195 protein-coding genes, 7 tRNA genes and 1 pseudogene (2 of these 203 cut by a window edge) are annotated in these 226,920 nt (G+C 70.4%); 77 read left to right on the top strand and 126 right to left on the bottom strand.

What is annotated here, in order from left to right; all coding sequences use genetic code 11:
* Positions 1-504, bottom strand: partial view of a type I methionyl aminopeptidase gene (map, locus tag FOF48_RS12010; protein ID WP_143901018.1) — the 5' portion only. The gene continues 288 nt to the left of window position 1, outside the view; only the first 504 of its 792 coding nucleotides appear in the window; the start codon lies at positions 502-504; its stop codon lies off the left edge, out of view.
* Positions 505-604: 100 nt separating this feature from the next.
* Between map and FOF48_RS12015 the strand changes: the two genes are divergently transcribed.
* On the top strand, positions 605-889 hold the full coding sequence (locus tag FOF48_RS12015) for a LysR family transcriptional regulator (protein WP_143901020.1): 285 nt from the start codon (positions 605-607) through the stop codon (positions 887-889).
* A gap of 4 nt (positions 890-893) precedes the next feature.
* Here FOF48_RS12015 and FOF48_RS12020 read toward each other — a convergent pair whose 3' ends face one another.
* On the bottom strand, positions 894-3,452 hold the full coding sequence (locus tag FOF48_RS12020; protein ID WP_143901022.1) for an RNA helicase: 2,559 nt from the start codon (positions 3,450-3,452) through the stop codon (positions 894-896).
* A 164-nt stretch (positions 3,453-3,616) separates the two neighbouring features.
* Between FOF48_RS12020 and FOF48_RS12025 the strand changes: the two genes are divergently transcribed.
* From FOF48_RS12025 to FOF48_RS12035, 3 genes are all read left to right on the top strand, one after another.
* Positions 3,617-5,293: a serine/threonine-protein kinase gene (locus FOF48_RS12025; RefSeq protein ID WP_143901024.1), complete on the top strand. Its 1,677-nt coding sequence runs from the start codon at positions 3,617-3,619 to the stop codon at positions 5,291-5,293.
* A gap of 61 nt (positions 5,294-5,354) precedes the next feature.
* Positions 5,355-6,182: a hypothetical protein gene (locus FOF48_RS12030; protein ID WP_143901026.1), complete on the top strand. Its 828-nt coding sequence runs from the start codon at positions 5,355-5,357 to the stop codon at positions 6,180-6,182.
* A 17-nt stretch (positions 6,183-6,199) separates the two neighbouring features.
* A complete protein-coding gene (locus FOF48_RS12035; RefSeq protein ID WP_235685518.1) occupies positions 6,200-7,015 on the top strand; it encodes a hypothetical protein in 816 nt (271 codons plus the stop codon).
* 30 nt (positions 7,016-7,045) lie between these two features.
* Here the strand turns inward: FOF48_RS12035 and FOF48_RS12040 are convergent, their stop codons facing one another.
* Complete coding sequence (locus FOF48_RS12040; RefSeq protein ID WP_143901028.1) at positions 7,046-9,811, bottom strand: bifunctional acetate--CoA ligase family protein/GNAT family N-acetyltransferase; 2,766 nt, start codon at positions 9,809-9,811, stop codon at positions 7,046-7,048.
* Positions 9,812-9,967: 156 nt separating this feature from the next.
* Positions 9,968-10,861, bottom strand: a complete 894-nt coding sequence (locus FOF48_RS12045) for an NmrA family NAD(P)-binding protein (protein WP_143901030.1) — start codon at positions 10,859-10,861, stop codon at positions 9,968-9,970.
* An 81-nt stretch (positions 10,862-10,942) separates the two neighbouring features.
* Between FOF48_RS12045 and FOF48_RS12050 the strand changes: the two genes are divergently transcribed.
* Complete coding sequence (locus FOF48_RS12050) at positions 10,943-11,944, top strand: LysR family transcriptional regulator (RefSeq protein WP_235685519.1); 1,002 nt, start codon at positions 10,943-10,945, stop codon at positions 11,942-11,944.
* Positions 11,945-12,023: 79 nt separating this feature from the next.
* The gene (locus tag FOF48_RS12055; protein ID WP_143901034.1) at positions 12,024-12,641 is read left to right on the top strand and encodes a DUF2378 family protein; all 618 of its coding nucleotides are present in this window, start codon (positions 12,024-12,026) and stop codon (positions 12,639-12,641) included.
* Here the strand turns inward: FOF48_RS12055 and FOF48_RS12060 are convergent.
* The gene (locus FOF48_RS12060; RefSeq protein WP_143901036.1) at positions 12,592-13,437 is read right to left on the bottom strand and encodes a tRNA (5-methylaminomethyl-2-thiouridine)(34)-methyltransferase MnmD; all 846 of its coding nucleotides are present in this window, start codon (positions 13,435-13,437) and stop codon (positions 12,592-12,594) included. The two genes, FOF48_RS12055 and FOF48_RS12060, sit on opposite strands and share 50 nt — an antisense overlap.
* Before the next feature lie 55 nt (positions 13,438-13,492).
* On the opposite strand from FOF48_RS12060, the gene FOF48_RS12065 reads away from it, so the two are divergent.
* The 4 genes from FOF48_RS12065 to FOF48_RS12080 all read left to right on the top strand — a co-directional run bounded on the left by FOF48_RS12065 (position 13,493) and on the right by FOF48_RS12080 (position 20,184).
* Positions 13,493-14,482, top strand: coding sequence for a hypothetical protein (locus FOF48_RS12065; RefSeq protein WP_143901038.1), 990 nt, complete (start codon positions 13,493-13,495; stop codon positions 14,480-14,482).
* Positions 14,479-15,066, top strand: a complete 588-nt coding sequence (locus tag FOF48_RS12070) for a hypothetical protein (RefSeq protein WP_143901040.1) — start codon at positions 14,479-14,481, stop codon at positions 15,064-15,066. Before FOF48_RS12065 ends, FOF48_RS12070 begins: the two co-directional genes overlap by 4 nt.
* Before the next feature lie 150 nt (positions 15,067-15,216).
* Positions 15,217-18,510: a kelch repeat-containing protein gene (locus FOF48_RS12075; RefSeq protein ID WP_255442094.1), complete on the top strand. Its 3,294-nt coding sequence runs from the start codon at positions 15,217-15,219 to the stop codon at positions 18,508-18,510.
* Between the two features lie 3 nt (positions 18,511-18,513).
* A complete protein-coding gene (locus FOF48_RS12080) occupies positions 18,514-20,184 on the top strand; it encodes an OmpA family protein (RefSeq protein ID WP_143901042.1) in 1,671 nt (556 codons plus the stop codon).
* 168 nt (positions 20,185-20,352) lie between these two features.
* Here the strand turns inward: FOF48_RS12080 and FOF48_RS12085 are convergent, their stop codons facing one another.
* Complete coding sequence (locus tag FOF48_RS12085) at positions 20,353-21,126, bottom strand: HAD family phosphatase (RefSeq protein WP_143901043.1); 774 nt, start codon at positions 21,124-21,126, stop codon at positions 20,353-20,355.
* 105 nt (positions 21,127-21,231) lie between these two features.
* Between FOF48_RS12085 and FOF48_RS12090 the strand changes: the two genes are divergently transcribed.
* Complete coding sequence (locus FOF48_RS12090) at positions 21,232-21,792, top strand: sugar O-acetyltransferase (protein WP_143901045.1); 561 nt, start codon at positions 21,232-21,234, stop codon at positions 21,790-21,792.
* Here FOF48_RS12090 and FOF48_RS12095 read toward each other — a convergent pair.
* Together FOF48_RS12095 and tgt are read right to left on the bottom strand one after the other, a co-directional pair.
* Entirely contained in the window at positions 21,773-22,957 is a 1,185-nt protein-coding gene (locus tag FOF48_RS12095) for a nuclease (protein WP_143901046.1), read from the bottom strand. The two genes, FOF48_RS12090 and FOF48_RS12095, sit on opposite strands and share 20 nt — an antisense overlap.
* 125 nt (positions 22,958-23,082) lie before the next feature.
* Positions 23,083-24,252, bottom strand: a complete 1,170-nt coding sequence (tgt, locus tag FOF48_RS12100; RefSeq protein WP_143901048.1) for a tRNA guanosine(34) transglycosylase Tgt — start codon at positions 24,250-24,252, stop codon at positions 23,083-23,085.
* A 268-nt stretch (positions 24,253-24,520) separates the two neighbouring features.
* Here tgt and FOF48_RS12105 point away from each other — a divergent pair, with 268 nt between their 5' ends.
* Both FOF48_RS12105 and FOF48_RS12110 read left to right on the top strand, forming a co-directional pair.
* The gene (locus tag FOF48_RS12105) at positions 24,521-26,119 is read left to right on the top strand and encodes an ABC-F family ATP-binding cassette domain-containing protein (protein WP_143901050.1); all 1,599 of its coding nucleotides are present in this window, start codon (positions 24,521-24,523) and stop codon (positions 26,117-26,119) included.
* A 432-nt stretch (positions 26,120-26,551) separates the two neighbouring features.
* Positions 26,552-29,029: a DUF4157 domain-containing protein gene (locus FOF48_RS12110; protein ID WP_221938229.1), complete on the top strand. Its 2,478-nt coding sequence runs from the start codon at positions 26,552-26,554 to the stop codon at positions 29,027-29,029.
* Positions 29,030-29,041: 12 nt separating this feature from the next.
* Here FOF48_RS12110 and FOF48_RS12115 read toward each other — a convergent pair whose 3' ends face one another.
* Positions 29,042-29,743 (bottom strand): calcium-binding protein, encoded by a 702-nt coding sequence (locus FOF48_RS12115; RefSeq protein WP_143901052.1) that lies wholly within the window; start codon positions 29,741-29,743, stop codon positions 29,042-29,044.
* Positions 29,744-29,866: 123 nt separating this feature from the next.
* Between FOF48_RS12115 and FOF48_RS12120 the strand changes: the two genes are divergently transcribed.
* Together FOF48_RS12120 and FOF48_RS12125 are read left to right on the top strand one after the other, a co-directional pair.
* Entirely contained in the window at positions 29,867-31,642 is a 1,776-nt protein-coding gene (locus FOF48_RS12120) for a serine hydrolase (protein ID WP_143901054.1), read from the top strand.
* 30 nt (positions 31,643-31,672) lie between these two features.
* Positions 31,673-32,293: a hypothetical protein gene (locus FOF48_RS12125; RefSeq protein WP_143901056.1), complete on the top strand. Its 621-nt coding sequence runs from the start codon at positions 31,673-31,675 to the stop codon at positions 32,291-32,293.
* Here FOF48_RS12125 and FOF48_RS12130 read toward each other — a convergent pair whose 3' ends face one another.
* From FOF48_RS12130 to rfbB, 5 genes are all read right to left on the bottom strand, one after another.
* Positions 32,294-33,355: a YihY/virulence factor BrkB family protein gene (locus tag FOF48_RS12130; protein ID WP_143901058.1), complete on the bottom strand. Its 1,062-nt coding sequence runs from the start codon at positions 33,353-33,355 to the stop codon at positions 32,294-32,296.
* A gap of 146 nt (positions 33,356-33,501) precedes the next feature.
* The gene (rfbC, locus tag FOF48_RS12135) at positions 33,502-34,047 is read right to left on the bottom strand and encodes a dTDP-4-dehydrorhamnose 3,5-epimerase (RefSeq protein WP_143901060.1); all 546 of its coding nucleotides are present in this window, start codon (positions 34,045-34,047) and stop codon (positions 33,502-33,504) included.
* Entirely contained in the window at positions 34,044-34,925 is an 882-nt protein-coding gene (rfbA, locus tag FOF48_RS12140; protein WP_143901062.1) for a glucose-1-phosphate thymidylyltransferase RfbA, read from the bottom strand. The genes rfbC and rfbA overlap by 4 nt, the downstream gene beginning before the upstream one ends.
* Positions 34,922-35,836: an SDR family oxidoreductase gene (locus tag FOF48_RS12145; protein WP_143901064.1), complete on the bottom strand. Its 915-nt coding sequence runs from the start codon at positions 35,834-35,836 to the stop codon at positions 34,922-34,924. The genes rfbA and FOF48_RS12145 overlap by 4 nt, the downstream gene beginning before the upstream one ends.
* The gene (rfbB, locus tag FOF48_RS12150; RefSeq protein WP_143901066.1) at positions 35,833-36,855 is read right to left on the bottom strand and encodes a dTDP-glucose 4,6-dehydratase; all 1,023 of its coding nucleotides are present in this window, start codon (positions 36,853-36,855) and stop codon (positions 35,833-35,835) included. Before rfbB ends, FOF48_RS12145 begins: the two co-directional genes overlap by 4 nt.
* 151 nt (positions 36,856-37,006) lie before the next feature.
* Here rfbB and FOF48_RS12155 point away from each other — a divergent pair, with 151 nt between their 5' ends.
* The 5 genes from FOF48_RS12155 (at position 37,007) to FOF48_RS12175 (ending at position 43,906) form a co-directional block, all read left to right on the top strand.
* Positions 37,007-38,614, top strand: a complete 1,608-nt coding sequence (locus FOF48_RS12155; protein WP_235685521.1) for a glycosyltransferase — start codon at positions 37,007-37,009, stop codon at positions 38,612-38,614.
* Entirely contained in the window at positions 38,601-39,056 is a 456-nt protein-coding gene (locus tag FOF48_RS12160; protein ID WP_186001879.1) for a hypothetical protein, read from the top strand. Before FOF48_RS12155 ends, FOF48_RS12160 begins: the two co-directional genes overlap by 14 nt.
* 190 nt (positions 39,057-39,246) lie before the next feature.
* The gene (locus FOF48_RS12165) at positions 39,247-40,527 is read left to right on the top strand and encodes a glycosyltransferase family 4 protein (protein WP_143901068.1); all 1,281 of its coding nucleotides are present in this window, start codon (positions 39,247-39,249) and stop codon (positions 40,525-40,527) included.
* Entirely contained in the window at positions 40,524-41,558 is a 1,035-nt protein-coding gene (locus FOF48_RS12170) for a hypothetical protein (RefSeq protein WP_143901069.1), read from the top strand. Before FOF48_RS12165 ends, FOF48_RS12170 begins: the two co-directional genes overlap by 4 nt.
* A gap of 26 nt (positions 41,559-41,584) precedes the next feature.
* Positions 41,585-43,906 (top strand): HAD family hydrolase, encoded by a 2,322-nt coding sequence (locus FOF48_RS12175; protein WP_143901071.1) that lies wholly within the window; start codon positions 41,585-41,587, stop codon positions 43,904-43,906.
* A gap of 12 nt (positions 43,907-43,918) precedes the next feature.
* Here the strand turns inward: FOF48_RS12175 and FOF48_RS12180 are convergent, their stop codons facing one another.
* The 7 genes from FOF48_RS12180 to FOF48_RS12210 form a co-directional block, all read right to left on the bottom strand.
* On the bottom strand, positions 43,919-46,456 hold the full coding sequence (locus FOF48_RS12180) for a glycosyltransferase family 2 protein (RefSeq protein ID WP_304503209.1): 2,538 nt from the start codon (positions 46,454-46,456) through the stop codon (positions 43,919-43,921).
* 61 nt (positions 46,457-46,517) lie between these two features.
* A complete protein-coding gene (locus FOF48_RS12185; protein WP_143901073.1) occupies positions 46,518-47,864 on the bottom strand; it encodes an ABC transporter ATP-binding protein in 1,347 nt (448 codons plus the stop codon).
* Positions 47,865-48,644 carry an ABC transporter permease gene (locus FOF48_RS12190; protein WP_143901075.1) on the bottom strand — a complete coding sequence of 260 codons (780 nt, stop codon included), beginning with the start codon at positions 48,642-48,644 and terminating at the stop codon, positions 47,865-47,867. It abuts the gene before it with no gap.
* 154 nt (positions 48,645-48,798) lie between these two features.
* Positions 48,799-48,873: transfer RNA gene (locus tag FOF48_RS12195), tRNA-Gly, on the bottom strand.
* A gap of 87 nt (positions 48,874-48,960) precedes the next feature.
* Positions 48,961-49,650 carry a CDP-diacylglycerol--glycerol-3-phosphate 3-phosphatidyltransferase gene (pgsA, locus tag FOF48_RS12200; RefSeq protein WP_143901077.1) on the bottom strand — a complete coding sequence of 230 codons (690 nt, stop codon included), beginning with the start codon at positions 49,648-49,650 and terminating at the stop codon, positions 48,961-48,963.
* An 11-nt stretch (positions 49,651-49,661) separates the two neighbouring features.
* Positions 49,662-51,332 carry a tetratricopeptide repeat protein gene (locus FOF48_RS12205; RefSeq protein WP_143901079.1) on the bottom strand — a complete coding sequence of 557 codons (1,671 nt, stop codon included), beginning with the start codon at positions 51,330-51,332 and terminating at the stop codon, positions 49,662-49,664.
* Positions 51,289-51,978 (bottom strand): lytic transglycosylase domain-containing protein, encoded by a 690-nt coding sequence (locus tag FOF48_RS12210; protein ID WP_143901081.1) that lies wholly within the window; start codon positions 51,976-51,978, stop codon positions 51,289-51,291. Before FOF48_RS12210 ends, FOF48_RS12205 begins: the two co-directional genes overlap by 44 nt.
* 88 nt (positions 51,979-52,066) lie before the next feature.
* On the opposite strand from FOF48_RS12210, the gene nadB reads away from it, so the two are divergent.
* From nadB to FOF48_RS12225, 3 genes are read left to right on the top strand one after another with little or no spacing between them, the layout of a single operon-like run.
* A complete protein-coding gene (nadB, locus tag FOF48_RS12215; RefSeq protein ID WP_143901083.1) occupies positions 52,067-53,656 on the top strand; it encodes an L-aspartate oxidase in 1,590 nt (529 codons plus the stop codon).
* A 6-nt stretch (positions 53,657-53,662) separates the two neighbouring features.
* Complete coding sequence (locus tag FOF48_RS12220; protein ID WP_143901085.1) at positions 53,663-54,430, top strand: rhomboid family intramembrane serine protease; 768 nt, start codon at positions 53,663-53,665, stop codon at positions 54,428-54,430.
* A gap of 2 nt (positions 54,431-54,432) precedes the next feature.
* Positions 54,433-55,035 carry a TIGR00730 family Rossman fold protein gene (locus FOF48_RS12225; protein ID WP_143901087.1) on the top strand — a complete coding sequence of 201 codons (603 nt, stop codon included), beginning with the start codon at positions 54,433-54,435 and terminating at the stop codon, positions 55,033-55,035.
* Between the two features lie 28 nt (positions 55,036-55,063).
* On the opposite strand, the gene FOF48_RS12230 is transcribed toward FOF48_RS12225, so the two are convergent.
* From FOF48_RS12230 to FOF48_RS12270, 9 genes are all read right to left on the bottom strand, one after another.
* Positions 55,064-55,693 carry a hypothetical protein gene (locus tag FOF48_RS12230; protein WP_143901089.1) on the bottom strand — a complete coding sequence of 210 codons (630 nt, stop codon included), beginning with the start codon at positions 55,691-55,693 and terminating at the stop codon, positions 55,064-55,066.
* Complete coding sequence (gene pyrE / locus FOF48_RS12235; RefSeq protein ID WP_143901091.1) at positions 55,690-56,259, bottom strand: orotate phosphoribosyltransferase; 570 nt, start codon at positions 56,257-56,259, stop codon at positions 55,690-55,692. The genes FOF48_RS12230 and pyrE overlap by 4 nt, the downstream gene beginning before the upstream one ends.
* 2 nt (positions 56,260-56,261) lie before the next feature.
* Positions 56,262-57,608 (bottom strand): ParB N-terminal domain-containing protein, encoded by a 1,347-nt coding sequence (locus FOF48_RS12240; RefSeq protein WP_255442101.1) that lies wholly within the window; start codon positions 57,606-57,608, stop codon positions 56,262-56,264.
* 139 nt (positions 57,609-57,747) lie between these two features.
* Positions 57,748-58,467, bottom strand: coding sequence for a bactofilin BacP (gene bacP, locus FOF48_RS12245; protein ID WP_143901095.1), 720 nt, complete (start codon positions 58,465-58,467; stop codon positions 57,748-57,750).
* A 3-nt stretch (positions 58,468-58,470) separates the two neighbouring features.
* Positions 58,471-58,794, bottom strand: a complete 324-nt coding sequence (locus FOF48_RS12250) for a polymer-forming cytoskeletal protein (RefSeq protein WP_002636698.1) — start codon at positions 58,792-58,794, stop codon at positions 58,471-58,473.
* Positions 58,795-58,856: 62 nt separating this feature from the next.
* On the bottom strand, positions 58,857-59,198 hold the full coding sequence (bacN, locus tag FOF48_RS12255; RefSeq protein ID WP_014397642.1) for a bactofilin BacN: 342 nt from the start codon (positions 59,196-59,198) through the stop codon (positions 58,857-58,859).
* A gap of 53 nt (positions 59,199-59,251) precedes the next feature.
* The gene (locus tag FOF48_RS12260; protein WP_143901096.1) at positions 59,252-60,088 is read right to left on the bottom strand and encodes an alpha/beta hydrolase; all 837 of its coding nucleotides are present in this window, start codon (positions 60,086-60,088) and stop codon (positions 59,252-59,254) included.
* 13 nt (positions 60,089-60,101) lie between these two features.
* Complete coding sequence (locus FOF48_RS12265; RefSeq protein ID WP_143901098.1) at positions 60,102-61,982, bottom strand: tetratricopeptide repeat protein; 1,881 nt, start codon at positions 61,980-61,982, stop codon at positions 60,102-60,104.
* Between the two features lie 5 nt (positions 61,983-61,987).
* A complete protein-coding gene (locus FOF48_RS12270; RefSeq protein ID WP_143902137.1) occupies positions 61,988-64,486 on the bottom strand; it encodes an ATP-binding protein in 2,499 nt (832 codons plus the stop codon).
* 519 nt (positions 64,487-65,005) lie between these two features.
* On the opposite strand from FOF48_RS12270, the gene FOF48_RS12275 reads away from it, so the two are divergent.
* The gene (locus FOF48_RS12275) at positions 65,006-66,565 is read left to right on the top strand and encodes a hypothetical protein (RefSeq protein WP_143901100.1); all 1,560 of its coding nucleotides are present in this window, start codon (positions 65,006-65,008) and stop codon (positions 66,563-66,565) included.
* A gap of 18 nt (positions 66,566-66,583) precedes the next feature.
* Here FOF48_RS12275 and FOF48_RS12280 read toward each other — a convergent pair whose 3' ends face one another.
* From FOF48_RS12280 to FOF48_RS12315, 8 genes are read right to left on the bottom strand one after another with little or no spacing between them, the layout of a single operon-like run.
* Positions 66,584-67,324 carry a TlyA family RNA methyltransferase gene (locus FOF48_RS12280; protein WP_143901102.1) on the bottom strand — a complete coding sequence of 247 codons (741 nt, stop codon included), beginning with the start codon at positions 67,322-67,324 and terminating at the stop codon, positions 66,584-66,586.
* Entirely contained in the window at positions 67,321-69,072 is a 1,752-nt protein-coding gene (locus FOF48_RS12285; protein ID WP_143901104.1) for a 1-deoxy-D-xylulose-5-phosphate synthase, read from the bottom strand. The genes FOF48_RS12280 and FOF48_RS12285 overlap by 4 nt, the downstream gene beginning before the upstream one ends.
* Positions 69,072-69,965, bottom strand: a complete 894-nt coding sequence (locus FOF48_RS12290) for a polyprenyl synthetase family protein (protein WP_143901106.1) — start codon at positions 69,963-69,965, stop codon at positions 69,072-69,074. The genes FOF48_RS12285 and FOF48_RS12290 overlap by 1 nt, the downstream gene beginning before the upstream one ends.
* Positions 69,966-69,970: 5 nt before the next feature.
* Positions 69,971-70,360: a PleD family two-component system response regulator gene (locus FOF48_RS12295; RefSeq protein WP_143901108.1), complete on the bottom strand. Its 390-nt coding sequence runs from the start codon at positions 70,358-70,360 to the stop codon at positions 69,971-69,973.
* A 27-nt stretch (positions 70,361-70,387) separates the two neighbouring features.
* Positions 70,388-70,726 carry an exodeoxyribonuclease VII small subunit gene (gene xseB / locus FOF48_RS12300; protein ID WP_120528859.1) on the bottom strand — a complete coding sequence of 113 codons (339 nt, stop codon included), beginning with the start codon at positions 70,724-70,726 and terminating at the stop codon, positions 70,388-70,390.
* 41 nt (positions 70,727-70,767) lie between these two features.
* Positions 70,768-72,486 carry an exodeoxyribonuclease VII large subunit gene (xseA, locus tag FOF48_RS12305; protein WP_143901110.1) on the bottom strand — a complete coding sequence of 573 codons (1,719 nt, stop codon included), beginning with the start codon at positions 72,484-72,486 and terminating at the stop codon, positions 70,768-70,770.
* Positions 72,483-74,228, bottom strand: coding sequence for an FHA domain-containing protein (locus tag FOF48_RS12310; RefSeq protein WP_186001880.1), 1,746 nt, complete (start codon positions 74,226-74,228; stop codon positions 72,483-72,485). Before FOF48_RS12310 ends, xseA begins: the two co-directional genes overlap by 4 nt.
* Positions 74,229-74,264: 36 nt before the next feature.
* Positions 74,265-76,244, bottom strand: a complete 1,980-nt coding sequence (locus FOF48_RS12315; protein ID WP_143901114.1) for a hypothetical protein — start codon at positions 76,242-76,244, stop codon at positions 74,265-74,267.
* Positions 76,245-77,553: 1,309 nt separating this feature from the next.
* On the opposite strand from FOF48_RS12315, the gene FOF48_RS36440 reads away from it, so the two are divergent.
* Both FOF48_RS36440 and FOF48_RS37030 read left to right on the top strand, forming a co-directional pair.
* Positions 77,554-77,697: a hypothetical protein gene (locus tag FOF48_RS36440; protein ID WP_161664666.1), complete on the top strand. Its 144-nt coding sequence runs from the start codon at positions 77,554-77,556 to the stop codon at positions 77,695-77,697.
* Positions 77,698-77,700: 3 nt separating this feature from the next.
* A complete protein-coding gene (locus tag FOF48_RS37030) occupies positions 77,701-77,952 on the top strand; it encodes a hypothetical protein (RefSeq protein WP_255442104.1) in 252 nt (83 codons plus the stop codon).
* Here the strand turns inward: FOF48_RS37030 and FOF48_RS37035 are convergent.
* The 13 genes and pseudogenes from FOF48_RS37035 to FOF48_RS12380 form a co-directional block, all read right to left on the bottom strand.
* A pseudogene (locus tag FOF48_RS37035) lies at positions 77,889-78,113 on the bottom strand (FHA domain-containing protein); the annotation flags it as partial. The gene FOF48_RS37030 and the pseudogene FOF48_RS37035 overlap by 64 nt on opposite strands.
* 4 nt (positions 78,114-78,117) lie before the next feature.
* Positions 78,118-79,008, bottom strand: coding sequence for a type II secretion system F family protein (locus tag FOF48_RS12325; RefSeq protein ID WP_143901116.1), 891 nt, complete (start codon positions 79,006-79,008; stop codon positions 78,118-78,120).
* 13 nt (positions 79,009-79,021) lie between these two features.
* Complete coding sequence (locus FOF48_RS12330; protein WP_143901118.1) at positions 79,022-79,867, bottom strand: type II secretion system F family protein; 846 nt, start codon at positions 79,865-79,867, stop codon at positions 79,022-79,024.
* Positions 79,868-79,945: 78 nt separating this feature from the next.
* Positions 79,946-80,761, bottom strand: coding sequence for a Flp pilus assembly protein CpaB (cpaB, locus tag FOF48_RS12335; RefSeq protein ID WP_143901120.1), 816 nt, complete (start codon positions 80,759-80,761; stop codon positions 79,946-79,948).
* 229 nt (positions 80,762-80,990) lie between these two features.
* Entirely contained in the window at positions 80,991-81,224 is a 234-nt protein-coding gene (locus FOF48_RS12340) for a hypothetical protein (protein WP_143901122.1), read from the bottom strand.
* Between the two features lie 107 nt (positions 81,225-81,331).
* The gene (locus FOF48_RS12345) at positions 81,332-82,771 is read right to left on the bottom strand and encodes an anti-sigma factor (RefSeq protein ID WP_143901123.1); all 1,440 of its coding nucleotides are present in this window, start codon (positions 82,769-82,771) and stop codon (positions 81,332-81,334) included.
* Positions 82,768-83,415 (bottom strand): RNA polymerase sigma factor, encoded by a 648-nt coding sequence (locus FOF48_RS12350; RefSeq protein WP_143901125.1) that lies wholly within the window; start codon positions 83,413-83,415, stop codon positions 82,768-82,770. Before FOF48_RS12350 ends, FOF48_RS12345 begins: the two co-directional genes overlap by 4 nt.
* A gap of 64 nt (positions 83,416-83,479) precedes the next feature.
* Complete coding sequence (locus FOF48_RS12355) at positions 83,480-83,887, bottom strand: DUF2085 domain-containing protein (protein ID WP_143901127.1); 408 nt, start codon at positions 83,885-83,887, stop codon at positions 83,480-83,482.
* The gene (locus tag FOF48_RS12360) at positions 83,856-84,911 is read right to left on the bottom strand and encodes an ABC transporter ATP-binding protein (RefSeq protein WP_186001881.1); all 1,056 of its coding nucleotides are present in this window, start codon (positions 84,909-84,911) and stop codon (positions 83,856-83,858) included. Before FOF48_RS12360 ends, FOF48_RS12355 begins: the two co-directional genes overlap by 32 nt.
* Positions 84,908-85,930, bottom strand: coding sequence for an ABC transporter ATP-binding protein (locus FOF48_RS12365; RefSeq protein ID WP_143901131.1), 1,023 nt, complete (start codon positions 85,928-85,930; stop codon positions 84,908-84,910). Before FOF48_RS12365 ends, FOF48_RS12360 begins: the two co-directional genes overlap by 4 nt.
* Complete coding sequence (locus FOF48_RS12370; protein WP_143901133.1) at positions 85,927-86,922, bottom strand: general secretion pathway protein GspE; 996 nt, start codon at positions 86,920-86,922, stop codon at positions 85,927-85,929. The genes FOF48_RS12365 and FOF48_RS12370 overlap by 4 nt, the downstream gene beginning before the upstream one ends.
* 9 nt (positions 86,923-86,931) lie before the next feature.
* Positions 86,932-87,687: a general secretion pathway protein GspE gene (locus tag FOF48_RS12375; RefSeq protein ID WP_143901135.1), complete on the bottom strand. Its 756-nt coding sequence runs from the start codon at positions 87,685-87,687 to the stop codon at positions 86,932-86,934.
* Positions 87,688-87,746: 59 nt separating this feature from the next.
* A complete protein-coding gene (locus FOF48_RS12380) occupies positions 87,747-88,577 on the bottom strand; it encodes a DUF4292 domain-containing protein (protein ID WP_143901137.1) in 831 nt (276 codons plus the stop codon).
* 42 nt (positions 88,578-88,619) lie between these two features.
* Between FOF48_RS12380 and FOF48_RS12385 the strand changes: the two genes are divergently transcribed.
* Together FOF48_RS12385 and FOF48_RS12390 are read left to right on the top strand one after the other, a co-directional pair.
* A complete protein-coding gene (locus tag FOF48_RS12385; protein WP_143901139.1) occupies positions 88,620-89,351 on the top strand; it encodes a MotA/TolQ/ExbB proton channel family protein in 732 nt (243 codons plus the stop codon).
* Positions 89,352-89,366: 15 nt separating this feature from the next.
* Positions 89,367-89,822: a biopolymer transporter ExbD gene (locus FOF48_RS12390; RefSeq protein ID WP_143901141.1), complete on the top strand. Its 456-nt coding sequence runs from the start codon at positions 89,367-89,369 to the stop codon at positions 89,820-89,822.
* A gap of 89 nt (positions 89,823-89,911) precedes the next feature.
* Here FOF48_RS12390 and FOF48_RS12395 read toward each other — a convergent pair whose 3' ends face one another.
* From FOF48_RS12395 to FOF48_RS12410, 4 genes are all read right to left on the bottom strand, one after another.
* Complete coding sequence (locus tag FOF48_RS12395) at positions 89,912-91,756, bottom strand: acyl-CoA dehydrogenase (RefSeq protein ID WP_143901143.1); 1,845 nt, start codon at positions 91,754-91,756, stop codon at positions 89,912-89,914.
* A 187-nt stretch (positions 91,757-91,943) separates the two neighbouring features.
* A complete protein-coding gene (locus tag FOF48_RS12400) occupies positions 91,944-92,636 on the bottom strand; it encodes a MaoC family dehydratase (RefSeq protein ID WP_143901145.1) in 693 nt (230 codons plus the stop codon).
* Positions 92,636-93,085 carry a MaoC family dehydratase N-terminal domain-containing protein gene (locus FOF48_RS12405; protein ID WP_121715724.1) on the bottom strand — a complete coding sequence of 150 codons (450 nt, stop codon included), beginning with the start codon at positions 93,083-93,085 and terminating at the stop codon, positions 92,636-92,638. The genes FOF48_RS12400 and FOF48_RS12405 overlap by 1 nt, the downstream gene beginning before the upstream one ends.
* A 20-nt stretch (positions 93,086-93,105) precedes the next feature.
* On the bottom strand, positions 93,106-94,107 hold the full coding sequence (locus FOF48_RS12410; RefSeq protein ID WP_143901147.1) for a dihydrodipicolinate reductase: 1,002 nt from the start codon (positions 94,105-94,107) through the stop codon (positions 93,106-93,108).
* A gap of 245 nt (positions 94,108-94,352) precedes the next feature.
* Here FOF48_RS12410 and FOF48_RS12415 point away from each other — a divergent pair, with 245 nt between their 5' ends.
* Complete coding sequence (locus FOF48_RS12415; protein ID WP_143901149.1) at positions 94,353-95,474, top strand: HD domain-containing phosphohydrolase; 1,122 nt, start codon at positions 94,353-94,355, stop codon at positions 95,472-95,474.
* Between the two features lie 18 nt (positions 95,475-95,492).
* Here the strand turns inward: FOF48_RS12415 and FOF48_RS12420 are convergent, their stop codons facing one another.
* The gene (locus tag FOF48_RS12420; protein ID WP_143901151.1) at positions 95,493-97,622 is read right to left on the bottom strand and encodes a peptidylprolyl isomerase; all 2,130 of its coding nucleotides are present in this window, start codon (positions 97,620-97,622) and stop codon (positions 95,493-95,495) included.
* A gap of 396 nt (positions 97,623-98,018) precedes the next feature.
* Between FOF48_RS12420 and FOF48_RS12425 the strand changes: the two genes are divergently transcribed.
* The 4 genes from FOF48_RS12425 (at position 98,019) to FOF48_RS12440 (ending at position 103,969) form a co-directional block, all read left to right on the top strand.
* Positions 98,019-98,681, top strand: a complete 663-nt coding sequence (locus tag FOF48_RS12425; RefSeq protein ID WP_143901152.1) for a hypothetical protein — start codon at positions 98,019-98,021, stop codon at positions 98,679-98,681.
* Positions 98,682-98,745: 64 nt separating this feature from the next.
* Positions 98,746-99,681: a MoxR family ATPase gene (locus FOF48_RS12430; RefSeq protein WP_143901154.1), complete on the top strand. Its 936-nt coding sequence runs from the start codon at positions 98,746-98,748 to the stop codon at positions 99,679-99,681.
* The gene (locus FOF48_RS12435) at positions 99,678-101,006 is read left to right on the top strand and encodes a DUF58 domain-containing protein (protein ID WP_143901156.1); all 1,329 of its coding nucleotides are present in this window, start codon (positions 99,678-99,680) and stop codon (positions 101,004-101,006) included. Before FOF48_RS12430 ends, FOF48_RS12435 begins: the two co-directional genes overlap by 4 nt.
* Positions 101,007-101,221: 215 nt before the next feature.
* A complete protein-coding gene (locus FOF48_RS12440) occupies positions 101,222-103,969 on the top strand; it encodes an SNF2-related protein (protein ID WP_143901158.1) in 2,748 nt (915 codons plus the stop codon).
* Between the two features lie 21 nt (positions 103,970-103,990).
* Here FOF48_RS12440 and FOF48_RS12445 read toward each other — a convergent pair whose 3' ends face one another.
* Genes FOF48_RS12445 through FOF48_RS12455 form a run of 3 tightly spaced genes read right to left on the bottom strand, consistent with a single transcriptional unit; the run spans position 103,991 to position 105,664 of the window.
* Positions 103,991-104,323 carry a Smr/MutS family protein gene (locus FOF48_RS12445; protein WP_143901160.1) on the bottom strand — a complete coding sequence of 111 codons (333 nt, stop codon included), beginning with the start codon at positions 104,321-104,323 and terminating at the stop codon, positions 103,991-103,993.
* A complete protein-coding gene (locus FOF48_RS12450) occupies positions 104,262-104,567 on the bottom strand; it encodes a hypothetical protein (RefSeq protein WP_143901161.1) in 306 nt (101 codons plus the stop codon). The genes FOF48_RS12445 and FOF48_RS12450 overlap by 62 nt, the downstream gene beginning before the upstream one ends.
* 38 nt (positions 104,568-104,605) lie before the next feature.
* Positions 104,606-105,664 carry a DUF72 domain-containing protein gene (locus FOF48_RS12455; RefSeq protein WP_143901163.1) on the bottom strand — a complete coding sequence of 353 codons (1,059 nt, stop codon included), beginning with the start codon at positions 105,662-105,664 and terminating at the stop codon, positions 104,606-104,608.
* Positions 105,665-105,942: 278 nt separating this feature from the next.
* Here FOF48_RS12455 and FOF48_RS12460 point away from each other — a divergent pair, with 278 nt between their 5' ends.
* The 8 genes from FOF48_RS12460 to FOF48_RS12495 all read left to right on the top strand — a co-directional run bounded on the left by FOF48_RS12460 (position 105,943) and on the right by FOF48_RS12495 (position 115,674).
* A complete protein-coding gene (locus FOF48_RS12460) occupies positions 105,943-106,863 on the top strand; it encodes a PAS and helix-turn-helix domain-containing protein (protein WP_143901165.1) in 921 nt (306 codons plus the stop codon).
* A 174-nt stretch (positions 106,864-107,037) separates the two neighbouring features.
* Complete coding sequence (locus FOF48_RS12465; RefSeq protein WP_221938230.1) at positions 107,038-109,209, top strand: chemotaxis protein CheA; 2,172 nt, start codon at positions 107,038-107,040, stop codon at positions 109,207-109,209.
* On the top strand, positions 109,206-109,694 hold the full coding sequence (locus tag FOF48_RS12470; protein WP_143901169.1) for a chemotaxis protein CheW: 489 nt from the start codon (positions 109,206-109,208) through the stop codon (positions 109,692-109,694). The genes FOF48_RS12465 and FOF48_RS12470 overlap by 4 nt, the downstream gene beginning before the upstream one ends.
* Complete coding sequence (locus tag FOF48_RS12475; RefSeq protein WP_143901171.1) at positions 109,694-111,796, top strand: methyl-accepting chemotaxis protein; 2,103 nt, start codon at positions 109,694-109,696, stop codon at positions 111,794-111,796. Before FOF48_RS12470 ends, FOF48_RS12475 begins: the two co-directional genes overlap by 1 nt.
* 30 nt (positions 111,797-111,826) lie before the next feature.
* Entirely contained in the window at positions 111,827-113,350 is a 1,524-nt protein-coding gene (locus FOF48_RS12480; RefSeq protein ID WP_143901173.1) for an AarF/ABC1/UbiB kinase family protein, read from the top strand.
* Positions 113,351-113,372: 22 nt separating this feature from the next.
* Positions 113,373-113,711: an antibiotic biosynthesis monooxygenase gene (locus tag FOF48_RS12485; protein ID WP_143901175.1), complete on the top strand. Its 339-nt coding sequence runs from the start codon at positions 113,373-113,375 to the stop codon at positions 113,709-113,711.
* Positions 113,712-113,722: 11 nt separating this feature from the next.
* The gene (gene cheB / locus FOF48_RS12490; RefSeq protein ID WP_143901177.1) at positions 113,723-114,787 is read left to right on the top strand and encodes a chemotaxis-specific protein-glutamate methyltransferase CheB; all 1,065 of its coding nucleotides are present in this window, start codon (positions 113,723-113,725) and stop codon (positions 114,785-114,787) included.
* A 2-nt stretch (positions 114,788-114,789) separates the two neighbouring features.
* The gene (locus FOF48_RS12495) at positions 114,790-115,674 is read left to right on the top strand and encodes a protein-glutamate O-methyltransferase CheR (RefSeq protein ID WP_143901179.1); all 885 of its coding nucleotides are present in this window, start codon (positions 114,790-114,792) and stop codon (positions 115,672-115,674) included.
* On the opposite strand, the gene FOF48_RS12500 is transcribed toward FOF48_RS12495, so the two are convergent.
* Positions 115,664-116,584, bottom strand: a complete 921-nt coding sequence (locus FOF48_RS12500) for a diacylglycerol kinase family protein (RefSeq protein WP_143901181.1) — start codon at positions 116,582-116,584, stop codon at positions 115,664-115,666. The two genes, FOF48_RS12495 and FOF48_RS12500, sit on opposite strands and share 11 nt — an antisense overlap.
* 156 nt (positions 116,585-116,740) lie before the next feature.
* On the opposite strand from FOF48_RS12500, the gene FOF48_RS12505 reads away from it, so the two are divergent.
* The 3 genes from FOF48_RS12505 to FOF48_RS12515 are packed head-to-tail and all read left to right on the top strand — an operon-like array spanning position 116,741 to position 118,778.
* On the top strand, positions 116,741-117,418 hold the full coding sequence (locus FOF48_RS12505) for a Fic family protein (RefSeq protein WP_143901183.1): 678 nt from the start codon (positions 116,741-116,743) through the stop codon (positions 117,416-117,418).
* Positions 117,415-118,080, top strand: a complete 666-nt coding sequence (locus FOF48_RS12510; protein WP_143901185.1) for a hypothetical protein — start codon at positions 117,415-117,417, stop codon at positions 118,078-118,080. The genes FOF48_RS12505 and FOF48_RS12510 overlap by 4 nt, the downstream gene beginning before the upstream one ends.
* Positions 118,077-118,778: a hypothetical protein gene (locus FOF48_RS12515; RefSeq protein ID WP_143901187.1), complete on the top strand. Its 702-nt coding sequence runs from the start codon at positions 118,077-118,079 to the stop codon at positions 118,776-118,778. Before FOF48_RS12510 ends, FOF48_RS12515 begins: the two co-directional genes overlap by 4 nt.
* Before the next feature lie 12 nt (positions 118,779-118,790).
* Here FOF48_RS12515 and FOF48_RS12520 read toward each other — a convergent pair whose 3' ends face one another.
* Positions 118,791-119,465, bottom strand: a complete 675-nt coding sequence (locus tag FOF48_RS12520) for an Hsp20/alpha crystallin family protein (RefSeq protein WP_143901189.1) — start codon at positions 119,463-119,465, stop codon at positions 118,791-118,793.
* 169 nt (positions 119,466-119,634) lie between these two features.
* A complete protein-coding gene (locus tag FOF48_RS12525) occupies positions 119,635-120,522 on the bottom strand; it encodes a PhzF family phenazine biosynthesis protein (RefSeq protein WP_143901191.1) in 888 nt (295 codons plus the stop codon).
* A 144-nt stretch (positions 120,523-120,666) separates the two neighbouring features.
* Here FOF48_RS12525 and FOF48_RS12530 point away from each other — a divergent pair, with 144 nt between their 5' ends.
* Complete coding sequence (locus FOF48_RS12530) at positions 120,667-121,446, top strand: YdiY family protein (protein WP_143901193.1); 780 nt, start codon at positions 120,667-120,669, stop codon at positions 121,444-121,446.
* A 25-nt stretch (positions 121,447-121,471) separates the two neighbouring features.
* Here FOF48_RS12530 and FOF48_RS12535 read toward each other — a convergent pair whose 3' ends face one another.
* The gene (locus tag FOF48_RS12535; RefSeq protein ID WP_143901194.1) at positions 121,472-122,155 is read right to left on the bottom strand and encodes a helix-turn-helix transcriptional regulator; all 684 of its coding nucleotides are present in this window, start codon (positions 122,153-122,155) and stop codon (positions 121,472-121,474) included.
* A 62-nt stretch (positions 122,156-122,217) separates the two neighbouring features.
* Here FOF48_RS12535 and FOF48_RS12540 point away from each other — a divergent pair, with 62 nt between their 5' ends.
* The 3 genes from FOF48_RS12540 (at position 122,218) to FOF48_RS12550 (ending at position 124,214) form a co-directional block, all read left to right on the top strand.
* On the top strand, positions 122,218-123,351 hold the full coding sequence (locus tag FOF48_RS12540) for a cytochrome P450 (RefSeq protein WP_143901196.1): 1,134 nt from the start codon (positions 122,218-122,220) through the stop codon (positions 123,349-123,351).
* Positions 123,348-123,695 (top strand): antibiotic biosynthesis monooxygenase, encoded by a 348-nt coding sequence (locus FOF48_RS12545; protein WP_255442108.1) that lies wholly within the window; start codon positions 123,348-123,350, stop codon positions 123,693-123,695. The genes FOF48_RS12540 and FOF48_RS12545 overlap by 4 nt, the downstream gene beginning before the upstream one ends.
* A gap of 165 nt (positions 123,696-123,860) precedes the next feature.
* Positions 123,861-124,214, top strand: a complete 354-nt coding sequence (locus FOF48_RS12550) for a hypothetical protein (RefSeq protein WP_255442109.1) — start codon at positions 123,861-123,863, stop codon at positions 124,212-124,214.
* A gap of 20 nt (positions 124,215-124,234) precedes the next feature.
* On the opposite strand, the gene FOF48_RS12555 is transcribed toward FOF48_RS12550, so the two are convergent.
* Positions 124,235-126,919 carry a M1 family metallopeptidase gene (locus tag FOF48_RS12555; RefSeq protein ID WP_143901200.1) on the bottom strand — a complete coding sequence of 895 codons (2,685 nt, stop codon included), beginning with the start codon at positions 126,917-126,919 and terminating at the stop codon, positions 124,235-124,237.
* Between the two features lie 103 nt (positions 126,920-127,022).
* On the opposite strand from FOF48_RS12555, the gene FOF48_RS12560 reads away from it, so the two are divergent.
* From FOF48_RS12560 to FOF48_RS12575, 4 genes are all read left to right on the top strand, one after another.
* Entirely contained in the window at positions 127,023-127,913 is an 891-nt protein-coding gene (locus tag FOF48_RS12560) for a hypothetical protein (RefSeq protein WP_143901202.1), read from the top strand.
* Positions 127,914-128,012: 99 nt separating this feature from the next.
* Positions 128,013-128,834 (top strand): NAD(P)-dependent oxidoreductase, encoded by an 822-nt coding sequence (locus FOF48_RS12565; protein WP_143901204.1) that lies wholly within the window; start codon positions 128,013-128,015, stop codon positions 128,832-128,834.
* 23 nt (positions 128,835-128,857) lie between these two features.
* Positions 128,858-129,778: a LysR family transcriptional regulator gene (locus tag FOF48_RS12570; protein WP_143901206.1), complete on the top strand. Its 921-nt coding sequence runs from the start codon at positions 128,858-128,860 to the stop codon at positions 129,776-129,778.
* A gap of 93 nt (positions 129,779-129,871) precedes the next feature.
* Positions 129,872-131,467, top strand: coding sequence for an aromatic amino acid hydroxylase (locus FOF48_RS12575; RefSeq protein ID WP_143901208.1), 1,596 nt, complete (start codon positions 129,872-129,874; stop codon positions 131,465-131,467).
* 54 nt (positions 131,468-131,521) lie between these two features.
* Here the strand turns inward: FOF48_RS12575 and FOF48_RS12580 are convergent, their stop codons facing one another.
* A complete protein-coding gene (locus FOF48_RS12580; RefSeq protein ID WP_143901210.1) occupies positions 131,522-133,138 on the bottom strand; it encodes a LysM peptidoglycan-binding domain-containing protein in 1,617 nt (538 codons plus the stop codon).
* Positions 133,139-133,368: 230 nt separating this feature from the next.
* Between FOF48_RS12580 and FOF48_RS12585 the strand changes: the two genes are divergently transcribed.
* Entirely contained in the window at positions 133,369-134,367 is a 999-nt protein-coding gene (locus FOF48_RS12585; protein WP_255442110.1) for a hypothetical protein, read from the top strand.
* Here the strand turns inward: FOF48_RS12585 and FOF48_RS12590 are convergent.
* From FOF48_RS12590 to rdgC, 5 genes are all read right to left on the bottom strand, one after another.
* Positions 134,364-135,923 carry an MXAN_6640 family putative metalloprotease gene (locus FOF48_RS12590; protein WP_143901214.1) on the bottom strand — a complete coding sequence of 520 codons (1,560 nt, stop codon included), beginning with the start codon at positions 135,921-135,923 and terminating at the stop codon, positions 134,364-134,366. The genes FOF48_RS12585 and FOF48_RS12590 overlap by 4 nt on opposite strands.
* Positions 135,923-136,963, bottom strand: coding sequence for an HmuY family protein (locus tag FOF48_RS12595; protein ID WP_143901216.1), 1,041 nt, complete (start codon positions 136,961-136,963; stop codon positions 135,923-135,925). Before FOF48_RS12595 ends, FOF48_RS12590 begins: the two co-directional genes overlap by 1 nt.
* A 93-nt stretch (positions 136,964-137,056) precedes the next feature.
* Positions 137,057-139,333 carry a hypothetical protein gene (locus FOF48_RS12600; RefSeq protein WP_143901218.1) on the bottom strand — a complete coding sequence of 759 codons (2,277 nt, stop codon included), beginning with the start codon at positions 139,331-139,333 and terminating at the stop codon, positions 137,057-137,059.
* A gap of 183 nt (positions 139,334-139,516) precedes the next feature.
* Positions 139,517-140,206, bottom strand: a complete 690-nt coding sequence (locus FOF48_RS12605) for a hypothetical protein (RefSeq protein WP_143901220.1) — start codon at positions 140,204-140,206, stop codon at positions 139,517-139,519.
* Positions 140,193-140,843, bottom strand: a complete 651-nt coding sequence (gene rdgC / locus FOF48_RS12610; RefSeq protein ID WP_143901222.1) for a recombination-associated protein RdgC — start codon at positions 140,841-140,843, stop codon at positions 140,193-140,195. The genes FOF48_RS12605 and rdgC overlap by 14 nt, the downstream gene beginning before the upstream one ends.
* A gap of 213 nt (positions 140,844-141,056) precedes the next feature.
* On the opposite strand from rdgC, the gene dacB reads away from it, so the two are divergent.
* From dacB to FOF48_RS12630, 4 genes are all read left to right on the top strand, one after another.
* Complete coding sequence (gene dacB, locus FOF48_RS12615; protein WP_143901224.1) at positions 141,057-142,541, top strand: D-alanyl-D-alanine carboxypeptidase/D-alanyl-D-alanine-endopeptidase; 1,485 nt, start codon at positions 141,057-141,059, stop codon at positions 142,539-142,541.
* 36 nt (positions 142,542-142,577) lie between these two features.
* The gene (locus FOF48_RS12620) at positions 142,578-144,758 is read left to right on the top strand and encodes a prolyl oligopeptidase family protein (RefSeq protein WP_143901226.1); all 2,181 of its coding nucleotides are present in this window, start codon (positions 142,578-142,580) and stop codon (positions 144,756-144,758) included.
* Between the two features lie 84 nt (positions 144,759-144,842).
* Positions 144,843-145,277 carry a hypothetical protein gene (locus FOF48_RS12625; protein ID WP_143901228.1) on the top strand — a complete coding sequence of 145 codons (435 nt, stop codon included), beginning with the start codon at positions 144,843-144,845 and terminating at the stop codon, positions 145,275-145,277.
* 139 nt (positions 145,278-145,416) lie between these two features.
* Positions 145,417-146,502 (top strand): alanine racemase, encoded by a 1,086-nt coding sequence (locus tag FOF48_RS12630; protein ID WP_143901230.1) that lies wholly within the window; start codon positions 145,417-145,419, stop codon positions 146,500-146,502.
* A gap of 8 nt (positions 146,503-146,510) precedes the next feature.
* Here the strand turns inward: FOF48_RS12630 and FOF48_RS12635 are convergent, their stop codons facing one another.
* Entirely contained in the window at positions 146,511-147,506 is a 996-nt protein-coding gene (locus tag FOF48_RS12635) for a hypothetical protein (protein WP_143901232.1), read from the bottom strand.
* Positions 147,507-147,728: 222 nt separating this feature from the next.
* Here FOF48_RS12635 and FOF48_RS12640 point away from each other — a divergent pair, with 222 nt between their 5' ends.
* Positions 147,729-148,619 (top strand): cyclic nucleotide-binding domain-containing protein, encoded by an 891-nt coding sequence (locus tag FOF48_RS12640; protein WP_143901234.1) that lies wholly within the window; start codon positions 147,729-147,731, stop codon positions 148,617-148,619.
* A 13-nt stretch (positions 148,620-148,632) separates the two neighbouring features.
* Here FOF48_RS12640 and FOF48_RS12645 read toward each other — a convergent pair whose 3' ends face one another.
* Positions 148,633-149,214 (bottom strand): YdeI family protein, encoded by a 582-nt coding sequence (locus FOF48_RS12645; RefSeq protein WP_143901236.1) that lies wholly within the window; start codon positions 149,212-149,214, stop codon positions 148,633-148,635.
* A 123-nt stretch (positions 149,215-149,337) separates the two neighbouring features.
* On the opposite strand from FOF48_RS12645, the gene FOF48_RS12650 reads away from it, so the two are divergent.
* Complete coding sequence (locus FOF48_RS12650; RefSeq protein ID WP_143901238.1) at positions 149,338-150,081, top strand: hypothetical protein; 744 nt, start codon at positions 149,338-149,340, stop codon at positions 150,079-150,081.
* 9 nt (positions 150,082-150,090) lie between these two features.
* Here the strand turns inward: FOF48_RS12650 and FOF48_RS12655 are convergent, their stop codons facing one another.
* Positions 150,091-151,098: a DUF4105 domain-containing protein gene (locus tag FOF48_RS12655; protein WP_143901240.1), complete on the bottom strand. Its 1,008-nt coding sequence runs from the start codon at positions 151,096-151,098 to the stop codon at positions 150,091-150,093.
* A 186-nt stretch (positions 151,099-151,284) separates the two neighbouring features.
* Between FOF48_RS12655 and FOF48_RS12660 the strand changes: the two genes are divergently transcribed.
* The gene (locus tag FOF48_RS12660) at positions 151,285-151,512 is read left to right on the top strand and encodes an MbtH family protein (RefSeq protein ID WP_143901243.1); all 228 of its coding nucleotides are present in this window, start codon (positions 151,285-151,287) and stop codon (positions 151,510-151,512) included.
* Positions 151,513-151,573: 61 nt separating this feature from the next.
* On the opposite strand, the gene fruA is transcribed toward FOF48_RS12660, so the two are convergent.
* Entirely contained in the window at positions 151,574-152,260 is a 687-nt protein-coding gene (gene fruA / locus FOF48_RS12665) for a response regulator transcription factor FruA (protein WP_120537371.1), read from the bottom strand.
* Between the two features lie 483 nt (positions 152,261-152,743).
* On the opposite strand from fruA, the gene FOF48_RS12670 reads away from it, so the two are divergent.
* Both FOF48_RS12670 and FOF48_RS12675 read left to right on the top strand, forming a co-directional pair.
* Positions 152,744-153,523 (top strand): RDD family protein, encoded by a 780-nt coding sequence (locus FOF48_RS12670; protein WP_255442112.1) that lies wholly within the window; start codon positions 152,744-152,746, stop codon positions 153,521-153,523.
* A 1-nt stretch (position 153,524) separates the two neighbouring features.
* Positions 153,525-154,535, top strand: coding sequence for a stage II sporulation protein M (locus FOF48_RS12675; protein ID WP_143901247.1), 1,011 nt, complete (start codon positions 153,525-153,527; stop codon positions 154,533-154,535).
* Here FOF48_RS12675 and FOF48_RS12680 read toward each other — a convergent pair.
* Complete coding sequence (locus tag FOF48_RS12680; RefSeq protein WP_143901249.1) at positions 154,451-154,966, bottom strand: J domain-containing protein; 516 nt, start codon at positions 154,964-154,966, stop codon at positions 154,451-154,453. The two genes, FOF48_RS12675 and FOF48_RS12680, sit on opposite strands and share 85 nt — an antisense overlap.
* Positions 154,967-155,112: 146 nt before the next feature.
* Between FOF48_RS12680 and FOF48_RS12685 the strand changes: the two genes are divergently transcribed.
* The 5 genes from FOF48_RS12685 to FOF48_RS12705 all read left to right on the top strand — a co-directional run bounded on the left by FOF48_RS12685 (position 155,113) and on the right by FOF48_RS12705 (position 158,634).
* Positions 155,113-155,673 (top strand): HEAT repeat domain-containing protein, encoded by a 561-nt coding sequence (locus tag FOF48_RS12685; protein WP_143901251.1) that lies wholly within the window; start codon positions 155,113-155,115, stop codon positions 155,671-155,673.
* A gap of 114 nt (positions 155,674-155,787) precedes the next feature.
* Complete coding sequence (locus tag FOF48_RS12690) at positions 155,788-156,315, top strand: DivIVA domain-containing protein (protein ID WP_143901253.1); 528 nt, start codon at positions 155,788-155,790, stop codon at positions 156,313-156,315.
* Between the two features lie 7 nt (positions 156,316-156,322).
* A complete protein-coding gene (locus FOF48_RS12695) occupies positions 156,323-156,622 on the top strand; it encodes a DUF167 domain-containing protein (RefSeq protein ID WP_143901255.1) in 300 nt (99 codons plus the stop codon).
* A gap of 8 nt (positions 156,623-156,630) precedes the next feature.
* Positions 156,631-157,908 (top strand): hypothetical protein, encoded by a 1,278-nt coding sequence (locus tag FOF48_RS12700; RefSeq protein WP_143901257.1) that lies wholly within the window; start codon positions 156,631-156,633, stop codon positions 157,906-157,908.
* Positions 157,909-158,076: 168 nt separating this feature from the next.
* Positions 158,077-158,634, top strand: coding sequence for a hypothetical protein (locus FOF48_RS12705; protein ID WP_143901259.1), 558 nt, complete (start codon positions 158,077-158,079; stop codon positions 158,632-158,634).
* Positions 158,635-158,987: 353 nt separating this feature from the next.
* On the opposite strand, the gene polA is transcribed toward FOF48_RS12705, so the two are convergent.
* The 42 genes from polA to FOF48_RS12915 form a co-directional block, all read right to left on the bottom strand.
* Positions 158,988-161,690 (bottom strand): DNA polymerase I, encoded by a 2,703-nt coding sequence (gene polA / locus FOF48_RS12710; RefSeq protein ID WP_143901260.1) that lies wholly within the window; start codon positions 161,688-161,690, stop codon positions 158,988-158,990.
* Positions 161,691-161,749: 59 nt separating this feature from the next.
* Complete coding sequence (locus FOF48_RS12715; RefSeq protein WP_143901262.1) at positions 161,750-163,966, bottom strand: FHA domain-containing protein; 2,217 nt, start codon at positions 163,964-163,966, stop codon at positions 161,750-161,752.
* Positions 163,967-163,973: 7 nt separating this feature from the next.
* A complete protein-coding gene (locus FOF48_RS12720) occupies positions 163,974-165,740 on the bottom strand; it encodes an ATPase, T2SS/T4P/T4SS family (RefSeq protein WP_143901264.1) in 1,767 nt (588 codons plus the stop codon).
* A 163-nt stretch (positions 165,741-165,903) separates the two neighbouring features.
* The gene (locus FOF48_RS12725; protein WP_143901266.1) at positions 165,904-167,352 is read right to left on the bottom strand and encodes a type II and III secretion system protein family protein; all 1,449 of its coding nucleotides are present in this window, start codon (positions 167,350-167,352) and stop codon (positions 165,904-165,906) included.
* A 45-nt stretch (positions 167,353-167,397) separates the two neighbouring features.
* On the bottom strand, positions 167,398-167,934 hold the full coding sequence (locus FOF48_RS12730; protein ID WP_143901268.1) for a prepilin peptidase: 537 nt from the start codon (positions 167,932-167,934) through the stop codon (positions 167,398-167,400).
* Between the two features lie 104 nt (positions 167,935-168,038).
* On the bottom strand, positions 168,039-168,896 hold the full coding sequence (locus tag FOF48_RS12735) for an FHA domain-containing protein (protein WP_143901270.1): 858 nt from the start codon (positions 168,894-168,896) through the stop codon (positions 168,039-168,041).
* A 63-nt stretch (positions 168,897-168,959) separates the two neighbouring features.
* Positions 168,960-171,146 carry a hypothetical protein gene (locus tag FOF48_RS12740; protein ID WP_143901272.1) on the bottom strand — a complete coding sequence of 729 codons (2,187 nt, stop codon included), beginning with the start codon at positions 171,144-171,146 and terminating at the stop codon, positions 168,960-168,962.
* 2 nt (positions 171,147-171,148) lie between these two features.
* Complete coding sequence (locus FOF48_RS12745) at positions 171,149-172,678, bottom strand: YncE family protein (protein ID WP_143901274.1); 1,530 nt, start codon at positions 172,676-172,678, stop codon at positions 171,149-171,151.
* A gap of 167 nt (positions 172,679-172,845) precedes the next feature.
* Positions 172,846-174,954, bottom strand: coding sequence for a glycine--tRNA ligase subunit beta (gene glyS / locus FOF48_RS12750; RefSeq protein ID WP_143901276.1), 2,109 nt, complete (start codon positions 174,952-174,954; stop codon positions 172,846-172,848).
* Positions 174,944-175,936, bottom strand: a complete 993-nt coding sequence (gene glyQ, locus FOF48_RS12755; RefSeq protein WP_143901278.1) for a glycine--tRNA ligase subunit alpha — start codon at positions 175,934-175,936, stop codon at positions 174,944-174,946. The genes glyS and glyQ overlap by 11 nt, the downstream gene beginning before the upstream one ends.
* Before the next feature lie 89 nt (positions 175,937-176,025).
* Entirely contained in the window at positions 176,026-178,308 is a 2,283-nt protein-coding gene (locus FOF48_RS12760; protein ID WP_143901280.1) for a serine/threonine-protein kinase, read from the bottom strand.
* A 104-nt stretch (positions 178,309-178,412) separates the two neighbouring features.
* A complete protein-coding gene (locus FOF48_RS12765) occupies positions 178,413-179,201 on the bottom strand; it encodes a DNA polymerase beta superfamily protein (protein WP_186001882.1) in 789 nt (262 codons plus the stop codon).
* Positions 179,198-180,490, bottom strand: a complete 1,293-nt coding sequence (locus FOF48_RS12770; RefSeq protein ID WP_143901282.1) for a DNA polymerase beta superfamily protein — start codon at positions 180,488-180,490, stop codon at positions 179,198-179,200. Before FOF48_RS12770 ends, FOF48_RS12765 begins: the two co-directional genes overlap by 4 nt.
* 77 nt (positions 180,491-180,567) lie before the next feature.
* Positions 180,568-181,593 (bottom strand): carbohydrate kinase, encoded by a 1,026-nt coding sequence (locus tag FOF48_RS12775; protein ID WP_143901284.1) that lies wholly within the window; start codon positions 181,591-181,593, stop codon positions 180,568-180,570.
* A 29-nt stretch (positions 181,594-181,622) separates the two neighbouring features.
* Positions 181,623-182,357 carry a DNA repair protein RecO gene (recO, locus tag FOF48_RS12780; protein WP_143901286.1) on the bottom strand — a complete coding sequence of 245 codons (735 nt, stop codon included), beginning with the start codon at positions 182,355-182,357 and terminating at the stop codon, positions 181,623-181,625.
* A gap of 9 nt (positions 182,358-182,366) precedes the next feature.
* Positions 182,367-182,753, bottom strand: coding sequence for a RodZ family helix-turn-helix domain-containing protein (locus FOF48_RS12785; protein WP_143901288.1), 387 nt, complete (start codon positions 182,751-182,753; stop codon positions 182,367-182,369).
* 21 nt (positions 182,754-182,774) lie between these two features.
* Positions 182,775-183,533: a social motility TPR repeat lipoprotein Tgl gene (tgl, locus tag FOF48_RS12790; protein WP_143901290.1), complete on the bottom strand. Its 759-nt coding sequence runs from the start codon at positions 183,531-183,533 to the stop codon at positions 182,775-182,777.
* 23 nt (positions 183,534-183,556) lie between these two features.
* Positions 183,557-184,021 (bottom strand): social motility and stimulation tgl protein, encoded by a 465-nt coding sequence (locus tag FOF48_RS12795; RefSeq protein ID WP_143901292.1) that lies wholly within the window; start codon positions 184,019-184,021, stop codon positions 183,557-183,559.
* Positions 184,022-184,054: 33 nt separating this feature from the next.
* Positions 184,055-184,741: a hypothetical protein gene (locus FOF48_RS12800; protein WP_143901294.1), complete on the bottom strand. Its 687-nt coding sequence runs from the start codon at positions 184,739-184,741 to the stop codon at positions 184,055-184,057.
* A 171-nt stretch (positions 184,742-184,912) separates the two neighbouring features.
* Entirely contained in the window at positions 184,913-185,674 is a 762-nt protein-coding gene (locus FOF48_RS12805; RefSeq protein ID WP_143901296.1) for a lytic transglycosylase domain-containing protein, read from the bottom strand.
* Complete coding sequence (locus FOF48_RS12810) at positions 185,671-186,021, bottom strand: phasin family protein (RefSeq protein WP_143901298.1); 351 nt, start codon at positions 186,019-186,021, stop codon at positions 185,671-185,673. The genes FOF48_RS12805 and FOF48_RS12810 overlap by 4 nt, the downstream gene beginning before the upstream one ends.
* Before the next feature lie 101 nt (positions 186,022-186,122).
* A complete protein-coding gene (locus FOF48_RS12815) occupies positions 186,123-186,584 on the bottom strand; it encodes a hypothetical protein (protein WP_186001883.1) in 462 nt (153 codons plus the stop codon).
* A gap of 176 nt (positions 186,585-186,760) precedes the next feature.
* The gene (gene rpoC, locus FOF48_RS12820) at positions 186,761-190,969 is read right to left on the bottom strand and encodes a DNA-directed RNA polymerase subunit beta' (protein WP_143901310.1); all 4,209 of its coding nucleotides are present in this window, start codon (positions 190,967-190,969) and stop codon (positions 186,761-186,763) included.
* A gap of 132 nt (positions 190,970-191,101) precedes the next feature.
* Positions 191,102-195,328 (bottom strand): DNA-directed RNA polymerase subunit beta, encoded by a 4,227-nt coding sequence (gene rpoB / locus FOF48_RS12825; protein ID WP_143901312.1) that lies wholly within the window; start codon positions 195,326-195,328, stop codon positions 191,102-191,104.
* A gap of 180 nt (positions 195,329-195,508) precedes the next feature.
* Positions 195,509-195,883, bottom strand: coding sequence for a 50S ribosomal protein L7/L12 (gene rplL, locus FOF48_RS12830; RefSeq protein WP_143901314.1), 375 nt, complete (start codon positions 195,881-195,883; stop codon positions 195,509-195,511).
* An 89-nt stretch (positions 195,884-195,972) separates the two neighbouring features.
* On the bottom strand, positions 195,973-196,494 hold the full coding sequence (gene rplJ, locus FOF48_RS12835; RefSeq protein WP_143901316.1) for a 50S ribosomal protein L10: 522 nt from the start codon (positions 196,492-196,494) through the stop codon (positions 195,973-195,975).
* 398 nt (positions 196,495-196,892) lie between these two features.
* On the bottom strand, positions 196,893-197,606 hold the full coding sequence (gene rplA / locus FOF48_RS12840) for a 50S ribosomal protein L1 (protein ID WP_143901318.1): 714 nt from the start codon (positions 197,604-197,606) through the stop codon (positions 196,893-196,895).
* Between the two features lie 28 nt (positions 197,607-197,634).
* Complete coding sequence (rplK, locus tag FOF48_RS12845; RefSeq protein ID WP_120596209.1) at positions 197,635-198,081, bottom strand: 50S ribosomal protein L11; 447 nt, start codon at positions 198,079-198,081, stop codon at positions 197,635-197,637.
* Between the two features lie 109 nt (positions 198,082-198,190).
* The gene (gene nusG / locus FOF48_RS12850) at positions 198,191-198,739 is read right to left on the bottom strand and encodes a transcription termination/antitermination protein NusG (protein WP_143901320.1); all 549 of its coding nucleotides are present in this window, start codon (positions 198,737-198,739) and stop codon (positions 198,191-198,193) included.
* Complete coding sequence (gene secE / locus FOF48_RS12855) at positions 198,739-199,182, bottom strand: preprotein translocase subunit SecE (protein WP_143901322.1); 444 nt, start codon at positions 199,180-199,182, stop codon at positions 198,739-198,741. The genes nusG and secE overlap by 1 nt, the downstream gene beginning before the upstream one ends.
* A gap of 88 nt (positions 199,183-199,270) precedes the next feature.
* Positions 199,271-199,346: transfer RNA gene (locus FOF48_RS12860), tRNA-Trp, on the bottom strand.
* A 22-nt stretch (positions 199,347-199,368) separates the two neighbouring features.
* Positions 199,369-199,533 (bottom strand): 50S ribosomal protein L33, encoded by a 165-nt coding sequence (gene rpmG, locus FOF48_RS12865; RefSeq protein ID WP_002617522.1) that lies wholly within the window; start codon positions 199,531-199,533, stop codon positions 199,369-199,371.
* Between the two features lie 94 nt (positions 199,534-199,627).
* Entirely contained in the window at positions 199,628-200,818 is a 1,191-nt protein-coding gene (tuf, locus tag FOF48_RS12870; RefSeq protein ID WP_143901324.1) for an elongation factor Tu, read from the bottom strand.
* A gap of 16 nt (positions 200,819-200,834) precedes the next feature.
* Positions 200,835-200,910 (bottom strand) — tRNA-Thr (locus FOF48_RS12875).
* Between the two features lie 21 nt (positions 200,911-200,931).
* A tRNA-Gly gene (locus FOF48_RS12880) sits at positions 200,932-201,007 on the bottom strand.
* Positions 201,008-201,016: 9 nt separating this feature from the next.
* A tRNA-Tyr gene (locus FOF48_RS12885) sits at positions 201,017-201,100 on the bottom strand.
* Between the two features lie 78 nt (positions 201,101-201,178).
* Positions 201,179-201,251 (bottom strand) — tRNA-Thr (locus FOF48_RS12890).
* A 127-nt stretch (positions 201,252-201,378) separates the two neighbouring features.
* Positions 201,379-202,176, bottom strand: coding sequence for a 23S rRNA (guanosine(2251)-2'-O)-methyltransferase RlmB (gene rlmB / locus FOF48_RS12895; RefSeq protein ID WP_143901326.1), 798 nt, complete (start codon positions 202,174-202,176; stop codon positions 201,379-201,381).
* A gap of 5 nt (positions 202,177-202,181) precedes the next feature.
* Positions 202,182-202,628: a hypothetical protein gene (locus tag FOF48_RS12900; protein WP_143901328.1), complete on the bottom strand. Its 447-nt coding sequence runs from the start codon at positions 202,626-202,628 to the stop codon at positions 202,182-202,184.
* Between the two features lie 65 nt (positions 202,629-202,693).
* Positions 202,694-203,668 carry a RimK family alpha-L-glutamate ligase gene (locus FOF48_RS12905; protein WP_143901330.1) on the bottom strand — a complete coding sequence of 325 codons (975 nt, stop codon included), beginning with the start codon at positions 203,666-203,668 and terminating at the stop codon, positions 202,694-202,696.
* Between the two features lie 78 nt (positions 203,669-203,746).
* On the bottom strand, positions 203,747-205,048 hold the full coding sequence (gene cglB, locus FOF48_RS12910) for an adventurous gliding motility lipoprotein CglB (protein WP_143901332.1): 1,302 nt from the start codon (positions 205,046-205,048) through the stop codon (positions 203,747-203,749).
* Between the two features lie 213 nt (positions 205,049-205,261).
* Positions 205,262-205,654: a DsrE family protein gene (locus tag FOF48_RS12915; RefSeq protein ID WP_120566049.1), complete on the bottom strand. Its 393-nt coding sequence runs from the start codon at positions 205,652-205,654 to the stop codon at positions 205,262-205,264.
* A 234-nt stretch (positions 205,655-205,888) separates the two neighbouring features.
* Here FOF48_RS12915 and FOF48_RS12920 point away from each other — a divergent pair, with 234 nt between their 5' ends.
* The 4 genes from FOF48_RS12920 to hrpB all read left to right on the top strand — a co-directional run bounded on the left by FOF48_RS12920 (position 205,889) and on the right by hrpB (position 211,027).
* Positions 205,889-206,401, top strand: coding sequence for a HEAT repeat domain-containing protein (locus FOF48_RS12920; RefSeq protein ID WP_143901334.1), 513 nt, complete (start codon positions 205,889-205,891; stop codon positions 206,399-206,401).
* 63 nt (positions 206,402-206,464) lie between these two features.
* Entirely contained in the window at positions 206,465-207,160 is a 696-nt protein-coding gene (locus FOF48_RS12925; protein ID WP_143901336.1) for an HAD family hydrolase, read from the top strand.
* A 42-nt stretch (positions 207,161-207,202) separates the two neighbouring features.
* A complete protein-coding gene (locus FOF48_RS12930; protein WP_143901338.1) occupies positions 207,203-208,417 on the top strand; it encodes a hypothetical protein in 1,215 nt (404 codons plus the stop codon).
* A 45-nt stretch (positions 208,418-208,462) separates the two neighbouring features.
* Entirely contained in the window at positions 208,463-211,027 is a 2,565-nt protein-coding gene (gene hrpB / locus FOF48_RS12935; RefSeq protein ID WP_143901340.1) for an ATP-dependent helicase HrpB, read from the top strand.
* A gap of 10 nt (positions 211,028-211,037) precedes the next feature.
* Here hrpB and FOF48_RS12940 read toward each other — a convergent pair whose 3' ends face one another.
* Positions 211,038-211,517, bottom strand: a complete 480-nt coding sequence (locus tag FOF48_RS12940) for a GNAT family N-acetyltransferase (protein WP_143901342.1) — start codon at positions 211,515-211,517, stop codon at positions 211,038-211,040.
* 296 nt (positions 211,518-211,813) lie between these two features.
* On the opposite strand from FOF48_RS12940, the gene FOF48_RS12945 reads away from it, so the two are divergent.
* Both FOF48_RS12945 and FOF48_RS37040 read left to right on the top strand, forming a co-directional pair.
* A complete protein-coding gene (locus FOF48_RS12945; RefSeq protein WP_143901344.1) occupies positions 211,814-212,866 on the top strand; it encodes a hypothetical protein in 1,053 nt (350 codons plus the stop codon).
* 462 nt (positions 212,867-213,328) lie between these two features.
* Complete coding sequence (locus FOF48_RS37040) at positions 213,329-213,841, top strand: hypothetical protein (RefSeq protein ID WP_235685688.1); 513 nt, start codon at positions 213,329-213,331, stop codon at positions 213,839-213,841.
* Positions 213,842-213,951: 110 nt separating this feature from the next.
* Here the strand turns inward: FOF48_RS37040 and fdxA are convergent, their stop codons facing one another.
* From fdxA to FOF48_RS12970, 4 genes are all read right to left on the bottom strand, one after another.
* On the bottom strand, positions 213,952-214,293 hold the full coding sequence (gene fdxA / locus FOF48_RS12955; RefSeq protein WP_143901347.1) for a ferredoxin FdxA: 342 nt from the start codon (positions 214,291-214,293) through the stop codon (positions 213,952-213,954).
* 111 nt (positions 214,294-214,404) lie between these two features.
* Positions 214,405-215,493: an aspartate-semialdehyde dehydrogenase gene (asd, locus tag FOF48_RS12960; RefSeq protein ID WP_143901349.1), complete on the bottom strand. Its 1,089-nt coding sequence runs from the start codon at positions 215,491-215,493 to the stop codon at positions 214,405-214,407.
* A gap of 69 nt (positions 215,494-215,562) precedes the next feature.
* A complete protein-coding gene (locus FOF48_RS12965) occupies positions 215,563-215,913 on the bottom strand; it encodes a rhodanese-like domain-containing protein (RefSeq protein ID WP_186001884.1) in 351 nt (116 codons plus the stop codon).
* A gap of 102 nt (positions 215,914-216,015) precedes the next feature.
* Positions 216,016-217,167, bottom strand: a complete 1,152-nt coding sequence (locus FOF48_RS12970) for an acyl-CoA dehydrogenase family protein (protein ID WP_143901353.1) — start codon at positions 217,165-217,167, stop codon at positions 216,016-216,018.
* A gap of 133 nt (positions 217,168-217,300) precedes the next feature.
* Here FOF48_RS12970 and FOF48_RS12975 point away from each other — a divergent pair.
* Positions 217,301-217,372: transfer RNA gene (locus FOF48_RS12975), tRNA-Cys, on the top strand.
* A gap of 70 nt (positions 217,373-217,442) precedes the next feature.
* Here FOF48_RS12975 and FOF48_RS12980 read toward each other — a convergent pair.
* Positions 217,443-219,071: a nitrous oxide reductase family maturation protein NosD gene (locus FOF48_RS12980; protein ID WP_370456571.1), complete on the bottom strand. Its 1,629-nt coding sequence runs from the start codon at positions 219,069-219,071 to the stop codon at positions 217,443-217,445.
* Here FOF48_RS12980 and FOF48_RS12985 point away from each other — a divergent pair.
* From FOF48_RS12985 to FOF48_RS12995, 3 genes are all read left to right on the top strand, one after another.
* Positions 219,070-220,947, top strand: coding sequence for a SpoIID/LytB domain-containing protein (locus FOF48_RS12985; RefSeq protein ID WP_201756166.1), 1,878 nt, complete (start codon positions 219,070-219,072; stop codon positions 220,945-220,947). The genes FOF48_RS12980 and FOF48_RS12985 overlap by 2 nt on opposite strands.
* 117 nt (positions 220,948-221,064) lie before the next feature.
* Positions 221,065-222,306 (top strand): energy transducer TonB, encoded by a 1,242-nt coding sequence (locus tag FOF48_RS12990; protein ID WP_143901355.1) that lies wholly within the window; start codon positions 221,065-221,067, stop codon positions 222,304-222,306.
* Between the two features lie 94 nt (positions 222,307-222,400).
* On the top strand, positions 222,401-223,300 hold the full coding sequence (locus tag FOF48_RS12995) for a cation diffusion facilitator family transporter (RefSeq protein WP_143901357.1): 900 nt from the start codon (positions 222,401-222,403) through the stop codon (positions 223,298-223,300).
* 84 nt (positions 223,301-223,384) lie between these two features.
* Here FOF48_RS12995 and gcvP read toward each other — a convergent pair whose 3' ends face one another.
* From gcvP to gcvT, 3 genes are all read right to left on the bottom strand, one after another.
* Positions 223,385-226,288: an aminomethyl-transferring glycine dehydrogenase gene (gene gcvP, locus FOF48_RS13000; RefSeq protein WP_143901359.1), complete on the bottom strand. Its 2,904-nt coding sequence runs from the start codon at positions 226,286-226,288 to the stop codon at positions 223,385-223,387.
* Positions 226,289-226,398: 110 nt separating this feature from the next.
* Positions 226,399-226,782, bottom strand: coding sequence for a glycine cleavage system protein GcvH (gene gcvH / locus FOF48_RS13005; RefSeq protein ID WP_143901361.1), 384 nt, complete (start codon positions 226,780-226,782; stop codon positions 226,399-226,401).
* A gap of 38 nt (positions 226,783-226,820) precedes the next feature.
* Positions 226,821-226,920: the final stretch of a glycine cleavage system aminomethyltransferase GcvT gene (gene gcvT / locus FOF48_RS13010; protein WP_143901363.1), read on the bottom strand. It continues 986 nt past the right edge of the window; 100 of the gene's 1,086 nt are visible here — the last part of the coding sequence; the start codon falls outside the window, past its right edge; it ends in the stop codon at positions 226,821-226,823.

Here is a 226,920-nt window from a genome sequence, read left to right on the forward strand (position 1 = left end):
GCCGAACTCCTCCACCACGCTGCACCCCTCCGCCTTCGCCAGCGCCATCACCGCCGCGCCAATGTCCCCCAGCCGCGCGCCGTGCCGCACCACCGCCACGCCCGCGTCCCGGCACCGCCGCGCCACGTCCACCACGTGCTTCGCGTCGGCGGACACCTCGCCGATGAGGAACGTGGCGGATGTATCGCCGTGGAAGCCGTCCAGGCACGTCGTCACGTCCACGTTCACGATGTCCCCGGGCTTCAGGTGCTCATCCGGACGCGGGATGCCGTGGCACACGACGTGGTTGCGGCTGGTGCACACCGTGGCGGGAAAGCCCTTGTAGCCCAGCTGGCTGGGCGTGCCGCCCCGCCGTGCCGTGTCCTCGCGAACCCACGCGTCGATGTCCGCCGTCGTCACGCCCGGCTGGAGCCTGCCAGCCACGTGCTCCAGCGTGCCCGCCGCCGCGCGCCCCGCGAGCCGCAGCCGCTCCACTTCACTGCCCTTGAAGAGAGGAATGCCCATGCCGGGCAAGGTGGCATCCGCTCCTTCGAAACGTCCAATGCTGTTCTGGCATCGCCCTGCCCCGTGCACGGCCCGCGGGTCCCGCGCTAACCTCGCGCGCGTGAGCATCACGCACCTCCAATCCTTCATCGCGGTGGCGGAAGAAGGCCACGTGGGCCGGGCCGCGCGCCGGCTGCACCTCACGCAGCCCCCGCTCAGCCGTCACATCCTCGCCCTGGAGGACGAGCTGGGCACGCCCCTCTTCGAGCGCGTCCCCCGGGGCATGCGCCTGCTGCCCACCGGAGAGGCCCTGCTCCAGCACGCGCGCCGCATCCTCGCGGAGGTGGACGCCGCGACGCGCACCGTGCGCGAGGCGGCCCGGGACCCGAAGCCGCCTCCCGCCTGACGGCCTACGACCAGGCGCTCATGCCGCCAATGCGGCGCAGCATCAGGATGGGGCCGTCGTCCATGCGCCGGCCGCGCAGATCGATCTCACAGTCGATGACCCAGTCCCCATGGCCCTCCGGGTCCATGATGCGCTGCTGCGCCTCCCACTGACGGGTGCCGGTCTCCTTGAGCTGGGTGTTCGCCGGCTTGCGCGCTTGCGGGGTGAGCACCACCAGCTTGTGCTCCTCGAAGTACGGCGCCATCGCCTGCTCCAGCTTCGGAGCCGTCCACTCGCCCAGCGCGTTGTCCAGCATGCCCAGCGCGTCCAGGAAGCGGCGCTGCCCCAGCGCGCGCAGCAGCCGGTGCAGCTCCTCGCGCACGCGGGCGGCGAAGGCGCGCGGGTCCTCGGTGAGCTCCTTGGGCTTGAGGTCCACCACCGGCTTGGCCTCGACGGGCGCCTCCGGGTTGCGCATCCGCTCCCACTCGTCCAGGAGGCTGGAGTCCACCTGACGCAGCGTCGCGCGCAGGTGGTCGATGATGTCGTCCAGGTCCTCGTTGCGGAACTTCTCCGGCACCGTCTGCACCAGCGACTTGTAGACGTCCCCCACGTAGCGCAGCAGCACGCCCTCGCTGCGCTGCAGGCCGTACTCCCGCACGTAGTCGTGGAAGGACATGAAGCGCTCGAACATGTCCCGGACGATGGACTTGGGCCGGATGTTCTCCTCGCCCACCCACGGGTGCTTGCGCGCGAACGCGTTGAACGTGCCGTAGACGAACTCGCGGTTGGGCTTGGGCCACTCCAGCTTCTCCAGCTCCTCCATCCGGTCGTCGTACTCGACGCCCCGCGCCTTCATCTCCTGGATCTTCTCCCCCTTGAGCTGGTGCAGCTGCGCGTACAGCACCACGTCCGGGTTCTCCAGGATGGACTCCACCAGCGTGACGACGTCCAACGCGTACGTCTCCAGCGTGGGATCCAGCAGCTCCAGCGTCTCGTGCAGGTACAGGGACAGCGTGTGGTTGAGGCTGAAGTCGCGCTGCAGCTCCTCCGCGACCTCCACCGTCGCGGAGCGCTTCTCCCACTGCACCACCTTCACGATGCCGGCGTCGCGCAGCGTGCGGAAGTACATCGCCGCGTCCTTCAGGAGCCGCCGCTTCGTGTAGTCGGAGTTGTGCGAGCGCATCACCAGCTGCACCAGCCGCCGGTAGCCCCCGCTGCCCTCCGTCTTGTCGCTCTGGAGCAGGTTGAGCAGCAGGCCGTGGCTCACCTCGAAGCGCGACTCCAGCGGCTCCGGCAGGCCGTTCTGGAGGCGGTCGAAGGTGCTCTTGTCGTACTGCACGAAGCCCTTCTGCGGCGGCTTCGCCTTGGGCGACTTCTTCTTGCCCGCGGCCTCCTTCGCGGCCTGGCGGATGTTCTCGATCATGTACTCCGGGGCCTGCGCCACCACGCTGCCCTCGGTGTCGAAGCCCTTGCGGCCCGCGCGGCCGGCGATCTGCTTGAAGTCGCGCACGCTCAGCGTCGAGAGCTTCTCCCCGTTGAACTTGAACAGCTGCGTGAAGAGCACCGTGCGGATGGGGATGTTCACGCCCACGCCCAGCGTGTCCGTGCCGCTGATGACCTTGAGCAGGCCCTGCTGCGCCAGCTTCTCCACCAGCAGCCGGTACTTGGGCAGCAGGCCCGCGTGGTGCATGCCGATGCCGTGGCGCAGGAAGCGCTGGAAGTCCTTGCCGTAGGGCGTGTCGAAGGGGGCGTCCATCAGCGCCTGGCGGATCTCCTCCTTCTCCTCCTTGGTGTTGAAGTCCACCGACATCAGGTTCTGCGCCTGCTCGGCCGCGGCCCGCTGCGTGAAGTTCACCAGGTAGACGGGGTACTTCCCGCGCGCGATGAGGTCCTGGATGGTCTCGTGCAGCGGCACCTCGCGGTAGTCGAAGTCCAGCGGCACGGGGCGCTCGGAGCTGCGCACCGTGGCGACCTCGCGGCCGGTGAGCTTCTCCAGGCTCTGCTCGATGACGTGCGTGTCCCCCAGGGTGGCGGACATCAACAGGAACTGCGTGTGGGGCAGGGCCAGCAGCGGAATCTGCCAGGCCACGCCGCGCTCCTTGTCGGAGTAGTAATGGAACTCGTCCATCACCACCGCGTCCACGCGCGCGGACGCGTCCCGGAGCGCCAGGTTCGCGAGGATCTCCGCCGTGCAGCAGAGGATGGGCGCCTCGCGGTTGATGCTCGCGTCGCCCGTCAGCATGCCCACGTTCTCCGGGCCGAACGCCTTGGAGAGCGCGAAGAACTTCTCGTTCACCAGCGCCTTGATGGGGCACGTGTAGAACGACACCTTGCCCTCGGCCATGGCCTTGAAGTGGAGCGCCATGGCCACCAGCGACTTGCCGGAGCCCGTGGGCGTCTTGAGGAACAGGTGCTTGTCGCTCAAGAGCTCCAGGATGGCTTCCTCCTGGGCGGAATACAGGCTCAGCCCGTTCGTGGCCACGTAGCCCACGAAGCGGTTGAGGATTTCATCGGCGTCGAGACGGGGCTCGCCGGGCTTCGGCAACAGGGCGGCGAGAGGAGCGCTTGATTCGGAGGAGGCCATCGCCGGGGAACTCTAGGACGTGGCATGCGCGCCCAACTGGAAAATTGCGACTCGCCCTCTCAGAACCTGCGATTCGCGACGTTTTCGCACGACCCGTGGGGGAAGGAGGGGCCCGGGTGCTTTCCAATCGTGTCGGCCCGGTTTAGTAGGAATTTGGACCGCCGATGCAAAAGCCTACCGAACCCACCTCCGCGCAGTCCGAACCGCTGACGACGGGCCGGGTCCTCCGTGGGACGTATGAGATTGGCACCGTGCTGGGCAAGGGAGGCATGGGCGCCGTGTTCCTGGCCCGGCACCTGCGCCTCCCGGGCAAGCAGGTGGCCGTCAAGGTGCTGCACGGCGTGGAGGCGCTGTCGGAGGAGGTCGCGGTGCGCTTCCGGCGCGAGGCGGAGATCGCCTCCCGGCTGGGGCACCCGAACATCGTGGAGGTGCTGGACTTCGACACGCTGGAGGACGGCACGCCCTTCATGGTGATGGAGTACCTGCGCGGTGAGGGGCTGTCGCGGCGGCTGCGCAAGCAGAAGCAGCTGCCCCTGGAGGAGGTCTTCTCCATCTCCCGGCAGATGGGCGCGGCGCTCCAGGCGGCGCACCGCGCGGGCGTGGTGCACCGCGACCTGAAGCCAGGCAACGTGTTCCTCGTGCCCACCGAAGCCGGCGGCGTGGTGGGCGAGCGCGTGAAGCTGCTCGACTTCGGCATCTCCAAGCTCGTCGACTCGCGCACGGTGCAGACGCTGGACTCGGTGCTGATGGGGACGCCGCAGTACATGGCGCCCGAGCAGGCCATGGGCCACAACAGCGACGTGGACGCGCGCACGGACCTCTTCGCGTTCGGCTGCATGGTCTACGAGATGCTCGCCGGCCGGCCCCCCTACTCCGGCGACAACATCGCGGAGCTCATCTATCAAATCGTCCACCTGGAGCCCGCGCCCCTGCTGACGCTGGCCCCGCAGACACCGCCGCACGTGGTGACGGCCATCTCGCGCGCGATGGCGAAGAAGCCCGCGGACCGCTACCCGGACGTGGGCGCGTTCATCCTGGAGTTGACGGGCAGCCCGCTGCAGTCGCTCGGGGAGCCGAAGCAGGAGCGCCCCCGGACCGCCTCCGCCGGCCCCACGCCAATGCATCCCCGCCCGCTCCCCCAGGAGCACATCCCCACCGTGGGCATGCGGCCCCACGCGGGCAGCGATGATGCGGCGCCGCAGGCCCCCGCCAGTCCCCGGACGGAGTCACTTCCCGCGCAGCCCCTGTCCCGCGCCCGGCCGAAGTGGCCGGTCGCCGTCGCCGTGGGCGTGGCGGTCATCGTCGCCTTCTCCGCCGCCTTCTTCTGGAAGCGCCCGGTCGCGGGTCCGGCCGTGGCCGGACAGGCCCCGGTGGTTCCGGTGAAGCCCGCCGACCCGCCGCCTGCCGTGGCCGTGACCCCGCCCCCGGAGGACCCGACGAAGCCGGTGGATCCGCCGCCGGCCATGGAGCCCGAGGGCCAGCCGCCGACCGTCGATGCCCAGCCGTCACAGCAGCCCACCGAGCCAGCGGAGGCTCCCACCGTCGCCGTCAAGGGCAAGCCCCAGGGAGCCCGGGGCGCCCCCGAGTCGATGCCCGACAGCGTCCGCGAGGACCTGGCCGCGGCGCAGCGGGCGCTGGACGCGTCGAACACGGCGGAAGCACTGCGTCACATCCGGCGGAGCCAGCGGACGAAAATCACCGGCGCGTCGTACGCGCTGCTCACCCGCGTGTATTGCCAGCAGCACGACCTGGCGAACGCGCGGGCACAATGGACCCGGGTTCCGGCAACGGAGCGTCCAAGGGTCCGACAATACTGTGCGAAGTACGAAATCGACCTCTGAAGGGTCGTCCCGGGCGCGCGGAACGCTGCTTCCAGCGTCCCTGCCCATTCAAGGAGTGGCCGTGAGAGTTCTATTGGCAGTGAGCATCGTGGCGTTGTCCCTGGGGTGTTCCCGGGGCCTTCGGCCCGACAGCCCCGTGGCGGGCACGAAGCCCACCGTGGGCAAGGTGTATTCCAACGAGGCCGGCGAGCAGGTCACCGTCATCGCGCTGGAGCCCGCCGACGCACACAAGGCGCTGGTGGCCTTCGAAGGCACCCAGGGTGAGTTGGACGGCAAGGTCCTGGTCGCCCACGTCAGCCGCGACCGGGGCATGGAGTACTGGACCCAGTGGCGCGGCCGCCGGCAGCGCTTCGTCACCGTGAACGACCGGGGCGGCTATGAGGACCTGGTCCTCAGCGCCGTGAACCACACGGGCTACACGCACCTGAAGCCGGACACGGGGAAGACCGCGGCGCTGAAGGTGGAGAAGGTCTTCGCGCGCTACGCGGACCAGGAGGGCGACAAGAAGTACCAGGCCCTGCTCGCGTTCGACCGCAAGTTCTGGACCCAGCAGGCGGAGGCCCAGCTGACGGAGGCGCTGACCGAGACGAACAAGGCCTGCGGCACGAAGCTGTCCTCCACCGTGGCCTGGGACTCCATCACCGACGAGCTCATCAACGAGATGTCCTTCGGCAGCTACTGCGCGGGCCCCCTGGAGTCGCTCCAGAAGCTGTGCGAGCGCTCCGATGAGGCGAAGCGCACCATCCAGCAGAAGGTCCAGACGGTGGAGTGCCGGGTGGACCCCAAGGCCGCGCTGAAGCTGGAGGCCCAGAAGATCATCTGGTCCGTGACGAACGGCGAGACGATCCAGCCCGACGCCACCACCGCCTACTTCACCGACACCCTCTAGAACGAAAGCCCACTGACATGACACTTCGACGCATGGTCATCGCCCTGGGGCTCGTCCTGGCCCCGCAAGCCGCGCTCGCGCTGGATCCGCCCTGGGGGAAGGAAGAGAAGCTGCGTGAGCGCATGGTGCTGGAGTCCACCAAGGTGTGCACGGACGGCAAGGGCCACTACACCGTCCTCGTGCCGCAGACGCCGGAGCACGACGGAGAGCTGTACTACGGCGACGGCAAGACGTTCATGCAGGTGGCCCCCGTGGGCTACCCCAACGCCACGCAGGGCGACTTCTTCGAGCCCCGCTTCTTCAACGCCAAGGCCAACGAGAGCTTCCGCGGCGTGGACTACCGGGTGGTCTCCGCCCTGCGGCTGAGCGAGGACGCCAAGACATGCACGCTGAGCTGCGGGGACCGCACCCTGCCGCAGCAGCCGGTGGCCGCGGAGCAGGCGAAGGAGCTCCTGCGCAAGTCCACCTTCACCCCCAGCCCGATGAAGTTCCAGCCGTACGCGCTGCTGCGGGACGACAAGGGCACGTACTACCTGGTGGAGCGCGGCCTGGGCACGGACAACAAGAGCTTCCGCATCTTCACGGGCCAGCGCGGCCAGGTGAAGCCGCAGAAGATGCTCAACGTCGTCACCGACTCGCAGGGAGAGATCTTCTCCACGCAGGGCGGCGACCTGCGCCTCGTGGTGGACCGCGAGGAGCCGTCCTTCTGGGTGGTGAAGAGCAAGCGCCAGAAGCTGCGCGCCGTGCCGGTGGGTGAGAACCTGCCCTTCATCTACAACGAGCTGGGCGTCTACACGGGCGCGCGGCTGGGCACGCCCTGCGACGACGTGTAGCGCCTCGGGGACGCACCGCCCCGGGCACGGTCAGCCGAGCACCTTCACGGCCTTGACCATGTCCGGGGCGAGCTCCGTGTCCTCCACGAGGGTGAACCCCAGCTTCTTGCTGACGGCCTGCATGGCGCGGTTGCGCGTGAGGATGTCCGCGACGATGCGGCGCAGGCCCCAGTCCCGGCCAATGTCCACGAGCCGCCGGAGCAGCTCCGTTCCCAGGCCCAGCCGCTGCGCCGGGTCGCTGACGGTGATGGCGAACTCCGCGTCCTTCGTGCCGCGCAGGCGCGTGAGCCGGCCCACCGCCAGAATCTCCCCCGAGCCCTTCAAGTCCGGCGAGCGCCGCTCCGCGACGAGCGCCATCTCCCGCGCGTAGTCGTTGAAGCAGATGCGCGCCAGCCGCTCGTGGGCCACGCGCTGGCTGAGCTTCATCAGGCCCGCGTAGCGCATGAACACCGTCTGCTCCGACAGGGCCTGATGGAAGCGCCCCATGGCGGGCTCGTCCTCCGGACGGATGGGCCGCACCATCAGCTGCTCGCCGTTCTTCAGCGTGAGCCACTGCGCGTACTGGTACGGGTACGGCTCGATGGCGAGCCCCGGCAGCTCCGCGGCGGTGACGCCCGGCGGGTGCAGCACCACGCGGGCATCCAGCGCGACGATGCGCTCCCCGGAGACGAGCAGCGGGTTGATGTCCAGCTCGCGAATGAAGCGCTGCTCCACCACCAGCTGGCTGAAGCGCACCATCAGCCGCTCCAGCGCGCCCAGGTCCACCGGGGCCTGGCCGCGCACGCCCTTGAGCGCCTGATGGATGCGCGTGCGCTCCATCATCCGCCGCGCCAGGGTGGTGTTGAGGGGCGGCAGCCCGAGCGCCCGGTCCTGGAACACCTCCACCAGCGTGCCGCCCGCGCCGAAGAGCAGCACCGGCCCGAACTGCGCGTCCAGGCTGCTGCCCAGGATGAGCTCGTAGCCGTCCCGCTTCGCCATGGGCTGCACGGTGACGCCGTGGAACGCGTCCGACAGGCCCCGCTCCGCGAGCGCGTCGCGGATGGCGCGGTACGCCTGGCGCACCTGGGCCTCGTCGCGCAGGTCCAGGCGCACGCCGCCCACGTCCGTCTTGTGCGTCACCGTGAGCGAGTGCAGCTTGAGCACCACGGGGAAGCCCAGCCCGCGGGCCTTCTCCAGGGCCTCGTCCTCGGAGGTGGCGAGCCACGTCTCCACGGTGGGGATGCCGTAGGTGGCCAGCAGGCGCTTGGACTCGTATTCGGACAGGAGGGTGCGGCCGGCGGCGCGGGCCTCGTCCACCAGGGCGCGCGCCACGTCGCGGCCCCCGCCGGTGGGCTCCTCCGCCAGGGTGGGCGTTTCATAGAGCCCGGCGAGGTTGTCCGAATAGCGCCACATGAAGTTGAAGACGCGCGCGGCGGTGTCCGGGTAGCTGAAGGTCGGGATGCCCGCGTCGTTGAGGATGCGCTCGCCCGCGGCGACCTCGGAGCCACCCATCCAGCTCGCGAGCACGGGCTTGCCCGGCAGCTTCGCGTAGCCCTTGAGGCGATCCGCCGTCTGGGTGGGCTCGGTCATGTCCTGCGGGGTGAGGATGACGAGCAGGCCGTCGCTGTTGGGGTCCGCGCCGGTGGTCTCCAGGGCCTTCGCGTAGCGCTCCGCGTCCGCGTCCCCCAGGATGTCCACCGGGTTGGCGTGACTCCACGGGGGCGGCAGGAAGCCGTCCAGCCGCGCGCGGGTGGTGTCGGACAGCACGGCCAGCTCCCCGCCTCCGGAGACGAGCGCGTCGGTGGCGAGCACGGCGGGGCCGCCCGCGTTGGTGAGCAGCGTGAGCCTGCGGCCGGAGGGCCGGGGCTGGCGGGCCAGCACCTCCGCCATGTGGAACAGGTCCTCGATGGAGTCCACGCGCAGGACGCCCGCGCGGCGGAAGGCGGCGCTCAGCACCTCGTCGCTGCCGGCGAGCGTGCCGGTGTGGGACGCGGCGGCCTGCGCGGCCTGCGCGGTGCGGCCGGCCTTGATGACGATGATGGGCTTGGTGAGGGCCACCTCGCGCGCGGCGGAGAGGAACGCGCGCGCGTCGCCGATGGACTCCATGTAGATGAGGATGGAGCGCGTCATCGGATCATCCGCGAGGTAGTCGATGAGGTCGCCCCACCCCACGTCCAGCATGGAGCCCACGGACACGAAGGCGCTGAAGCCCACGGCTTCGCGCAGGCTCCAGTCGAGGATGGAGGTGAGCAGCGCGCCGGACTGGCTGATGAAGGCCACGTTTCCGGGCCGGGCCATGCCCTTCGCGAACGTGGCGTTGAAGCCGCCCGTGGGGCGCATCACGCCCAGGCAGTTGGGCCCGATGATGCGCAGGTTCGCGCCCTGCGCGAGGCGGAGCACCTCCTGCTCCAGCTTGACGCCCTCCGGCCCGGTCTCCTTGAAGCCCGCGGAGAGGATGATGGCGCCCTTGACGCCGACCTCCGCGCACTCGCGGATGATGTCCGGCACCGACGCCGCGGGCGTGACGATGACGGCCAGGTCCACGGCCTCCGGCAGCGCGCGCACGGACGGCCACGCCTTGATGCCGAGCACGTTGGGGCGCCGCGGGTTGACGGGGTAGACGGTGCCGCCGAACGGGCTGCTGATGAGGTTCCAGAGCACGGTGCGGCCCACGCTGCCGGCGCGCTCGCTCGCCCCCACCACCGCGACGCTCCTGGGCGCGAAGAGGACCTCCAGCGGATGGCGCGTGCGCTGGTGGAGCAGGTCGATGGAGGGGTCCGTCCGGGCCGGGGGGCTGGCGGGGCGCTGCTCGTCCATGGTGCGCTCTTCTCCGGTGGGGGCCATTCCGGATCAATTTCCGGACGGTCCCCATCGTGCACCAGTTGGAAGGAAGAGGACGGGAGGGGGGAGGGTCCCCTGTCCGGTTCCGAATCCGGGCGGACGGCCGGACGCGCCGCCGTCCCCGCGCGCTGACTACGACGCGCGGGCCTGCTCCACCACCGGCTTGAGCACGGCGCCGGCGAACTCCGCCAGCGTGGTGGGCGTGGTCGTGTCCAGGGAGCGCGGCTCGGACGCATCCATGCGGCCTTCCTTGATGGCGCCGTACATCTCCGTGAGCGTGTCCGCCATCCAGCCCGGCAGGCCCGCGCCCGTCATTCCGTGGCGCAGGTCCTCCAGCCCCACCTGCACGTACTTCACGGGCTGCCCCAGCACCTGCGTGAGGATGCGGGCCACCTCGGGATAGGTGAGGTCCTTGGGCCCGTGCACGCCCACGTAGCGGTGGCCCTTCCACGACGCGTCCGTCAGGACCTCCGCGGCCTTGCTCGCGATGTCCGCCGCGGCCACCATCGGGAAGGCCCGCTCCGGCGACATGACGCTGTAGAGCGCGCCCGCCTTCGCCAGGCCGTGCACGTCGCGCAGCAGGTTCTCCATGAAGAAGCCCGCCCGCAGGCTGGTGACATGGGGCGCCGCCGCCTGGAAGGCCTCCTCGATGGGCTTGAGCGTGGACACCGGGCCCGTGCCCGCGCCGTTCTGCGCGCCCACGCTGGAGAGCACCACCACGCGCTGCACGCCGTGCGCCTTCACCGCGGCCGCCGCCTGCCGGGCCGCGTCCGTCGCCCAGGTGAAGAAGTCCGGCCGGGCCGGCGGGGGCGACAGCCAGAACAGCGCCTCCGCGCCCTTGAGCGCCGCGTCCAGCGTGGCCTTCTCGTCGATGGAGCCCTTCACCACCGCCGCGCCCAGCTTCGCCAGGTCCGCCACCTTCCCTGGATCGCGGGCGATGATCGTGACCTTCCGGCCCGCCTTCAGCAGCTTCTGCACGAGGGGACGGCCGATGTTGCCATTCGGGGTGTTGATGACGATGGACATGGGGTGCCTCCAGCGACAGCGAGATGGCACCACAGTGCCCCCCGGCCCATCATGAGGCCACTGCATGCTATGCATGTCTCCATGCGCCGCGTTCATGAAACCCCGACGCCTCCCCCCGCCGAGGTGGACCTCACCGGCATCAACCTCAACCTGATGGTGGCGCTGGACGCGCTGCTCAGGGAGGCCCACGTCACCCGCGCCGCGGCCCGCGTGGGCCTCACCCAGTCCGCGATGAGCCACGCGCTCGCGCAGCTTCGGGCGCTGCTGGGTGACGCGCTCCTCATCCGGGGCCGGGGCGGCATGGTGCTGACGCCGCGCGCGGAGCAGCTCGCCGCGCCGCTGCGGCGGGGGCTGGCGGAGCTGCAGCGCGCCCTGCGCAACGAGCCCCCCTTCGAGCCCGCCACCGCGTCGCGCCGCTTCACCGTGGCCACGCGCGACTACTTCGGCTCGGTGCTCCTGCCCGGAGCGCTGGAGCTGCTGGGCCGCGAGGCGCCCGGCGTGGACCTGTCGGTGCGGCACGTGGAGAGCAGCACCTTCCCCGCGCTCCTGGAGACCGGCGAGGTGGACCTGGTCGTCGTCACGCCGCCCGTGGAGTCCGGGCCCGGCCTGCGCCAGCAGAAGCTGTTCACCGAGGACTTCGTCTGCGTGGTGCGCAAGGACCACCCGGCCGTGCGCCGGACATTGGACCTGGACACCTACCTGAAGCTCTCCCACGTCCTCATCAGCCCGCGCGGCGACGGCGTGGGCGCGGTGGACGTGGCCCTGGCGCAACGCGGCCTGCCCCCGCGCCGCATCGCGCTGCGCGTGCCCTACTTCCTCATCGCGCCCCTGGTCGTGACGCGCTCCGACCACGTCCTCACCGCGCCCCGCCGCCTTATCGCCGCGTTCAGCGAGACCTATCCACTCCAGGTCCTGGCCCCGCCCCTGCCCATCCCCCCCTTCGACATCATCCAGGTCTGGCACGAGCGCTTCGACGGGGACCCCGCGCACCAGTGGCTGCGGGGACTCGTGGCGCGAGCCGTCGGACTGAGGTCGGAAAACACCCGGAGTTCACGACGGGTGCGGCGCGCGAGCGCTTCCTGACACTCGAGAATCGCGACACTGAACGTCAGTACACAGGTGGGGGAGCATCGCATGGGGGGCATCGTGTAGGGTGCGCCCCATGAATCCTGAGAAGCTTGTCTTCGCGCAGACCGTCGAAGCGCTCTTCGTCCGAGCGCTGGAGAACCGACTGACGCCCGCGTGCCGCGAGCACCTGAAGAGGGCCGGACTGGACCTCGACCGCAAGCTGGAGCGCGCCTATTCGCTGGAGCAGTGGCGGGAGTTCCTGCGGATCGCCGCCGGCCACGTCTATGGCGGCGTGCCCGCGGAGGCCGCGTACTACTCCCTGGGCGAGCGCTTCATGGATGCCTACTTCGGCACCTTCTTTGGCCGCGCGCTGCTGGGCGTGGGCCGGCTGGCCGGTCCCCGGAGGCTGCTGCTGCGCGCGGACCTGGGCTTTCGCGCCGGCAACAACTTCAGTGAAATCAAAATCGTGGAGCGCGGCGCGACAGCGTTGGAGCTCTGGATGAACGACGTGCTGGCGGACCAGCCGACGTTCGCGGCGGGCCTGCTGGCGCGGGCGGTGGAGCTGTGCGGGGGCTGGCGGGTGGTGGCGCTGCCGGAGGAGTTCGACGGCACCGCGGCGACGTTCCACCTGCGCTGGAGCGAGGCCCCCGCCGAGTCGGCGCTCAACGCCACTGAGGATGGGTCCTCAGGCGACGCTCGACCTCAGGCGTGAGGGTGGCCCCATGGGGCGCCCGGGAGGAGGAGCGCTCCCAGCGCTCGAGCCACCGGGACCCCAGCGGGGTGGTCAGGGATTCCCAGCGGGTCGAGGCCACGGTGGTCTCCCCCTTGGTGCCGGTGGAGACGCCAGCCCCCACGAAGAACCCCGCGAGCAGCAGCGTGACGCGGGTGGGCGTGGCGGCGCTGTAGGTCATCAGCAGGGCGCCCTCCCCGTCCTCTCGGCAGTGGCGGCGCACCCGGGCGAGCACGGCTTCGGTCCACATGTCCGGGTTGGACGCCGGCGAGAACGGATCGAAGAAGACGAGGTCGGCCGTGGGCAGGGCCCCCTCCAGGTACGGCACCGCGTCCCCCAGGTGGAGGGTCCACTGGAGGCCGGGCTCCTCCCAGGTGCCGTGGCGCATGAGGGCTTCGGCGGCCGGGCGGAAGGGCTGGAGGAAGGGGAAGCCCTCCGCGTCCGCGAGGGCCAGGCGCAGCGGGGCCAGGTCCACCTCGAAGCTGACGACATGCAGGTCGCGGGCGCGCTCCGGGCCCAGCTCCCGGGCGCGGGTGAGCGCGGCGACGGCGTTGGTGGCGGCGCCCAGGCCCACGTCGTGGATGACGAGCGGCGGCCCCGGCTGGCGCAGGCGGTCCGCGAGGCCGGGTTGATCCACGTAGAGGCGCAGGGCCTCCTGCCAGGGCCCCACTGCGGGGTGCATGACCTCCCCGTGGCCCAGGTGCCGCACGGCGCGGTGGCCGTTGCGGAGGGTGACGAGCTCGAAGTCGCCGTCGCGCGGGTGGGAAGGCTCGGACATGGGACGTGAGGCTCCTGGCCTGGAAGGGACGCGTGGGAAAGGATGGGTCCCTAGCATGACGATTCCAGGGCAGGAACATCGCGGCGGGCTCCACGGGGAGGACGTCCGTCACGGGGAGGCGCACTTCGCGGGGGGCCGGGTGCGGCTGTCGCTCCGGGTGGATGCGCACACGCGGGCCATCCTGGCGGCGGCCTGGGAGGCGCCGGCCGGCGTGGACGCGGGGCACCCCCTGGCGGCGTGCCTGGAGTCGCTGTGCCAGAACGCGGTGGGCATCGGGGTGGACCAGTTCCTGCGCTTCGACGACTTCCATCTGCGCGCGGGCTGTCCGGAGGGGCTGGAGGCGACGGAGGAGGCAGGACTCGCGGTGCGGGTGTTCCGCTCCGCCTTCAGCCAGTTCCATCCCCGGGCCACCGGGCCCGCGTACCTGTCCAGCGGGCTGGTGCTGGCGAAGTTGCCCCACGGCACCCGGGCGGACTGGGAGGAGCCCGGGTTCTACTTCGCGCACTACTACCGCGAGGAGCTGTGGTCGGCGGCGGTGGAGGAGGCACGCCAGGGCGGCGTGCTGGGGCCGCGCGCGGCGTGCGCGTACATCGACGCGCTGCTGGCGAAGGCCGACGACACGGTGGAGCTGGACTGGCCCGTGCAGGAAGGCGCGGCGACCTGGGACTGGCTGACGCGCGTCTGCCTGCCTTCGGTGGCGGGGGGCGCGGAGCGGGCGCGGCGCCTGCTGGAGGGCGGCTATGGCGGCGCGAGCGGCACGGGGAGCTTTCCGTTCGGCCACCTGGACGGTGGCCCGTGGCATCCGCCGGAGGGCCTGCCCGAGCCACGGGGCGTGGGACACGCGGAGTTCATCATCGGGGACCTGGAGCACCTGCTGCCGGAGCTGCCCCGGGGCGGCATCCTGCTGGCCGCGCCCCGCTGGATGGCGGTGGGACAGACGCCGGATTCGCCAACGGTGCGCAGGGCCGGAATCACAGCCGCGGAGGCCGGAGGGTTCGGCCTGTTCAACGCGGCGGCGCACGAAATGGATGAAGCGGATGATTGAGCGCGGGCGTCAACGCGCATCGTCTCGGGGGGGCCATGACGCCCGAACGCGGTGACAGCGTGGTCGACGTGCTTCGGCGTCTGGGATTCGCGGCCATCGCCCGGGATGGGGGCGGAGATCAGACTGTCATGGTCAGCCTGCCCTGTTTCGCCACGGGGACACCGCCCGTCGTCGGCTATCGCGACGCAGTGATTCTCCGGCAGATGCCTGACGGCTGGAGGGTCCTGCCGGTGCAGATGCTGGAGCGCCACTTCGGGACCTTCGAAGCGGCGGTCGAATCCATGCGCGATTGTCTGGAGCTCACCCGCACGGTGGACCTGCTGAAGGCGCGGGGCTTCCATGCGCGCCGGCACCGGGACTTCGGCGAAGACACCCTCCTCGTCAGTCTTCCCACCCAGCGGGCCCGTGATCCGCGAAACATCCAGGGGTGGCTCAAGACGCTGCGTCTTCGACGGGAGCAGGCGGATCGGTGGATTGTTTCAACCGACACACAGGAGCCACGCGAAGCCGAGGCCGTGGTCTTCTCCAGCCTCGACGCCGCGGCCACCTTCCTCCGCGAGCAGCTCACGCCGCCAGCCCCTTGAGGATCCGGGGCCGCTGAGCAATCCCAGAGGATTTTTTCACGCGTTGCCCATCCACCCGACGCACTGATAAGCCCCGCCCGAGATTGTTCACGTCGAGCTGGTCCCGGACGTTCGCGTTCGCGCCAGCCCTCGCGGCTCGGAGTTCGTTCGATGCGATCAAAGCGCGCGGTCCTTGGCAGGCTCTTGATGCTTTTCGCGGGCCTGGGCCTGCTGTCGTGTGGCGGCAATGAGCGCCCGGCCGCGGAGGGCGCCCGCACCGCGCACTCCCGGCTGGCCGCGGCACCGGCCTGGTACGCCACCGCCCCCATGACCGTGGAGAGGGCCCAGCACGCCGCGGTCCTGCTTCCTGACGGAAAGCTCCTGGTCATCGCGGGCGTCAACACGACCGGGTTCGTGACCACGGCGGAGCTCCTGGATCCGGCCACCGGCACCTGGTCCTCCGCGGGCAGTCCCGGGATCACGGGCAACGTCACCGAGGCCGTGCTGCTTCCCAGCGGCAAGGTGCTGGCGATGACCGACGGCTCGCTGTCGGGCCGCATCTACGACCCCGCCACGGGCACCTGGTCCACCACTGGCGACATGGCGCGGACCCGCTTCCTCCCCACCCTCACGCTGCTGAACTCGGGGAAGGTCCTGGTCGCGGGCGGAGGCAACGGCGTCAACCGGCTCGCGACGGCCGAGCTGTACGATCCCACCACCAACACCTTCACACCCACCGGCTCCATGAGCGTCGGCCGGGGTGCGCACATGGCCACGCTGCTGCGCGACGGGCGGGTGCTCGCGGTGAGCGGAATCAATGAGCTTGGCGAGGTGCCGGGCGCCGAGATCTATGACCCCGCGACCGGCACCTGGTCCAGCGCCGCGCCCCTGCTGGTCGGCCGGCACTACTCCACCAGCACCCTCCTCCCGGATGGCCGCGTCCTCGTCGCGGGCGGTTTCGCCTCGGGCGGCGCGACGGCGCAGTCGGAGCTCTATGACCCGGTGGCCAACACCTGGACGGCCACGGGCAGCCTCGCGTTCGCGCGCTCGAGCCACATGGCCACGCTGCTCCCCAACGGCAGGGTGCTCGTCACCGGTGGAGCCATCAGCGGGGCCGCTCCCGAGCGCGAGGCGGAGCTCTACGATCCCGCGACCGGAGTGTGGACCCCCGCGGGCACGATGCTCACCGGCCGTGAGAACCACACCGCGACGCTGCTGCCCTCCGGGAAGGTGTTCGTCGCGGGCGGATCCGCCCGGACGCCCGTGCTCGGCTTCTTCGCGACCACGGAGGTCTACGACCCCGCCGTCAGCGCGTGGTCCCCCGCCGGCGCCATGGGGACGCCCCGGACCGATCCCCTGATGGCCCTGCTGCCCTCGGGCCAGGTGCTCGTCGCGACGGGCCGCGGCCTCTTCGGGTCGTCGAGCGCCGCGGAGCTGTATGACCGCGCGAGCAACACCTGGACCGCCCTGCCCGCGCTCGACACTCCGCGCGAGCGCGCCACCGCGACCGTGCTTCGCTCGGGACAGGTGCTGATCACCGGCGGCCGGCAGCTGAGCACCTCGACCGCCTCCGCGCAGCGCTTCGACCCCGTCACCCACACCTGGCTTTCCACCGCGCCGCTGCTGGCGCCGCGGCACCTCCACACCGCCACGGTCCTCCCCGACGGCCGGGTGCTCGTGGCCGGAGGTCAGCGCAACACGACCGCGCTGAACACCGCGGAGCTGTACACGCCCGACACCGACACGTGGAGTGTGGCGGCCCCGAGCGCCTTCACCCGCGCTGGGCATCGCGCCGTGCTGCTGTCCAACGGCAAGGTGTTCATCGTTGGCGGCCATGATGACAGCGGCGCGGCGCTGGCCACCACCGAGTTGTACGACCCCGTCTCCAACCTCTGGACGCCCGCGGCCGGCCTCGCCGTGGCCCGGGATGAGCTGACACTGACGCTGCTGCCGTCGGGCCAGGTGCTCGCGGCGGGCGGCATCGCGGGCGGCATCGAGCTGACGTCCACGGAGCTCTACGACCCCGGCACCAACACCTGGGTGACCGTGGGTCCGCTCGCGCAGCCGCGCTGGCTGCACAGCGCCGCGCTGACCTCCTCCGGCAAGGTGCTGGTCGCGGGCGGCCTGACCCTGGCGGGCGAGTATTCCGACACGGCGGAGGTCTACGACCCCCTCCTGCGCGCCTGGACCACCGTCGCCACCCCCACCACGCGTGGCGGGCTCTCCTCGCTCGCGCTGCCCTCGGGCGAGGTCCTCGTCGTGGGTGGCATGAGCGCGCCCGACGCGGAGCTGTTCGACGACACCGGCGCGCAGCCCGCGTGGAGGCCGACGGTGACCCGCCCGGCGACCCTCGTCGCCGCCTGCCCGACCGTGCTGGAAGGCCTGCTGTTCCGGGGCATCTCCGGCGCGAGCAGCGGCAACAGCACCGACTCTCCGACCGACTTCCCCCTGGTGCGCCTGAGCGCCGCCGAGGGCGGACGCCTCTGGACGCTCCCCAGCAGCGACACCTCCGCCACCCGCGCGACCGTGACCGTCCCCGCGGGCGTCCCGCTGGGCACCTACGGGCTCACCGTCCTCGCCAACGCCATCCCCGGCGGGCGCACGGTGCAGGTCGTCGCGAACCAGGCGCCCACCGCGCCGGACCAGACCGCCGCCACGCAGAAGGACACGGCCGTGGCCGTGACGCTGGGGGGCAGCGACCCGGATGCCGGTCAGGTGTTGACCTGGACCGTCGTGACGCCGCCCCAGCACGGCACGCTGAGCGGAACGCCCCCCGCCCTCACGTACACGCCCGCGCCGGGCTACACGGGCACCGACACCTTCGCGTTCCGGGTCAGGGACTGCCTCCAGGACAGCAACGTCGCCACCGTGACCCTCACCATCACGGAAGGCGCGCCCCCCACCCTCTCCTGCCCCGCGGATGTCACCGCCGAGGCGACGGGGCCGGACGGAGCGCTCGTGAGCTACGATCCCGCGGTGCCCAACCCGGCGGGCCTGCCGGTGAGCTACTCTCAGGACTCGGGGACGCGCTTCCCGCTCGGAGCGACGACCGTCACGGCCACGCTCCCGGCCAGCGGCGTGTCGTGCACGTTCCGAGTGACCGTGCGGGACACCACGCCGCCCGCCTTGACCTGTCCGGCGAACGTGACGGTGGCGCCGGGGGAGCCGGTGACGTTCACGCCCTCGGCCACGGACGCGGTGACGGCTTCGCCGTCCGTGACGTCCTCGCCCGCGTCGGGCAGCACCTTCTCGCCGGGCGCCACGCAAGTCACCGTCACCGCCACGGATGACGCCGGCAACTCCGCGCAGTGCACGTTCCAGGTCCGTGTCCAGGCGGAGGTGGTGGAGATCGCGGGCGGCGGTTGTGACAGCAGCGGCGGCAGCGCTTCCGCGCTGGCCATCCTCGTCGTGCTGGCGGCATGGAGCGGTTCGCGCCGCCGCCAGAACCCGGCGCGGGGGAACTGACCCATGCGCTCCCTCTTCTCTCGAATGGACCTCACCTTGCGTACCCAGGCACAGAGCTGGGCGCTGGCCGCGCTGTTGGCCACCGCCGTCGCCCCCGCCGCCTTCGGACAGAGTGTCGCCAGTCCCCTCGTCCCGCTGGACCTGGAGCGCCTGCGCTTCCAGCCCGCGGCGACGGACTCCATGCTGGTGGACACCGGCCGCGTGCTCCCCGAGGGCGGCTACCGCCTGCTCCTCATGGCCAACTACGAGCGCGGCATCCTCCTGCTCCAGGGCAGTGATGGGCTCAAGCGCTCCATCCTGCACTACCGCACGTCGGGGTGGCTCGCGGGGGCGTGGTCCCCGGTGGACCGCCTGGAGCTGTCCGCGCGACTGCCCGTCATCATCTCCCAGGGAGGTCATGGCGCGGAGCAGCTGGTCGGCGTGACGGCGCCGGACTCCTTCGGGTTGGGAACGCCCGAGCTGGGCGCGCGCTTCGAGCTGCTGCGGCGTGAGGAAGGCGCGCCGGTGTTCCTGGGCCTGGGCCTGGACATCGGGCTGCCCGGCGGCACCGCGGACGCGTTCGGCCGTCAGCAGGGCTGGGCCGGGTTCCAGGTCGCGCCTCGCGTGGCGGTGAGCCGCGAGGTGGGCCCCCTGGCGCTGGGGCTCAGCGCGGGCGTGCGGATCCGCTCGCGGGAAGTCGAGCCGGGCCGCGATGTCGGCACGGAGCTGGAGCAGGGCCTGGTGGTGGCGACGCGCGGCAAGGGTCTGCGGGGCGAGGTCGCGCTCCAGGCCGCGGAGTCGCTGGTGCAGTCCGACGTCGCGTTGGAGCTGTTGGGCGGCCTGCGGCTGCCGGTGGCCTACGGCTTCGAGGCCTTCGCGCTCGCGGGGCACGGCTTCACGGACATCCCAGGCACGCCGTCGTTCCGCCTGGCCGCGGGCATCGCGTACGCGAACGAGCCCAAGCCCGTGGACCGCTGCCAGGATGGACGCAGCCACACCCCGGCGCAGTGCCCGAACCTGGATGACGACGGGGACTCGGTGCCCAACGGGCAGGACCGCTGCCCGCTGGAGGCCGGCTCCGTGGACAACGGCGGCTGCCCGGACAAGGACACGGATGGGGACGGCGTGGTGGACCGGCTGGACCAGTGCGCGTCACAGGCAGGGTCGGCCCGCTACAACGGCTGCCCGCCGCCGGACGCGGACCAGGACGGCGTTCCGGACGACGAGGACGCGTGCCCCCACGAGGCCGGCCCCGCGGCGGAGCGCGGCTGCCCCGTGAAGGAGCAGAAGCCGCCCGAGGAGCCCAAGCCCCAGCCGCCGCCCGAGGAGCAGCCCGCCCCGGTGGAGACGAAGTCGCCGCTGGAGCACATCGTGCAGTTCCCGGTGAACCAGTCGGAGTTCCAGGAGAACGAGCAGCGGCAGCTGGACGACATCGCGGCCTACCTGAAGGCGAATCCCCAGCTCGCGATCCGGATTGAAGGCCACACGGACAACAGCGGTCCGGAGGACGCGAACCGCACGCTGAGCCAGCAGCGCGCGGACCGGGTGCGCGCGTATCTCATGAAGAAGGGCATCGCGGGCTCGCGGATGGAGGCGAAGGGCTACGGCCCCGACCGTCCGCGCGTGTCCAACGAAACGCCGGAAGGCCGCAGCGCGAACCGCCGCGTGGAGTTCGTCCCCGTGTCGGGGAGCTGACTCCAGGCAGCGCCAGAGTGACGCCGCTTCGTGGGCCTCCACGAAGCGGCGAGCGGTCGCATCCCGCCCCCACCGGATGCGACCGCGCCGCGCGGACACATCCGGCCCTCACGGAACGCCGCTGTCCCCACCCGGCGGCCGGTCCCCGCGGAGCCGTTCGCGGATGACTCAAGCCTCTTCGGCGTGCAGTTGCACCAGCCCAGGCAGCTCCGCCGCGCGCTCGCGCAGCCGGACCTTGGGGCGGATGGCCACCGGGACGCGGGACGCCGCGAGCAGATCCAGGTCGAACACGTTGTCCCCGAACGCGGCGCAGAGCGGCCGGTCCGTGCGCTGCCTCAAGCAGTTCACCTTTCCGGGGCCGTAGGGCACGGGCTCGAAGACGGACGTCTGCAACCGTCCCGCCTCCTCCTTCGGCGTGCACGCCAGGACGAACTCCGCGGAGATGCCCACCTCCTTCACCGCGGCCTCCACCACCGCGCGAGGCGACGCGCTGACCACGTAGCAATCCACCCCCTGCCCCCGCGCCCACTCCACCACGCGGCGGGCTTCCGGATGGATGCGCTGGGCCACGCCCCGGCGTGACACCACGTCGTGGGCGAAGCCGCGCACCTCCTCCGCGTGCCAGCCCGCGAAGATCCACGCCATCATCTCGTAGGTGGCCTTCTCCGGGAGCCGCCCGGCCTCGAACGCCGCGAACAGCGCGCGCGCCAGCGTCACCGCGTCCGGATGCCCCTCCACGCCGTGCCGAGCCCCCAACCGCTCCATCTCCAGGCGGGCCTCGGGCCGCACGCCGCCATGCTCCAGCAGGGCCAGGAACAGGTCATCGCCCACATCCCCGCTCCACAGCGTGCCGTCCCCGTCGAAGGCCAGCACGCCGTCCGGCGTCAGCGCGACCTCACGACGGATGCGCTCCAGCGTCTCCTCGACCCGCTCGATCCTCATGTCCCGCATCCTCGCTGGCCCGCCTGTCCGGTGTCACCCGCCCGAGGGCTTCCTTCCCTCGGGATGTTCAGCATCGCGCCGGAGGGCGTGACTACGTTGCCCGTCATGGCACGGACGGAAAAAGAGAAGATGCTCGCGGGCCAGCTGTACGTCGCGGCGGATCCCCAGCTGGTGGCCGAGCGGGCCCGCGCGCGCAAGCTCCTGCGCGCCTACAACGCCTCCACCGAGGAGGACCTGCCGCGACGCGAGAGCCTGCTCGGCCAGTTGCTGGGAGCGGCGGGCGAAGGGACGTGGATCGAACCGCCCTTCTTCTGCGACTACGGCGAGCACATCCGCCTGGGCGCGCGCGTCTACATGAACTTCCAGTGCGTCATCCTCGACTGCAACACGGTGACGATGGGAGATGACGTGTCCCTCGGCCCCGGAGTGCAGCTCTACGCGGCCACGCATCCGCTGGATCCGGACGAACGCATCCAGGGCCCGGAGCTGGGCCGCCCCATCACCGTCGGCTCCAAGGTCTGGGTGGGCGGCGGCACCATCATCTGCCCGGGGGTCTCCATCGGGGAAGGGTCCACCATCGGCGCGGGCAGCGTGGTGACGAGGGACATCCCGCCGTATGTCTTCGCGGCCGGCAATCCCTGCCGGATCATCCGGAACCTGCGCTGAAACCACCGCCCGAGGCATCGGCCCCGTCCGCCCCCGGCCCCGCCACGGTGCGCGCCAGCGTGCGCGCCAGCGCATCCCGGGCCTCCGCCAGCGCCTCGTCGCTCCCGTCCCCCGTCCGCGCGGGCACGGTGGACTCCAGCTCACCGGGATGCAGGCGGAACCACTTCGCGATGAGCATCACCTCCTGCGCCTCCTGGGCGCGGAGTCCAATCGCCTCCGGCTCCGGCACCGAGAAGATGTCCCGCACCCGCGCCTCCAGGTCCGCGTGCGCCCGCGGCGTCCGGGGCGCAGGCACCTCCGCGCGGATGCGTCCCCGCCGCAGCACATACGCCCGGTCCGCTCCGCCGTGCCCCCGCACCGTGTAGACCAACGAGAGCCGCCGCAGCGTGCGCCCCAACTCGACGATCCACGCCCGCACGTTCTCCAGCCGCTCGGCGCGGTCGCGCAGCTCCGCCGCGTACTCGAACTGGAGGCGACGCGCCGCCAGGGCCATCCGCTCGCGCAGGATGACCAGCGGACGGTCCGACTCTCCGTTGAGGAACGCCCGCGCCAGCGCGACGCGCTCCAGATACTCCACCTGCGAGCACCCTGCCGCGCACGGCGACAGACATCGCGCCGTCTGCCCGCGCAGGCACCTCGGGTCGTCCTTCAGCGCGAAGAGCGGGAGCTGATCCGCCAGCCGCATGGGCGTCCGCGCGGGGCAATCGCGCAGCTCCAGCAGGTCGTTCACCGCGCGGACCACGTCCTCCATGGTGTGCCGGCCGTGGAAGGGCCCGAAGTATTCCGCGCTCCCGCCGCCGGGCTGTCCCACCACGCGCAGCCGGGGCACCTCCTCCCGCGTGAGCTGGAGGAAGCAGTGCGCGCGGTCGCGCTTGTGCTCCACGTTGTAGAGCGGCCGGTGGCTCTTGATCAGCCGGAACTCACGCAGGAGCGCCGCGAACTCGCTGGCCGTGTACTCCCACTCCAGCCGGTGCGCCTGGGCGATGATCTCCGCGGCCTTCTCCCCCTCCTCCGCGCGGAAGTACGACAGGAGCCGCGTGCGCACGCGCACGGACTTCCCCACGTAGAGCAGCTCTCCGGCGGGACCGAGCATGCGGTACACGCCGGGCCGGTTCTCCGCGTTGGCGCGGACGTGACTCAGGAGGGTGGCGACGCGGGAGTCCATGCGGCGGTGAGCCGGGCCACGCCCGGACCTCGCAGGCTAACCGGCCACGTCCCGCCGCACCGCTGTTGCCTCTCGCGTCCCGTCGCCCCGGCCGGAGGGCGGGCGACGGGACACGGGCCCGAGGCTCAGCCCACTTCCTTCAACGTGGCGGCGCTGGCGGCGGCCTCGTCCTTCAGGTCCTTGGGCGTGGCGACGGCGGCCTTCAGCTCGCGGTACGTCTGCGCATAGCCATTGCGCAGGATGCCCTCGCGGATGCGCTCCATCAGCTTCTGGTAGTGCCGCACGTTGTGCACCGACAGGAAGCGCGAGCCCAGGTGGTGCTTGCCGCGCATCAGGTGCTGCAGGTAGCCGCGCGAGTAGCGCTTGCACACGTAGCAGTCGCACTCCGGGTCCAGCGGACCGTCCTCCAGCTGGTATGCCGTGCGCGTGATGCGCACGAGCCCCTGGAACGTGTACGCGTACCCCTGCTGCGCCATCTTGGTGGGGATGATGCAGTCGAACATGTCCACGCCGCGCAGCACCGCCTCCAGCAGGTCCGTGGGAGTGCCCACGCCCATCAGGTAGCGCGGCTTGTCCTTGGGCAGGGACGCGGTGGCGCGCTCGGTCATCGTGTCGCGCTCGACCTTCGTCTCCCCCACCGCCAGCCCGCCGATGGCGAACCCGTCGAAGGGCAGCTTCGTGAGGAACGCGGCGCTCTCGTCGCGCAGCGCCGGGTGGACGCCGCCCTGGACGATGCCGAACAGCGCCTGCCCCGTGGCGCGCTGCTCCTTCGCGGCGAGGCTGCGCACGGCCCAGCGGTGGGTGCGCTCCATGGCCTCGCGGGTGCCCGCTTCGTCCGTGCGCGAGTCGATGCACACGTCGAGCACCATCATGATCTCGGAGTTGATCGCCTGCTGCATGGCGATGCTCGACTCGGGGCTCAGGAGGCGCCGGCTGTTGTCGTAGAAGCTGCGGAAGTGCGCGCCCTTCTCCGTGATGAGCCGGTCCTCCGGCAGGGAGAAGATCTGAAACCCGCCCGAGTCCGTGAGCACCGCGCCGTCCCACCCCATGAACGGATGGATGCCGCCGAAGCGCTCGAAGACCTCCGGGCCGGGCCGGAGCATCAGGTGGTAGGTGTTGGCGAGGAGGACCTTGGCCCCCGTCTCCTTCACCTCCTCCATGGCGAGGTGGCGGAAGCCGGCGTGGGTGGCCACCGGCATGAACATCGGCGTGGGGAAGGACCCCTTGCGGGTGTGCAGGATGCCCGTACGGGCGCCAGTGGGGTCGGTGTTCAGGAGTTCAAAGCGGACGGCCATTGTCGGGCCTTATACCCAGCCCGCCCGCCTGGAGGCACCCGGTTCCTGGGGACGCCTGCCCGGCCTCCAGGGGGCCGCCCCTCCCGGCCCGGCCCGGCGGGGGCGCCACTTTCCCTACCTGGGGCACATGGGGGACGGACCGGGGGGCGAGGGAAGCCGGCATTTCCGGGGCGGGCCGGCGGTTACATTGGGTCCTCCGGTACGCTGCCGGGCCTCGATTCACCGCGCGTCTTGGGTCGCCGCGCCATTTCCGTTACAAGCCGCCGCCATGTTCAACGTCATCAACGTCTCCAAGGCCTATGGGCCCAAGAAGCTTTTCGAGGAGGTCAACGTCGCCTTCTCGCCGGGCCGCCGCTACGGCCTGACCGGTCCGAACGGGGCCGGCAAGTCCACGTTCATGAAGATCCTCGCGGGTGACGAGGAGCAGGACATGGGCGACATCATCCGCCCGCGCAAGCTGGGCATCCTGCGCCAGGACCACTTCCGCTACGAGAACGACCGCGTCCTGGACGTGGTGCTGATGGGCAACCGCCACCTGTGGGCGGCGATGGACGAGAAGAACAAGCTGCTCGCCAAGGCGGACATCACCGAGGAGGACGGCAACCGGCTGGGTGAGCTGGAAGGCGTCATCGCGGAAGAGGACGGCTATTCGGCGGAGAGCGACGCGGCCACGCTGCTCGCGGGTCTGGGCATCGAGGAGAGCTTCCACGAAGGGCCGATGCGGCAGCTCACGGGCGGCCTGAAGCTGCGCGTGCTGCTCGCGCAGGCGCTGTTCGGCAAGCCCGAGGGGCTGCTGCTCGACGAGCCCACGAACAACCTGGACATCGACTCCATCCGGTGGCTGGAGAACTTCCTCCACGTGTACGAGGGCGTGCTGATCACCATCAGCCACGACCGGCACTTCCTGAACTCCATCTGCACGCACATCGCGGACATCGATTACGAGACCATCATCCAGTACACGGGGGGTTACGACGACATGGTCCGGCAGAAGTCGCAGCTGCGGACCCGGGTGGAGTCGGAGACGGCGGAGAAGAAGAAGAAGATCGCCCAGCTGCAGGACTTCGTGGCGCGCTTCCACGCGGGTACGCGCGCGTCGCAGGTGCAGAGCCGCATCAAGCAGATCGACAAGCTGAAGACGGAGGACCTGAAGCGCTCGAACATCGCGCGGCCGTTCATCCGGTTCGACCAGAAGGTGGTCAGCGGCCGTCAGACGCTGATGTTCGAGGGCCTGAAGAAGTCCTTCGACGGGGTCCCGGTCATCAAGCCGTTCACGGGGCTGGTCTGCAAGGGCGAGCGCATCTGCGTCATCGGCCGCAACGGCGTGGGCAAGTCCACGCTGGTGAAGATGCTGGCGGGGCAGCTGGAGCCGGACGCGGGCACCATCACCTGGGGCCACCAGGCGTCGGTGGGCTACCTGCCGCAGGACCACCACGGCGTCATCCACAAGGGGACGACGTGCTTCGGCTACCTGCGGGAGATCAGCGAGAAGCTGACCAACGAGGAGATCTCCGGCGTGCTGGGCCGGATGCTCTTCTCCGGCGAAGAGCGGATGAAGAACACGGACACGCTCTCCGGTGGTGAGACGGTGCGCGTGCTGCTGTCCAAGCTGATGATCATGCAGGACAACGTGCTCATCCTCGACGAGCCGACGAACCACCTGGACCTGGAGTCCATCGCGGCGCTGGCGGAGGGCCTGTCGAAGTTCGAGGGCACGGTCATCGTCGTGACGCACGACCAGGAGCTCATCTCCGAGGTCGCGACCCGCATCTGGAGCCTGGAGGCGGGCAAGGACGTGCTCGACTTCAATGGTCCCTACTCGGAGTTCATGGAGAAGCACTCGGACGCCGCGCTCAAGCGCCGGTAATCCGTTTCACGGACCTCCGTGGCGCCTGCGCCGCCCGCTTCCGGTTCGCCGGAAGCGAGGCGGCGTTTTCGTGCGCGTGGGCTGGAGGTTTCACGAATCACGGCGGCTCGTCACGACGGGGCACGGCGAGCTCTTGCGCGGCCCCGTCGGCGGCCTTCCTCTGCCTCCCTGCGCCCGCCCCCCCTCACCAGGACCTGCATCTCTCCTATACTCCGCGGACGCCGCTCAACGGCGGTATCGTTCACGAGGGGGGCCTCCACCATGTTCGCGTTCGACCGGAAGCCGCGTCCGTCTTCGGAGCACTCTCCTGCCCCGAAGCGTGAATCACAGCGCCCAGCCGTCGGGCGCGCCGCTTCAGACGCAGACGTGGGAGGCGAGTTGTCGCCGCCGGTCGCGCCCGGTTCCCGGTTTGATTTCGCCAGCATCCCCATCATGCCGCCACGGACTCAGCGCAAGCTGACGATCAGCTCCCCAGAGGATCCGTTCGAGCGCGAGGCGGACGCGGTGGCCGACAAGGTCATGCGGGCGCCGCGACCGGCGCCCATCGGCCCGGAGCCGCACCGGGCGAAGGCCGGAGGGGGAACGGCGCGCGCGCTCGCGCCGCCGGTCGTCCACGAGGTGCTCGCTCGGCCCGGGCGCCCGCTGGAGCCGGCCGCGCGGGCCGCGATGGAGGGGCGCTTCGGAGGCGCCGACTTCTCCTCCGTGCGCGTGCACGACGACGCGCGGGCCGCTGAGAGCGCCCTGGCGGTGGGCGCGCACGCCTACGCCGTTGGGAGCGACGTGGTCTTCGCCGCCGGGCGCTACGGGCCAGGGACGGCCACCGGAGACCGGCTGCTGGCGCACGAGCTGGCGCACACCCTCCAGGGCGGCGCGACCACGCTCCACCGACAGCCATTGGACACGCCGCTCCTTGACGTCGGCACGGACGATCCGCAGTCACTGAAAGGCTCCATCGATGACTCAAACCCGCGGGCAGTCCAGAGCGAGATCGCGAGGATTCGCCGCTGGCTGGCGCGGCAGCGTCCCGGGGCCGACAACGCGACGACGCAGCACCTGCGCGATGAGCTCGCCCGGCTGGAGGCTCGCATCGACCCGGCGTTGCAAAGGACGACGGTCTGGGACGCGTTCGCCCCCCTCTTCAACAAGGAGTTCGCGGGAGTGCTGAACGTGTTTGGCGTGCCGCCGGTCCCGCTGGCGCCCGCCAGGCTCCAGGCGCTCTTCACGGACACCCAGCGCCAGAAGCTGCAGGACTTCATCATCTCCCGGCGCATCCCCGACCGCCTGTTCAACGGCACCGACCAAGGGAAGACCACCGCGCAGCAGCGCCTCCTCCTCTCTGCCCACATCCTCGCGAACGGCGTCTACCGGCCCGGCTCGTTCGACCAGCGGGTGCATGCGCAGTACTGCTTCCATTGGGTTCAGATCGTCCACCACTACGCCGGCGCCACACCGCCCGGGGCCGGCTTCTCCGGGGGAGTGATGGGGACCTTCGACCCCATGGGCGCCGCGGCGTTCACCACGGGGAAGGAGATAGACGTCTCGAACCCGAAGCGGGTCTCGAAGCTGAAACTCCCCGACGATGAGTCTCCGGGCGTTGTCGAGACGCCCCCGTCTTGCGGCACCGGACAGGAGGGGACGCTCAAAGAGGTGTCGCCAGCTCCAGCGAAGCCGCCGTCCTGCGGCCTGGGCCCGCTGCACGCGGGAACGAAGCAGGCGGAGGCGTCGGAGAAGGCCGAGGCCGCGGCCCCCGGCAAAGGGGAGAGGTTCTACCGGCAACCGCATCTTCCTTTCGAAAGATTCAATGAGTTTCAAACGGGAGATTGGCTCTACATCTACAACGCCAACGCCTCGGAAGGCGGTGGGCACAGCGTCATCTTCTCTCACTGGGAGACGGGGAAAGACCTCGTCCAAACGCCACCCGGCGCCCGCTTCCGCGTGGCCATCGTCTGGAGCCAGCCGCGGCCCGACACCGGCGGCGTGCAGCATCGGGCGAACCTGGGCGACCGCTTCGTGCCCAACCCCGCGAACAACCTGGCCCCCTTCGTCACACCCGTGACGCACGTCTCGCGGGTGACACCCGACACGGGGCCCGCTACCACCGCGGCCGGGATGCTGCCGGGCCCCACTGGCGCGGCAGCAACGAAACTGGCGAAGGACAACGAGGACTTCATCAAGGGGAAGAGGCTCAAGGGGCCAGTGAACCGGAAGAAGCTCCACGCGTGGCTCCGGGACAAGAATCAGTCCTTCATGGCCTCGCTGGGGACCCACCTGGATCCGGGCCAGCGCGCCGTGCTCGGCGGCGTGAACCAGGGCGACGACCTGGAGGCGCTGGTCCGCCTCTACCAGCGGCTGCGCCCCCTGAGCGCCAACGCCAGACTGTTCGACGCGAACATGCGCGCCTACTACGCAAAGCTGGACCCAACGTACCAGGCGGCAAAGGACAAGAAAGAGGCCGCGTCGGCGACAGCGGCCAAGCATCTCCACGATACCGAGGCCGAGATCCAGTCGGTGGAGAGCGACCCTCGGGTGAAGGACCCGACGCTCGTCCGCGAGCTCGAGGCCGCCGCCGCCGATGTGCAGCGCGAGATCTCGAAGCTGAAGGACGGCCCGGAACGCGATGAGCTGAAGATGCGGCGGGAGCGCCTTCTGGATCGGGCCGACGCGGCGCGCGGAGTGCAGCGAAAGAACGTGGAGCTGCGCGCCAGCCGCGACAAGGCGCTCAAGGCGCGCGACGCGACGGAGGCCATCAAGCTGCCCTTCGGCGTTGTCCACCCTGGCGACCTCCGGAAGGAGGCCCGGCCGCAACGGATCACCGGGAAGATGGCGGACATCGACTCGGACATCGACTGGGGCAAGTTGGTGGATCCCGCCCCGACCGCTCCCCCCACCACGACACCCAAGAAGCCGTGAGCGTGCACCGCCTCAACCGACGTGTTCACCGTTGCCATGCGCCTTCAATGCCGCCGCCAGGTAGTCCCGGCGCCGCTCGAAGCGATCCCGGGGAACGCCCCACTCGCCGGTCATCTTGGCCTGGTTGGAGAGCACGTCATAAAGGCCCTGGAGGTCGTTGTGGGCGATGATCTCCTGAATCTCCCTGCGGGTCGCGGGCGTGTAGTCACCTCGATACCGCAGGTCCACGACCACGTCCTTGAGCGCGGGGTCCAGGTTCTCCCAGTCGACGTTGCCATATTTGGCGACCGTGTCTGACTTGCTGGAGATGCGCTTCACATCCGCGGCGTATTGGCCATACACGGCGCTGAACAGCTTCTTCTGCGCCATCGGTGAAATCTGGATGACTTTGACATCAGCCCTGGCGATGAAGTGGGCCGCCTCATTGCCGGTCAGCTTCGCGCCCTGGGCGAGGAGTTCGGCGTCCCCCCGGGGCACACCCGCGGCGATCAGATCGGAGACGACGGACTCCTGGGTCCGCTCTCTCATGTCGTAGCCGCGGCCAATCGTGACCCCCGAAGCGCCTCCGGGACAGTGGGCCTTGCGGCTGAAGTAGGCCCCCCTCGTCTCCTGCCCTTCGGCATCGAACGTGAGCTGCCCCTCCGGAACGGAGAAGTCGCTGACGAAGGTCTCCGGCGTGGAACTCTGGGAACCAGGATCGAGCAGGTCTGTCATATTTTCGACGAACTGTACCGGATCAAAAGCGGGCGTGGGAGGCGGTCCGTCTTCATCGAGCCGCCTGAAACATCGTAGGGAGTGCAATCGAAACGGAGCGGGGCCGTGTCGCTACACATGGGCATGACGATCCCCCCCTCTCCGTTGTTCGGCGCCCGCAGGCTCCTCGGCATCCTGCTGCTGCTTCCCCTTCACGTCGGCGCTGTCCCCCTCCAGGAGGATCCCGCGGAGCAGCTCGTGGGCCTCTGGGGCAGCGAACGCGTCATGGGGCCCCAGGTCCGTGGCGAGCTGACCCTGGTGCGTCGCGAGAGCACCTGGTCCGCGCGCATCGCGGGATTCGAGCTCCCGGCCCGGGTCGACGGCCGGAAGGTCTCCGTCGTCCTTCCCGATGGTCAGGGCGAGCTGCGAGCGACCCTGGCGGAGGACGGCACGAGCATCGCGGGTCATTGGATCCAGCCGCGGACCATGAGCAACGGCATGGCGTTCGCCACGCCCGTGGAGCTTCGCGCGCTCCAGACCGGCGTCTGGCGCGGGGTGGTGGCGCCCCTGGAGGATCGCTTCTCACTGTATCTGGTGGTTCAGAAGCAACCCGACGGCTCCGTGGCCGCGTTCATCCGCAACCCTGAACGGAACTTCGGCAACCGGATGCTGTTCCAGGTCCAGCTCCGGGACGGCGCCGTCCAACTCACCCCCGTGGCCGGAAACCCTCGGCTTGAAGGCACGTTCGATGCGGACTCAGGACGCTTGTCCTTGGTCCATCCGTTCCTGGACGCGACCTTCGACTTCACGCGCCGGACGCGGTCCGAGGCCGTGGGCCTTTACGCGCGCACGCCCGCCCCGGGCCCTTACGTCTACCAGAAGCCCGTGGGTGAAGAGGATGGCTGGGCCACGGCGTCGCTCGCCGACGTCGGGATGCAGGTCGAGCCCATCCAACAGCTCGTGCAGCGCATCCTCGACCAGGAGCCAGGACAGGAGCCGGCGCCCGCCATCCAGGGGCTGCTGATCGCGCGCCACGGGAAGCTGGTCGTCGAGGAGTATTTCCGGGGCTTCGACAAGGAACGCCCGCATGACCTGCGCTCCGCGTCGAAGACCTACGCCTCCCTGATGATAGGCATCGCGCTGGACCAGGGCGCCCCCTTCACCGTGGACACTCCGGTGGTCTCGCTGTTCCCTGAATACAAGGGGAAGATTTCGAACCTGGACGCGAACAAGCGCAAGCTCACCGTCGCGCACCTGATGACCATGTCGACGGGGTTGGCCTGCGACGACAACGACCAGGCCTCTCCAGGAAACGAGGACCGGATCGATGACAGTGTGCCGGATTGGTACAAATACACGCTGGACCTCCCCATGGTGCGCAAGCCCGGTGAGAAGGCGGTGTACTGCTCCGCGAACATCAACCTGTTGGGCGGAGTGCTCCGCAACACCACCCGCACGTGGATTCCGGAGTTCTTCGAGAAGCATGTCGCCAGGCCGCTCCAGATGCGCGGCTACCACGTCAACCTGATGCCCGACACAGAGCAGTACCTGGGGGGTGGCATCTCCATGCGCCCACGCGACGCGCTGAAGCTCGGGCAGCTCTACCTCGGCGGAGGAACGTGGAATGGAAGGCGCGTCGTGAGCCAGCGCTGGGTGGAGCGTTCCACCGCCCAGCACGCGACGATGGAGCCCGGGCGAACGTATGGCTACGCCTGGTGGCGCCACGAGTTCCGCGTGGGTGACCACGTGTACTCGGAATACGAGGCCGGAGGGAACGGAGGACAGCTCGTGATGGTCATCCCCGAGCTCGACCTCGTCGTGATGTTCACGGGAGGCAACTACAACAACTCGGCCGTCTGGCGGAAGTTCCGGGAGGAGCTCCTGCCTCAGTTCATCATGAGCGCCGTCACCCCGAAGTAGGCGCCCCGTCTGCTAGCGTTCGCCGCCGTCATGAAGACCCCCTGCTTCCTGCTGCTGACCCTGGCGTGCGCGCTGGCCGTCGTCTCCTGCGGTCCTTTCGACTGCACCCCGGAGAACTGCGGGGACGGCTGCTGCTCCGCGAACAACGAGTGCGTCGTCTACCGCGGCGACTCCGAGTGCGGTCCCAACGGCGGCGCCTGTGAGCGCTGCGCGGACGGCAGTGTCTGCCGGCTGGATCAACAGGCGTGCTTCGCGGGGGTGATGAGGACACGCGTGCAGCCCCGCTGGGCCGTCATCGCGGAAGTCGACCCGGCGAATGGGGAGGCGTGGGACTCCGATGGCTCACCGCCGGATGTCGTCGTGGAGATGCGCTGCCCATCCACCTCCGAGCGCACCCGCACCGAGGAGAGTGAGAGCTGGGAGCCTCGATGGAGGACCGGCAGCTGCGAGGTCATCACCTCCAACCTCCTCCGCTACCCCATCGAGATCTCCATCTTCGACAACGACGACTTCATCTTCGATGACGAGTTCGGCACCATTCATTACCAGGTCACCCCCGCCGACCTGAATCTGGGCCGGATCGACATCGCCATCCCCAGAGCCGTGGAACGTCTGGTCATCGACCTGACCCACTCCTATTCGGCTCGATAGCTACCGCGCCGTGGACTTGCGGCGCATCAGGAACACGCCCAGGCCCACGCCCGCGGCCCACTTCGCCGCCGCCGCCAGGGGCGTCTTGCCCAGCGCCACCGGGCGGCTCTCGTAGGCCGACTGGGGTGAAGTGGGCCGGAAGTCCGTGGCGCCGGGCAGGTTCGCGCCCTGCTCCTCCGCCTCCGTCTTCGTCACGTTCGGTCCCGGCGCATCCGGATCGCGCTGGCCCGGCGACTTCCCCTCCGGCGACTTGTGCTCGAGGATGCCGTTGATCTCCGCCCCCAGCAGGATGACCTGGCAGGAGATCCACATCCACAGCAGCATCACGATGACGCCGCCAATCGCGCCGTAGTTCACGTCGTACGAGCCGAAGTTCGCCACGTACCGCGAGAACGCCCACGACGCCGCGACCCAGATGAGCACCGCCACCACCGAGCCCGGCGTGATGAACTTGAACTTCTGCTTCACGTCCGGCAGCACGTAGTACAGCACCGCCAGCAGGCTCATCATCAGCAGGCCCGCCACCGGCATGCGCAGCCACAGCACGATGCCCTGGAGGGGGTCGCCCAGCCTGCTCGCCACCGCCGGCGTCACGACCGCGATGATGGCCGCCAGCACCACCGTCAGCGCCGTCCCCAACGTCGTCAGGAGCGCGATGCCCCGCTTCTTCCAGAACGGGCGCTTCTCCTCCACGCCGTAGACCGTGTTGAGCGCCTCCATCAGCGCCACCACGCCGCCCGACGCGGCCCAGACCGCGCCCACGCCACCCACGGTCAGCAGCCCCACGGGATTGCTCGTCGCCAACGCATCCAGGCGCTCGCCTAGAATCTTCGTCACCTCCTGCGGCGCCACCTTCGACAGCTCGTGGATGAGCTGCTGCGCCTGATGCGGGTCAATCAGCAGGCCCGCCAGGGACACCAGGAACAGCAGGAAGGGGAACAGCGCGAGGATGCCCTGGAACGTCAGCGCCCCCGCTACGTTGCCCACGTTGTCCCGCGCCCACTCATCCTTGAGGGACTTGAAGAACTCCTTCCAACTCATTCCCCTGCCGGGCAAGACCATGCCGTCTCCTCCTCGGAAGAGATTGGGCATTCCATCCCCCGGCTGGCCTCCTCCCCACGGGCGATGCCCGCCCCCCTGCCTGCTCACCGCGCAGGGGGCACGCGAGGGCAAGCCCCCCGGTCCACGCCCGCCCGGCCGCTCCCGAATCAGTAGGCGGGCAACACCGGCGCGTCCTTGAGCCGGGGCGCGCGCTGATCCTTCACCGACAACAGCGGCTCCTTCACGGGCCAGGGGATCGCCAGATCCGGATCATCCCAGGCCACGCTCCGCTCGGACTCCGGCGCGTACAGCGACGTGCACTTGTAGAAGAAGTCCGCGGAGTCGCTCAGCACGCAGAAGCCATGCGCGAAGCCCGGGGGGATCCACAGCTGCCACTTGTTCCCCGACGACAGCTCCGCCCCCATCCACCGGCCGAACGTGGGCGAACCCTTCCGCACGTCCACCACCACGTCCCAGACCGCCCCCGCCAGCACCTGCACCAACTTCCCCTGCCCGTTCGGCTCCTGGAAGTGCAGGCCCCGGAGCGTCCCGCGCACCGACCTCGACAGGTTGTCCTGCACGAACGGGCCGGGGATGCCCGCGTCCGTGTACCGCTGGGCGTGGAACGTCTCCACGAAGAAGCCTCGCGAGTCCCCGAAGACGCGGGGCTCCAGCAGGAGGACCCCGGGAAGCTCCGTGGCCTGCACTTTCATGACGCCCCTCCCCGGCTCGCGCGGAGCGCCAGCAGGTACTGGCCATACTCGTTCTTCAACATGGGCGCCGCGAGCGCCTCCAGCCGCGCCTCGTCGATGTAGCCCATGCGGAAGGCGATCTCCTCCGGACATGCGATCTTCAAGCCCTGGCGACGCTCGATGATCTCGATGAACGACGACGCCTGCATCAGCGACTCATGCGTCCCGGTGTCCAGCCACGCATAGCCGCGGCCCATCAACTCCACGGTGAGCTGGTCGCGGCGCATGTACTCCGCGTTGACGTCGGTGATCTCCAACTCGCCCCGCTTGCTGGGCTTGAGCCCCGCCGCGATGTCCAGGACCTGGTTGTCGTAGAAGTACAGCCCGGTGACGGCGTAGTTGGAGCGGGGCTTCGCGGGCTTCTCCTCGATGCTCACCGCCCGGTTGCCCGGCGCCAGCTCCACCACGCCGTAGCGCTGCGGATCCTTCACCTGATAGCCAAACACCGTCGCGCCGGACGCGCGCCGCGTCGCCCGCCGCACCAGCTCGCTCAGGCCATCCCCGTAGAAGATGTTGTCACCCAGGATGAGCGACACCGAATCGCCGCCCACGAAGTCCCGGCCAATGACGAACGCCTGCGCCAGTCCCTCCGGCCGAGGCTGCTCCGCGTACTGGAAGGACATGCCCCACTGCGCCCCGTCGCCCAACAGGTCGCGGAAGCGCGGCAGGTCCTGCGGCGTGGAGATGATCAACACCTCCCGGATGCCCGCCAGCATCAGCGTCGTCAGCGGGTAGTAGATCATCGGCTTGTCGTAGACGGGCAGCAGCTGCTTGCTCACTACGAGCGTCAGCGGATACAGGCGCGTCCCCGAGCCTCCCGCGAGGATGATTCCCTTCATCCCGCCTCCCCGGCCTGGACCTGGAGCCAGCTCGCGTGGAAGCGCCTCAGGGACTCCGCCAGGGCCAGCGGCTTCTCCGCCAGCTGCTCCCGCGCCTTGTCCGTCCGCAACCCGCTGCGCAGCGGTCGGGGCGCCGACAGCTTCAGGTCCGCCATCCGCGTGGGGACCACCAGGCCCGCGTCGAAGCCGAACACCTCGCACAGCGCCCGCCCGAAGGCCACGCGGTCCAACACCGTGGCGCCGCTGGTGTTCCACGTCCCACCCAGCCGCCGCTCCCCCAGCTCCACCAGCATCGCGGCCACGTTCTGCGCGAAGGTCGGCGACACCACTTGATCCTCGAAGAGCTTCACTGGTTGCCCCGCCGACAACGTCTTCACCAACCACGCGCCGAAGTTGAGCCGCCCCTCCACCGGAGGCCAGCCATACACCACCGCGGTCCGCGCAATCGCACACCCGGGCGCGAGCACGCGCGCGGCCTGCTCGCCCAGGTGCTTCGTCACCGCGTACACCCCCCGCGGGTTCGGCACCGCGTCCTCGCCGTAGGGGCCCGCGTCCCCGTCGAAGACATAGTCCGTGGACACGTGCACCAGGTGCGCGTGGGCCCCGTGCGCCCACCGGGCCACCGCCGCCGAGGCGGTGACGTTCGCGGCGTAGGCGGCTTCAGGCGCCTTCTCGCAGGCGTCCACCTCCGTCATCGAAGCGCAGTGCAGGACGACCTCCGGCGACAGGCGGGACAGCACCGGCGCCACGTCCGCCTCGCGCGTCAGGTCCAGCGCCTCGTAGTCGAACGCCCCCGCCACCCGGCGCGGGCCCCGCCCCAGTCCCACCACCGCGTGGCCCTTCGCCGCCAGCAGCGCGCACGCCCGGCGGCCCACCAGCCCGTTCGCTCCCGTCACGACGAAGCGGCTCATGCTCCATGCCTCCGGGACGCCAGCGCGACGGTGTTCCGGTACTCGCGGCTCAGCACGCGCCCCCACCACTCCGGGTGCTCCACGTACCAGCGCACCGTGTCCGACAGCCCCTGCTCGAAGGAATGCGTGGGCGCCCACCCCAGCTCGCGGCGGCTCTTCGTCGGGTCGATGGCATACCGGCGGTCATGCCCGAGCCGGTCGGTGACGAACTGGAGCAGGGACTCCGGCTTGCCCAGCTCCGCGAGGATGCCCTTCACCAGGTCCAGGTTCCTGCGCTCCGCGCCGCCGCCCAGGTTGTAGACCTCCCCCGCCGTCCCCCGCTCCAGCGCCCGCAGCAGCCCCAGGCAGTGGTCGTCCACGTGCAGCCAGTCGCGCACGTGCTGGCCATCCCCGTAGACGGGCAGCGGCTGGTCCCTCAGCGCGTTCACCACCATCCGAGGGATGAGCTTCTCCGGAAACTGGTAGCGCCCGTAGTTGTTCGAGCAGCGCGTCACCACCACGTCCATGCCGTACGTGTGGTGATACGCGAGCGCCAGCAGGTCCGCGCCCGTCTTGGACGCCGAATAGGGACTGGAGGGCTGCAGGGGCGAGCGCTCCGTGAACGCCCCGGACGGCCCCAGCGAGCCGTACACCTCGTCCGTGGAGACCTGGACGAACCGGCGCACGCCGCGCGCGCGGCACGCCTCCAGCAGGTGCTGCGTGCCCAGCACGTTGGTGGTGACGAACACCGCCGGGCCCTCGATGGAGCGGTCCACGTGGCTCTCCGCGGCCAGGTGGAGCACGGCGTCGATGGCGTGCTCCCGGAGCACCCGGTCCACGCACGCCCGGTCGCCCACGTCGCCGTGGACGAAGACGTGGCGGGCGTCGTCTTCCAGGCCCGCCAGGTTCTCCAGGTTGCCCGCGTAGGTGAGCAGGTCCAGGTTGACGACCTTCCAGTCCGGCCGCTCTCGGAGCAGGAAGCGGACCAGGTTGGACCCGATGAAGCCGCACCCACCCGTGACCAGGACGTTCGTTGACATGGACCCAACCTCGGGGACGCGTGGGCGGCACTGGCTACTGTGTGGAAGTGCCTCCGTCAAGGCACGTCGAGCCCGCTTGTAAGGGCAGGCTCTCAGGTTGTAAGGGAACGCGCGCGTGTCACCGCGACCACCTCACGGCCCGGGCGGACCCTTGCACATCCATCAGCTGGTCACCCGCCTGGCGTGGGGCGACGCGATTGGCAACCAGGTGCGCTACCTCCAGAGCCTGCTGCGCTCCTGGGGACACACCTCCGAAATCTACGCGGACGCCTGGGATGACGCCTGCCGGGACCAGGTGCGCGCCGCGAAGAGCTACCCGCGCGAGGCCACGCGCGACTCCGTGCTGCTCGTGCACCACAGCTTTGAATCGAAGCTGGTGCCGCTCATCGCGCGCGCTCGCGGCCGCAAGCTGCTCGTCTACCACAACATCACCCCCGCCCGCCTCTTCGAGGGCTTCGACCGGGGGGCCGTGCTCGCGTGCGACGCCGCCCGCCAGGAGCTGCTGGCCCTGCGCCCCCACGTGGACGGCGCGTTCGCCTACTCGCGCTTCAGCGCGGAGGAGCTCGTCGCCGCGGGCTACCCGCGCGTGGACGTGCTGCCCTTCGCCATCGACTGGCATGCGTTCGACACGCCGCCGGATCCGGCGCTGATGGCGGAGCTGGACGACGGCTGCTCCAACATCCTCTTCGTGGGCCGCGCGGTGCCCAGCAAGTACGTGGACGACGTGCTGCGTGTCTTCACCGCCTACCAGCGCCTGTACCAACCCAAGAGCCGCCTGCTGATCGCGGGCAACATCCACCGCGACGCGCCCTACGGCGGCTTCCTGCACGGCCTCAAGGACCTGCTCGGCCCGGAGCGCATCCAGTTCCTGGGCCGCGTGAACGCCGCGCAGCTGTCCGCCTGCTTCGCCTCCGCCACCGCCTACCTGTCCATGAGCCGGCACGAGGGCTTCGGCGTGCCCCTCCTGGAGGCCATGTACCGAGACGTCCCCGTCGTCGCGTACGGCGCCGCCGCCGTCCCGGAGACCCTGGGCGGCGCGGGCCTCACCACCTTCTCGCGCGAGCCCGTGGACGTGGCGCAGCTGCTCGCCGTGCTGGAGCGAGACCCCGGCCTGCGCGCCCAGGTCCTCGACGCGCAGCGCGCCCGCGTCGCCGCCCTGTCCCAGAAGGCCGTGGCCGCGCAGGTGCGCACCGCCCTGCAGGGGTGGTTGGGGGGTCGCGGGCCCGGAGCGACCTCCGCGGCGCTCCCCACGGCCGCCATCGAGCTCGTCTGTCCCGGCCTCTGCGCGCGGCCGGAGGCCCCCATGTCGCGGCTCGCGCGCGAGCTGCACCGGCGCCTGCCCGATTCGCGCCTGCTCGCCCTGCGGGGGCGCGGAGAGGCGCCCGTCCTCTCGCTCGGGCCCCAGACCCGGGACGGCGTGCCCGTGTGGCACTTCACGCCAGACCAGCCCGTGGGCCCCGCCCCGGAGCCGCTGCCGGGCTCGTCGTCGCTGGAGACGGCGGTGCGGGCCTCGCCCGCGACGGTGGTGCTCCTGGGCACGGACACCGCGGCGGCGCAGGCGCTGATGCCGGGCGTGGGCCGCCGGAGCTGGGGCGTGCGCGACGCGGCCGCCGCGTCCGACGAGGCCTCCACGGAGGCCGCCCGGCAACACCTGGGGCCTCGCCTCCTGGAGCTGGACCGCGCGGACATCGACGCGGTGGCCCAGCAGCTGGTCCAGGCGCTGTCATCGAAACGAGGAGCCCGCCATGCACGCCGATGATCTGCTCACGGCCCAGCCCACGGCCCAGGCCGTGGCCGCCGCCACCGAGCGCCTCCCCGAGCCGTCCACCGCCGCGCGCGACCAGCTGCGGCGCACGCTCGCCGCGTCCCTGCGCGCGCCCTCCGCGGGCCAGTGGCCGGCGCTGCTGTTGGAGGCGCGCTCGAAGGCGGACGTGCGCTACGTGGAGCCCGCGACGTCGCACCGCCCCGTGCTGGGCCCCGTGCTCGTCTTCGCCAAGCGCTCCTTCCGGGGCGCGTTCCAGCCCTTCATCAACGAGGTGCTTCGGCGCCAGGTGCACTTCAACGAAGCCATCCTGGACGCGCTCACCGTCGTCATCGAGAACCAGCGCGAACACGCGCGCACGCAGGCCCTGTGGCGCCGTGAGATGGAGGGCCGTTTGAAGCAGCTTGAAAAGGATCCGCCAGGCCCATCCTCCCATTGAGTGCATGGTCGCCTGCCCGACGGGACGGCGGCCGGACAGGGCGTTGACGCAGCAACCTTCTCCGCGCTACATCGGCCGCTCGCTTCGCCTGCCTCGTCAATCCTGAGGGGGATGCCACGGGGAGACTCAACGGCGGCGGCGAATCGTTTCCTCCGGGCCGCATCCAGCCCACGACGCGAGTTGCCAAGGCATGAAGATCGGGTTCCTCGTTGGAGACATCGCCAATATCTCCGGTGGTTCCAACGTCATCCTCGAATACGCCTCCCGGTTGCAGGACCTTGGCCACGAGGCCGTCCTCATCACCCCGGGCCCCGTCAAGCTGACGTATCCGCTGTGGCACCCGCGACTGGCGGACCTGCCGCGCCGGTCGCTCGCGGAGGCCGAGGGCGAGTCGTTCGACTTCGCGTTGGCGACGTGGTGGATCACGTTCTACGACCTGTGGCGCGTCAACGCCCGGGTGTACGGCTACCTGAACCAGAGCCTGGAGTCGCGCTTCCACGCGGAGCGCCACTACAAGCTGCTCAACCGGCAGACGTATTCGCTGCCGCTGCTCTTCGTCACCGAGGCGAAGTGGCTGGTGGAGTTCATCCAGACGCTCCAGCCGGAGGGGCGGACCCTCTACGTCCAGAACGGCCTGTCCCGCGACCACTTCCCCTGCGTGCAGGCCCCGCCGGAGCGCGGCGGGAAGCTGCGCGTGCTGGTGGAGGGCCCCTGGGGCGTGGGCTTCAAGGGCGTTCCGGAGACCTTCGAGGTGCTGGAGCTGGCGGCCGCCCAGGGTGTCCAGTTCGAGACAGGGTGGCTGGCATCGTCTTCCGGTGGACAGAAGCCCACCGTGGGCGGGCAGCCGGTGCAGGTGCACGAGCGCATCCCCATCAACCAGGTGCACCAGGTCTACGGCCAGTACGACGTCCTGCTGAAGCTGTCCCGCGTGGAGGGCATGTTCGGCCCGCCGCTGGAGATGTTCTCGCAGGGCGGCACCGCCATCACGTACACCGTCACCGGCACCGACGAGTACATGGTGCACGGGCAGAACTCGCTGATGGTGGAGCCGTACAACCACCGGCAGATCGTCCAGTTCCTGCGCCTGTTGAGCACGCAGCCCTCGTACCTGGCGCACCTGCGCGCGAACGCGCTCGCCACCGCGAAGGCGTTCACGGACTGGGAGTCGAGCACGCGCCAGGTGGCCTCCGGCCTGGAGGCCCTGCACGCGGAGGGCTGGACGAACACGCACCTGCGCCCCGCCCTGGCCGCGATGTCCACGATGCACGGCCACTGGCTGGACGACGTCTGGCGCGGGGCGCGAGGGGAAGGCACCTCCCCGCTGCACCCGTACGTGGGGCCCGGCGAGCAGGTGCTGCTCGAGCGCTACCGCCGGTTCAAGAAGTCCCGCCCCGTCCGCGCGCTGCAGAACCTGGTGTCCGACGACTTCAAGAAGTCCCTGCGCGCGCGCATCACGCGAGTCCTGTCATGAGAGTCCATCCGCCCTCCTCCCTCCAGCGCGTCGCCTTCCTGGGCGAGCCGGCCTTCGAGCCGCACGTGCCCGTGCAGGCGGCATGGGCCGAGGTCCGCTTCTTCCCCGTGACCGCCGGCCGGTGGAAGGACGCCATCGGCGCCGCCCAGGCGTGGGGCGCGAACGCGACGCTCGTCTTCCGCCCGCAGGACCTCACGCCGGAGCTGGCGGCGCGGCTGCCCGGGAGCATGAGCATTGGCGTCATCCCCGCGCCGCTCTTCAGCGCGGATGAGATGGAGCGGCTCTCCCGCATGTCCGGCCCGGACGTGAAGGGCTTCCGCTGGCTCACGTACCTGGAGACGCCCACGTCGCCGGAGCTGGCGCGGCTGCCGCTGCTGCAGACGCTGCCCCTGCCGGTGGACACCGCCCGGTGCCCCACGGGCCCGCGGCTGGACTGCCGCCGGGTGCTGGTGGCGGACTGGGCCAGCCCGACGCCGGAGGCGCTGGAGGCGCTGCGCAAGGTGGGCCCGGTGGACGTGCTGCCGTCGCAGGCCACGGCCGGGGACATCACCCGCGCGCTGGAGCAGGCCGGGACCCTGGTCTACGCGTCGCGAGACCTGATGGGCCGGTTTGATCCGCTGCCGCTGCTGGCCATGGCGCACGGGCTGCTCGTCATCGCCGACACGGTCTTCGCCCCCGAGTGGAACATCGAGCCGGAGGACGAGTTCCTCTACCGGCCGGACGGCCAGTGGGCGCGCTCGCTGGATGAGACCGTGCGCATGCCGGTGTCCTTCCGGGCGGTGCGCATCCGGGCTTGGCAGAAGATGCGCGAGGCGTTCGACGCGTCCGCGTGCTTCCAGCGCGTGCTCCACGACGCGCACCTCTTCGCGGACCCGGTGGCGCACCTGGCGTCGCTTCGCCCCGTGGGGCCGCCGGTGGCGGTCCCCGTGGCCGTGGAGGCCGCCCGGTCCCCGGAGGCCTCCGCGAAGGAGCCCCTGGGCGCGGAGAAGGTCACGCGTCTGAGCCGCGCTCGCGCGGCCGTCACCAACTAACTAGAGCGCAAGGACACTGGAAGCAGATGAAAGCCCGCCGTGAACCCGCAGCGGCCGCGCTGCTTCCCTCGCTCCAGCGCTGGGCCGTGGAGGCCGCGCGCGACCTGTACCTGACGCAGAAGGGCGCCCCCCCCGCCTCCCACCATCCCCGCGCCAGCCCGCGCGAGCGCGTGTCGGTGCTCGCCTCGGAGGCCCTGCCGGAGTGGGTGGAGGGGCTGTCGGAGGCCTCGCGCGTGTTCCGCCCGAGCGACGCCCCCCCCATCGAGTCCTCCCCCTTCGCCACCCTGCGCGAGCGCCTGCTCACGGCGACGGCGGGCTACGACGTGGTGGGCTTCGACGTCTTCAACACGCTGGTGGTGCGCAGCGTGGAGGGCGAATGGCTCAAGACGGCCGTGGCGCGCGGCTTCCATGCGCGGCTGAAGGAGCTGCTGAGCCCGACGCGAATGCCCACGGCGGCGCAGGTGCGCCAGCGCCGGTTCGACCTGGAGATGGAGATCGCCGGGGAGCAGGTCGCCCAGGGGCGCGACAACGAGGTGGACTTCGAGGCCCTGGTGCTGCGTTGGGCCGGCACCTGGGTGCCGGTGGAGCCGCACCGCTCGCGCCTGGCCGCGGAGCTGCGCGCGCTGGAGCTGGAGCTGGAGAAGCGGGCGCTGCGGCCCGCGCCGGGCATCGCGGAGGTGCTGTCCGCGCTGAAGGCCCAGGGCAAGCGGCTCATCTTCGTGAGCGACATGTACCTGTCCGCGCCCCTGCTGCGGGAGCTGCTGAGGCACTGCGGGCTGGAGCAGTACTTCGACGCGGGGTACGTCTCCATCGACGAGGGCCTGCGCAAGGCGTCCGGCCGCCTGTTCCCGCGCGTGCTGGAGCGAGAGGGACTGAAGCCCGAGCAGCTCTTCTTCGTCGGCGACGACGAGAACGCCGACAACGTGCAGCCCCGCCGGCTGGGCATCACCACGTTGCGCGTGGAGGATCCCGACGAGAAGCAGCGCCGCCGCCGGCTGGAGGCCGCGCAGAAGGCCGTGGAGCGGAATCCCTACTGGGCCGCGCACTACGTGGACGTCGTGCTGAGCAACGAGGCCCACCATGTCCGCGGGCCGGAGGACGACCCCAACTACCAGCTGGGCCGCACGCTGGCGCCGGGCATCGTGGCCTTCGTGGTGGACGTCATCGAGCGCGCGGAGAAGCTGGGCATCGACCATGTCTACTTCCTGGCGCGCGAGGGCCTGACGCTGCTCAAGGTGTTCGCCATCCTGAAGGACTCGGGGATCTTCCGCCGGGTGCCCCAGGCGCACTACCTGTTCGTCAGCCGCGCCTCCACCATCCTCGCCTCCATGCGCGAGCTGAGCTGGGAGGAGGTCCACCGCTTCTGGCGCCAGTACAGCCGCCAGTCGCTGCGCGGCCTGCTCAAGAACCTGTCGCTGCCCCAGGACGAGTTCATCCGGCTGGCCGCCGAGTGCGGCATCACCGACCCCGACCAGCCCATCCTGGAGCCCACGAAGGACGCCGCCTTCATGCGCTTCCTCGCCTCGCGCCGCGTGCGCGTGGCCTTCCACCAGCGCCGCGACGAGGCGCGGGCCGCGCTCGCGCGCTACCTGGAGTACCGCGGGATGATGGGCCTGGAGCGCACGGCGCTCGTGGACATCGGGTGGAAGGGCAGCATGCAGGACAACCTGATGCGCGCCTTCGAGCACGACGCGCGCTTCCCGGAGCTGCACGGCTTCTACCTGGCCTACGTGCCGGACGGTCAGCCCCAGGCGAAGAGGTCCTTCAAGTACGGCTACCTGTCGGACCTGCGGCGGCGCGACCTGGAGGAGGCGGACTTCCTGCGCAACACCGCCATCTTCGAGATGATCACCACCGCGAACCACGGCAGCACCATGCGCTATGGCGCGAACCCGTGGGCGCCGCACCTGCCGCTCCCGGAGCTGCTGCACCACGAGCAGGAGAAGGACAACAGCGCGCGCTTCTTCCGCCGCGTGCAGGAAGGCATGTACGACTACGCGCGGGACTACGCACGCCTGTCACCGCTCCTGCGCTTCACCGCGGACGAGCTTCAGCCCGGCACGCTCCAGGAGCTGCTGCGCTACACCCGCTACCCCACGGACGAGGAGGCGCGCGAGTTCCTCAAGTACTCGCACGTGGAGAGCTTCGGCGTGCATGAGGTCACCACCTTCGGCCTCAAGCTGGACCTGCGGAAGCTCACGCAGCACGGCTCGGTGAAGGGAGCGCTGAAGGAGGCGTGGAAGGCCTTCGAGACGAACTCCTGGCGCGACGGCGTGGTGAAGCGCAGCGGCCTGCCGCTGGCGAACCTGGCCTATGACGCCTGGTTCACCTGGCGGGCCATCCGCTAGCCGCCCAGGCCGTCACGCCGGCGGACGGCGCGCGCTGGGCACCTCGTGGGCCAGCGTGCGCACCGCCAGCGCCTCGCCGTCCTCGGGGTGCCGACGCAGGTCGCAGTCCCCCGACAGCAGCGTGAGGTTGGGGTTGTAGTAGGGGTCCCCTCTCAGCAGCCACGGCCGGTACGACGTGAAGGAGCGCCAGTAGTCCGGCTCCGGGATGGCGTCCGTGCGGCGGCTGGCGGACTCGTGGTGCACCACGCGCGCGAAGGGCGTGCACACCACGCGCAGGCCGCGAGCGTGCAGGCGCAGGCCCAGGTCCACGTCGCTGCCGCACAGGAGGAAGCGCTCGTCGAAGCCGCCCAGCGCGTCGAAGAGCGGGCGGCGGATCATCACGCACGCGCTGGTGACGGACAGCCAGTTGCGCACCCACTCCGTGTGGCCGAAAGGCGTGGCGATGGGCCCATCCGGCAGGCGCCAGAAGGGGTGGCCCGCCATGCCCGTCATGCCCACCACGATGCCCGCGTGCTGCACGGTGCCTTCCGGAAAGAGGAGCTTGGCGCCCACCGCGCCCACCTCCGGGCGCTGCGCCTGGGCCACCAGCTCCGTGAGCCAGCCGGGGTCCACCACTTCCATGTCGTTGTTGAGGAACAGCAGCAGCTCGCCCGTGGCCTCCCGCGCGGCCCAGTTGTTGATGGCCGGGTAGTTGAAGGGGAAGTCCCAGGTGCGCTTCACCAGGCGCGGATCCTCCAGCCTGTCCAGCAGCGCGAAGGTCTCCGGGCGGACGCTGTTGTTGGACACCAGCAGCATCTCGAAGTGCGGGTACGTCGTGCGCTTCAGCAGCGTGTCCGTCAGGGTCTCCAGGAGGTCCGGCCGGTCCTTGAACGGAACGATGATGGACACCTTCGGCGTGCCCCGGACGGCGTAGCGCACGCGGTAGCGGCCCGGCCCCGGCACGGTCACCTCCGCGTCCTCACCCCGGCGCGTCAGGTGCTCGGCGAGCGCGCGACGGCCCTCCTGGGACACCTCGCCCACCTGTCCGGTGCGGCGGTGGTAGAGCAGGTGCGGCACGTGCCCGATGTGCTCGGAGGCCTCGCTCACGCGAAGGAAGAGGTCGTACTCCTCCGCGCCCGGAAAGCCCTCGCGAAAGCCGCCCACGGCCTCCACCAGCGCGCGGCGCACCATCACGCCCCGGCCCAGGTAGTCCACCGAGCGCAGCAGGTCCGGCGACCAGTCCGGCTTGAAGAACGGGGCCGTGCGCCGGCCGCGCGAATCCAGCCGGTCCTCATCGCCGTAGATCAGATCCAGGCCTGGGTCGGCGCCCAGGGCCAGGGCGACCTCCGCCAGTGCGTTGGGCGCGAGCGTGTCCTCCGCGCCCAGCACGCCCACGAAGTCCCCGCTCGCGGCCTGAAGGCCCACGCGCAGCGCCCGGGCGAAGTCCGTGGGCCCGGAGAGCGTCACGCGGCGGATGCGCGTCTGGCGGTGCGCGGAGGCCCACGGCTCCGGCAGCGCGGGGCCGTCCTCCGGCCCCACCAGCACCAGCTCCCAGTCCGGGTACACCTGGGCCTCCACCGACGCCAGGCATTCGCGCAGGTGCGCGGGACAGGCCCCCGCGGTGGCCACCAGCAGGGACAGCCGGGGCCGGAGGGGCAGCCGCTCCAGGGCCTCGCGGGCGGCGTGGATGTCCGCCGGTTCGCGGAGCGTGCACCAGTGGTGGAAGTCCTCCAGCGCGGGCAGGGGCGGAGGCGGCGTGCGCACCCCGAGGATGGCGGCCAGCGCCACCACCGCCTCGCCGTTGAAGCGGGACTGCCGACGCAGCACCTCGCGCCACAGCGGCGCGGAGGCCCGGATGCCCCGGGGAAGGCCCGGACGCGCCAGCGGGGAGGCCAGCGCCACGAGCCGCGCCACCCGGTGCGTGGCATCCACGGTATCCGGCGTCCCCGCGCCCGGGACGGCGGCGACGGCCACCAGTGTTTCGCGCATGAGCGCGTTCCACTCCGCCTGTCGCGCGAGCAGGGGCTCCAGCACGGGCCCCAGCGCCCGGCGCCATGCGCGCCACGCCAGCTTCCACGCCACCGACGCGGGCGCGAAGCTTCGCGGCCCACGGTCAGGGGGCCTGCCGGTGCCCTGTGCGTCGAGCTGCTTGCGGGCCCACTCCGTCAAGTCGTCCCGGCCGCCCTGGTCTCGCCGGGCCTCCAACCGCTCCAACACCCGGAGCACGCGCTGGTTGAAGGCGGCCTGGGGCCGCAGCAGTTCGACGTGGAGCGGACGCAGGCCCAGGACGAAGGCGCGCTTGGCGGCCGTCACCCACTGCCCTCCCGAGGCCCGGTGCGACGGCGGAACGGAGAACTCGAACGGGACGGCGAGCCGGGCCGCGGCCAGCAAGGGCGACAGGGCCGTGTTGGCCGGAGGCGCAAGCCGGCGCAGCTGCTCCGTCAGGTCCGCGAGCGCCGCGGCGTTGGCCGCGTCGGGCTCGGCGCGCAACGCGGCGATCCGCTCCGCGATCTCTCCGGCGGACGCTGCCGCCTGCCCCCCCTCGGGCATGGTGTGGAACAAGGTGCTCACCTCCCAGGCGCCTCCCCTTTTTCAAGGCCCCGGGCCGCGGCGCGCGGGAGGCCTCCTCCCCTCAGGAGGCCGCGGCATGCGTGGGCACGGAGACCGCCTGGACGGGGGCGGCCGGAGCCTCCTCCACCACCCAGGCATGCTCCGGCCGGAAGACACCCCGGTCGTCATGCTCGGTCGACACGGAGAAGGTGCAGCGCGCCTCCCGTCCCGGCTCCGGGTTCGCCGTGTTGCCCGTCTTCAGCTCCACGCTCAGCACGTAGGAGCCACCCAAGAGCCCCAGCCGGGGCAACACGAAGCGCAGGCGCCCCTGCGGGGGCAGCGGCGCCGGCAGCGGCACCCGGTCCGTCCGGGTGCTCGTCACGTACAGCACCGCCCCGTCCGCGTGGGACAGCGTGAGGACGAACTCCACGTCCTCCACCGGCTCGCGCGCCACGTAGTCGATGCACGCCTCCACCCGCGTCTCCGCGGTGACGGGCCCCAGCTCCTCCCCCCGAGGTCCGCACAGCGAGACCCGAGACACGGCGAGCGCGGGCGACACCGGCGGCTCGTCCCGCACCACCGGGCCCTCCGGAAGCGACGGCAGCGCCCCGCCCCCTTCCGTCAGGGCCGGCGGCGTGAAGATGGTGGAGCGCGCCTCCGCCAGCGACACCGCCTGCCGGTACTCCGCGGCGATCTCCGCCGGGGTGCCCACGCGGCGGATCCTCCCGCCGTCCAGCCACGCCGCCTGGTCGCACCAGCGCTCCACGGTGGACATGTCGTGGGTGACCAGGACGATGGTCTTCCCCAGCCGCTTGAACTCCGTCATCTTCGCGAGGCTCTTCTTGCTGAAGTGCTCGTCGCCGACGGCGAGGATCTCATCGATGATGAGGATGTCCGGGTCCACGTGGGTGGCCACGGAGAACGCCAGGCGCATGTACATGCCGCTGGAGTACGTGCGCACCGGCTCGTCGATGAACTCCCCCAGCTCGCTGAACGCGATGATGGCGTCCATCTTCGCGCGCACCTCGGCGCGCGACATGCCGAGGATGATGCCGTTGATGAGGATGTTCTCCCGGCCGGAGAAGTCCGGGTGGAAGCCCGCGCCCAGGTCCAGCAGCGCGGAGATGCGCCCGTTCACCTGGATGCGCCCGGACGTGGGCGTGTAGATGCCGGTGATGAGCTTCAGCAGCGTGCTCTTGCCGGAGCCGTTGCGCCCCAGGATGGCCACCGTCTGGCCCTTGGGGATGCGCAGGTTGACGCCGCGCAGGGACTCGATGAAGCGGCCCTGCTGGGACGCGTTGCGATGCCCGCGCAGCCAGCGCACGAGCTCCGACTTGAACGTGGTGTATTCCCCCCGGATGGTCTTCTTCCGGAAGTTCTTCACCACGTCCTCGATGACGATGGCGTCCTCGGTCGTTGGATGGACCATCTAGATGGACTCCGCGAACTCCTCGCGGCGGCTCTCGAAGATCTGCGTGGCGCCCCACAGCAGCACGACGGAGACCCCCAGGAGCGACACGAGCGGCACCGCGTCCGGCAACCGGTGCTCGTAGAAGATGGCCTGGTACGAGGTGATGAGGATGGACATCGGATTGAGCACCTGCAGCACCCGCCGGTACTCCTCCGGGATGGTGGACAGCTTGTAGAGCACCGGCGTCACGAAGAACCACAGCGTCATCAGGTTCATCACGATGTGCTGCAGGTCCCGGAACGTCACGTTGAAGGCGCTGACCGCGTAGACCACCGCGAAGGTGAAGCACATCTGGACCAGCACCACCGCCGGGAAGAGCACCACGTGCCAGGACGGCGCCACGCCGAACACCAGCCCCAGCGCCACCATCAGGGGCAGCGAGAAGATGAAGTTGCAGAAGTTGGTCGCCACCACCGTGGCCGGCAGCACCTGGGCCGGGAAGCGCACCTTGGTCATCAGGTCGCGCCGGTCGCTGATGGCGCTGGCCCCCGCGGACACCGACGTGGAGAACCAGATCCACGGCAGCAGCCCCACGAACATGAAGTAGGGGTAGTGCGGAATCTGGTTCTTCATGAACACGCCGAACAGCAGCGCGTAGACCAGCATGTGGAGGGTGGGGTTCAGGAACGTCCAGAAGAAGCCCAGCACCGAGCCGCGATAGCGCGCCTTCAGCTCGCGCTGCACCAGGCTGAGGAGGAGCCCCCGGTACGAGTAGAGTTCCCGGAAGTTGCGAATCATGCGCCGGTATCCATACCGCAAAGGGTTCGCTGGTGGCGAACTACCCGGAACAGCGGACCGCCGGCCCCTCGCGCGCCCGCCTGGTGTCGCGCCCCTTGGAAACAAACAGGGGAGAAAGAAAAAGGCCCCCTGGTTTCCCAGAGGGCCTTTGTTTTGGAGCGGGAAAAGGGATTTGAACCCTCGACCCTCGCCTTGGCAAGGCGATGCTCTACCGCTGAGCTATTCCCGCATCAGGACTGCCGTACCGCTTGCTGCTTTCCGTCGGGCGGTGCCGCGCCGGAAGTGAGGTGGGGTATACAGAGGCCCTTCGGACACGTCAAACACTTTTCGCATCCGGATCCGCGCCCCCTCTGCGGGCGAGCATCCCGAGGAACGCGCGGAAGTACACGACGGCGCTCCACACCGAGAACGCACCCGACAGGTACACCAGCACCTTGCCGACCTGGTTGTAGTCGACGGTGACGGTGCGGAAGCCCAGGTCCAGCGGATGCACGTAGTGGACGCACAGGGAGATGATCCCCACCAGTTGGAGGGACGTCTTCCACTTCCCCTCCTGCCCCGCGGCGATGACCATGCCCTCGCTGGCGGCGATGGTGCGCAGGCCGCTGACGATGAACTCCCGCGCCAGCAGCACGATGACGACCCACGCGGCGATGCGCCCCAGGCGGACCATCATCACCAGGGCGGCCATGGCGATGAGCTTGTCCGCCAGCGGGTCCATGAACTTGCCCACCACGGTGATGAGGTTCCACTTCCGGGCGAGGTAGCCATCCACCACGTCGGTGATGGAGGCCACCGCGAACACCAGGCCCGCCAACAGGGAGTGCAGGGGGTCCGCGTCGTAGGTGAGCCAGACGAACAAGGGGATGATGAGGATCCGCCCCAGCGTGAGCATGTTGGGCAGGTTCCAGAACTCCTGCACCAGGATGCTGGGACGGCGGGAGGCGCGGCGGCGGGCCCGCTCCTCGCGCTTGCGCTGCTTCCTGAGGGCTCGCTCCGTGGCCATGGGCGCGCGTTCTACCGGACCCCGAGTGTGATGAGGGCAAAACCTTCACCGCCCAGCTCCACCGCGCCCCTCACTGTCTCCCCGCCAGCGGAGGCCATGAGCGGCACCACGCGGGGCGTGAGGTTGCCCAGCCAGCCCACCAGGTGCGTGAGGGGCACCGTCACCGGCGCGTCCATGGCCACCGCCACCGAGCGCAGCGGCCCCGTCAGGCTCAAGAGCACCCTGCCCTGTCCCCGCAGGTGCACGAGGTCCAGGTCCGGCGCCAGGTCCGAAGGCACGCGGCCGTTCTCGAACACCACCGGCTCCTCGAAGGCGAAGACGCACGCGTCCCGCAGGTAGACGGACTCCTCGTCCAGGACCACCGTGACGAACTGGCGGCCCTGGGCGGGCTCCAGGTGCAGCGTGCCCAGCCCCTGGGCGCGAACCATGGCCTGTTCGCCCTCCCCAAACGGCTTGTCCGTGGCCCGGCCCCGGAAGCGCTTCATCTCCGGCTGGAAGCGGACCTGGCCACGCACGGCGACCAGCCCCTCCAGCCGGGTGAGCAGCTCGCCATCCACCTCCAGCGCCACGCCCGACGCGCCCTGCGTGAAGGGCTGCCCCGACGCCACGCCCGGCAGCGCCACGGTGTGGACCCACTCGGTGAGCATCGGCGGATTCACGACTGGTGCGGGAGGAGTCGCGGCGGCGACCGTTCGCCGCGCCACCGGGGCGGGCTCGCTGGCGGCCAGCGCGGCGGAGGTCTCGGCGAAGGCGGCGCCGGGCTCGGCGTCCAGGTCGGACGCGAGCGCGGGCGGCTCCTCGGAGACTTCGATCTCCTCCGACACCGGCGTGGGGGGCAGCTCGTCCGCGACCTCGACGTCGGCCCCGGACGTGTCGGCGTCCTCGGCGAGGCTCGAACCGGCGGCGAGGCTCGGATCCTCGTCCTCCTCCTCATCCGCGCGGGCGCTGAAGGCGTGGTCGTCCGTCGGCGCGGGCGGGCCCTCGTCCTCGGCGAAGCGCAGGTCGTCATCCTGCGCCGCCGTGGACGGACGGGGCGGCGCGGCGCCCGGGGCCCTGGGGCCACGGGGCGCTTCATCCAGGCCGAACTGGGCGCCCCAGTCGTTCTCCCCGCTGGAGGCGGGAGCCGAGGCGGGGCCCGCGCTCTCCTCCTCTTCCTCGCGCGGGCGGGACGGCGCGGAGGGAGGACGGCTGTAGCCCTCGCCCGCGATGGCGCGAGACATCTTCTCCGCCATGGCGTCGCTGCCGGACAGGAGGAAGTGCTCGCGCGCGCGGCCGTACTCGCCCATCTGGGCGAAGGTCAGGCCCAGGTAGTTGTGGGCCTTCTTGTGGTCCGGGGCCAGGTCGGTGGCGGTCTCGAACTCGCGCGCAGCGCGCTGGAGCGCGTTCGTCTTCAGGTACACGAGCCCCAGGTTGACGCGCAGCGTGGGGTCCACCGGGTTGTCCCGCACGAGCATCTCGTACAGGTCCGCGGCGCGGTCGAAGAGGCCCAGCTTGAAATACGTCAGGCCCAGGAGGTTCTGGGCCTTCTCGTGGCGCGGCTGCAGCTGGTGCGCCCGCTCCAGGAACTCCTTCGCTTCGGTGACCTTGCCGGCACCGAGCAGCTCTCCGCCTCGGTAGAGCTGCTGCAGGAACTCGTCGTCAGCGGGGCCCGGCTCCTTCGTCCCCTTCGTGCGCGTCGTCATTCTCGGGTGTGGGCTCACGGCTGCTGGCCTCGGCCTGGGCGAGCCGCTCGCGCTCCTTGTAGTGGTAGTAGAGCTGGAGGACCTTGCGCACGTATTCCTGCGTCTCGGCGTACGGCGGCACCTGGCCCCCGTACTTCTTCACCGCGTCCGGCCCGGCGTTGTACGCGGCGACCATCTTCACCATGTCGCCGTCGAACATGTTGGCCAGCACGCGCAGGTAGCGCACGCCTCCTTCGATGTTGTCCTTCGAGTCGAAGATGTCCTTCACGTACATGTCCGACGCGGTGCCCGGCATGAGCTGCATCAGCCCGCTGGCGCCCTTGTTGCTGAGCGCGTTCGGGTTGAAGTTGCTCTCCGTGTGCATGATGGCGCGCACCAGCGCGGGCGGGATGCGGTAGCGCAGGGCCGCCGTGGTGATGTGCGGATCCAGCTCCGTGGGCGTCCGGGCGCGGCCCCGCACGGGCGCGGTCTTGGAGGGCGCGGGCGTGAACGTCCCGGCCAGCTTGCGCGCCTTGCGCGAGCCCCCCGGAGGCACGTTCGTATAGACGATGGTGCCGTCCTTCTCGACGTAGCTGTAGATGCCGTCGGAGGCGTACGCCGGAGCGGCGACGGTCAGGAGGGCAACGAGGGCGGTCAGGACACGCATGGCGGCGGCCGAAACCTTAGACAACGGCCGGAAAGTCCTCAAGAAAACGCCTTGTTTCCGGCACTTACCGCCGTTAAGGCTGTTCGCCATGCCCCATCGGTTTGATTTCGTGGTCATGGGCGGCGGAGTGGCCGGCCTGTCGTTCGCCCTCCAGGCGGCCCGGCATGGCACGGTCGCGGTGCTCACCAAACGCGAGCGCGGCGAAGGAAACACCGCCTACGCGCAGGGGGGCATCGCCAGCGTGCTCTCCCCCACGGACACGTTCGACTCGCACATCGAGGACACGCTCGTGGCGGGCGCGGGCCTGTGCCACCGCGACGCGGTGGAGGTGACGGTGCGCGAAGGGCCCACGCGCCTCAAGGAGCTGGTCGCGCTGGGCGCGGAGTTCGACCGGCGGGGCGGCGGCGAGTTCGACCTCACGCGCGAAGGCGGTCACTCCGCCCGCCGGGTCATCCACTCAGGTGACATCACCGGCCGCGAGGTCCAGCGCGCGCTCCTGGCCGCGTGCGACGAGCAGCCCAACATCACCTTCTTCCAGAACACGGCCGCCATCGACCTCATCCTGGACCGCCGTCCGCACGCCCCCGCGGCCAGCCGGTGCGTGGGCACGTACGCGCTGCTGGAGGACGGCTCCATCGAGCGCTTCCTGTCCAAGGTGACGGTGCTGGCGACGGGCGGCGCGGGCAAGGTGTACCTCTACACGTCCAACCCGGACGTCGCGACGGGCGACGGCGTGGCCATGGCGTACCGCGCGGGCGCGCGCGTGGCGAACATGGAGTTCTACCAGTTCCACCCCACCTGCCTCTTCCACCCGGAGGCCAAGAGCTTCCTCATCAGCGAGGCGCTGCGCGGCGAGGGCGGCAAGCTCCGGCTCAAGGGCGGCCAGACGTTCATGGAGCGCTACCACGCCATGCGGGACCTGGCGCCGCGCGACGTGGTGGCGCGCGCCATCGACGCGGAGCTCAAGCGCACGGGCAACGACTGCGTCTACCTGGACATGACGCACCTGGGCCGCGCGTACCTCACCGAGCGCTTCCCCAACATCTACGCCACCTGCAAGGCCTTCAACATCGACATGGCCGTGCAGCCCATCCCCGTGGTGCCCGCGGCCCACTACCAGTGCGGCGGCGTGGTGACGGACCTGCACGGGCGCACCAACGTGCCGGGCCTCTACGCCATTGGCGAGGTGTCCTGCACGGGCCTGCACGGCGCCAACCGGCTCGCGTCCAATTCGCTCCTGGAGGGCCTGGTGTTCGGCCACCGCGCGGTGCAGGTGGCCGCGGCGGAGCTCGCGGACCTGTCGCACCCGAAGGAGGACCCGCCGGCCTGGGACTCCGGCGCCGCGGTGGACTCCGATGAGAGCGTCGTCGTCACCCACAACTGGGATGAGATCCGCCGCCTGATGTGGAACTACGTGGGCATCGTGCGCACGGACAAGCGGCTGATGCGCGCGAGGCGCCGGCTGGAGCTGCTGCGCGAGGAGATCCGCGACTACTACTGGCGCTTCAAGGTCACCCGGGACGTCATCGAGCTGCGCAACATCGCGGAGGTGGCGCACCTCATCGTGGACTGCGCGAGCCGCCGCAAGGAGAGCCGGGGCCTGCACTACACCCTGGACTACCCCCACACCGACGAGCACCAGGGCACGCGCGACACCGTGCTGTCCCGGGAGCTGTGAGAGCGCATGTCCCGTCCGCGCCGAATGCTGGATGATCTCCCGGGCCCGTCCGGCCTGGATGACGCGCAGGCCCCCGAGCCGCGCGGCCGGGATGGCGACGGCCCGCCCCCGGCCCCGCCCGCCCCCCCGCGCGTGCTGCCCACGCCCTTCGTCTGCTACGCCATCATGGCCGGCGCGGTGGGGATGTTCTTCCTGACCCGAGGCATGGGGCAGCCCGTGACGGGGCCGGACGGGACGCCCCTGGGTAGCCTGCCGCCGCTGGCGCTCTATGGGCCGGCGGTGCGCGCCGGGGAGTACTGGCGGCTGCTGGGCATGGTGTTCGAGCACGGCAGCGTGCTGCACCTGTTCTTCAACATGTCCGTCGTCTACACGCTGGGCATGTCCCTGGAGCGCGCCATCGGGAGCCCGCGCTTCCTGGCGCTGTCGCTCGTCACCGCGCTGGGCGGCTCCGCGTTCGCGCTCTTCTTCAACTTCGACACCGTGACGGTGGGCGCGTCCGGGATGATCCTCGGCTGGGGCGGCGCGATGCTGCCCATCTCCACGCTGCAGGGCCGGCGGGACCTGATGTTCTGGCTGGTGCAGGTGGCGGTCATCAGCCTGCTGCCCGGCGTGAGCTGGTCGGGCCACCTGGGGGGCTTCGTCTTCGGCCTGCCCTGCGGCATGGCCCTGCGCCAGGGACCGAAGTTCTACTCGCGCGCCATCCCCGTGCTGCTCTTCATCGCCGCGGCGCTCGCCGTGGTCGCCGCCCATCCCGGGCGGCTCGGAGGACTCTAGCGATGCCCGAAGTCACCGTGCGAAGCGTCTGCGTGTTCTGCGGTTCGCGCTCAGGCGTGCGCGCCGAGTACCGCGATGCCGCCTCCAAGCTGGGCGCGGCGCTGGCCCGGCGCGGGCTGACGCTCGTCTACGGCGGAGCCAGCGTGGGGTTGATGGGCGCGGTGGCGGACGCGGTGCTCGCGGGCGGCGGCAAGGCCGTGGGCGTGCTGCCGCACTTCATGGACGCGAAGGAGCTGGGCCACCCGCGCCTGACGGAGCTGCACCGGGTGGACTCCATGCACTCGCGCAAGGCGATGATGGCCGAGCGCGCGGACGCCTTCATCGCCCTGCCCGGCGGATTCGGCACCCTGGACGAGCTGTTCGAGATCGTCACCTGGGCCCAGCTGGGCCTGCACCGCAAGCCCATGGGCCTGCTGGACGTGGACGGCTTCTTCCAGCCGCTGCTCGCGCTGGTGGGGCGCATGGTCGAAGCGGGCTTCGTCCCGGAGTCGCAGCGCATGCCCTTCGCGGTGGAGGCGTCAGCGGACGCGCTCCTGGACCGGCTGCTCGCGGGGCCCTCGATGCCCGCGACGCCGAAGTGGCTGAAGGGCGGCCAGCAGACCTGAGTCCGCGGCCCGGCCCTTCGCGGAAGCCTCAGTGCGCGTGCACCTTCAGCTCGGCGTTCCCCAGCGACGAGGCGACGCGGAGCGTGACCAGCTCGGTGCCTTCGGGGATGACGGGCTGGCCGTTGGAGAAGGTCTGCGGGAAGCGCACCCGGTAGGCGACCCAGAAGAGGCTGGCGTACGGGTAGTAGGCACGCACGTTGAGGTCGGCCCGGCCCACGCGGCGGATCTCCACGGGGGTGACTTCGCCCGCGGGCGTCACCAGCGCCAGGCGCCAGATGCTGCGCCGGTGGGCGAAGTCGTCGTAGCGCGGGTCGTTGACGTGCACGCCCAGGAAGAACTCGTGGAACTGCGCCGCCTCCGCCTGCTCCTCCGCGAGCAGCTGCTCCACCTTCGCCGCCGGCAGCGTCTGGAAGAGGGCCCGCCGGTGGACACGCGCGTCGCGGAAGGCGGGCGTCTGGAGCGTGGCCCCCGCGAAGATGCGCGTGTCGAAGCCGTCGTAGATCTCCTGGCGGCCCGTGTACCGGTTCAGCACCGCGAGATAGGCGGCCTCCTGCTTCGGATCATCCAGCGTGGGGGCGGGCTCGCCGACGATAGGGGGCGTGTTGGCGCAACCGCCCAGCACGCCCAGCAGCACCGCGGCCACCAGCAGCCTTCTCACGGGATGAAGTCCTTGCGCGTGAACAGGGTGGTGAGGCGGTGGCCAGCGGCCTCCACCGCCTCCCGTCCACCTTCCAGCCGGTCCACCAGCGCGAAGGCGCCCAGCACCGTCAGGCCCTCCAGCTTCGCGCGCTCGATGGCCTTGAGGGTGGACGCGCCCGTCGTCACCACGTCCTCCACGATGGCCACGGGGGCGCCGGGGCTCAGGGCGGACAGGCCCTCAATCCACTGGCCCGTGCCGTGGCCCTTGGGCTCCTTGCGCACGATGAACGCGTGCAGCGGGTCCTTGCCCTCCAGGAAGCTGGTCAGGCTCACCGCCGACGCGAGCGGGTCCGCGCCCAGCGTCAGTCCGCCCGCGGCCACCGCCGCCGGGGCGTCCCGCCGGATGGCTTCCAGCAGCAGCCGGCCGATGAGGTAGTGGCCCTCGGCGAGCAGCGCCGTGCGCTTGCAGTCGATGTAGAAGTCCGACTCCTTGCCGGAGGACAGCACCACGCGGCGGCGCTCGAAGGAGCGCTGCGTGAGCACCTCCAGGAGCCGGGCGCGGTCGCGAACGAGCGGTTCCGCCATGGCTACAGTCCCTCCAGGTACGCCACCAGCTGCGCCGAGTAGCGCAGCTGCATCAGCAACTCCGCCCTGCGCGACTCGTCCAGCGCGGCGAACACGTCCGCGAGCAGCGAGAGGTCCTGGTTGAGGGCCCCCATGCGCTGCGCGACGTCCACCGCCAGCTCGTCCGCGTCGATCTCCTCTTCCACGCCCTCCGGCGCCAGCGTCTCCTCGGTGGCGAGCGCCTTCTCCAGCATGTCGCGCACCGGCGCCGTCAGCCGGCCTTCGGCCTCCAGCGTGTCGCGCTTGGCCTCCAGCACGTCATGCTCCACCGGCGAGGCGTGGATGGCCTCCGCCAGGGACAGGAGCAGCGCGTCCTCGTCGGACAGCGTCTCGTGCACGCGCACCTGCACCTGGTCGCGCTTGAGGAAGCGCAGCGCCGCCACGCGCCGGAAGCCGCAGATGAGCTGGTAGCGCTCCTCGCCGCGCGGGCGCACGTCCACCGGGAACAGCTGCCCCAGTCGCGCCAGGTCCGTGGCCAGCTCGGACACGTCGCCCTCGTCCCGCAGGCGGAAGGTGGTGTCCTCCTCCAGTCGCTCCAGCGGCAGCACCATCGCCGTCACCTGTCCCATCACGCGAGGCGCCAGGGCCTCCGCGGGGGGCTCCCCTTCGGGGGTCGCCGCGTCGTCGTCGGAGCCTGCTTCGGAATCGTCTCGCACGTCGTCCCCGGAGCCAGATTCCTCCTGGCTCGCGCGGCTCGCCACATCCCAGATGCCGGCGCCCAGGAGCGCTTCATCCGCACCAGACACGGGGCCGGACCGCGGCTCCGCCAGCACGTCCTTCGCCTCGCCGCCGCCGTCGCTGCCTGCCCCAGACGCGTCCGGCACGTCCTGGCCGGACGACAGCTCCACGTAGCGGCCAGGACCCGTGGGGGCGTCCGCCTCCGCGCCGCTTCCCTGCGCCTCGCTGCTGGCATCCAGGCGGGTCCGCGACGTCGCGTCCGCACCGCTCACGGCACCGGCCGAGTCACCCTCGCCCGCCGACGCGCTCCCTTCCGAGCCCGTCGCGGACACCGCGCCGTCCGAACCAGAGTTCGCGCCGGGCTGGAACGCCGTGCCGTCGGCACCCGCCGCGGAGGCAGAGGACTCCCCGCCTTCGCCGCCCGACGGGCCAGCCCGTGACGAGTCCGTCTCGCTGCCCGCGGGGACCTCCGCCCCCTGGGCATGGACCTCCTCGCCGTTCGAGGACGCTTGCGCCGCCTGCGACGCCGGAGCGGCTTCGCCGGGCAGGTCCGTCCGTGTCCCACCCGCTCCTGACGGAGCGATGCCTTCCGAAGTCACGTCTCCACCCACGCCCTCTCCATGCCGCGGCACGGACGCGCCCTCCTGCGGGGGCGGCGTCGCGTTCTCCCCAGTCCCTTCCTGTCCCTCGGCCCTGTGCTCGGCGTCCATGGTGGCACCCCCGGTTGTTCCACCCCCGCGCCGCCGGAAGCGACGGCGCGGCGGGCGGGCTCTAGCGGGTCTTCTTCTTCACCACGACCTTCTTCTTCGCGCCAGCACCCATCACGGGGGGAACGGGCGCGGAGGCACTGCTCGCCTGCTCAGTGAACACCGGGCGCGGGGGTTCAGCCGCGCGCGGGGTGTAGGTGGGCGCCGCGGGCGGCGGCGGCGGCAGCGGCTTGGCCGCCGGGCGGGCCACGACCGTGGCCGGTGCCGCCGACGCGGGCGGCGTGCGCGCCGGAGGCGGGGGCGGCGTCGGGGCCGTGCGCTGCGGCGCGACGGGCGGCGGAGGCCGCGGCGGGGTCGCGCCGGGGCGCACCGTGGGACGCGTGACGGCCTGGGGGCGCGTCACGGCGGGGCGCTCGGCCGGCAGACGTCCCGGCTCCACGTCGCCCATGTCCACGCGGCCGCGGAAGCTGGCGCCGTCGACGATGATGACGCGGGGGGCGCGGATGTCGCCCACCATGCGGCCCTCGCGGGTGAGCTCCACGCTCTCGGTGGCGTTGATGTTGCCCACCACCACGCCGCTGACGATGGCGTTCTTCACCGCCACGTTGGCCTTCACCACGCCGGACGGCTCCACGATGAGGGTGCGGCTGAGGGTCAGCTCGCCCTCCACGCGCCCGCGGACCGTGAGGTCCTCGTCACCCGTGAGCCGACCGCTGATGAGGATGGAGGGCCCCACCACGGTGTTGTCTACGGTGTTGCCTGCAAGCTCCTTGGCGGTGGCCACGGATCAGCGCTCCTTCATGTCCATGTCGACGTTGCCCTTGAAGGACGCACCGTCGGCGATGAGGATGCGCGGGGCCTTGATGTCGCCCACCACGCGGCAATCCGTCTTCAGCTCCACCTTGTCGCTGGCGACGATGTTGCCCGTCACGCGACCGGCGATCTCCACGTTCTGCGTCTCGATGTCCGCCTCGACGACGCCCGAGCCCTCCACGTACAGGCTCTCCTTGAGGGAGATCTTCCCCTTCACGGTGCCCTGGATGACCAGGTCCTCGTCACCGGAAATCTCCCCGTCGATGACGATGCTCGAACCAATGACCGTATTCGCCATGAGTGTTGTCCGCCTTCTCGAAGCTTGAGCCTGGGGGACCGTGGGACGGGCCCCGGTGGATGCTAGATGTCGTCCGGCAACTTCACGTCCATCTCGATGGAGCCGTTGAACACGGCGCCGTCCTCGATGATGACCCGCGGGGCCTTGATGTCGCCCGCCACCTTCGCCGAGGCGTTGATGGCCACGCGCGTGGAAGCGTCGATGTTGCCGCTCGCCTCGCCGTTGATGGTCAGCTCCTCGGCGCGGATGTCCGCCTGCACCTTGCCGGTGCCCTCGATGGTGAGGTGGTTCTTCAGGGCGATCTGTCCCTCGACGCGCCCCTCGATGACCAGGTCCCCTCCGCCCGTGAGGTTGCCCCTGATGACGATGCCCTTGCCAATGATGCCCGTTTCACCCTGTGCCATGAGGTGATCCTCGCCAGCGCCTGCTCCGTCGGGAGCGGGGCGACCTGATTATGTCAGAGATGCGCGGAGATCCAGCCGGAGATGTCCTGGAACACCGCCGCGCGGTCCCGTTCGTTGAGCGGCTCGTGCCGCATGCCGGGGTACTCCTTGAACTTCTTGTCCGCCGTGCCCGCCGCCTCGAAGAAGGCCCGCGCCGCCGCCGGAGCCGCCACCCCGTCCTCCTGGCCGCACAGCACGAACAGCGGTACTTGAATCTTCGGCGCCAGCGCGAGCGTCTGCGCCTGGGCCGCCGTGGACTCCACGAACCAGCGCGGCGTGGCGAAGGGCACGTAGAGCGGGTCCGACCCGACCGCCTTCTGGACCTCCGGGTCGGTGCTGAGCATGTCCGGGGCGAGGCCGGAGGCGACCTTCATCCAGGGCACCACGGTGCCCACCATGCGCGCGGCGAGAATCTTCGCGGTGGGCGGGGTGATGGCCAGCTTGAGGTAGGGCGCGGAGAGGATGGCGCCGGTGAGGCCGTCCAGGCCCTTGGCCAGGGCGTGCACGGCCATCAGGCCGCCGTGGCTGTGGGCGAGCAGGAAGATCTTCTCCGCGCCGGCGGCCTTGCGCACGCGCTGCCAGAAGCCGTCCAGGTCGTCGAGGAACTCGGTCCACTTGCTGGCGTAGGCGCGACGGCCGTCCGCGCGGCCGTGGCCCCGGTAGTCGAAGCCGTGCACCGCGAAGCCGTCCTGGACCAGCGCGTCGATGACGGGCCGGTACCGGCCGATGTGGTCGCCGTAGCCATGGACGATGGCGACGTGCGCGCGCGGGGCCCCGTCTGGCAGGTCCAGCGTCCAGAACAGCCGGGTGTTGTCCTTGCCGCTGAAGAAGCCTTCGTCGTGGCGGGCCATGAGGCCCACGACCTTAGCGGCCCTGCGCTGTCGAGGGTAGCGCCTTCAACTTGCGCTCCAGCGTGGCGCGCTGATCGGCGGGTTCGGCGGCCTCCGGCTCCAGCGTCAGCACCTCCAGGGCCCGCCGCCAGGCCCGGGCGGCCTCCGGGGCATGGCCCGCCTTGAGGTGCGCGTCTCCCAGGTGCTCCAGGATGGCGGGTTCGTCGGGCGCCAGCTCCGCCGCGCGCGCCAGCGCCTCCACGGCCTTCTTCGCGTCGCCGCGCTGGAAGTACACCCATCCCAGCGAATCCACGTAGGCCGCGCTGTCGGGCCGGAGCGCCAGGGCGCGGCGCACCAGCCGCTCCGCCTCGTCCAGGTCCCGTCCCCGCTGCGCGAGCACATAGCCCATGAAGTTCATCGCCGCGGCGTGGTCCGGCGCCAGCGCGAGCACCGCCCGCATGCGGTTGAGCGCTCCGCCGACGTCGCCCTGGCGCTCCATCAGGGCGCCCAGGGAGAAGAGCAGGTCCTGGTTCCGGGGCGCCTTCGAGACGGCCTCCCTCAGGAGCGCGAGCGCGTCCGGCGCGCGGCCCTGCCGCTCCAGCAGGGTGGCCAGCGCCTCGTACGCCAGCGCGGCGCCCTCCCCGCCCAGCGCCTCGCGCAGCACGCCCTCCGCCTTCGACGCCGAGCCGCCGCGCTCCAGCGCCCGGGCATAGGCGACGCGCGCCTCCAGGTCCTCCGGCGACTCCGCCATGGCGGCGCGGTAGAGCGCCAGCGCGCGCGGGTGGTCCCCCGACAGCGACAGGCACCGGGCCTGGCGCAGGCGGGCGTCGGGGAACACCTCCGAATCCGGGGCCACGGCGGCGAAGTCCCGGGCGGCGGCGGCGAAGCGGCGCGTCCGCTCGGCGACGAGGCCCGCGTAGTACGCCAGCCGGGGCTCGTCCGGCGTCTCCTTCCTCGCGGCCTCCAGCACGGCCTCGGCGGCGGCGGATTCGTGCGCGGACAGGTAGCTGAAGGCCACCCGCACCGCCAGCTCCGGAGAGCTGGACAGGGACAGGAGCCGGTCGAAGTACGCCCGGGCCCGCGTCACCGAGCCCCCCTTGAGCGCGGCCCTGCCCGCGGACAGCAGCACCTCGCGGCTGTCGGGATCCGCCTCCAGCGCGCGAGCGAGCGCGTCCTCCGCGTCCTTCGGGCGCCCCGCGTCCTCGTGCAGCCGGGCCAGCGTGGACCACACCTCCACGTCGCCCGGGTCGCGCTCGGCGGCCTTCGTGAGCAGCCGCTCGGCGCGGGCCGTGTCGCCGCGCTCGGCCAGCACCAGCCCCAGCCGCCGGTAACCGGAGGCCTCTCCGGGCAGCGCGTGCGCGAGCGCCTCCACCACCTTCACGGCCTCGTCCGGCGCCTTCGCGTCCAGGTGCAGCTGGGACAGCACCAGGTACGCCTCGGGCTCGCGCGGGCGCAGCGACAGCGCCCGGCGCAGGTGTTGGCGCGCGCGCGCCGGCCGGCCGGCCTCCATCAGCACCCGGCCCAGGAGCACGTGGGCGGGGTAGTACGTGGGGGCCCTGTCCACGGCCCGGCGCAGCTCGCGCTCGGCGCGCTCCAGGTCGCCCAGCCGCGCGTACTCCTCGCCCAGTTGGGTGAGCAGGCGCGGGTTGCCGTCGTCGGTGGCGAGCGCGAGCCGAAGCTCGTCCACCGCGCCCCGGTGGTTGCCCTCCAGGTGCATCAACCGAGCCTGGAGGTAGTGCGCGTAGCTGGCGGACGACGCGGCCGGCTCGTCGTCGCGCTCCCCCGAATCCATGGCCTCGCGCATCGCCTCGCGGTCGACGTGCGGGGTCTTCCTCGCGGGGACGGCCCCCGCGCCGCCGGCGGCCAGGGCGAGGCACAGCACGGCGGCACGGCTGAGGAGCGGGAGCGGGCGCACGCGGGCTAGTGGACCTCCGGAGGGGGCGCCCCCAGCTTCTCCAGCAGCTTCTCCACCGGGTCGCTGTCCTGGCTGACGTCCGCCATGGCGGCCCGGTATTCGATGGAGGTCACCTTCTCCACGTCCGGCATCAGGCGGTTGATGACCGTGCGCGCGGCGTCCGCGTTGCACTCGGGCAGCACCACCGCGAAGACGCCCTGCCCCAGGTGGGCGATGGCGTCCGGGTGGCGAACCCGCTTGCGCATCACGTCCCCCATGTTGGGGGGCATCACGTCCAGCTCCCGGTCCGGGCGGAGCACCGCCAGCGTGAGCGCGCGGTGGTAGCGCCGGCTGCGGGCCACCTCCTGCTCCAGCCTCAGGAGCAGGCCGCGGCGGTCGTGCAGCCCCGTCGCGGGATCGCTGCCGGTGCGCCTCTGGAGCGCGGACGACTTGTCCTGCTGGTCCTTCTCCCCCTGGCGCAGCTTGAGGGCGCGCTCGGTGCGGTTGAGCAGCTCCACCGCGTTGAAGGGCTTGGCCATGTAGTCCACCGCGCCCAGGTTGAGGGCGCGGACCTTGTCGGCGACGCCCTGGTGGGCGGACAGGAGGATGACGGGGATGTGCGCCGTGTCCGACGAGGACTTGAGCGCCATGGCCGCGTCCAGGCCGTCCAGCTTGGGCAGGAACACGTCCATCACGACCAGGTCCGGACGCGACGCGCGCGCCTTCGCCAGGCCCTCCGCGCCGTCGCGCGCCACCTCCACGCGGTACTTCGAGCGCAGCACTTCCGACAGGACCGCGGCGATCTCCGGCTCGTCCTCCACCACCAGCACGCGCGGCTGCTCGGGCGCGGCGCCCGGCACGGGCTGCGGCCGGGGGTTGCGCGCGGCCTCCTGCGCCAGGGGCAGCGTGAAGACGAAGGTGCAGCCGCCGTCGGCCGGGCTCTCCGCCCAGATTTCACCGCCGTGCAGCTCCACGAACTCCTTGCAGATGGCCAGCCCCAGCCCCGTGCCCTTGGGCCCGTGCCGGTAGCGGTCGAACACCAGGTGCAGCTCGTCCGGGGGGATGCCCACCCCGTTGTCGCTCACCATCACCCGCACCGCGTCGCCGTCCGGCCGAGACAGCCGCTGCGTGCGCACCACCACCTCGCCCGGTTCGCTGGCGTGCTGGATGGCGTTGCTGATGAGGTTCTGCAGCACCTCGTGCAGCTTCACCTCGTCGCCAATCAGCATCAGGCTGTCGGGGCACTCGGAGCGCAGCGCCACGGCCTTCTCCGCGGCCAGGATCTCCAGCTCCGCCACGGCGTCGCGGCACAGCTGCGCCACGTCCAGCACGCGGGGCTCGATGGACAGCCGCGCCGCCTCGCCCTTGCCCTTCTCCAGCAGGGACTCGACCAGGGTGAGGATCTTCCGGCCCTGGCGGATCATCGCCTCCGCGGACTGCTTCTGCTGGACCTCCAGCGGCCCTTCCAGCAAGAGCCGGCCGTGGCCCAGGAGCACCTGGAGGGGCGCGCGCAGGTCGTGGCTGCACACCGCGATGATCTCATCCTTGAGGCGGTTGAGCTCCTTCAGCCGGCGGTTCGCGTCGTTGAGCTCGCGGTAGCGCTCCACGTACGCCAGCTCCAGGTCCTCGCGCTTCTTCTTCACCGCCGTGTGCAGGCGCGCGTTGCGGATGGAGTTGGCGAGCACGCCCGCCACCGCCTCCGCGAACTCCTGCTCGTCGCGCCCGATGGACGCCTCGCCCTTGGACACGCGCAGGAAGAGCGCGCCCAGCAGGTCGTCCTGGCAGATGAGCGGCTGGACCAGGATGGACTTCACGCCCTGCGGCAGCAGCGACGTGCGCACCTCCGCCATCAGCGGATCGCGCTGCGCCTCTTCAATCAAGACGGGCTGGCGCGTCTCCAGCGCGCGGCGCAGCTCCGGGTAGCGCGCCACCTCGATGTCCAGTTGGACGAGGCTGGGGTCCTCCTGCGTCGCCACCACCGCGGCCGTGCGCGCGTGGCTGCCCTCCACCAGCACCACCGAGCAGCGATCCGTCCCGGTGACCTGCCCCACCTTCTCCACCGCGATGCGGAGGATCTCCTCCAGCTCCAGGGAGCTGGTCGCCGCCTGGGTGATCTCCAGCAGCATCCCCATGCGCAGGCGGATCCGCTCCTCGCGCTCCTTGAGCCGCCAGGCGCGCAGCGCGGACTCCAACCGGGGCACCAGCTCATCCGCGCCGCGCACGAAGTCGTCCACCGCCAGCCGCTTGAACGCCTCCGCCGAACGCGCGCGGCCCTGGTCCACCAGCACCGGCAGCCGGTTCAGCTTGTCCACCTTGCGCACCGTCTCCAGCAGCTCGGCCGCGCGCTTGGCCGTCACCGACAGGAGCACCACCTCCGGCTGGAGCTGATCCACCATCTCCGCCAGACCCGTCTCCCGCTCGGTGGAGGCGCACTGATAGCCGCTCGCGGTGAGGCGCTCCACGAGCGCGTCACCCGCGGCCTTCGCCGCCAGCACCAGCACCCGTCCCCGCTGTTCAGACGACAACATCTCGATCCTCACGGCGCGCCTCCGCCCCGCCCAGACAGGGAACGACGTCGCGGAAGCCCGTTGGGTGCGTAAGGGGTCATGGTCGATTCTGGATCATGCCGTCTAACCCGTCCGTGAGCCAGCGGATGAACGGGGCTCTCCGAGAGAGAGGGGTGAGAGAAGGGGCGCGACGTATACCCCGGCCCGACGTCCGCGCCGCGGAATCCCGCTCGCGATGACGGGCCGGTGACCGGGGAGCACCCGCGGTCTCCTCCCTCGGGAGGATGGGAAAAAGCCGCCGGAACGCCACGGCTGTGACTTTCTTCCCCCACCGCGTCCCTGCGCCTGCCTGGAGGGCCGGTCGGCAGGCAGGAGGGACCCGGGGTGGGTGCGGTTCACCGGGGCCCTGGAAGCCCTCTCCGACGGGGTCTCCAGGCCGCTTCGCGATCAGGAATGGGGGGTGGAGGCGAGGGTGGCCCCGGACGGAAAGGCCGGGCCCCGCCCGCTTCCCAGGGGAGCGCGGTAGAGTGTGGAACCATGCACTCCGTTCCTTCGCGCCCGTCCGCGCCCCGGGCCCTCCTGGCCATGCTCACCTTCTGCGCTTCCGTGCTCGCCGCCTGTGGGGACCCGAAGCCGCCGCCCGTGCCGGACCCTCCGGTGGTGTCCCTCAACGTCCCGCAGCCCAACTCGGCGACGCCCACGTTGACGGTGCGGGTCATCGTGTCCGGCTGTGACGCGGTCGCCCGCGTGGACATCTACGACCAGGACACGTTCCTCAAGACGGTCCCGTACACGAGCGGGTCCATGGACTTCGAGCTCGCCGCGAACGAGATCAAGTACACCCGGGGCCTCGCGGTCAGCCTGTCGCTCAACGCGCGGGCGACGTGCGCGGACGGCCGGACGAACGTGTCCCAGCCCGCGTCGGCGACGTTCCTGCCGGTGACCAAGGTGGTGAAGGACCCGGACCCCAACGGCCAGGTGGTGACGGACTTCTTCATCACCGAGGGCACCGGCGCGAACATCTCCTTCATCGGCTGCGGCAACCCCACCACTGGCAGCGGCACGCTCTTCCGCGTGGACGCCGCGGGGGTCCTGCGCAACTCGGTGGAGATGGGCATCCCGTGCAGCGCGGCCACGGTCATCACCCCCATCAACCCGAGCAGCGGCAAGCGGTGGGTGTGGACGCCCGGCGCTGGCGCGGTGGCGGTGGACGCCAACTTCACCATCACCGGCCGCACCTCGCCGACCTACTTCCTGGTCAGCCTGTCGGTGATGAGCAACGGCGACGCGCTGGTGCGCGACCGGTACACGGTCTCCCGCCTCAAGCACACCAACGCGGGCGGCACCTTCCAGTGGACGTACAAGGGCGCCGTGCTGGGGCCCATCGCCCCGCCGCAGGAGAAGGGCCAGCAGGTGCTGGTGCCCTACGTGGCGCAGCTGGAGTTCTCCCAGGTGCCCCAGGTCATCGTGGCCTACCTGGACGCGAACGGCACCAGCCAGGAGCTGCAGCCGGTGCAGGAGCGGAAGATCTACGCCTACAACGGCCAGCTGGATGCGCCGCCCGTCACCACGTTCAGCGCCGACGGGTCGACCATCTACTTCGCGTTCCTCTTCGGCAACAACCAGTCGCGCGTCCAGGCCTGCTCCACGGACCTGGAGGGCTGCGAGGGCGCCGCGTTCAAGTGGGCGAGCCCCACGCTCCCCGTGCCCATCAACTTCCTCCTGCCCTACTCGGCGGGCTCGCGGATCGCGGCCATTGGCACGCAGCGGGTGTGGTTCCTCGACGCGACGAACGGCATCGTCACCAACAAGGGCGGCACCTCCGTGGACGCGTCCGGCAAGCTGCGCATCGTCCAGGTGCAGCTGGGCCAGCCGACCAGCCCGGAGTTCTACCTGCTGAACGCCCCGGACGTGGCGGGCGTCCTGCCGCAGGAGATCGTCGCGGTGGACGCCTCCGAGAAGGGCGAGCTGTTCCGCTACGAGGTCTCCAGCAGCCTGTCCTGCTCCGTGGATGACACCGGGCGGCTGTGGATGCGCGTGGGCAAGAACCTGGTCCAGGCGCTGCCGCTGAGCGAGTACCGCGCGGTCCGCAAGTAGCGGCCCGCGGCGAGAGCGTCAGGGCCTGTCGGCGACGAGGAGCGCTTCCACGTTGCCGGCGGGCCCGGGCACGGGCGAGTCCATCACCCCGCGCACGGAGAGCCCCTGCTCGCGCACGAACGCCGTCACCGTATCGATGGCGTCCTGCCGAGCCGCCGGGTCGCGCACCACGCCGCCCTTGCCCACCCGCTCCGGCCCCACCTCGAACTGGGGCTTCACCAGCGCCACCAGCAGGCCGCCCGGCGACAGGAACGTCAGCACCGACGGCAGCACCTGGGTGAGCGAGATGAAGCTCACGTCGATGACGACCACGCCCACCTTCTCCGGCAGGTCCTCCTCCGTGAGGTAGCGCGCGTTGACCCGCTCGCGCGAGCGCACGCGCGGGTCGGTGCGGAGCTTCTCGTGGAGCTGGCCGTAGCCCACGTCGATGGCGTGCACCCGCACCGCGCCGTGCTGGAGCAGGCAGTCCGTGAAGCCCCCCGTGCTGGCGCCGATGTCCGCGCCCACCCGGCCCGCCACGTCCAGGCCGAAGCGGTCCATCGCCGCCTTGAGCTTGAGGCCTCCGCGCGAGACGTACGGCAGCACCTCGCCCTTGAGGCGCAGCTCCGCCTCCACCGGCACCAGCGCGCCGGGCTTGTCCACGCGCTGATCCGCCACCACCACCTGGCCCGCGAGGATGAGCGCCTGGGCCTTGGTGCGCGACTCGGCGAGCCCGCGCTCCACCACCAGCACATCCACCCGCTCCTTCTTCGGCTTCACGGGGCCTCCTCTCCCAGCAGCACCCGGCCCGCGTGTCGCAGGCCCGCCGCGTCCAGTCCCAGCTGCGCCCGCTGCACGCGCGCGTCTCCGTGTGGAAGGAACACGTCCGGCATGCCCAGGAGCTTCACCCGGGGGGCCACGCCCGCCGCCGCGTACAGCTCCAGCAGCGCGCTGCCCAACCCGCCCCGGGTGGTGCCCTCCTCCGCCACCACCACGTGCCCGCCCGCCGCGGCCTCCAGCAGCGCGGCCTCGTCCAGGGGCCACGCCTGGCGCGCGTCGAGCACGCTCCAGTCCGGCTCGCTCCGCGCGGCCTCCAGCGCGGACAGGCCCAGCGGGCCCAGCGTCACCAGCGTCAGGCGGGACGCGGCCGGGCGCTTCAGCCAGCGGGCCCCCGACACCGGGGCCTCGCCCGGCGACAGCTCCGGGGGAGCCTCCGGCAACGTGCCCCGAGGGAAGCGCAGCACCGACGGCCCGGGAGCCTGGAGCGCCGTGGCGAGCAGCGGCGCCAGGTCCTCGCCCACCACTGGCGCCCACTGCGTGAGGCCCGGAAGTGGCCGGAGGAAGGACACGTCGTAGGCGCCCTGGTGCGTGGCGCCGTCCGCGCCCACGAGCCCCGCGCGATCCACCGCGAAGACGACGGGCAACCCCGGCAGGCACACGTCGTGGACCACCTGGTCATACGCGCGCTGGAGGAACGTGGAGTAGATGACACAGACCGGCTTCGCCCCCGCCGCGGCCAGCCCCGCGCAGAAGGTGACGGCGTGCTGCTCCGCGATGCCGACGTCGTGCACGCGGTCCGGGAAGCGCGCCTTGAGGCCGGTGAGCGCGCTGCCCTCCAGCATCGCGGGCGTCACCGCCACCACGCGCGGATCTTTCTCCAGGGCCTCGCCCAGCACCTGGGCGAAGGCCTCGCTGAACGTGGGCCGGCCTCCGCGAGAGCGCACGAGCTTGCCGTCGCGCCACTCGTACGGCCCCATCGCGTGGCCGCGCGTCACCTCGTCCGCTTCCGCGGGAGGAAAGCCGCGGCCCTTCTTCGTCAGCGCGTGCACCACCACCGGGCGCGAGGAGGCCTTCGCCTCGCGCAGCGCGCGCGTGAGGGCGCCCAGGTCGTGCCCGTCCACCGGGCCCAGGTAGGTGAAGCCCAGCGACTCGAAGAAGGCCCGGGCGTTGCGCGTGCGGAGCAGCGCGGGGATGGCGCCCACGTTCGCGCTGATGGACATCTGGTTGTCGTTGACCACGACGACCAGCGGCAGGGGACTTCCACCCGCGTTGTTGAGACCCTCGAAGCTCAGACCGCCGGTGAGCGCGCCGTCGCCCACCACCGCCACCACGTGGCCCGAGTGCCCCAGCTGCCGCCGGCCAGAGAGCAGGCCCAGCGCCGCGGAGATGGCCGTGCAGGCATGGCCCGCGGCCAGCGCGTCATGGGGGCTCTCGCGCGGGTCCAGGAACGGCGCGATGCCTCCCGCCTGCCGGAGCGTGTGCATGCGCTCCTGCCGGCCGGTGAGCAGCTTGTGCGCGTACGCCTGGTGCCCCACGTCGAAGAAGAGCGCGTCCTGGGGCGTGTGGAAGACGCGGTGCAGGGCCACCACCAGCTCCACCGCGCCCAGCGACGCGCCCAGGTGTCCGCCCACGCGGCCACACAGGGTGATGATGGCTTCGCGCAGGGCGTCGCACAGGCCGGGCAGCGCGTCCTCGGGGAGCGCGCGCACATCCGCGGGAGAGGCCACTCCGGACAGCACGTCCGCCATCAGGACTTCCGCTCCACCGAGTAGCGCGCCAGCGCCGCCAGCGGTCCGTCCGCGCCCTCCAGGGGCAGGACCGCGGCCTGGGCCCGGGCCACCAGCTCATCCGCCATGCGCCGCGACGCCTCCAGCCCCATCACCGCCGGGAAGGTGAAGCGCCCGGCTTCCGCGTCCGCGCCCACGGGCTTGCCCATCGCCTCCGCGCTCGACGTCACGTCCAGCACGTCGTCGGCGATCTGGAAGGCCAGGCCCACCGCGTCGCCGTAGGACTCCGCGCTCGCCAGCGCCGCCGCGTCGCCGCCGGCCGCCACCACGCCCATCCGGCACGCCGCGCGGATGAGCGCGCCCGTCTTCAGCCGGTGCAGCCGCAGCAGGTAGTCCAGCGTCGCGGCCCGGTCCTTCGCGATGTCTAGCACCTGGCCGCCCACCATCCCGAATGCGCCCGCCGCGCGCGCCAGCTCCCCGCACAGCGCGCCACGCACCGGCTCCGGTCCGGACGCCAGGAGCCCGAAGGCCTCCGTGAGCAGCCCATCCCCGGCCAGCAGGGCCAGCGGCTCGCCGTAGACCTTGTGGTTCGTGGGCTGGCCCCGGCGCAGGTCGTCGTTGTCCAGGCAGGGCAGGTCGTCGTGCACCAGCGAATACGTGTGCACGTACTCCAGCGAGCACGCGGCATCCAGGACCACCGCGCTGACGGTGCTGGCCTTCGCCACCGCGTCCGCGAAGCCCAGGCACAGCATGGGCCGCAGCCGCTTGCCCCCCGCCAGCAGCGAGTAGCGCATGGACTCCAGCAGGGCGGGCGGCGTCCCCGCGGGGGCGAGCCGATCCGCGCGCTCGCGCAACAGCGCTTCCACCCGTTCCTGGTGCGAACGCATGAAGGGTTCCAGGTTGAAAGCGGCCATCGGCTTCAGGGCTCCTTCGCCACGTCGGCGGGGATGAGTTCGCGGATGCGGTGGACCAGCGTGTCCAGCTCCAGCGGCTTCACGAAGTAGTCGGCCGCGCCGACCTCCATGCCGCGCCGCTTGTCCTCCGGGTCTCCCCGCCCGCTGATGAAGATGATGGGGATGTCCCGGAACTGCTTGTTCTGCTTCACGGCCTGGCACAGCTCGAAGCCGTTGATCCAGGACATGTTCACGTCCAGCAGGATGGCGTGCGGCCGGTGCAGCTCCAGCGACGCGACGAGGCGCAGGCCGTTGGCCGCGGACGTCACCTCGAACCCCTCGGCCCCTAGGGCCTCGGCGAGCAGTTCGCGCGTGTCCCGGTCGTCATCGACAATGGTGATCTTCGGTTTCGACATGCCCGGCCTCCGCCCTTCCCCTGATACCTAGAACGGGACATCGTCCTCCGGTGGCGGACGGGCCTGCGCGGCCGTCCGGGGAGCAGCCTGGGGAGCAGGCCGTGCCGCCACCGCCAGCGGCGCGACGACCTCCTGGCCGTCCTCGTCCACGAGCAGCTGTTCGATGCGCTGCTCGGCCTCCGTCAGGAGCTTCTCGCCCCGGCGCACGAGGCGGATGCCCTCCTCGAATGCCTTGAGCGACTCTTCCAGCGACAGGTCGCCGCTCTCCAGCCGCGCCACCGTCTCTTCCAGGCGCGACACCACGTCCCCGTACTGCTCGGGAGCGGGTTCCACCTTGGGGTTCTTGTCCGACTTCGCCACGGCCATCCACCTCCCCGAGCGGGGCGCGGAATGTAGAGGGTGGCCCGCTAGCAGTCCACCGGCCCTTTCAAGCCAGTGACCGTGGCTTCGATTTCTTCACACCCGCCCAGCGTCTGGGCGCCGTGGGCCGCCAGCTTGATGCCCAGCACGTCCCCCACCGCGACGTCCGCCACGGAGCGCACCACCCCTCCGTCCTTCTGTCGGAACGTCACCGCGTAGCCGCGCGACATCACCTTCAATGGGCTGAGGGCGTCCAGCCGTCCCCCCAAACGTCCGAAATGCGTCTGCGCGGACGCGAGCGCCCCTCGCTGGAGCTCCAGGAGCCGCGAGCGGGCCAGCGCCACCCTCGCCCGCTCGGACGCCACCCGCGCCGTGGGCGAGGCCCGCTGCAGGCCCAGCCGCGCGTCCGCCAGCGCGCCCCGCCGCCGGGTCACCCCCGCGCGCGCCGCCTCCGACAGGCGCCTGGCCAGCTTGAGCAGGTGCGCGCGCTGCTCGGACAGCCGCGTCTGGGGCCGCGCGCGCTGCAGCCGCTCCTGGAGGGCCCGCAGCGTCTCCCGGTGCTCGCGCGTCCGGGGGCGCAGCACGCGCATCATGGCCTCCACCTGTTCCGACAGGTGCAGCCGCTGCTGGTTCACCGCGCGGCGCGGATCCGCGAGCCTCGCGCGCAGCTGTCCCTGGCGTTCGCGCAGCTCCAGCACCCGCCGCTCCATGGCGCGGCGCAGGCGCCCGGACTGCGTGGCCAGGGTCAGCTCCAGGTCCGCCAGCACCGGCGCCAGCCGCTCCGCCGCCGCGCTGGGCGTGGGCGCGCGCAGGTCCGCGACGAAGTCCGCGATGGTGAAGTCAATCTCATGGCCGATGGCGGACACCACCGGCACGGGCGAGGCGAAGATGGCGCGCGCCACCCGCTCCTCGTTGAACGTCCAGAGGTCCTCCACGGAGCCTCCGCCGCGCGTCACCACGATGACGTCCACGTCGGTGCGCGCGAGCCGCTCGATGGCCCGCGCCACGTCCTCCGCGGAGCCCTCGCCCTGCACGCGCGCGTCCGCGAGCAGCACGCCCAGCCGGGGGTTGCGCGAGTGCAGCACGCGCAGGAAGTCCTGGAGCGCCGCGCCGGTGCGGCTGGTGACGACGCCGATGCGCCGGGGCAGGAACGGCACCGGACGCGGAGGCCGCACGCGCCTGTCGCCGATGAGGCCCTCGGCCGCCAGCCGCTGCTTGAGCTGTTCGAACGCGAGCGCCAGCGCGCCCTCACCCACCGGCTCCAGCCGGGAGATGATGAGGCTGTAGCGGCCCTGCGGCTCGTACAGGTCCACGCTGCCCTCGGCCAGCACCTCCATGCCGTCGCGCAGCGCGAAGCGGATCCGCGCCGCCATGGACGCCCACACCTTCGCGTCGATGGAGGCGTCCACGTCCTTGAGCGTGAAGTACCAGTGGCCGCGCGCGTTGGCGCCCCGGAAGCTGGACACCTCGCCGCGCACCAGCACGCGCGGGAAGCGCGACTCCACCGTCTGTTTGATCTGCCGGGTGAGCTCTCCCACCGTCAGCACCGTGCGCTCGGGGCGCGGCGGCGGGAGCGGAGCGGAGGGCGGAGCCGGAGCGAGGTCCGCCTTCGGCGCGGGCGGAGGGGCCTCGGGCGTCTTCCTGCCAGAGGCGGAGGCCTTCGCCGGAGAGGCGGGGCGCAGGGGCGGCAGGAGCGACGTGCCGAAGAGGTCGCCCTGCCCCGGCTCGTCGGCCGGGGGCGGCTCCAGCCCCTTGCGCTTCTTCATCGCGACAGCTTCTCGACCCAGCCCTGGGCCTTGCCGTGCAGCTCGTCGTCGGGCGGCGTCATCGCGACGACGTCGCGGAACTTGGGCAGCGCGTCCTCCGGGCTGGAGTCCTTGATGGCGTAGGCCTGGAAGTACAGGTCCTTCGCCTTGGCCTTGAGGTCGTTGACGATGTTGGCCGCGCCGGTGTGGGCCGGGTCGGCCTGGAGCGCGCGGCGTGCGAACTCCATCGCGCGAGACCACTGGCCGGCGGCCTTCGCGCCCGCGGCGCTCTTGTAATAGATGGTCGCCGCGCGGGTGCCCGCGTTGCGCGCCATCTTGCTGCCGCGGCCGTCGGTGATGTCCTTGTCCAGCGCCAGCAGCCGGCTCAGGCCCTTGGCGTCCAGGTCCTCCAGCTTCTTGTAGAGGTTCCCGAACTCCGTCACCTGCCCCATGAGCTGCTTGCACTGGGGTGCCTTGGCCGCGCACGCATTGAGGATGGCCACCGCGCCAGAGACGTCACCGTCGCGGAAGCGGTCCACCGCGGGCTCCCACGGCTTGGGAGCGGCGGCCACGCGGACGGGGTCCGGACGGGTCATGTCCGCGATGACGCGCGCGGCCTCGTCGTTGATCAGCTTGCCATCGCGGTGGTCCGGGAACGTCGCGAGCACGTCGTCGGTGATGGCCTTGGCCCGCTGCACCGCCTCCAGCTGCCGCATGTCCAGCTGCTGCTTGGCTTCCTTGGTGCGCTTGTCGGCGGCGTCCACCAGGTTCTTGCGCGCCGTCTTCACCTGCTCATAGAGCTGGGTGTCGCTGCTCACCTTGTCGATGGCCGCCTTCGCGTTGGCGAGCTCACCCTTGCCCAGGGCCGTCTGCGCGGTGGCCAGGTGCCCCTGGTTGGGGATCTCCCGCTCCGCCGCCTTCAGGTAGTCCTCCACGCCAGGGTAGTCCGGAGCCTGTGAGTGCAGCTCCTCCAGCTTCGCCTTGGCCTGCGCCCACTGGCCCTCGCGCACCAGGTTCTTGGCCTCCTGGAAGAGGCCCCCCAGCTGCTCGCGGTACTGGCGCTGCTCGGCCTCGATGCGGCCCTGCTCCTCCTGCTGGTGCCGCATGCGCGAGCGCGCGACGCCCAGGCCTGCGAAGAGCACCACCAGCACGCCCACGGCGGCGAGCTTGATCCGCATCCGCTTGCGCAGGACCTCCGGCGTCAGCTCCGCGGCCGCGGACGCGCGCGAGGTCTGCGGGCGCGAACGGCCTTCGCCTCGGGGAGCGGGACGGGCAGGCACCGCGCCGGAGCCGCGGCCACCCGCCGCGGACGGACGGGGACGCGGGCCGGAGGGGGCCTGCACCTTGGCGGTGCTGTTGGCGGTGTCCTCGTACCGCAGCTCGGAGTCGCCCAGCGTGATGACGTCGCCGTTGGCCAGCAGCGTCTCCTCGCTGATGGGCTCGCCGTTGAGGATGGTGCCGTTGCCCGACCCCATGTCACTGACCATCCAGCCAGCGGACTCCTTGCGCAGCGTCACGTGCTTGCGGGAGACGGACGTATCCTGGAGGCAGATGGGGTTGTCGGTGGACCGGCCGACCGTGTACTCGGCGTCGGAGAGCGCGAACTCCTCGCCCTCGCTGGGACCGGCGATGACCACGAGCTTCGCGGGGCGTGCCGCGGCGGCACCGGCGGTCGACCGGCGGACCGGGGCGCGCTGCCCGGTCCCGGAGGAGGGCGTACCGGACGTAGGCCTTCGGCGGGCGGGAGGAGGGGCGTTCGACATGGATTTCACCGCGTCCTACTGAGGGGGGCACAAGCCCTAAAGCTCATGCTCATAGGCTTTTTCCAGCGCGAGATTGTGGCAGCGATGCTCGGTGGTAGGGAAGCGTCTCCGTACGTCTTCCAAGGTCGCGACCGCATCGCGTCGGCTGCGGAACTGAACCGCCCGCTGGAATTGCATCATCAACTGACCGCAGCGGTGGTCCAGCTCCGTTGAAATCTGGGAGATCCGCTCCCGTACGTCCTCGTACAGGTCCGGCTTCTCGTCGAGCGCTTCCAGGGTGATCCACGCGGCCCGGTACTCCCGCCACGCCTTGAAGAGGTTCTCCGCGCCCACATCCTTGAGCTCGTAGAACCGGGCTCCCGCCCGCGCGGACTCCCGAGCCGAAGCGACCAGCTGATCCGGCGGCGCCTCGGGTACCGGGATGATCTCCAGCCGGAGGTTCCAGATGCGCCACCGCTCACGGCCGGGCGGATTCAGGGCGTTGTCGAAGAGGAGCTGGTTGTTCGCGTTGCGGCGCAGGAGGCTGGGGGGAAGGACCTGCTCCAGCTCGCGCTCGGCGGTCTGGGCCGTGTCGGGAGGGACCCAGCCCAGGGACACGCCGTTGAGGGAGAGGTTCACCTCATCCCGGGAGATGTCACTCGCCTGGTAGTGCAGCACGGCCACCGCGCGTGTGGGGGACACGAAGCGGAAGTCGAAGAGCTTGTCGTCGGCGTGGGCCCAACGCACGCCATCGCCCAGGCCGAAGGAGTCCGTCACCGGCTCCAACCCCAGCTTGAACGGCTCACGGCCCGGGAGCCGGAGGCCCGCGGGGGCCACGGAGACCAGGAGGGCCAGCAACGCCAGCACGCTCAACACCCCGAGCGACGCGAAGCCGATGCGCCGAGGCAGCGACTGACGCTGCCAGAAGAGGAGGAACTTGCCATGCAACGACCGGCCCAGCTGACGCCGCTGCCGGGCCTTGTCGGCGGCGGATGAGGGCGCGACCTTCGCGACGACGGTGATGGGTCCCGCGGGCACGGGCTGCGAGGAGGAAGCCTCCAGGTCGTTGACGGGCTCCGTGGTGTCGCCATCCGCCTCTGGTCGAGGATGGAGCGCCAGCGGGCGGACCTCGCCCGGTAGCAGCCCGGGATCCAGCACCGCGGGCGAAGCGCCCGGAGGCCGGCGCACGAAGGTCACCGGATCCGGCGGAGGGGGCGGAACCGACGACCCCCAGGCGGCCGACGGTGGCACACCACCCTGGTCGCGGCCGACCGCGGTCACCAGCTCGGGCGAGTCGGGCTCGGCGGGCGAGCCCCAGGACGACGGTGACACACCGCCCTGGTCGCGGCCGACCGCCGTCACCAGCTCGGGCGAGTCGGGCTCGGCGGGCGAGCCCCAGGACGACGGTGGCACACCGCCCTGGTTGCGGCCGACCGCGGTCACCAGCTCGGGCGAGTCGGGCTCGGCGGGCGAGCCCCAGGACGACGGTGGCACACCGCCCTGGTCGCGGCCCACGAATGTCACCGGCTCTGGCGAAGGGGGCCCAACGGGCGCACCCCAGGCCGACGGGGGAGCCAACGCGGGGGGCCTGGCCCCAGGCTCATCCTGGCCCACGAAGGTCACCAGCTCTTCGGCCTCCGCGGGAGGGCCGGAGGGGACTTCGTCGTCCTGACCCACGAAGGTCGCCGGCTCATCGGTGCCGTTCGTGGGCAGGGCCCCGCTGTGGCGTACGGGCGGAGCGACGAGCGGGCTGACGGGAGTGATGGGCCGGAGGTCGAGCATGGTCCGCTCCTCCGGCTCATCCATCGTCGATGCGGGGAGCATGGACGGGGCGATGTGCGGGGACGGCTCGGCGACGAGGGATGGGACGTCCGGCGTCGCCGGGATCGCCATCAGCGTGCGTTCCTCGGGTTCATCGAATCCCGCGAGGGGCAGTTCCGGTGGTGGCGGGAAGCCGGGCTCCGGCGATTCCACGGTGGGAATCGCCATCAGCGTGCGCTCCTCGGGTTCGTCCGGATCCACCGGGGACAGATCCACGGGAGAAGTCAGGAGGCCGGCGACAGGGGCCTCCCAACCGCGGGGCGCGGAAGCAGGAGGAGGCGCCTGGGGTGGAGCGACCGGCTGCGGAGGCACGGCGGCCACGACGTTCCGGGGTTCCGGCGTGCGGCCCTGGGTCGGAGTCGAAGCCGCCGGTACGTTCCTTCGCGGTGCGGACGAGGGCGAAGCAGCGCTGTCCGCGTCACGAGGTTCAGAGAGCGTCGCCGTCGAGGACGCGCGTGCGGCGCCACGCCCCAGATCGGGACGATTGAGCGCGGGTGCGCCGACCTCGGGCAAGCCAGGGATGGCCTTTCGCCGAGGGGACGCTCCTGGCTGAGGAGGGCCCGACACAGCAGCGCCGAGCACGGGAGGCTTCGGCAGGACAGGCGCGGCGGAGGCTCCCACCCCGGACACTTCCAGCGCCGTGGAACGGGCCTGCGCGGCGACCCCGGCTGGAACAACCGCCAACGACGGACTCCTGCCCGCCGACGAGGCCGCGCCCAGCCCGCCTCCCGACGAGGAGGACCTCCCCGGTGTCGAAGCGCCGACCGGCTGCGGACCTGGTGCGGAGGGCCTTCCCGATGACGAGCCATCGACGGCTGGCGATCCAGGCCCCGAGGCCCGGGCCTCGGAGGCTCCCCCCGGAGCAGGCGCAACCGGTCCCCTGTTTGGCGAGGAAGCCCCCAGGATCGGAGGCCCAACGGTGGCCTTGTTCGACGTGGGCGCATCGACCGCGGGCAAACCTGACGCCGACGCCTTCCCCGAACCGGGCCCCAACACAGGAGGCCCCACGGGAGCACGTCCCGATACCGTGGCTCCCGACATCGACGCTCCCGGCGAGGAAGCCCCCAGCATGGGAGGTCCCACGGGAGGACGCCCCGATACGGTGGCCCCCGACATCGACGCTCCCGGCGCGGAAGCCCCCAATACGGGAGGCCCCCCAGGAACGCGTCCTGGCGCGGACGCACCTGCCGCAGCAGAGCCCGAAGCCCCCAGCACCGGAGGTCCCGCGGGAGCACGTCCCGCCGCGGACGCGCCTGCCGCAGCAGAGCCCGAAGCCCCCAACACGGGACCACCCGTCGGTGCCCGATTGGCCGTGGACGTACCCGCGGACGGAGGACCCGAAGCCCCCAACACGGGACCACCCGTCGGTGCCCGATTGGCCGTGGACGTACCCGCCGAAGCTCCCGGACCCCCCCCCCCCATCGAGGGAGCGCCCGTGGGTGCCCTGTTCGGCGTCGCGGCGCCTGCCCCTGGTTGAGCCGGAGTGGGAGCACCGACCGCCGGAAGATCCGGAGCGGAGGGGCGCTTGGGCGGCGGCACCCGGACCTCGGGCTGCTTCGGCGTGGCGGGCGGAGCTTCCGACATCGCCCCACCCTTCGCGGCGGGCACGGCCATCCCGGGCCTCGGCGCGAACGCCGGACGCGCCATCGCGGGCATGGACTGCTGGTAGCTCGTGGGCGCCGCTTCGATCTCCGCGAGCGCGGCCTGCTCCACGCCCTGGGGCGACACCCGTGCGTGCGGCGGCGCGAGCACCCTGCGGATGGGCCGGGTCACATCGTCATCGTCGTCCGGCGGCATCCACACGAAGGTGAACTCCACCGGTCCGACGGTGATGCGATCCCCGTCACGCAGCTGCTTCTCGCCCGCCAGCGGCTGGCCGTTGAGCTGCGTGCCGTTCGCGCTGCCTACGTCCTCGGCGAAGTAGCGCCCATCCCGCGCCGTGATGCGTGCATGCCGCCGGGAGACACCATGGTCATGCAGCACCAGGTCATTCTCCGAGGTCCGGCCGATCTTGACCTCGGCCTGCTCGAAGGCGAGCTCCCGTCCAACCTGGAGCCCCTGGGTGATGGTGAGCAGGATGGGCAGAGGACTAGCCCCCGACGTTCCCGAACATGAACTGGAACACGATGGGCCCGAAGAGCACCATGAACACCGTCGGGAAGATGCAGGCGATGAGCGGGAAGAGCATCTTCACCGGCGCCTCGCCGGCCAGCTTCTCCGCGCGCTGCGTGCGGTCGATGCGCATCTGCGTGGACTGGATGCGCAGCACCTTGCCCAGGCTCGTGCCCATCTTGTCCGCCTGGATCAGCGCCGTGACGAAGGTCGTCAACGACGGCAGGTCCACGCGAGCAATCATGCTCTTGAGCCCTTCCTCACGCGTCTTGCCCATCTTGAGCTGCTTGAGCACCAGCTGCAGCTCCTCGCGCAGCGGCCCCTGGCGGCCCTTCTCCACCACCTTCGCGAGCGCACCCGTGAAGTCCATGCCCGCTTCCACCGACAGCGTGAGCAGGTCCAGGTTGTACGGAAGCGCGCGGCTGATGGCCAGGTGGCGGCGCTTCACCTGATCGTTCAACCAGATGAGCGGATAGAAGAGCCCCAGCAGCATCACCAGCAGCGACCAGGCCAGGTTGCCGCCAAGGCCGTTGACGACGAAGAGGCCCGCCAGCAGGGCAAAGAAGGCGCTGACTTCCTGCAGCGCCATGATGTCCTCGGGCTTGTACTGCGACGGCTCGCCCGCCTTGATCAGCTTGCGGCGCGTCTTGGACTCGTAGCCCGGCCACATGAAGCGCCGGTTCATCGCGCCCAGCTTGCGGACGGCGACGGAGCCCGCGCCCTTCACGCCACCCGCGGACTCGTCACGTACCTCCGTGAGGAAGCGTTCGAGGACGTTGGTGTAGAGGCCGACGCCCAGGAACGCCACCGCGCCCGCAGTGAGCAGTGCCGAGCCGCCCATCAGCAAGAATGTCAGGAAATCCTGCACGGTGCGCCTCGATTCAGATGTCGATGTTGACGATGCGCCGGATGATGAGGATGCCCATGATCTCCATGATGGCGATGATGGTCACCAGGATGTAGCCGAAGATGTGATTCATCATCGGCTCCATCAGGTCCGGACGCATGTAGTTGAGGACCAGGCCCAGCACCGCAGGCATGGCCGCGACGATCCACCCTTGAAGCTTTCCCTGGGACGTCAGCGCGTCGATCTTGCCTTCCAGACGGAAGCGCTCGCGGATCACCGTGGAGATGGTCTCGAACATCTCCGCCATGTTGCCGCCCAGCTGGCGCGCGATGTTGGTGGACACCACCACCAGCTCCAGGTCATCGCTGCCCACCCGGCGGCCCATGTTGACGAGCGCCTCTTCCAGGGGAACGCCCAGCTTCACTTCCTTCACGAAGAGGCCGAACTCCTGCGACAGGGGCGGCATCGCCTCGCGCGCCACGTGCTCGATGGCCTGCGGGAACGTGAGACCCGCCTTGAACGCGTTGGCCATGGCCTGCAGCGCGTCCACCAGCTGCACGTTGAACTTCTTGATGCGGCGCGTGCGGTAGTGCTTCACGAGCAGCATCGGCAGGAAGAAGCCGAAGATGGTCGCCAGCACCGCCAGGATGGGGTTGAAGACGATGTAGCTGAGGATGCCCAGGAGGCACATGCACGCGATGTTGAGGATCAACATCTGCCGCGCGTCGATGAAGAGGAACATGTCGCTCAAGTCGTTCATCGACTTGGCGACGTAGCGCTCCTGGTACTGCTCATACGCCTTCGACAGGACGCTGAAGATCACCAGGCTGAAGAAGAACACCGAGCCGGTGACGAGAAGGAGGACGATACCTGCGAGCATGGGCGCGAATCCCCGGGGGAAGAGGGAGGGGTCGGCGGGGCCGCTTCACCCGTGAGGGAAGCGGCCCCACGCGGCGGACTACGGCGAGCCAGCCGCCGACTTGTCGCTGCCGCCACCCTTGATGATCTGGATGATCTCCCGGCGCTTCTGCTCCAGCACGCGGGTGCGCTCGCCGGACAGCAGCGTGCTGATGGTCGCGCGGCCGCGCTCCTCGATGAGGTCCACGTCGTCCTCGTTGCGCAGCGACAGGGTCAGCTGTCCGAGCTCCGCCGCCAGCACCAGGATCTCCGCCTCTTCCGGCAGCACCATCAGCGACACGTTGTTGTAGTCGCGCTGGTTCTCCGGGATGAGGTTGATGTTCGTGGTGCCGGTGATCTTGCCCGTGGCGACCACGATGATGTTCTGCAGCAGCGTCACCGCGACGCTCTCATCCGTCTGCGGATCGCGGAACGTGCCGATGATGTCCACGTGGTCGTTGGGACGGATCCACCCGCCCACGGCCGTGGTCAGCTTCGCCTCGATGGTGATGGCGCGCGCCTTCTTCTGCACCTTCGTCGACAGGCGCTCGGCGGCCTTCGTCGTCTCGAACTGGCTCCAGAGGATGGGGTCGCCGGCCTGCAGCGCCACGAGCACCTTCTGGTTCACGATGTAGTTGGCGGAGTCCGGCTTCACCACCGACGAGGTGACGAACTGCTCCGGCACGGAGCGCTGGGAGATCATCTCGTACGTGATGACCGACCCCTCGGGCATGTCCTGGCCCGCCACCACCACGGGCACCAGGTTCCACCCGCGACGCACATCCGATTCCTTCTTCTTGATGGCCGAGTAGGCCACGATGCCGGCGAGCAAACCGAGCACCAGCGCGACGACGAGCGGGGTCTTACCCTTCAACATGGTTCAAGGTCCTCCAGAACGGTGGGGCGCCGTCGTGGCGGCAGGACTGCTTTGGACGAGGGGGCAATGCCAGGGCGCGAACGAGTGAAGATGTTAGCCATGCCCCAGAGCAGGTGTCAAAACCACCTCTCGTGACAAAGCGGAATCCCTGGACGCCTGGGAGGCCGCGGCGCCTGTCCACCCCCGGGGGGACGGCGCGAAACGCGGCCGGATCCGTGGCCTCCGTCCCTCAGGGGAACGGCAGGTTCAGCACGAAGTAGAACGAGTCGTAATAAATCTGGTACGCCTCGAGGAAGAGGTCGATGACGTTGGTCTGCTTGTCCTCGCTCCAGCGGACCTTCACCGTGGCGCCGACGACGAGCGCGACGATCAACACCCAGTTGATCATCGAGTACTCCACCATCGCCTGGCCACGGCGGGCCCTGCGCGGGGAGCGCTTCGACGACTTCCGGGGAGTGTTCACGGGGGGATGATCCACGTCCGGCCTCATGGTCGCATCATCCACGGCCCGGGGGAGCGCCGCATCGGTCATGTGGACCGTCGCCGGAGAAAGCGCGGCGGCCCCCTCCCCTACTCCGTGGGCACCGGCTCGCTGGCGGGCAGCTTCGTGCTGGCGGCGGGCGCCATGATGGGCGCGGCCTTGCGCATGCGGCGCTGGGCCATCTGGGCGGCGCCGGACTCGGGGGCTTCGTGGACGACCTGGGCGCAGACGACCGCGGCGGCGTCGCTCTGGCCCTGAGCGGACTCCGAATCGCACAGCCGCGAAAGCAGGTCCAGCCGCTCACCGCCACTGGGTCCGGCCGCGAGCGCGGCGCGCAGCAGCTGAGCCTCCCGGACGCGATCTCCCTGGTTCGCGGCGGCTTGCGCCTGACGCGCCAGCTCGCGCGACGTCGTCGCTCCGGCCGGGGCCTGCTTCTCCATGGACTTGGGTTTCGCGACCTCCGTGCGGGCCGATTCCTTGACCGGTTCGGCGACCGCACGGGCCGGGGCCTGCTTCGAGGTGCTGACCGCGCCGGTGGCGGAAGGCGTCGCGGGAGCGGCCTGCGCCATGGGCGCGGAGGCCACCGGCGCCGGAGGCGGCGGCGCGGCCTCTCCCATGGCGGCGGCATCGTCGGACGCGAGCCCGCGCCCGTAGGACGCACCGCCCAGCCGCAGTGAGTCGCGCTTCGCGACCTGGGCCTTGTCCGTGCCTCCCCCTGCCTGGTCGAACGCGGAGTCCGAGGTGGAGCGTGCGTCCTTCCCGCCATACACGGCGCCGGCCGCCTCTTCCTTCGGGGCCTGTGCCGGCTCGAGCGCCGCGAACTCGCCGTCCGCGTCCTGGGCCTTGGACAGCTTCTTCGTGGGCGCGGGCCCCTCACGTCGGCGCTCCAGCATCGCGCCTCCACCGCCCGCGTTCATCCAATCCGACGGACGGCCCGCGGCATTGCCCTTGAGCTGCGCATCCGCCTGATTCCGTGCGGGCGCGTCTTTCAGCGCCTCGGAGGCCGGAGCCGCCGCCAGCAGGTCATCGCTCCGCGGGGTGTAACTCCTCCCCATCGGCGCGGGCGCGGAGGCGGGCGCGGACTTCGGCTCGCGCTTGCCCAGCGTGCGGGTCTCATCCTCCGCCGGGGCCCTCGCGGGGCTCGCGGTCTTCTGCGCCAGGTTCGGCTCCAGGTGGAGGCCCTCGTTGACCTCCAGCGACAGGATGCCGAAGGTGCTCACCGTGGCCAGGCCCACCGCGGGCAAGAGCCAGCGGCGCCAGCGCGAGGGCTTCGGCTCCGGCCCCGCGGAGGCGCGGCGCGCGGACTGCTGGGCGTACGCGAGCAGCGACTCCAGGCCCGCGTCCGGCGCGGGTTCGGTCGACAGCTGCGCCATGGTGGTGCGCACGCCGCGGATGTCCGCCAGCGCCTTGGAACAGCGCACACAGCCCTGGACGTGCTGCTCCAACGCCTGGGCCTCCGTCGCCGGAAGCTCGCCGTAGGCGAAGTCGAGGAGCCGGTCCTCGTGCGCGTGAGCATTCTGGGCACTCATCCCGCCACCGTCCTTCCATCCTCCGACAGGTCGCCATCCACACCCAGCTCGCCCAGGCGGCGGCGCAAGCCCTCCAGCGCGTAACGCATCCGGCTCTTCACCGTGTTTTCGGACACGCCCGTCACCTCGGCGATCTCCTTGAACGGGATGCCGCTGTACTCCCGCAGCACGAACACCTCGCGCTGCTCCTCCGGCAGCCCCGCGAGGGCCCGCTCCAGCAGGGGCCGCAGGCGCGCGTTGTGCGCGCCGCGCTCCGGACTGGCACCGGCGTCCGGCAGCCCCTCGCCCAACGGACGTCCCTCGTCCCCGTCCGCACCGGCCGCGGGGGCCTCCAGGGACGTCGCCTGGCGGTAGCTCTCTTTGCGCGTGCTGTCCACGCAGAGGTTCCTCGCGATGGTGTACAGCCAGGTCGTGAACCGGGCCTTCGGCGCGTATTCCCGGGCACTGCGGACCACCTTGAGCCACGTCTCCTGCAGCACGTCCTCCGCCCGCGCCCGGTGCCCGACGAAGCGCAGGATGAAGTTGAACACCGGCGCGCGGTGCTTTCGCACCAGCGCCTCGAACGCACGCGCGTCTCCCGCCTGGAAGGCGAGCATCAGATGCTCGTCTGAGGTTTCGGGTGCCAAACTTCCCCCAGTGCCCATGAAGCCACGGGTGCCATCCCCTTCGCCGCCCACCGCCTGTAACGGACAGCCGTGCGCGAAAGGTCTATTCCGGCCGTGGCCGCCGGTAAGTGGCGAGAATGACAGGGACCGCCACCCCTGTCACCAGAAGTGCCTGCGCCAACAGCACCGCGGGGAGCGGGTGCTGCACGTGGACATGCAGCGAGCGGCCAAGCCCCGCCCCCAACAGGACGCCCGTCAGCGTGCGCACCGCGTTGGAACCCGACGCGGGCCGGAACCGCCCCACCGCCCAGTCCAGCAGCGCGGGCAGCGTGAGGCCCAGTCCCACCGGGACATCCCACGACCACTGGAGCGGCGCCTTCAGCGCGAACAGCCCCAGGAAGACGGCGGCGAGCACCGGGTACGTGCCCAGGCACCGCGCGCACACGCGCGCGCCCGCGAGCACATAGGTGCGGTTGTATTCATCCGGGTGATGATGGCTGAGCCAGAACACCGGCACCTCCTCCAGACGCGGAGACAGTGGGGGGTTCCCACGCGGGACGGGCATCCCCCTCCGCCAGGAAGCACGCCGCGGCGTGGCCTCCCCCCAGCGGGTACAGCGGGGGCGACTCGCGCCGGCAGCGCTCCATCGCGTGGGGACAGCGTGGGTGGAACGCACAGCCGGCGGGCGGAGACAGCGGCGAGGGCGGCTCCCCCGGCAGCAACAGCCGGGCGCGAGGCCGCTCCGGGTCCGGCACCGGCACCGCGGACAGCAGGGCCTGCGTGTACGGGTGGCGCGGCCCGGAGTACAGCGCGCGCGACGGCGCCACCTCCACGATGCGGCCCAGGTACATCACCGCCACGCGCGTGGACACGTACTCCACGATCTTCAGGTCGTGCGCGATGAAGACGTAGGTGAGGCCGCGCTCGCGCTGCAGGTCCACCAGCAGGTTGACGATCTGCGCCTGGATGGAGACGTCCAGCGCGCTGATGGGCTCGTCCGCCACCACCAGCTCCGGGCGCAACGCGATGGCACGTGCAATGCCGATGCGCTGGCGCTGGCCCCCGGAGAACTCGTGCGGGTAGCGGTGCCGCGCCTCGCGGGGCAGGCCCATGGCGTCCAGGAGCGCCAGCACCTCGTCCTCGCGCGCCCGGCCCTTCGCGAGCCCGTGGATGGCGAAGGGCTCCGCGAGGATGTCCCCCACCGTCATGCGCGGGTTGAGGGACGCGTACGGATCCTGGAAGACCAGCTGCATGCGGCGGCGCAGCGGCCGCAGCTCGCGCTGCGACAGGCCGGTCAGCTCGCGACCCTCCACGCGGATGGAGCCGGACGTCGGGTCGATGAGGCGCAGGAGCGCGCGCCCCAGGGTGCTCTTGCCGCAGCCGCTCTCCCCCACCAGGCCCAGCGTCTCACCCCGGGCGACCTCGAAGGACACGCCGTCCACCGCGCGCACCGTGCCGCGCGTGCGCCCCAGGAAGCCGCCCCGCACCGGGAAGTGCACCTTCAGGTCGCGCACCTGGACCAGCGGCTCGCTCATGGCGCGGGCACCGGGTGGTGGCAGGCGGCCCACTGGCCTCCGCGCTTCGACTCCAGCGCGGGCGTGAGGCGGGCGCACAGCTCGCTGGCCCGGTCGCAGCGGTCTCGGAACGCGCACCCGGACGGCAGCGCGCCCAGCGACGGCACCATGCCGGGGATGGCCTTGAGGCGCTGGCGTCCGCCCTCCGCCGCCCCCGCGTCGTGCAGGGATGGGATGGAGCGCAACAGGCCCGCGGTGTACGGGTGCGCGGGGCGGGCGAACAGCTCCCGCACCGGGGCCTGCTCCACGATGCGGCCCGCGTACATCACCACCACCGCGTCGCAGCTCCCCGCCACCACGCCCAGGTCGTGGGTGATGAGCATCACCGCCATGTGGCGTTCGGCCTGGAGCCGCTTGAGCAGCTCGAGGATCTGCGCCTGGATGGTGACGTCCAGCGCCGTGGTCGGCTCGTCCGCGATGAGCAGCGCCGGGTCGCACGCGAGCGCCATGGCGATCATCACGCGCTGGCGCATGCCTCCGGAGAGCTGGTGCGGGTACGCGTCCACGCGCTCGCCGGGCGCGGGGATGCCCACCTGTCGGAGCATCTCCACCGCGCGCTCGCGCGCCTGGGAACGGGTGGCGCCCAGGTGCAACCGGACGCCCTCGCCAATCTGCTCGCCCACCGTGAACACCGGGTTGAGCGACGTCATCGGCTCCTGGAACACCATGGCCACGTGCCGGCCGCGAACGCGCCGCATCTCCCGCTCGGGAAGGGCCAGCAGATCCTCTCCCCGGAAGCGCACCTCGCCGCCCACCACGCGGCCGGGGGGCTCGGGCACGAGCCGCATCACCGACAGCGCCGTGAGGCTCTTGCCGCAGCCACTCTCCCCCACCACCCCCAGCGTGCCGCCCGGAGGGACGTTGAAGGACACGCCATCCACCGCGCGCACCGTGCCGCGCGCGAGCGACAGCTGGGTGGTGAGGCCCCGCACGTCCAGGAGCGGGGCCCCGGCGTCCGGGGACGGCGCGACGCCGGTCACTTCTGGGCCAGCTCCTCCAGGAACTCCGCCTCCTGGATGAGCCCCTTGCGGATGAGCAGGCGGATGAGGCTCGCGACCATGCGCGCGGGCTTCACCTTCTCCGTGTCCAGGCTGGCCTCCTCGCCGCGAGAGATGCGGTCGATGTCGTCCAGCACCGCCAGGTCCTCCTCGGAGAAGTCCGGCTTGGGCGTGAGCGCCACCGACGGCTTCACGCCCTGCGCGGCGCCGCCGAAGAGCACCACCGGCACGCGCGGCTTGTTGGGATCCGCGTCCGCCTCCGAGGGCGGCGGCGGGGGCGGAGGCCTCGCGGCGGCGGGCGGCGGCGGGGGCCTGGCGGCGGGCCGGGGCTTGGAGCCCAGGATGTCCTCCAGCACCTCCGCGCCGTCCGCGGAGGACTCGTGGGGCGGCGGCGGGGGCAGGTCCCAGTCCAGCGGCGGAGGCGCGGGCGGGCGCGCCGACGAGGGACGCGCGGCGGCGGGCGCCGGCGTCGACGGCAGGATGTCCGGCGAATCGTCCTCGTCCATGTCCATCGGTTCTGCCTCCACGATGTCCAGGGGCTCTCCCCGGCCGCGCGCGAGCGCCTGCTCCAGGTCGTCTGGAGCGGCGACAAAGACCTTGAGCTGCTTGCGCAGTTGGAAGCGCAGCTGGTCCACCAGGTTCAGGTTGCCCGGGTCCTCGACCGCCACGTGGAGCTTCTCGCTGCGGCCGTCCTGCTCCAGCGCGAAGAGCAGCACGCGCTGCTCGGTCTGGAAATCCATGGACACCAGCGAGGACACCGCGTGCGGGATGTACTCGGGGATCTCCACGAAGGGCAGCTCGTGCTGCGCCGCCAGCGCCCGCGCGATGTCCCGGCCGGTGCACAGGCCCATGGACACCAGCACCTCGCCCAGCTTGCGGCCCTGGCCGCGCCGTCCGGAGGCCAATGCCTGCTTCACCTGCTCGTCCGTGACCACGCCCGCCTGGACGAGGAGTTCACCAATCTTCTTGCGCATGGCCGGGGGCTACCGCTTGACCTTGGCGAGGTATTCCTCGCGGGAAAAAACGCCCTTCTCGATGAGCAGCTCCACCATGGCCTTGAGCGCCGCGACCTCCTTGCGCTGCACGTCCTCCACGCTCTTGAGCAGCTCCGCGGGACTTCCGGAGGCCGCCGCGCGAGGCGCCTCCGCGGGAGGCGGCGGACGGGCCGGCGCGGGGGCGGGACGGGCGGGCGCGGACGCAGCGACCGCGGCGGCCGGGTCCAGGTCCTTGAGGTTCTTCACGACGGTGCGGCCCTGGGCGTCCACCACCTTGAAGTTGGTGTCCGCGTCCTCCAATTCCGCCGACTCCTCGTAGAGGCGCGCGAACGCCCGCGCCACGGACGTGCGCCCCGCCACGTTGGCCACGATGCGGCACTTGGACAGGGCCCGCAGCTCGTCCAGCACCCGCACGTTGAGCGGATCCGACATCGCGACCACCAGCGTCTTGCCGTCGTCGCGCAGCTGCAGGGGCACGACAGAGAAGTCGCGCGCCGTCTGCGAGGGAATCTTGGCCTTCACGTGCGGCGGCACCGCCTGCACGGCGTCCAGGTTCACCGCCGGCATGCCGAGCTGCTTCGACAAGGCGCGCACGAGGATGTCCTCGGAGACGAGGTTCATCCGGACGAGGATCTCGCCCAGCTTCCCGCCCCACTTGGCCTGCTCGGCGAGCGCCGCCTTGAGCTGGCTCTCCTGCAGGACGTTCGCCTTGATCAGCAGTTCTCCAAGCTTGATCTGTGCCATGTCGTGCGCGCCATAGTACCCGGTTTGAGCCGGGGCGCTGCCTTTCGACGCCTGGAAGCTCAGGAACCCGGCGCCGGGGGCGGCGGCGACACCGTGTCCCGGCCCCGGACTTCCTGGCCCCGCGCGTCGACGTTCACCACCTTCGCCCCCTCGGGTGCCGTCAGCTCGTACAGCGTCAGGTCCGGCCGGCCGTTGAGGCGGATGTCCGTGTAGCGGAGGTCCAGCCGTGTGTCCGCCGACGCGGCGATGAGGTGGACCTTGTCGGGGAAGAACAGCTCGCCGCGCTGCTGGAAGTCCTCGAACGCCAGGTCGTAGCCCGGCACACCTCTCACCTCGCTCTTCACCACGCGCAGGTGTTTGGGATCCACGCGGAGTGTTTGCGTCGCGGGCCCCCGCTGGAGCTTCAGCACATACACGCGCTCCTTCTCATCCAGCGCCAGGGTCATGGACTCCGGCGGCAGGAGGGGGACCTGCCCGAGCATTACCGCGACCAGCTCCTCGCTCGGCAGGACGACAGGCAGGAAGCGCGACACGTTCTCCGCGCTGGCGGGGCCCTGGAGGTAGACGTTGTCCCGCGCCTGATAGACGCCGAAGCGCGCCCCGTCGGAGACGAGCGAGGCGACCGGGCGGTTGAAGAAGTCGTAGGTCTCCAGGTGGATGAGCCCTGGACGGGTGATGGAGAGGAAGGTGGAGAGGGTGCCGCTGCCCTGGGGGGAGTCCACGTGCAGCTTGGCGTCGCCCTCCAGGTTCACCACCTTCGCCTGTCGCTCGCGCACATGCTGGTAGAGCGTCTGGGCATCCTCGATGCGGCCTTCCGGACCGAACTCGAGGCGTTTGGGGCAGGCCGAACAGAGGAGGGCCAGGAAGATTGCGGCGGCTGCGCGGTTCATATGTCCTAGTGTGAGCCAGGGCCGCATGCCCGGTCATCCATCATGAGCCTGAACGATCTACTTCATTACCTTCGCCTGGGCGGCGTCACCCTCGCCCTCCTCCTGGGTGCCTCCGTGGTCGCCCTGGGTGTGGCCATCGAACGACTCATCGCCCTGTGGGGCGTGAGCGAGCGCTCCCGAAACCTGGGGGAGATCGTCCACAAGCACCTCCTCCGGGGGGACGTGGCCGCGGCCCGCACCGCCGCCGAGCGCTCCGACGCGGTGGCCGCCGACATCTTCCTCGCCGGCTTCGACCGCTGGGAGCGCTCCCGCGCCACCGGCGGCAACGGCATCGAGTCCGCCGTGGAGCGCGAGCGCGCCCAGGTGGGGCTCAAGCTGCGGCGCAACCTGTGGCTGCTCGCGACCATCGGTTCGACGACGCCCTTCGTGGGCCTCTTCGGCACCGTGGCCGGCATCATGCGCTCCTTCAAGGACCTGGGCGTGGACGTGGAGGCCGGCGGCACGGGCGGCTCCGCGGCGGTGATGACGGGCATCTCCGAGGCGCTCGTGGCCACCGCGGTGGGCATCCTCGTCGCCGTGCAGGCGATGGTCTTCTACAACTACTTCCAGGCGCGGCTGTCCCGCGTGCTCGTGGAGCTGCGGCTGCTGGGCGACGAGTTCGTGGAGATCCTCAAGGAGCGCGCCGCCGGCGGCCCGCTGCCAGAGCCAACGCCTTCACGCGAGAGCCCCGCGGCCCCCGCGCCGCGCCCGGATCCGCAGCCCGCCTCGTCGTAAGGAGACACGCCCACCATGGCCATGGGAAAGACGCCGGGCTCGTCCGACGATGAGGTCGAAGGCGCGGGCTTCGCGGAGATCAACATCACGCCGCTCACGGACGTGATGCTGGTGCTGCTCATCATCTTCATGGTGACCAGCTCCGTCATCACGCAGCAGGGTCCGGGCGGCGGCGCCAAGGCGGGCCTCAAGGTGAACCTGCCCAAGGGCGGCGCGGCGGACGTCACCGCGCGCACGACGGACCTGTCCGTGGCGGTGCTGGCGGACGGCCGCTTCATGCTCGCCGGCAACGTCGTCGCGGAGGCGGAGCTGAAGCAGGCCTTCGACAAGGCGAAGGATCAGAACCCCGACACCGTGGTCATCGTCCAGGCGGACGAGGGCGTCTCCCACGGGACGGTGGTGCAGGTGATGGAGCTGGCGAAGAAGGCCGGCCTCGCGCAGCTCGCCATCGGCGTGCGCGAGGGCAACTAGCCCCCCTCCCCCCTCGGAAAGGAAAAAGGCCCCCCGGCACGCATGCCGGAGGGCCTTTTTTCATGGCGTCAGCCGGGTGTCCGGCGGACTCAGACGGACGCGAACGCCGCGTCGCTGATGTCCATGGGCGAGGTGTCCTCGGTGGCGATGAGGCGCGCGGCGTACTCCACGTTGGGCAGCACGTTGCGCGCGTACCAGAGGGCGCTGAACTTCTTGCCGTCGTAGAACGCCTTGTCCGGGTGGTCCGCGCCCACGCTGGCGGCGGCCTTCTCCGCGATGACGGCCGCGTCCAGCAGCAGCCAGCCCACGGCGACCTCCGACATCATGTTGAGGAAGCGGTTGGCGGACAGGGGGATGAGCGGGAAGCGGCCCGGGTCCTGCGACCAGCCGAACAGCGCCATCGCGCTGGACATCAGGCCTTCCTGCGCGGCGGCCAGCGTCTTCACGGCCTCGCCCAGCACCGGGTGCTCGCGGTGCGCTTCCACGAAGCTGCCGACGTCTCCCATGAACTGCTGGAAGTGCGCGCCGCCCGCCTGGCCCATCTTGCGGCCCACCAGGTCCATGGCCTGGATGTGGTTGGTGCCTTCGTAGATGGAGAAGATCTTCGAGTCGCGCGTGTACTGCTCCACCGGGTAGTCCTGGATGTAGCCGGCGCCGCCGTACACCTGGATGGCCTGCGCGCACAGGCGGAAGGCCTGGTCGGAGCCGTAGGACTTCACCAGCGGCGTCAGCACCTCCACCTGGCCCTTGTGGTAGCTGGCCGCGTCGTCATCCTTGCCCGCCAGCTGCTTCGCCTTGTCCAGGTGCATGGCCAGCTTGATGACCAGCGCGCGGATGCCCTCCACGTGCGCCTTGATGTCCAGCAGCATGCGGCGCACGTCCGGGTGCTCCAGGATGGAGGCGCGGGGCGCGGACGGGTCCTTCCACTTGGTGAAGTGGGAGCCCTGCTTGCGGTCCTTCGCGTAGTCGACCGCGTTGTAGTACGCGGCCGACGCCAGGCTCACGCCCTGGATGCCCACGGCGATGCGCGCGCCGTTCATCATCTTGAACATCTGGCTCATGCCGACGTGCTCGACGGTGCCCACGAGCTCGCCCAGACAGCCGTCGTTCTCACCGAAGTTGAGGACACAGGTGGCGGAGCCGTTGATGCCCATCTTGTGCTCGATGGACGCCACCGTGACGTCGTTCGCCTGGCCCGCGGAGCCGTCCGCGTTGATGCGCAGCTTGGGGACGATGAAGAGCGACAGGCCCTTGGTGCCCACCGGCGCGCCGTCGATGCGCGCGAGCACCAGGTGGATGATGTTGCCGGCCATGTCGTGGTCGCCGCCGGAGATGAAGATCTTCGTGCCCCGGATGCTGTACGTGCCGTCCCCGTTGCGCTTCGCGGTGGACTTGGCCGCGCCCACGTCGGAGCCGGCGTGCGGCTCGGTGAGGCACATGGTGCCGCCCCACGTGCCGTTGAGCATGCGCTCCACGAACTGCTTCTGCTGCGCGGGCGTGCCGCACTCGGCGATGACCTCCGCCGCGCCGAACGCCAGGCCCGGGTACATGTTGAACGCCGTGTTGGCGCCGGAGAGGATCTCCTCCACCGTCACCTGGAGCATCATCGGCGCGCCCTGGCCGCCGTGGTCGGGGCTCACCGCCACCGTCTTGAAGCCCTGCTCGTAGAGCTTGTTCCACGCGTCCTTGAAGCCCTTGGGCGTGAAGACGGCGCCGTTCTCCACCCGGCAGCCCTCGCGGTCGCCCACGGAGTTGAGGGGCCCCAGGACCTCGCGCGCGAAGCGGTAGGTCTCCGTGAGCACCGCCTTCGCCTCATCCGGCCCCCAGGCGTCATACGGCGCCTGGCCCGCCACCTGGCCGAAGCCGAACTGCTCGAACAGCGTGAAGAAGATCTCTCGAAGGTCGGTCTTGTAGGTGTTGATGCCGGCGGACATGGCCACTCCTGCGTAGGGGCTCGCTGCCTGCTCTCTTCCCGCAGGGCAGGAAAAAGAAAGGGTCAGCGGCCCATGTGACGCAGGAAGTGTGGCGTCGACTGATTTTTGAGTCAACCCGGAATGACACCCCGCGTTGACGAGCGGTCGAAGCCGCCCCGTCCGAACGCGGGATTCCAGCGTTGAACGCCTACTTCTTGGCCTTCTTCGCCAGAGGGAGGGAGGCCGTCTTGGCGGCGGGCTTCTCCCGGGGGGCGGTCTTCTTGGACGAGGCGCCGGAGCGGGGCTCGCCCGCCTCCTCGTCGTCGTCCTCGTCCTCTTCCGGCGCGGTGGGAGCGGCGCTGGTGGACGACTCGGGGGCGGCGCTGGTGGCGGCGGGGACGACCAGGCTCTCGCGAGGGACCTCCACCACGATGGGGGACTGGCCGGAGCGCTGCCGGTTCTCGTCCTCCAGGGAGTAGAAGAGTTGGATCTGCGAGCCGCCCTTCATGACGAGCTCGCCCTTCTGGTTCTCCGCCCAGAGGTCGATCTCGACGAAGTACCGGCCGCCAGAGCCGTGGCGGTCGCTCACGCGGCCCTTGCAGACCACGGTGTCGCCCGGCCACACCATCTTGATGAACCGGACGTTGTAGCGGCGCAGCTGCCCGCCGCGCGCCCAGTCGCTGATCAACTGGCCGAGCATGCCCATGACGAGCATGCCCGGGGCGTAGACGGACGGCATGCCCACGCTCTTGGCGTACAGCTCGTCCACGTGGACGGGGTTGTAGTCGCCGGAGGCGCCCGCGTAGCGCGACAGCTGCACGCGGTCCACCGGGGCCTTGGCCAGCGCGGGCAGCTCGTCACCCACGCGAATGGATTCGAAGTAGAGCTTGCGCGCGGGCATCAGACGTTCTCCTTGGCGGCACGCACCACGAGGGTCCGGCGAGCACGGAAGACGAGGTTGCCCTCCTCGTCACGGCCTTCGTCCTCGATGACCGCGATGTCCATCTTGCCGGACATGCCCGGCCGTTCGAAGACGTCCGACACGCGGGTGGACACGTAGATGCGATCCCCCGCGAAGATGGGCCGCTCGTAGTCGAAGCCCTGTTCGGCGTGCAGCAGGCTCTTGATGCCCACCCCCAACAGCTCACGGAGGTCCGCGGCGGAATGGAACGACGCGGGGAACGTGGGCGGCGCGACGATGGTGGGATAGCCCGAGGCACGGGCGTACTCCTCGTCGTAGTAGATGGGATTGTAGTCGCCGATCGCTTCGGCGAAGCGCCGGATGGCGCCCTTCTCCACCTCGTTGAGCGTCGGCGGTGAGGCGCGGCCAATCGCGTTCTTGTCCAGCATTTCCCTCTCCTGATGAACCTTCAGCGTCCTGACGGCAGCTCAAGCACCGTCATGAGCCCGGCCTCCGCGGCCGTCAAACGTGGCGCGGCATTCACCAGCGCGTTCGCGGTGGCCCGGTCGCCCGCCACTCCCCCCGGGATTTCCAGCACCAGTCTGGGATCCGCGTCGATTTCGATGCGATCCCTTGGGTTGTCCGCCCCCACCGCGATGGTCAGCTCCAGGCGCACCCGCTCCTGACCCTCCTCCAAACCCACCACGGATTGGAACATGCCCGCGACGCGGCCTTTCTTCACGACAAATGCGCCGCCGGAGATCTCCTCCTCCGCGAACACCGGCGCGACCTCCTCCTCGAAGTCGTCGCAGTCCAGGCCCAAACCCAGCGCCGCCAGCGCCGCGGACTCCACCAGCCCCACGTGGCCCAGCTCCTCGCGGTCCACCAGCTCGAAGAACTCCTCCTCCGTCAGGCCCGCCCCCACCTTGCGCTGCAGCGCTTCACGCCGCGTCCGCGCGTCCACCACGCGGCTGGCCAGCACCTTGCGGACGGGCCCGCAGACCTGCCCCGCGGTAGCCACCAGCCGGTCCAGCACGAAGCCCGGGTTCACGCCGGTGCCCACGATGGCGACGCCCGCCTTCTGCGCGGCGCGCTCCAGCTTCTCCGCCAGCTCCGGGTACTTGAGGTGCGGGAACGCCAGCTCCTCGCACGTGCTGGCCACCGGCAGGCCCAGCTTCAGCGCGTCCAGCAGCTGCTCCATCACCTGCGAGAGCCGCGAGCTGGTGGCGTGCAGCACCACCACGCCCTTGCGGCGCCCCACGGCGCGCTCCAGCGAGTCCGCGACCTTGAAGCGCGGCGCGGCCTGCCCCAGCACGTCCCCCAGCGGACGCCCCACCAGGGAAGGCTGCGAGTCCACCGCGCCCATCAATTCCACTTCGGGGGACGACAGGGCGGCCCTGGCAATTTCCTGCCCGATGAACCCCAGCCCCATCACCACCACCGGCACCGGCCCATCAGGGGCTCTAGCCATCGGAGATTGCTCCCGAATTCCAAGGGGTTACAACCATTTACGGCGGGTCGCCAGCCACCATAGAACACGCTTCCTTGAGCAAGCAAGCGTAACGTGGAGTCCAGCGACCACTGGTTTCGGGGAATCTTCAAGAATTCCGGCAGTTTACTAGCACTGGAAAGCTTGGGGGGGCCTGTTTGCCTGCCCGTGGAGCGGATATAAGACTCTGAGAAAACGCAGCCCACTCGCTCGGAGCGTATCTGCCCATGGCTCGGATCCTCGTGGTGGACGACGACGTGCTCATCCTCGCGGCGCTTTCCCGAATCCTGCAGGCGGAGGGCTACGAGGTCGTCACCCACAGCGATCCGGTGGTCGCGGCGCGGGAACAGGGCTTCGACGTGGTGCTGACGGACTTCATGATGCCGTACCTCAACGGCATCGAGCTGCTGTCGGCGCTCCGGGAGAAGAACCCGCGCGCGGTGCGGCTGATGTTGACGGCGGCGGCGGACTTCAAGACGGCGTCGGAGGCGGTGAACCGGGGCGAGGTCTTCCGGTTGCTGGGCAAGCCGTGGGCGCTGAGCGAGCTGACCAGCAGCGTGCGGCAGGCCATCGAGCACCACCGGCTGGTGGCGGCCAACGAGCGGCTGACGCGCGAGGTCGCGGAGAAGAACGCGGAGCTGCTGGCCATCAACGAGGGCCTGGAGCGCCGGGTCATCGAGCGCACGACGGGGCTTCTGGACGGGCTCATCAGCGCGCTGGACTACCGCGACACGGAGACGCAGTGGCACTCACGGCGCGTGTCGCTGTACGCGCGGCGGCTGGCGCAGGAGATTGGCCTCACCGGGCCGGCGTTGGACGTGGTGGAACAGGGCGCGCTCCTGCACGACATCGGCAAGATTGGCGTGCGCGACTCCATCCTGCTCAAGCCCGGGCCGCTCACGCCCGAGGAGTGGGTGGAGATGAAGCAGCACCCGGAGTTCGGCTACCGGATGCTGGCGAAGATGCCCTACCTGCACGAGGCGGCGCTCATCGTGCTGCAGCACCAGGAGCGCTGGGACGGCAAGGGCTACCCGCTGGGGCTCAAGGGCGAGGACATCGTCGTCGGCGCGCGCATCTTCTGCCTCGTGGATACGCTGGACGCCATCACCTCCGACCGGCCCTATCGCAAGGGACGTCCCATGAGCGTGGCCCGCGACGAGGTCCGCCGCTGCGCGGGGACGCAGTTCGACCCGGCGCTCGCGGAGGCGTTCCTGGGCCTCCCGGAGACGGAGTGGGCCCGCATCCGCCGCGAGGTGGAGATGATGGAAGAAGCGGAGGACCGCCGCTGGAACGGCGGGAAGCTCAACGCCCACGGTGAACCCGAGCCCGCGCGCGCCAGCGGGGCCTGACGCGCGCGAGAGGCCGGCTCAGGGGCGGTGGTCGCCAACGATGACGTCGTCGATGACCGTGCCCTCCAGCAGCGCGTCCACGACGTCCATGCCCGCGATGACGCTTCCGAAGGCCGTGTAGCGGCCGTCCAGGTGCGGCTGCGGCGAGTGGGTGAAGAAGAACTGGCTGCCGCCGGTGTCCTTGCCGGACAGCGCCATCCCCACGGTGCCCCGGGCATATGGCCGACGCGTCATCTCACACCGGATGGAGTACCCGGGGCCGCCCTCCCCGTCCCCGCGCGGGTCGCCGCCTTGCGCGACGAAGTCCGGCACCACGCGGTGGAACGTCGTGCCCCGGAAGTAGCCCTGCCGCGCGAGCGCCACCAGGTTGCCGCCCGTGAGCGGCGCCTGTTCATCCAGGAGCACGGTGATGTCGCCCTTGCGCGTGCGCAGCGTGAGCGTCGTGGAAGGGGGCGCGGCGGGCGGACGGGAGGTGTGCGGCGGCAGCTCCACGCGGCCGGCGCGGATGGGCGTCCCCGTGAGGGAGGTGAGGGCTTCGGCGGCGACGCGGCGCACGTTCGCGTGCGGGTGGGTCAGCCACTCGCGCAGGCGGGGCTCGGCGGCGCGCCCCTGCAACGCGACGAGCGCGCCAGCCACGGACTCCGCCAGGTCCGGCTCCCGAGGCACCCGCGCCGCCAGGGCCTCCACCGCGGGCAGCGCTTCGGCGTCGTGCAGCTTTCCGGCGGCGGAGGCGGCGAGCCCCGCCACCACCGCGTCGCTCCCGGCGATGAGCGCTCGCACCGGCGCCTTCGCTTCGGGCACGGGCCGCTCGGAAATGGCATCCAGCGCCGCGCCGCGCACCACGGGACTGACGTGGCTCAGGTAGGGCACCGCGAAGGCGGCTCCCGACACGGGTGGAGTCACGTCCCCCGGCTTCGCCGCGGTCGCGGACAGCACCTTGAACTGGGCCACCTCATGCAGCCCCAACGCGAGCCTCCGGGCTTCAGGGACGCGGCCCGCTCCACACCGAAGCACCTCCTCCAGGATGCCCCGCTGCCGGTCCATCGCCGCCGCGAACCGGCAGTCCAGCCACGCGAGGTCCGCGCGGGCCTCGTCGGACGCGGCGCCAGGGGCCGCTTCCGCCATGGCCGCCCTGAGGCCCGACAACACCGGCCGTCCCTGGAGCGGGAGTCCCTGCTGGGCCACCGCCAGCAAGGCGTGGCCCCACTCCGCCTTCCCTTCCGCCACGCGCTTCGCGCGGTACCCGATGCCCTGCAGGGCCAACAGCGGACCACAGGTCGTCCCCTCCTGGCACTTCACCGCCAGCTTCGCCAACGCCCGCGCCGCCTCCGCCGAGACCCGGGGGACTTCGTCTCCGAGCATCAAGCCCAGCGCGAAGGTGTCCGTGGAGCCGCCCACATCCCCCAGGCCCTTCGTGCACAGGGCCCTCACGTCGGGCTGGGCGTTGGACAGACAGGCGCGAAGCGCGTCCACGGCGTCCGGCCGCTTCGACGCCGCCAGCAGGTACGCCCCGGCGAGGTTCACCTCCCAGCGCTCGCGCGCCTTCAACAGCGCGCGGATCGCATCCAGGGGAACGCCCGCCACCGCCGCCGGGCCCGCCTTGCGCGCGGCGACGCCCAGGGCCGTCGCCGCGAACTCCGACCAGGGCTCGCCGGGCGGCGACAGGCGGGCCGTCAGGACCTCCACCGCGCCGGGCGTGGCCAGCTTCCCCAGCGACTCCAGCAGGGTGATGCGCACCCGGTCCGTCGTCTCCGTGGCCTCCGCGCGCACCAGCGCCGCGGTCAGCTTCGCCTGGGCGTCCGCCGGCAGTGGCTCCCACGACAACGCCAGCTCGCCCGCCGCGAAGGCGGCCTCGTCGCGCACGGTGGTCGCGGGCGCCGTCAGCCCCGCGAGGATCGCGTCCAGCGTCTCCAGGTCCTGGATGCGCGCCAGGGCCCGCAGGGCGCGGCTTCGCACGAGGGCCTCCGGGGCTGACGTGGCGAGCCGCACGAGCTCGCCGCCCCCGAGCGAACGGCGATCCTCCCAGTCCTGGATGCGTTGGAGGACGCGGGCAGGCGGCTCGTCCCCTCCGTCGGACGGTGGCACGGTGCGCACGCACGCGCTCAGGAGGAGGATTCCGGCGGACACGGCGGCGGTCAGGCGGGCCATGTCCGGAGGGGCTAGGTCAATTCCCCGCGAAAATCCAGGGGTTATGGCTTTGAAGGGGTTTGACAGGCGCGCGCGGGGGCCGGGAAGATATCGCGCCGTTTCCCCCCTCCCGGAGCACCAGCCCTGAACTGCCCAGGCTGCAATCGCAAGGTCGCGGACGACACCGCCATCTGCCCCGAATGCGACTACATCATCGACCAGTCCTTCCTCGGGGGCGGGGACGAGGGCGGTCCCGGGGATGACGAGAGCACCGGAGTCGGCCCCCCGCCGCGCTCACGCCCGCCCGCGCCGAAGGCCGCGCCGCCGCCCAAGGCACGCCCTGCCCCGGCCCGCGCCAAGCCGGGCGCCCGCGCCGCCGCGCCGCCGCCGGGCGACGACGCCACGAACGTGCGCAGCATGGACGACATCGCCAGGGAGCGCGCCCAGCGCCCCGCGGGCCGGACCGGTGCCGCGGCGAAGGCCGCCCCCGCGCGTGCCGCCCCGGCCCCCCGCCGCCCGGCTCCCGCGCCCGTCGAGGAGGAAGAGGACGACGCCGGGGACGCCGCGGACCCCTGGTCCCGCGAGGCCCGCGAGCTCGAGTCCAACCGCTCGCCCATCGATGATCCGGAAGTCCTGCTGGACGACGCGCGCTCGTTCCTGAAGGAGCTGGAAGGTGGGGACCGCATCGCCTTCTGGGGCGCGACGCTGGTGGTGCTGTCCTGCTTCATGCCGTGGAAGGAGACGGCCGCGGACGGCGACTTCCTGGGCCTCATCAGCCTGGGCTTCGTCTCCTTCCTCTTCGCCGTCGCGCAGATGGTCCTCGTCGGCCTGCGGTCGCGCAACGTGATGACCTGGGTGAACCCCATGATTCCCTGGGGCGCGCAGATGGTCTGCAGCGTGGTGTGCCTCGCGTGGTCGCTGGTGTTCCTGAAGCTCTCGTCGGACACGACGCTGGTGCCGTCGCCGCTCGGCAACTCGGAGATGATGAACTCGTCGCCGAGCATCGGCTGCTTCCTGGGCATCCTCGGCGCGGTCATCGCGCTCCTCGGCGGACTGATGGGCCTGAGACGCCAGGACTAGGTCCGGCCCCCCGAGGATTTCGCTGCCGCGGGGGATGGGAGGCGGGCTACCGTCGCGGGCCACCATGTCCGACGCCACGCCCCTCTCCCGCCTCCTCGACGCGCTGGGCTCGGCCGTCGTGGGCCAGCCCCGCGTGCTGGCCGACCTGGTGACGGCCTTCCTCGCGCGCGGCCATGTGCTGCTGGAGGGTGTGCCCGGCGTCGCCAAGACGCTCACCGCCCGCAGCATGGCGGGCGCGCTGGGCCTGTCCTTCTCCCGCGTGCAGTTCACCCCGGACCTGATGCCCGCGGACATCCTGGGCACCAACGTCTTCCAGCCGCAGTCGCAGTCCTTCCGCCTGATGAAGGGCCCCGTCTTCACGGAGGTCCTGGTCGCGGATGAGATCAACCGCACCCCGCCCAAGACGCAGGCGGCGCTGCTGGAGGCCATGGAGGAGCGGCAGGTCACCATCGACGGTGTCACCCACCCGCTGCCGCCGCACTTCTTCGTCGTCGCCACGCAGAACCCTCTGGAGCTGGAGGGCACCTATCCCCTCCCCGAGGCGCAGCTGGACCGCTTCCTCATGCGCGTGCGCGTGGGCTATCCGGACGGGGACGCGGAGGCCTCCCTCCTGCGCGCCTTCCACCAGCGCGAGGGCCGGCCGCCCGCCGTGTCCCGCGTGCTCGACGCCGCCACACTGACGGAGCTGCAGGACCGCGCGGCTCGCGTCGCGTGCGACGACTCCATCCTCCAGTACGTCGTGCAGCTCGTGCGCGACACCCGCGCCCATCCCCGCGTGCGGCTGGGCGCGAGCCCCCGCGCAGCCCAGGCCCTGCTCGCGGCGGCCAAGGCGCACGCGGCGCTCCGGGGCACCGACTTCGTCACCCCGGATGACGTGAAGTCCGTCACGCCCAGCGTCCTCAACCACCGCCTCCTCCTCAAGGCCGAGGCCGAGGTGGAGGGCGTCACGGCGGATGACGTCCTCCGGCAGACGCTCGAGCGGGTGCGAGTGCCCCGGTGAGCCCAGGGCGTCCCGTCCCCACCGGCCTCGCCGTGGCGCTGTTCGCGGCGGCGCTCGTGCCCGCTGCGCTCGCGGTGGCGAACCCCTCCTTCGGGTGGCTGGCGCTCGCGGTGGACGTGGCCGTCCTGCTCCTGTGCGCCGTGGACTTCCTGCGCGCCCCCCAAGCCCGCGACCTGGAGGCGCGCCGCGAGGTGGAGCCCATCCTCTCCTCCGGCGTGGACAACCTCGTGCGCTGGGAGCTGCGCGCGAACACGCCCCGGCCCGTGCGCGGCGAGCTGCGCGACGAGCCGCCCCTGGACATGGAGAGCCACGGACACCGGCAACCCTTCACGCTGGAGGCCGGAGGCGGGCCCACGCGGCTGACGTACCGGGTGCGCCCGCCCGCGCGGGGCGACGCGCGCTTTGGCGACGTGAGCCTGCGCCTGTCGGGCCCGCTGGGGCTGTGCTCACGGCAGGTACAGCTGCCCGCCGCGCGGGACGTGAAGGTGTATCCGGACCTGAGCGCCCTGTCGCGCGAGGCGCTGACGCTGGCGCGCACGTCGGAGGCCGTGTCCGCGCGCACGCTCCTGCGCAAGACGGCGGAGGGCCGCGAGTTCGAATCGCTGCGCGAATACCGCCCCGGAGATGACTACCGCCACATCGACTGGAAGTCCTCCGCGCGCCATGGCCACACGCTGGTGCGCACGTGGCAGCCGGAGCGCCACCAGCCGGTGCTGCTGCTGCTGGACTGTGGCCGCCACATGGCGGGCCGGGTGCAGGGGAGGCGCAAGCTGGACCACGCGGTGGACGCGGCGCTGAGGCTCGCGCGGGTGAGCCTGGACGCGGGCGACGTGGTGGGCGTCCTCGCCTTCGCCAGCGACGTGCGCGCCTTCCTCCCTCCGCACAAGGGCGCGGAGCACCTGCGCCTCATCACCGAGTCCCTCTACCGCGCGGAGGCCGGGCTGGAGGAGAGCGACTACGGCCGCGCGTTCGACTTCGCCTTCGCCCGTCAGACGCGCCGCGCGCTGGTGGTGCTCTTCACCGACCTGGTGGATCCGGACGCGTCCGCCGCGCTCCTCACGCGCACGCTCGCCCTGCGCCCCCGGCACCTGCCCGTCGTCGCGTCGCTGCTGGACGAGGACCTGGAGGCCGCCGCCACCGACGTGCCCGGCGACGCGCCCGCCGCCTACGCACGGCAGGCCGCCGCCCGCATGGAGGCCGAATACCGCCGCACCGCCACCACGCTGCGCGACGCGGGCGCGCTGGTGGTGCGCGCGCCGGCCCGCGGCTTCGGCGCCGCTGCACTCAACGTGTACCTGGACGTCAAGGCGCGCGGACGCCTCTGAGCGCTCCAGTCGCATCCGTCAAGCCTTTTGGCACGCTCCAACGCTCGAGTGCGCCCGCGACACTCCGCCGAACTGCGTCCTTGCCAATCGCGCGGAGGCCGAGTTTTCGGCCTCGCGGAGGACCCCCTTTACAGATGCGGATCGCTGCCCAGAATGGCGCGCCTCAACTGTTCGCGCGCACGCGCGCACGCTCCAAACCGGACGGGAGGCGGGACTTGGCGGAGGTCGCAAGGGGTTTGAAGCTGCAGGTGGAGGCGGACGCCGCGGCCGTCGCGGCCCGGGCCGCGGAGGAGCTGGTGGAGGCGGGGCTGACGCCCTTCCACGAGCGGCTCCTCGCCGAGGAGCTGCTGGCGCGCAGCGGGGACACGCAGCAGCGGCTGGCCAACGCGCTCGCCGAAGCGAAGGTGGACCTGAACCCCCACCAGGTCGAAGCGGCGATGTTCGCGCTGGACGCCCTGTCGCGCGGCGGCTGCATGCTGGCGGACGAGGTGGGCCTGGGGAAGACCATCGAGGCGGGCCTCGTCGTGGCCCAGCTGATGGCGGAGGGCAAGAACCGCATCCTCATCCTGGCGCCGGCGGTGCTGCGCGCGCAGTGGAACGCGGAGCTGCGCGAGAAGTTCGACCTGGACAGCGTCCTCGTCGACGGCCGCGACGTGAAGCGCCACAACAACTGCTTCGATCAGCCCTTCCCCGTCATCTGCTCGCACCCGTTCGCGGCGAACCGCTCCGCGCTCGTGGCGGAGATCCCGTGGGACCTCATCATCATCGACGAGGCGCACCGCCTCCGGAACGCGCACCGGCCCAACAACAAGACGGGGCAGGCGCTGCGCGCGTCGCTCGCGGGCCGGCCCAAGCTGCTGCTCACCGCCACCCCGCTCCAGAACGACCTGATGGAGCTGTTCGGCCTGATGTCGCTGCTGGACGAACAGATCCTGGGCCCCGAGCACGCCTTCCGCAGCCGCTACCGCGCCGACGAGGGCGGCGGCATGACGGAGGCCGCCGCCTGCGAGCTCAAGGAGCGGCTGGCGCCCGTGGTGCAGCGCACGCTGCGCCGCCAGGTGCGCGAGTACGTCCGCTACACCAACCGGCGCAGCATCGTGGAGGACTTCCACCCGTCCCCCGAGGAGCACGACCTCTACGAGAAGGTCAGTGAGTACCTCCAGCGCTCGGAGGCCGCGGCCATCGAGCCCGGCAAGAAGACGCTGCTGACGCTGTGCTACCGCAAGCTCCTGGCCTCCTCGACGTTCGCCATCGCGCCCACCCTGCGCCGGCTGTCGGAGAACCTGCAGAAGCGCCTGGAGGCCGCGCGGCTGGGACAGCAGGCCCTGGCGCTCTTCGAGCCCGAGGAAGCCAAGCAGTACCAGGAGGAAGGCGAGGAGTGGTCCGACGACCCCGCCAAGGCCCCCCAGGTGCGCTCGCTGGAGCAGGAGGTCTGGGAGCTGCGGCAGTACGCGGACCTCGCGGACTCCATCCGCATCAACGCCAAGGGCGAGGCGCTCAAGCGCGCCCTGGACCGCACCTTCGCGGTGATGCGCACGCACTCCTGGCCGGAGAAGGCGCTCATCTTCACGGAGTCCAAGCGCACGCAGCAGTACCTCTTCAACCTGCTGTCGGAGCACGGCTACCGGGGGAAGATCTCGCTGCTCTCCGGGGACGCCGGCGGCACGCCCGAGGAGCGCCGGGCGCTGGTGGAGGAGTTCCGCCACCGCTCGCAGATCCTCATCTGCACGGAGGCGGGCGCCGAAGGGCTCAACCTCCAGTTCTGCAACCTGGTCGTGAACTACGACCTGCCGTGGAACCCGCAGCGCGTGGAGCAGCGCATCGGCCGCTGCCACCGCTACGGGCAGCAGCGCGACGTGCTGGTGGTGAACTTCCTCAACCGGCAGAACGCGGCGGACGCGCGCCTGTTCGAGCTGCTGGAGAAGAAGCTCAACCTGTTCGACGGCGTCTTCGGCGCGTCGGATGAGATCCTGGGCGTGCTGGAGAGCGGCGTCGACTTCGAGCGGCGCGTGCTGGACATCTACCAGTCCTGCCGCAACCCGGCCGACATCAACGTCGCCTTCGACAAGCTGCGCGAGGAGCTGGAGGGCAGCATCAGCCAGCGCATGACGGCGATGCGCTCGGTGGTGCTGGAGCGCTTCGACGGCGACGTGCGCCGACGCCTGCGCGTCGCGGGAGACCAGGCCAAGGAGGTCGTCGCGAAGCGCCAGCAGGAGGCGAAGGCGCTCACCGGCTCCGTGCTGGGCAGCCGCACCTCCGGCCGGCTCCAGGTGGCCAAGGCCGCCTACGCGGTGCGCGACCGCACCCAGGACGCCGTCAGCTACCTTCAGCTGGACGCGGCCGGCCTGCCCTCGCGGCTGGCCCGGCTCGCGGGCAGCGAGGGCTGGTGGTTCGTCTACAAGTTCGAGACGACGGGCCTCAAGCCCGAGGAGAAGCTGGTCCATCTGGTGCTGGTGAAGGACCGCGACGGCGGCTTCCGCGCCCTGCCGCTGACGGACGGGGTCCACTTCACCAAGCTCGACGCGAAGGAAGAGAAGCGCCGCCAGCCCGCGCCGGTGTCCGTGCAGCTCATGCAAGAGCAGTCGCTGATGACCGCCAAGGATGAGCTGATCCGCGCCGCGGAGCGCCGCAACGCGCTGGAGCTGGACAAGGCCAAGGAGCGCGCGGACCGCTACGTCGAGGACTGCCTGATGGAGTCGCGCGAGGTGGTGGAGTCCGCCCGGCAGGCGTGGTTCGACGCGCGCAAGGACGTGCTCGGCGTGGAGGACACCGCGGAGCGCGCCAAGGCCCGGGCGCACTCGGACCGGCAGGAGCGCGACTACCGCCGCAAGCTGGCGTCGCTGCGCAACGAAGAGGAGAAGCGCTACGCGGCCAAGGACCGGCAGCTCGCGGAGCTGGCCCAGAAGGGGCGCGTGACGGAGAAGCGCACCCTCATCGCCTCCGCGTACTTCTGGCTGTCCTGAGGGCCGCGGCGCCGGGCCCCTTCATCGGGGCTTGAGCCGCACCCACGTCGCGCCCCAGCCGCCGTCCACCTCCGAGGCGGTCTGGAAGCCTTCCACCTCCGGCAACGTGGCCAGCAGCTTCTGCACGGTGCGCCGGAGCGCGCCCGTGCCCTTGCCGTGGATGACGCGAACGTCGAGCACGCCCTCCTGGCGACAGGCCCAGAGGTACTCGGTGACGACGTCCTTCACGTCCTGGGGCTGGAACAGGTGCAGGTCGAGGTTGCCGTCGACCGGAACCTCGATCGCCTCCGACTCATCGGGCGGGGGTTCGTTCCCCTCCGGAGGCAGGCGTGGGAGCGGTTTTCGCCGGGACACCGTAACGAGCCTCCTCCTGGCGCTGCTTCTCTTCCGCCGCCAGGCGCTGCCGCTCTCGCGCGCGCCGGAACTCTTCCTTCAAGCTGACGATTTCGCCCTTGAGCGAGGTGATGTCCTCCGCCACCGCGCCCCTGTGTTCGGTTCCCACGTCTTCCACGTGCTTGCCCGCCCGCTTGTCCTCCGCGCCCGCGCCACCGGCGGAGGTCATTTGCATCAGCAGGGCAGCCAGGGTCATCACCTTCATGGACTTTCACGTAAGCAAGCGCCGTGCTCACGCGCAAGTCATGTTGCGTGCGCGACAGCCCGCTGGCCGCCCTCCTCCTTGTGTGACACGACGCGTTCCGCGAGGCGGACGGCGGACAGCGGAGCGCTCCCTTCCGCCTTGTTGTTGATGGTCACGAAGACGGGGCGCTCGCGTCGCACCGCGGCCATGCACACCCGGGCCAGCACGTCCCGGGTGCCAACATCTTCGTCCACCAACCGATTGAACGGCGCATAGCGGGCGTAGGCCTCCTCGTAGCCGAGGTTGGGCGGCAGCATCCAGCGCACCACCACGGCGCGGGACTCGAAGGCGCGCGTGAGCTTCGCCTGCCGGGCGACCGGCGGCATGTGAGCCCACACCGCGAGCACCGGGCTGACGCCCGTGTCGGCGAGCGCCTGGGCGAAGGCCTCCGTGAGCAACTCCTCGTTGCGCACCTCCACCGCGTACAGCGGCCCCCGGGGCAGCGCGGAGAAGAACGCGTGCAGCCGCTCCACGAAGCGCCCGGGGCCGCCCAGCGCCGCCGGGTCCTGCGGCGGGAACTGGAAGACGAGCGGGCCGGCCTTGTCGCCCAGCCCCTCCAGGAACGGCGCCACGACGTGATCCACCGCGTACGCGGCCTGGAGGAACCGCTCGTTCGCCTGCCCCCGGTGCGCGCCGTAGCGCTCGTGGACGGGGAAGCGCGCCAGCGTGCAGGCCTCGTGCGCCTTCACGAGGAAGCGGAAACCGTCAGGCACCTGCTGGGCATATTCGGCGAACGTGGCGGCGGGCACCGGCGCGTAGAAGGTCCGGTCGATGCCCACCGTGCGCAGCACCGGGTGGTGCGCGTAGGCCCCCAGGCCCTCGCGCGCCAGCTGGGTCGTGCTGGCCTCGTGGTCATAGACGAGGCCGTTCCAGCCCGGGAAGGTCCACGACGACGTGCCCAGGTAGACGCCTCGGGGCAGCTGCTCCCCCAACGCGCGAAGGCTGTCGGACGCGGGGGCCGGCCCTACCGGCTGGGTGCGACGCCGGGACGACACCGGGGCTTCTTCCGCCGCGCCAGTGAAGAGGTCGAACTGCGCGGGTCGTCGCGGTGCGCTCATGCGGTCGGCTCCCTTCCCGAGCCAGGCTTGCGAGGGTGGCCCCTGGATGTAATCCAGGAGCCCGGGGGATGCAGGAGGTTGCCTGGATTCAGGGCGACGTTCCAGGTTTCTGGCACGCCCTCCAGGCAGACGGGTGCGCGCGCCGTCGCGGCCGCGGCCCGCGCTGGGATGTTTGTCCAGCTGCAAACCCTGTCACTTCGCGGCAAAATGATGAAGCCACGCAATTCATCAATATCCATTAATAGACTGGCCGTGGGCGCAACACGCGGGGGGTCACCATGGATTGGTCATCGACCGCATCGCTGCTGGCGGAACGGGACGTGCGTCCCATCGTCGTGATGGACCGGAGGGGCCGGATCGAGCTGGCCAATGTCGCGTTCACGTCGCTGCTGCGCCGGCCGCGCGAGGAATTGCTGGGACGACGCTGGACGGACGTCTGCACACCGCGGGAGCACGGCCCGGCGGTGGGGCGGGCCCTGCGGGCCATCTTCACCAGCGCCGAGCACCGGCTGGAGACGGAGGTCCTCACCCGCGAGGGTGAGCGGCTGCCGGTGGAGCTGGACGTCGCCGCCGTGGGGCGCCCGCCCCTGCGCCTGGTGGCCATCGTCACGCGCGCCGGGCCCATCCTCCCCGCCCCCGGAGAGCCGGAGGACTCCGGCCCCCACGCCCCGGGGCCGTATCAGGACCTGAGCTATGAAATCTCCACCGAGCTGGCGTCGTTCGGGACGCTCAAGGCCGTCTGGAACTCGGGGACGCCGCAGCCGGACGACCGGGTGGGCCGGCCGTGCTTCGGCGCCTTCGCCCACCGCGACACGCCCTGTCTGGACTGCCCGCTGACGGCGGCGGCGACCACCGCCTGGCCCCACACCATCGTGCGGCACGCGGACGCCGCCAGTGACGGCTACGAGGTCGTCACCGCCACCCCGACCGGGGCCGGCACCGCGCGGATCACCGTGCACACGATTGGCGACGCCACGCTCACCGGCCTCTTCGAGGCGAAGGTGCGCAGGATGGCGCTCACCGCGCGGCTCTCCGAGCGGGAGGGTGATGTCTTGCGTTACCTCGCGCTCGGCCGCTCCTCCACCGACATCGCCGCGGTGTTAGGCATTACCGAACGCACCGTAAAATTCCATCAAGCCAATCTCTTGCGAAAGCTGGGAGCGGAGACGCGGTACGACCTGCTCCGCCTGTTCTTCTGATCAGGCCCCCTTCCCTGGGGGACAGCATTCCCATTCCGAATCGCTTGCGCCATGCTGGCGTCTCGACTCGGGAGTCCTGCGGGTCGGGGGGGCCGTTGCCCATGGGCAGCGCCGGCATACTCCATCTCAAAGACAGACATGGCGCGCGAGCGTTCGCGCGGGGACGCGCCGCCCGTGGCTGAGACTCCGGGCTGGGATGAGGTGATGCGGGAGTTCCTGGTCGAGTCCCGCGAGCACGTGCAGGGCATCGAGGCGACGGTGCTGGAGCTGGAGGCTCAGCCGGGTTCGCAGGCGCTGCTGGCGCAGCTCTTCCGCAGCCTCCACACGGTCAAGGGCACCTGCGGCTTCCTGGGCTTCTCCCGCCTGGAGGCGCTGATGCACGCCGCGGAGGAGCTGCTCGGGCTGGCGCGCGACAGGCGCCTCACGCTGGACCGGGAGCGCGTCTCCACGCTGCTGGCCATCGCGGACGCGGCGCGAGGGGCGCTGGAGCACATCGAGGCGACGGGGCTGGAGCCCGCGGTGGACCACTCCGCGCTGTTCGCCCGGATGGCGGGCGCGACGGCGGCGTCCGCGCCCCTGGCGGCCTCCGAGCCCCTGACGCCACCGGGCACCCTGCCCTGGCGCGGCGCGGCCACCGGCATGGACTCCAAGCTGCGCGTGGACGTGGCGCTGCTGGACCGGCTGATGAACCTGATGGGCGAGCTGGTGCTGGCGCGCAACCGCATCCTCCAGTGCGCCACGTCCCCCGCGCCGGGCGCGGAGCTGGTCACCGCGTCGCAGCGGCTGGACGTCGTCACGACCCAGGTCCAGCAGGTGGTGATGAAGACGCGGCTGCAGCCCGTGGGGCAGGTGTGGAACCGCTTCCCCCGGCTCGTGCGCGAGCTGGCGAACGGGTGCGGCAAGCAGGTGCGGCTCCAGTTGCAGGGCGCGGACACGGAGCTGGACAAGACGCTGGTGGAGGCGCTGCATGATCCGCTCACCCACCTGCTGCGCAACGCCGTGGACCACGGCGTGGAGACGCCCGAGCAGCGCCGCGAGCGCGGCAAGCCGCCCGTGGGGTGCGTGACGCTGCGGGCGTCGCACGAGGGCGGGCTCGTGCACCTGGGGATGTCCGACGACGGCGCGGGCATCGACGTGCAGCGCGTGCGTCAGGTCGCGGTGCAGCGGGGCCTGTTGACGGCGGAGCAGGCCGCGCGGCTGCCGGACGCGGACGCGCTGATGCTCATCTTCATGCCCGGCTTCAGCACCGCCGAGCGCGTGACGTCGCTGTCCGGCCGGGGGGTGGGCATGGACGTGGTGCGCACGCAGGTGGAGCGCATTGGCGGCACCGTGGAGGTGCACAGCCGGCCCGGCCAGGGCACGACGTTCACCCTGAAGATCCCCCTCACGCTGGCCATCATCCCCGCGCTGCTCGTCACCTGCCGGGGGGACCGGTACGCGCTGCCACAGGCCAGCCTCCGCGAGGTGGTGTGGTTGGAGCCGGAGCAGGCCCGGCGCGACGTCACCCGCATCCAGGGCGCGTGCGTGCTCCGGCTCCGGGGGGAGCTGATGCCGTTGGTCGTCCTCGCCTCGGAGCTGGGCGTGGGGCCCGCCATGCCGGACCTGGACGAAGGCGTCACCGTCGTCGTGTTGCAGGCCGGGGAGCACTCCTTCGGGCTGTGGGTGGACGCCATCCACGACACCGAGGAGATCGTCGTCAAGCCGCTGTGGAAGCACTTGAAGGGGCTGGCCTGCTACGCGGGCGCGACGGTGCTGGGCGACGGGCGCGTGGCGCTCATCCTGGACGCGATGGGGCTGGGACGCCGCGCGGGCACCCTCGACGAGACGCAGGCCCAGGTCGTCATCCCCGAGCCCGTCCCGGAGGTGGCGCCGCGGCCCGAGGCGCCGCGCGAGCGGGTGCTCCTGTGCCGCACCGGCGAGGAGGGCCGCGTGGCCATCCCGCTGTCGCGCGTGGCGCGGCTGGAGGAGCTGCCCGCCTCGGACGTGGAGCGCTTGAGCGGAGGCATGGAGATGGCGCGCTACCACGGCCAGCTCCTCCCGCTGGTGCGCGTGGCCTCCGTGCTGGCGTCTCGACAGGGCGCGACGGAGACGCTCACCCAGGCGCTCCAGGCCGCGGCGGGCGCGTCCCTGTCCGTCGTCGTCACCTCTCACGCGGAGACGCGCGTGGGGCTGGTGGTGGACGCCATCCTCGACATCGCGGAGGTGGACTTCGCGCTCCAGCGCGAGACGCGGCGCCCGGGAGTGCTGGGCTCCATGGTGGTGCAGAGCCGGGCCACCGAATTCCTGGACGTGGAGGGCACCGTGCGCGCCGTGCACCCGGAGCTGCTGACGGGCGGTACGCCATGAGCGACCCGCGCCAGCTCTGCTCGTTCCTGGTGGGCGAGCACCTGTTCGGCCTGGACATCGAGCGGGTGCAGGAGATCCTCCTGCCGCCCCCGCTCACGCGCGTCCCTGGCGCCCCGCCGGAGGTGGCGGGCCTGCTCAACCTGCGCGGGCAGATCGTCCCCGCCATCGACCTGCGCCGCCGCCTGGACCTGCCGGAGGCCACGGCCCCCGCGGACGCGCCCCACGTGGTGCTTCGCGGTGACGACGGCGCGGTGAGCCTGCGCGTGGATGCCATTGGCGACATCCTCCCCTTCGTCGACGCGAAGCTGGCCCCGGTGCCAGACAACCTGCGCGGGCCCCTGCGCTCGCTGCTGTTGGGCGTCCACGCGCTTCCAGACCGGCTGTTGTTGGTGTTGTCCGCGGACGCGGTGGTGGACGGGCTGTCGCCCGCGTCCAACCCCGCCGCATCCCCTTCCCTTTCCGCGCTTCCCCAGGAGCCCCACTGATGGCCCGCACCTCCGCGCCCACCGAGAAGACCAGCCTCTTCCACCGCCTGGGGGGCAAGGCCGCCCTGACGGCCGCCGTGCAGAAGCTCTACGCGCGCGTGATGACGGACACCCAGCTCACGCCCTACTTCCACCGCACGGACCTGGTCCCGCTGCAGCGCCAGATGGTCACCTACCTCACGCAGCTGCTGGGCGGGCCCGCGCTCTATCACGGCCGGTCGATGCGTGACGTGCACGCGAGGATGGACCTTCAGCCCCAGCACTTCGAGCGCGTCGCCGAACACCTGGCCCATGTCCTGGACGACCTGGACGTGCCGGGCCCCCTCGCCCAGGAGGTCCTGGCGGCGGTGGGCGCGCTGCGGGACGACATCGTGAGCCCGTCCGCGCCCAAGTCCTCCTCCCCTCCCGCGACGCCTCAGGCTCCGGCGCGCTCGCCCCGGACCGCGGGACGGCGGATCGCCAAGGGCCCCTCCCGCGCGCCGCGCTCCTCCCGCCGCCGCGCGTCCATGTCCCTGGGGAGCGGCCTGGGCGAAGCGCTGCTGGACGCGGCGCGGGTCAACCTCTTCGTGCTGGACATGGACCTGGGCATCGTCTTCGCGAACGCGTCCGCCATGGAGGCCATCGAGCGCATCGAAGAGAGCGATGCGTTCCCAAGCCATGGCGCGGACGAAGCGGGCGGCGACTTCCTCTCCCGCTTCGAACACCAGCTGCGGCGCGAGGAGGGACGGCTGAACACGCCGTCGGCGCTGCCTCACGAGGCCGCCTTCTCCGTGGGCGCGCTCCAGCTCAAGGCCCGCGTGGACGGCATCCTGGACAAGGCGGGCGCGCTCACCGGCTACGTGGTGAACTGGACGGACGTCACGGAGAAGCAGCGCACGGACACGGAGATGGCGCGCCTGCGGGCCATGCTGGAGAACGCGCCCACGTGCGTGATGGTGGCGGACGTGGACCTGAGGATCGTCTACCTGAACCCGGCATCGCGCCGGTTGTTGCAGCGGGTGGAGAAGCACCTGCCGGTGACGGCGGACCGGGTGATCGGCTCGACCATCGACGTCTTCCACCGGGACGCGGCGTACCAGCGGAAGATCCTGGCCAACGACAAGAACCTGCCGGTGCGCGCGAACATCCCCATCGGGCCGGAGATCGCGGACCTGCTGGTGACGGCGGTGTACGACGGCCAGGGCCGCTACCTGGGGCCCATGGTGACCTGGGAGCTCATCACCGAGAAGCTCGCCGTGCAGCAGCGGGAGAAGGAGCTGGACACCACCCTGCGCGGCATCTTCCAGGAGGTGACGCAGCACTCGCAGACGCTCGCGGCGTCGTCCCAGGAGCTGTCCAGCGTCAGCCAGCAGATGGTGAGCAACGCGCAGGAGACCGCGGCGCAGGCCACCCAGGTGTCCGCGGGCGCCGAGCAGGTCAGCCGCAACGTGCAGCGCGTCGCGTCCGGCATGGAGGAGGTCAACGCGAACATCCGGGAGGTGGCGCGCAACGCGAGCACCGCGGCCCGGGTGGCGTCCTCCGCCGTCAAGCTGGCGGACGGCACGTCCGTCGTCGTGGGCAAGCTGGGGACGAGCAGCCAGGAGATTGGCAAGGTCATCAAGGTCATCACCTCCATCGCGCAGCAGACCAACCTGCTGGCGCTCAACGCGACCATCGAGGCGGCGCGCGCGGGCGAGGCGGGTCGGGGCTTCGCGGTGGTGGCCAACGAGGTGAAGGAGCTGGCGCGCGAGACGGCCCGGGCCACGGAGGACATCGGGCTGAAGATTGGCAGCATCCAGGGGGACACCGAGGAGGTGGTCAACGCCATCCTGGAGATTGGCGCCACCATCGGCCGGATCAACGAGTTGCAGACCTCCATCGCGTCGTCCGTGGAGGAGCAGACGGCCACCGCGGGGGAGATCCTCCGCAACGTGGGAGAGGCGGCCAAGGGCAGCCAACAGATCTCCGAGAACATGGCCGCCGTGGCGGAGGCCGCGCGCAGCACCACCGAGGGCGCGGGCAGCACGCAGCGCTCGGCGGTGGAGCTGGCCCACATGGCGCAGTCACTGCAACGGCTGGTCATCCAGGTGGACACCACGGACAAGCAGAACCGGTCGAAGTAGCGCGCGGTCAGGACTCGGGAGCCACGGCGCGTGAGAACCGGACTGATGCGATGGTGGGAGCTGGGCCGCGTCGCCCAGGCCTCCAAACGCCTGCGGCGCGCGTCCCGACCCCAGGACGTGGAGCCCGCGCGGCACGAGCTCGCCGAGCGATTGCTCGGGCTGCGCGGGCTGCCCCAGAAGGTGGGGCAGGTGCTCACGCTCTCCGAGCTGGGCACGGACACCCCGGGGTTCGGTTCGCTCGCGGAGGCGCCCTCCCCGCTCGCGCCCGAGGCCGCGCTGGAGGAGATCTCCCGCCGGCTGGGCAGGCCGTGGCGGGAGGTGTTCGCGACACTGGAGGGCGTGGGCATCACCGCGTCGCTGGGGCAGGTGCACCGGGGCGTGCTGCGGGACGGGCGTGCCGTGGCGGTGAAGCTGCGGCACCCGGGCATCGTGGACGCCGTGCGGGATGATCTGCGCGCGCTGGGGTGGCTGGCGGCGCCGCTGGGCGGCTGGCGCGGGAAGCTGGACCTGTCCGCCTACCGTCGCGAGCTGGCGGAGATGCTCCAGCGCGAGCTGGACTACCACCTTGAGGCCCAGGCCCTGCGGGACGCGAACGCGCGCCTGTCGGAGGTGCCGGGCGTCACCTCCCCGGTGCCGGTGGACGCGCTCGTGCGCGAGGACCTGCTGGTGATGAGCTGGGTGGAAGGCCAGCCGCTGGCGGAGGCCCGGCGCTGGAGCGACGCGGACCGCCGCGCGCTGGCCACGACGCTGGTGCGGCTGTTCCTCCACGGCTGCTTCACGTGGGGCGTGCTGCACGCGGATCCACACCCGGGCAACTACCGCGTGTCACGAGGCCCGGACGGACGGCCCGTGCTGGGGGTGCTCGACTTCGGCTGCGTGAAGCCGATTCAACCCGAGCTGCCCCTGGGGCTGGGCCGGTTGATCGCGCTCCTCCGGGGACCCGCGCCGGAGGCCGACCATTTGCTATCCGCGTGGGTCACGCTGGGCTTCGCGCCAGAGCTGCTGGAGCCCATGGCGGAGGCGCTGCCCGCCATCAGCCAGGTGCTCCTGGAGCCCTTCCTCCAGGACCGCCCCTTCGAGGTCAGGAGCTGGCGGTTGGGGGCGCGGATCTCCGAAGCCCTGGGGCCCCACCGGTGGAACTTCCGAGCGGCAGGTTCCGCCTCGCACCTCTACGTCCTGCGCGCGTTCCATGGGCTGGTGCGCCACCTGGAGGTGCTGGACGCGCCGCTCGCCTGGGGCCCCCTGCTGGACGAGGCGCGCGCCCCCTCGCTGCCGCCTCCGCTTCCACCGCCCGCTTCGCACCTCGAGGGGGCGGCCAGGTACCTGCGGGTGCGGGTGACGCAAGGGTGCCTCACGCGCGTGGCGCTGACCTTCCGCGCGGATGTGACGGCGCACCTGGAAGAGCTGTTGCCGGACGACCTGGCGCGAAGGCTCGCGGCGCGGGGCCTGGATCCAGCGGCCATCGGCGCGGCGGCGGTGGCCTCGGGGCTGCGGCCTTCGGAGCTGTTCCACCTGGACGAGGGCGACCGGCAAGTCCGGGTCTGGCTCGAGTGAACGACGGACAAGGAGGTGGCGGATGGTCACCATCGGCATGAACTACGAAGTGCGAGAGGGCAAGGCGGAGGCCTTCGAGCGGAAGTTCGCGCTCGTGTTGGAGGCCATGCGAGCGCTGCCCGAGCACGCCAGGACGGAGCTGTTCCGGAGCGTGGAGGCTCCGGGCCGCTATCTCATCGTCTCCGAGTGGCACACCCGCGAGGGCTTCGACGCCTTCGTCACCTCGGAGGCCTTCCACCGGGTGACGGACTGGGGCGCCAGCGCCATCCTCGCGAGCCGGCCCCGGCACGAGGTGTACGGCAACGCGGCCTCCAGTTCCCCCGCCGGGGGCCGCTGCCCGGTCGCGCACGCGGCCCGGTGAAGAGGGGGCCCATGAACGCCATCCGGGTCCTGGTGGTGGACGACGCGGCCGTGGTGCGGCGGCAGGTGTCCCTGCTGCTGGACGCGGATCCGGGCCTGGAGGTCGTCGCCACCGCGCCCAACGGCCGCATCGCGCTGACGAAGGTGGAGCAGTTCCAGCCGGACGTGGTGCTGCTGGACCTGGAGATGCCGGACCTGGACGGGCTGGAGACGCTCAAGCTGCTGCGACAGCGCGCGCCAGAGCTGCCGGTGGTGATGTTCAGCGCGCTCACCGAACGCGCGGGCGTCCTCACCCTGGAGGCGCTCGCGCTGGGGGCGCGTGACTACGTGACGAAGCCCACCTCCGCCGGGGGCCTGCACGTCACCGTGGAGGCGGTGCGGGAAGAGCTGGTGCGCAAGCTCAAGGCGCTCCATGTGCGCGCGTCCCCCGCGCCCCCCGCGCAGGCCTCCGTCCCACGCGCGCCCCGGGCCCGCGCACACGCGCCCTCGCGCGTGGAGGCCATCGTCATCGGCGCGTCCACCGGGGGCCCCGGCGCGCTGGTGCGCGTGGTGTCCGCGCTGCCCGCGGATCTGCCGGTGCCGGTGCTCATCGTGCAGCACATGCCGCCCCTCTTCACCCGGCTGCTCGCGGAGCGCCTGGAGGCCGCGAGCTCGCTGCGCGTGCGCGAGGCGGTGTCCGGAGCGTTCGTCCAGCCTGGCGCGGTGTGGGTCGCGCCGGGGGACTTCCACCTGGCCGTCCGCCGGGATGCGGCGGGAGTGCGGCTGCACACGCATCAGGGGCCCGCGGAGAACGCCTGCCGTCCGGCGGTGGACCTGCTCTTCCGCTCCGCGGCGGACGTGTACGGCCCGGGCGTGCTGGCGGTGGTGCTCACCGGCATGGGGCAGGACGGCCTGCGCGGATGCCGCCGGGTGAGCGAGTCGGGCGGTCAGGTGGTGGTGCAGGACCAGGCCAGCTGCGTCATCGGCAGCATGCCGGGCGTGGTGGAGCAGGCGGGGCTCGCGGACGCCGTGGTGCCGCTGGACACCCTGGCCACGGAGTTGGTGCGGCGCGTGGAAGCACGCGGAAAGAGGACGTAGTCATGCCCCTGCTTCCCGAGGACTTCTCCTACCTGCGCCAGCGCGTGCTGCGAAGGTCCGGGTTGGTGCTGGAGTCCGACACGCACGCGCTGGTGGAGACGCGGCTCACGCCGCTCATGCGCGAGGAGCGACTCCCCGACATCACCACCCTGGTGGCGCGGCTGCGCTCGCAGCCCGAGGGCAGCGCGCTCCACCAGCGGCTGGCCGAGGCCCTGGCCAACCACGAGACGGCCTTCTTCCGGGACGCGCCGGTGTTCGACGCCCTGCGCTCCACGGTGCTGCCCGCCCTGCTGGCCCGGCGCGGCCGGACGCGGACGCTGCGCATCTGGTGCGCGGCGTGCGCCTACGGGCAGGAGCCCTACAGCGTGGCGATGACGCTGGCGGAGGCGGGGCTGCTCATCACCGGCTGGACGGTGCGCATCCTCGCGACCGACTTCTCCCTCCGCGCCCTCAGCCGCGCCAGCGAGGCCCGCTATGAAGCCCAGGAGCTCCACCGCGGCGTGACGCCCGTCCTGCGCCAGCGCTACTTCCACCAGGAGCGCGACGGGTGGCGGCTGAACGAACAGGTGCGCAAGCCGGTGGAGTTCCGCCCGCTCAACCTGATGGAGGACTTCCCACTGGAGGCGCCCGTGGACCTCGTGCTGCTTCGCAACGTGATGATCTACTGGGACGTACCCACGCGGCGCGCGGTGCTCGCCCGCGTGCGGCGGATGCTGCACGCCGACGGCTACCTGGTGCTGGGCGCCGCGGAGGCCGCGCCCCTGGTGGAGGACGGCTTCACGCGGCACCTCATCGGGCAGACGAGCTGGTACCGCCCCGCGCCCCTCTCCACCGGCGCGCCCGTGGAGCACGGCTCGCGCACGCCCCACTCCAACGCTACACCTTGAGGCGGATGGCCCCCGGCAGCAGCGTCATGGTGCAGGGCAGCCGGCCCGGAGTCTCCCCGTCCACGTCCAGGAACACGTCGCCCGTCTCGGACTCCGCGTGGAGCGTGCGGCAGCGCAGGCGGCGCGTGCCCTTCCAGTTGACGTGGTCGCCGTTGTAGACGCCCTTCGACTTGAGGACGAAGTCGGACAGGCCGTAGTTGGACCAGAGGGTGACGTCGAAGAGCCCGTCGTGCGTGAGCGCGTCCGGCGCGACGAACATCCCGCTGCCGAAGTAGCGCCCGTTGGCCACGGCCACCGCGGTGACGCTCACCGTCTCCGGCGCACCGCCATCCACCGTGAGGCGCACCTGCTGCTCGGTGTACTTCATCAGGCCCTTCACGGTGCCCCACATGAAGCTCAGGTTGCCGCCCAGCGCCTTGCTGCCCTGGTTCACCTCGCGGGCCACCACCGCGCTCACGCCAAACGACGCGATGTTGGCGAAGAAGCGCGTCGCTGGGTTGCCGTCGTTGTCGATGAACTCCAGCCGCCCCACGTCGAAGGGCTCCGTCTTCTCCGTGCGCAGCCGCTCCAGCGCGGACGTCAGCTCCAGGTCCCACCCGAACGTGCGGCGGAAGTCGCCCCCCGTGCCCCGGGGCAGCAGCCCCAGCGTGGCTTGCGGGTTGATGACCTGCCCGTCGCGGAAGAAGCCGTTGGTGACCTCGTTGAGGGTGCCGTCGCCGCCCACCGCGACGATGCACTCGTAGCCGTCCTCGATGGCCTGCCGCGCCAGACGCGCCGCATCCATGCCGCCGCTGGTGAAGCCATGCCCGAACTCACCGAGCACCCGGCCCACCTGCGCGGAGATCTCCACCCATCGCTTCCCCGTCTGCCCGTTGGCGCTGCGCGGGTTGACCACGAGGAACGTCTTCATTCAGTGCCATCTCCCTGCTGCGAGAACGGCTTGTTTACGCAATTGTGAGCCGGGGCTCCACTCCATGACCCACCAGAGGCCTCAAGGGCCCGGGGTGTTTGTCACCCGGGGCTGCTCGTGATGGGCTGTCCCCTCGTCGTTTTCCCTGGATCCCGAGTGAAAGCCCCGTCCCCGACCGAGCAGCTCGCGCCCCACCGGGAGGCCACGCGAGGCCTGGACTGGGACCTGCCGGCGCTGCGCGCGGACCTGGCGGCGGCGTCGCGGCAGCCCTTCCACGAGACGCGCGCCCAGGAGGACTTCCTGCACCGCCATGACGCACCCGCCCATGATTCCCAGGGGGTGGCGCGAACGGAGCGCTTCGAGCGGGCCCTGCACCGGGTCCGGCGGTGGGCGGACGCGGGGGAGCCCCTGACGTTCGCCCGGATGGCGGAGGCCCAGGCGGAGGCGCTGGGCGGGCCCACGGGCTTTCGCACCGGGGACGCGTTCGCGCATGGAGGCGCGCACCGCTACGCGCACACACCGGGCCTGGAGGCGGACTTCCGCGCGAAGGTGGAGGCGGACGCTCGTGAGCCCCGCCATCCGGTGGCGCATGCCACGCGGTTGTACCTGGACCTGTGTTTCTTCCATCCGTTCCCGGACGGCAACGCCCGGGCGGCGCGGCTGTGGCTGGAGTTCATGCTGCGGCGGGGCCGGCTGCCCACCCCGCCGCTGGCCCCCGTGGTGCTCTGGCCCAAGCGGCCGGGAGACGCCGTGGGCTACACCCGGATGGCGAGGTTGCTGGCGCGGAGCATCGCGGGGCCGGACGCCCCGTGTCGCAACGAGGTGCACGGATGAACCCTGAGGATTCGTTGAACTCGTGGCGACAAATCCGCGCGAGCCTGGCCGCCTATGATCCGGTGGCGCTGGCCTCCCGGCTGCGAGAGGTCCTGGCCCCGTTGAAGGCCGGTGACTTCTCGAAGCCTGCGCTCCAGCCGCGCATCGAGGAGGTGAAGCAGCTGCTCTGGAGCGAGCTGGGCCCCTGGTACAACCTGAGCGGCCTCTCCCTGGGAAACGCGAGCCTGGGGGGCTACTGCTGGTGTCACTCGTTCTTCAATCAGGCGCCCGTGCCCACCCGGGACGTGGATGAGAACATCGAGCTCATGCTGGAGGCGCTGGAGCGGATTCAAGAGTATCTGGATGCATTGGACGCCGTGTTCGAAGCCACGCGGGGTGAGCTGGCGGCGGCCGCTGGCAACGCGAAGCGCCGGGCGAGGGCGCTCGCGGACGGACTGGTTGAGACAGTGGAGGTCACCGCCAGGATGACCGGCTGCGAGGATGCCTGGTATCGGATCGCGGAGCGGGCACTGTGGTGGTGCGTCACGGCGCTGGACCTGTATGTAAAGCCGGCCGCGGAGAAGCTGATGAACACGTGCTTCGTATTCGGGTCCTGGGTGGCGCCGTCCGAAGACGCGCTCAGGTCCGCGGCGGCGAGGGTGGCTGCGTCGGTGGCGCCGTGAGCAAGACGGCCCTGGGCTCCTGGCAGCGCATTCGCGACAGCCTGGACGGCTACGAGCCGGAGAAGCTGATCCGGTTGCTGCGTGAATACCTGACGCCCCAGGTCCCGCCGGGGACGCGCAAGCTGACGGATGCGCAGCACGACGCGATGGCGAAACACATCCAGCGGCTGCTCGAACAGAACCTGGGTCCCTGGTACACGGAGACGGGCGTCTTCCTGGGCAATGAGAGCATCGGTGGCTACTGCTGGTGTCACCGGTTCTTCAGACAGAAGCCCACGCCGAACATGAGCGTTGAATACAACATCCAGCTCATGATCGACGCGCTGGAGCGCTCGCGGGAATGGCTGTTCAAGCTGGACGCCCGGTTTGAAGCGCTCCGGCGCGACCTGCCCTCGGCGCCTGATGACACGGACATCCGGATGCTCGCGTTGGCGGACGGACTGGTCGCGACGCTGGACATCACCATCCAGGCCACGGCCTGCGAGGAGGCCTGGTATGGCTTCGCGGACCGGGCCCTGGGGTGGATGTTCGACGCGCTGGGGCTCCGGCCGGGCTATCAGGCCGGCAAGCTGATGAACAAGCTGTTCGCCTTCGAGTCCTGGCACGCGCCGCCCCTGGAGGAGCTGCGGGACTCGGCGGAGAAGGTGGCGGCGGCCGTCGTGGAGGACGAAGGCCGTCGTCACACCCACAAGCGCTGAAGCGCCCGTGGCTCAGTGGACCGGCTTCTTCTGCGTCGGGCGTGAGCCCCCCTTCACCTCGATGCGCCTTCCTTCGGACCTGGCCTGGGGAAGCTTCAGCGACACCTCCAGCACGCCGTTCTCGAAGTGCGCCTGGGCCGTCTCCGTCTCGATGCCTTCCGGGAGGGGGATGGCCCGGCGGAACGAACCGGAGCCGCGCTCCATGCTCCAGATGCCGTCTTCCTCCCCTTCCTGCTCGAAGGCGCGCTCGCCTTCGAGCACGAGCAGGTCCTCCAGCACCTCGACGCGGATGTCCTCCTGCTTCATGCCCGGCAGGTCCGCCCGAACCAGCAGGTTCCCGTCCCGCTCCAGCACGTCCACCTGCGGCGACCACAAGCCGCCCTCCGGGGCGCCACGCCCCCGCAAGCCCAGGGCGCCACCCGCGAAGTCCGTGAAGAGCTGATCCATGTCCTCCATCATCCGGCTCATCAGGCCAAACGGGCTCAGGGAGAGGACGTCACGCAACGGCGCAGGGGAATAGGACTCGCGGCGCGTGATGCCGGCTCCCTGCTTCGGCTCCTGTGCCTGGGGAGGGGACTTGGGCGCGCCGGCTTGCCTGGGACCGGACGCGCCTTCCTGGGCATTCTTCACCGCGGGCGAGGCGGGGGATGACCCGCGCGCCCCCGGGTTCGTGTTGTCGGCTGCCATGACATCCTTTCCCCGATGAGCCCGGCCACCGCGCAGCACCGGCGAAGCAAGCAGGGACGTGATTGTCCCAGCCCAAAGCTTGCGGCGCACGGGGAGGCCATCAAGAGCCGGGCACGGCAGCCTCGTGGCAGCCCGTCAGGCCTCCGCTGTCTGTCATTGGCGGCCAGCGCTACGCGAGGAGGGTCGCGTCCATCACCGTGAGCGCCACCCCGCCGACACGGGCGCGCTCGATGTGGCCGGGACGGCCCGTCACCTGGATGTCGATGCGGCCCGGCTTGCCGAGCGTGTCTCCCTGTTCGATGCGGCTGTGAACCGTACCTCCCTGCGCTGGCAGGCGGAGGCTCCCGTGCTCGACGAGGTAGGCTGCCAGCGGCCCCGCGGCGGAGCCCGTCACGGGATCCTCGAGGACGCCAAAGCCTGGAACGAAGTAGCGCGCCTGCGCCACGCTGCCCTCCTCCTTCGCCTCGCGGGTGAAGAGGTAGACGCCGCGAACCCCATGAGGCATCAGCAGCGTGTTCAACACCGCGCCCCGGGGCGTCAGGGCCTCCAGGTCCGCCAGCCGCTTCATGGGCACCATCAACCGGTGGCCCTGGCGGATGACCGGCAGCGCCGGGTCCACCTGCTCGGCCGTGCCCCCTACGGCGGCCATCAGCGGGTCCATCGCCACGGGGTTCGGCTGCACGGGCGGCTGGGGGGTGACGATCCACACCCGCGTCTCCCGCGCGCCCCGGGGCTCCAGCTCGATGTCGAACGAACCCGCGGGGCACTCCAGCGTGTACACACCCGGGCTTCGCAGCAGGCCCTTCTCCGCGAGCAGGTGGAAGGTGGCCACGGTGGCGTGGCCGCAGAAGGCGATCTCATCCATGGGCGTGAAGTAGCGCAGGCGCACCGTGGGGTCGCCCGGGCGGGACAAGACAAAGGCGGTCTCCGACGCACCGACCGCCGCGGCGGTGCGCTGCATCGTGGGGACGTCCAACGCCGCGCCGTCGAGCACGACGCCCGCGCGGTTTCCGGCACCGGCGGTGCGGGTGAAGGCATCGATGATGTGGACCTGCATGGGCGGGCTCCGGGTGGCTGAAGGGGCGCGAAACGGCGCAGGCATGCTCCCCTCCCCCGCCGCCGTCAAGCGCCGACCCGGCACTCCATCGCCCATGCAGAACAGGGTTGAACCGGCCCCCTTGAACAGGCACAGCGGAGGGGCATGAAACAACTGAAGACAGGTGGGTGGGGGCTGGTGCTGGGGGTGCTGCTCCATGCGAGCGCCGCCTCGGCACAGATCGTCAATGTCCAGGCGCTCTTCGACGAGAAGGCGGAGCTGGGGCCCGCCGCGTCCATCGAGCTGGGCGGCGACTGGCGCACGGGCAGCACGCGGCTCTTCACCGTGCGGGGCTCGCTGGTGGGCCAACTGCGCTCGGAGCGGAACGTGTGGCTGGGCATCATCCGCGGGGAGTACTCGTTCGCCAGTGGCGAGCGCATCGTGAGCCAGGTCCTGGAACACGTCCGCTACCGCCGGAAGCTCAGCGACAGCGTGTCCAGTGAGGTCTTCGCCCAGCACGAATACAACGAGTTCCGCCGGCTCCAGTTCCGGGCGCTGCTGGGCGCCGGGCCCCGCGTCGTGCTGTTCAACGAGGACGCCACGGGGCTCACCTTCGGCGTCGCGCTGATGGTCGAACACGAGCGGCTGCGCAAGGACGGCGAGGCGGACGCGGGCGACCGCTACACGGATCCACGCGTGTCCAGCTACCTGCTGGGCCGGCTGAAGTTGATGGAGAACATCCAGCTGGTGGAGACGGTCTATTTCCAACCGCGCGTCACGCGCCCCTCCGACCTGCGCGTGCTCAACGAGACGCTGTTCGCGGTGACGCCCAACCCCCGGGTCACGGTGGGCATTGGCTTCAACCTCACCTACGACAGCGCGCCCCCCGCGACGGTGCCGCCCCTGGACACGCAGCTGCGCACCACCGTGGGGGTGAAGCTCTAGAAGTGCCTCGGCGTCGCGGGTCCGCTCATGGCGAACCGAAGTAACGCCGCAGTCCTCGCTGTCCCGTGGGCGTGACGGTGAGGCCCCGGGAGTCGGGCTGACGTTCAACCCATCCCAGCGCGAACACCCGCGAGGCGAGCGCGGCCCCCAGCGCCCCGGCGAGGTGGTCGCGCCGCTCGCTCCAATCGAGACACCGGTGGGCGAACTGGCGACGCTGTTCGCGCAGCGGGGCCACCTCGATACCGAAGGCCGTGAACCAGTCCTCTCCCGTGTCCGTCAGGGCGAAGGCCCTGCGCCGGAGGGACAGGTGCCCGGCCCGCAGGAGCGCGTCGGTGATGTCCATCCCCAGCCTGCCCGCCAGATGGTCGTAGCAGTAGCGCGCGGCCCGCAGGGGCTCCGGTGTCGCGGAGGCCCGAGGCCCCCGGACCGCCACCGCCATCATCGCTTCCACCATTCGCGCCACGGTGGGTGTGGCGATCCGGAACACCTTGTTGCGGCCCTGGCGCGTGGAGCGAAGCAGCCGGGCCCCCTCCAGCCGCTGGAGGTGCGCGGTCGCCGTCGCCGGACTGACGCCGGTGCCGAACGCGAGCTCCTTCGCGACGAGCGCACGCCCCTCCATGAGCAGCTCCAGCATCCGGATCCGCGTGGCGTCGCCCACCGCGCTGGCGAGCGTCGCGAGGTCCGGCCCTGCATTCATCGTTCGCTCCATGACGAACCCTTTCCTAGCACCGAGGCCTGAAGAACGACGAGAGTCTCCGCGAGCGAGGCCCCATGAGACCGCCCACCGACCCGTATCTGGCCGTCACCCATCCCGACCCCTACCCGTTCTACGCGGGGCTTCGTGCCAGGGGAGGACTGCACCGCATCGAAGGGTTCGACCCGTGGATCGCGGCGGACGGAGCCACGGTCCGGGCCGTGCTCACCAGCGAGCACTGCCGGGTGCGGCCTCTGGCGGAGCCCGTCCCCCCGCACCTGGGCGGCACCGCCGCGGGCGCGCTCTTTGGACGCCTGGTGCGCATGAATGACGGAGGGCCGTTCCCCACCGTGAAGCGGGCCCTGGCGAGCTCGCTGGAAGAGATGATGTCGGCGCTGGAAGCAGAGAGCCGCCGCTGGTCCGCCCGGCTCTTCGCGGAGCCCTCCATCGCGCTCCTTCCAACCCGGGCACTCCAGCTGCCTGTCTTCGTGCTCGGCACGCTGCTGGGCCTTCCAGAGGACGGGCTGGACGCGTGCGTGCGGGACGTGGAGGCCTATGTCCGCTCGGTCGTCCATTCCCAGGCGGTCAGCGAGGGGGCGGCGAGCGCCGCGCGGCTGACCGGGCGCGTGGAGGACTGCGCCCAAGCGAGGCCAGCACTGCTGAGCCGCTTCTCCGCGCGAATGCAGGAGGGCGGTGCGCCAGCCGAGCTGCGCACACCCAACGCGGTGGGACTGCTCACTCAAGCCTATGAGGCCACGGCGGGGCTCCTGGGCGCGTCGCTGCTCGCCATTGCCAGGATGCCGTCGCTGCGGACGCAGCTCGCACGCCGTGAATGCACCATGGAGGACGTGGTGCGGGAGGCGGCCCGGCACGAATCCCCCGTCCAGAACACCCGGCGCTTCGTCCACTCGCGGGTGTCCGTCGCGGGCCAGGAGCTGGAAGCAGGTGCGACCGTGGTCGTCGTGCTCGCGGCGGCGAATCGCGATCCCCAGGAGAATCCCCGGCCCGACGACTTCCTGCCCCGGCGCGTGGACCGCCGGACCTTCACCTTCGGCCTGGGTACTCACGCCTGTCCAGGCCAGCGGCTGGCGGAGACCATGGCCGTCGCGGCGGCGGAACAGGTGCTCGCGAGCGGCCTGGACCTGTCTCCCCTGTCGGGCCCCGTCACCTGGCGCGCTTCCACCAACACCCGCATCCTGAGAGGACCATGATGATCGCTGTCATTTTCGAAGCCTGGGCTCACGAGGACCACCATCAGCGGTACCTGGACCTGGCCGCGTCCCTGCGTCCCCTGCTGGCAGGCATGGATGGCTTCATCTCCATCGAGCGCTTCCAGAGCCTCAGCGAGCCCGGCAAGCTGCTGTCGCTGTCCTACTGGCGCGATGAGGCGGCAGTGGCGGAGTGGCGGCGGCTGGAAGCCCACCGTGAAGCACAGCGCGAGGGCCGGGAGGGGGTGTTCAACGACTACCGGCTGCGCGTGGCGCACGTGCTGAGGGACTACGGATTGAAGGACCGGGCGGCCGTGCCCGCCGACAGCCGCACCGCGCACGACTGAGACGGCGACCGCACCGCGTCCATCTCCCCGGCCCTCCGTCCATCGGGCCGCGTGCGCGGCCGCCTCTCCGGTCGCGTGCGGGCAACGACTCCCCACCTTCTCCAGGGGGTGCACTGCACGATGAGACACGAGCGTTGGAGAGGAGTCGGGGGACTGGCGGCCCTGTTGCTTGGGCTCCCCGTGCTGGGTCAGAGCGGAGGCATCCCCGCGGGAGCGCCCCAATTCTCCTGCTTCGAGGCGGCCCGGGCGGGCGGCGCGGTGACGGACACCCTCGCGGCCCAGCTCTGCCAGGGCGCCCGCTCCGACTCGCCAGCCCGGTGCTTCCAGCGCGTCCAGGCGGGAGGCTTCCTGTCGGATCCGCAAGCGCTCCAGCTCTGCCAGTACGCCACGCCCGAGGACGATCCCGCCTCCTGCTTCTTGAAGGCGAGAACATCCTCGTTCGTGGACGAGACCCAGCTCTTGCAGCTCTGCCGACCGCCCATCGCGGAGATGCTGCAACTGTGCCCCTACGGCCCCTGAACCGCGCCCACTGGCTTCATTCAGTGGGTGCGGAGGAAGTCCCGGATGCTCGACAGGTGGAGCTTCTGGGATTCGGCGCACAACTGGATGGACTCCAGGGCCCGGGCCAGGGCGCGTGGACCGCCTTCGATCTTCTCCACGCGGGGCTTGAGGAACGCCTCCACCTGGGCCCGCTGCGTCTCATCACAGAGATTTCCCAGACGGCCAATCAGCCCGCCCATCTCGTCCGAGCGCAGTCGCTGCGCCAGCTCATCGAAGTGCGCCTGATAGAAGCTCAAGGCCCGCGACTGCGACTCCGGGATGACCAGCGCCATCTTGAGGATGATCTCGGAGTCCCTGACGTCGAAGTCCGACCCCATGACGAGCGCCAGCGCCCGCTCCACCAGCTCCGGGGCGCGGAAGAAGGCCAGGGCCGTCAACAGCCGCGTGCGCTCGTTGCGGTCCTGTTCCTTCTTCGCGGCCGCCAGCAGCGCGTCGAACAACGCCGCGTCCCCGTGCGCCGCCGCCCAGGGCAACGCATTCGACAGCGCCTCGGGATCCACTGACTTGCGGTCCGCCAGCCACGCACGGACCAGCGGCGCGGCCTCCTTCGCCAGCTTGGGATCATCGCCGAGCCCCGCCGCCAGCGCGAGCAACAGCGAGCGCGACTGCGTCATCGCGTCATCGTCTCCGGCCTTGGGCATCCAGCCGAGCGCGCGCGCGCGCGGCGCATAGAGCGACGCCACCCAGGCCCGGAAGCGCTGCCGCTCCTCCACGGTGAGCTGATCCTCACGCACCCGGTGAAGCAACGCGGCGCCCCCCTGCACCACCAGGCGATCCGCCGACCGGGCGGTGGCGGGCACCGCGCTCAAGGCCTGCCCCAGTGGCAGGATCCCCCGAGTCACCGCCGCGTCCACGTCCGCCCAGAGCGCCACCTGCTCCCCCACCGTGAAGGCGGTGGCCGGCGTCGAGAGCAGCTTCGTCAATTGCTCCCGCGTGTAGCCGCCCCGGTAGTAGCCCGTGCCGCCCGCGTTGAGCAGCACCCACGCCGGGCACTGCTTCAAAGGCAGGGACACCTCCGCCGTCCGCCCCTCCATCATCGAGCACACGCGGGACGACTGCGCGCCGGTTCCCGCGCGAAGGCACACAGGCACGAGCCATTCCTGCTGGGAGCTCGCCTGCGATCCCACCGGCAGGTAGCGCTCCTGCGACAGCTTCACCGTCGGCGTGCCTCCCTTGGGGCATGACACCTGCGCGGACACGCTCGCCGCGCCGCCCTGCTCGATGAAACCGCCAAAGGACCGCGCCACCTCCGGTCCCGCCGCCTGGGACAGGTCCGCGAGGAAGTCCTCCATCGTCGCGACGCCCCAGGCGTGCTTGCGGACATACCCGCGCAGCGCCTCGCGGAAGCGCTCCGGACCCAGCCACGCCTCGAACATGGCGATGACGGACGAGCCCTTGTCATACGTCGTCCCGTTGTCGAAGGAGCCGACGATGTCGCTGTTGCTCGTCACCGGCTTGCGCACCGGCAGCGCGGCCTCCAGCGCGTCCGACTCCAGCGCGTTGCGGGTCGCGGACATGGCGCGCTCCTGCTGGAAGTTCCAGGAAGGCTCCAGCCGGTCCACCGTCTGCCGGTCCAGCCACGCGGTGAAGGACTCGTTCAGCCAGATGTCGTTCCACCACGCGCAGGTGACGACGTCGCCGAACCAATAGTGGCCCAGCTCATGGTTGGCGATGACGGCGTAGGACTTGCGCCGGGCCAGCGTCTCCTCGCCAGGCGGGATGAGCGTGAGCGGCTGTCCGAGCGCGACGATGCCCGGGTGCTCCATGGTGCCCCAGTAGCGGGGCACCACCGCCACATCCAGCTTCTCGTACGGATAGGTCTGATCGAAGAAGTCCTCCAGGCCCTTCACGATGCGCGGCGTGATGCTCGCGGCGTACCGCGTCTCCGCGCCCCGGCCCTTCGGCACGACGAAGCGCAGCGGCACGCTCGCGCGCCCCACCGTGCCCGCCTCCACCACGTCGAACGGCCCCACCATGAAGGCCACGAGGTAGCTGGGCATGGGCTTGCTCTCCGCGAACGTGACCCGCTCCAGCCCGTCCGTCAGCGGCTCGCGAGACACGACGGGATGGTTGGCCACCGCCACGTGCCCCGCCTTCACCGTGAAGCGCAGGCGCCACGGCACCTTGAAGGTCGGCTCGTCGAAGCACGGGAACGCGCGGCGCGCGTCGATGGGCTCGAAGAACGTGTAGAGGTAGGGCTCGCCCCCTTCCGCCTGGCCGTAGATGCCCTGGCTGCGCTCGCGGTCCACCTTGCCGGTGAAGTCGATCACGAGCCGCGCCCGGCCCGCCGGCAACGCCTCCGGCAACAGCAAGCCCAGGCGCCCCTCGTCCGCTGTCACCGGCTTCGCCTCCAAGGTGCGGTCGCCCACCACGACCCGGGCTCGCGTCACCTCCAGGTCCTGCGCGTGCAGCCACACCTGGCGCACCGGCTCACGGACCTCCACGTCGATGGTGACGCTGCCCGGATAGGTGTCCTCCGAAGGCACCAGCTTCAGATCCAACGCGTAGTGCACGGGCCGCACGGTGTCCGGCAGACGCAGCGCGGGGGGAAGGGCCTCCGGCCACGCGACGGCGGGAGGCGCGGAGGCGGACGGCGCGGCCTCCGGTGCGTGGGCACAGCGGACGGTCAAAGCCAACAGGACGAGCAGAGGGAGCAGACGCATGGGGGCCCCAGCTTAGACCGGCGCGCGCTCGCCCACCGGGATGCTTTCACCGTCGGGAGCCGCTACCTTCCCGCTCTGCTTTTCCGCACAAGCCGAGGAAAACATGATGCATCACGGCCGCCGTCTTCCCTCCCTCGTCGTGTCCCTGCTCCTGATGACGGGCTTCGCGTTGCCTGCCAGCGCGGACACGTACCAGACCTACACAACGCCCACGGTCAATGGCTTTCAGATTGGCACGGTGCAACCCAACTTCCCGACAGGCAATTACAGCACCCCCACGGACACCGCCCGCCGCTTCTGCACGGACCAGGGCCACAGCGGGGCGCGGTCCTTCACCACCGCCATCCGGGGCTCCGCGTATACGTACATCATCGGCACGGGCGGCGTGGGCGTGTGGAACACGACGGGCAACGCGAACGTGACGATGATTGAATCCGTCACCTGCTTCACGTCCATGACGGAGGTCACGTACACGGCGCCGACAGTGGATGGCTATCCGGTGGGCACTGTCCAGCCGCTCTATCCCACGGGCAACCTCAGCACGGCCGCGGACACCGCCCGCCGCTTCTGCACGGACCTGGGGCACGCCGGCGCGCTGCGCTTCACCAGCACGGTCCGTGAGTCCGCGTATTCGTACGTCGCCGGGACGGGCGGTGTGGGCCCCTGGAGCAAGTCCGGCAACTCAAACGCGACGATGCTGGAGTCCATCACCTGCTTCCATTCAGCGGAGGTCGCGTACGAGACGCCCAAGGTGAATGGCTTTCAGATCGGCACGGTCCAGCCGAACTTCCCCACGGCCAACCTCAGCACGCCCGCGGACACCGCCCGCCGCTTCTGCCAGGACCAGGGGCACGCCGGCGCGCTGAGCTTCACCACCGCCATCCGGGGCTCCGCGTATACCTACATCATCGGCACGGGCGGCGTGGGCCCCTGGAACACGACGGGCAATGGGAACGTGACGATGATCGAATCCATCCTCTGCATCACGTACTAGCCGGACGTCCGGGCCGGGAGGGAGCCACGGGCGCGCTCCCGGCCGACAGCCTCCGACTTCCAGATGCGCCGGGCGGTGGAGTGGGCCAGGATGCGCCCCATGTCCAACCTCCAAGGCAAGACCCTCTTCATCACCGGCGCCAGCCGCGGCATCGGCAAGGCCATCGCGCTGCGCGCGGCCCGGGACGGCGCCAACATCGTCATCGCCGCCAAGACGACCGAACCGCACCCCAAGCTGCCCGGCACCATCCACACCGCGGCGAAGGAGATTGAAGAAGCCGGCGGCAAGGCGCTCGCGTGCGTGGTGGACATCCGCGACGAGGCGCAGATCCACGCGGCCGTCGCGAAGGCCGTGGAGACCTTCGGCGGCATCGACATCCTGGTGAACAACGCCAGCGCCATCAGCCTCACCGGCACGCTGGAGACGCCGCTCAAGCGCTTCGACCTGATGCACGGCATCAACACGCGCGGCACCTTCGCGTGCTCGCAGGCCTGCATCCCGTACCTGAAGAAGTCCAGCAACCCGCACATCCTCAACAACTCGCCGCCCCTCAACATGGAGCCGCGCTGGTTCGGGCCCCACGTGGCGTACACCATCGCCAAGTACGGCATGAGCCTGTGCGCGCTGGGCATGGCGGAGGAGCTCAAGGACGACGGCATCGCCGTCAACACCCTCTGGCCCCGCACCGTCATCGCCACCGCCGCCGTGCAGAACCTGCTGGGCGGTGACGACACCATCCGCGGCAGCCGCACGCCGGAGATCATGGCCGACGCCGCCTACACCATCCTCACCAGGCCCAGCCGCTCCTTCACCGGGAACTTCTGCATCGACGACGAGGTCCTCCGCGCGGCCGGCGTCACCGACTTCGACAAGTACCAGTCCGTGCCCGGCGCGGAGCTGCTGCCCGACTTCTTCCTCTAGGCGTCCGGCCCCGCCCAGGCTCCATGCCCCCGCGCAAGCTCCAGCGGCACCTCGTCTGGCTCGAGTCCTTCACCGCCGCCGTGGAGGCCGGCAGCATCGAAGCCGCCGCGGAGCACCTGGGCGTCGCCCGCTCCGTCGTGAGTGAACACATCCGCGCGCTGGAAGAGGTGCTCGCGGATGGCGCCGCCCTGCTGGAACGCGGCCCGGGCAGGCGCCTCCAGCTGTCCGCGCGCGGGGAGCGGCTCTACGCCGGCACGCAGACGCCGCTGCACCAGCTGGACATGAAGCGGTTGATGGACCTGGCCCGCGTGGAGCCCACCCTCCGCCTGGGCCTCAACCCCACCCTCTCCATGTCCCTGCTGGGCGGCATCGCGCAGGACGCCGCCGCCACCGACCTCAAGCTGGTGGTGGGCTTCGGCGGGTCGCATGAGCTCATGCGGCAGGTGCAGACGCGGCAGCAGGATCTGGTGCTCGACTTCACCCCGCTGCCCCCCCACGAGGGCGTGGACACCGAATCCCTGCTGCGCATGTCCTTCGTGGTGCTCGCGGGCCCCGACTCCACGCTCGCCCACGCGCACCCCTCCCGCCGCGCCCTGGATGTGAAGGACCTGGACGGTCAACGCTTCGTGGACTGGCTGCGAGACGACCCGTACGGCGGCGCCAACAGCGCCCGCTTCGCCGCCCAGGGCGTCACCGTGAACGAGGTGGGCCGCGTGGAGAGCTTCCTCCACCTCTACGAGCTGCTGCGCGCCTACCGGGCCTGCGCCATCGCCCCCGACGTGCGCCCCACCCAGCCGTTCCCCACCGACCTCCGCGTCTGGCCCCTGCGCGAACAAGACCCCCAGGCCGTGGAGGTCGTCGCCCTCTGGCCCTCCGGCGGCCTCAGCCCCGGCGCCCAGAGCATCCTGGACGGGCTGCGTCGCCGCCTGAACAAACGGCGATAATCCGACGAAGACGTCGAATTCTGCCGGATTTCCGTCTTCCAGCCGGGTGCGTATTCTTCAAGGGTCCTGTTGCGCCTGAAGGAGCCGCCCGCGATGACGCCCACGGAACGGACCATTGCCCGCCTGCCCGCCCACCTGCGCCGCTACGTCGTGGCGCAGGACTACGCGGCGTACACGCCCAGGGATCAGGCGGTGTGGCGGCACATCCTGGGGCAGCTGCGGGAGCACCTGGGCGACAAGGCGCACCCCGTCTACCTGGAGGGCCTGGAGGCGACGGGCATCGGGGCGGAGGCCATCCCCAGCCTGGATGAGATGAACGCGAAGCTGGCGAAGCTGGGCTGGGCCTGCGTGGCGGTGCGCGGCTTCATCCCGCCGGCGGTCTTCACGGAGCTGCAGGCGCTGGGCGTGCTGGCCATCGCGGCGGACATCCGCACCCACGAGCACATCCAGTACACGCCCGCGCCGGACATCGTCCATGAGAGCGCGGGCCACGCGCCCATCATCGCGAACGCGCGCTACGCGCAGTACCTGAAGGCCGTGGGGCTGGTGGGGTTCAAGGCCATCGCCAGCGTGGAGGACCAGGCCGTCTTCGAGGCCATCCGCAACCTCTCCGTGGTGAAGGAGGACCCGACGGCGAGCGAGGAGGAGATCGCCCACGCCCAGGCCCGTCTGGAGGCCGCCAACGCCAGCCACCGCTACATCAGCGAGAGCACCCGCGCGAGCCGCCTGTACTGGTGGACGGCGGAGTACGGCCTCATCGGCGACCTGGAGCGCCCGCGCATCTATGGCGCGGGCCTGCTGTCCAGCATCGGCGAGGCGAAGCACTGCCTGACGTCCGCCGTGCACAAGCTGCCCCTGGGCCAGGAGTGCGCGGACACGGACTACGACATCACCCGCATGCAGCCGCAGCTCTTCGTGGCGCGCGACTTCGAACACCTCTTCGAAGTGCTCGCCGACTTCGAGTCGACGCTCGCGTGGAAGCGCGGCGGGGACCTGGGCCTGAACGAAGCGCTGCGGGCGCGCACCGTCAACCACCTGGTGCTCGCGGACGGCCGGGAGGTCACGGGCAAGGTGGTGGAGCTGCTGCCCACCGCGAAGGAAGTGGCGCCGGGCCTGTCCACCGCGCTGGCGCGGCTGGAGGGCCCCATCCTCACGTCGGTGAAGGGTCAGGCCGTGGACAAGCCGTTCAGCGGCGCGGCGCTGGTGGCATTTGGCCAGGGCACGCTGCCGGAGCGCGGGAGCTTCCGGCTCACCCTGGACAGCGGGCTGGTGTTGGAGGGGTTCGCGGTGGGCGGCGGAGAGGTCATCGCGCTGAGCGGGACCCTGGGCGGACAGCCGCTGACGCTGCCGTCCATGGCGCGGCTGTACCTGACGGAGCGGCTGCCGTCCGTGGCGGGCGGCCCGGCGGATCCCGGCACCTGGGACCGGTGGTTCGGGGAGCTGGACGCCTTCACCGCGGGAGACGGCGAGGCGCTGGCCCGCGAGCGCAAGGCCCAGGCCCTGCCCCCGTCGCTGGCGGCGCTCTACACGGAGGTGCGCCGCATCCGCGAGACGGGGCAGCTCGCCCCCGAGCGGCTGGAGCAGATCGCCCGCGCGTCCACGGACTTCCCGTCGGACTGGCTCCTGCGCGCGGAGGTCGCGGAGCTGCGCGGCGAGGTGCCCGCGCGGCGGGACGCGGCGCACGCATAGCCACGGGCGCGCCGCACCCTCGACTGACTTCCGGGTGGGCGCGCGACGCGCGGACTACGCGTTGCGACGCACCATCGCGACCTCGTAGCGGCGGTCCGTCACGTAGCCGTTCGCGGCCTGGCCGGGGCGGTACATCTTCCCGCTCTGGTCATCCACGTAGAAGCGGTTGTTGGGATTGGTGTCCTTGCCCTTGCTGGCGTTGGACGTGCCCGGGTCGTGGAACGTGTAGTAGGTGCGGCCCTTGTCGTCGACGCCACGGCCCGTGATGGTCACGAAGTGGTCCGTGAGGCCATCCGCGTTGTAGTTCGCGTCCTTGTGGCTGACCCCCACCACCACCGGCTTGCCCGCGTCCAGCTGCCGGTCGATGTAGTCGCGGCCCTCCTTGGCCTTCTTCGAGTCCACCGTGAGCTGGCCGGTGCTGTTCTCGCTCTTGCCCACCTGGATGCGGTTCTCCGGTCCCGTCACCTTCGCGCCCGACGCGCCCGCCATCGCCGTCGCGGCCTTGAAGCACGCCGTGTCGCTCGCGGTGTAGCCGTGGCCGTTCTCGAACTGGCTGTAGTACGGCACCTTCACGTGGACCGAGGGGCCGGACTTCGACGGGGCCACCTGCTGCGTGTCCGTGCGGTCCGCCTCCGTGGTGGGCCGCGAGGTCGTGGTGCCGCCCGTCTTGTTCGGAGGGACGATGCCCGTGTTGCCCGGCGTCGCCGCGCCGCCCGTCTTGTTCGGAGGGACGATGCCCGTGTTGCCCGGCGTCGCGGTGGCGCCCGCCTTCTCCTTCTTGAGCATCGCGAGCGCGTCCTTGGCCTCTGACTTGAAGCGGTTGGCCACGCCCTTCTGCACGTCCCGGGAGTTGCCGGAGAAGTGCACCAGGGTGCCGCTGGCGTTCGTGCGGCCGCGCTCGGCGTAGATGTCCTTGATGAGCTGCTCGTCGCTCACCTTGGCGGGGTCGCGCCCGGCCAGCGCCTTCTTGAAGATGTCATCCGCCGCGCCCGGGCCGTGCTGCACCGACGTGGACCAGGCCACGTCGCGCAGCGCCGCGGACCGCTTGTCCAGGTCGATGCCTGTCGCCTTCTTGATGTTCGCGGCGCCCACGTCGTAGTGCGTGGCCTTGATGTAGTCGTGCTGGGCCTTGTCGAAGCCCTTCGGGTCCTTCGCCGCCAGCTGCTTCCACGCCGTGGAGAACGCCGGCGTGCCCGGCTTGCTGCCTGACAGCGCCTTGTAGAAGTCCGGGTTCGACTTCTTCAGCGAGTTCACGAACGACTGCGCCGAGCCGTTCGCCGAGGCGAACTGGTAGGAGCCGTAGGACACGCCGCCCCGGTCCCCCTTGCCCGTGGAGACGGTGCCGGGACCGCGCGCCTCGTACTTGCGGCTCAGCCCGCCCAGCTCCCCATCCGCCGTACGGGTGGAGGGCGTCGCCGTGGAGGTGGCCGGCGCCTTCGTGCCCCCGGTGGACTGCGCGAAGCTGTCGCCCTGCGCCTTGCCCCCCGCGTTCGAACCGCGCGGGCCCTTCGTGTCGAAGCCGTCCTTCAGCTGGAGCGTCTGGCCCGCGAGGATCCGGTTCGGATCCTTGATGTTGTTCGCCTTGGCCAGCGCGTCCACCGACGTGTTGTAGCGCCTGGCGATCTCGGAAAGGGTGTCACCGGAACGCACGCGAATGCTGGAGACGGTCATGGAAAGCCCTCTCATGTCCGCCCGCGAACAGACACATCGCGGACGCGATTGGATTTCCACGATTATCGAAAGGCAATGCGCGCGGTTTCGCATTGATAGTCACAATCAAGCAAAGCATGTTATTCCAGCCGCTTCAGTTTCCACGGATCAATACGACGTCATCAAAGGACATGCCCAGGAGGTCCAATCAGATGTCCAGGATCAAACCGGATTTGAAATTTGCGGCATTGTTGTTTGCCTTTTGCGTCACGGGGGCAACCCCAGACGCCGCCGCTCAGGGGCCAGCGGGACTCTCCGGCGTCTATTCCAATCAGGCCGGGACGCTGGCCATTGTCGAGGGCAGCAACGAGACGCTGGTCCACTACGCTACGGGGTTTCCACAAGGCAACAGCACGGGGACGTGTGATTGCGCGCTGGTGGTCCAGAAGAAGGGCGCGTCGAGCTGGACGCTGCACCAGGGCGGGGAGGACGACGCCTGGACGCTGAGCATCAATCCCAAGCAGTTGGTCCTGACCACCGGGGCCCCCACGTGTTGCGGCGCCGGCTATCCGGGAAAGGACTCGTTCGCCCGCGCTCCCGTCAGGCCGCTGAGCACGTGCAAGGTGAAGGTGCCGAAGGCGGGCTTCTTCGCGTCGGATGCCGCCAATACACCGCGCAAGACGTTCGTGGTGTCCGGTGACACGGTGCAGGCCTACGTCGACCCCGTCGAGCCGGACTACCTCGCCGCGCGGTTCCAGGGGCCGCGCCAGGCCACGGTGGGGCTGCTCAAGCGCGAGGACCTGGAGTGCCCGGCGGACACGGCGTCCAAGGCCACCTCCACGCCGCCCCCGGTGGCCGCGGACAAGCTCCAGCCCTTCGCGGGGACGTGGGTGGCGCTGACGAAGCAGGGCAAGGGCTTCGTCATCTTCAAGCCCTGCTCGGCGATGACGCGAAGCTTCACCGTCAAGCCCGCGACGGGAGAGCTGGAGGTACAGCTGGGCCAGGAGGCGACGACGCTGAAGGTGACGTCCGTGGCGCCCGGCAAGGGCGCCGGGGCCTGGGCGCTGGGGCTCACGTCACCGGAAGGCAAACCAGAGGCACTCCAGTGGAAGACGGTCGACGCCGCGAAGGGCACCGTGTCCGTCACGAGCCCGGACCTCTTCTCGAAGAGCCACGACTACGTGCGCCAGGAGAAGCGGTCCGAGTTCCCGATGAAGCAGGAGACCGGGTGCGAGGAGTACGAGCACTAACGCGCCGGTGAGCGGCGACGGCGGCCCAGCCGCCTGCCGAGCAGCAGCGCCACCAGCGCACCGGACAGGGGGCCCCCCGCCGTCTGGCAGCCACCGCTGGACGTGGGGGTCCGAGGATCCTCGCCGGGCTCCACGGGCGAGCCAGCATCGGCGCCCCCCGCATCCGGCGAGCCCCCATCCGGGCTGCCTGCGTCGGGCGTGCCCGCATCCGGTACCTGGAGGGGCGCGCACGACGCATCCTGTCCGGTGGCCGCGATGCACAGCCGCCCGTAGCGCCCCAGCCCCTCCGACCGCCCATCCACGACCGCGACCACCACCCGCGTCGCGTCCTGCGCGGCCACCTGGGCGCGCAGGGCCTCCGGCCCATCCACCCGGGTGACGCGCAGCACGGCGTCGTCGGTGACGGCGGCCACGAGCAGGTGCAGCGCGGCGGGGTCGGTGCCCGGATCCGGCTCGAACGTGGCGGCGACGAAGGGGGCGCCGCCCGGCACCTCGAAGAGCCTCGACGCGGCGGCGGCGACGCGCACGGAAGTCATCGAGGTGGGGAGCCCAGCCTCGGCTGTGAGCACGGGCGCGTACCCCTCGCCTCGCGCATAGCCGCCCCCAGGCGTGGCGCGTGGCCCGGTGCCCAGGTTCCAGGTGGCGAACTGGGCGAAGGCCGCATCGAACGTGGACGCGAAGTCGCGGCGCAGGCAGGTGTCCAAGAGGAGCGGCCAGCGCGCCTCCGGCTGCCGCACGGACTCCTCCAGCAGCGCCACGAGGACGCCGTCGCCGAAGCGCTCGCCGAGGAACTGGAAGAACAGGCCCGCGCCATAGTTGAAGCTCACCCCGGGCCCCGTGGGATCCGTCAGCAGGCTGCGGTCCGGGCTGGACATGTAATAGCGGGTGAAGCCCTCCAGGTCGTCGAGCGCGGGCTCGAAGCGCTCCGTGGCCCAGACCGCCGTTCCCTCCGATGCAATCCCTCCCAGGTCCGGCCGGTAGGCGGCCTGGACCGCATGGAAGAACTCGTGGCTGGCCAGCGTCTCCACGGCCTCGGCGTCGGAGGGGTAGCCGTAGCCGGTGAAGTCGTTCTCCTGGAGCATGTAGCCGGTGCAATGCGTGGTGCCCTCCAGACAGACCTCCTGCCGGAAGGCGCCATCGCCGCGCAGCGCGAAGTCCACCAGGTACACGTCGAAGCGGCCGTCGCCGCCGTCGTCCTGGGAGGTGTTCGCGTCGTCGGGCGGCAGGCGGAAGCCCAGGCCCGCGTAGAACGTCGCCACGCGCTCATACGTGCGGCCGACGAGCTCCACGAAGTCGGGCACGCCGTTGCCGTCCGCGTCCGTCAGCGGCACCGCGTTGGGGCCCTGGCGGGTGAAGTGGACGCGGAAGCGCTCGCCCGGAGAGACGATGGACTCCACCGTGTCCGTGGGCAGGTAGCGCGGCTCGAGCGCGGTGGGCGAGGTGGGCCGCCCGGACTCGGCGGCCAGCCCCTTCACCGCCTCCACCTCATGGGGGAGGCGGTGCGGGGTTCCCGCGCCGGCCAGCAGCAGGAGCAGCGTGGGAACCCCGGCGGTCATCACGGCAGGAAGGCCCACTTGATGCGGAACTGGGCCGCGCCTGACGTCCCGGGCAGCGTGCCCGAGGTGTTGCACTGCGTCTGCGCCGCGGGGTCGTAGTACGACACGACCTGCAGCTTCACGTGACGGCCGTCCGCCAGCTGAAGGAGGAAGACCTTGTCCGTCATCTTGAGGCAGCTCGCATAGGTCCAGTACGTGGCCAGGCCGGTGTCGGGCCCGTTGATGCCCGAGTCATCCGGCACGTACTGGCACGTGTTGGCGGTGAAGTACGACTCGGAGGCGAAGGTCGCGCCCGGGTCCACGGACGTCACCGCGTCGAACGTCGTGCCCGCGGCCGTCTGCGCGACTCCGACGCAGGACGGGCCCGACACGCCGCTGTTCACGCGGATCACGAAGCGGCGCACCGCGATGTCCCACGCCGTCGAATCGAGCGCGGCCAGATCGTCGATGTCCACCTTCACCAGCCCCGTCGCGGTGAAGCGCGCGTAGGTGTACGACTGCGCCGGGTTCGAGCCACCTGCGCGGCCATCCAGGTACGTGAGGAACTGGCCCGCCGTGGTGCCCTCCTCCGTCACGAGGCCGGTCGACACCACGGACTTGAGGGTCAGCTGGTCGATGCTCTGCTCCTTGCACTCCACCGTGTTGCGGCAGAGCTGCGCGCCGCCGTCCGGTGTCCCCGCGTCGGTCTCCGTCCCTGCGTCCGTGCCGGCATCCGTGCCCGCGTCCGTGCCGGTGCCGGCATCCGTGCCCGCGTCCGCGCCGGCATCCGTGCCCGCGTCCGTACCCGTGCCCGCGTCCGTACCCGTGCCCGCATCCGCCTCGGGCTCGACGGTCAGCGTGCGCAGCTCGCACTTGTTGTCGGCGTTGCAGACATAGGCCTTGCCCGCCGGGGCGCTGCCCTGGTCGCGGCAATCAAACGCGTCCACGCACTCGTCGCCGCTGCAACCCGCTGCCAGCGCCGCCAGCGCGAGGGCCGCCAGGGCCCCCGTGCCGAACCACCGGGCACTGCTCTTCCGGACCACCCTTCCAGGGAAGCTCATCGTCGTGACCTTTCGATGCGGAGTACCGCTGTCTTCGAAGGTGACGATCCTTATTCGATAACGATTATCATTTTCAATATCGTTCCACCAACTTCATGCGGAAGTGTCCCCGGGCGGAGGGGAGACGATGTGGGACGACACACGGGGTGCGCCTCCAGGACCCAGCAGTCCCTGCATGGCGTCGAAGAGGTTGAGGTTGGAGCCGCTGGGGAGGAACACGACCTTGTCCAGGCCCCCGACGACGGCGGCCTGGGCCTGCGCGGCCACGGCCTTCACGAAGTTCTCCCCTCCCCCCAGCGACTCCACGCGTTGGCGGAACTGGGTGGCCTCCACCTCCGACATGCGGGACTGGCGCTCCACCTCCAGGTCATTGAGGCGCTGCTGGCGCTCCAGGGTCACCTGGGTCGTCAGCCGTTCGCGCTCCAGCTCCGCCTCGGAGCGGATGCGCGAGGCGCGGGCGTCGGACTCCGCGCGGGCCAGGGCCTCCTCGCTCTCCACGCGGGCGCGCTCCAGCTGGGCCTCCGCCTCCACCTTGGCGCGGCTGAGCGTCTCCAGTTGGTGGTTGCGGTTCTGCAGCTCGATGAGGGACTGGCGTTCCGCCTCCGCCTTGCGGTGGCTGGCGATGTCCGCGAGCTGCTTCTCCTCCTCGCTGCGGATGCGCTTGAGCTCGGCGGCGGCCTGGGCCTCCTGGCGCGACGCGTCCAGTTGGATCTGGATGTTGGTGTCGATGGCCTCGCGCAGCTTCAGGGCCGTCTTCTCGTCGACGGGGGCGATGTCCTTGATGTCGATGTCGATGATGCGCAGCTGGTTCTCGGAGAAGAGCCGGTCCTTGCGCGCGCGGCCCGCGTCGTCCATGCCGAAGATGGCGCGGCGGATGAGGACACTGGCGTTCTTGTGGAACGTCTCGAACTCGTTCTCCGCCGCCACCTGACGGATGCGCGACGCCAGGTTCTCACACACGTATCCGATGAAGTCGTTCACCCGGAAGATGGCCTTGTCCTTCTCCGGATCGCCCTGCACGTCGAACTGCCACTTGTAGGAGAGCTTGATGCGCAGCCGGGCGTGGTCGCGCGTGGCGACCTCGAACAGGTCCGTGGCGAAGTCCGGCCCCAGCCGCAGCATCAGCACCTTGAGCTGTCGCGGGCGCTTGGGCGTGCCGCCGGACAGGTCCAGCACGGTGACGTCTTCGTATGGGCGCAGCATCACCTTGGCGGGACCGAACTCCACCCGCGCGTGGTTGGACTCGAAGTCGTTGATCAGGACCGCGGTGTTGTCCTCGATGCGCAACACGATGGCGCGCGTGCGGTCCCCCTTCTCCCCCGCCGTGGTGGGGCGCGGTGCGCGGGCGTCCTTCGTCTCCGCGGCAGGCGGCGGCGTGAGCCCCAGCAGGCCCTCCGCCTCCGGGGACAGGCGCTTCTCATGCAGCTCCTGATGCGCCTCCGGCATGAACTGGCAGGGCCCCTGGACCAGCGTCACCTTTCCGGAGCGCAGGTCGCGCACATAGAGACCTTCACCCTGGCCCAGCGACAGCGCGGAGATCTCACGGTGGATGAGCACCTTCTCGCTGGGCACGTAGGTGCGCGGGCCCCGGACGATCCACGTGTCACCGGCCTTTCGCGCGCGAGGCTCGCCGCCCTCCGCTTCGGAGAGGTCATCCAGCGCCTGGAGCTTCAGCCCCTGCAGCTCCGACAGGACGTGCTTGCGGCGCACGTCCCCCTCCAGCGCCTCGCCGGGCTCCAGGAAGAAGACGTCCGGGCCGGAGACGACCTTGCGGCGGCCCTCCTGGACGCGGCCGGTGGCGCGGTCCACGGGGTTGAGGACGACGCAGTACTCCGTCTCCTTGAGGACGCGGGCCTTCTCCAGCGACACGACGGTGACGCTCTCAGCGGGCACGTAGCGGCCGGGACCGCGGACCAGCCACTCGTCGCCGGCCTCGCGGTGGCGGGGCGCGTCCGGAGCGGTGGCATCCCTGAAGGCGGTGAGCGCGCGCAGCCGCAGCGCTTCGGAGACGCCCAGCACGTACTCCGGGACGATGTCCCCCTCCAGCTCCTCGCCGGGGTAGAGCGGAAACACCTTGGGACCCACGCGGACCTCGCGGTCCCCCACCGCCACGCGGGCCTGACCGAAGTCATCCAGCGCCACCTGGCCCTCCACGCGGACCACGGGGTTGCGCACGACGCACCAGCTGCCGGCGCCCACCTCCACCATCCGCTCCTTCGCGACGAGCGTCAGGTGCGCCTCCAGGGTCAGCACCCGAGGCCCCACCTCCATCAACACCACGCCGCGGTTGGCGTCCTCGATGTAGGCGTACTCGCGATTCTTCAGGGAGATGCGCTGGATGGCTTCGGTGGTGGGCTGGGCGGACGGCACGGGACACCTGCTCGCGGTGAGGGGTTCGCCCTCGAGCCACTGCGAGCCCCATGCCGCCCCTGCCTGCCCCGGAACCGCGCGGTCGCGCACCGGCTTGGAGCTGCCCCCCGCTCCATTCCGGAACGGGAGGGGGTCCAGACTGGCGCGGCGACAGCGCGCGCCACACACCGGAGGTTCCGATCGCTAGCCCCGGGCGGTGCGGGCGTCGCGGCCCCGGGCGCGGGCGGCCTTGGAGAGCAGGTCGCTGCCCTTCTCCTCGCCCTTCATCCATTCCTTCATCGCAGGCACCACCTGCTTGCTCCAGGCGCGGCCCGCGCGCACGGTCAGGAAGTCCTGCACCAGCGTATCCACCAGGGCGGAGAGCTGCTCGGTCAGCTCCAGACGTTCGGAGAGCTGATCATCCTCCTCCTCGGTCATGAGCGCGGGCAGCTTGGCGGCGCGGATGTCCAGGAACTCGGCATCCAGGGTGAGCTCGTATTCGCGCTCGCCGTGCGACAGCCGCAGCCGGGCCTGGGACACGAGCAGGCCCCGGTCCAGCGAGTGCCGCACCTGCTCCGAGTACGGCGCCAGCGTGCCCTTCGCGCTCATCTCCGTGACATCCCCCGCCACGCCGCGCAGCACCACGCGGCCCAGGTAGAGCACGGTGACGCCCGAGCCGTCGAACTCGGAGATGGGGTCGCCCGACTCCGAACGCCACAGCAGCCACGTCAGGAACTCGCGGCCCAGGTAGGCCCGGCCGCGCAGCAGCTGTTCGCGCGCCTGGCCCTTCTCGACCTCGGCCGCGTCCTTCTCCTCCTCGGTGGCGACGCCATCCACGCCCACGTCGCCCCGGGCGAACGCCGCCTCTTCCCTCGCCTGCTCACGCCTCGCCATGGCTGCCCTCCACCGAAGCCGTCGCCGGCAGGTCCAGGCCAATGAGCTCCGCGGTGGGGCCCAGGGCCTTCTCGTCGATGCCCGCGCGCTGCGCCATGGACGCGGGCGTGATGCCAATCACCTTCACCGCCAGGGCGCCCTCCAGCGCGACGGCGATCTCATCCACCGTCTTGCGCGACGCGGCCCAGATCTGCACCTGCTGCGTCTTCAGGTTCCACGTCACGTCCAGCACGCTGGTGCGGGGCACCGCGCGCTGGCGAAGCAGCTGCTTGAGCTCCGCGCGCTGCTTGTTCTTCTCCGCGCGGGCGGGCGGGCGGCCGTTCTCGTTGGCGAACGCGGCGGACCACTTGTCCAGCTCCGACTTCATCAGCGACGCGGGCACCTTGAGCGTGTCGATGCGGAAGGCGAACAGGGCGTACTCGCCGTAGAAGAGGTGGGTGGTGGAGAACTCGGAGGCCTCCGGGTTCTCCAGCTCCACGAAACCGGCGGCGCGCTCCTCCTCGGAGCGGCGGTCGATGGGCTCGAACGCATGGGACTTGAGCCCCTTGGTCAACCAGCGCTTCACGTCGGACGGCGCATCCTTGGCCGGCTCGGTCCGGAAGCGCGAAAAGGTCACGGCACCACGTAGGACAGGCATGGGGCGCGGCAGGATGGGGGGCCTGTGCCGTCGCGTCAAGGCACTCGGTGTGGCTGGACGCGAAGCGCCGGGAATAGACGGGGCACAAGGCCGTTCCGCGCGCGTCCAACCGCCTGGTCCCCGGCCGGGCCGTCTCCCCGCGCACGCTCGCGCCCTCCCCGCTGGCGGGAAACCATGACACTCCCCAGCACGCGACATACGGTGGCCGCCGCCATGCGCCGCGCTCTCCTGTCCGCCAGCGTCTCCGTGCTGTTGACCGCCTGTGCCCACGCGCCCGCCACGCCGGAAGGCGGCCGGGGCGACACCCTGCCCGGCGTGGCGAAGGCGCTGCTGGAGACCCTGGAGGCGGACGGCGCGCTCGCGGGCGTGGCCGTGGTGGACGCGAGGACCGGCGAGCCGCTCTTCACCCACCGGCAGAACGTGCGGCTGTTGCCCGCGTCCACGATGAAGGTGGTGTCCACGTCCGCCGCGCTGTCCGCGCTGGGGGCGGACTTCCGCTTCGTGACGCCCGTGTTCCTGGAGGGCTCGCAGACCGGGGGCCTGTTCCTGGGCGACGTGGTGGCGCAGGCCTCCGGCGACCCATCCCTGGGCTCGTGGCGCTTCCCGGAGACGGCGCTGGCCTGCGACCGCATCGCGGAGGCGTTCCAGGCGCGAGGCATCCACCAGTGGCGAGGCAGCGTGCGCATCGCCGGCACCGACGGGGTGGAGGGCGGGATGGGCCCCGGCTGGGCCTGGGACGACGCGGCGTATGCCTACAGCGCGGCGCCCACGCCCTTCGTCTTCCGCGAGAACGTGGTGGACCTGGCGCTGAGGCGCGCCCCCGGCGCCACGTGCGACGCCGCGCCCTCCCTCGAGTGGACCCCCACCTTCGCCCCCCTGGCCGCCGTGGTGCGCGTGGACGTCAACGCGGAGCGCGCGAACCTGGCCTGCGTGCGCGGCGGCGGCGGGGTGCGCTGCACGTGGCGCTCGCCCACGGGAGGCCCCTGCCCCCAGGCCGCCGCCGTGAAGCTGTCCGTGGACGCGCCCCAGGAGCTCTTCGCGGCGTGCGTGGATGACGCGCTGGCCCGGCGCGGGGTGACGCGGCTGCCCCTCTCGCTGGAGGCCCCGACCGCGCCCATGCCCCCCATCCCCATGCCGCTGGTGGAGCTGACCAGCCCGCCCCTGTCGGAGCTGGTGCGCGTGACGAACAAGGAGAGCCTCAACCTGTACGCGGAGCGGCTGGGCATGCGCTTCGCGCGCGAGCGCACGGGACAGGAAGGCTACGCCGCGCTCCGCACCGCCCTGGGCGCGGAGCTGCTGCGCCGGGGCGTGCCGGCCAAGGACCTGCGCCCGGTGGATGGCAGCGGCCTGTCCCGCTACAACCTGGCCACGCCCCGGGGCATGGCGCGGGTCATCTTCACGAGCCTCCAGGAGCCCTACGGCGCGGCGCTGGTGGACAGCCTGCCGCTGCTGGGCGTGGACGGGACCCTGGCGGGCCGGCCCACCACGCGGTCCACCGCGGGCCGCATCCGCGCGAAGACGGGGACGCTCACCGGCCAGAAGTGCTTCGTGGGCGTGGCCGAGCGGCCCCAGGACCCGGAGCACCCGCGCGTCGTCTTCGCCCTGATGCTGGGCAACATGGACGAGGGCACGAAGCCCTCCGCCAACGAGACCTTCGACACCTTCTCCACCGCCCTGGTGGAGCTGCCCCTGCGCTGACCGTCAGCCAGGGCCCACCCGCATGCGAGGTGAACCATGAAGCTCAGAACCGCCGTCACCACCGCCGTGCTGCTGTTGCCCCTGGTGTCCACGGCCGCGGGCAAGGCGCCCGCGAAGCCCGCCGCCGCGGAGAAGCAGCCCGTGGAGAGCACCTACCACGGCACCGCCGTGACGGACCCCTACCAGTGGATGGAGTCCGCCACCGACCCCAAGGTGCGGCAGTGGACCGACACGCAGAACGCCTACACCCGCGCGACGCTGGACAAGCTCCCCGGCCGCGAGCCGCTGCGCCAGCGCATCACCGAGCTGCTGTCGTGGAAGTCCGCCGCGTACGGCGGCCTGGATGAGCAGGGCGGCACGCTGCTGGCGCTGAAGTTCCAGCCGCCCAAGCAGCAGCCGACGCTGGTCGCCGTGGGCCAGGTGGACGACCTGTCGAAGGAGCGCGTGCTGGTGGACCCCACGCAGGTGGATGCGTCCGGCAAGACGACCATCGACTGGTTCCAGCTGTCGCACGACGGCAAGAAGGTCGCGGTGTCGATGTCGAAGGGCGGCACGGAGAGCGGCGACGTGTCCGTGTATGACGTGGCCACGGCGAAGGCGCTGCCCAACGAGCTGGTGCCGCGCGTCAACGGCGGCACGGCGGGCGGCAGCCTCGCGTGGAACGCGCAGGGCACGGGCTTCTTCTACACGCGCTATCCGCGCGGCGAGGAGCGCCCCCCCGTCGACCGCGAGGTGTACCAGCAGGTGTACTTCCACGCGCTGGGCACGCCCACGGAGAAGGACACGTACGAGCTGGGCAAGGACTTCCCGCGCATCGCGATGACCAACCTGGAGTCGAGCGACGACGGCCAGTACACCTTCGCGCGCGTCGCCAACGGGGACGGCGGCGAGTTCGAGCTCTACCTGCACGGCCCCACGGGCACGTGGGCGCAGGTGGCGAAGTTCACCGACAAGGTGGTGTCGGCGCGCTTCGGCGGTGACGGCGCGGCGTACCTGCTCAGCCGCAAGGACGCGCCGCGCGGCAAGGTGCTGCGCCTGCCCCTGGCCACGCCGACGCTGGACAAGGCGACGGTGCTGGTGCCGGAGAGCGAGGCGACGGTGCAGTCCATCCTGCCCACGCAGAGCCGCGTCTACCTGGTGGAGCAGCTGGGCGGTCCTTCCCAGCTGCGCATCGTGGACCTGACGGGCAAGGCGCAGGGGCTGGTGCCCACGCTGCCGGTGTCGTCGGTGGGCGGCGCGGTGCGACAGGGCGCGGACGACCTGCTGTTCGTCAATGGCAGCTTCACCCAGCCGACCGCGTGGTTCCGCTACACGGCGAAGGACGGCAAGGTGACGAAGACGGCGCTGGCGCGCACGTCGCCCATCGACATGAGCGACGTGGAGGTGGTGCGCACGGAGGCCACGTCGAAGGACGGCACGAAGGTGCCGCTCTCCATCCTGAAGAAGAAGGGCACGAAGCTGAACGGCAACAACCCGGCGTGGCTGACGGGCTACGGCGGCTTCAACCTCGCCGTCACGCCGGGCTACAACGCGCTCGCGGGCATGTGGCTGGAGCAGGGCGGCGTGTTCGCGGTGGCGAACCTGCGCGGCGGCTCGGAGTTCGGTGAGGCCTGGCACCAGGGAGGTTCGCTGACGAACAAGCAGAACGTGTTCGACGACTTCTACGCGTGCGCGAAGCTGCTGACGGACCAGAAGTACACGCAGCCGAAGAAGCTGGTCATCCAGGGCGGCAGCAACGGCGGCCTGCTGATGGGCGCGGCCGTGACGCAGCACCCGGAGCAGTACGGCGCCGTGGTGGCGCGCGTGGGCATCTACGACATGCTGCGCACGGAGCTGACGCCCAACGGCCAGTTCAACGTCACCGAGTACGGCTCGGTGAAGGACCCGGCGCAGTTCAAGGCGCTGTATGGCTATTCGCCGGTGCACCACGTGAAGGACGGGACGAAGTACCCGTCGGTGCTCTTCACGTCCGGGGCGAACGACCCGCGCGTGGATCCCTTCCACTCGCGCAAGATGGTGGCCCGGATGCAGGCGGCGACGGCGTCCCCGAAGCCCATCCTGCTGCGCGCCAACGCGGAGACGGGGCACGGCATGGGCACGCCGCTGTCCGCGCGCATCGAGGAGGAGGTGGACGTCTACTCCTTCGTCTTCAACGAGCTGGGCATGACGTACAAGCCCAACGCGACGAAGAAGGTCGCCGCCCCCGCCCCGCAGTAGCCCGCCTCCCCCCGCCCGTCTTCGGCCCCTGGGCGCTGGAGACGGGCGTTTCTTCTCCCGCGTTTCGTGGCACCCTGGCGCCCCATGAGCCCCCTCATCCCCTACTTCATCCTCTCGCCCGTGGTCGCCGGAGGCCTGGCCTGGTGGACGCTCACCCGCCTGGGCCGCAAGCGCAACGAGCGCGCGAAGGGCTCGCTGGACGCGGTGGTGACGCGGCTGCGCGGACAGAAGGCGGCCGGCACGGTGGACCTGTTCGTCCAGGACGTGTCGTGGTCCGGGGAGACGGAGCTGTCGCCGCAGAACTGCCGCGTCCGCGTCGTGATGGGCGGCCGGGACGCGGCGGGCATCCCGGCGCGCTTCGAGGTGGAGAGCGCCCCGGGAGCCCCCCGCCCGCCCACGGACGTGCTCGCGGCGCTGCGCGTGCTGGATGCTCAGGCGATGGAGGCCCTGAAGTCCGGCGGCTGGAAGTGGCAGCGGCCCACGATTGGCTTCGAGCCAGCGGCGTCGCAAGTCCAGTGACCGGGAAGCGGTCTCGGCGCACGGAGGGTCCGCGACGGGCTTGAGCCCCCGACGGTCACGGGGGCTGACCGGCGTCGTTCGCCACACTGGCGGGGGATTCCTGTGACGGGGTGACGCAACGGGTGCCAGCATGCGCCGCATGTCCGTCCCCGCCCTGGATGCCCTCGATACGCCCGCCGCCCTCGTGGACCTGGACCGCGTGGAGCGGAACCTCCAGCGCGTCGCGGACTACTCCCGCGAGCATGGCCTGCGCTGGCGGCCCCACACCAAGACCCACAAGACGGCGGAGCTCTGCGCGCTCCAGGTCGCGGCGGGGGCCTCGGGCGTCACGGTGGCCACCGTGCTGGAGGCGGAGGTGATGGCCTCCGTCTGTGATGACGTGCTGCTCGCGTATCCGCCGGTGGGCGCGCGCCGCCTCGCACGGCTCCTGGCCCTGCCCGCGCGCGTGCGGCTCACCGTGGCGCTCGACTCGCGCGAGGCGCTGGAGGGGCTGGCGCGCGCGGCCACGGACGCGGGGCGCACCGTGGGCGTCCTCGTGGAGCTGGACCTGGGCATGCGCCGGGTCGGCCTGCGGACCCCCGACGAGGCCGTGGCCCTGGCGCGCATGGCGGCCTCCATGTCCGGCGTGACGTTTCGTGGCGTGACGTTCTACGCGGGCCACATCCGCGTCCCCCAGGCGGAGCTGGACGCCGCGATGCACGCCCAGTCCGAAGCGCTGACAGCGTTCGTGGAAGCCCTGCGCGGCGCGGGCCTCCCGCCCGAGGTGGTGAGCGGCGGCTCCACCCCCACCCTCTGGCAATCCCATACCGTGCGGGGGCTGACGGAGATCCGCCCCGGCCTCAACGTCTTCAACGACCGCAACAGCGCCGTCATTGGCGCTTGTGATGGGACGGAGTGGGCATACTCGGTCCTGGCCACCGTGGTGAGCACCGCCGTGCCCGGGCAGGTGGTCATCGACGCGGGGGCCAAGGCGCTCGCGAAGGAGGAAGGCCTGGCGCCGGGCTATGGCGTCCTGCTCGACCGGCCGGAGGTCGTGGTGAAGAGCCTGTCGGAGGAGCACGGGCTGCTGGACGTGTCCGCCACGACATGGCGCCCCCGCATCGGCGAGCGCGTGCGCGTGGTGCCCAACCATGTCTGTGTTTCGGTCCCCCTGCACTCACGGCTGCATGTCATTCGCGGCGATGCGAGCCTGGCGACGTGGGAGGTCGCCGCGCGAGGTTGGTGAGACACGGCTCAGAGGATGCGCTTCAGCTCCTCGGACAGCACCTCCTCCAGGTGCCGGATGCTGCGGTAGACCAGACACCGGTAGCTGGAAACATCGAAGCGCAGCTCGCGCACGTCTCGCACGAGCATCAGGGTGGGCTTCCCGCGTCCCCAGGCATAGCCCACCTCCAGGTACACATTGGGGTTCGCCAGCGACAGGTCCGCGATGACGACCTTCGCGGTGTCGATGCGGTCGCGGATGCGCTGGATGATGGGGCCGTCGAAGGTGGCCTGATCCACGCGCTCGCACAGCAGGCCCGCGGCCTTCACGGGGCCCAGGATGCCGTAGTGGTACGTGTCCTCCAGCTCCGGCGCGAAAGGCATGGCCACGAAGGCATGCGGCTTCTCATTCGAGTTCGCGCCCGCGCTGGCCATCGGCGGCGCCTGGACGAAGCGGGACGTCCGCCGGACGCGGAAGCCCGTGATGCCCGGGAGCGGCTCCACGCCCGCGGTGGCCCCCAGGCCCAGCGCGATGGCGTGGCGCAGGCGCTCCATCCGCTTGGGGTTCAACTCCACGACCGTGATGCGCTCCAGGTCGCGAGGACCGCTGCCGCGCTGGAACGCGTCCACGAAGCCGCCCACCAGGGCCAGCACGGCCTCGTCCTCGTCGAGCCCGTAGTTGGGGCCGTGCACGGTGCACGCGAGGTGCCGCACGGAGTGCCGGGGCTCCAGCAGCTGGAGCGCGCGGACCGCGAACTGGCGGATCTCATGGTAGCCGAACTGCCGCAGGCGCACCGTGCCCAGGAAGAGCACCACCGGAGCCCCCAGGCCGCCGCGCGTCTCGACGAAGCGGTGGTCCCCAGGAAGGAGGGAGAGGGACTCCGCGGCGATGCCCGCCGACTCCAGCCGGCGCGCCACCGCCCCGTCCGCCCCATGGAAGCCCTGCGCGTACTTCAGCAGCACGGCGTCCGCGGCGGTCTCCGCCACGTCTCCCAGGTCCACGACGACGTCCAGCGTGTCTCCCATGAGTCCGGGACTGTAGAGCGCCCCGAAGCGCCCGCGCCATCCCCGTGGTCCCGAAGGACCTCCCGGGGGTGCGGCCCCCCCTGAAACACAAACACCCGCAATCCCTGCTCAGCCGGCCTTGACAGGGATTGCGCGCACCCGGCTGTCTTTCAACCCGGCCCCCTGCCCACTGTGAAGCGCTTCACAGTTTCCACCCCGGCGCCCCGCTAGCATTCGGGCACCATGTCCCTGTTCGCGCGCCTGCAGGCCCTGCTGTCCGCACACCCGTCCGCCCCGGCCACCGGCGCCGGGCAGGCGTCCGCGGCACCGTCCACGGCGGCGGAGGCATCCCAGGTGGACGCGGAGACGCCCCCGGCACCGCCTCCGGTCTGCACCCGCTACCTGTCCGCGGGGCAGGTGGTGGTGCGGGAGGGCGACCCGGGCCACTCGATGTTCGTCGTGCTGGAGGGCCGCGTCGCGGTGCTCCACGGCGGCGCCCCTGGCGCGAACACGGAGGTTGGCCGCCTGGGGGCCGGCGAGTTCTTCGGAGAGCTGGCGCTGCTCACCGGCACGAAGCGCACCGCCACCGTGGTGACGGTGGAGGACGTGGTGCTGCTGGAGCTGACCCTGGCGGGGGTCCGGGAGCTGGGCCGCGACTACGGCGTGAAGGGCGACCAGATGCAGGTCGCCGCCCGGGAGCGGCTGCTGGCGGACGCGCTGCGCAGCAACCCGCTCATCGCCGCGCTGCCTCCGGACGTGCAGCACGACCTGGGGGACGCCTTCGTCCCCTGCACCGTCCCCGCGGGCGAGACGCTGCTCACCCGGGGCCAGCCGGGCGACGCGCTCTACGTCCTGCTCCGCGGCCAGTGCGAGGTGTTCCACACGCACGGCGATGGCCGCCAGTCGCCCTACCCCCCGCTGGAGGAAGGCGCCCTGTTCGGGGAGATCTCCCTGCTTCGCAGCCGGCTGGCCACCGCCACCGTGCGCGCGGTGACCCCGTGCACGCTGCTCAAGCTGGAGCGCGACGTGTTCAAGAAGGTGTTCCTGGCCCAGCCCGACCTGCGCGGCGCCCTGGTGCGCCTGGGCCTGGAGCGGCTCAAGCACACGATGGAGGTCATGGGCGAGCCGAAGTAGCCCGCCGCCCGGCTCAGCCGTGGAGCGTCTCCCCGGCCTCCAGCATGGCGACGAACTTCTCCAGCCGGCGCGTGCGCGTCTCCGGCTTCTTCGCATCATGGAGCTGGTAGAGGATGGCGTAGCGGTTGGCGCTCTTGAGCGTCGCGAAGAACGCCTTCGCCTGCGGGTTCGCCTCCAGCGCGCGCAGCAGGTCCTCCGGAACCTGGATGGTCTTCGCACCCGAGTAGGCCGCCTCCCAGCGACCATCCGCCCGGGCCGCCTCCACCTCGCGCAGGCCCGCGGCCTTCATCCGCCCCGCCGCCACCAGGGCCTCCACCTTGCCGACGTTGATCTTCGACCACTTGCTGCGGGGCCCCCGGGGCGTGAAGCGCTGCAGCCAGTACTCGGCGTCGAACGCGCCCTTCTGGCCGTCAATCCACCCGTAGCAGAGCGCCACGTCCAGCGCCTGGGGATAGGTCACGGACGCGATGCCGGACTCCCCCTTCGCGAGCTTCATCCACACGCCCGGCGAGTCGGCGTGGTGCGCTGCCAGCCACTTCTCCCACGCCTTCTCCGACGCGAACGGCACGACGGGCAGTTCTTGCTTCACCTTCATTCCCAGGCACCTCACCCATCCGCCGCGTGCTTCGGCGGAGTTCACGACACTCCCACGGCCAGAATCCGTCCATCAGTCTACCTGCGGAAGGCGGCCGGCGCGGAAGCGGTTATGAAACACGCCATGGCCGATTCCACCTCCCGCCCACCGAACGCCGTGCCGCCCTCGCTCGCCCGCGTGGCCTTCCACGCCGTGGCGGCCGGGCTCACCCCGCTCATCCCCGTGCCCTTCCTGGACGACTACGCCCTGCGCCAGGTGCGCGAGCAGTCCGTGCGCGACCAGCTGAAGGAGCGGGGCCTCAAGGCCCCCGACAAGGCCGTGCAGTTGCTGGCCGGCTCGTACGAGGCGCGCGACCTGGGGGGGCGACTCGTGTCCTACCTGAAGGCCGTGGCCCTCTTCCCGGTGCGCAAGGTGTTCCGCAAGGTCTTCATCGTGCTCTGGGTGAAGGACTGCGTGGACCTGACGTCCACGTGCCTGCACCACGGCTACCTGCTGCACCACGCGCTGGAGCGCGGCGACCTGGACGCCGCGTCCCTCCAGGGGGACGGCCCCCGGACGGTGCAGGCCGCCATCGTCGCCGCCTGCGCGCTGATGGATGCGCGCCCCATCAACCAGGCCCTGCGCCGCCTCTTCCGGAGCAGCCGGCTGCTGATGGCGGAGGCCACCCGCGCCTTCATGCAGCCCGAACCCACCCCGCGCGTGCCCGACCGAGAGGACGAGAGCGCGGAGGTGCGGTCCCTCACCGACCGCCTCCTGGAGGAGCTGTGGGAGGAGCGCGGCTACTTCACCGCGCTCCAGGAGCACTACGTCCGCCACCTTCAGGTCGCCACGGCGCCGGCCACGCCCCAGGCCGCCACGGGGACTTGAAGCCAGACATCACGGCGCGGGCGCGGTGGCGGTCGTCGCGGGCGCGCGGATGCGCTCGGAGAAGTCATCCCGCCCCTGCGCGGCCAGGGCGCGCGCGTTGATTTCATAGCGGCCGCGGACCTGCGACAGCGGCGCGTCCGTGTCGATGATGCCCAGCGAGTAGGCGAGCTCATCCGAGAACGCGGGCATCAACGTACGATGGTCGTACGGCACGTTCCGCGTGGCCACCTTCTCGAAGTGGCGCACCAGGTTGGTGGTGCAGTTGCTGGTGAGCGTGTCGTAGAACTCCGGTGCCGCGTGCAGTCCGTTCATCCGCTGCACCATGTCCATGAAGAACGCGGCGATGCGTTCCCTGGATGCCTTCACGGGATACACATACACGGTGTCGTGTCGGAAGTTGGACCGCAGCTGCACCAGGTCCCGCTCGTCTCCCACGACGTACGCCAGCTCGAAGCGGCGGAACAGCCCCCCCACCGCGGAGAACGTCTCCCCCTTCTCGCGCCGGACCTCCACGGAGAACACCACGCGGCGGCCGTCCTGGAAGCCGAAGCTCACCATGGTGTGCGCCGCGCCGTAGAAGCCGGAGAACGGCTCCACGATGAAGGACGCCTCCGTGAGCGCCTCCGTGTCGTAGGTGGCCGTGTACCAGGCGGCATCCCAGTCCGTGGTGCTGCGGTAGCGGAAGTCGCGCACGTCGTGGATCGTCACCTGGGAGCCAGCCACCTCCGCCCACGGCGCCCGCGCCAGGTCCGGCGCCCAGTCCCGCGTGTTGGAGGGCCGCACGGTGCGCACCCAGCCGTAGACCATCAGACACCCCAGCAGCGCCACCGCCACGCCCCAGCGCCGCGAGCGCCACCGCCACGCGGCCACCGCCGCGCCCAGGAGCAGCCCGGCCAGCAGGGCCCGCCCCACGTGCGGTCCCTCCGGGCCCGCCCCTGTCAGGGCCAGGGCGAGCGAGGCCCAGCCGCCCCCCACGAGGAGCACGAGGCCCGCGACGGCGTTCTTCACGATGCGCATGGGGCGGAGTATCCGTGCCGCCCCCCTGCCTGTCACGACCACGGATTCCGGGTGGAACCCCGCCGGGCGGGCAGGCGCGGATCCGCCCTCGTGGGCAGGGCCGGTGAAGACCGCGTTCGCCTACCTTGACCGCTTTTCCCTGGGTGTGCGACGAAAGGGAGTCCCCAGCTTTCCAGGAGCCAGCCCATGAGCGACGAGCGCGAAGACACGACCATCTACAAGGTCGTCGTGAACCACGAAGAGCAGTACTCCATCTGGCCCGCGGACCGCGAGAACGCGCTCGGCTGGAAGGACGCCGGCAAGCAGGGCCTCAAGGCCGAGTGCCTGGAGTACATCAAGGAGGTCTGGACGGACATGCGCCCCCTGAGCCTCCGCAAGAAGATGGAAGAGGACGCGGCCCGCAACAAGAACTGAAGGCCGCGCCGCCCTTCGCCGTGCCCTCCCCGGTTCACCGGGGAGGGTGGGCCGTCCCCGCCTAGAGGTCCGGCGGAGGCCTGACGCCCAGGTGGCAGGCGCGCAGCGCGAGCTGGGTGCGGTTCTCCGCGCCCAGCTTGCGGTAGAGCTGAGTGACGTGGGACTTCACGGTGCGCTCGGCGATCTGCAGGTGCGCGGCGATCTTCAGGTTGTCCGCGCCTCCCGCCACGTACGCCAGCACCTCGCGCTCCCGCTGCGTGAGCAGCAGCAGCACGCTCGCCGTGGGTGACGTCACCGGCGGATGCTCGAAGTCATTGCGGAGCAGCTGCACCGGGAAGAGGCGTTCGCCCCGAACCAGCGACTGGACCGCGGAAGACACGGCGTTCACGCCCAGCCCCGCGCGGAAGAGGTAGCCCGAGGCGCCCTCGTCGAAGCACTGGGAGATGACCTCCGGCGTGCTCACCGCGGACAAGAGCAGCATGCGGACCTCCAGCCGGCGCTTGCGGGCCTCGCGCAGCAGGTTGAGCCCTTCCGTCACGGAGCAGCCAATGGCGGCTTCGCCATCGCTCTCCACGTCCAGAATCGCCACCTGCGGCGGATCCGTTCCAAGCCCATCCAGGAAGCCGCGCACGTCGCGCGTCACCGAAGTGGAATGACCCTCACCCCGAAGCCCGTCCGAGAGGCCCTGCCAGGCCGCCCACGGTCCTTCGAGAATCGAAATACGAACTGCGGATTGATTCGCTGCCATGCGATGGCCCCCCAGCCGTCGTGGCGAATTGCTTTCAATGCTACCTGTCGACTGCAACCTGCCCTGGAGTCGGTGGAACCGCGGCGGAACTTCCGCCAGTGCTGAGCGTGCGAGAACCGCGCTTCAACTCCATCCAGGGTTCTTGTCAGTGCTGCCCCGCGGACTGCGCTTGCGACTGCCGAACTGGCCCGTCCTGGCCGTTCCTCCTTTTACGTTTCAGGCAATTCCAGCCAACCGAGACCCTAACACCATCCCAAGTCTCTTGCGAACCGACCCTGCCCGGACTGTCAATTGCGCACGAATCGCATCGAAATCCAGGGCCTCGTCCGTCAGGTCGTGATCGCTGTCGGCCGTGGGACACGCGTCCGGCGTCCACATTTCAATGTTTCGCGTGCTGTTTCGCCCCGCTGCCTTCATGCGGAGGGGATGCATGCGGATGGCGCGTCCTGGACGCCAAGGGCGTATGCTGTGCGTCCCACGCGCATGACTCCCTCTGCCCCCGCACCCCATGTCGCCGTCGCCACGCCCGAGCGGGTGGCTCTCTCCCTGCCCGTGGCCGGTATCGGCTACCGCTGTCTCGCGTGGCTGGTGGACGCAAGCCTGCTGTTCTTTTTCTGGGTGGCGCTCTACTTCGTCATCACGCTGCTGGTGTCCGACGTGCTGGGCGCGTTCCAGTCCCTGTCGGGGCTCACGCAGACGCTGTTCGCGGTGGGGCTCTTCGCCACGCAATGGCTGTACTGGACGCTGGCGGAGGTCTTCTTCCATGGACAGACACCGGGCAAACGCGCGCTGAGGATCCGCGTGGTGCGGGAGGATGGCTCGCCCGTGGGCTTCCTCGAAAGCGCCGTGCGCAACCTCTGCCGCGCAGTGGACTTCCTGCCGGTGCTCTACGCGACCGGCTGCATCACCATGCTGCTGGACGCAAGGCACCGCCGGTTGGGAGACCTGCTCGCGGGCACCGTGCTGGTGCGCGAGGAGGCCATCGACCTGGACAAGTACACGCGTCCCGCCGCGTCCGAAGCCGCGGCCCAGGCCATGACGGCCACCGCCGCGCAGCGGCCCCTGGGCGCGGAGGACGTGGAGCTGGTGCTGGCCTTCCTCGCGCGCGCCCCGGGCCTGGCGCCGGACGTGCGGCGCCGGCTGGGCGCACGGCTGGTGGACCGCGTGGGAGCCACGCTGACGGACGAGGAGCGCGCCCAGGTGCTCCAGACTCCGGAGGCCCTGGAGTCCTTCTTGCGCACGCGCGCGCAGGCGGCCCACTGACATGGCCACGCCCCTGCCCGCCTTCGTCGCCCGGCGCCGCCCGGACTGGGACGCGCTCCAGGCGCTGCTCGCGCGCCAGCGCGCGGGCCGCTTGCACCTGGAGGAGCTGCGCACGCTGGACACGCTCTACCGGCGCGCGTCCGCGGACCTGGCGCGGGCGCAGACGTTCTACCCGGGCACGGACGCGCACCGCTTCCTCAACCAGCTCTGCGGTCAGGCCTACGGCGCCATCTACCAGCCCCCCCGCGAGCGCTGGGCCTCCACGCGAGACTTCTTCCTTCGCGACTTCCCGGCCACCCTGCGCCGCGAGGCGCGCTTCGTGGGCGTGAGCGCGGGGATGCTGGTGCTGGGGCTGCTGCTGGGCGCGCTGGTGGTGACGCTGGAGCCGCGCGGCGCGGAGCTGCTCGTGCCGGAGGGTGTGCGGCGCTACGTGGCGCAGGGGCGCATGTGGACGGATGACATCCTGTCGGTGGCGCCGCCCAACGCGGTGGCCTCGGGCATCGCCACCAACAACCTCACCGTCACGCTGTTCGCGTTCGCGTCCGGCATCCTGTTGGGCGTGGGGCCCATCTTCACGCTCGTGAACAACGGGGTGCTCATTGGCGCGGTGGGCGCGCTGTGCTTCCGCGAGGGCATGACGGTGGGCTTCCTGGACTTCATCGCCGCGCACGGGCCGGTGGAGCTGTCCATCATCGTCATCGCGGGCGGCGCGGGCCTGATGGTGGGCCAGGCGCTCATCGACCCTGGTGAGCTGCCCCGCGCGCAGGCGCTCCAGGCGCGCGGACGCGAGGCGGTGAAGCTGGTGGTGGGCTGCGCGCCCTTCCTCGCCGGCATCGGCATGGTGGAGGGCTTCATCTCCCCGGGCCACCTCTTCCCCACCTGGGCGAAGGTGGGGCTGGGCCTGTCGCTGGGAGCGCTCTTCTGGTTCTACCTGCTGCGCGCGGGCAGGACGGACGCGGGCGCCACGCGCGACGCGGTGCCGGAGGACAGGGCCTCCAGCCGCTTGCGCTGACGGTGCTTGAGGATGCGCTCGTAGGCGGCGTTCAGCTCGCGCATCTGCTCCGCGGAGCCGCCCCGGTCCGGGTGCCGCTCCATGGCCAGCGCGTGAAACCGCGCGCGCACCACGTCCGGCGAATCCAGCGGCGAGACGCCCATCGTCTGGTACGGGCACTGCTCCTGGACGGCGGTGAGCCACTTGTCCAGCCGGTCCTTCACCTCCACGAAGCGCGCGTCCGCGTCCGCGGTGTCCTTCACCGGGTGCGTGCGCATCTTCGCGTCCGCGCGGAAGACCTCGCTGTAGGTGCTGGACACCCAGCGGTGGCATGAGCCGCACCGGTAGTACTTCACCCGGCTTCCCGCCTGGAGCGTCATCATCACGCCGCAGTGGGTGCACTCCACCGTGACATTCTCCAGTGTCTGCCAGCTCGCGACCGCCGCACCCATGGTCTCTTCGCCCTCCGTTCGCAACACGCCTGTAGCAGCGGCAACCTCCCACGTCCGGCGATCCCGTCAAGAAAATGTCGCCACCGACCCAGGGGATGGGGGTGCCGTGCTGCCGGGCCTCCAGGGTTTCGGGTAGAACGAGGCCCATGCGACCGCTCCTCGCCGCCGCCCTGCTCCTGACCGCCGCCGCCCACGCCCAGGCCCCGTCGGCCCCGGCCAGGGCCGCCTCCCCGAAGGCCGCGCCAGAGAAGGCCGCGCCGGAGAAGGCCGCCCGGCCCCCCACGGAAGCGCCCTCCCCGGACGCCGCCCTCCTGAGGGGCCTGCTGTGGGCCGCGGAGCCGGCACCGGAGGAGATCCGCACGCTCGCCATCGAGGACCTGGCGCTCCTGGGGGACGCGCGCGCCCTGGACCCGCTGGCCGCGTACATCTGGGACCCGAACCCGCGCATCCAGCAGGCGGCGCTGCGCGCGGTGGCGCTCTTCCAGCACCGCCGCGCGGAGGAGATCCTGGGCAACGTCGTGCGCCACCCGCGCCTGCCGGACGCGCTGAAGATCCAGGCGCTGGGGGGCCTGCTCTACCAGCGCACCGCCACCGCGCGCCGGGTCGTGCAGGACGTGGCCGCGGACAGCCGCCTGGGCTACGCGGTGCAGAACGCCGCGCGCTCGGTGGCGTCTCAGTGGGAAGCCTCCACGGCCCCGGCCCCCTGAGGCCCGGCTGCCCGCCTGCCCGCCCGCCAGGCGCCATGACCCAGGCACCCCGCGCGTCTCCGCCCCCGGGGCCGATTCCTGGAGTGCGCCCGTGTATGGGTTAGACTGGCGCGCATGAAGATCACCCCGCTCGACATCCGGCAGAAGCGCTTCGAGACGGCGATGCGCGGCTTCGCGCGTCCCGAAGTGGGCGCGTACCTGGAGCTGATCGCCGGCGAGTTCGAGGAGGTGGTGAAGGAGAACATCGCGCTCAAGGAGGAGCTGAAGCGCACGCAGCACAAGCTCGAAACGCACCAGGAGCGCGAGCGCACCCTCCAGGAGACGATGGTCACCGCCCAGCGCATCAGCGAGGACCTGAAGGACGCCGCGAAGAAGGAAGCGGAGATCATCATCGCGGACGCGGAGCACCAGGCGGAGAAGATCGTCCACGGCGCGCACCAGCGGCTGGTGCAGGTCGTGGAGGACATCAACGAGCTCAAGCGTCAGCGCACCCAGTTCGAATCGCAGGTGCGCTCCGTGGTGGAGGCCCACCGCAAGCTGCTGGAGACCTTCGCCGCCCCCACCTTCGCGGACCGCGACTACGCGCGCGTGGAGGACAACGTCTCCTTCCTGTCGCAGAAGAAGGCCACCTCCAACGACTAGCGCCCCGGTGCCCGCCCCCTGGCTCAAAGCGCTGCCGGAGGGAGTGGAGCTGACGGTGCTCGTCCAGCCGCGCGCGTCCCGCACGAAGGTGGTGGGCGAACATGACGGCCAGCTGAAGATTCAGCTCGCCGCGCCCCCGGTGGATGGCGAAGCGAATGCCGCCCTGGTGGAATTCATCGCCAAAAGGCTGGGTGTGCCCCGTCGGCAGGTGACACTCACCGCCGGTGACACGTCGCGCCGTAAGCGATTGAGGGTGGAGGGGGTTGATGCGGCGGCGGTCGAGGCTGTTATCTCTGGTGGACCGTGAGGCCACGCATGCTCCGCCTGTTCGCATTCCTGATGATGCTGCTGGCCTCGCCCGGGGTGTTCGCGCAGGAAGAGGGTCCGCGCGGCATCCACGCCACGGAGGCCGTCGTCACCGACGCCGTGCTCGTGCCCCACGCCCGCCCCGCGCTGGTGGCGGGTGAGCTGCGCACGCAGCGCTTCGTCATCCTCCACACAGCGAAGGCGGCGGGCGCGGCCCGGGCGCTGGCCGGGCAGATTGAAGGCGTGCGGGATGCCTTCGGCGCGATGCTCGGGCGCGACTGGCCGGGCACCACGGAGATCCGCCTGGGCGTGGGCCGGGACGAGTTCGAGGCGCTGGCGCTGCCGGGCGGCAAGCCCCCGGGCTGGGCGGTGGCGCTCGCGTACCCCGGGCATCAAATCATCCTGCTGGACGCGCTGAGCCTGAGCGACGCGGAAGGCCCCACCACGCTCCGCCACGAGCTGGCGCACGTGGCGCTGGGGCAGTTGGCGAAGGACTGGCCGCGCTGGTTCCAGGAGGGCGTGGCGCAGAACCTCACCGACGAGCGCTACTCCGTCGCCCACTACACCGCCCTCTTCCGGGCGGTGACGCAGGAGCGCGTCTTCCACTTCGAGGACCTGTCCGACGACTGGCCGGACGTGCCCGCGGACGTGGAGATCGCCTATGCGCAGAGCGCCGCCTTCGTCGCGTACCTCACCGGGAAGCATGGCCCGCATGCCATGGGGCTGCTGGTGGACGGGGTGCGCGCGGGTGAGCCCTTCGAGCAGGCCTTCGGCAAGGCGTTCCACTCGTCGCTGCTGCTGGAGGAGCAGGACTGGAGGAACGGGCTCGCGGCGCGCTACGGCTGGCTGCCGCTCACCACCAGCTCCGCGCTCCTGTGGCTCACCGCCTCCGTCCTGTGCGTGGCCGCCTTCGTGCGCCGGATGCGGCAGAAGGCCGCGCGGATGACGGAGCTGGCCGCCGAGGACGCCGCCGAGGACGCCGCGCTGCGCCTGCTCGCCGCGGCCCGCGCCGCGGGGCCGGTGGACGGCGCCGAACCCCTCTCCCCCGCCCTGCCCTGGCCGGAGTGGCCTGGCGCCACCACGCCCGCGCCGCCCAACCCCTCCGCCGCCCCCGCCCAGCCGGAAGCCCTGGAGGGAGCTCCGGAGGCGCTGGAGTCCGGTTCCGCCCTGCCAGAAGCCCCGGAGGACCTGGGCGCGGGCGACGAGGAGCCGGAGTCCTCCAGCGGCGAGTACGAGCTGGAAGGCGAGTCCCCGGTGGGCCGTCCGCCCAAGCCGACGCTCCACTGAAGGGCCCGCGCTGCCCAGGCAGGGAAGGTTCTTCCCCCCACCCCCTGGATTTCAACAGCCGCCCCGTAGGATTTACGCACTCCGGCCTCCCTCCGGGGCCGCGCCTCTGCCCAAGGGTTTGGATTCACTGGGAACGGGGACACGTCTGGCGTTGGCAAAGCCCTTGCTATGTCCCTGCTCGCGATGCGGACGACAGCGGACATGGCGGCGGAGCGGGGTCGGAAGAAGGCCGGGGCGGCCCGGGTCTTCAGCAAGCAGCCTGAGCGCATCGCGGCGCTGTGGCGGCGGATGCGTCTGGCGGCGCACGAGGGCCAGGGCGCTCCGGTCGCCAGCCTGCTGGACGGACTGGTGGAGCCCTTCGTCCGGGAGCTGGGACTGACGCTGGAAGGCGTGGAGTCCAGCCCGTGGAGCCGCACCCGCGCGGTGCTGCGCCTGGCGCCGGAGCGTGGCGCGCGCGCCCTGCACGACGAGTTCGCGCTGCTGCGCCGGTGCCTGGTGGACGCCCTGGAGGTCCTGGGCGGAGGGGACGCGGAGCGCCAGCGCATCAACCGCGCGCTGGACGAGGCCGTGGACAGCGCGGTGGCGCTCCTCCAACGGCTGGCGGACCCGAAGGCGGATGGGCCGCGGGTGCCCTTTGGCGGGTTGGTGGTGGAGTACTTCGAGCGACCGTCCCATGCGCGCAAGGCCCCGGTGGGCCGTCGCGACGAGCGGTCCGCGATGCACTGAGTGGGATTCCAGCGCGCGGGTGGCGCTGAGGTGATGTCGCAAGGGTTTGCCGATCCGTCCGGCTTGACGCTTCTCTCAACAGGAGGGTCCGGGGTCTGGCGGGAGGGTGCGCTGTCGCGGATGGGGGTCCGCGATGCGCCTTGAGGGAGCGTGCTCCTGCTCGGGGGAGCGGTGAGCGCGCACACAGGTTCGAACGCCGGAACGCGTGGATGGGGGTCCGCGCGCTCCGCCGGTCGGACGGATCGGCATGTTTTGTCAGGGGGAATTGGGACGGGGGTCGCGGGAGGGCGCCTACGGGGGTGGGCGCTCTCCCGCATGTCTTCGTCCGCGAGGCCTTGGGCCCGCGAGGCGCGTCAGTGCGCGTCCGCCCAGCTCCGGCCCGAGCCCACGTCCACCTTCAGCGGCACCTTCAGTTGGGCGACGGCGGCCATGCACTTCACGGCCAGGGCCTTCACCGTCTCCACCTCCGCGTCCGGCGCCTCGAAGAGCAGTTCGTCGTGCACCTGGAGCAGCACGCGCGCCTGGAGCTTCTCCTGCCGGAGCGCGGCGTCCACGGCCAGCATCGCCTTCTTCATCAGGTCCGCGGCGGTGCCCTGGATGGGCATGTTGATGGCGGCCCGCTCCGCGGCCTGCGCCACGCCCCGGTTCTTGGAGAGCAGGTCGCCCATCAGGCGGCGGCGGCCATCGAGCGTCTCCACGAAGCCCACCTTGCGCGCCTTCTCCACGGTGTCCTCCAGGTACTGACGGATGCCCGCGTACCGGGTGAAGTACCGCTCGATGACGTCGCGCGCGCTCTCCTGTGAAATCCCCAGGCGCGTGGACAGGCCGTGCGCGGACAGGCCGTACGCGATGCCAAAGTTCACCATCTTCGCCACGCGGCGCTGCTCGCGGTCCACGGCCTTGGGCTCCACGCCGAAGATCTCCGCCGCCGTGCGGCTGTGGATGTCCTCGTCGTTGCGGAACGCGTCGATGAGGACCGGATCCTCCGCGATGTGGGCCAGCAGCCGCAGCTCGATCTGCGAGTAGTCCGCGCTCACCAGCTGGTGCCCCGCGTCCGCCACGAAGGCGCGGCGGATCTCCCGGCCCAGCTCGGTGCGGATGGGGATGTTCTGGAGGTTCGGGTCGGACGAGGACAGCCGCCCGGTGGCGGTGGCCGCCTGGTGGTACGTGGTGTGGATGCGCCCGTCCTTCGCCACCAGCGTGGGCAGCGTGTCCAGGTAGGTGCTCTTGAGCTTGGACAGCCCGCGGTACTCGATGAGCGCCCGCGCGAGCACGCTGCCGTGCTCCTCCGCCAGCTTCTCCAGCACCTCCTGGTCCGTGGAGGGGCCCGTCTTGCCGCGCTTGAGGATGGGCAGCTTCTGCTCCTCGTACAGCACCTGCGCCAGCTGCGGGTTGGAGCCCAGGTTGAAGACGTGGCCCGCGGCCTGGTGGCACTCGGCCTCCTTCGCCTTCACCTCCACGTCCACGTGCTCGGAGGTGCGCGCGAGCTCCGCCACGTCCAGCTTCACGCCCTCGCGCTCCATCCGCGCCAGCACGGGCAACAGCGGCAGCTCCAGCGTGCGCGCCAGCTCCGCCAGCCCGCCCAGCTCCAGCTCGCGCCACAGCTCCGGCGCCAGCCTGCGCGCCGCGTCCGCGCGCACCGCGTACGCCGCGGCCACCTCCTCCGGCCCGTGGTCCGCCAGCGCCCGGCCCTTCTTGCCCTCCACCGACGCGGGCAGCGCGGGCAGCTCCGAACGCAGCCGCTCGCGCGCCAGGTCCGCCAGGGCGTGCTCCCGGCGCGAAGGGTTGAGCAGGTAGCTCAGGAGCTCCACGTCGTCGTGCGCGCCCCCCAGCGACAGCCCCTCGTTGGCCAGCACCAGCGTGAGCGCCTTGAGGTCGTGCCCGCCCTTCTTCACCGCCGCGTCCGCCAGCACGTCCTTCATCACCGCGGTGAAGGCCGCCACCGGCACCTGGGTGGCGCCCAGCTGCTGGTGCCGCAGCGGCACGTAGCGCGTGGTGCCGTCGGGCAGCGCCGCGCCCAGGCCCACCAGCGGCGCCGCGAAGGGCATGCCCTCGAAGGCAGGCACCAGCGTGAGGGCCCCGGCGGCCTTCGCCGCGTCCGCCAGGGAGCGCAGCTCCTCCTCCGTGGTGATCAGCGTGGTGGTGAGGTTCAGCGGCGCCACCTCCGGCCGCGGGGCCTCCTCCGCCGGCAGGTCGCGCAAGAGCGCGAAGAACTCCAGCTCCGTGAACAGGTCGCGCGCGCGCGTGGCGTCCGGGGCGCGGCGGATGAGGTCCTCCAGCTTCACGCCCAGGGGCAGCGTGGTGTTGAAGGTGACCAGTTGCTTGGCGCGCACCAGGCTGTCGCGGTGGGACTCCAGGGCCGCGCGGATCTTCGGCTTCTTCACTTCCTCCAGCCGCGACAGCAGCGTCTCCACGTCACCGAACTGGTGGAGCAACTCCACCGCCGTCTTGTCGCCCACGCCTGGGACCTTGGCGACGTTGTCCACCGCGTCGCCCACCAGGGCCAGGAAGTCGCGCACCTGCGTGGGCAGGATGCCCAGCTTCTCCTGCACGTCCGCAATGGCGATGCGCTTGTTCTTCGCGGGGTCGAAGAGGGTGATGTCCTCGTCGACGATCTGCATGAAGTCCTTGTCGCTGGTGACGACCAGGACCTGGAAGCCCGCCGCCTTGGCCTGGAGCGCCAGCGTGCCGATGACGTCGTCCGCCTCCCAGCCCTCCGCGTCCAGCGAGGGCAGGTTGAGCACGTCCCCCACCTTGCGGATGAGCGGGAACTGGGGCGTCAAGTCCTCGGGTGGCGCCTTGCGGTTCGCCTTGTACGTGGGGTCGATCTTCTGACGCTCCACGCGGCCCGACTTGTCGAACGCGAGCGCCACGTGGGTGGGCTTCAGGTCCTGCAGGGCCTTGAGCACCATGCGGGTGAAGCCCAGCACCGCGTTGGTGGGCACCCCCTTGCTCGTCGTGAGCGGGGGGATGGCGTGGTAGGCGCGGAAGATGAAGCCGGAGGCGTCGAAGAGCGCCAGGCGGCGCTCGGAGCGCGGGGGGCTGGTGTCGGCCATCCCCCGTCCCTAGCGCGCCTCCCGGCGCCTGTCCATGAAGCCCGTACCGGCGCTTCAGCTCACCGGCACTTCAGCTCCGCCTTCTTCGTCGCGACCTGCTCCGCGATGCCGTCACCCGGCACGGCGTAGTCCTCCACCGCCGTCAGGTCCGAGCAGCTGCCCACCGCGTTCAGCGCGTTCTGCGCCTGCGTCGAGCAGAAGGCCACCACGCGGTTCAGGTCCGTGTTGCCCTTGTAGAAGTCGAAGCCCAGCTTCCAGATGCGGCAGCCCCGGCGCCGGTCCTCGCGGTCGGCGAAGTGCTTGCCGCGCAGGTACGACGCGGTCGCCATGTCCTGGAAGATGTTCTTCCGGTAGAACGACAGGTGCGTCTCCGCCAGCTCCGCCATCAGGCGCTTGTCCGTCGTCAGCGCTTCCTTGAACGGCGCCACGGCGCGCTCGGGGTCGTTGTTGGTGAGCGCGCTCTCGCCCGTCTTGAAGAGCTGATCCACGTTGGACACGTCCCGGATGAGGTCGTCCACCTGGGCGTGGTACTGCGCCTGGTCCTCCTTGGAGCGCAGCTTCTGGAGCGTCGCCAGCGCCTCGCTGCCGCGGCCGGTCCAGTAGTCCATCATCGCCGCCTGGATCAGCTTCGGGGCGTAGCGCGAGTTCATCATCGCGCGCACCTCGCTGGCCTGGTCCGGCCCCAGCTCGTCCTGCGCCAGGATGTCGGACACCGGGCACGTCCAGGGTATCGCGTTGCGGTCCAGCTTCGTGCGGGCCACCAGGAACTTCACGAACATGGGGTCCTTCGGGCGCCACTCGTTCTTGCGCAGGCCGCCCTCCAGGCGGAGCGTCTGACCGATGGGCGGCTCCAGGTCCTCCTTGCTCTGCTTCTGGCACCACACCTCCATGAAGTCCTGGCAGCGCGGCACCGCGGCGCTCCACTGCGAGTTGGCCAGGTAGCGCTTGCAGTCGTCCTTCGCGCGCTCCACGAAGCGCGCCGCCGTCTCGCGCGCCTTCGCGCGGGCGCGGCGGAAGTACTCGCTCTCCTTCGGAATCTTGCGCAGCAGCGTCAGGCTGTCCTTCTCGCGGTTGAGCTCGCTGGCCTTCCTCGCGGCCTCGAAGTTGTCGAAGGCCTCCTTCTCCAGCTTGATGCGCCGGATGAGGTTGTTCGCCTCGACGTTGATGGGATCCTGATCCAGCGCCTTCTCACAGGTGGCCTCGGCCCGCTCCCAGTTGGGCGCTCCCAGTTCGTTGGAGGCATAGGAGCGGCACTCGCTGAGCAACTCCTGCACCTGCTGCGCGGGATCCAACGGCGCGGCCGGCCCGGCCTTCGGGTTCTTGCCCGCGCCCGGCCCCACGGACGCCTTCACCACCGCCGCCACCGCCAGGAGCGCGATCACGCCCCCGGCGACCACCACCAGCTTGCGTCGGCTGTTGGCCGCGGGCTCACCCCGGCCGCCACGCCGCGCCGGGGGCGCCCCGCCCGACCCCGGACGCCGCACGGGCGTGTCGGACGCCTCGTAGGCCATCTCCACCACGCCGAACTGGAGGACATCGCCGGGCTGCAGGTCGACGAACTCCTCGCCCAGCAGCTCGCCGTTGAGCAGGGTGCCGTTGGCACTGCCCAGGTCGCGCGCCCGCACGACGGTGCCCGCGCGCTCCACCTCCGCGTGCTTGCGGCTCACCGAGTCGTCATCCAGGACGACCGCCGCTGGCGGCGCCCGGCCCACCAGCACCGTGCCGTTCAGCGGATACGACTTGCCCGCCCACGGCCCCGTCATGCCCTTGAGCATGGGACCCGCGCCCGCGCCCGCCGCCGCCGCGCCGGCGGGCAGCGACCGCGCCGGCCGCCTCGCCAGGGCCGCACCCTCGGGCTTCGCCGCCCCGTTCTGGGTGGCCTTGGCCCGGATGCTGGGCATGGCGCGGGTGCCCTTCACGGGCGCGTCCGCGAGCGTCGCGGGGTCGCCGGACGCGGGGACCGCCGCGCGACGGCCGCTGCTGCCCCGGGCGCTCGCCTTGAGCTTCAGCTCGTAGTCGCCCAGCAGCACCTGCGAGGCCGGCGTCAGCGCCGTGGGCCCCTCGATGCGCTCGCCGTCCACGAAGGTGCCGTTCTGGCTCCCCCCGTCCTCGACATAGACGGTGTTGCCCTCCACGTAGAGGCGCGCGTGCTGCCGCGACACGCCCCCTTCCGTGAGGACGAGGTCATTGCCCTGCTGGCGGCCGATCTTCAGCTCGCCGGCGATTTCGTGCTCGTGCTCAGTGCCGTCAGGATGACGGACGACCAGGGTTGCCATGGGCGCGTCAGTCCTCGCGGAAGATGCTCATGTTGACCGGAATGCCCTTGCGCTGGAGCTCGTCGTAGAACTTCGGGACGAAGCCCGAAGCCACATAGCGCCCCCGCACCTTGTGGTCCTCCGTGAAGCCGTCCTGCTTGAAATAGAAGATGTCCTGGAGGGTCACGATGTCGACCTCCATGCCGGACACCTCCGTGATGAAGCAGATCTTGCGCGTGCCGTCGGAGAAGCGCGTCTGCTGCACGATGAGGTGCACGGCGCTGGCGATCTGCTCGCGGATGGCCTTCACCGGCAGCTCCATGCCGGACATGAGCACCATCGTCTCCAGCCGCGCGATGGCGTCTCGCGGCGTGTTCGCGTGCAGCGTGGTGAGCGAACCGTCGTGGCCGGTGTTCATCGCCTGGAGCATGTCCAGCGTCTCACCGGAGCGGCACTCACCCACGACGATGCGGTCGGGCCGCATGCGCAGGCAGTTCTTCACCAGCTCGCGGATGGTGATGGCGCCCTTGCCTTCCAGGTTGGGCGGGCGGCTCTCCAGCTGCACCCAGTGGTCCTGCGGCAGCTGCAGCTCCGCGGCGTCCTCCACCGTGATGATGCGCTCGCCCTCGGGAATGAAGGAGCTGATGATGTTCAGCGTCGTCGTCTTGCCGGAGCCGGTGCCGCCGGAGATGACGATGTTGCGGCGGGCCGTGACACACATCTCCAGGAACTCGGCCATCTGCGCCGTGACCGTCTTGTACTTGATGAGGTCCTGGATCTTCAGCGCGTCCTTCTTGAACTTGCGGATGGTGATGCAGGGGCCCTTGAGCGCCAGCGGCGGGATGATGGCGTTGACGCGGCTGCCGTCCTTGAGGCGCGCGTCCACCAGCGGGCTGGACTCGTCGATGCGCCGACCGATGGGCGCCACGATGCGCTCGATGACGCCGAGCACCGCCTGGTTGGAGGAGAACGTCTTCTCCGACAGGGTCAGCTTGCCCTTGCGCTCGATGTAGATCTGGTTGGCGTGGTTCACCATGATCTCGCTGATCTCTTCCGACGCGAGGAACGCCTCCAGGGGCCCCAGGCCCAGCGCCTCGTTGATGACGTCGGTGAGCAGCTCCTCGCGGTCCACGTCCGTCGGAAGCTCTCCGTCCGCCTCCATCTGGTCGATGATGTCGCGGATGGCCTTCTCGGTGCGGCGCCACAGCTCCTCGTCCCCGAGCCGGTCCATGTCCATCCGGCGCAGGTCCAGGTACTCGATGAGCCGGTCGTGGATCTCCTTCTGGAGCCGCGAGTAGCGCTCCAGCCGGGGGTCCACCTTGCGCTTGTTCTTCGCCATGGCCGCGGCCATGGACGCGGGCATGCGGCTGGGAGCGGCGGCGGCGGGCGGCGGCGCCTCCTCCTCGTAGGGCTCCTCCTCCTCGTAGGGCTCTTCCTCCTCGTAGGCCTCCTCGCCCTGCTCCTCGTCGTAGGCCTCGTCGGCGGGCTCATCCTGGGGCGCGTCGTCCAGCGCCTCCACGTTGAGGATGTAGTCGCCGATGGAGACCTGGTCGGTGGGCTTGAGCACCATGGGCCCGGCGATCTTCTTGCCGTTCACGAAGGTGCCGTTCGTGGACTTCATGTCCACGATGATGAAGCGCCCGTCCTTTTCGACGATGCGGGAGTGGGTCTTGGAGACGTTTCCCTTGGCGAGGACGATGTCGTTGCCAGCGAGCCGGCCGATCGTGATCTCGTTCTTGGGATACTCCCGCTGCTCCGACCCGCCGCCCTTCTCCGTCAGCGTGATGAGAAACATGGGCAGGGATGCTACCAAGCCATCCCACGACCTCAAAGACTCCTGCGACGCTCGCTCGCCTGCCCGCAAACGGAAGGGCCGGCACCCTCCCCCCAGCAGCGGGGAACGGGGCCGGCCCTGACCGGATCCAACAGAGGTGTCGCGCCCGTGGCGGGCGCCTGCCTCAGTCGAAGATGTTGAAGTTCACCTCGGAACGGGCCTGCTTGTAGCGGGTCTTCACGTCCTCGATGATGCTCCGGACCTTGTCCGAGTCCGGGTTCACGATGCGCGGGGTGACGAAGATCACCAGCTCGCGCTTGGTGGAGTCGAACGCGCGGTTCTTGAACAGTTCGCCCACGATGGGGATGTTGCCCAGGCCCGGCAGCTTCGCGACGGCCTTCTGCTCGTCGTGGCTGAACACACCCGACAGCACGATGGTCTCACCGTGGCGCACGGTGACGTTCGTCTTCACCTTGCGGGTGCGGAAGCCGGGGATGGCGGACGAACCACCGAAGGACACCGACACGGAGGTGTCGATTTCAGAGGCCTCCGCCTCCACCTCCGTCTGGATGTTGCCGTTGCGGTCCGCGGTCGGGCGGATCTTCAGGATGACGCCGTAGGGCTTGTACTCCACCGTGAACTGCGTGTTGGTGATGAGCGGGATGGGCACCTCGCCGCCGGCGAGGAACTCCGCCTTCTCACCGCTGGCGCAGACCAGCTTGGGCTGCGCCAGCAGGCGGCCGTAGCCGTCATTGGACTGGAAGCCGATGCTCAGGTCCGAGCCGCCCGTCGCGCCCAGGATGAGGCCGGAGACGGCGTCCGCGGAGGGGATGAGCGACTTGGTCAGGTTGACGGTCGCGGTGAGCGAGCCGGTGATGTCCGTGGGGTACTTGATGCCGTAGCGGTCGCGGCTGTTGCGCCGGATTTCCACGAACTGGACCTCGGAGAGGATCATCCGCTTGATGCCGACGACGAGCAGGTTCTCCACCTTCTCGCCAATGGCCTTGGTGATGAGCTCCGCCTTCTGCAGATCCTGCTGGCTCTCCACGGAGCCCTCCAGGAAGATGGTCGCGCCCACCACGTTGGCCTGCACGTTCTTCAGGCCCGCCTTCTGGAAGGCCGCGTTCAGGTTCTGGGCGACCAGCTTCTTCGCGTTGGGGGCGATCTTCACGAACGACTTCACGTTCGGGTAGAGGCTCACCACCTGCTCGATGCGGTCCGCGTCCTGCGTGGTGTACGCCTGACCGTCCAGGTAGATGCGGTCACCCACCATGCGCACGGACACACCTTCGATTTCACCCAGGAGGCGCTTGATCTCCGAGATGACCTCGTTGGGGTCCTGCTTGCGGACCGTCACCAGGTAGCTGATGCGCTGCCCGGAGGACTTCCACACCAGCAGCGTCGTCTTGCCTTCCTGGTTACCGGTGACGAGCAGCTGGCCGGTGCCCAGCGTCTTCACCTCGGCGATGGACGGATCGCCCAGCGCGACGCGGCTGAGGCCGGGGATGGTGAGCACCTTCTGGGTACCCACGCCCAGGCTGACGGTGCTGCCCTCCTGGGCAAGGGCGGGGGCAGCGGCCACCAGGGTGACGAGGGCGCTGAGCGCCAGGGCTTGCGTGAAGCGAGTGGACATCGTGTGAATCCCCTTCTTGCGTGCGCGCGCCCGGACGCCGGCGCGCTATCCCAGATGTTGTTGCTGCCACCACATGGCCCAGAAAGTCCCGAGCGCGATGGAGACGCCGTAGGGGATGTGTCGCACGGGAGCGGGCGAGGTTTCCTCGCGCAGCCATTTCATGCGCACCGCCCAGCGGCGAACCACCCCCGCCAGCGTGTCCCAGACGGCCCCCTGCCACAGCAGCGTGACGACCGCCTGCAGCGCTCCCACCAGCGAAATGAAGGCCGCCGCCGCGAGCACCGTGGGGAAGCCCAGCACGCAGCCCACGGCCGCCATCAGCTTGACGTCACCCCACCCCATGCGCCCGCGCAGCGCACCCGGCACCAGCAGCAGCGCGAGCCCCGCGCCCGCCAGCACCCCGCTCACCAACCCCGTCTCCAGCCCACCCACCCCTTCGGACACCCCGCGCACCCCGAGCCCCAGCACGATGAGCGGATAGGTCACGGCGTTCGGGATGAGCCGGCGCAGCACGTCGCTCACCGCCGCAATCACGAGGGCCACTCCCAGAATCGTCCAAAGCGCGAGCTGAACAGGTGTCATTCGGCACCTGCTTCCCTGGGAAGCAGGCGACCCCCATCAAACAATGGAGGCCTGGAGCCCGTCAATTCCTGAACAAGACCCTCGTACCGTGGGGCTCTGCGTCATCAGTGGATGACGAGGCGGATCTTCTCGCTGCAGATGAAGTACTCGTCCCCGTCCTCGACCTTGCGGCGCTTGATGCGCTGCTTGTTGAACCAGGTCCCGTTCGAGGAGCCGAGGTCTTCGATGTAGAAGTCCCCGCCGTCACGGGCGATGACGGCGTGCTCGCGTGACACCTTGCCGGAGTTGATGACGAAGTCGCAGTGCTTGCCGCGGCCGATGACGTAGCGGTCCTTGACGATCTTCTCTTCCTCGCCGGACTCCATGACCAGGTAGAGCGCCGCGCCCTCCTCTTCGGCCTCCTCCGCCTGCTCCTCCTCGGCCTCCTCCGGCGGCTCGTCCTCCATCTCGTCGAGCGGCGGATCCTCCTGCTCCGGCAGGGGCTCCTCCTCGTCCTCGATCATGTCGTCGGCGGAGGGCGGAGGCGGCTCGTTCTTGCCCTTGATGAGCCGCTCCAGCTCGGCGGCCGTCTCCAGGACGCGCTCGGCGACCTCGCGGCGCACCGGATCATTGTCCAGGCCGTTGGAGGACGGGCGCTCGTCCACGTTGCGCGCGGAGGGCCGGGCGGCGGGAGCCTCGGCGCGCGCGGGCGCGAGCACCGGCGGCCCGCTCTTGGCCGCGGCGGCCGGCGGCGGCGCGGAGACCGGGCGCGGAGACGGCGTGGGCGACGGCACGGCCGCCACCGCCGGCTCCGCCTTCGTCCTCACGTCGATGAAGCCGTTGAGGCGCGCGAACATGAACAGCGCCTGATTGATGAGCGCGTCGCGATCCGACCCCATCTGCTGGGCCATCTCTTCGTACGTCTCCCACAGGTGCTCGGCGATGCCGACCTTGCGTGCGGGACGGGAGTTCTGATCGATCATCGTTCTTGGCTCGGGAAATGCTGGACCTGGGGGACGATACCAGAGCCGGCCGGGGCCGCCCAGTTACTGGAAGGCCCGGAGATACTGGAGGTTCAACGCGTTGTCGCTGATCGACTCCAGGGCCACCTGGAGCACGCCGTCCGCCGAGGGATACGCGATGTAGGCGAGGCTCGAGCCGTCCACGTCCGTGGCGACCACGGTCCCAGGCAGGGTGTAGGCCGCCAGGTTGCTCGTCGAGCTGGTGTCCACGCCGAAGACGAACCGGCGGAAGCGCGGCAGCAGCGTCACCACGTAGCGGTCCCCCGGGTTCAGGCGCGTGGCGTCCGCGAACGTCGCCGTCAGCGTGAGCTTGAGCGGCGCGGGCACGTAGGTGGTGGGCGACTTGGGCGGGCTCAGCCCCAGGTCGAAGCCATTCGGGTGGTAGTAGTAGTCCAGGAAGCTGGAGACCGTGTAGGGCTCGTTGATGTCCAGCCGCTGCACGAAGGTATCGCTGGTCTCCAGGCCCGAATAGAGCACGTAGGGCTTCACGAGCGGCCCCGCGCGCACGGAGAAGTACGGGTATGTAGCGCAGGCCTCCAGCGCGGCGGCGGTGGTCGCGTCCGTCGTGTCCGCGAAGAGCCGCGTGAAGCCGTTGCCCTGATCCTCCAGGCGGAGGATCCGGACGGGCTGCGGACAGTTGCCGCCGTTGTTCGACAGCACCAAGGAATCGCCGGGAACCACGCCGCGCGAGACGGCCAGCTCCGTTTCAATCAGCAGCGGCGGGTCGGTCACGGTCAGGTCGCGCGTCAGGTTGAGCAGCCCCGGAAGCAGGCCCTGGTAGACGAAGCGGTAGGTCCCGTTGGGGACCGTCCCGTTGCAGAGGAAGGCCGTGGCGTTGGTCGCCTCCACCTGCGGGCAGCCCGGCTCCACCACGGTGATGGCCTGGAACTGGTCCGACCGGGCGACCTCGTTGCCGTCGCGCAGCTCCACGGTCACCGACGAGTCCAAGGAGACGATCTTCTCCACGTTGGTCACGGGATCCGTCGTGACGGTGCGATCCAGGTTGAACGCGCGCAGCTCGTCGGCGCGGAACAGGGTGATCTCCCCGCTGGACGACGGCATGATGCCCAGCAGCGGGATGGCGGTGAGGTACGCGACGCTGTTCGCGAGCAGCTCCCGCACCTCCAAACCCGAGCGCAGGGTGAGCCCCGTGGGCAGGCCCGCGGACGGTCGCAGGGTCAACATGGCCGCGCCGGTGACGTCGCGGGCGAGCACGGGCGCCGCGGACGGCACCAGCGGATCCGGCCCGTTGTCGAGCGCGATGATGCCCTCGCAATCCGACGAGACGCACGTGAGCTCGTCGAGCACCACGTACACGTAGCGACCCGCGGGGACCGGGTTGGCCTCGCTGCCCCCCTCCGGGATGAAGCTGGGGTGCGTGACGACGAGCCGCGCCGGAATGTCCACCAGGTCCGTGTAGTCCGGCACCGCGAAGGGCGCGGGGCGTGGACGCTTGTAGGGGATCTCCACCGACTGCTGGTCCGCGACGACGCGCACGAGCCGGCTGGTGCCGGAGACGTTGCGGATGGCGAGCACCAGGGAGTCCGTGGCATCCGCCCGGGCGGGCAGCGTGATCATGGACAGCACCGTGTCCGCGGCCTTCAGGCAGAAGACGGGCAGCGCGGGCGGCAGCGCGGCGGCGTCGAAGCCCTCCGGACCGGGCAGCTCCTGGCGCATCACGACGCCCCCCCCGAAGGGGCCACAGAGCTGCTCGGCGGCTTCCGGGCGCGTCTGGAGCGCGTAGTACAGGACGCTCGGCGCGCCGTCCGCCACCGGGGCGTGCGCGGCGAAGGCGGTGATGAGCTGGCCGGTCGCCAGGCGCGTCACCTCGTTGAGGCGCGTCCGGTCGGAGGCCACCACGGAGATGCTCCGGCCACCGGAGTTGCGCGCGTAGATGTAGGGGCCGGACACGTCGGCGCCCTTGGCGTCGTAGCCCACGTCCCGGGTGAGCGAGTCGGGCCGCGCGATGACCGGAATGGCGAGCGGCTCCAGCGGATTGGGCGCGGGGATGAACTCACGCGGCGTGCGACTCAAGTCCAGCACGCGCAGCTCGTCCCGGTCCTGCGAGGTGACGAAGACGAGCTGGTTGGAGAGCACCACGTCGTATGTGCCGGACAGACCGGCGGCGCCCGCGGTGGAGGTGGTGTCGGAGCAGGCGAGCGCGAAGCTCGCGCCACTCAGCAACAGGGCAGCAAGGAAGCCGCGCTTCAAGGTCAGTTCTCCTGGCACACGCTGGTGCCCTGGTTCGGATCGCGCTGCTGCTGCGTGCCCAGCTTCGCCACCAGCCTCGCGTCCTGGGGACGCGCGAGGTCGGGGATGTCCACGATGGCCACCTGCCCGTCCCCGAAGTTGGTCACGAACAGCCGCGCCGAGTTCACGCCCACCGGGTTGTCCACCGTCAGGCCGAAGGCCTGCGACGGGTTGCTGCCCTGGTTCTGCGCGTTGACCAGCGGCACCTGCGCGACGACCTGGCCAAGCCCCTCGTCATAGAAGGACACCGCGCTGTCGCCGGTGCTCGTCACCGCGACGATGTGGCTGTCGGGGTCGCTCGGTGACGCCGTCCGGTTGATGATCTGCATGTCGCTCACGCCGTTCGGCATGGGCACCGCGGAGACCACCCGGAAGACGGGCTGGGTGGCGATGGCGCCGGGCGGCGCGTCGTAGTCGAAGTCGAGGGTGAGGAGCGTGTCGGGTCCGCGCGCCAGCAGGTAGAGCCGCTCGCGCACGAGGTTCGGACGCACCGCGAGCTCCGCCGCCGTCACCGGCCGGGGCACCACGCGCGCCGCACGCGCCTCGCGGATGCGGTACACGGACTGCAGGTTGGGCTCCAGGATGCGTCCGGTGTCGAACTTGTCCACCAGCCGCAGCACGAAGTTCGCGCCCACGGTGCCGCTGACGCCGGCCACGAAGTTGCGGCCCGTCACGTAGAGGTAGCCCGCGCCCACCGTCACCGCATCCGAGCCGCCATACAGGAAGCCGGTGGGCGACAGCGGAATGAAGCCCAGCGTGTCGCGGGTGGGGTTGTCCAGCTTCACCGTGGCCAGGTAGCTCTCGAAGTTCTTGCTCGACTTGGCGGGCGAGTCCGCCGCCTCCGAGTGCGTCACGTACAGCGTGCCGCTCGCGTCATCCACCGTCACGCCAATGGGCGACGGCGCGCGAGGCAGGTCCGGCAGCCCCTCCGTGCGCAGCGACGCCGGGATGTCGTTGGTGAGGGACAGGGCGCCCGTGCGGCAGTCCTCGCCGCCCTGCACGCAGTTGAGCACCGGCTTGCCGCCCTCGGCCACGCCCACGTCCACCGCGTAGAGGTTGTTGCCCTCCGCGCGCGAGGGGACGAACAAGCGGGGCAGCCCGTTGAGCGGGTTGATCCACAGGCCCAGCTTCCCCGCGAAGCTGCGGATCTGGACCAGCGACTCGTCGCCCGTCGTCAGGTCCTCGAAGGCGAGCGGGGAGGCGGCGACAGGGGCGCCCAGCCGGGGCACCAGAACCGACTGTCCGTCCACCTGGGCGCTCAGCGAGTCCAGGTTCAGCGCGACCACCGACCCGGAGTCGTAGCAGTTGTCGAAATTGGCGTTCGCGACGAACAGGTATCCGTTGCTGTTCGTGGGCCCCCCAGCCGTGGGAGGGCGCCAGAACGCCACCCCGCTGGGGTACACGAAGCGGGTGGAGGGAGGCGGGTTCGGGTCGGATTCGATCGAACACGCCGCGAAGAACAACAGCGCGGGGGTCAGGAAATGGAGGCGCATCAGAGGGGGGCGGAGTCTAGGAACGCCGCCCTGCCCCGGGCAACTGAATAGGGGGGTATCTATTCCCCGGCCGCCCACCGGACGACATCCGGCCCCCGCACGCGAGCGCGCGCCGCTCCCCTGGCTGGGGAACGGGCGCGCTCCGGCGCTGAAGCGGTCCGCGGGCCTCAGGCGGCCGCGGCCTCGGCCTGGATCTTGGAGAAGTCCGCCACCTGGTTGAACAGGGCGCCAATCTCCGTGAGGAACCGGATGCGGTTTTCCCTGAGGTCCCTGTCCTCGGCCATCACCATGACCTTGTCGAAGAAGGTGTCCACGGCGGGCTTCAGGCCGGTGATCTCCTTGAGGGCCCCGGCGAAGTCATCCGCGCGCACCCGCTCGCCCACCTTGTCCCGCGCGTGGGTGAAGGCGGTGTGGAGGTTCTTCTCCGGCTCGTCGGTGAAGCGCTGCGGGTTGGTCTGCCCGCCGGCCACGTCCTTGCCCTGCTTCTCCACGATGTTGACCACGCGCTTGAACGCCGCCGCCAGCGGCTGGAAGTCGGAGTGGCCCACCAGCACGCTCAGCGCCTCCAGGCGCTTCTTCGCCGCGACGAGGTCATCGAACCCCACGGCCAGCACCGCCTCCACGACGTCCGTGCGGTGCTGCTCGCCCCAGAGCGCCTTGAGGCGTCCGCGGAAGAACTCCAGCACCTGTTCGCGCGGCGCCGCTTCGCCCGGCTTGCGCTTCACGTTGGCCAGCTTCGGGGCCAGCAGGCGCAGCGCCTCATCCACCGCGGCCGACAGGCTGAAGCGATAGCCGCGCCCCAGCACGATGCGGATGATGGAGAGGCACGCGCGGCGCAGCGCGAACGGATCCGCCGCGCCCGACGGCGCCTTGCCAATGGCGAAGATGCCGCACAGCGAGTCCAGCCGGTCCGCCAGGCCGATGAGCGCGCCCGCGTCCTGGGTCGGCAGCGCGTCCTCGGCGCCGCGGGGGAGGTAGTGCTCGGCGATGGCCAGCGCGACCGCCTCGGGCTCGCCGCCCGCGCGCGCGTACTCGCGGCCCATCACGCCCTGGAGCTCCGGGAACTCGCCCACCATGCCGGTGACGAGGTCCGCCTTGGACAGCGTGGCGGCGCGCTCCACCGTGGCCACCTCCCCTGCCCTGCCCGTGGCCTGCGCCAGCCAGACGGCCAGCGCGCGGAAGCGCTCGACCTTGTCCAGGTACGTGCCCAGCTGGTTCTGCCACACCACGCGGCCCAGCTTCTCCACGCGGTCGCCCAGGGGCGTCCGGCGGTCCTCGTCGAAGAAGAAGCGTCCGTCCGCGAGCCGGGCGGCCAGCACGCGCTGATAGCCGCGCAGGGAGAGCTGCTCGTCGCGCACCGGCGTGTTGGACACGGCGATGAAGAGCGGCAGCAGCTTCCCCTTCTCGTCCGTCAGCGAGAAGTAGCGCTGGTGGCTCTTCATCTCCTGCACCAGCACCTCGGGCGGCAGGTCCAGGTGACGCGCCTCGAAGCTGCCCACCACGGGGCTCGGCAGCTCCACCAGGTTCGTCACCTGATCCACCAGCCCCTCGTCCTCCAGGAGGCGGGCACCCGCTGCCTTCGCGGCCGCGTTCACCTTCTCCACCAGCGACGCACGGCGCTTGCCGATGTCCGCCAGCACGTGCGCCTTCTCCAGCGTGGCCTCGTAGTCCGCGGGCGACTTCAGCGCGATGGGACCGGGCGCGAGGAAGCGGTGGCCATGGGTGGTCCGTCCGCCCTTCACGTCGCCCAGCACCACGGGCAGCTCCGTGTCGCCCAGGAGCGCCACCAGCCACTGCACCGGACGCGCGAACGCCGTGTCCACGTCACCCCAGCGCATGGACTTCTTGAAGTTGATGCCATGCACCGCGGTGTGCAGCGCGTCCTGGAGGATGGCCTCCGCGGGACGGCCCTTCTCCTCCACGCGCGCGGAGAGGTACTCGCCCTTGGCCGTCGTCGTGCGCCCGAGCGCGTCCACGGACAGCTTGAGGCTCTCGGCGAACTTCTCCGCCGCCTTGGTGGGCTTGCCCTGCGCGTCGAAGGCGGCCTTGGCGCTGGGCCCCAGCACCTCCTTCGTCACGTCCTCGCCCGCGTCCGCCACGCCGCGCACCCACACGGCCAGCCGGCGCGGCGTACCGAACGTGCGCACCTCGCCGTGCTTCAGGCGGGCGTCGGCCATGCGCTCGGAGAGGACGCGCTTCAGGTCCTCCAAGGCCGGGACGATGAACGACGCCGGGATCTCCTCGGCACCGATTTCCAGGAGCAGATCACGCGCCACGGGCCACCTCCCCCTTCTCCTTCTTCTCCACCGGCTTGTTGAGCTGCACCGTCTTCCAGTAGTCGCTGGCGGGCTTGCCCTCCAGCACCGGCGGCTGCTCACCCACGGTCCACGGCGTCTTCGTCAGCGGGAAGCCCAGGCGCTCGCGCATCTGGAGATAGCCTTCCGCGCACAGGCGCGCGTTGTCGCGCACGCGCTTGATGAAGTTGGCGCGCTCGGTGACGGAGATGGCGCCGCGCGCGTCCAGCAGGTTGAACGTGTGCGAGCACTTGAGCGCGAAGTCGTATGCGGGCAGCGGAAGGTGGCGCTCGATGAGGCGCTTGCACTCCTTCTCGTATGCGTCGAACAGCGCGAAGAGCATCTGCGGATCCGATTCGTGGAGGGCGTACTTGCTCATCTCCACTTCGTTCGCGTGGAACACCTCGCCGTATTTCACGCCCTTGACCCACTCGATGTCGAAGACGTTCTCGACGTTCTGCAGGTACATCGTCAGGCGCTCGAGCCCGTACGTCAGCTCCGCGGCGACCGGGCGGCAGTCGAAGCCACCGCACTGCTGGAAGTAGGTGAACTGCGTCACCTCCATCCCATCACACCACACCTCCCAGCCCAGGCCCCACGCGCCCAGGGTCGGCGACTCCCAGTCGTCCTCCACGAAGCGGATGTCGTGCTCCAGCGGATCCATCCCAATCTTCCGCAGCGACTCCAGGTACAGCTCCTGGACGTTCTTGGGCGCGGGCTTGAGGATGACCTGGAACTGGTGGTGCTGGAACAGGCGGTTCGGGTTCTCACCGAAGCGGCCGTCTGCGGGGCGCCGCGAGGGCTGCACGTAGGCGACGTTCCACGGCTCGGGGCCGAGCGCGCGCAGGAACGTGTACGGGGCCATGGTGCCCGCGCCGACTTCCGTGTCGTACGACTGGGTGACGATGCATCCCTGGTCGGCCCAGTGCTTCTGGAGCGTGAGGATGAGGTCCTGGAAATACATGATGGCGAGTCCTTCTCGCAGTGCGTCGAAGGCGGAGGCTGAACGCGGCGGACCCTAGTGAGGGGGTCCAGGAGCGTCAAGGACGGGCATCAGTCCGAATAGGCCGGGAGGTCGGCCAGTCGAATCTGGAGCTTCGTCACCTCCCCTGGACGGATGGGAGCGGACAACAGCTTGCTCGTTCCGCCGGGGTCCTGAGGGTCCACGATGCGCAGGCGGTAGGTGCCGATGGGGAGCGGGAACTTCGTCAGCGGGGACGTGCCCAGCTGCGTCGCGCCGTCGAATACCGCGGCGTTCTTCGGCACCGTGTAGAGCGTCAGCCAGCCCAGGCCCGCCTTCGCCGCGCCCTTCGCGGTGGTCGTGTCGAGCACCTCCGGGGCCTCCGTCTGCGTGACCGTGGTGACAGGCTCCGGCACACGGGGTGGGGCCACGGTGGGCGCGGGCGGCGTGGGCTTCGGGTCGACCTTCGCGACCGTCGGCTTGTCGGCGGGGGCCACCCAGTTCGCGGGAGAGCTGCCCGGCTTCGCCTTGCGGGCGCCCTTGCCGGCGGCGCCCTTCTTCGCGTCGGCGGTCGGGGTCTCCGCCTCCGCGACGGGCTCGGACGGGGGGGCCGGAGGAGTCTCCTGCTGCGGCGGCTTCTCGGGCTCGGTCTTCGCGACGAAGCCCGGCGGAGGACCGGACCGCTTGGGGGGCCACTCCGCGGTCGCGCTGGGATCCACGGGCGCTGCCGGATCCAGCTCCGCCTTCACCCACTGCTTCGCGGAGTCGAACGCGGGCATGAACAGGCGGCGCACCGGCTCCAGCGTCGCCAGGTAGCCCACGCCGCCCAGGATGAGGAGCAGCACGAGGCGCATGCCCCAATTGGAGCGCCGCGGTGGAGCCTCCGGTGCCGCGTCCGCGGCCTCCCCGGCCCCACGCGCGGGCCGGGTGCCCCCGCGCGCCGGCCGGGTGCGGAAGCGCTGCGTCTGGAGATCGCTGGGGGGATCCAGCAGCGCGTCGGCCTGGGGTGCGTTCCGGGCCTCGGCGGCCTCCGGGCGCGCCGAGGGACGTGCCCTGGCGGGCCGCGCGCTGTCCGCGGGAGGACGCACCACCCGGGGGATGGGAGCCGCTTCAGCGCCCGCGGGCCGCTGCGCACGCGGCGTCATCGGGGGCGTGTTGACGCGCGACGCCCCGTCGACGGAAGGACGCGGGGTCGCGCGAGGGGCGGGCGTCGGGGACTCGGCCGCGGTGCGGCGCACGGGCGTGGGACGGAAGGACGCCGCGGCCTCCGAGGGCGGGGCGTCCGCATGCGGCGACTTCACCTGCGCGGTGGCGGCGGCGGCCGCCTGATCCGTGCCCTCCTCCACCTGAAGCGCACCGGCGGCCTCGCTGACGCGGGCGTCCTCGGCGCGGCTGGCCAGCTCCAGGAGGGTGCGCGTCTTCTGACGCTTCTCCTCGAAGAGCTCGCCCATCACGGCGGTCATCTGATCTTCGTCGAACAGCTCGGCGCCGAGCGTGGCCTCGATGGCGCGCGCCATCTCCCGACAGGTGCCGAAGCGCTGGGCCGCGTCGCACGAGAGCGCCTTGAGCACCACCGCTTCAATCGCCTCTGGGAGGGTGGCGTTGAGCGAGCGCGGCGCGGGAATCTCCCCGTCCACGATCTGCATCATCACCGCGGCCTCGCCCGGAGCGTTGAACAGCCGCTGACCGGCGACGAGCTCATGGAACATCACGCCCGCGGAGAACTGGTCGCTGCGGCCATCCAGGCCCTGTCCCCGCACCTGCTCCGGGGACATGTACCCGCTGGTTCCCTTCACCGTGCCCACCTGCGTGCGGCCCAGCTTGCCGCGCGCCTTGGCGATGCCGAAGTCGATCACCTTCACGACGCCGTCGTAGGTGATCATCACGTTCTTCGGGGACACGTCGCGGTGCACCACCGCCACGGGCCGCCCAGACGGATCCATGAAGTGGTGCGCGTAGTGCAGCCCCAGGCACGTGTCGCGCATCACGCGGGCGCTGAAGCCCAGCGGCAGCGCGTAGTTGCGCCGGGCCGCCATCTTCACCACCTGCTCCAGGTTCTGACCGGGCAGGAACTCCATGGCGAGGTACAGCTCGCCGTCCTCCTCACCCAGGTCGAACACCTGTCCGATGTTCGCGTGCGAGAAGGCGGCGGTGATGCGCGCCTCGTCGAGGAACATCTTGACGAACTGGTCGTCCTTCTTGATGTCGGGGAGGATCTGCTTCACCGCGACGAACTTGCGGAAGCCGCCGGGACCGGAGGTGAACGCGAGGAACAACTCCGCCATCCCGCCCATCGAGAGTCGGGTGAGGATCTCGTATTTTCCGATGCGCCGCCCCCGGTCGGGATCTTCTCCGGCGCCTCCCTGCGTGCTCATGGCCCGGGGGATGTTACCTGTCACGCCCCCCCAGGTCGATGCTCGTCTTCTCTTGGACGGACAGGCCCTCCCCCCAAACGGCTCAGGAGCCCGGGGAAAGCCGCTTAGGCGCCGAACCGTTGCCGCCGCACGTCAAGCATCCAGGCCTCGAGCGCCGCCACCGCCGACGCGGGGGGCTCCAGCGGCAGCGTGGAGGACGCGTCCGCATCGTCGAGCACCGCGAAGGCGCGCGTCACCTCCTGTTGCCACTGCTCGCTGAGCGCGTCGGACAGCTCGATGTGCTCCCCCCGCTGCTTGCGCTCCACCAGCGCGCGGGCTTCGGCGAAGCCATACGGCTCCAGCAGGTGGGTGACGTCCGTCTCCACTTCGCCCGTGCGCAGCAGATGCGTCCCGGTGAGCGTGGTGCGCAGCACGTACAGCAGCTTCTTCGCGGAGCGAAAGCCGCTCTTCTCCCATTCGCGGAGCTGCCCCTGCGCGAAGCCGCGGTAGTGCCGGTGGACACGCCGCGACAGGACGGCCCGGACCCGAGGCCGCAGCGCCTCCAGCTCCGGCAGCGCCCGCACGGTGACGGCGCCGAGCACCCGCTCGATGTAGTTGCCGTTGCCCTGCAGGATGCCGAGCAGCACCGGCTGCAGCTCGTTGGACGAGTAGTCCACCTCCACGCCCTCCCGCACCTCCAGGCGCTCCGCCGGCACGTGCCGGGGCTGGAGGCCCAGGAGCGCGGCGGTGGGTGCGATGTGGATGGACTTGAGGTCCAGATCGCTGTCGTGCGAGGGGAAGCCGTACGCATGCGCGCCAGACAGCGTGATGACCAGGTGCTCGCGCTGGAGGGACTCCTCGTCCAGCACCCTGTCCGCCATGCGTGCCTGATGCTCCGTCACCATGCCCTTCATTCCGCTCCTCCCTCCAGCGCCGGGGCCTCCGGCGCGTCGCGGCCCAAGGGCCCAGGGGTCTTCAACACCCAACGCCGAGCCACCTCGTCCCCCACCTTGCGCAGCAGCCGGTCCGCGCGGGCGTAGTCCGGATGTTCCGGCAGCCGGCTCTCCCGGTGCGCGGCCTCCAGCTCGGGCGCCATCGCCTCCGCGTCGCGCAGCACGTCCTCCAGGGGCACCTGTCCCCCCTTGATGTCGAGCAGCCGCGCCTTCAACGGCCCCGTCGCCTCGAAGGTGGGGACACCGTCCCGCAGCCAACCCGTGGCCAGGGCCACCAGCCGCAGCAGGTTGTAGGCGTTCTTCGGCCGCAGCTCCCGCGCGGAGGGAGGGCGCTGGCCGCCACCTCGCGCGTACACCGTGAGCGCCGCGAAGTCGTTGGCGGCGAGCAGTCCCTGATCCCACAGCGAGCGATAGAGCTGCTTGACGTATGTCTTCGCCGCGAGCACCGCGTCCTCGGGCGAGGGTGCGGCGCGTGGAGACACTGCGGCCAGGCGCCGAGCCACTTCGTCCAGGTCCGGCGTGGGATCTTCGCACAGCCACGCGAGGAGCAGGTCCCGGTGCTCGGCCAGCCGCTGGCTTCGCGTGAGCTTGTCGAGCTGGCTCATGGCATAGCGCCCGAAGCTGCCGAAGATGGCCTTGGAGACGAACGCCTCGCGCGCCTCCAGCACCCATTCGCCCAGGGTGTCCACCGCCGTCGCGCCCGGGACGAAGAGCGTCTCGAGCGTGTTCGGATCCGCGCGCAGGGCCTGCTCCACCGCCTTGCGCACCTCCCAGTACGTGGTGCTGCCATCCGCGCTCACCAGGTCCCGCGCCGGCTCCCCGAGCCCCAGCGTCCACGACAAGGGCAGCGCGAACACGCCGCGCACATCCACGTCGGAGCGCTCGTCCGCGAGCCCCCAGGCGTGGCTGCCCACCCGCGTCTCCAGCACCACGCACGGCCGCAGCGCGCCCCAGGCCGCCTCTCGCCGCTGGGCGAACTGCACCTGGCCCATGCGCCGGGGAACCAGCTCGTCGCGCGCGAACCACACCTCGCCCACGCCGACGATCTGCACGTCGAACCCACCGTCATGCGCGCGCACCACGCGGCCCACCACGCCCTGCGGAATGCGGCGCCCCGCCGAGGCCACTCGCTCCACACGCGTCGTCACCTCGGTGCCGTGCGGAAGGGGCACGGACAGCCGGTCGATCTGCTCCAGGCCCCGGACCCTCGCGGCGGTGGAGGAAGCGGCATCAGCTCGCGGGTCACTCATCGGTCCCTCCTTCTGGGTGGGTGGGCCACGGTGGACGCAGTGAATCACGGGAGCCTGACCCGGCACGGCGCTTCCCGTCAGCGCGCGGCGCGTCGCGCGGCGTCGGGCCGGGGCGGTCGCACGGGGAGGAGGCCCTCCACCTCGGACGCCAGGGGCAGTGCTGCCAACGCGCCCAGTTTCGTGACCACCCTCGCCCCCACGCTGGCGGCGAAGGCCATCAGCGCGCTCAGCTCTTCGCGGGTCGCGTCCTCCAGCGAACGCGCATCGCCGTACCAGCGCACCAGTCCGTGAAGCATCGCGGACACGAAGCCGTCACCCGCGCCGGTCGTATCGACCACCGTGACCTGGGGCGCGGGAATGGAGATGACCTCGCCGCGCCAGAGGAACACCGCCCCGCGCTCGCCCAGCGTCACCACCGGAAGCCGCACGCCCTGCCCCGCCAGGACGCGCAGGGCGTCCTCGGGCGTCGTCGCCCCCGTCGCGAAGGACACCTCTTCCTCGGACAGCTTCACCACCGTGCACAACGGGAGCATGCGCCCCAGGAGGACTCGCAGCTCCTCCGGCTGGCTCCACACGTGCAACCGCAGGTTCGGATCACAGCTCACCAGCATCCCGGCGTCGCGCGCCAGGGTGAGCATGCGCACCATGGCCTCACGCGCCTCCGGCAGCAGCAGCGAGTTGGAGCCGCAGTGCACCGCCTTCGCGCACCGCACGAAGTCCCCATCCACGTCCGAGTCATCCAGCAGGAACTCCGCTGAACGCGTCCGGAAGTACGTGAACGTCCGCTCGCCGCGAGCATCCAGGGAAACGAACAGCAGGCCCGTGCGCGCGTGGTCCACCTGCCGCAGGCGGCTCACGTCCACGCCGTCCGCCGCCAGCCGCTCCCTCAGGAAGTGGCCGAACTCGTCCGCGCCCACCACGCCCACCATCGCCGAGCGCAGCCCCAGCCGCGCGAGCCCCACGGAGACATTGGCCGGAGAGCCCCCGGGCGAAGGCCGCCATGCCTCCACGTCCCGCACGCGCGAGGCGCCGCCCGCCACGGGAAGGAAGTCCACCAGCGTCTCGCCGACACACACCACGTCCAGCGATCCGGCCTCGTGCATGACTCTTCCCCTCGGGAGCGCGCGCGCCGTCAGTCCAGGCCCACCTGGGCCATGAAGTCCACGCTCTTGAGCTTGCGGCCCAGGTGGTGCGCGATGAAGACGTTGAGCAGCCCGCGTGCACGGGCCCGGAGGTCCGCGGGCAGCGGCGTGCGCGCGCCTTCCTGGAGCGAGCGCAGGCCGGACAGGAGCGCCACCGGTACCGCCACCGAATCGCGCGCGCGTCCGCCGCAGGGCTCGCACACGGCACCGCCGTGGCCCTGGTCGAACCGCGGACGCTCACCGGGCTGTCCACCACACAGCGAGCAGGAGTCGAAGCGAGGCATCAGCCCTGCCTGCGCCAGCGCCGCCAATTCGAACGCGAGCAGCGACGTGGGGCCGGCCTCCTTCGCGTCCAGGCGGTGCAGATAGCCCTCCACCAGTTGGAACAGCTCCGGATGCGGCTCATGGTCGCGCGTGAGCTCGCGGCACAGCTCCACCGCGTACAGCGCCCGGGCGATGAGGGACAGGTCCTCGCGCGCCGCGTAGAAGCCCGCGACGATGTCCGCCGAGTCCAGCCGCACCGTGCTGCCGCGCGTCTCCACCAGTTGCACGCGCAGACGCATGAACGGCTCCAGGGCGCCCGCGAACCGCCGCTTGCTCTTGCGTGCCCCCGCCGCGAACGCGGTCAGCTTGCCGTGCTCGCGCGTCAGCAGCGTCACCAGCCGGTCGGACTCACCGTAGTCGACCGTGGACAGCACGAACGCATCGTCGGCGTACCGCTCCATGATCCCCCTTCAACGCGCCACGGGAGACGGAAGCTTCCCGGACACCATCAGGAACAGGACCGCGCCCAGGAGCAGCACCGCCAGCAGCACCGCCAGGACGACGTACGCCCGCTTGCGCCGCTCCTTCTCCAACTGCACGGGCGACGGCGCGGGCACCGCCCGGTCCACCTCCTCGTAGCGCAGCGCCGCTTCCTCAGGCGACAGGCCGATGACCTGCGCGTACGCGCGAATGTAGTTCAGCACGAACACGCGCTCGGGCAGCCGCTCCACCTGTCCCGCCTCCAGCGCGGCGACGAGGCTGGGGGGAATCTTCGTCTCCCGGGAGACGTCCTCGCGAGACATGCCGCGCAGCTCGCGCTGCTGGCTGAGGTATTTGCCAAAGTCGACGTGATCCACGGTCTCTCAGCGCCCCCTGGCTTAGAGGTGTTCCAGCAGTGAGCGGCAATCGTCCTTCAGCACCTGCTCGGAGGGCTGGGCCTTCGCCTCGCAGCCCGCGAACGCCTTCTTCGCCGACTCCACCTGCCCGAGCTTCGCCTGGCACACACCCTCGCGGTGGTAGGCCTCCGCGACGTCCGGGCACTTCTCACGGAAGTTCCCGAACTGCCGGCAGGACTCCTCCGTCTTGCCCGTCTCGTCGTAGATGATGCCCAGGTTCCGGTAGCCCATGCAGAAGTCCGGATTGGTGGTGATGGCCGCCTTGATGTTCTGCAGGGCGTTCGACGTATCGCCCTTCTTGTACAGCGCCCAGCCCAGGTTGCCCTGCGCGGAGAAGCCGAAGCGGTACTGCATGTCGTTGAGCGCCTCCTCGTACAGCTTGATGGCGTCGTCGTAGCGGCCCTGATCCAGGCGCAGGTTGCCCAGGTTGTTGCGCGCGTCGGAGAAGGTCGGCCGCAGCTTCAGGGCCTGCTCGTAGTGGGAGGACGCCTCATCGAGCCGCCGGAAGGACAGGTGCAGGAGGATGCCCACCGCGTTGTGGGCCTCTGGGTTGTCCGGGTTCTGCGCCAGCGCCTTCTGGTACTCCGCGAGCGCGTCCTGCACGTGGCCCTGCTGCTGCGCCTGCACGCCCAGGTCGTAATAGATCTCCGAACTCCGGCGCTCTTTCTCCGTGGGGACGTGCGCGCAGCCCGCGACAGCGAGCACGAGCGCGAGGAAGCTGGAGGAAGCGATGCGGAACATGGGTGCCAATCCGGGATGGAGGTTCAGAACGCGGCCAGGAAGCGGCCCAGGGTGGTGGCGACGTTGCGCTTCTCTTCGGCGCGGGCCTTCACGGCGGGCACGAGCGTGGGCTCCCGGAAGAACACGGGCAGCGTCTTGAGCCACTCGTCCTGCTGCGCGGGGGCCGCGGCGCGCCAGTTCGCGTTGTCCATCATGAAGCCCAGCGACTCCACGAACGCGAGCGCGTCGTCCTCGTCCTCGCGCAGCTCATCCGCGGACTGGATGCGCCGGCCGGACACGTACACCGCGCAGTCGCCCGCCTCCACGAGGTACAGGTACACGAAGACGCCCGCGCCCTGCCCGCCCCGAAGCCCCACCACGAAGGCCTGCGCGGGCCCCGCCTGCTTGCCGGGGATGGCCACGTGCGGAGTGTTGAGGGCCAGGTGCAGCGCGAGCACCTGGTCGCGGCTCGCGGGAAGGCCCCGGTAGCGCTCGTCGATGGTGAACACCGTCGTCTCCCTTCCTGAGCGCCCGCCCCACCTTCAGCGGGTGGTGAGGGTGAACTCCTCGGTCGCGTCCTGCGCGTCCGCAGCCGTCTTCTGGAAGCGGATGAGGGGCGTGTCAATCATCACGTTGCCGCCCCCCTCGTTGCCCTCGCCGATGATCACCTTGAAGACGTTCCCAGGGGAGCTGCTGCGGCGGCTCCCCGCGACGACCTTGCGGGCCATCAGCGTCACCGCGTTCGGACCGGGACGCAACTGACTGGTGATGTCCATCACCACCTGGTCCTCGTTATTGCGCAAACGGCGCAGCCAGCGCGAGTTCACATACACGTCGATGTCGAAGTCCGTCATCCCCGGCGTCGTCTGCTCCGTCACCAGCCAGTAGCGCTGCGAGATTCGGCCCGGCACGGAAGCCGGAGGAGTGGGCGCCGCGGCCGGCGCGGGGGCCTGGGCAACGCCCGCGTCCGGAGGCGTGGCGGCCGGCGGAGGAGGCGTGGCGGGAGGCGTCGAGGGCGTGGGGGTCACGGTCGTCACGCGAGCGGCGTATCCCGGCGCGTCGATGTGGACATTGCCCTCCGCGTCGATGCGGACGGTGGCCTTCTCGAAGCGCTGGTTCTTCACGCCGTCGATGTTCACACCGTTCAAGAACACCGAGCCAGCCAGGGCCAGCACGGGAACGAGGGAAGCCACGAGGGTGAGCGCGATGCGGTCGGACGAGCGGGGCATGGGGGCATTCCTCCAGGGAATCCTCAACAGTCCCGGGGGCTTGCAACGACTTAGCGCACCCGGGGGAGCGGGACAAGGCGGGTGTGGCCCACCATGGAGCGCACCGCCGCCCCGAACATTCACCCCGGGGCCCGTGTTCCTCACCCCCGTCCAGCGGACTCGGACGAGGGCTCAGGGCGCCGCGGTCGGAGGCGCGCCAGACGCCTCGGGAGGCAGCTCCCGCTGCGCGAGCGCCCAGTCCCCGCCCAGGCCGTGGCCCTCGCGGAAGCGGCGAAAGTCGCGCCGCACGGCACGCGGGTAGCCGCGGAACTTCTCCAGCTCCCCGGCCCGCATGGCGTCCCGGATGCGCGTGGGGCCGGCGTTGTACGCCATCAGCGCCAGGTCCAGGTCTCCGCCGAAACGCCCCTGGAGCGAGCGCAGGTAGCGGATGCCCAGGCGCACGCAGACGGCCGGGTCGGACACCACTTCCTCGCGCGACAGCCTCAGCCCTTCCTTCTCCGCCAGGAAGTGCAACGTGCTGGGCTTGATCTGCATCAGGCCCCGGGCCCCCTTCTCGGAGATGGATTCCTCCTCGAAGTCGGACTCCACGTCGATGAGGGCCAGCACCAACAGCGGGTCATACCCCGTGCGGCGGGACTCCTCGTCGATGGCCTGCCCCAACCGCCGGCGCAACGTGAGGCCCAGATCCGGGGCCCGCTTGGCCAGCACCGCGTCGATGAGGACCGCCTCCTCGGAGGCGGACTCCATCCCCACCACCTCGGGGACCACGGGCTGGGGGGTGGGCTCCTCCAGGAGAGGCACCACCCGCGCGGACACCACGAGCGCCACACCCGCGAGCAAGGGGAGCCGGGAGCACCCACTGCTCAGGGCATGCAGCCCCGCGAAGAACCGCGTCCCCAGCGACCTGCCGCCCGAGGCGGCGGGTCCACTCACTTGCGGTGCTCCAGGGCCTGGATGCGTTCGGACAGACGCTCCAGGCGGGCGCCGAACGCCTGCAACTCCTCGCGGCGCGGCAGCTTCAGGAGGGTCAGGGCCGTACGGACCCGCTCCTCCACGTTGTGCTCCAGGTCCTTGCGGTGCCCCGCCAGGCGGTCGGAGAACTCACGGGCCTGGCGCTTCACCTCGTCCTGGCTCCAACCCGCCACGGAGGCCACGCGCTGCACCGCGCGGGAAGCCTCCTCTTCCGCCGTGTTCACCGCGAGGAGCGCCTGGCTCCAGATCCGCTCGAATGCCTCCGCCACGGAGGTCTTCTCTCGGGGGGCCTCGGTGTTGTTGTCCATGAAGTCGCTCCGGGAGTACCCCAGGCCCTCTTGGAGGGAACCCAGGGCATTCAAAGGGGGTCTGCGACCTAAGCACACCCCATGGGTGAAGAAAACGCTGCTCAGGCCCGCGGAGAAGACGCCGCGCCGCCCGAATTCTTGGCCGCCGGGTGGGCACGCCGGGTGGGCTTGAGGAGCACATCCAGCTTCTTCGACAGGCGACCCAGCTCGTGGGTGATCTGCTCCACCTGGGACTGGCTGGCAACTCCCACCGCCTCCACGACCTTCGCCTGAAGCCCGTCCAGCCGCTTGCGCAGCTCCGCGCCCGCCGCGTCCACCTTCTTGCTCAGCTCCACGACCCGCGGATCCACGCGCAGCTCACCGGCCTGCACCTTGGTCCACAGCGCCTGGACCTCCTTCGCCGCCACCTGGCCCCGCGTCTCCAGCGCCCGGAAGGCCCTGTTCGCCTCCCCCTCCAGGCCCTCGAAGCGCTTCTGCGCCTGCGTGAACCGCCCCTTCAGGTAGGCCTCCACGTTCTGCGTGACGCCCGTCTTCTCCGCTGCCTTCGCACTCGTCGTCGCCATGTCGTGCTCCCCCCCGGCTGTTCCGGGTCTCATAACGTGATGCGTCAACATAACGCACCGCGACATGGTGTCAAGGCGACAGAATGTGAAGTGTGCAAAACGAGAAAGCCGCCGTCCCGGCATGACACCAGGACGGCGGCTGGCTCAGGAAGCGTCAGGGACGCTCCGAGCAGGCACTAGGCGACGTCAGTGGACCGGGTGTCCGGCCGCGACGGCGGAGGGGTCAGCGGGGCGTCTCCGTGGGTGGCGGCCAGGGCGGCCTCCATCTCGTTGACCTCGTCAGTGGGGCTCTCCACCTCGATGTCGAGGTGCTTGTAGTTCGGCAGGCCCGTGCCGGCGGGGATGAGCCGGCCCATGATGACGTTCTCCTTGAGGCCGCGCAGGTAGTCCACCTTGCCGTTGATGGCGGCCTCGGTGAGCACCTTGGTGGTCTCCTGGAACGACGCCGAGGAGATGAACGACTCGGTGGAGAGCGACGCCTTGGTGATGCCGAGCAGCAGGGGCTCGCCCACGGCCGGGCGCTTCCCTTCGGACATGACCTTCTCGTTCTCCTCCTCGAACACCCACTTCTCGACCTGCTCGTCGACCAGGAAGTTGGTGTCGCCCACGTCGGTGACGCGCACCCGGCGCAGCATCTGCCGGACGATCGTCTCGATGTGCTTGTCGTTGATCTTCACGCCCTGCAGTCGGTAGACCTCCTGCACTTCATCCACCAGGTAGCGCGCGAGTTCCTTCTCGCCCAGCACCTTGAGGATGTCGTGCGGGTTGGCCGCGCCGTCCATCATCGCCTCGCCGGCCTTCACGCGATCGCCGGAGTGGACGTTGATGCTCTTGCCCTTGGAGATCAGGTACTCCTTGGCCAGGTCCGCGCGCTGCTCGCCGCTCACCTCGGGGGTGATGATGAGCTTGCGCTTGCCCTTGGTGTCCTTGCCGAAGGACACCACGCCGTCGATCTCCGCGATCGCCGCCGCGTCCTTGGGCTTGCGCGCCTCGAAGAGCTCGGCCACGCGGGGCAGACCGCCCGTGATGTCCTTGGTCTTCGTCGTCTCGCGCGGCACCTTGGCGATGACCTCGCCCGCGGAGATCTCATCCGTATCGTTCACGGTGATGATCGCGCCCTGGGGCAGGAAGTAGCTCGCCTGGTTCCTGGAGGACGGCAGATCCTTCACGTTGCCGGACGCGTCGCGGATGGTGACGCGCGGGCGCGCCTCCGGGTCCTTGGACTCGATGACCGTCTTGCGCGACAGGCCCGTCACCTCGTCGAGCGTCTCGGACATCGTCACGCCTTCGATGATGTCCTCGTAGCGCACGACACCGCCCACTTCCGTGAGCAGCGGGATGGCGAACGGATCCCACTCGGCCAGGAGCACGCCCGGCTCCAGCTTCTGGTGTTCCTTCACCAGGATGCGGGCGCCGTAGATGATCTGGTAGCGCTCGCGCTCGCGGCCCGACTCGTCGACGATGACGATCTCGCCGTTGCGGTTCATGGCCACCAGCGTGCCGTCCGCCTTCTGCACCGTGTTCAGGCCCGCGAACTTCACGGAACCCGCGTAGCGGTTCTCCAGGCTGGACTGCTCCGCGCGACGGGTCGCCGCGCCACCGATGTGGAAGGTGCGCATCGTGAGCTGCGTACCCGGCTCACCGATGGACTGCGCCGCGATGACGCCCACGGCCTCGCCCACGGACACCTTGCGGCCACGCGCCAGGTCACGGCCGTAGCACTCCACGCAGATGCCGCGCTTGGCCTGGCACGTCAGCACCGAGCGGATCTTCACCTTGTCCAGGCCGCTGTTCTCGATGCGGCGGACGCGGTCCTCGTCGATCTCCTCGTTGGCGCGCACCAGCACCTCGCCCGTCACCGGGTCGAGGATGTCGTCCAGGGCCACGCGGCCCAGGATGCGCTCACCCAGCGGCTCGATGATCTCGCCGCCCTCGACCAGCGCGCCAATGAACAGACCGTCCATGGTGCCGCAGTCGTACTCGTTGATGATGGCGTCCTGCGCCACGTCCACGAGACGGCGGGTGAGGTAACCGGAGTTGGCCGTCTTGAGCGCCGTGTCCGCCAGACCCTTGCGGGCGCCGTGCGTGGAGATGAAGTACTGGAGCACGGAGAGGCCTTCACGGAAGTTGGCCGTGATGGGCGTCTCGATGATTTCGCCGGAGGGCTTGGCCATCAGGCCGCGCATACCCGCCAGCTGGCGGATCTGCTGGGCGCTGCCGCGGGCGCCGGAGTCGGCCATGATGTAGATGGGGTTGAACGAGGGCTGCTTGCGCGTCACGCGCTTGCCGTCCACGTCCCCAGAGGCCTCGTCCTGGGAGATCTGCTGCATCATCTCCTGGGCGACCTTCTCGGTGATCTCCGCCCAGATATCGATGACCTTGTTGTAGCGCTCACCGTCGGTGATGAGGCCTTCCAGGTACTGGTTCTCGATCTCCGACACTTCCTTGCGCGCGTAGTCCAGGAACTCCTGCTTCTTCGCAGGGATGATCATGTCCTTGAGCGCGATGGAGATACCGGCGCGGGTCGCGTGGAAGTAGCCCGCGCTGCGGACGCGGTCCGCCAGCAGCACCGTCTCCTTCTCGCCCGTGAGGCGGTAGCAGAGGTCGATGAGGTTACCGAGCGACTTCTTGTCGAGCACCTTGTTGATGGCGTCGAAGCCCACGCGGCGCGGCACGACCTCCCACAGCAGCACGCGGCCGACCGTGGTCTCCTTGCGCTTGCCGTCGATGCGGCACACCACCTTGGCCTGCAGGTGGACCTCACCGTGGTCGTATGCGGCGCGCACCTCGTCCGGCGACGCGAACACGCGGCCTTCGCCGTTGGCGAACTCGCGGGCGCGCGTCATGTAGTAGATGCCGAGCACCATGTCCTGCGTCGGGACGATGATCGGCTTGCCGTTCGCGGGGCTGAGGATGTTGTTCGTCGACATCATCAGGACGCGCGCTTCCATCTGAGCCTCGATGGACAGCGGCACGTGCACGGCCATCTGGTCGCCGTCGAAGTCCGCGTTGAACGCGGCGCACACCAGCGGGTGCAGCTGGATGGCCTTGCCTTCAATCAGGACGGGCTCGAAGGCCTGCATGCCCAGGCGGTGCAGCGTGGGGGCGCGGTTGAGGAGCACCGGGTGCTCGCGGATCACATCCTCGAGGATGTCCCAGACCTCCGGACGCTCCTTCTCCACCATCTTCTTCGCCGACTTGATGGTGGTGACGTAGCCCTTCTCTTCGAGCTTGTTGTAGATGAACGGCTTGAAGAGCTCGAGCGCCATGATCTTCGGCAGGCCGCACTGGTGCAGGCGCAGCTCGGGCCCCACGACGATGACGGAGCGGCCCGAGTAGTCCACGCGCTTGCCGAGCAGGTTCTGACGGAACCGGCCCTGCTTGCCCTTGAGCATGTCGGACAGCGACTTCAGCGGCCGCTTGTTCGGGCCGGTGATGGTCTTGCCGCGGCGGCCGTTGTCGAACAGCGCGTCCACGGCCTCCTGGAGCATCCGCTTCTCGTTGCGGATGATGATGTCCGGCGCGTTCAGCTCCTGGAGCCGCTTGAGGCGGTTGTTCCGGTTGATGACGCGGCGGTACAGGTCGTTGAGGTCGGAGGTCGCGAAGCGGCCGCCGTCCAGGGGGACCAGGGGGCGCAGGTCGGGGGGAATGACGGGGATGACGTCCAGCATCATCCACTCCGGCTTGTTGCCGGAGACGCGGAACGCCTCGGCCACCTTCAGGCGCTTGGCGTACTTCTTCCGCTTCGCCTCGCTGGTGGTCTCGCGCATGTCCTTGCGCAGTTCCTCGGACAGCTTCTCCACGTCCAGGGACTTGAGCATCTCGCGGACAGCCTCGCCGCCCATGCCCGCGGTGAACGAGTCCTCGCCGTGCTCCTGGAAGAGCCGGTGCATCTTCTCCTCGGAGACGAGCTCGCCACGCTGCAGCGGCGTCGCCTTCGGGTCGATGACCATGTAGCTCTCGCAGTACAGCACCTTCTCCATCTCCTTGAGGGTGATGTCGAGCAGGTTGCCGATGCGGCTGGGCAGCGACTTGAGGAACCAGATGTGGGCCACGGGCGTGGCCAGCGTGATGTGTCCCAGGCGCTCACGGCGCACCTTGGACTGGATGACCTCCACGCCGCACTTCTCGCACACGACGCCACGGTGCTTCATGCGCTTGTACTTGCCGCAGTTGCACTCGTAGTCCTTCACCGGCCCGAAGATGCGGGCGCAGAAGAGCCCGTCCCGCTCCGGCTTGAAGGTGCGGTAGTTGATCGTCTCCGGCTTCTTCACCTCGCCGTGCGACCACTGGCGGATCTTGTCGGGCGACGCCAGCGCGATGCGGATGGCGTTGAACGACAGCGGGTCCTTCGGCTTCTCGAAGAAGTTGAAAATGTCCTTCACGTTGCCTCCGAAAACTTATGAGCGCCCGAGGCGCCAAACGTTTCGGGCCCCCGCCCTGCACCCGGCCAGCCGCTCCCCCTACGAGGAAGCAGCCAGCCGGTCAGGCGGGCGCACCGGCTTCTTTGAAAAGGCCTAGGCTTCGGTCCCGGACTTGCGGTCCTCGCCGTCGCCACCACCCAGGAAGTCGCCGCCGAAGCTGCGCTGCCGTTCGGGGGGCGCGCTCTCGAGCAACTCCACGTCCAGGGCCAGCGACTGGAGCTCCTTGAGGAGCACGTTGAACGACTCGGGCAGGCCGCTCTCCAGGACGTTGTCGCCCTTGACGATCGCCTCGTACATGCGCGTGCGGCCCACCACGTCGTCCGACTTGACCGTGAGGAACTCCTGCAGCGTGTACGCCGCGCCGTAGGCCTCCATCGCCCACACTTCCATCTCGCCCAGACGCTGGCCGCCGAACTGGGCCTTACCGCCCAGGGGCTGCTGCGTGACGAGCGAGTAGGGCCCGATGGAACGGGCGTGGATCTTCTCGTCCACCAGGTGGTGCAGCTTGAGCATGTACATCACGCCCACGGTGACGTTCTGGTCGAACGGCTCACCCGTGCGGCCGTCGAAGAGCACCATCTGGCCCGAGCGCGGCAGCCGGCCTTCGTCGAACAGGCCGTGGATCTCCGTCTCGCGGGCGCCGTCGAACACCGGCGTCGCGACGTGGATGCCCTTCTTCAGGCGGCGGCAGAGGTCCTGCACCTCGGGGTCGGACAGGCCGTCCACGAAGTCGCCGAACGCCTTGTCGTCGTAGATGGTCTTCAGCTGCTTCTTGAGCTGCTCGCCGCTGAAGTTCTCATCCAGGTAGCGCTGGATCTGCTCGCCCACGCCCTTGGCGGCCCAGCCCAGGTGGACCTCCAGGATCTGCCCGATGTTCATGCGGCTGGGAACGCCGAGCGGGTTGAGGACGATGTCCACCGGACGGCCATCCTCCAGGTACGGCATGTCCTCCTCGGGGAGGACGCGGGACACGACGCCCTTGTTGCCGTGGCGGCCGGCCATCTTGTCGCCCACCGCCAGCTTGCGCTTGATGGCGACGTACACCTTCACCATCTTGATGACGCCCGGGGGGAGCTCGTCGCCCTTCTTGATGCGGGCGATCTTCTCGCCGAAGGCCAGCTTCACGGCCTCCTTCGTCTCCTCCAGGTTGCGCAGGATGTCGCGCAGGCGCGCGTCCAGCGGATCACCGACGGAGATCTCGCCCCAGTACTTGTACGGCACCGTGGCCAGCAGCTCGTCGTTGAGGATGTCCCCCTTCTTCAGGAGGATCTTCCCCTTGTCGTCCACGAGCTTGCCCTGGACCTCCTTGCCGCGGACCAGGCCGCGCAGGCGGCTGTAGGCGGAGTCCTGGAGGACCTTGATCTCGTCGTTCTGGTCCTTGAGGAGCTTCGCCTCCTCCATGGACTCGATCTGCTTGGCGCGCTCGTCCTTCTCCACGCCCTTGCGGCTGAACACCTTGGCGTTGATGACGGTGCCCACCACGCCCGGGGGGACGCGCAGGGAGCTGTCGCGCACGTCGCCGGCCTTCTCACCGAAGATGGCGCGCAGCAGCTTCTCTTCCGGAGACAGCTGGGTCTCGCCCTTCGGGGTGATCTTGCCCACCAGCACGTCGCCGGGCTTCACCTCGGCGCCGATGCGGATGATGCCGCTCTCGTCCAGGTCCTTGAGGGCTTCCTCACCCACGTTCGGGATGTCGCGGGTGATCTCCTCCTTGCCCAGCTTGGTGTCGCGCGCGATGCACTCGAACTCCTCGATGTGGATGGACGTGAAGACGTCCTCCTTGAGGATGCGCTCGCTGAGCAGGATGGAGTCTTCGAAGTTGTAGCCCTGCCACGGCATGAACGCGACGACGATGTTCTGCCCCAGCGCCAGCTCACCGGTCTCGGTGGCCGGACCGTCCGCGATCACGTCGCCCTTCTTCACCCGGTCACCCTTGCGGATGATGGGCTTCTGGTTGAGGCACGTGTTCTGGTTGGAGCGCTGGTACTTGAGCAGGTTGTAGATGTCCACCTCGCTGGACACGTCGCTCAAGGCCGCGTTGGAGTCCGCCTTCACCACGATGCGGCTGGCGTCCACCGACTCCACGATGCCGTCGCGGCGGGCCACGCACGTCACGCCCGAGTCGCGCGCGACGATGGCCTCGATACCGGTGCCCACGAGCGGCGCGGACGTGCGCAGCAGCGGCACGGCCTGGCGCTGCATGTTGGAGCCCATCAGCGCGCGGTTCGCGTCGTCGTTCTCCAGGAACGGGATGAGGGAGGCGGCCACCGACACCAGCTGGTTCGGGGACACGTCCATCAGGTCCACGTCCTCGGCCTTGACCTGGACGAACTCGCCGCTGCGGCGGCTCTGCACCAGCGCGTTGAGGAACTTGCCCTTCTTGTCCGTCTCCGCGTTGGCCTGGGCGATGGTGTGCTTCTCCTCCTCCAGCGCCGAGTAGAACGCCACGTCCGCCGTCACGCTGCCCGCGTCCACCTTGCGGTACGGCGTCTCCACGAAGCCGAACTCGTTGACGCGCGCGTAGGTCGACAGCGACGCGATGAGGCCGATGTTCGGGCCTTCCGGCGTCTCGATGGGGCAGATGCGGCCGTAGTGCGTCGGGTGCACGTCGCGGACTTCGAAGCCCGCGCGCTCGCGCGTGAGGCCGCCAGGCCCGAGCGCGGACAGACGGCGCTTGTGCGTGACTTCCGAGAGCGGGTTCGTCTGGTCCATGAACTGCGACAGCTGGCTGGACCCGAAGAACTCCTTGATGACCGCCGTCACGGGCTTGGCGTTGATGAGATCGTGCGGCATGAGCGTCTCGATCTCCTGGAGGCTCATGCGCTCCTTGATCGCCCGCTCCATGCGAACCAGACCGATGCGGTACTGGTTCTCCAGCAGCTCACCCACCGCGCGCACGCGCCGGTTGCCCAGGTGGTCGATGTCGTCGATCGTCCCCTTGCCGTTCTTCAGGTCGATCAGGTAGCGGATGACCTCCAGGATGTCGCGCTTGGTGAGGATCTGACCATCCAAGGGCTCCTCGAGGCTGAACTTGAAGTTCAGCTTGAGGCGGCCGACCTTGGACAGGTCGTAGCGCTCCGGGTTGAAGAACAGGTTGCTGAACAGGTTCGTCGCCGTCTCCGGCGTCGGGGGATCACCCGGGCGCAGGCGCCGGTAGATCTCCATGATGGCCTGCTCGGGCGACTCGATCTTGTCCAGCATCAACGTCTCACGCAGGTACGGACCCACGTTGAGGTTGTCGATGAAGAGGACCTTGAACTCCTTGATCTCCCGCTTGAGGAGCTCGTCCACCTTCTCCTGGGAGACCTCCTCGTTGCACTCGAGGATGACCTCACCGGTGTTCTCGTCCACCACGTCGTAGGCGGACACCTTGGTGAAGAGCTCGTCCGCGTCGATGGGCAGCTTGGTCATCTTCGCCGCTTCGAGCTTCTTGATGGCGGCGCGCGTGAACTTGCGGTTCTTCTTGACGATCAACTCACCGGACTTGGTCTTGATGTCGCGCGTGGCGCGCTGACCCGGCAGGAGCTCCAGCTCGACCGACTTCTCGAAGTCGGCGGCGCTCTGCAGGTAGATGGTCTCGGTGGCGTAGTAGTAGTTGAGGATCTCCTCGGTGGAGCCCTTGAAGTCGAGCGGGTTCTTCTTCGCCGTGTCACCGACGGCGCCCAGGGCGCGGATGAGCACGGTGGCCGGCAGCTTGCGGCGCCGGTCGATGCGCACGTACAGCAGGTCCTTGTGGTCGAACTCGAAGTCGATCCACGAGCCGCGGTACGGGATGATGCGGGCGTTGTAGAGCAGCTTGCCAGACGAGTGGCTCTTGCCCTTGTCGTGGTCGAAGAACGCACCCGGGCTGCGGTGCAGCTGGCTCACCACGACGCGCTCGGTGCCGTTGATGATGAACGTACCGTTCTGGGTCATCAGCGGGATTTCGCCGAAGTAGACCTCCTGCTCCTTCACGTCGCGGATGGACTGGGCGCCGGTCTCCTCGTCCTTGTCCCAGACGACCAGGCGCACGACGACCTTGATAGGCGCCGAGTAGGTCATTCCACGCTGGTGGCACTCATCAACGTCGTACTTCGGCTTCTCCAGGTGGTAGCTCACAAACTCCAACGAAGAGGTCTCGTTGAAGTCCCGGATCGGGAAGACGGACTTGAAGACACCCTGAAGGCCAAGATCCTCACGCTTCTCCGGGGCGATGTCGGCCTGGAGGAACTTCTCGTAGGATTGCTTCTGGATGTTGATGAGATTGGGAATGTCGATGATCTTCGCGATTTTCGCGAAGGTCTTCCGCACGCGGAAATTGTTCTGGATCTGCGTCGGCATTCGGTCTCCGGGGACGGCTGCTCGGGCGGGGCAAACTTCAGTAACGCGCGGCGGCGCCGGGAAATTTGGCAAATGTCAAATGGGCAAAGCCGGCGTCCCAGCAATGGGGACGCCGGCCTGCTCATCCGGTCAGGAGGCTGCCCGGGATTTCCCGGAAGAACAGGACAGCCCCTGTAAGAACTACTTGATCTCGACGGTGGCGCCAGCCGCGACGAGCTGGTCCTTGATCTTCTTGGCGTCGTCCTTGTTGACGCCTTCCTTGACCGTCTTGGGCGCGCCCTCGACCAGGTCCTTGGCCTCCTTCAGGCCCAGGCCGGTGATGGCGCGGATCTCCTTGATGACGTTGATCTTGTTGGCGCCGGCGTTCGCCAGCACCACGTTGAACTCCGTCTTCTCCTCAACAGGGGCGGCGGCGGCGCCACCGGCGGCCGGGGCGGCAACGGCCACGGCGGCGGCGGAAACGCCCCACTTGGCCTCCAGCGACTTCACGAGCTCGGCGGCCTCGAGAATGGTCAACTGGGAGAGCTGCTCAACAATCGCGTTCAAATCGGCCATGGAACATGTCCTTCTGTTTGACTAACGGCCGGCGACCCAGCTGGGTGGCCCGACCGAAGAGGTTGCGGTAGAAAAACTTCTCGGAACGATTACTGCCCCTGCGCCTTGTCCGCGTTGGCCTGGATGACCCGCGCGAGCTGCGACCCGGGGGCCGCGATGGTCCGAACCAGCTTGCCAGCAGGCTGGTTGAGCATGCCGAGCAACTGCCCGCGCAGCTCATTGAGGCCCGGCAACTTCGCCAGCGCCTTCACGCCGTTGGCGTCGACCTTGTTACCGGCGACGACGGCGCTACGGACCTTGATGGTCTCCATGTCCTTGATGAAATCCATCAGGATCTTCGCAGGAGCCACCTCGTCGTCGTAGCTGATGCAGAGGGCCACGGGACCGGTGAAGTCATCGGAAATCACGGAGACGGACGTACCCTGAGCGGCACGGCGCGCCAGCGTGTTCTTGATGACCTTGTACTCGACCTTGCCCTCGCGGAACTTGCGACGCAGCTTGGTGACGGTCTCCACGTCCACCTTGGAGAATTCGGCGACAACCGCCGTCTTCGTCCGGGCGAACTTCTCGTGGAGCTCCTTGATCATTTCTTCCTTCTCGCTCTTCAGCACCTTGACTCACCTCCTTCATGGCCCGACCGGACGGTCGGGCGTGATGCCTGGGCCAAAGTGGCAGAGCGAGAGGGGGGCCTCCGAGAGGCACCACACCGCACCTCCAGTCTCGGCAGGGCTGACCTTGCGGCCGTTTGAACCAGGAGTGGATGGACGGCCCGACCGGTTGCCCGGTTCCCAACGGACGCGTCTTCTCCCTTCCAGGTCCCTGCTGTCATGAACCAGGTCGGAACGCCGCGTCTCTCGACATGGCGCTCCAATTGCAAAAGCCGGGGGCCTATACCCCCGGCTTTCGCAAAGATCCAGCACTTTCTATCGAACGGACGTTCAGCGGATGACGGGAGGGACGCTCCCCGTTGAGGAGCGCACCCTTCCCTACCCACCCGGGCACCCTGGGACTAGCGGTGACGCGCCAGGATTTCCGTGGTGTCGAGCTTGATGCCCGGCCCCATGGTCGTCGAGATGGCGATGCCCTTCAGGTACACGCCCTTGGCGGTGGCCGGCTTGAGCTTCATCACCAGGTCCACCAGCGCGTTGAAGTTCGCCTCGAGCTTGTCCGCGGCGAAGGAGGCCTTGCCCATCTTCGCGTGGACGATGCCCGCCTTCTCCGCGCGGAAGTCCACCTTACCGCCCTTGGAGTCGCGGATGGCCTTGGCGACATCCATGGTCACCGTGCCCACCTTCGGGTTCGGCATGAGGCCGCGGGGACCGAGCACCTTACCCAGGCGGCCGACGACGCCCATCATGTCCGGCGTCGCGATGACGGTGTCGAAGTCGAGGAAGCCCTCCTCGATGCGCTTCTGGAGGTCCTCCGCGCCCACGATGTCCGCGCCGGCGTTGGTGGCCTCGGTGGCGCGCTCGCCCTTGGCGAACACGGCGACGCGCACGGTGGCGCCGGTGCCGTGCGGGAGCACCACGGCGCCACGGACCATCTGGTCCGCGTGCTTCGGGTCCACGCCCAGGTTGATGGCGACATCCACCGTCTGGTCGTACTTCGTCGCGCGCGAGTCCACCGTCTTCTTCAGCAGCGCGAAGCCCTCGGCGACGGCGTAGCGCTTGTTGCGGTCCACCAGCTCGGAGGACGCGCGGAACTTCTTTCCATTGGTAGCCATGGCAGGAATCCTTGAGAGATGGGGCGGGCTAGCCGACGACGTCGATGCCCATGGAGCGCGCGGTGCCAGCAATGGTGTTCATGCAGGCTTCGATGGACGCGGCGGTGGTGTCCTGGATCTTCTTGTTGGCGATCTCCTCGAGCTGCTTGCGGGTGATCTGCCCCACCTTCTCCTTGCCCGGCTTCTTCGCGCCCGAACCCTTCTTCTTCTCCGTGTGGAGACCCGCGGCCTTCTTGATGAGGATGGCGGCGGGGGGCGTCTTCAGGATGAAGGTGAAGGAGCGGTCCTGATACACGGTGATGATCACCGGGATGATCAGACCCTCCTTGGCCTCCGCCTGCGTCTTGGCGTTGAACTGCTTGCAGAACTCCATGATGTTCACGCCCTGCTGACCGAGGGCGGGACCGATCGGCGGGGCGGGGTTCGCCTTGCCGGCGGGGATCTGCAACTTGACCTGACCTGTGACCTTCTTCATCGGCGGACTGCTGCCTTTCGAGAGGGTGGTTCCAACGGGTCGCCAGACGGGACGACCCTCCCACCCGTTGATCCGCGCCCGTCACTCGGGCGCGGAAGACTGGGAACTGCTAGCCGGTGGTCTTCTCCACCTGCATGAAGTCGAGCTCCACGGGGGTCGCACGGCCGAAGATGCTGACGAGCACGCGGACGCGGCCCTTCTCCGGGTTGACCTCTTCCACGGTGCCGTTGAAGTTGGCGAACGGGCCGTCGATGACGCGCACCGTGTCGCTCGTCTCGAACTGGACCTTGGGCTTGGGCTTGTGCGCGCCCTCGGTGACCTGCGCCGTGAGACGCGCGACCTCCGCGTCCGACATGGGCCGGGGCTGCTCGTTCTGACCGACGCCCGGGAACCCGGTCACCTTGGAGGTGTTCTTCACCAGGTGCAGGGTGATGTCGCTGAGCTCCATCTGGACGAAGATGTAGCCCGGGAAGAGCTTGCGGCGGGTGGTCTTCTTCTCGCCGTTCACCATCTCCACGACCTGCTCCATGGGGATGAGGATCTCACCGATCAAGTCCTGGTCCTGCAGGCCCTTGAGGCGCACCTGCTCTTCCAGGTTCTTCTTCGCCTGGTTCTCGTAGTTCGAGTAGGTCTGGACCGTGAACCATTTCTTCGCCATTACAGCTTCCCCCACAGGGCAGGCAGCCACTCCACCATCAAGTTGTAGGCGACGGTGTCGATGCAGAAGAGCAGAACGGCCGCCACGAGCGAGGCGACGACCACGGCCATGGTCGACGCGCGGGTCTCCGACCAGGAGGGCCAGGTGACCTTCATCAGCTCGGACGCCACGTCGATGGACAGGGCGTGCGTACGGGGGTGGAAGTAGGACGCCAGCACGAGCCCCAGGGCCGCCACGTAGCCCACCAGGGTCGACACGCGCCAGCCAAGGCCCTCGAACAGTTCGACGTCGCTCCAGCCGAACCGGCTCCAGAGCAACCCGAAGACGTGCTCCAGGAAGAGGGCCAGGACGATGCCGGCGACGAGATAGAAGATGACCACGAGCCGCTTGGGGTCGATACCCGAGCGGTTAGCCTGCTGGCTGGCCTCAGATGCCGTCGCCATGGTGCCTCACGAGGGACTGTGGAAGCTGGACTGCGAAAAGGCAGGGACCCCCGGCACCGCTCGGTACCGGGGGTCCCTGTACTGAAGCTGGCAGGCCAGGAGGGATTCGAACCCCCAACACGCGGATTTGGAGACCGCTGCTCTACCGTTGGAGCTACTGGCCTAAACCTTCATGGAACAGACGACCTAGACCTTGCCTTCCTTGTGGTCCGTATGCTTGCGGCAACGAGGGCAGAACTTGCTCAGCTCAAGCTTGTCCTGGCTCTTCCGCTTGTTCTTCGTGGTCGTGTAGTTCCGCTCTTTGCACGTCGTGCACTCGAGCGAGATGATGGAACGGTTACCCTTCGGCATGGCTCATTTCACCAGATGCGAGAAGGGAAGGCTACAAAAGCAGCCCTCCCCTCCGCAACTCAGTGCCCGTAAAAGCTGGTCGGCGGGAAGCCGATCAGGCGATGATCTCCGCAACGACGCCCGCGCCCACCGTACGACCGCCCTCGCGGACGGCGAACCGGAGCTCCTTCTCCATCGCGACCGGGGTGATCAGCTCCACCTCGATGGCGATGTTGTCGCCCGGCATGACCATTTCGACGTTGTCCGGCAGCTTCACCGTGCCCGTCACGTCCGTCGTACGGAAGTAGAACTGGGGCCGGTAGCCCTTGAAGAACGGCGTGTGACGACCGCCCTCTTCCTTCGACAGCACGTAAATCTGCGCCTTGAACTTCGTGTGCGGCGTGATGCTGCCCGGCTTCGCCAGCACCTGGCCGCGCTCCATGTCCTCGCGCTTGAGGCCACGAACCAGCGCGCCGATGTTGTCGCCCGCGCGGCCCTCGTCCAGCAGCTTGCGGAACATCTCCACGCCCGTCACCACCGTCTTCTGCGTCGCGCGCAGACCGACGACTTCCACTTCCTCGCCCACCTTGATGACGCCGCGCTCCACGCGACCCGTCGCCACCGTGCCACGGCCGGCGATGGAGAACACGTCTTCCACCGGCATCAGGAAGGGCTTGTCCGTCGCGCGCTGCGGCGTCGGGATATAGCTGTCCACCGCCTCCATCAGCTTCAGGATGGCCGGCTCGCCGATGTCCGACGTGTCGCCTTCCAGCGCCTTCACCGCGGAACCGGGGACGATGGGGATGGTGTCCCCGGGGAACTCGTACTTCTTCAGGAGGTCACGCACCTCCATCTCCACGAGCTCGCGCAGCTCGGGGTCGTCCAGCAGGTCCACCTTGTTCAGGAAGACCACGATGTACGGAACGCCGACCTGGCGCGCCAGCAGGATGTGCTCACGCGTCTGCGGCATCGGGCCGTCCGCCGCCGACACCACCAGGATGGCGCCGTCCATCTGCGCCGCGCCCGTGATCATGTTCTTCACGTAGTCGGCGTGTCCCGGACAGTCCACGTGCGCGTAGTGCCGGTTCTTCGTCTTGTACTCCACGTGCGCCGTGGAGATGGTGATGCCGCGCTCACGCTCTTCCGGCGCCTTGTCAATCTGGTCGTACGCCAGGAACGTGGCGCCGCCCGTCTTCGCCAGCACCTTCGTGATGGCCGCCGTCAGCGACGTCTTGCCGTGGTCCACGTGCCCAATCGTTCCGATGTTCACGTGGGGCAGGCTGCGATCGAACTTTTCCTTGGACATGACACTCCTCGAAAAATGGAGCCCTGAACCAGGATTGAACTGGTGACCTCATCCTTACCAAGGATGCGCTCTGCCAACTGAGCTATCAGGGCTTGGCGATGCACTACAACGGTTGGAGCGGGAAATGGGATTCGAACCCACGACATTCAGCTTGGAAGGCTGACGCTCTACCAACTGAGCTATTCCCGCATTGCCGAGTGGAGGGAGATGGATTCGAACCATCGAAGGCGTAGAGCCGGCAGATTTACAGTCTGCTCCCTTTGGCCGCTTGGGTATCCCTCCAGATATTCTCATGTGGTGCTGCGAACCGCTCTACCACGACTTCGCGTCTCGGGCCCTTCTCCGCGGCCCGTCCTACCTGGCCGGCGGCGGGATTTGAACCCGCGACCTACTGATTACAAATCAGTTGCTCTACCGACTGAGCTACACCGGCATCCATCCAGCAACTGCCCCGCCCTACTTCATCCCAGGCGGACCGTCAACCTCTCGGCAGCGACTTGAGAGGCGCGACCTTTTAGAAGCCCCCACTCTCCAAGTCAAGGAGATTGATCCACGAAACATCAGCGGGTTGGACGGCCCCTCTGGCGGGCGACCTCGTATAGCAGAATCGCGGCGGAAACCGACGCATTCAATGAACCGACCTGACCGCCCATGGGAATCCGGAGGCGGAAGTCGCAGTGCTTGAGGACCCCTTCCCTCACGCCCGCTCCCTCGGCGCCCACGACGAGCGCCAGGGGGCCGTCCAGCCGGGCGTTCCACAGCGGCTCGGAGCCCTCCACATCGGCTGCCGCCACCCAGACGCCCGCTTCCTTCAGTTCCTCGAGGGCGCGGGAGATGTTGGTGACGCGCGCGATGGGGCAGTACTCGACGGCGCCCGCGGACGCCTTGGCCACGGTCCCCGTCACCTGGACCGCCCGATCCTTGGCGAGGACGACGCCATGGGCACCGAGCGCATGGGCCGAGCGGATGATGGCGCCCAGGTTGTGCGGATCCTGGATGCCGTCGAGCACGACGACCAGCGGGGGCTGGGAGCGGGCCTTCGCCGCATCGAGCACGTCTTGCAGGTCGACGTACTGGAAGCCCCGGAGCTCGGCGACGACGCCCTGGTGCACGCCGCCCTCCGCCATCGAGGTCAGCCGTTCGCGGCCGACCTTCTCCACCCGGACGCCGGCGTCACGCGCGCGGCTGAGCAGTTCGCCCGCTGCCTTGGCGCCCACCTGTCCGTCGACGATGAAGAGCCGCTCCACCGCGTCCGGATGGGCGCGAAGGGCTTCGAGCACGGGGTTGACACCATGGACATAGCGCGGGGCTTCATGGCCGCCGCGCTCGCCGCCGGACTTGGGGGAGCGCTCTCTCATGGGGGCTACTGGACCTCCACGGGCAGCGAGAAGACCTTCTTCTGACGGGCGCAGATCTTCTCCGTGCAGATGAAGAAGGTCAGCGTCGCGTCCAGCGAGCCCTTGCCGGCGGAAATAGCAGTGAAGGGGACCTCGAAGCGCGGATCCACGAACTGCTGGCCCGCGGCCTTCTTCGCCACCGACTGCTCGCGGGTCAGCGTCTTCTGCGCGGGCGTCAGCTGCTTGCCCGTCAGCTCCAGCTTCAGCGGAGCCTCGTCGGAGACGTGCGCCCCGGCCTTCGACTTGATGGCGAGCACGAAGGTGCCCTGCCCTCCCGCCTTCACCTGCGTCGACGTGCCCTCGGTGGTGACTTCGTAGAGGGTGGTGGGGTCCACGTCCTGGGCCAGCACCGGCGCGCTCACGAGCGTCAGCAGCAGGGGGGCCAGGGTCGGCAAGCGGCGGGGGTTCGGCATGGTCGTCTCCAGGAAGGCGGCGTTCGTATACCGGGGCTTCGCACGCGCGGGGAGCGCTTTCTCTTCTAACTCCGCGGCGCGTTCACCTTCACGGGGCCCTTGCGCCCTGGCTGTGGGGGCAGGGACTGGGGCGTCTCCAGCGCCGCGCTCCAGACGGGAGTGGCTCCTTCAACCAGGGCCTCCGCGCGCAGGATGATGGGGGTCGCCAGGTCCATGCCCGTCGCGGCCTCCATCTCCAGGAGCGCGGGCGAGCTGTTCACCTCGAAGACCTTGGGATGGCCCTGGACATCCAGGATGTCCACCGCGGCCACCTCGAGGCCCACGAGGCGGGCCACCTTCTCCGCCGTGGCGCGGTGGCCCGGGGACAGCGCCAGGGCCTCCAGCCGAGCTCCCCGGTTCAGCGTGTGCGAGAGCCGGCCGGGGCGCGGCTTGCGCAGCACCGCGGCGATGGCTTCTCCGCCCACCACGAGGACGCGCACGTCCTGCCCGGTGCTCCGTACGTACTCCTGCATCACCAGGTTGTGGCCCAGGCCCAGCACAGCCTCCAGCGCGGCCTCCAGTGATTGGAGGCTCTCGCAGACCATCACGCCGTGCTTCTCCTGGCCCTGGAGCAGCTTCACCAGCACGGGGACTCCGCCCACGAGCCCCACCATTTCCTTGAGGTGGGCCGCGTCCCGGGCCATCACCGTGGCGGGGATGTCGATGCCATGGGCGGACAGGAGCTGGAGCGCGCGCATCTTGTTGCGCGACTGCGCGATGGCCTGGGCATGGTTCACCAGGGGCACGCGCGCCAGACCGAACTGGTTCACCACCGCGAGCCCGTAGGTGCTGATGGACAGGGCGATGCGCGGGATGACGACGTCGGTGGGGGTGAGCTTCTTGCGGTCGTAGAGGAGCGTCGCCCGGCTGGCCCCGTCCAGATGCATCTGCACCCGGAGCGGGTTGAGCACACGCACCCGGTGTCCTCGCGCGCGACCTGCGTCGACGATCCGCCGCGTGGACGAGATGGAGGCGGAGCGCGAAAGGACTGTGATTTTCATGGCGGAGGCGACCGGCCCGGCGAGGTCCCTATAACCCTCGCCACCGCCCGGGTAAAGCCGCCTCCGCCCGCCTGCCGCCTAGAGCTGGCGGATGGCGCGCACTTCGACGCTGATCGGGGCCTCCGGACGCGACGACTCCAGCTTCGCGCAGGCGCTGCCCGTGAAGGTCACGCCCGTTTCGCCCAGCGACCAGGTGTCGGGCCCCGCGAGCGTCCGCTCGCCGTCGATGTAGACGACGATGAGCTTGTCGTTCGAGGGAATCTGGCTCGGCTCGAGCTTGATGAAGCAGGGCTCATCGCCCGTGATCTGCTCGCTGATCTTCTTCAGCGCGTTCGCCAACTCCTCGCGATTGCCCGCCTGGTAGAAGGAGCGACCGCAGAAACCCGTGTTGACGTCACAGGTGTCACCCGCGCCGCAGTCGATGCTGGCCTTGCACGCGCGCGCGAAGCCGCCCGCGAGCGCCATCTCGTTGAGAACGCTGGGACCATCACCCGCCGACGTCTCCGCGCCGAACCCGATGACGATGGTCTTGATCCCACGGCCCTTCAGCGTCTCCACGGCCGTCACGGAGGCGTTCTTGTCGAGGCAACCCCGGCGGAAGTACGGGCTCGCCTGCGCCGAGCACTGGGACGAAGCCACCGTGCAGCGGCACTCGGGCTTGCTGCCGTCGTACTGGTTGTTGTCGTTGCAGTTCGGCAGACCGTCGGTCAGCAGGATGATGATCTGATCGCGCTCATTCGGGTCGGTCGTCAGCAGCGAGCTCGTGAAGGTCAGGCTCCCGCTCGTCGGCGTACCGCCCTTGGGCTGGTTCGGGCCCGCGTTGGGAATGGCCTGCAGGATCGTGTTGAGCGCATTCGCGTGGGCCTGGAGATCGTCGTCCGAGTCCAGCGCCGTAGGGATGGCGACCCGGACGCTCTCCCCTGGGGCGGCGGCCGCACAGAGCTGCGCGGCGCTCGGCGTCGTCGCGGTGTTCGGCGCGGGATATGTCGTCAGGCCGAAGCGGACCAGCTTGCCGCTCTCCGCGAGGAAGGGGCCCATGGCGCCCTGGAGCTCCGACCAGCGCGTGGGACACACGGACGTGTCACAGGGGACGTCATCGCTGCAGATGTAGTCGCGGCCCAGCTCGTCCTTGCGGTGACAGACCTGGACGCCGTTCACGACCATGTCGGGGTTCACCGGCAACGTCATGGAGCCGGAGGTGTCCACCAGCAGCATGACGTCCGGCTTGCTCTTGCGAGCGGTGATCACCGTCTCCTTGGTCGTCTGAGCGATCGCGAGCGGATCCACCGGCTCGAAGTCATAGGTCTGACAGCCGGCCATCATGGCACCACCGATGATGCCGGCCAGCAGTGCGCTCAGGGGGGTCGACTTGGCGCGCATAGGCTTGGGAGTTTCCTTCCAGGGGGGAACAACGAACCGCGAATGCCCCAGCGTAACGCGTGGGCGCCCACCGAGGCTACAGCCACGCGAGGCCGACGGCTCCCATTCGGGTAACGCTGCCAAGTTGCAACGACAGGGGATCCCCGGGCGCAGCGCGTTTCCACTGTCGGACATCCTCCTCCCTCCGCGGGGTGGTGGATCCGCCAGGGGCCCTCACAGCGTGAGGACGCGAGCGCCGTCCGTCAGCCTCCAGATGGAGGCCAGGCCCATGACATCGTCCAGGGTGCCGTGCAGTTCCTGGGGTGACAGGCCACAGATGCGCACCGTGGTGTCGCAGGCCACGAGCTTCGCGCCCAGGGCGCGGGCCTCCTCGAGCATCCTCGCCGGAGTGGGGACGTTGAGCCCTTCGGCGCGGGCCGCCTCGGTGCGCTCGCGCTCGCTGTGCGCCAGTCCGAAGCCCCCCCGGACCAGTTGGCGCAGGGCCTCGAAGGCGAAGACGAAGTAGACATCATCCCCCATCGCGGCGGCGGTGATGCCCATGGAGGCCGCCTGGTATGCGGGCTCGTACGTGGCGTGCTGGAGGAAGAAGAAGACGCGTCCGGCCATGGCTCCGACCTTAGCGTTATCGAGTCCGGACCGGCAGCCGTCGTATAACCGGGGCTCCCCTCCTCCACCGGGAGCCCCCGCATGCCGAGCCCGTCGTCCCGCCCCCGCGGTGTTCGTCCCTCGCCGGCCCCTTCCCGCTCCGCCATGCCATGGGGGAGCGCCCTGGCGGCCCTCGCCGTGTTCGCCGGCACGGCCCCCGTTTCGGACGCGGCGCCGGTCCGTGCGAACGCCGCGATGGCCCGGCCCGCTGCGTCCGCGACGCCCCCCTCCGCCGTCCCCGGGGCGCTGCGCGCGGAAGCCCTGGGGTTGCTCGCCCTGCCGACCGTGGCCTCGGAGGCGGCGTGGCACAGGCTGGGGCCAGAGGTCGTGCCCGTGCTCGCGGCGCTCGCGGAGGACCCGAGCGTCTCCGACGCTCAGCGGATGCGGGCCGTGACGGCGCTGGCTTGGGTGGAGTTCCCTCAAGCGGGACAGACGCTCCAGGCGATGCTGGAGGATCCGCACCGACCTTCCGACGTTCGCAGCCAGGCCGCCGCGGCCCTGGGCCAGTGCCTGGGCTTCGAGGCCGTGAAGACGCTGCGGGCCCGGCTGGAGGACCGCGACCTGCGGATCCGCGAGGCCGTGGCCCAGGCGCTCGGTCGGCTGGGGGGCCAGCAGGTGCGGGAGGTGCTGGAGGAGCGGCTTCCGCTCGAGGATGTGCCCCAGGTGCGAGAGGCCCTCCAACAGGGCCTTACGCTGGCCGAACCCTGAACCTAGCCACGGCGGATGGCTCGGGGCTCGCGTCGGGCGGGGCCTTCCGTTAGATGGAGGGCCATGCGCCCCACCGTTCTCCTCTTCGACATCGATGGCACCCTCGTCACCACGGGTGGCGCCGGACGCCGCGCCATGGGCCTCGCCTTCGAGCAGCTCCATCAACGGCGCGACGCGTGCGACGGCTTCAGCATGTCCGGCATGACGGACCGGGCCATCGTCCGCAAGGGCCTGGGGATCATCGGCGTGCCTGACTCCGAGGCGGCCATCAGCGCCGTCGTCGATGCGTACGTCGCCCACCTGGGCCTGGAGGTCCCCAAGGTGGATGCCCGGGAGTACCGGCTGCATCCGGGCATGCGCGAGGCCGTGACGGCGGCGCGCTCGCGGCCGGGGTTCGCGGTGGGGCTGGGCACCGGCAACGTGCGCGCGGGCGCCCGGGTGAAGCTGGAGCGCGTGAGCATCCACGACCAGTTCGCCTTCGGAGGCTTCGGGTGCGACTTCGAGGACCGCGTGGCCCTCATCCGGCACGGCGCGCAGGCCGGCGCGGCGCAGCTGGGCCAGCCCCTGGAGACGTGCCGGGTGGTCATCATCGGTGACACGCCCAAGGACGTCGCGGCCGCCAAGGGCATTGGCGCTGAGACGATTGGCGTGGGCACGGGCAACTTCACGCCCCAGGCGCTGCTCGACGCCGGCGCCGAGTGGGCCTTCGCGGACTTCTCCGTTCCCGAGGCCCTGGAGGCACTGCTCGTCGGACGGTGAAGGTGTGGTATCTCCGCCGCCCCTCCGAGGAGTCGTCCACGCATGTCGTCCACGCTCGAATCCTATGAGCTGATCCGCTTCGCCGAGGCCTTCGAGGCCCGACTCGCCACGGCGGAGGAGATGGTCGTCGGCAGGCCGGGGTTGGAGGCCGAGAAGCAGTGGTTGGCCTCCGCGCTGGAGCGCCTGCGCGAAGCCCGGGAGACGGCGGGCGGCCTGCTCGAACAGGTGAAGGACCTGCCCGAACTCGATGAGGCCCGCGAGGAGTTCTCCTTCGACCAGCAGGGCCGGTGGGTGGATGCCCTGGAGAAGCTGCACGCGGGCATCACCTTCACCGCCAGCAGCCGCGCCCCCGTCATCGAAGCCCTCTTCCCCCACCTCAAGTTCCCGCAGCTGCGCCGGGCTCCCGTGGAGCTCGTGAACGAATACGCCACGTCCTACGAGCGGCGATTCAAGAGCGCCTACGTGACCCGGATCTTCTCGCGCGATGACTTCGCGATGGTCCGCCCCGTCGTGGATCAGGTGGCCGCGACCTTCGCGGCCTGGACCGCGAGCCTGTCCCCGACCCCGCTGCCCCCGGATCAGGAGGCCGCCCTGCGCGAGGCGCTGGTGTCCCTGGGACGGCGCCTGGATGTGGCGCTGCGACAGGGGCGACTCCTCGCCGAGGCCGCGCTCGTCCCCGTGCCGGGCGTCTTCGAGGCCGCCGGGCTCACCCTCAAGCCTCGGAAGCGCGCGGGTCGCTCGCTCGCGCTCTCCGCCGAGGAAGGGGCTCCCGCCCTCTTCGGTGACGAGGGCGATGCCGCCCCGGACGACGATGCCTTCGACGGTCCTCAGGACGCGGATCCGTCCGAGGACGACGCGCAGGACGCGGATTCCGAAGCCACGGATGAAGCAGAGCCTCCCGCGGATGGAACCGCGAGCGCGGAGCTTCCTCCCTCGCCCCCAACCCGCAAGGGCCGGCGGAGTGCGGCGTCTCCAGACTCCGCGCTGGCCGGCGCTCCGGGGAATCCGTCACAGGAGGCCTTGGAGACTCCAGGAAGCGAGGCCGAAGCTTCGGACGGCGAGAGGGAGATCGTCCCGCCTGAGCCCTCCTCTCCGCCCCGCCCCGCGCGGCGGGGCCGACCGCCGAAGAACGCGGCTCCTGCCCCCGAGGCCGCGCAGGCGGACGCCCCTTCGGAGCCCCCCGCGTCCGATGTCCTGGAGGCCATCCGCCCCCGGCGCCGCAAGAAGACCGACCCGTCCGAGGCTGGCACGCCTTGAGACCCGACGCGCGGTGAGTTGCCCGCCGTGAAGAGGAACCCGGACATGGCGGACGTCGCCCTCCCTATCGATCCCCTGCTGCCCGACATCGTCTCCACGCTCCGGAGTTCGCGGTCGCTCGTGCTGGAGGCACCTCCTGGCGCGGGCAAGACGACCCGCGTGCCCCGCGCGTTGCTGGAGGCGGGCCTGGGCCAGGGACGGGAGATCGTCGTCCTCCAGCCCCGCAGGCTGCCCACCCGGCTCGCCGCGCAGCGCGTGTCCGAGGAGATTGGCGAACGCGTGGGCGAGACCGTCGGCTACCAGGTCCGCTTCGAGGACGTGCGCGGCCCCAAGACGCGCATGTCCTTCGTCACCGAGGGCGTGCTCGGACGACGGCTGCTCACCGACCCCACCCTGCGCGACGTGGGCATCGTCGTGCTCGACGAGTTCCACGAGCGACACCTGTCCGCGGACATCTCGCTCGCGCTGCTGCGACGGCTGCAGGAGTCGTCCCGGCCCGACCTCAAGCTCGTCGTGATGTCCGCGACCCTGGAGGCCGAGCCCGTCCGCGCGTACCTGGGCGGCGCGCCGTCGCTGCGCTCCGAGGGCCGGCGCTTCGACGTCAGCGTCGAATACCTTCCCGCCCCGGACGAGCGGCACCTGGATCAACAGGTGCTCTCCGCGCTCAAGCGCCTGTTCACCCAGGGCGTCGACGGCGATGTGCTCGTGTTCCTTCCGGGCGCTGGGGAGATCCGCCGGGCGCGCGACACCTGCGCGGAGTTCGCCGAGCGCCATGACGCCGACGTGCTCCCGCTTCACGGCGATCTGTCCCCCGCGGAGCAGGACCGCGCCGTGCGCCGCAGCTCGCGCCGGAAGATCATCCTGTCCACCAACGTCGCGGAGACGTCCGTCACCATCGACGGCGTCGCGGTCGTCATCGACAGTGGGCTTGCCCGCGTGGCGTCGCACTCGCCGTGGTCCGGCCTGCCGCAACTCAAGCTGGGCAAGGTGAGCCGCGCCTCCGCCGTGCAGCGCGCCGGCCGCGCGGGCCGCACCCGCGCGGGGCACTGTGTGCGCCTCTACACCCAGCATGACTTCGACGGGCGCCCCGACCAGGAGGCCCCGGAGATCCGCCGCACCGACCTGGCGGAGACGGTGCTCTCCCTGCGCGCCTCGGGCGTGAGGGACCTGGGGGTGTTCCCCTTCTTCGAGCCACCCCCCGCCCCCGCGCTGGAGGCCGCGGAGACGCTGCTGCGCCGGCTGGGCGCGGTGGATGCACAAGGCAAGGTGACGGACGTGGGGCAGCGGCTCCTGCGCTTCCCCGTCCACCCGCGCCAGGCCCGCGTCATCGTCGAGGGTGAGCGGCGAGGCGTGGGCGGCGAGGCCGCCGTGCTCGCGGCCCTCATGGGCGAGCGGGACATCCGCCGCGAGGCCCGCGCCAACCTGGGCGGCGGGGGACGGGCGTCCGCCATCGTCAGCGGCCCTTCCGATTTGCTGGAGCTCCTGGAGCGATTCCGCGAAGCAGGGCGTTCAGGCTTCGCCTCCGGCCGCATGCAGTCCCTGTCGCTTGATGCCGGGGCGGTGCAGTCCGTGGAGCGCGTGCAGAAACAGCTGCGGCGCTCGGTGCGGGAGCAGGGCTCACGCCCCGGACGACCCGAGGACGTGGAGCAGGCCCTGATGCTCAGCGTGCTCGCGGGCTATCCGGATCGCGTCGCCCGCCGGCGGCGGCCCCGCTCGCCCGACCTGCTGATGTTCGGCGGCGGCACCACCAGCCTGTCCGAATCCAGCGTCGTCCAGGACGCGGAGCTGATGGTCGCCGTGGACGCCGAGGAGCGCCCCGGACGTGGCGCCGTGGTCCGGCTCGCCAGCGCCGTGGAGGCCGAGTGGCTGCTGGACCTCTACCCGGAGGCCCTGGAGGAGGTGGACACGCTCCAGTGGAATCCGGATTCGCGCCGCGTGGAGCGCCTGACCCGACTGGCGTACGGCAACTTGGTGCTGGAGGAGACGCGCACCCCCGCCCCTCCGTCCGAGGAAGCCGCGCGAGTGCTGGCCGAAGCGGCGCTCGCCGCGGGCCCGGAGCGCTTCGCGGAGCCCGAGGCGCTGGAGCAGTGGCGCACCCGCGTGGAGCTGCTGGGAAAGGCCTTCCCCGAGGCGGGCTTTCCCGCCGTGGACGCCACCTTCCTGCGGGATGCGCTGGCGTCCCTTTGCGTGGGCGCGCGCAGCTTCTCCGACCTGGACGGCGTGTCGCTGCTGGACGCGCTCTACGCGCGACTGTCCTCCGAACAGCAGCGCCTGCTGGCGAACCATGCCCCCGAGCGCGTCACCCTGCCCGGCGGGCGCGGCGTGAAGGTGCACTACGAGCCCAACAAGCCCCCCTGGGTGGAGTCACGGCTGCAGGACTTCTTCGGGATGGCCCAGGGGCCCAGCGTGGGCGCGGGCCGCGTACCGCTGGTGCTCCATCTGCTGGCCCCCAACATGCGCGCCGTGCAGGTGACGACGGACCTGGCGGGCTTCTGGGAGCGTCACTACCCGGCGATCCGCAAGGAGCTGTGCCGCAAGTATCCGCGGCATTCGTGGCCCGAGGATCCGCGCCACGCCGAGCCGCCCGCGCCTCGTCCTCCGAGGCGCTGAGCCGCTGGGACTACAGCCGCTTGTGCATCTCCAGGTGGTCGATGCCGGCCTCGTCGAACACGGCGCCCACCGGCTGGTAGCCGTGCTTCTTGTAGAAGTCGAGCGCGTAGAGCTGGGCGTGCAGCATGATGCCGCTCACGTTGCGGCGGCGCGCTTCCTCTTCCAGCGTCGTCAGCAGCAGCGAACCCACGCGCGACTTGCGGTGCGACTGGAGCACCGCCATGCGGCCAATCTGCCCCCACGTCCCGGACTGGCCCGCGGGCGGCTCCGGCAGCTTCACCAGGCGGCCAGTGCCGATGGCGTGGCCCCCCTGGTAGGCGAGCACGTGGTACGCGAGCGCGTCCTCGGCGTCGCGCTCGATGCCCTCGGGGACATGCTGTTCCTCGATGAACACCACCTCGCGGATGGCGAGGGCCTGCATGAGCTCCGCCTCGTCCTTGATCTGGGCGACGGTGACGGGTGCCGGGGAGGTCTCGGGAGGCGTCGGCATAGCGCTGGCCAAGGTACACAAAAGGCCGCGCCATCAACAGGCGGAAAAAACCTCGCCCCCTCGAAGGGACGCGGCCTTCCGACACCGCCAACTCCGCTCCGGCGCGCCTCCCGCGCGGTCGCCCCGTCCCCTGCCCGCTCCCCACTCCCGTGAAAGTCGCGGAAGCCCCGCCGCATCGGGTCATCCGGTTGCAATTGCCCTCACACGTCGGGCGGCCTTCGCGATTTCACCCAGAGCGCGGCCTGGAGCGCTCGGAGGAGGATCGTCCCGGGGAGGGCATGGTAGCGTCCAGGACGATGCGTACCCGTGCCCTCATCGCCCTGTCCGTGGGCCTGCTGTCGACGCCCGCGCTCGCCCAGAAGGAGTTCTTCTTTGGAACGGGAGAGCCGCCCGTGTTCCGCGAAGCGGACATGGACAAGCGCTTTCTGCGCTCCCGCGTGAACCAGGCCCTGGTCCAGGGCACGAACGACGCGAACTGCGCCCAGCTGGTGGGCGCGCTGCTCACCGTCGTGGGCGAGTCCGGGCCGTACCTGCACAAGCGCGACGAGAACTTCTTCGTGGATCCGCTGTTGATCCAGGCCGTGAACACCCAGCTGTCCACGCCGCGCTTCCCGGCCAGCATGTACCTGGTGTCGATGATGCGCCGGATCCTCATCGACAAGAGGCTGCCGGCGGAGTGGATGCAGACGGCGGTGGCGCTGGCGCCGTACTACCCGCCGCTCGACCTGAGCAAGCTGCGCTTCATCGCGGACGGAGTCAGTCCCGTGGACAGCTTCTTCTTCACGCTGCCCGCGATGCTCGAGCGCTACGACGTGGAGGTGCTCAAGGCGAACACCACCGCCGCGAGCGTGGCGGATGCGAAGTTCCGCGACGACTACCTCGACAAGGAGGTGGCGTTCGGGGGCCTGGAGTTCGTCGACGCGAAGCTGGAGAAGCCCAAGAAGCCGCGCGGCAAGAAGGGGCCTCCACCGGAGCCGCCCGCGCTGGTGGCCCGGCTCGTCTACTACCTGCCGGATCCAGGCAATGACGGTCTGTTGTCGGGGCTGAACTACGGCAAGCCGAAGGTGCGCCCGTCGGTGACCATCACCGCGCGGCTGAAGGACTCCCAGTACACGGAGCTGACGCAGCTGCCGAAGGGCGCGCGCGTGCTCCTGCGCGGCCGCTTCTGGGAGTACCGCAAGCAGCTCAAGGAGCTGGAGGTGCGCGATGCCCTCCTGTTCCAGGACCGGGACTGGACGCAGAACCCCGCGCTGGCGGACCCGAACGCGGTGGCGGCTTGCCCGCTCGCGTTCAACGACCTGACGGGCACCGCGCCCGTGCAGCCGGGCGGCTTCGGCGGCAAGCGCTGAGCGGGCGTCCCGCGCCCCGCACGCCCATCCCGGGGACGGCACCCCTCCCCCGCCGCCCCGGCCCGCCCTTCCCCGCGGGACCCGCATCCCGACCGGCTGGCACGGCCGCTGCTCATGTCCGCGCATCTCTTTCGCGCGAGGCAGGCCATGAAGGTCGAAGGGCAGGACGCTCCTTCCGGACAGGAGAAGACGCGCCCGGAGCGGGACGCGTTCCAGCAGGTCCTCCAGCGGGCATCCGAGCGGGGTACCACCTCCGGGCGTCCTCGCACCGACGCCCAGCGCGGGCCCACTCAGCAGGGAGGACCGCCGGGCCCCGGAGCCCTCCGACCGGGTGGCACGGGGCCGGGGCAGACGACCCGGGTTTCATCGCCGCTCCCCGGGGTCCGCGCCGCCAGCGCCGTCCTGTCGACTACGCGCGGGGCGCTCGGAAGTCCGGCGGCACTCCGGCAGGCCCGACAGGGCATGCACGTGGAGGCGCAGCGGCTGGGCACGGTGCGCCAGGAGGCCCACGCGACAGGCCAGGAGCAGGCGTCCCACCGCGCCTCGGAGCTGCTGACCCGTGAGCTGGAGCGCTCGGTTCGCGCCGAGCTCCGCGCGGCGCCGCTCCCTGCCCCTCCCCCGCGCGAGGCCCGCTCCTCGGAGAGTCCCCCAACCCTGTCCGCGACGGGAGGCCACGGCGTGACGGGCGGTGGCGCGGCAGCAGCCGGAATGGCGGCCACGCCCGTCGCGCAGGTGGAGTCCACGCTGGCGCTCATCGAGAAGATCGAGGTCTTCGTGAGGTCGCAGCGGCCCGCGCTGGGCTTGAGCCTGAGAGGGTCGCTGGAGGCCACCGTGGAGGTGGAGCGCACGGGCCCCCGGGAGGTGGCGCTGCGCATCCAGGGCCGCCACGGGCCCGTGCCCCCGGCGGACGTGGCGCGACTGCGCGATGCGCTGGAGGCCCGGGGGCTGCGGCTCAGCGCCCTCCAGGCGGGGTGAGCGTGCACGGACAGCCCCCTCACGACGGGATGCCCCCGACGACAAAGGCCCTCACGCCATGGGGCGCGAGGGCCTTCATCACGACGGGCGCACGCGAGCGGCGCGGCGCGCTACTTCTTCCCGCCAGGAGCCGGGTTCAGCTCCGCGCGCTTGCCCTGCTTTTCCTTGTACTCCTCGGCCTCGGGCAGGGCCGCCTTCTTCTCCGCGATGTTCGGCCACGAGGTGGAGAAGTCCGCGTTGAGCTTCTGGAACTCCTTCCACTGGGGGGGCAGCTCGGTCTCGGGGAAGATCGCCTTGGTCGGGCAGACGGGCTCACAAGCACCGCAGTCGATGCACTCGTCCGGGTGGATCACGAGGAAGTTCGCGCCCTCGTAGAAGCAGTTGACCGGGCACACCTCGACACAGTCGGTGTACTTGCACTTGATGCAAGGCTCGGCGACGACATAGGCCATGTAGATCTCTCCTCTGTGCGGTATTCCGCGCGTCCGTGGCCGCGCACAGTAGATGGTTGCGGCCAGGGTTGGCACCCTGAATTTAGGGGGCGGCCCGGCCTGCTTCGCCGGTCAACCCAGCAAGCCCTGCGCCCGCAGCAGCTCCGCGACGAGGATGGCGCCCTTGGCGGCCCCCATCTTCGTGTTGTGGGAGACAAGCACGTACTTGAAACCGTTCTCCAGCACCCCATCCTCGCGGATGCGACCCACCGTGGTGGCCATGCCTCCGTGGGTGTCCCGGTCCAGGCGCGGCTGGGGCCGGAACGGGTCGTCCAGCACTTCGATCCAGCGGGGAGGCGAGGAAGGCAGGTCCTTCGCCACGTCGGCGCCCTTCCATTCGCGCATCACCTGGGCGACCTCCGCCACGGTGGCCTTCTGGCCCAGCGACACGAAGACGGACTCGGTGTGGCCCTCCAGCACGGCCACCCGGGTGCAGGTGCACGAGACGCGCACGTCATGCGGGGTGAGCGCCGCGCCCGCGGGGTTGAGCACCCCGAGGATCTTCTTCGTCTCGACCTCGACCTTGTGCTCCTCCTTGGGGATGTACGGCACGACGTTGTCGAGGATGTCCAGGCCGATGACGCCCGGCGAACGTCCGGAGCCAGACATGGCCTGGAGGCTGGTCATCAACACCGCCTTCACGCCGAAGCGCTCGGCCAGAGGGGCCAGCGTCACCGCGAGGCCCGAGGTCGTGCAGTTGGGGATGGGGACGATGAAGCCCTTCCATCCGCGCTGCCGGCGCTGCTCGTTGATGAGCGGGGCATGGGCGGCGTTGATGGGGGGGATGAGCAGCGGCACGTCCGGGTCGTAGCGGAAGGCGCTCGCGGCGGAGAGCACCGGGATGTCCCGAGCGAGGCGCGGCTCCAGCTCACGCGCCACGTCCGCCTCCACGGCGGAGAAGGCGATGTCGTAGTCCTTCGCCTGGACCGCGTCCCCGCTGAGCACGGTCATCCGGGCGATGGCCTCCGGCAGGGGCTCCGGGACGAACCAGGCCAGCATGCCGTTGGAGGCACGCAGGGCGTCCGCGTACGTCTTCCCCGCGGAGCGGGGCGAGGCGGCGAGCCCGGTGAGTTCGATGTACGGGTGGTCCTTCAGGGCCGCGATGAACTGCTGGCCCGCGAGTCCGGTGGCGCCAATGAGCACGGCGCGAAGCTTGGCCATCGTGGGGGGTCTCCGGTGGGGACGACAGCGCGCTCCTTACACCGTTTCACGACGCGCCGCATCCACCGCTCAACGGTGGGCGTGGGAGGGAGCGCGGGAGTGGCGCTCCGTCGGGTAGCCCCCCGTCACCCAGGCGTGGAGCCCGCCGGCGAGGCACACGGCGTTGCGCCCCCGCAGGCGCAGCACGCGACAGACGCGGCGGATGTCCGCGCAGTCCTGGGTGGTGCCACACAGGACGATGAGTTCGTCGTCCGGCAGCATCGCCAGGTCGCGGGCGATCTCCGAGGCCGTCATGCGCAGCGCACCCGGGATGTGGATCTCGAACCGCTCCCAGTCCATCGCGTCACGGCAATCCAGGACGAGCACATCCTCGTCCCCCAGACGCATGAACAGCTCATCGCAAATGATGGTGGGCTCCACCGGGGCCTCCCCGAGGCGACATGTTCCTTCGAACATGAACCCGGAGGTTCTTTCCCCTCTTCCCGCACGCCCGCCCGCCTGCTCCCAGGAGCGTGCCAGGACTCAGAGGCCCAGCTGCTTGGCGATGATCTCGTTCATCACCTCGCTCGTGCCACCGCCGATGGGGCCCAGTCGGGCGTCGCGCCAGTGGCGCTGGATGTCGTACTCCATCATGTAGCCGGCCCCCCCATGCAGCTGGAGGCACTCGTCGGCCACGCGGCAGCACGCCTCCGTCGCGACCTTCTTCGCCATGGAGGTCTGCGCGACGGCGTACTCGCCCGCCACGTGCAGGCGCAGCGCGTGGTAGGTGAGCTGCCGCGCGCACTCTCGGGCCGTGTGCAGCTCCGCCAGCTTGTGGCGCAGCACCTGGAACTGGGCCAGCGCCTGCCCGAACGCGCGGCGCTGCTTCACGTGCTCGAGCGCCGTCTCCAACATGTCGTCCATGGCGCCCACCGCGCCCAGCGCGAGCGACAGCCGCTCCCACTGGAAGTTGCCCATGATCTGATAGAAGCCCTGCCCCTCCACGCCCAGCAGGTTCTCCGCGGGCACGCGGCAGTCCTCGAAGAAGAGCTCCGCCGTGTCGGACGCGCGCCACCCGACCTTCTGGAGCTTGCGCCCCACGCTGAAGCCCGGGGTGCCCCGCTCCACGACGAGCATGGACAGGCCCTTGTGGCCGCGCTCGGGGTCGGTCTTCACCGCCAGCACCACGAAGTCCGCCCGCACACCGTTGGTGATGTAGGTCTTGGAGCCGTTGATGACGTAGTGGTCGCCCTCGCGATGGGCGGTGGTGCGCAGCCCCGCGACATCCGAGCCCGCGTCGGGTTCGGTGATGCCCAGGGCGCCAATCTTCTGCCCCCGGATGGCGGGCGCCAGCCAGCGCTGCTTCTGGGCCTCCGTGGCGTACAGGTGCAGGGGGCCGGTGGAGATGGTGAACTGGGCCCCCAACCCGGCGGCCACGCCCCCGGAGCCACAGCGACCCAGCTCCTCCAGGAGCACCGCCTCGTAGAGCTCCCCGGCGGCCGTGCCACCATGGGCCTCCGGGTACTTCAAGCCCAGGAAGCCCAGCTCGCCAAAGCGGGTGAAGAGCTCCCGGGGGAACTCCTCGCGCGCCTCCCATTCGGCGGCGAACGGGCGCAGCTCCTTGTCCACCACGGCCCGGACCGTACGGCGGAAGGCTTCGTGCTCCTCCAGGAATACCCCATGGCCATGCAACATCGTGTCGTCCCTCGCTCACCAGGGCCCGCAGCCCGGCGCCGCATGCTAACGGGACGAGAACCGGGGCTGGATGGTGTTGCTTCCTTGACCGCCTCCTACGGGGCTGCGTATAACCCCGGCCCCAATCGCTTCCGGCGCCATAGCCAAGTGGTAAGGCAAAGGTCTGCAAAACCTTCATTCCCCGGTTCGAATCCGGGTGGCGCCTCACAGACAAAAGGCCCGATGCGGAAGCCACTTCCGCATCGGGCCTTCTGTTTTTTCCGTTCAGGAGGGGGTTAGCAGCCCACTTCGACCGCGCCGATTTCCGGGGCCGCGCCGCAGAAGGGCTGGCCCTCGTCCTGGCCCTTGTCCTGGGCGGAGGCGGAGGGGGCGAAGGTGTCGGACACCGTCACGTCCCCCACGTTGGAGGTGGTGTCCCCCGTGGCGGCCTTGAAGGCATCCAGGGCCACGGGCTTGCCGTTGTGCATGAACTGCGCGCCCGCCGGGTAGAGGTTGGAGCTCATCTGGAGCCCCGGCGCCTGGGCGCCCACATCCACGCTCACGGGCGCGTCCACCAGGTTGTTCTCCACGCGCGGGGTCTCCGTGGCGCCGCCCGTGCCGTGGCCCAGGATGATGCCGGCCTTGGCGCGGGTGATGGTGTTGTTCACCACCACGGCGCCCTTCGAGTTCTCCAGGCGGATGCCCGTGCCCTCGCCGCCGCCCGCTTCGGTGATGTCGTGGATGCGGTTGCGCCGCAGGACGACGGACTGGGGCACGGGGCCTTCGTGGTTGCCGCCCACCGCGATGCCCTTGGAGGCGTCGTAGATCTCGTTGTCCTCCACCAGCACGTTGTTGGCGGAGTAGTGGATGACCACCGCCTCGCCCTTGGCCGTGTCCGTCTGCTGGAAGTGGTGCATCCGGTTGTTGCGGATGGTGACGTCGTGGCACGTCTTGATGTCCACGGCGTTCTCCCGGTTGCCGAACAGGTGGTTGTTCTCCACCAGCAGCCCCGTGGCGGGAGGCAGGCTGCTGAAGCCCTCCGGGCCCAGGCACTGCACGGAGTCACCCGAGACGTCGTGGATGTCGTTGTTGCGCACCGTCACGTTGTACGACGCCGGCTGCATCACGATGCCGTGCGAGTCCTTGTTGCCGGTGGTCCGCACGAAGTCGTGGATGTTGTTGTTCTCGATGGTGGGGCCCTTGGCCTGATTGAACATCGTGACGCCCGCGCCACCGGTGCCGCCGTGCACGTCCGAGTTGGCCAGCACGGTGCCCTGCACGTCGCCCTCGAAGGTGACGCCGAAGATGGGCTGCGACTGCACGTCGATCTCGAACCCGTCGATGATCCAGTTCGGTCGGCGCACCTGCACGGCCGCGCCCGCGCCGCTGCCCGGGGTCAGGATGGGGTGGCCCTCGCCCTGGAGGGTGATCTTCGCGTCGGGCGAGCCGGGCTTGGCGTTCTCCCCCAGGATGACGCGCTCGGCGTAGGTGCCCGCCAGCACGCGGATCTTGTCGCCGGGGCCGGCCTTGCCCACCGCCGCGCCGATGGTGCGCAGCGGCGCGTCGGCCGTGCCCTCGGCCGCGTCGTCGCCGCCGGGTGAGACCACCCACTCATGGACGGGCGCCACCGCCGGGATGGCCGTCATGGCCTGGGCGGTGACGGCGGGCTGGGGACCGGGCTCCGCGATGGGGACATGGTCCGCGTGCTCCGGCATCTGACCGGCGGGCGTGTCCTCCACCGGCTGCACGCCGATGGGAGGCGGGGTGCCAGGGTTGCTGGGGGCCTCCGCGGCATTGGCCGTGCCAATGCCGACCCCACCCGAGCCACCGCCGCAAGCGGTGAGCCCGAAGGCCAGGGTCCAGGCGGCCATGGAGGACATCAGGGTGTTTCGCTTCGTCAATCCGTTGCCTCCTCGAATTCGCATGAGCAGGGGCAACGCATGGCGTCGGCCGTTCTATTCACTCCCGGTCATCCGGAAAGGGGCCCGCTGGTGTGGGAGGGAGAACCGTGACGCTCGGCCTCGCGGCGGCTACGGTGCCGCCGCCGTGTCCAAAGCCGTCCTGCTCCTGACCGCCCTGCTGCTCGCCTCCTGCGCCACGCCCGCGCCTGCGCCCTCCCCCGCGTCCAGCACCCGGGGGCTGGGAGAACCGGAGGTCTCCGCTCCAAGCCCCGCCGCGGACGCGGGCGCCATGCCGCCGCCCCCAGCCGCGCCAGGCCTGGAGGATCCGCTCACGTCGGGGCTGCCCGGGCCGCAGGACCTGAAGCGCCTGGACTTCCGCAACGGCGAACCCCGGCTGCCCATCAAGCTGATGGAGGCGCGCGACGCGGTGACGTTCTCACCGCGAGGCCGGATGCGGCTGCGCTTCGGCGGGCCGGGCGAGAAGGTGCTGGACGCGCCCGCGGGTTCGCGCTGGACGGTGCGGGTCACCCAGGGAGAGCCGGCCCAGTGGAGCGCGCGGCTGCAGCTGGGGGAGTTCCGCTTCGCGGACAAGGCGGGGCTCGCGGAGGCGCAGGAGGCGTGGCGCGCGCGGGGGCTGGCGGTGCGCACGCACACGCTGGGCTCGGTGTACGGCATCGCGGGCAAGGTCATCGACAACCGGCGCTACCTGCTCCTGGGCGACGAGGCCCTGACGCCCGCCGCCGCCGCGGAGAAGCAGGCGGAGCTGCTCCGCCGCTACGGCCTGCGCACGACGCTCTTCGAGGAGGTCCGCAAGCCGTCCAGCGCCATCCTGGAGCTCAAGGACGAGAACGACGCCGTGGTGGGGCTTGGGCAGGACCGGCTGGACGCGGAGACCCAGGACGGCAGCGGCTTCGACGTGCGGCAGGTGGAGTACGGCGTGGGCTACGACTTCCACGCCTTCGAGGACCGCAGCTTCCGCGGGGCGCTCCAGTTCGCGGTGGACCGGAGCGGCAAGCTCGCGGTGGTGAACGTGGTGGGCCTGGAGGACCTGCTCAAGGGGCTGGTGCCCTCTGAGATCTTCGCGCGCGCGCACCCGGAGGCGCTCAAGGCCCAGGCCGTCACGGCGCGGGGCGAGGTGCTGGCGAAGGTGGGCATCAAGCACCTGGCGGACCCCTACCTGCTGTGCTCGGAGCAGCACTGCGCGGTGTACCGGGGCCGCACCGGGGAGGCGGCCAGCACCACCGCCGCGGTGGAGGCCACCCGGGGCGAGGCCCTCTTCAGCCGGGACGGACGGCTGGTGGACTCCGTCTACAGCGCCGTGTGCGGCGGCCACACCGAGGACAACGACGTGGTGTGGGGCGGCCCGCCCGACCCCAGCCTGCGCGGGCGCCCGGACTTGCTGGAGTCCGCGCCGGACGTGCCGGGACCGTCGAACCTCAAGGCCTGGCTCGCGACCTCCGACGTCCCGGCGGCCTGCAAGCTGTCCAGCTTCGCGCAGCCGTCGAAGTTCCGGTGGGAGAAGCGCTTCACGCAGGCCCAGGTGGACGCGCTCACGGAGAAGCTGGGGGTGGGATCCATCCAGGCGCTCGTCCTGTCCGAGCGCGGGGTCTCCGGGAGGGCCCGGCTGCTCACGCTGTCCGGGATGAAGGGCGCCACCCAGGTCCGGGGAGAGCTGAACATCCGGCGGCTCTTCGGGATGCTCAACAGCAGCATGGCCACGGTGGAGCCCGAGCGGGACGCCGAGGGACGGCTCACCGGGTGGCTCTTCCGGGGGGGAGGCTGGGGTCACGGCGTGGGCATGTGTCAGACAGGCGCCATCGGCCGGGCGGAGGCGGGCCAGCGCTACCCGGAGATCCTCCGCTACTACTTCAACGGGGCGGAGGTCGCGCCCATCTACTGAGGTGAAGAGGACATTTCGCGCTCCCGTTTCGGGGAACGCGAATCTCTTTGATGTCCCGCGTGTTACGGGCCGCACGTTCGGGACTGTAGAAGCGGTCCGGAGGTTTATCATCAGGCCGTGGGCATGGGTTCCTCGACAGACTGGCGTCAGCGACGCGAGCGCAAGAGGCGCGCGCCGCTGCGCTATCTGGTGGCGGGCATCCTGGCGCTCCTGGCGCAGGGCGCGTTCGTGGGCTTCGTGCTCCTGGTCTCCGCCGTGCAGGGAAGCCTCGCACCTGAGAAGCGCCCCGCCCGCCCCACCTCCGTGGCGATGAGGCCGCTCACGTCGGAGCAGTGGGCGAAGAACCGGGGCGCCGCGACGCCCCAGACGAAGCCCCGCCCCACCGAGAAGCGCGAGCCGAAGGAAGAGAAGAAGCCGGACGAGACGAAGCCCCAGGGCCAGGTGGTGGACGTGGCGCCGGGGAATGATCAGCAGTCTCCAGACGCGAAGTACCTGGCCGAGCACAACAACACGGTCGACAAGGAGACGCGCGCCCGGGACCAGACGCCCTTCTACCGCAACGCCATGCCCCAGCGGACGGCGCCCCAGAAGCAGGAGGGCGTGCAGCACGAGCAGGTGCAGCCCCCGCGCGTGTCCGGCAACAACGGCCAGGGCGCGGATGACCGGCCGCAGTCCCAGGGCGGCAAGAAGCCCGTCTTCGAGATGCCGGAGACGCGCCGCAAGCAGGAGATCGCCATGAAGACGGATCCGCGGGAGCACGGCCCGGGCATGGCGGTGAAGAACCAGGCGGAGAGCGACGCCGCGACGGGCAACGCGAAGCGCCTGCGCATCCAGCCCGGAGAGGGCGAGGACAGCGAACAGGAGGGCTCCGCCGGCCGCGCCGGTTCCCCGGGCCTGGCGACGTTGATGCCGTCGCAGGCGGCGATGGACCGCGTGGTGGGCGCCGCGCCCAACGACATGCTCCAGGACAAGGAGGAGGGCGACGGCACCTTCCTCAACACGCGCGAGTGGAAGTACGCCAGCTTCTTCAACCGCGTGAAGCAGAGCGTGGGCATGCACTGGAATCCCAACGAGCAGCTGCGCATGCGCGACCCGACGGGCAACATCTACTCTGGGCGCGACCGCCAGACGCTGCTCTCCATCACCCTGGACGAGCGCGGCCAGGTGAAGGACATCCAGGTGGAGAAGAGCAGCGGCCTGGACTTCCTGGACATGGAGGCCGTGTCCTCCTTCAAGCGCGCGCAGCCCTTCCCCAACCCGCCGTCGGGCCTGCTGGGCCAGGACGCGACGGTGCGCTTCCAGTTCGGCTTCTTCATGGAGATGGGCGGCGGGCCGCGGATGCGGCTGTTCCGTCAGTAGCGAGCGCGGGCACCCCGGCATCCGTCCGCCGCCGGGCAACCCACGTCAACAGGTCCTCGCGGCGGAGGCCCCAGGGGCACTACCCTGCGCCGCCGTGGACGCCCCTCTCACCGACCGCAGTGCCGCGCTCCAGGAGCGCAACCAGAAGGTCCGCTTCGTCCTGTTGGCCATCCTCGTGGCCAACTGGGTGGTGGCCGTGGCCAAGCTCGCCTTCGGGATGATGGCCCAATCCGCGTCGGTGACGGCGGACGGGCTGCATTCGTTCATCGACGGCAGCTCCAACGTGCTGGGGCTGGTGGCCATGGGCGTGGCGTCACAGCCCGCGGACGCGGACCACCCCTATGGGCACGGCAAGTTCGAGGCGCTCGCGTCCCTGGGCATCGGCGCGATGATTGGCGTGGGCATGCTGGAGCTGGGGCGCATGGCGTTCGACTCGCTGATGAACGACAAGCACCCCACGGTGTCGCTGCTGATGGCCGGGGTGATGGGGGTGACGCTCGTCATCAACCTGGTGGTGACGCGCGTGGAGCGGCACTACGGAGAGAAGTACAAGAGCTCGCTGCTGCTCGCGGACGCACAGCACACGCTGTCGGACGTGTTCGTCACCATCGCGGTGCTCATCTCCCTGGCGCTCGTCGCGCTGGGCTTTCCGCGCGCGGACGGGCTGGTGGCGCTGGCGGTGATGGTCTTCGTGGCACGGGTGGCGTACGGCATCGTCCGGCAGGCGGTGGGCATCCTCTCCGACACCGCGCGCCTGGACCCCGCGCAGGTGTCCCAACAGACGCTGGCGGTGGCCGGCGTGCGCTCGTGCCGCGACGTGCGCAGCCGCGGCATGGAGGAGAGCGTCTACGTGGACCTGAAGATCGAAGTCGACCCGCAGCTCACCACCGCGCAGGCCCACGAGGTCGCGGACAAGGTGGAGGCGACGCTCCAGGGCGCGTACCCGCAGGTGGTGGACGTGGTGGTGCACGTGGAGCCCGCGCGGCTCCGCTAGACGCCCGCGGGCGGCGAAAACACGAGGGCCGCCTTCCGATGTCCTGGAAGACGGCCCCGGTGACGACTTCGGAGGGACGGAGCGCTACGCGACCTTCTGCGCGGGCGTCTCGTAGTCCTCGATGGGCGGGCACGAGCACACGAGCTTCCGGTCCCCGAGCACGTTGTTCAGGCGGCCCACGGACGGCCAGAACTTGTTGTCACGCACCCACGCGGTGGGGAACACGGCCTGCTCGCGGGTGTAGGGGCGGTTCCACTCCGGCGCGGTGAGCGTGCGCGCGGTGTGCGGCGCGTTCTTGAGGACGTTGTTGTCCTTGGGCGCGCGCCCCTCCTCCACGTCGCGGATCTCCTGGCGGATGGCGATCATCGCGTCGCAGAAGCGATCCAGCTCCGCCTTGGACTCGGACTCCGTGGGCTCGATCATCAGCGTGCCCGCCACCGGGAACGACACGGTGGGCGCGTGGAAGCCGTAGTCCATGAGGCGCTTGGCCACGTCCTCCACCTCCACGCCCGCGGTCTTCTTGAGGGGGCGCAGGTCCACGATGCACTCGTGGGCCACCCGGCCGCGCTTGCCCCGGTAGAGCACCGGGTAGTGCGGCTGGAGCCGCTCCGCGACGTAGTTGGCGTTGAGGATGGCCAGCTTCGTGGCCTCCGTCAGGCCCTCGCCGCCCATCATCTGCACGTACATCCAGGAGATGAGCAGGATGCTGGCGCTGCCCCACGGCGCCGCGGAGATGGCGCCAATGGCGTCCGCCCCGCCCGTCTGGATGACCGGGTGTCCGGGGAGGAACTTCACCAGGTGGCTGGCCACGCAGATGGGGCCCATGCCCGGGCCGCCACCGCCGTGCGGGATGCAGAAGGTCTTGTGCAGGTTGATGTGGCAGACGTCCGCGCCCACCAGGCCCGGCGCGGTGAGCCCCACCTGCGCGTTGAGGTTGGCGCCGTCCATGTACACCTGGCCGCCGCGCTCATGGATGGTGGAGCAGATCTCCCGGATCTCCTCCTCGAACACGCCGTGCGTGGAGGGGTACGTGACCATCAGCGCGGCCAGCCGGTCCTTGTACTCGTCCGCCCGGGCGCGCAGGTCCTTCAGGTCGATGTTGCCGTTCTCGTCGCACTTCGTGACGACGACCTGATAGCCCGCCATCACCGCGGAGGCCGGGTTGGTGCCGTGCGCGGAGGACGGGATGAGGCACACGTCGCGGTGCCCCTGCCCTCGCGCCTGGTGGTACGCGCGGATGACGAGCAGGCCCGCGTATTCGCCCTGGCTGCCCGCGTTGGGCTGGAGCGAGCATCCGGCGAAGCCCGTCACCTGCGACAGCGCGTGCTCCAGTTGCTCGAAGATGACCTTGTAGCCGGCCGCCTGCGAGGTGGGCGCGAACGGATGCAGCTTGCTGAACTGCGGCCACGTCACCGGGATCATCTCCGCGGTGGCGTTGAGCTTCATGGTGCAGCTGCCCAGCGGAATCATGGAGTGCGTGAGGGACAGGTCCTTCGCCTCCAGCCGGCGCACGTACCGCAGCATCTCCGTCTCGGAGTGGTAGCGGTTGAAGACCGGGTGCGTGAGGTACGCGCTCGAGCGGCGCACCTCGGCGGACAGCGGGCTCTCCAGGCTCGCGGCCACCTCCTCCAGCACCACCGGCGCCGCGGACTTGTTCGCGCCCTGGATGAAGGCCGTGAGGATGTCCTCCACGTCCTTCGCGCGCGTCGTCTCGTCCAGCGCCAGGCCGAGCGTCTTCTCGTCGATGCGGCGGAAGTTCATCCGCGCGCCTTCCGCCGCGGCCAGCACGCCCCGCACCTGCGGGGGCGTCAGCTCCACGCGCAGCGTGTCGAAGAACTGGTCGTGGCGCGGCTTGAAGCCCAGCTTCGCGAGGCCGCGGGCCAGCACCACGGTGAGCCCGTGCACGCGCTCCGCGATGGCCTTGAGCCCCTCGGGCCCGTGGTAGACGGCGTACATGCCGGCCATCACGGCCAGCAGCACCTGCGCGGTGCAGATGTTGCTCGTGGCCTTCTCGCGGCGGATGTGCTGCTCGCGCGTCTGGAGCGCCATGCGCAGCGCGGGCCGGCCCTGCGCATCCTCGGACACACCAATGAGGCGGCCCGGCATCACGCGGGTGTACGCGTTCTTCGTGGCGAAGAAGGCGGCGTGCGGACCGCCGTAGCCCAGCGGCACGCCGAAGCGCTGCGCGCTGCCCACCGCCACGTCCGCGCCGAACTCGCCCGGCGGCGTGAGCAGCGCGAGGCTGAGCAGGTCCGCGGCGACGACGAGCAGGCCGCCCGCCGCGTGCACCTTCTCACCGAAGGCGCGGTAGTCGTGCACCACGCCGTCGGTGGCCGGGTACTGCACCAGCGCGCCGAAGAACTTCTTCTGGGACAGGTCCACCGTGCGGTGGTCGCCCACGACGACCTCCACGCCCAGGGGGAGCGCGCGCGTGCGGACCACGTCCACGGTCTGCGGGTGGCAGCCCTCGGAGACGAAGAACGCGCCGCCGGCGCCGTCGCCCTTCGCGTGCATCGCGAGCGCCATGGCCTCCGCGGCGGCGGTGCCCTCGTCGAGCAGGGAGGCGTTCGCCACCTCCATGCCGGTGAGGTCCGTCACCATCGTCTGGAAGTTGAGCAGCGCTTCCAGCCGGCCCTGGGCGATCTCCGCCTGGTAGGGCGTGTACTGGGTGTACCAGCCCGGGTTCTGGAAGATGTTGCGCAGGATGACGTTGGGGACGTGGGTGTCGTGGTAGCCCATGCCGATGAAGGACCGGAACACCTGGTTCTTCGCCGCGATGGCCTCCAGCTGCGCCAGCACCTCGTTCTCACCGCGGCCGGCGGGCAGGCGCAGGGGCTCCGGGGAGCGGATGACGGGCGGCACGGCGCTCTCGATGAACGCGTCGAGCGAGTCCACGCCGAGCGTGGACAGCATCTGCTTCACTTCAGGGGTCTCCGGGCCAATGTGGCGGCCGGCGAAGGACTCCTGGTACTTCCAGTTGAGGGACATGGTCGGAAGGGCTCGCGGGTGGTGCGGAAAGAAGTCAGCGTCCGAGCGGGCTCGGGGCTCCATGGAGCGTCACTAACAATCGGGACGCGCGACTTCTTGCGTGCGCGGGACTACTTCAGGAGCGCACCGTAGGCGGCGGCGTCCAGGAGCTTGTCTGTCTGCCCGGCGTCCTGGGGCTCGACCTCGACGATCCATCCCTCCCCATACGGGTCGGTGTTGATGATGGACGGGTTGCCGGTGAGCGCGTCGTTCACCTTGACCACGGTGCCGGAGATGGGCGCGAACAGGTCCGACACGGCCTTGGTGGACTCGATGACGCCGAAGTTCTTGCCCTCCACCAGCCGGGCGCCCAGCTTCGGCAGCTCCACGTAGACGACGTCGCCCAGGGACTCCTGGGCGTGGTGGGTGACGCCGATGACCACGGTCTTGCCGGTGATCCGGGCCCACTCGTGCTCCGGCGTGTACTTCAGGTCCTGCGGGATGGTGTCAGACATGGAGGCGGCTCCTCGCAAAAGGTGCGAACGGGAGGGAATCAGGACTTCTTGAGGAAGGGGGTCTTCACGACGACCGCGGGCACGGCGCGGCCGCGGATCTCGACGTCGAAGGTGGAGCCCTCGGTGGAGAGCGCCGTG

The organism is Corallococcus sp. Z5C101001, from assembly GCF_007352635.1.
GTDB lineage: Bacteria > Myxococcota > Myxococcia > Myxococcales > Myxococcaceae > Corallococcus > Corallococcus silvisoli.

Coding starts and splice junctions, on each gene's coding strand:
- FOF48_RS12745 (WP_143901274.1), bottom strand. CDS start 172,678: ATGCGCCTCCATTTCCTGACCCCCGCGCTGTTGTTCTTCGCGGCGTGT.
- FOF48_RS12145 (WP_143901064.1), bottom strand. CDS start 35,836: ATGAGCCGCTTCGTCGTGACGGGAGCGAACGGGCTGGTGGGCCGCCGG.
- FOF48_RS12405 (WP_121715724.1), bottom strand. CDS start 93,085: ATGCTGGACAAGAACGCGATTGGCCGCGCCTCACCGCCGACGCTCAAC.
- FOF48_RS12380 (WP_143901137.1), bottom strand. CDS start 88,577: ATGAACCGCGCAGCCGCCGCAATCTTCCTGGCCCTCCTCTGTTCGGCC.
- FOF48_RS12980 (WP_370456571.1), bottom strand. CDS start 219,071: ATGCGAATTCGAGGAGGCAACGGATTGACGAAGCGAAACACCCTGATG.
- FOF48_RS12730 (WP_143901268.1), bottom strand. CDS start 167,934: ATGACACCTGTTCAGCTCGCGCTTTGGACGATTCTGGGAGTGGCCCTC.
- gcvP (WP_143901359.1), bottom strand. CDS start 226,288: ATGTCCCTCAACTGGAAGTACCAGGAGTCCTTCGCCGGCCGCCACATT.
- FOF48_RS12395 (WP_143901143.1), bottom strand. CDS start 91,756: ATGTCCGCCGGCATCAACACCTACAAGACCGACCTTCGAGAGATCTTC.
- FOF48_RS12080 (WP_143901042.1), top strand. CDS start 18,514: ATGCGCTCCCTCTTCTCTCGAATGGACCTCACCTTGCGTACCCAGGCA.
- FOF48_RS12660 (WP_143901243.1), top strand. CDS start 151,285: ATGAGCGACGAGCGCGAAGACACGACCATCTACAAGGTCGTCGTGAAC.
- FOF48_RS12450 (WP_143901161.1), bottom strand. CDS start 104,567: ATGAAGGTGATGACCCTGGCTGCCCTGCTGATGCAAATGACCTCCGCC.
- FOF48_RS12530 (WP_143901193.1), top strand. CDS start 120,667: ATGAAACAACTGAAGACAGGTGGGTGGGGGCTGGTGCTGGGGGTGCTG.
- FOF48_RS12985 (WP_201756166.1), top strand. CDS start 219,070: ATGAGCAGGGGCAACGCATGGCGTCGGCCGTTCTATTCACTCCCGGTC.
- FOF48_RS12940 (WP_143901342.1), bottom strand. CDS start 211,517: ATGCCGACGCCTCCCGAGACCTCCCCGGCACCCGTCACCGTCGCCCAG.
- FOF48_RS12385 (WP_143901139.1), top strand. CDS start 88,620: ATGAGCCTGAACGATCTACTTCATTACCTTCGCCTGGGCGGCGTCACC.
- FOF48_RS12565 (WP_143901204.1), top strand. CDS start 128,013: ATGTCCAACCTCCAAGGCAAGACCCTCTTCATCACCGGCGCCAGCCGC.
- rfbC (WP_143901060.1), bottom strand. CDS start 34,047: ATGAAAGTGCAGGCCACGGAGCTTCCCGGGGTCCTCCTGCTGGAGCCC.
- FOF48_RS12575 (WP_143901208.1), top strand. CDS start 129,872: ATGACGCCCACGGAACGGACCATTGCCCGCCTGCCCGCCCACCTGCGC.
- FOF48_RS12165 (WP_143901068.1), top strand. CDS start 39,247: ATGAAGATCGGGTTCCTCGTTGGAGACATCGCCAATATCTCCGGTGGT.
- fdxA (WP_143901347.1), bottom strand. CDS start 214,293: ATGGCCTATGTCGTCGCCGAGCCTTGCATCAAGTGCAAGTACACCGAC.
- cglB (WP_143901332.1), bottom strand. CDS start 205,048: ATGCGCGCCAAGTCGACCCCCCTGAGCGCACTGCTGGCCGGCATCATC.
- FOF48_RS12205 (WP_143901079.1), bottom strand. CDS start 51,332: ATGACGACGCGCACGAAGGGGACGAAGGAGCCGGGCCCCGCTGACGAC.
- FOF48_RS12400 (WP_143901145.1), bottom strand. CDS start 92,636: ATGCCCGCGCGCAAGCTCTACTTCGAATCCATTCGCGTGGGTGACGAG.
- FOF48_RS12690 (WP_143901253.1), top strand. CDS start 155,788: ATGAAGATCACCCCGCTCGACATCCGGCAGAAGCGCTTCGAGACGGCG.
- secE (WP_143901322.1), bottom strand. CDS start 199,182: ATGGCGACGGCATCTGAGGCCAGCCAGCAGGCTAACCGCTCGGGTATC.
- FOF48_RS12285 (WP_143901104.1), bottom strand. CDS start 69,072: ATGGCGGACGTGCTGTCCGGAGTGGCCTCTCCCGCGGATGTGCGCGCG.
- FOF48_RS12925 (WP_143901336.1), top strand. CDS start 206,465: ATGCGCCCCACCGTTCTCCTCTTCGACATCGATGGCACCCTCGTCACC.
- nusG (WP_143901320.1), bottom strand. CDS start 198,739: ATGGCGAAGAAATGGTTCACGGTCCAGACCTACTCGAACTACGAGAAC.
- tgt (WP_143901048.1), bottom strand. CDS start 24,252: ATGGCCGTCCGCTTTGAACTCCTGAACACCGACCCCACTGGCGCCCGT.
- FOF48_RS12680 (WP_143901249.1), bottom strand. CDS start 154,966: ATGGGTGCGGCGGTCGCGAGCTGGCAGACACTGGAGAATGTCACGGTG.
- FOF48_RS12715 (WP_143901262.1), bottom strand. CDS start 163,966: ATGGCAACCCTGGTCGTCCGTCATCCTGACGGCACTGAGCACGAGCAC.
- rfbB (WP_143901066.1), bottom strand. CDS start 36,855: ATGTCAACGAACGTCCTGGTCACGGGTGGGTGCGGCTTCATCGGGTCC.
- FOF48_RS12375 (WP_143901135.1), bottom strand. CDS start 87,687: ATGGCACAGATCAAGCTTGGAGAACTGCTGATCAAGGCGAACGTCCTG.
- FOF48_RS12905 (WP_143901330.1), bottom strand. CDS start 203,668: ATGAAAATCACAGTCCTTTCGCGCTCCGCCTCCATCTCGTCCACGCGG.
- FOF48_RS12020 (WP_143901022.1), bottom strand. CDS start 3,452: ATGGCCTCCTCCGAATCAAGCGCTCCTCTCGCCGCCCTGTTGCCGAAG.
- FOF48_RS12500 (WP_143901181.1), bottom strand. CDS start 116,584: ATGAAGACGTTCCTCGTGGTCAACCCGCGCAGCGCCAACGGGCAGACG.
- FOF48_RS12410 (WP_143901147.1), bottom strand. CDS start 94,107: ATGGCTAGAGCCCCTGATGGGCCGGTGCCGGTGGTGGTGATGGGGCTG.
- FOF48_RS12050 (WP_235685519.1), top strand. CDS start 10,943: ATGCGCCGCGTTCATGAAACCCCGACGCCTCCCCCCGCCGAGGTGGAC.
- FOF48_RS12725 (WP_143901266.1), bottom strand. CDS start 167,352: ATGTCCACTCGCTTCACGCAAGCCCTGGCGCTCAGCGCCCTCGTCACC.
- FOF48_RS12120 (WP_143901054.1), top strand. CDS start 29,867: ATGACGATCCCCCCCTCTCCGTTGTTCGGCGCCCGCAGGCTCCTCGGC.
- gcvH (WP_143901361.1), bottom strand. CDS start 226,782: ATGTCTGACACCATCCCGCAGGACCTGAAGTACACGCCGGAGCACGAG.
- pyrE (WP_143901091.1), bottom strand. CDS start 56,259: ATGGCGGAACCGCTCGTTCGCGACCGCGCCCGGCTCCTGGAGGTGCTC.
- xseB (WP_120528859.1), bottom strand. CDS start 70,726: ATGGCCGTGGCGAAGTCGGACAAGAACCCCAAGGTGGAACCCGCTCCC.
- FOF48_RS12430 (WP_143901154.1), top strand. CDS start 98,746: ATGTCCGACGCCACGCCCCTCTCCCGCCTCCTCGACGCGCTGGGCTCG.
- FOF48_RS12560 (WP_143901202.1), top strand. CDS start 127,023: ATGATGCATCACGGCCGCCGTCTTCCCTCCCTCGTCGTGTCCCTGCTC.
- FOF48_RS12125 (WP_143901056.1), top strand. CDS start 31,673: ATGAAGACCCCCTGCTTCCTGCTGCTGACCCTGGCGTGCGCGCTGGCC.
- FOF48_RS12590 (WP_143901214.1), bottom strand. CDS start 135,923: ATGACCGCCGGGGTTCCCACGCTGCTCCTGCTGCTGGCCGGCGCGGGA.
- FOF48_RS12085 (WP_143901043.1), bottom strand. CDS start 21,126: ATGAGGATCGAGCGGGTCGAGGAGACGCTGGAGCGCATCCGTCGTGAG.
- FOF48_RS12685 (WP_143901251.1), top strand. CDS start 155,113: ATGCGACCGCTCCTCGCCGCCGCCCTGCTCCTGACCGCCGCCGCCCAC.
- FOF48_RS12605 (WP_143901220.1), bottom strand. CDS start 140,206: ATGGCGAGGCGTGAGCAGGCGAGGGAAGAGGCGGCGTTCGCCCGGGGC.
- FOF48_RS12520 (WP_143901189.1), bottom strand. CDS start 119,465: ATGGCAGCCGACAACACGAACCCGGGGGCGCGCGGGTCATCCCCCGCC.
- FOF48_RS12495 (WP_143901179.1), top strand. CDS start 114,790: ATGCCCCTGCTTCCCGAGGACTTCTCCTACCTGCGCCAGCGCGTGCTG.
- FOF48_RS12295 (WP_143901108.1), bottom strand. CDS start 70,360: ATGTCGAAACCGAAGATCACCATTGTCGATGACGACCGGGACACGCGC.
- FOF48_RS12510 (WP_143901185.1), top strand. CDS start 117,415: ATGAACCCTGAGGATTCGTTGAACTCGTGGCGACAAATCCGCGCGAGC.
- rplA (WP_143901318.1), bottom strand. CDS start 197,606: ATGGCTACCAATGGAAAGAAGTTCCGCGCGTCCTCCGAGCTGGTGGAC.
- fruA (WP_120537371.1), bottom strand. CDS start 152,260: ATGGCAGCGAATCAATCCGCAGTTCGTATTTCGATTCTCGAAGGACCG.
- FOF48_RS12930 (WP_143901338.1), top strand. CDS start 207,203: ATGTCGTCCACGCTCGAATCCTATGAGCTGATCCGCTTCGCCGAGGCC.
- FOF48_RS12370 (WP_143901133.1), bottom strand. CDS start 86,922: ATGCGCAAGAAGATTGGTGAACTCCTCGTCCAGGCGGGCGTGGTCACG.
- FOF48_RS12475 (WP_143901171.1), top strand. CDS start 109,694: ATGGCCCGCACCTCCGCGCCCACCGAGAAGACCAGCCTCTTCCACCGC.
- FOF48_RS12670 (WP_255442112.1), top strand. CDS start 152,744: ATGACTCCCTCTGCCCCCGCACCCCATGTCGCCGTCGCCACGCCCGAG.
- cheB (WP_143901177.1), top strand. CDS start 113,723: ATGAACGCCATCCGGGTCCTGGTGGTGGACGACGCGGCCGTGGTGCGG.
- recO (WP_143901286.1), bottom strand. CDS start 182,357: ATGGAGCGGTACGCCGACGATGCGTTCGTGCTGTCCACGGTCGACTAC.
- tgl (WP_143901290.1), bottom strand. CDS start 183,533: ATGTTCCGCATCGCTTCCTCCAGCTTCCTCGCGCTCGTGCTCGCTGTC.
- FOF48_RS12415 (WP_143901149.1), top strand. CDS start 94,353: ATGGCTCGGATCCTCGTGGTGGACGACGACGTGCTCATCCTCGCGGCG.
- FOF48_RS12055 (WP_143901034.1), top strand. CDS start 12,024: ATGAATCCTGAGAAGCTTGTCTTCGCGCAGACCGTCGAAGCGCTCTTC.
- rfbA (WP_143901062.1), bottom strand. CDS start 34,925: ATGAAGGGAATCATCCTCGCGGGAGGCTCGGGGACGCGCCTGTATCCG.
- FOF48_RS12645 (WP_143901236.1), bottom strand. CDS start 149,214: ATGAAGGTGAAGCAAGAACTGCCCGTCGTGCCGTTCGCGTCGGAGAAG.
- FOF48_RS12045 (WP_143901030.1), bottom strand. CDS start 10,861: ATGTCCATCGTCATCAACACCCCGAATGGCAACATCGGCCGTCCCCTC.
- FOF48_RS12350 (WP_143901125.1), bottom strand. CDS start 83,415: ATGGGCACTGGGGGAAGTTTGGCACCCGAAACCTCAGACGAGCATCTG.
- FOF48_RS12425 (WP_143901152.1), top strand. CDS start 98,019: ATGGACGACATCGCCAGGGAGCGCGCCCAGCGCCCCGCGGGCCGGACC.
- FOF48_RS12390 (WP_143901141.1), top strand. CDS start 89,367: ATGGCCATGGGAAAGACGCCGGGCTCGTCCGACGATGAGGTCGAAGGC.
- cpaB (WP_143901120.1), bottom strand. CDS start 80,761: ATGTTGAAGGGTAAGACCCCGCTCGTCGTCGCGCTGGTGCTCGGTTTG.
- FOF48_RS12640 (WP_143901234.1), top strand. CDS start 147,729: ATGTCCCTGTTCGCGCGCCTGCAGGCCCTGCTGTCCGCACACCCGTCC.
- FOF48_RS12735 (WP_143901270.1), bottom strand. CDS start 168,896: ATGATCGATCAGAACTCCCGTCCCGCACGCAAGGTCGGCATCGCCGAG.
- FOF48_RS12765 (WP_186001882.1), bottom strand. CDS start 179,201: ATGAAGGGCATGGTGACGGAGCATCAGGCACGCATGGCGGACAGGGTG.
- rpmG (WP_002617522.1), bottom strand. CDS start 199,533: ATGCCGAAGGGTAACCGTTCCATCATCTCGCTCGAGTGCACGACGTGC.
- FOF48_RS12815 (WP_186001883.1), bottom strand. CDS start 186,584: ATGGCGACGACGAGTGCGAAGGCAGCGGAGAAGACGGGCGTCACGCAG.
- FOF48_RS12570 (WP_143901206.1), top strand. CDS start 128,858: ATGCCCCCGCGCAAGCTCCAGCGGCACCTCGTCTGGCTCGAGTCCTTC.
- FOF48_RS12260 (WP_143901096.1), bottom strand. CDS start 60,088: ATGGCCCGCCACGACGAAGGCTTCTTCAGCGGCAAGGACAACACCCGG.
- FOF48_RS12810 (WP_143901298.1), bottom strand. CDS start 186,021: ATGGACAACAACACCGAGGCCCCCCGAGAGAAGACCTCCGTGGCGGAG.
- FOF48_RS12620 (WP_143901226.1), top strand. CDS start 142,578: ATGAAGCTCAGAACCGCCGTCACCACCGCCGTGCTGCTGTTGCCCCTG.
- FOF48_RS12170 (WP_143901069.1), top strand. CDS start 40,524: ATGAGAGTCCATCCGCCCTCCTCCCTCCAGCGCGTCGCCTTCCTGGGC.
- FOF48_RS12185 (WP_143901073.1), bottom strand. CDS start 47,864: ATGGTCCATCCAACGACCGAGGACGCCATCGTCATCGAGGACGTGGTG.
- FOF48_RS12160 (WP_186001879.1), top strand. CDS start 38,601: ATGCACGCCGATGATCTGCTCACGGCCCAGCCCACGGCCCAGGCCGTG.
- rlmB (WP_143901326.1), bottom strand. CDS start 202,176: ATGAGAGAGCGCTCCCCCAAGTCCGGCGGCGAGCGCGGCGGCCATGAA.
- FOF48_RS12900 (WP_143901328.1), bottom strand. CDS start 202,628: ATGCCGAACCCCCGCCGCTTGCCGACCCTGGCCCCCCTGCTGCTGACG.
- FOF48_RS12705 (WP_143901259.1), top strand. CDS start 158,077: ATGTCCCTGCTCGCGATGCGGACGACAGCGGACATGGCGGCGGAGCGG.
- rplL (WP_143901314.1), bottom strand. CDS start 195,883: ATGGCCGATTTGAACGCGATTGTTGAGCAGCTCTCCCAGTTGACCATT.
- FOF48_RS12625 (WP_143901228.1), top strand. CDS start 144,843: ATGAGCCCCCTCATCCCCTACTTCATCCTCTCGCCCGTGGTCGCCGGA.
- asd (WP_143901349.1), bottom strand. CDS start 215,493: ATGGCCAAGCTTCGCGCCGTGCTCATTGGCGCCACCGGACTCGCGGGC.
- FOF48_RS12250 (WP_002636698.1), bottom strand. CDS start 58,794: ATGGCGAATACGGTCATTGGTTCGAGCATCGTCATCGACGGGGAGATT.
- FOF48_RS12555 (WP_143901200.1), bottom strand. CDS start 126,919: ATGCGTCTGCTCCCTCTGCTCGTCCTGTTGGCTTTGACCGTCCGCTGT.
- FOF48_RS12595 (WP_143901216.1), bottom strand. CDS start 136,963: ATGAGCTTCCCTGGAAGGGTGGTCCGGAAGAGCAGTGCCCGGTGGTTC.
- FOF48_RS12545 (WP_255442108.1), top strand. CDS start 123,348: ATGATGATCGCTGTCATTTTCGAAGCCTGGGCTCACGAGGACCACCAT.
- tuf (WP_143901324.1), bottom strand. CDS start 200,818: ATGTCCAAGGAAAAGTTCGATCGCAGCCTGCCCCACGTGAACATCGGA.
- FOF48_RS12525 (WP_143901191.1), bottom strand. CDS start 120,522: ATGCAGGTCCACATCATCGATGCCTTCACCCGCACCGCCGGTGCCGGA.
- FOF48_RS12345 (WP_143901123.1), bottom strand. CDS start 82,771: ATGAGTGCCCAGAATGCTCACGCGCACGAGGACCGGCTCCTCGACTTC.
- FOF48_RS12945 (WP_143901344.1), top strand. CDS start 211,814: ATGCGTACCCGTGCCCTCATCGCCCTGTCCGTGGGCCTGCTGTCGACG.
- FOF48_RS12175 (WP_143901071.1), top strand. CDS start 41,585: ATGAAAGCCCGCCGTGAACCCGCAGCGGCCGCGCTGCTTCCCTCGCTC.
- FOF48_RS12190 (WP_143901075.1), bottom strand. CDS start 48,644: ATGATTCGCAACTTCCGGGAACTCTACTCGTACCGGGGGCTCCTCCTC.
- FOF48_RS12675 (WP_143901247.1), top strand. CDS start 153,525: ATGGCCACGCCCCTGCCCGCCTTCGTCGCCCGGCGCCGCCCGGACTGG.
- FOF48_RS12095 (WP_143901046.1), bottom strand. CDS start 22,957: ATGGACTCCCGCGTCGCCACCCTCCTGAGTCACGTCCGCGCCAACGCG.
- bacN (WP_014397642.1), bottom strand. CDS start 59,198: ATGGCACAGGGTGAAACGGGCATCATTGGCAAGGGCATCGTCATCAGG.
- FOF48_RS12540 (WP_143901196.1), top strand. CDS start 122,218: ATGAGACCGCCCACCGACCCGTATCTGGCCGTCACCCATCCCGACCCC.
- FOF48_RS12090 (WP_143901045.1), top strand. CDS start 21,232: ATGGCACGGACGGAAAAAGAGAAGATGCTCGCGGGCCAGCTGTACGTC.
- FOF48_RS12535 (WP_143901194.1), bottom strand. CDS start 122,155: ATGGAGCGAACGATGAATGCAGGGCCGGACCTCGCGACGCTCGCCAGC.
- FOF48_RS12360 (WP_186001881.1), bottom strand. CDS start 84,911: ATGAGCGAGCCGCTGGTCCAGGTGCGCGACCTGAAGGTGCACTTCCCG.
- FOF48_RS12130 (WP_143901058.1), bottom strand. CDS start 33,355: ATGGTCTTGCCCGGCAGGGGAATGAGTTGGAAGGAGTTCTTCAAGTCC.
- polA (WP_143901260.1), bottom strand. CDS start 161,690: ATGGCCGACACCAGCCCCCCGCGCTCCGAGCGCCGCCTGGCGCTCTTC.
- FOF48_RS12460 (WP_143901165.1), top strand. CDS start 105,943: ATGGATTGGTCATCGACCGCATCGCTGCTGGCGGAACGGGACGTGCGT.
- FOF48_RS12655 (WP_143901240.1), bottom strand. CDS start 151,098: ATGCGCATCGTGAAGAACGCCGTCGCGGGCCTCGTGCTCCTCGTGGGG.
- FOF48_RS12060 (WP_143901036.1), bottom strand. CDS start 13,437: ATGTCCGAGCCTTCCCACCCGCGCGACGGCGACTTCGAGCTCGTCACC.
- FOF48_RS12330 (WP_143901118.1), bottom strand. CDS start 79,867: ATGCTCGCAGGTATCGTCCTCCTTCTCGTCACCGGCTCGGTGTTCTTC.
- glyQ (WP_143901278.1), bottom strand. CDS start 175,936: ATGTATTTCCAGGACCTCATCCTCACGCTCCAGAAGCACTGGGCCGAC.
- FOF48_RS12115 (WP_143901052.1), bottom strand. CDS start 29,743: ATGACAGACCTGCTCGATCCTGGTTCCCAGAGTTCCACGCCGGAGACC.
- rpoB (WP_143901312.1), bottom strand. CDS start 195,328: ATGCCGACGCAGATCCAGAACAATTTCCGCGTGCGGAAGACCTTCGCG.
- pgsA (WP_143901077.1), bottom strand. CDS start 49,650: ATGGCCACGGAGCGAGCCCTCAGGAAGCAGCGCAAGCGCGAGGAGCGG.
- FOF48_RS12915 (WP_120566049.1), bottom strand. CDS start 205,654: ATGGCCGGACGCGTCTTCTTCTTCCTCCAGCACGCCACGTACGAGCCC.
- FOF48_RS12720 (WP_143901264.1), bottom strand. CDS start 165,740: ATGTTTCTCATCACGCTGACGGAGAAGGGCGGCGGGTCGGAGCAGCGG.
- FOF48_RS12635 (WP_143901232.1), bottom strand. CDS start 147,506: ATGGGAGACACGCTGGACGTCGTCGTGGACCTGGGAGACGTGGCGGAG.
- FOF48_RS12220 (WP_143901085.1), top strand. CDS start 53,663: ATGTCCCGTCCGCGCCGAATGCTGGATGATCTCCCGGGCCCGTCCGGC.
- FOF48_RS12075 (WP_255442094.1), top strand. CDS start 15,217: ATGCGATCAAAGCGCGCGGTCCTTGGCAGGCTCTTGATGCTTTTCGCG.
- FOF48_RS12105 (WP_143901050.1), top strand. CDS start 24,521: ATGTTCAACGTCATCAACGTCTCCAAGGCCTATGGGCCCAAGAAGCTT.
- FOF48_RS12040 (WP_143901028.1), bottom strand. CDS start 9,811: ATGGACGAGCAGCGCCCCGCCAGCCCCCCGGCCCGGACGGACCCCTCC.
- hrpB (WP_143901340.1), top strand. CDS start 208,463: ATGGCGGACGTCGCCCTCCCTATCGATCCCCTGCTGCCCGACATCGTC.
- FOF48_RS12290 (WP_143901106.1), bottom strand. CDS start 69,965: ATGGCCGCTTTCAACCTGGAACCCTTCATGCGTTCGCACCAGGAACGG.
- rplK (WP_120596209.1), bottom strand. CDS start 198,081: ATGAAGAAGGTCACAGGTCAGGTCAAGTTGCAGATCCCCGCCGGCAAG.
- FOF48_RS12650 (WP_143901238.1), top strand. CDS start 149,338: ATGGCCGATTCCACCTCCCGCCCACCGAACGCCGTGCCGCCCTCGCTC.
- FOF48_RS12770 (WP_143901282.1), bottom strand. CDS start 180,490: ATGAGTGACCCGCGAGCTGATGCCGCTTCCTCCACCGCCGCGAGGGTC.
- FOF48_RS12225 (WP_143901087.1), top strand. CDS start 54,433: ATGCCCGAAGTCACCGTGCGAAGCGTCTGCGTGTTCTGCGGTTCGCGC.
- FOF48_RS12110 (WP_221938229.1), top strand. CDS start 26,552: ATGCCGCCACGGACTCAGCGCAAGCTGACGATCAGCTCCCCAGAGGAT.
- rdgC (WP_143901222.1), bottom strand. CDS start 140,843: ATGCCTGTCCTACGTGGTGCCGTGACCTTTTCGCGCTTCCGGACCGAG.
- dacB (WP_143901224.1), top strand. CDS start 141,057: ATGCGCCGCGCTCTCCTGTCCGCCAGCGTCTCCGTGCTGTTGACCGCC.
- FOF48_RS12800 (WP_143901294.1), bottom strand. CDS start 184,741: ATGCCCCGCTCGTCCGACCGCATCGCGCTCACCCTCGTGGCTTCCCTC.
- FOF48_RS12920 (WP_143901334.1), top strand. CDS start 205,889: ATGGCCCGGCCCGCTGCGTCCGCGACGCCCCCCTCCGCCGTCCCCGGG.
- FOF48_RS12630 (WP_143901230.1), top strand. CDS start 145,417: ATGTCCGTCCCCGCCCTGGATGCCCTCGATACGCCCGCCGCCCTCGTG.
- FOF48_RS12580 (WP_143901210.1), bottom strand. CDS start 133,138: ATGACCGTCTCCAGCATTCGCGTGCGTTCCGGTGACACCCTTTCCGAG.
- nadB (WP_143901083.1), top strand. CDS start 52,067: ATGCCCCATCGGTTTGATTTCGTGGTCATGGGCGGCGGAGTGGCCGGC.
- FOF48_RS12700 (WP_143901257.1), top strand. CDS start 156,631: ATGCTCCGCCTGTTCGCATTCCTGATGATGCTGCTGGCCTCGCCCGGG.
- FOF48_RS37040 (WP_235685688.1), top strand. CDS start 213,329: ATGCACGTGGAGGCGCAGCGGCTGGGCACGGTGCGCCAGGAGGCCCAC.
- FOF48_RS12210 (WP_143901081.1), bottom strand. CDS start 51,978: ATGCGTGTCCTGACCGCCCTCGTTGCCCTCCTGACCGTCGCCGCTCCG.
- FOF48_RS12970 (WP_143901353.1), bottom strand. CDS start 217,167: ATGTTGCATGGCCATGGGGTATTCCTGGAGGAGCACGAAGCCTTCCGC.
- FOF48_RS12760 (WP_143901280.1), bottom strand. CDS start 178,308: ATGAGCACGCAGGGAGGCGCCGGAGAAGATCCCGACCGGGGGCGGCGC.
- FOF48_RS12420 (WP_143901151.1), bottom strand. CDS start 97,622: ATGGCCCGCCTGACCGCCGCCGTGTCCGCCGGAATCCTCCTCCTGAGC.
- FOF48_RS12275 (WP_143901100.1), top strand. CDS start 65,006: ATGCACTCCGTTCCTTCGCGCCCGTCCGCGCCCCGGGCCCTCCTGGCC.
- FOF48_RS12455 (WP_143901163.1), bottom strand. CDS start 105,664: ATGAGCGCACCGCGACGACCCGCGCAGTTCGACCTCTTCACTGGCGCG.
- FOF48_RS12470 (WP_143901169.1), top strand. CDS start 109,206: ATGAGCGACCCGCGCCAGCTCTGCTCGTTCCTGGTGGGCGAGCACCTG.
- xseA (WP_143901110.1), bottom strand. CDS start 72,486: ATGAAGAAGCGCAAGGGGCTGGAGCCGCCCCCGGCCGACGAGCCGGGG.
- FOF48_RS12065 (WP_143901038.1), top strand. CDS start 13,493: ATGACGATTCCAGGGCAGGAACATCGCGGCGGGCTCCACGGGGAGGAC.
- FOF48_RS12035 (WP_235685518.1), top strand. CDS start 6,200: ATGACACTTCGACGCATGGTCATCGCCCTGGGGCTCGTCCTGGCCCCG.
- FOF48_RS12025 (WP_143901024.1), top strand. CDS start 3,617: ATGCAAAAGCCTACCGAACCCACCTCCGCGCAGTCCGAACCGCTGACG.
- FOF48_RS12485 (WP_143901175.1), top strand. CDS start 113,373: ATGGTCACCATCGGCATGAACTACGAAGTGCGAGAGGGCAAGGCGGAG.
- FOF48_RS12775 (WP_143901284.1), bottom strand. CDS start 181,593: ATGCACGAGGCCGGATCGCTGGACGTGGTGTGTGTCGGCGAGACGCTG.
- FOF48_RS12310 (WP_186001880.1), bottom strand. CDS start 74,228: ATGTCGAACGCCCCTCCTCCCGCCCGCCGAAGGCCTACGTCCGGTACG.